The 222,602-nt window shown below is 63.6% G+C and carries 226 protein-coding genes, 4 tRNA genes and 2 pseudogenes (2 of these 232 only partly in view); 119 read left to right on the top strand and 113 right to left on the bottom strand.

Translation table 11 applies throughout. The features are described from left to right. From MGMSRV2_RS16220 to MGMSRV2_RS16210, 3 genes are all read left to right on the top strand, one after another. Positions 1-255: the 3' end of a LolA family protein gene (locus MGMSRV2_RS16220; RefSeq protein ID WP_024081444.1), read on the top strand. Its footprint begins 402 nt before the window's first position; only the last 255 of its 657 coding nucleotides appear in the window; the start codon falls outside the window, past its left edge; the stop codon is at positions 253-255. A gap of 266 nt (positions 256-521) precedes the next feature. Beyond that, positions 522-1,310, top strand: a complete 789-nt coding sequence (xth, locus tag MGMSRV2_RS16215; protein ID WP_024081443.1) for an exodeoxyribonuclease III — start codon at positions 522-524, stop codon at positions 1,308-1,310. Positions 1,311-1,405: 95 nt separating this feature from the next. Then, positions 1,406-2,367 (top strand): IS630 family transposase gene (locus tag MGMSRV2_RS16210; RefSeq protein WP_144084247.1). Its coding sequence is split into 2 segments (ribosomal slippage): positions 1,406-1,754 and positions 1,754-2,367, totalling 963 coding nucleotides; the frame shifts between segments, so codons are not numbered across the junction. A gap of 7 nt (positions 2,368-2,374) precedes the next feature. Here MGMSRV2_RS16210 and MGMSRV2_RS16205 read toward each other — a convergent pair. The 3 genes from MGMSRV2_RS16205 to MGMSRV2_RS16195 form a co-directional block, all read right to left on the bottom strand. After that, a complete protein-coding gene (locus tag MGMSRV2_RS16205) occupies positions 2,375-2,722 on the bottom strand; it encodes a hypothetical protein (RefSeq protein WP_024081442.1) in 348 nt (115 codons plus the stop codon). A gap of 77 nt (positions 2,723-2,799) precedes the next feature. After that, positions 2,800-3,441: a hypothetical protein gene (locus MGMSRV2_RS16200; protein WP_024081441.1), complete on the bottom strand. Its 642-nt coding sequence runs from the start codon at positions 3,439-3,441 to the stop codon at positions 2,800-2,802. A gap of 57 nt (positions 3,442-3,498) precedes the next feature. Continuing rightward, positions 3,499-5,010, bottom strand: coding sequence for a YifB family Mg chelatase-like AAA ATPase (locus MGMSRV2_RS16195; protein WP_024081440.1), 1,512 nt, complete (start codon positions 5,008-5,010; stop codon positions 3,499-3,501). A gap of 173 nt (positions 5,011-5,183) precedes the next feature. Between MGMSRV2_RS16195 and MGMSRV2_RS16190 the strand changes: the two genes are divergently transcribed. Continuing rightward, positions 5,184-6,695: an ATP-binding protein gene (locus tag MGMSRV2_RS16190; protein ID WP_024081439.1), complete on the top strand. Its 1,512-nt coding sequence runs from the start codon at positions 5,184-5,186 to the stop codon at positions 6,693-6,695. A 113-nt stretch (positions 6,696-6,808) separates the two neighbouring features. Here MGMSRV2_RS16190 and gshB read toward each other — a convergent pair whose 3' ends face one another. From gshB to rsmI, 5 genes are read right to left on the bottom strand one after another with little or no spacing between them, the layout of a single operon-like run. Further along, positions 6,809-7,774, bottom strand: coding sequence for a glutathione synthase (gshB, locus tag MGMSRV2_RS16185; protein ID WP_041634706.1), 966 nt, complete (start codon positions 7,772-7,774; stop codon positions 6,809-6,811). 11 nt (positions 7,775-7,785) lie between these two features. Further along, positions 7,786-8,598, bottom strand: coding sequence for a transglutaminase family protein (locus MGMSRV2_RS16180; RefSeq protein ID WP_024081437.1), 813 nt, complete (start codon positions 8,596-8,598; stop codon positions 7,786-7,788). Continuing rightward, complete coding sequence (locus tag MGMSRV2_RS16175; RefSeq protein WP_024081436.1) at positions 8,598-9,200, bottom strand: BON domain-containing protein; 603 nt, start codon at positions 9,198-9,200, stop codon at positions 8,598-8,600. Before MGMSRV2_RS16175 ends, MGMSRV2_RS16180 begins: the two co-directional genes overlap by 1 nt. Positions 9,201-9,256: 56 nt before the next feature. Beyond that, positions 9,257-9,634: a YraN family protein gene (locus MGMSRV2_RS16170; protein WP_024081435.1), complete on the bottom strand. Its 378-nt coding sequence runs from the start codon at positions 9,632-9,634 to the stop codon at positions 9,257-9,259. Then, a complete protein-coding gene (gene rsmI / locus MGMSRV2_RS16165; protein WP_041633688.1) occupies positions 9,631-10,491 on the bottom strand; it encodes a 16S rRNA (cytidine(1402)-2'-O)-methyltransferase in 861 nt (286 codons plus the stop codon). The genes MGMSRV2_RS16170 and rsmI overlap by 4 nt, the downstream gene beginning before the upstream one ends. A gap of 206 nt (positions 10,492-10,697) precedes the next feature. Between rsmI and MGMSRV2_RS16160 the strand changes: the two genes are divergently transcribed. Next, entirely contained in the window at positions 10,698-11,903 is a 1,206-nt protein-coding gene (locus MGMSRV2_RS16160; protein ID WP_242410695.1) for a penicillin-binding protein activator, read from the top strand. Between the two features lie 85 nt (positions 11,904-11,988). On the opposite strand, the gene MGMSRV2_RS16155 is transcribed toward MGMSRV2_RS16160, so the two are convergent. From MGMSRV2_RS16155 to MGMSRV2_RS16140, 4 genes are all read right to left on the bottom strand, one after another. Further along, positions 11,989-12,684 (bottom strand): Bax inhibitor-1/YccA family protein, encoded by a 696-nt coding sequence (locus tag MGMSRV2_RS16155; protein ID WP_144084323.1) that lies wholly within the window; start codon positions 12,682-12,684, stop codon positions 11,989-11,991. An 87-nt stretch (positions 12,685-12,771) separates the two neighbouring features. Next, positions 12,772-13,317 (bottom strand): 16S rRNA (guanine(966)-N(2))-methyltransferase RsmD, encoded by a 546-nt coding sequence (gene rsmD, locus MGMSRV2_RS16150; RefSeq protein ID WP_041633687.1) that lies wholly within the window; start codon positions 13,315-13,317, stop codon positions 12,772-12,774. Further along, on the bottom strand, positions 13,298-14,161 hold the full coding sequence (locus tag MGMSRV2_RS16145) for a pseudouridine synthase (RefSeq protein ID WP_024081430.1): 864 nt from the start codon (positions 14,159-14,161) through the stop codon (positions 13,298-13,300). Before MGMSRV2_RS16145 ends, rsmD begins: the two co-directional genes overlap by 20 nt. Then, the gene (locus tag MGMSRV2_RS16140) at positions 14,158-14,874 is read right to left on the bottom strand and encodes a gamma-glutamyl-gamma-aminobutyrate hydrolase family protein (protein WP_024081429.1); all 717 of its coding nucleotides are present in this window, start codon (positions 14,872-14,874) and stop codon (positions 14,158-14,160) included. Before MGMSRV2_RS16140 ends, MGMSRV2_RS16145 begins: the two co-directional genes overlap by 4 nt. A gap of 74 nt (positions 14,875-14,948) precedes the next feature. Between MGMSRV2_RS16140 and MGMSRV2_RS16135 the strand changes: the two genes are divergently transcribed. The 5 genes from MGMSRV2_RS16135 (at position 14,949) to MGMSRV2_RS16115 (ending at position 18,504) form a co-directional block, all read left to right on the top strand. Beyond that, the gene (locus MGMSRV2_RS16135; RefSeq protein WP_024081428.1) at positions 14,949-15,389 is read left to right on the top strand and encodes a nucleoside deaminase; all 441 of its coding nucleotides are present in this window, start codon (positions 14,949-14,951) and stop codon (positions 15,387-15,389) included. A gap of 83 nt (positions 15,390-15,472) precedes the next feature. Further along, a complete protein-coding gene (locus MGMSRV2_RS16130) occupies positions 15,473-15,832 on the top strand; it encodes a carboxymuconolactone decarboxylase family protein (RefSeq protein WP_024081427.1) in 360 nt (119 codons plus the stop codon). Between the two features lie 49 nt (positions 15,833-15,881). Continuing rightward, positions 15,882-16,376, top strand: a complete 495-nt coding sequence (locus MGMSRV2_RS16125; RefSeq protein WP_144084322.1) for a cytochrome c — start codon at positions 15,882-15,884, stop codon at positions 16,374-16,376. Positions 16,377-16,472: 96 nt separating this feature from the next. Further along, positions 16,473-16,937, top strand: coding sequence for a hypothetical protein (locus MGMSRV2_RS16120; RefSeq protein WP_041633685.1), 465 nt, complete (start codon positions 16,473-16,475; stop codon positions 16,935-16,937). Between the two features lie 73 nt (positions 16,938-17,010). Further along, a complete protein-coding gene (locus MGMSRV2_RS16115) occupies positions 17,011-18,504 on the top strand; it encodes a DnaJ domain-containing protein (protein WP_024081424.1) in 1,494 nt (497 codons plus the stop codon). On the opposite strand, the gene MGMSRV2_RS16110 is transcribed toward MGMSRV2_RS16115, so the two are convergent. Continuing rightward, positions 18,501-19,508, bottom strand: coding sequence for a polysaccharide deacetylase family protein (locus tag MGMSRV2_RS16110; protein ID WP_024081423.1), 1,008 nt, complete (start codon positions 19,506-19,508; stop codon positions 18,501-18,503). The genes MGMSRV2_RS16115 and MGMSRV2_RS16110 overlap by 4 nt on opposite strands. An 85-nt stretch (positions 19,509-19,593) precedes the next feature. Here MGMSRV2_RS16110 and MGMSRV2_RS16105 point away from each other — a divergent pair, with 85 nt between their 5' ends. Next, positions 19,594-20,172, top strand: coding sequence for a malonic semialdehyde reductase (locus MGMSRV2_RS16105; protein ID WP_024081422.1), 579 nt, complete (start codon positions 19,594-19,596; stop codon positions 20,170-20,172). On the opposite strand, the gene MGMSRV2_RS16100 is transcribed toward MGMSRV2_RS16105, so the two are convergent. Next, a complete protein-coding gene (locus MGMSRV2_RS16100; protein ID WP_024081421.1) occupies positions 20,167-20,658 on the bottom strand; it encodes a metal-dependent hydrolase in 492 nt (163 codons plus the stop codon). The genes MGMSRV2_RS16105 and MGMSRV2_RS16100 overlap by 6 nt on opposite strands. A 134-nt stretch (positions 20,659-20,792) precedes the next feature. Between MGMSRV2_RS16100 and MGMSRV2_RS16095 the strand changes: the two genes are divergently transcribed. The 3 genes from MGMSRV2_RS16095 (at position 20,793) to MGMSRV2_RS16085 (ending at position 23,059) form a co-directional block, all read left to right on the top strand. Next, a complete protein-coding gene (locus MGMSRV2_RS16095) occupies positions 20,793-21,317 on the top strand; it encodes a bacteriohemerythrin (RefSeq protein WP_024081420.1) in 525 nt (174 codons plus the stop codon). 119 nt (positions 21,318-21,436) lie between these two features. Next, a complete protein-coding gene (locus MGMSRV2_RS16090; protein ID WP_024081419.1) occupies positions 21,437-21,742 on the top strand; it encodes a cytochrome c family protein in 306 nt (101 codons plus the stop codon). Between the two features lie 99 nt (positions 21,743-21,841). Next, positions 21,842-23,059 (top strand): MFS transporter, encoded by a 1,218-nt coding sequence (locus tag MGMSRV2_RS16085; protein ID WP_024081418.1) that lies wholly within the window; start codon positions 21,842-21,844, stop codon positions 23,057-23,059. On the opposite strand, the gene MGMSRV2_RS16080 is transcribed toward MGMSRV2_RS16085, so the two are convergent. Genes MGMSRV2_RS16080 through MGMSRV2_RS16065 form a run of 4 tightly spaced genes read right to left on the bottom strand, consistent with a single transcriptional unit; the run spans position 23,056 to position 25,909 of the window. Beyond that, on the bottom strand, positions 23,056-23,562 hold the full coding sequence (locus MGMSRV2_RS16080; RefSeq protein ID WP_144084320.1) for a hypothetical protein: 507 nt from the start codon (positions 23,560-23,562) through the stop codon (positions 23,056-23,058). The genes MGMSRV2_RS16085 and MGMSRV2_RS16080 overlap by 4 nt on opposite strands. A 48-nt stretch (positions 23,563-23,610) precedes the next feature. Then, positions 23,611-24,144: an RNA 2',3'-cyclic phosphodiesterase gene (gene thpR / locus MGMSRV2_RS16075; RefSeq protein ID WP_024081416.1), complete on the bottom strand. Its 534-nt coding sequence runs from the start codon at positions 24,142-24,144 to the stop codon at positions 23,611-23,613. Further along, entirely contained in the window at positions 24,141-25,268 is a 1,128-nt protein-coding gene (locus MGMSRV2_RS16070) for an FIST signal transduction protein (RefSeq protein ID WP_024081415.1), read from the bottom strand. Before MGMSRV2_RS16070 ends, thpR begins: the two co-directional genes overlap by 4 nt. Continuing rightward, on the bottom strand, positions 25,265-25,909 hold the full coding sequence (locus tag MGMSRV2_RS16065; protein WP_024081414.1) for an arylesterase: 645 nt from the start codon (positions 25,907-25,909) through the stop codon (positions 25,265-25,267). Before MGMSRV2_RS16065 ends, MGMSRV2_RS16070 begins: the two co-directional genes overlap by 4 nt. Between MGMSRV2_RS16065 and MGMSRV2_RS16060 the strand changes: the two genes are divergently transcribed. From MGMSRV2_RS16060 to MGMSRV2_RS16045, 4 genes are all read left to right on the top strand, one after another. Next, on the top strand, positions 25,908-26,591 hold the full coding sequence (locus MGMSRV2_RS16060) for an ABC transporter ATP-binding protein (protein ID WP_041634688.1): 684 nt from the start codon (positions 25,908-25,910) through the stop codon (positions 26,589-26,591). The two genes, MGMSRV2_RS16065 and MGMSRV2_RS16060, sit on opposite strands and share 2 nt — an antisense overlap. Next, complete coding sequence (locus MGMSRV2_RS16055; protein ID WP_024081412.1) at positions 26,588-29,113, top strand: ABC transporter permease; 2,526 nt, start codon at positions 26,588-26,590, stop codon at positions 29,111-29,113. The genes MGMSRV2_RS16060 and MGMSRV2_RS16055 overlap by 4 nt, the downstream gene beginning before the upstream one ends. Positions 29,114-29,265: 152 nt before the next feature. Continuing rightward, positions 29,266-29,772, top strand: a complete 507-nt coding sequence (locus MGMSRV2_RS16050) for an Hsp20 family protein (protein WP_024081411.1) — start codon at positions 29,266-29,268, stop codon at positions 29,770-29,772. Between the two features lie 11 nt (positions 29,773-29,783). After that, complete coding sequence (locus MGMSRV2_RS16045) at positions 29,784-30,002, top strand: DUF1150 family protein (protein ID WP_024081410.1); 219 nt, start codon at positions 29,784-29,786, stop codon at positions 30,000-30,002. Positions 30,003-30,020: 18 nt separating this feature from the next. Here MGMSRV2_RS16045 and MGMSRV2_RS16040 read toward each other — a convergent pair whose 3' ends face one another. From MGMSRV2_RS16040 to MGMSRV2_RS16030, 3 genes are all read right to left on the bottom strand, one after another. After that, positions 30,021-31,097, bottom strand: coding sequence for a hypothetical protein (locus tag MGMSRV2_RS16040; protein WP_144084319.1), 1,077 nt, complete (start codon positions 31,095-31,097; stop codon positions 30,021-30,023). Between the two features lie 169 nt (positions 31,098-31,266). Beyond that, positions 31,267-32,316 carry an HpcH/HpaI aldolase/citrate lyase family protein gene (locus MGMSRV2_RS16035; protein WP_024081408.1) on the bottom strand — a complete coding sequence of 350 codons (1,050 nt, stop codon included), beginning with the start codon at positions 32,314-32,316 and terminating at the stop codon, positions 31,267-31,269. Positions 32,317-32,400: 84 nt separating this feature from the next. Continuing rightward, positions 32,401-33,255, bottom strand: a complete 855-nt coding sequence (locus MGMSRV2_RS16030) for a DUF4743 domain-containing protein (RefSeq protein WP_024081407.1) — start codon at positions 33,253-33,255, stop codon at positions 32,401-32,403. A gap of 222 nt (positions 33,256-33,477) precedes the next feature. Between MGMSRV2_RS16030 and scpA the strand changes: the two genes are divergently transcribed. Then, positions 33,478-35,628 carry a methylmalonyl-CoA mutase gene (scpA, locus tag MGMSRV2_RS16025; protein WP_024081406.1) on the top strand — a complete coding sequence of 717 codons (2,151 nt, stop codon included), beginning with the start codon at positions 33,478-33,480 and terminating at the stop codon, positions 35,626-35,628. A 121-nt stretch (positions 35,629-35,749) separates the two neighbouring features. Here scpA and MGMSRV2_RS16020 read toward each other — a convergent pair whose 3' ends face one another. Genes MGMSRV2_RS16020 through MGMSRV2_RS15990 form a run of 7 tightly spaced genes read right to left on the bottom strand, consistent with a single transcriptional unit; the run spans position 35,750 to position 47,221 of the window. Further along, positions 35,750-36,058 (bottom strand): hypothetical protein, encoded by a 309-nt coding sequence (locus MGMSRV2_RS16020; RefSeq protein WP_024081405.1) that lies wholly within the window; start codon positions 36,056-36,058, stop codon positions 35,750-35,752. A 14-nt stretch (positions 36,059-36,072) separates the two neighbouring features. Next, complete coding sequence (locus MGMSRV2_RS16015) at positions 36,073-38,172, bottom strand: HlyD family efflux transporter periplasmic adaptor subunit (RefSeq protein WP_024081404.1); 2,100 nt, start codon at positions 38,170-38,172, stop codon at positions 36,073-36,075. A gap of 3 nt (positions 38,173-38,175) precedes the next feature. Further along, positions 38,176-39,438: an efflux RND transporter periplasmic adaptor subunit gene (locus tag MGMSRV2_RS16010; protein ID WP_024081403.1), complete on the bottom strand. Its 1,263-nt coding sequence runs from the start codon at positions 39,436-39,438 to the stop codon at positions 38,176-38,178. 13 nt (positions 39,439-39,451) lie between these two features. Continuing rightward, positions 39,452-40,171, bottom strand: a complete 720-nt coding sequence (locus MGMSRV2_RS16005; RefSeq protein ID WP_024078832.1) for an efflux RND transporter periplasmic adaptor subunit — start codon at positions 40,169-40,171, stop codon at positions 39,452-39,454. After that, positions 40,168-41,769, bottom strand: coding sequence for a TolC family protein (locus tag MGMSRV2_RS16000; RefSeq protein WP_024081402.1), 1,602 nt, complete (start codon positions 41,767-41,769; stop codon positions 40,168-40,170). Before MGMSRV2_RS16000 ends, MGMSRV2_RS16005 begins: the two co-directional genes overlap by 4 nt. Before the next feature lie 24 nt (positions 41,770-41,793). Next, positions 41,794-43,332, bottom strand: coding sequence for an Ig-like domain-containing protein (locus MGMSRV2_RS15995; protein ID WP_024081401.1), 1,539 nt, complete (start codon positions 43,330-43,332; stop codon positions 41,794-41,796). Beyond that, positions 43,265-47,221 carry an Ig-like domain-containing protein gene (locus MGMSRV2_RS15990; protein ID WP_024081400.1) on the bottom strand — a complete coding sequence of 1,319 codons (3,957 nt, stop codon included), beginning with the start codon at positions 47,219-47,221 and terminating at the stop codon, positions 43,265-43,267. Before MGMSRV2_RS15990 ends, MGMSRV2_RS15995 begins: the two co-directional genes overlap by 68 nt. 400 nt (positions 47,222-47,621) lie before the next feature. Here MGMSRV2_RS15990 and MGMSRV2_RS15985 point away from each other — a divergent pair, with 400 nt between their 5' ends. From MGMSRV2_RS15985 to MGMSRV2_RS15975, 3 genes are read left to right on the top strand one after another with little or no spacing between them, the layout of a single operon-like run. Then, on the top strand, positions 47,622-48,326 hold the full coding sequence (locus MGMSRV2_RS15985; RefSeq protein WP_024081398.1) for a phage tail protein: 705 nt from the start codon (positions 47,622-47,624) through the stop codon (positions 48,324-48,326). Positions 48,327-48,374: 48 nt separating this feature from the next. Beyond that, on the top strand, positions 48,375-49,100 hold the full coding sequence (locus MGMSRV2_RS15980; protein WP_024081397.1) for a phage tail protein: 726 nt from the start codon (positions 48,375-48,377) through the stop codon (positions 49,098-49,100). Between the two features lie 39 nt (positions 49,101-49,139). Then, positions 49,140-49,850: a phage tail protein gene (locus MGMSRV2_RS15975; protein WP_024081396.1), complete on the top strand. Its 711-nt coding sequence runs from the start codon at positions 49,140-49,142 to the stop codon at positions 49,848-49,850. A gap of 87 nt (positions 49,851-49,937) precedes the next feature. Here MGMSRV2_RS15975 and ppa read toward each other — a convergent pair whose 3' ends face one another. The 5 genes from ppa to MGMSRV2_RS15950 form a co-directional block, all read right to left on the bottom strand. Next, positions 49,938-50,474 (bottom strand): inorganic diphosphatase, encoded by a 537-nt coding sequence (ppa, locus tag MGMSRV2_RS15970; RefSeq protein ID WP_024081395.1) that lies wholly within the window; start codon positions 50,472-50,474, stop codon positions 49,938-49,940. A 1-nt stretch (position 50,475) separates the two neighbouring features. Beyond that, entirely contained in the window at positions 50,476-51,606 is a 1,131-nt protein-coding gene (ald, locus tag MGMSRV2_RS15965; RefSeq protein WP_024081394.1) for an alanine dehydrogenase, read from the bottom strand. 38 nt (positions 51,607-51,644) lie between these two features. Further along, complete coding sequence (locus MGMSRV2_RS15960; protein WP_024081393.1) at positions 51,645-52,916, bottom strand: AmpG family muropeptide MFS transporter; 1,272 nt, start codon at positions 52,914-52,916, stop codon at positions 51,645-51,647. A 59-nt stretch (positions 52,917-52,975) separates the two neighbouring features. Beyond that, positions 52,976-53,548: an HNH endonuclease gene (locus MGMSRV2_RS15955; RefSeq protein ID WP_024081392.1), complete on the bottom strand. Its 573-nt coding sequence runs from the start codon at positions 53,546-53,548 to the stop codon at positions 52,976-52,978. Positions 53,549-53,618: 70 nt separating this feature from the next. Then, a complete protein-coding gene (locus MGMSRV2_RS15950) occupies positions 53,619-54,281 on the bottom strand; it encodes an alpha/beta hydrolase (protein ID WP_024081391.1) in 663 nt (220 codons plus the stop codon). 54 nt (positions 54,282-54,335) lie between these two features. On the opposite strand from MGMSRV2_RS15950, the gene gluQRS reads away from it, so the two are divergent. Next, positions 54,336-55,196 (top strand): tRNA glutamyl-Q(34) synthetase GluQRS, encoded by an 861-nt coding sequence (gene gluQRS, locus MGMSRV2_RS15945; RefSeq protein ID WP_041634675.1) that lies wholly within the window; start codon positions 54,336-54,338, stop codon positions 55,194-55,196. On the opposite strand, the gene MGMSRV2_RS15940 is transcribed toward gluQRS, so the two are convergent. Next, positions 55,177-55,371 (bottom strand): hypothetical protein, encoded by a 195-nt coding sequence (locus MGMSRV2_RS15940; RefSeq protein ID WP_024081389.1) that lies wholly within the window; start codon positions 55,369-55,371, stop codon positions 55,177-55,179. The genes gluQRS and MGMSRV2_RS15940 overlap by 20 nt on opposite strands. A gap of 105 nt (positions 55,372-55,476) precedes the next feature. Between MGMSRV2_RS15940 and cobO the strand changes: the two genes are divergently transcribed. From cobO to MGMSRV2_RS15925, 3 genes are read left to right on the top strand one after another with little or no spacing between them, the layout of a single operon-like run. After that, positions 55,477-56,085, top strand: coding sequence for a cob(I)yrinic acid a,c-diamide adenosyltransferase (gene cobO, locus MGMSRV2_RS15935; RefSeq protein ID WP_024081388.1), 609 nt, complete (start codon positions 55,477-55,479; stop codon positions 56,083-56,085). 16 nt (positions 56,086-56,101) lie between these two features. Next, on the top strand, positions 56,102-56,770 hold the full coding sequence (locus MGMSRV2_RS15930) for a lipid-binding SYLF domain-containing protein (protein ID WP_041634673.1): 669 nt from the start codon (positions 56,102-56,104) through the stop codon (positions 56,768-56,770). Beyond that, entirely contained in the window at positions 56,754-58,238 is a 1,485-nt protein-coding gene (locus tag MGMSRV2_RS15925) for a cobyric acid synthase (RefSeq protein WP_041633682.1), read from the top strand. The genes MGMSRV2_RS15930 and MGMSRV2_RS15925 overlap by 17 nt, the downstream gene beginning before the upstream one ends. Here the strand turns inward: MGMSRV2_RS15925 and cbiB are convergent. Further along, positions 58,210-59,205, bottom strand: a complete 996-nt coding sequence (gene cbiB / locus MGMSRV2_RS15920; protein ID WP_041634671.1) for an adenosylcobinamide-phosphate synthase CbiB — start codon at positions 59,203-59,205, stop codon at positions 58,210-58,212. The genes MGMSRV2_RS15925 and cbiB overlap by 29 nt on opposite strands. Before the next feature lie 130 nt (positions 59,206-59,335). On the opposite strand from cbiB, the gene MGMSRV2_RS15915 reads away from it, so the two are divergent. The 14 genes from MGMSRV2_RS15915 (at position 59,336) to MGMSRV2_RS15850 (ending at position 73,505) form a co-directional block, all read left to right on the top strand. Next, positions 59,336-60,328, top strand: a complete 993-nt coding sequence (locus MGMSRV2_RS15915; RefSeq protein ID WP_024081384.1) for a sirohydrochlorin chelatase — start codon at positions 59,336-59,338, stop codon at positions 60,326-60,328. A 903-nt stretch (positions 60,329-61,231) separates the two neighbouring features. Further along, a complete protein-coding gene (locus MGMSRV2_RS21740) occupies positions 61,232-61,852 on the top strand; it encodes a precorrin-8X methylmutase (protein WP_084028307.1) in 621 nt (206 codons plus the stop codon). Then, a complete protein-coding gene (locus MGMSRV2_RS15905) occupies positions 61,849-63,027 on the top strand; it encodes a bifunctional cobalt-precorrin-7 (C(5))-methyltransferase/cobalt-precorrin-6B (C(15))-methyltransferase (protein WP_024081382.1) in 1,179 nt (392 codons plus the stop codon). Before MGMSRV2_RS21740 ends, MGMSRV2_RS15905 begins: the two co-directional genes overlap by 4 nt. Continuing rightward, on the top strand, positions 63,024-63,704 hold the full coding sequence (cobI, locus tag MGMSRV2_RS15900) for a precorrin-2 C(20)-methyltransferase (protein WP_024081381.1): 681 nt from the start codon (positions 63,024-63,026) through the stop codon (positions 63,702-63,704). Before MGMSRV2_RS15905 ends, cobI begins: the two co-directional genes overlap by 4 nt. Continuing rightward, the gene (gene cobJ, locus MGMSRV2_RS15895) at positions 63,701-65,485 is read left to right on the top strand and encodes a precorrin-3B C(17)-methyltransferase (protein WP_024081380.1); all 1,785 of its coding nucleotides are present in this window, start codon (positions 63,701-63,703) and stop codon (positions 65,483-65,485) included. The genes cobI and cobJ overlap by 4 nt, the downstream gene beginning before the upstream one ends. A gap of 9 nt (positions 65,486-65,494) precedes the next feature. Continuing rightward, complete coding sequence (gene cobM, locus MGMSRV2_RS15890; RefSeq protein WP_024081379.1) at positions 65,495-66,256, top strand: precorrin-4 C(11)-methyltransferase; 762 nt, start codon at positions 65,495-65,497, stop codon at positions 66,254-66,256. 45 nt (positions 66,257-66,301) lie between these two features. Next, a complete protein-coding gene (cobA, locus tag MGMSRV2_RS15885; RefSeq protein WP_197538538.1) occupies positions 66,302-67,072 on the top strand; it encodes a uroporphyrinogen-III C-methyltransferase in 771 nt (256 codons plus the stop codon). Continuing rightward, complete coding sequence (locus MGMSRV2_RS15880; RefSeq protein ID WP_024081377.1) at positions 67,069-67,824, top strand: sulfite exporter TauE/SafE family protein; 756 nt, start codon at positions 67,069-67,071, stop codon at positions 67,822-67,824. Before cobA ends, MGMSRV2_RS15880 begins: the two co-directional genes overlap by 4 nt. A 10-nt stretch (positions 67,825-67,834) precedes the next feature. Further along, a complete protein-coding gene (locus tag MGMSRV2_RS15875) occupies positions 67,835-68,419 on the top strand; it encodes an SCO family protein (protein ID WP_024081376.1) in 585 nt (194 codons plus the stop codon). 1 nt (position 68,420) lies between these two features. Beyond that, the gene (locus MGMSRV2_RS15870) at positions 68,421-69,737 is read left to right on the top strand and encodes a cobyrinic acid a,c-diamide synthase CobB (protein WP_024081375.1); all 1,317 of its coding nucleotides are present in this window, start codon (positions 68,421-68,423) and stop codon (positions 69,735-69,737) included. Positions 69,738-69,884: 147 nt separating this feature from the next. After that, entirely contained in the window at positions 69,885-71,168 is a 1,284-nt protein-coding gene (locus MGMSRV2_RS15865) for a polyhydroxyalkanoate depolymerase (RefSeq protein WP_024081374.1), read from the top strand. Beyond that, the gene (locus MGMSRV2_RS15860) at positions 71,128-71,532 is read left to right on the top strand and encodes a YcgN family cysteine cluster protein (protein WP_024081373.1); all 405 of its coding nucleotides are present in this window, start codon (positions 71,128-71,130) and stop codon (positions 71,530-71,532) included. Before MGMSRV2_RS15865 ends, MGMSRV2_RS15860 begins: the two co-directional genes overlap by 41 nt. After that, the gene (locus MGMSRV2_RS15855; RefSeq protein ID WP_024081372.1) at positions 71,520-72,224 is read left to right on the top strand and encodes a M48 family metallopeptidase; all 705 of its coding nucleotides are present in this window, start codon (positions 71,520-71,522) and stop codon (positions 72,222-72,224) included. Before MGMSRV2_RS15860 ends, MGMSRV2_RS15855 begins: the two co-directional genes overlap by 13 nt. 72 nt (positions 72,225-72,296) lie before the next feature. Next, entirely contained in the window at positions 72,297-73,505 is a 1,209-nt protein-coding gene (locus MGMSRV2_RS15850; RefSeq protein WP_024081371.1) for a multidrug effflux MFS transporter, read from the top strand. Here MGMSRV2_RS15850 and MGMSRV2_RS15845 read toward each other — a convergent pair. Both MGMSRV2_RS15845 and MGMSRV2_RS15840 read right to left on the bottom strand, forming a co-directional pair. Further along, positions 73,495-74,931, bottom strand: coding sequence for a hypothetical protein (locus MGMSRV2_RS15845; protein WP_024081370.1), 1,437 nt, complete (start codon positions 74,929-74,931; stop codon positions 73,495-73,497). The genes MGMSRV2_RS15850 and MGMSRV2_RS15845 overlap by 11 nt on opposite strands. Positions 74,932-74,997: 66 nt before the next feature. Further along, positions 74,998-77,079, bottom strand: a complete 2,082-nt coding sequence (locus MGMSRV2_RS15840) for a transglycosylase domain-containing protein (protein WP_024081369.1) — start codon at positions 77,077-77,079, stop codon at positions 74,998-75,000. A gap of 107 nt (positions 77,080-77,186) precedes the next feature. On the opposite strand from MGMSRV2_RS15840, the gene MGMSRV2_RS15835 reads away from it, so the two are divergent. After that, positions 77,187-77,387, top strand: coding sequence for a hypothetical protein (locus MGMSRV2_RS15835; RefSeq protein ID WP_024081368.1), 201 nt, complete (start codon positions 77,187-77,189; stop codon positions 77,385-77,387). 27 nt (positions 77,388-77,414) lie between these two features. On the opposite strand, the gene gpt is transcribed toward MGMSRV2_RS15835, so the two are convergent. Beyond that, positions 77,415-77,870, bottom strand: a complete 456-nt coding sequence (gene gpt / locus MGMSRV2_RS15830) for a xanthine phosphoribosyltransferase (protein WP_024081367.1) — start codon at positions 77,868-77,870, stop codon at positions 77,415-77,417. Between the two features lie 135 nt (positions 77,871-78,005). On the opposite strand from gpt, the gene MGMSRV2_RS15825 reads away from it, so the two are divergent. Together MGMSRV2_RS15825 and MGMSRV2_RS15820 are read left to right on the top strand one after the other, a co-directional pair. After that, the gene (locus MGMSRV2_RS15825; protein WP_024081366.1) at positions 78,006-79,598 is read left to right on the top strand and encodes a gamma-glutamyltransferase family protein; all 1,593 of its coding nucleotides are present in this window, start codon (positions 78,006-78,008) and stop codon (positions 79,596-79,598) included. Positions 79,599-79,628: 30 nt separating this feature from the next. Then, positions 79,629-79,880 carry a hypothetical protein gene (locus tag MGMSRV2_RS15820; protein ID WP_024081365.1) on the top strand — a complete coding sequence of 84 codons (252 nt, stop codon included), beginning with the start codon at positions 79,629-79,631 and terminating at the stop codon, positions 79,878-79,880. Here MGMSRV2_RS15820 and MGMSRV2_RS15815 read toward each other — a convergent pair. The 3 genes from MGMSRV2_RS15815 to MGMSRV2_RS15805 are packed head-to-tail and all read right to left on the bottom strand — an operon-like array spanning position 79,823 to position 84,160. Beyond that, positions 79,823-81,274 carry an ATP-binding protein gene (locus tag MGMSRV2_RS15815; RefSeq protein ID WP_024081364.1) on the bottom strand — a complete coding sequence of 484 codons (1,452 nt, stop codon included), beginning with the start codon at positions 81,272-81,274 and terminating at the stop codon, positions 79,823-79,825. The genes MGMSRV2_RS15820 and MGMSRV2_RS15815 overlap by 58 nt on opposite strands. Positions 81,275-81,329: 55 nt before the next feature. Further along, complete coding sequence (locus MGMSRV2_RS15810; RefSeq protein WP_024081363.1) at positions 81,330-83,621, bottom strand: NADP-dependent malic enzyme; 2,292 nt, start codon at positions 83,619-83,621, stop codon at positions 81,330-81,332. Between the two features lie 38 nt (positions 83,622-83,659). After that, positions 83,660-84,160, bottom strand: a complete 501-nt coding sequence (locus tag MGMSRV2_RS15805) for a hypothetical protein (protein WP_024081362.1) — start codon at positions 84,158-84,160, stop codon at positions 83,660-83,662. A 168-nt stretch (positions 84,161-84,328) separates the two neighbouring features. On the opposite strand from MGMSRV2_RS15805, the gene mutS reads away from it, so the two are divergent. The 10 genes from mutS (at position 84,329) to MGMSRV2_RS15755 (ending at position 97,312) form a co-directional block, all read left to right on the top strand. After that, on the top strand, positions 84,329-86,938 hold the full coding sequence (mutS, locus tag MGMSRV2_RS15800) for a DNA mismatch repair protein MutS (protein WP_052589123.1): 2,610 nt from the start codon (positions 84,329-84,331) through the stop codon (positions 86,936-86,938). Between the two features lie 187 nt (positions 86,939-87,125). Then, positions 87,126-89,888, top strand: coding sequence for a [protein-PII] uridylyltransferase (locus MGMSRV2_RS15795; RefSeq protein WP_024081359.1), 2,763 nt, complete (start codon positions 87,126-87,128; stop codon positions 89,886-89,888). A 4-nt stretch (positions 89,889-89,892) separates the two neighbouring features. Next, the gene (gene murJ, locus MGMSRV2_RS15790) at positions 89,893-91,449 is read left to right on the top strand and encodes a murein biosynthesis integral membrane protein MurJ (protein ID WP_024081358.1); all 1,557 of its coding nucleotides are present in this window, start codon (positions 89,893-89,895) and stop codon (positions 91,447-91,449) included. Positions 91,450-91,512: 63 nt separating this feature from the next. Then, on the top strand, positions 91,513-92,511 hold the full coding sequence (trpS, locus tag MGMSRV2_RS15785; RefSeq protein ID WP_024081357.1) for a tryptophan--tRNA ligase: 999 nt from the start codon (positions 91,513-91,515) through the stop codon (positions 92,509-92,511). A 13-nt stretch (positions 92,512-92,524) separates the two neighbouring features. Then, positions 92,525-93,451: a DUF2333 family protein gene (locus MGMSRV2_RS15780; protein ID WP_024081356.1), complete on the top strand. Its 927-nt coding sequence runs from the start codon at positions 92,525-92,527 to the stop codon at positions 93,449-93,451. 109 nt (positions 93,452-93,560) lie between these two features. Beyond that, entirely contained in the window at positions 93,561-94,490 is a 930-nt protein-coding gene (locus tag MGMSRV2_RS15775; protein WP_024081355.1) for a sulfite exporter TauE/SafE family protein, read from the top strand. Further along, the gene (locus tag MGMSRV2_RS15770; RefSeq protein ID WP_024081354.1) at positions 94,490-95,224 is read left to right on the top strand and encodes a TIGR02186 family protein; all 735 of its coding nucleotides are present in this window, start codon (positions 94,490-94,492) and stop codon (positions 95,222-95,224) included. The genes MGMSRV2_RS15775 and MGMSRV2_RS15770 overlap by 1 nt, the downstream gene beginning before the upstream one ends. A gap of 17 nt (positions 95,225-95,241) precedes the next feature. Further along, entirely contained in the window at positions 95,242-95,724 is a 483-nt protein-coding gene (locus MGMSRV2_RS15765; protein WP_024081353.1) for a universal stress protein, read from the top strand. 107 nt (positions 95,725-95,831) lie between these two features. After that, complete coding sequence (locus tag MGMSRV2_RS15760) at positions 95,832-96,380, top strand: NifU family protein (RefSeq protein WP_024081352.1); 549 nt, start codon at positions 95,832-95,834, stop codon at positions 96,378-96,380. Between the two features lie 23 nt (positions 96,381-96,403). Beyond that, the gene (locus tag MGMSRV2_RS15755) at positions 96,404-97,312 is read left to right on the top strand and encodes a glucosaminidase domain-containing protein (RefSeq protein WP_024081351.1); all 909 of its coding nucleotides are present in this window, start codon (positions 96,404-96,406) and stop codon (positions 97,310-97,312) included. Positions 97,313-97,469: 157 nt separating this feature from the next. Here the strand turns inward: MGMSRV2_RS15755 and MGMSRV2_RS15750 are convergent, their stop codons facing one another. Together MGMSRV2_RS15750 and MGMSRV2_RS15745 are read right to left on the bottom strand one after the other, a co-directional pair. Then, positions 97,470-97,898 (bottom strand): hypothetical protein, encoded by a 429-nt coding sequence (locus MGMSRV2_RS15750; protein WP_024081350.1) that lies wholly within the window; start codon positions 97,896-97,898, stop codon positions 97,470-97,472. Between the two features lie 30 nt (positions 97,899-97,928). Further along, positions 97,929-98,609, bottom strand: a complete 681-nt coding sequence (locus MGMSRV2_RS15745; RefSeq protein ID WP_024081349.1) for an EI24 domain-containing protein — start codon at positions 98,607-98,609, stop codon at positions 97,929-97,931. A gap of 151 nt (positions 98,610-98,760) precedes the next feature. On the opposite strand from MGMSRV2_RS15745, the gene MGMSRV2_RS15740 reads away from it, so the two are divergent. The 3 genes from MGMSRV2_RS15740 (at position 98,761) to MGMSRV2_RS15730 (ending at position 102,660) form a co-directional block, all read left to right on the top strand. Continuing rightward, positions 98,761-99,765, top strand: coding sequence for an adenosine kinase (locus MGMSRV2_RS15740; RefSeq protein WP_024081348.1), 1,005 nt, complete (start codon positions 98,761-98,763; stop codon positions 99,763-99,765). A gap of 23 nt (positions 99,766-99,788) precedes the next feature. Then, a complete protein-coding gene (gene typA, locus MGMSRV2_RS15735) occupies positions 99,789-101,603 on the top strand; it encodes a translational GTPase TypA (RefSeq protein WP_041634650.1) in 1,815 nt (604 codons plus the stop codon). A gap of 95 nt (positions 101,604-101,698) precedes the next feature. Next, positions 101,699-102,660, top strand: a protein-coding gene (locus MGMSRV2_RS15730) for an IS630 family transposase (protein ID WP_144084247.1) whose coding sequence is annotated in 2 segments (ribosomal slippage) — positions 101,699-102,047 and positions 102,047-102,660 — 963 coding nt in all. Because the reading frame shifts where the segments join, the coding sequence is not laid out codon by codon here. 176 nt (positions 102,661-102,836) lie between these two features. On the opposite strand, the gene ccmI is transcribed toward MGMSRV2_RS15730, so the two are convergent. From ccmI to MGMSRV2_RS15685, 9 genes are all read right to left on the bottom strand, one after another. Continuing rightward, positions 102,837-103,664 (bottom strand): c-type cytochrome biogenesis protein CcmI, encoded by an 828-nt coding sequence (gene ccmI, locus MGMSRV2_RS15725; RefSeq protein ID WP_024081346.1) that lies wholly within the window; start codon positions 103,662-103,664, stop codon positions 102,837-102,839. Beyond that, complete coding sequence (locus tag MGMSRV2_RS15720; RefSeq protein ID WP_024081345.1) at positions 103,661-104,128, bottom strand: cytochrome c-type biogenesis protein; 468 nt, start codon at positions 104,126-104,128, stop codon at positions 103,661-103,663. The genes ccmI and MGMSRV2_RS15720 overlap by 4 nt, the downstream gene beginning before the upstream one ends. Continuing rightward, positions 104,125-104,664 carry a DsbE family thiol:disulfide interchange protein gene (locus MGMSRV2_RS15715; RefSeq protein ID WP_024081344.1) on the bottom strand — a complete coding sequence of 180 codons (540 nt, stop codon included), beginning with the start codon at positions 104,662-104,664 and terminating at the stop codon, positions 104,125-104,127. Before MGMSRV2_RS15715 ends, MGMSRV2_RS15720 begins: the two co-directional genes overlap by 4 nt. 2 nt (positions 104,665-104,666) lie before the next feature. Next, a complete protein-coding gene (locus MGMSRV2_RS15710) occupies positions 104,667-106,652 on the bottom strand; it encodes a heme lyase CcmF/NrfE family subunit (protein ID WP_024081343.1) in 1,986 nt (661 codons plus the stop codon). 22 nt (positions 106,653-106,674) lie between these two features. Continuing rightward, positions 106,675-107,115: a cytochrome c maturation protein CcmE gene (gene ccmE, locus MGMSRV2_RS15705; RefSeq protein ID WP_024081342.1), complete on the bottom strand. Its 441-nt coding sequence runs from the start codon at positions 107,113-107,115 to the stop codon at positions 106,675-106,677. Further along, a complete protein-coding gene (gene ccmD, locus MGMSRV2_RS15700; RefSeq protein ID WP_024081341.1) occupies positions 107,112-107,318 on the bottom strand; it encodes a heme exporter protein CcmD in 207 nt (68 codons plus the stop codon). The genes ccmE and ccmD overlap by 4 nt, the downstream gene beginning before the upstream one ends. After that, the gene (locus MGMSRV2_RS15695; RefSeq protein ID WP_024081340.1) at positions 107,311-108,060 is read right to left on the bottom strand and encodes a heme ABC transporter permease; all 750 of its coding nucleotides are present in this window, start codon (positions 108,058-108,060) and stop codon (positions 107,311-107,313) included. Before MGMSRV2_RS15695 ends, ccmD begins: the two co-directional genes overlap by 8 nt. 199 nt (positions 108,061-108,259) lie before the next feature. Beyond that, positions 108,260-108,994, bottom strand: coding sequence for a YkgJ family cysteine cluster protein (locus MGMSRV2_RS15690; RefSeq protein WP_024081339.1), 735 nt, complete (start codon positions 108,992-108,994; stop codon positions 108,260-108,262). A 75-nt stretch (positions 108,995-109,069) separates the two neighbouring features. Continuing rightward, positions 109,070-109,146: transfer RNA gene (locus tag MGMSRV2_RS15685), tRNA-Arg, on the bottom strand. A gap of 274 nt (positions 109,147-109,420) precedes the next feature. Between MGMSRV2_RS15685 and MGMSRV2_RS15680 the strand changes: the two genes are divergently transcribed. Next, positions 109,421-110,515, top strand: coding sequence for a hypothetical protein (locus MGMSRV2_RS15680; RefSeq protein WP_024081337.1), 1,095 nt, complete (start codon positions 109,421-109,423; stop codon positions 110,513-110,515). A 49-nt stretch (positions 110,516-110,564) separates the two neighbouring features. On the opposite strand, the gene MGMSRV2_RS15675 is transcribed toward MGMSRV2_RS15680, so the two are convergent. The 3 genes from MGMSRV2_RS15675 to ccmA all read right to left on the bottom strand — a co-directional run bounded on the left by MGMSRV2_RS15675 (position 110,565) and on the right by ccmA (position 112,337). Further along, positions 110,565-110,882, bottom strand: coding sequence for a DMT family transporter (locus tag MGMSRV2_RS15675; RefSeq protein ID WP_024081336.1), 318 nt, complete (start codon positions 110,880-110,882; stop codon positions 110,565-110,567). A gap of 121 nt (positions 110,883-111,003) precedes the next feature. Then, positions 111,004-111,669, bottom strand: coding sequence for a heme exporter protein CcmB (ccmB, locus tag MGMSRV2_RS15670; protein WP_024081335.1), 666 nt, complete (start codon positions 111,667-111,669; stop codon positions 111,004-111,006). Next, positions 111,666-112,337, bottom strand: a complete 672-nt coding sequence (gene ccmA, locus MGMSRV2_RS15665) for a heme ABC exporter ATP-binding protein CcmA (protein ID WP_024081334.1) — start codon at positions 112,335-112,337, stop codon at positions 111,666-111,668. The genes ccmB and ccmA overlap by 4 nt, the downstream gene beginning before the upstream one ends. Before the next feature lie 231 nt (positions 112,338-112,568). Between ccmA and acnB the strand changes: the two genes are divergently transcribed. Next, entirely contained in the window at positions 112,569-115,154 is a 2,586-nt protein-coding gene (gene acnB, locus MGMSRV2_RS15660; RefSeq protein WP_024081333.1) for a bifunctional aconitate hydratase 2/2-methylisocitrate dehydratase, read from the top strand. 67 nt (positions 115,155-115,221) lie between these two features. On the opposite strand, the gene paaK is transcribed toward acnB, so the two are convergent. The 6 genes from paaK to MGMSRV2_RS15630 are packed head-to-tail and all read right to left on the bottom strand — an operon-like array spanning position 115,222 to position 121,313. Beyond that, positions 115,222-116,541, bottom strand: coding sequence for a phenylacetate--CoA ligase PaaK (paaK, locus tag MGMSRV2_RS15655; protein WP_024081332.1), 1,320 nt, complete (start codon positions 116,539-116,541; stop codon positions 115,222-115,224). Between the two features lie 31 nt (positions 116,542-116,572). After that, positions 116,573-117,778, bottom strand: coding sequence for a 3-oxoadipyl-CoA thiolase (pcaF, locus tag MGMSRV2_RS15650; RefSeq protein WP_024081331.1), 1,206 nt, complete (start codon positions 117,776-117,778; stop codon positions 116,573-116,575). Then, a complete protein-coding gene (paaI, locus tag MGMSRV2_RS15645) occupies positions 117,771-118,229 on the bottom strand; it encodes a hydroxyphenylacetyl-CoA thioesterase PaaI (RefSeq protein ID WP_024081330.1) in 459 nt (152 codons plus the stop codon). The genes pcaF and paaI overlap by 8 nt, the downstream gene beginning before the upstream one ends. Then, positions 118,222-119,739: a 3-hydroxyacyl-CoA dehydrogenase PaaH gene (paaH, locus tag MGMSRV2_RS15640; protein ID WP_024081329.1), complete on the bottom strand. Its 1,518-nt coding sequence runs from the start codon at positions 119,737-119,739 to the stop codon at positions 118,222-118,224. The genes paaI and paaH overlap by 8 nt, the downstream gene beginning before the upstream one ends. 1 nt (position 119,740) lies before the next feature. Then, positions 119,741-120,529, bottom strand: a complete 789-nt coding sequence (gene paaG, locus MGMSRV2_RS15635) for a 2-(1,2-epoxy-1,2-dihydrophenyl)acetyl-CoA isomerase PaaG (RefSeq protein WP_024081328.1) — start codon at positions 120,527-120,529, stop codon at positions 119,741-119,743. 4 nt (positions 120,530-120,533) lie between these two features. Further along, the gene (locus MGMSRV2_RS15630) at positions 120,534-121,313 is read right to left on the bottom strand and encodes an enoyl-CoA hydratase-related protein (RefSeq protein WP_024081327.1); all 780 of its coding nucleotides are present in this window, start codon (positions 121,311-121,313) and stop codon (positions 120,534-120,536) included. Between the two features lie 278 nt (positions 121,314-121,591). On the opposite strand from MGMSRV2_RS15630, the gene paaN reads away from it, so the two are divergent. Then, positions 121,592-123,259, top strand: a complete 1,668-nt coding sequence (gene paaN / locus MGMSRV2_RS15625) for a phenylacetic acid degradation protein PaaN (protein ID WP_024081326.1) — start codon at positions 121,592-121,594, stop codon at positions 123,257-123,259. 101 nt (positions 123,260-123,360) lie between these two features. Continuing rightward, positions 123,361-123,969, top strand: a complete 609-nt coding sequence (locus MGMSRV2_RS15620; RefSeq protein WP_024081325.1) for a hexapeptide repeat acetyltransferase — start codon at positions 123,361-123,363, stop codon at positions 123,967-123,969. A gap of 1 nt (position 123,970) precedes the next feature. Here MGMSRV2_RS15620 and MGMSRV2_RS15615 read toward each other — a convergent pair whose 3' ends face one another. Beyond that, positions 123,971-124,246, bottom strand: coding sequence for an RNA-binding S4 domain-containing protein (locus MGMSRV2_RS15615; RefSeq protein WP_024081324.1), 276 nt, complete (start codon positions 124,244-124,246; stop codon positions 123,971-123,973). Between the two features lie 190 nt (positions 124,247-124,436). Between MGMSRV2_RS15615 and MGMSRV2_RS15610 the strand changes: the two genes are divergently transcribed. Together MGMSRV2_RS15610 and MGMSRV2_RS15605 are read left to right on the top strand one after the other, a co-directional pair. Beyond that, positions 124,437-124,649 (top strand): cold-shock protein, encoded by a 213-nt coding sequence (locus tag MGMSRV2_RS15610; RefSeq protein WP_024081323.1) that lies wholly within the window; start codon positions 124,437-124,439, stop codon positions 124,647-124,649. 94 nt (positions 124,650-124,743) lie between these two features. After that, the gene (locus tag MGMSRV2_RS15605; protein ID WP_024081322.1) at positions 124,744-125,001 is read left to right on the top strand and encodes a hypothetical protein; all 258 of its coding nucleotides are present in this window, start codon (positions 124,744-124,746) and stop codon (positions 124,999-125,001) included. Between the two features lie 21 nt (positions 125,002-125,022). On the opposite strand, the gene MGMSRV2_RS15600 is transcribed toward MGMSRV2_RS15605, so the two are convergent. After that, a complete protein-coding gene (locus MGMSRV2_RS15600) occupies positions 125,023-125,310 on the bottom strand; it encodes a ferritin family protein (RefSeq protein ID WP_024081321.1) in 288 nt (95 codons plus the stop codon). Between the two features lie 244 nt (positions 125,311-125,554). Here MGMSRV2_RS15600 and MGMSRV2_RS15595 point away from each other — a divergent pair. From MGMSRV2_RS15595 to MGMSRV2_RS15585, 3 genes are all read left to right on the top strand, one after another. Further along, a protein-coding gene (locus MGMSRV2_RS15595) for an IS630 family transposase (RefSeq protein ID WP_144084247.1) occupies positions 125,555-126,516 on the top strand; the annotation gives its coding sequence in 2 pieces (ribosomal slippage) (positions 125,555-125,903 and positions 125,903-126,516; 963 coding nt in all). A 70-nt stretch (positions 126,517-126,586) separates the two neighbouring features. Beyond that, positions 126,587-127,132 carry a hypothetical protein gene (locus tag MGMSRV2_RS15590; RefSeq protein WP_024081320.1) on the top strand — a complete coding sequence of 182 codons (546 nt, stop codon included), beginning with the start codon at positions 126,587-126,589 and terminating at the stop codon, positions 127,130-127,132. Between the two features lie 2 nt (positions 127,133-127,134). Then, positions 127,135-127,707, top strand: coding sequence for an NADPH-dependent FMN reductase (locus MGMSRV2_RS15585; RefSeq protein ID WP_024081319.1), 573 nt, complete (start codon positions 127,135-127,137; stop codon positions 127,705-127,707). A gap of 30 nt (positions 127,708-127,737) precedes the next feature. On the opposite strand, the gene MGMSRV2_RS15580 is transcribed toward MGMSRV2_RS15585, so the two are convergent. The 3 genes from MGMSRV2_RS15580 to MGMSRV2_RS15570 form a co-directional block, all read right to left on the bottom strand. Then, positions 127,738-130,056 (bottom strand): adenosylcobalamin-dependent ribonucleoside-diphosphate reductase, encoded by a 2,319-nt coding sequence (locus MGMSRV2_RS15580; RefSeq protein ID WP_024081318.1) that lies wholly within the window; start codon positions 130,054-130,056, stop codon positions 127,738-127,740. Between the two features lie 296 nt (positions 130,057-130,352). Next, positions 130,353-131,711, bottom strand: a complete 1,359-nt coding sequence (locus MGMSRV2_RS15575) for a GH1 family beta-glucosidase (protein WP_041634644.1) — start codon at positions 131,709-131,711, stop codon at positions 130,353-130,355. 66 nt (positions 131,712-131,777) lie between these two features. Next, positions 131,778-132,056 carry an acylphosphatase gene (locus MGMSRV2_RS15570; protein WP_024081316.1) on the bottom strand — a complete coding sequence of 93 codons (279 nt, stop codon included), beginning with the start codon at positions 132,054-132,056 and terminating at the stop codon, positions 131,778-131,780. A 186-nt stretch (positions 132,057-132,242) separates the two neighbouring features. Between MGMSRV2_RS15570 and MGMSRV2_RS15565 the strand changes: the two genes are divergently transcribed. The 3 genes from MGMSRV2_RS15565 to MGMSRV2_RS15555 are packed head-to-tail and all read left to right on the top strand — an operon-like array spanning position 132,243 to position 133,962. After that, positions 132,243-132,515: a septal ring lytic transglycosylase RlpA family protein gene (locus MGMSRV2_RS15565; protein WP_242410694.1), complete on the top strand. Its 273-nt coding sequence runs from the start codon at positions 132,243-132,245 to the stop codon at positions 132,513-132,515. 40 nt (positions 132,516-132,555) lie between these two features. Then, a complete protein-coding gene (gene crcB, locus MGMSRV2_RS15560) occupies positions 132,556-132,951 on the top strand; it encodes a fluoride efflux transporter CrcB (RefSeq protein WP_024081314.1) in 396 nt (131 codons plus the stop codon). Between the two features lie 9 nt (positions 132,952-132,960). Continuing rightward, on the top strand, positions 132,961-133,962 hold the full coding sequence (locus MGMSRV2_RS15555) for an RluA family pseudouridine synthase (RefSeq protein ID WP_024081313.1): 1,002 nt from the start codon (positions 132,961-132,963) through the stop codon (positions 133,960-133,962). A gap of 47 nt (positions 133,963-134,009) precedes the next feature. On the opposite strand, the gene MGMSRV2_RS15550 is transcribed toward MGMSRV2_RS15555, so the two are convergent. Beyond that, the gene (locus MGMSRV2_RS15550) at positions 134,010-134,669 is read right to left on the bottom strand and encodes a hypothetical protein (RefSeq protein ID WP_024081312.1); all 660 of its coding nucleotides are present in this window, start codon (positions 134,667-134,669) and stop codon (positions 134,010-134,012) included. Between the two features lie 108 nt (positions 134,670-134,777). On the opposite strand from MGMSRV2_RS15550, the gene MGMSRV2_RS15545 reads away from it, so the two are divergent. From MGMSRV2_RS15545 to MGMSRV2_RS15525, 6 genes are all read left to right on the top strand, one after another. Then, on the top strand, positions 134,778-135,461 hold the full coding sequence (locus MGMSRV2_RS15545; RefSeq protein WP_024081311.1) for an HAD family hydrolase: 684 nt from the start codon (positions 134,778-134,780) through the stop codon (positions 135,459-135,461). Then, positions 135,452-137,626, top strand: a complete 2,175-nt coding sequence (locus MGMSRV2_RS15540) for an AsmA family protein (RefSeq protein WP_024081310.1) — start codon at positions 135,452-135,454, stop codon at positions 137,624-137,626. The genes MGMSRV2_RS15545 and MGMSRV2_RS15540 overlap by 10 nt, the downstream gene beginning before the upstream one ends. Before the next feature lie 46 nt (positions 137,627-137,672). Next, positions 137,673-138,380: an ATP12 family chaperone protein gene (locus tag MGMSRV2_RS15535; RefSeq protein ID WP_024081309.1), complete on the top strand. Its 708-nt coding sequence runs from the start codon at positions 137,673-137,675 to the stop codon at positions 138,378-138,380. Positions 138,381-138,428: 48 nt separating this feature from the next. Beyond that, positions 138,429-138,632, top strand: a complete 204-nt coding sequence (locus tag MGMSRV2_RS21195) for a hypothetical protein (RefSeq protein ID WP_144084318.1) — start codon at positions 138,429-138,431, stop codon at positions 138,630-138,632. 70 nt (positions 138,633-138,702) lie between these two features. Continuing rightward, positions 138,703-140,235: an acyl-CoA carboxylase subunit beta gene (locus MGMSRV2_RS15530; protein WP_024081308.1), complete on the top strand. Its 1,533-nt coding sequence runs from the start codon at positions 138,703-138,705 to the stop codon at positions 140,233-140,235. Between the two features lie 14 nt (positions 140,236-140,249). Then, on the top strand, positions 140,250-142,238 hold the full coding sequence (locus MGMSRV2_RS15525; RefSeq protein WP_024081307.1) for an acetyl-CoA carboxylase biotin carboxylase subunit: 1,989 nt from the start codon (positions 140,250-140,252) through the stop codon (positions 142,236-142,238). A gap of 60 nt (positions 142,239-142,298) precedes the next feature. Here MGMSRV2_RS15525 and MGMSRV2_RS15520 read toward each other — a convergent pair whose 3' ends face one another. Then, complete coding sequence (locus MGMSRV2_RS15520; protein WP_024081306.1) at positions 142,299-142,493, bottom strand: DUF2061 domain-containing protein; 195 nt, start codon at positions 142,491-142,493, stop codon at positions 142,299-142,301. Positions 142,494-142,716: 223 nt separating this feature from the next. On the opposite strand from MGMSRV2_RS15520, the gene MGMSRV2_RS15515 reads away from it, so the two are divergent. After that, positions 142,717-143,136 (top strand): Fur family transcriptional regulator, encoded by a 420-nt coding sequence (locus MGMSRV2_RS15515; protein ID WP_024081305.1) that lies wholly within the window; start codon positions 142,717-142,719, stop codon positions 143,134-143,136. Between the two features lie 52 nt (positions 143,137-143,188). Here the strand turns inward: MGMSRV2_RS15515 and MGMSRV2_RS15510 are convergent, their stop codons facing one another. The 7 genes from MGMSRV2_RS15510 to MGMSRV2_RS15480 form a co-directional block, all read right to left on the bottom strand. Beyond that, complete coding sequence (locus MGMSRV2_RS15510) at positions 143,189-144,298, bottom strand: NapC/NirT family cytochrome c (RefSeq protein ID WP_024081304.1); 1,110 nt, start codon at positions 144,296-144,298, stop codon at positions 143,189-143,191. 86 nt (positions 144,299-144,384) lie between these two features. Further along, positions 144,385-145,346 (bottom strand): IS630 family transposase gene (locus tag MGMSRV2_RS15505; RefSeq protein WP_144084247.1). Its coding sequence is split into 2 segments (ribosomal slippage): positions 144,385-144,998 and positions 144,998-145,346, totalling 963 coding nucleotides; the frame shifts between segments, so codons are not numbered across the junction. 95 nt (positions 145,347-145,441) lie between these two features. Continuing rightward, complete coding sequence (locus MGMSRV2_RS15500) at positions 145,442-146,428, bottom strand: cytochrome-c peroxidase (RefSeq protein ID WP_024081303.1); 987 nt, start codon at positions 146,426-146,428, stop codon at positions 145,442-145,444. Positions 146,429-146,579: 151 nt separating this feature from the next. Beyond that, entirely contained in the window at positions 146,580-147,872 is a 1,293-nt protein-coding gene (locus tag MGMSRV2_RS15495; protein ID WP_024081302.1) for a replication-associated recombination protein A, read from the bottom strand. After that, the gene (locus tag MGMSRV2_RS15490; RefSeq protein ID WP_024081301.1) at positions 147,869-149,272 is read right to left on the bottom strand and encodes a DegQ family serine endoprotease; all 1,404 of its coding nucleotides are present in this window, start codon (positions 149,270-149,272) and stop codon (positions 147,869-147,871) included. The genes MGMSRV2_RS15495 and MGMSRV2_RS15490 overlap by 4 nt, the downstream gene beginning before the upstream one ends. 56 nt (positions 149,273-149,328) lie before the next feature. Beyond that, positions 149,329-149,706: a hypothetical protein gene (locus MGMSRV2_RS15485; protein ID WP_024081300.1), complete on the bottom strand. Its 378-nt coding sequence runs from the start codon at positions 149,704-149,706 to the stop codon at positions 149,329-149,331. Positions 149,707-149,710: 4 nt separating this feature from the next. Next, positions 149,711-150,139, bottom strand: a complete 429-nt coding sequence (locus tag MGMSRV2_RS15480; protein WP_242410693.1) for a PleD family two-component system response regulator — start codon at positions 150,137-150,139, stop codon at positions 149,711-149,713. 192 nt (positions 150,140-150,331) lie between these two features. On the opposite strand from MGMSRV2_RS15480, the gene MGMSRV2_RS15475 reads away from it, so the two are divergent. Beyond that, positions 150,332-150,853 carry a hypothetical protein gene (locus MGMSRV2_RS15475; RefSeq protein WP_024081298.1) on the top strand — a complete coding sequence of 174 codons (522 nt, stop codon included), beginning with the start codon at positions 150,332-150,334 and terminating at the stop codon, positions 150,851-150,853. Positions 150,854-151,001: 148 nt separating this feature from the next. Here MGMSRV2_RS15475 and MGMSRV2_RS15470 read toward each other — a convergent pair whose 3' ends face one another. After that, positions 151,002-151,250: a sulfurtransferase TusA family protein gene (locus tag MGMSRV2_RS15470; RefSeq protein WP_024081297.1), complete on the bottom strand. Its 249-nt coding sequence runs from the start codon at positions 151,248-151,250 to the stop codon at positions 151,002-151,004. A gap of 99 nt (positions 151,251-151,349) precedes the next feature. Here MGMSRV2_RS15470 and MGMSRV2_RS15465 point away from each other — a divergent pair, with 99 nt between their 5' ends. The 16 genes from MGMSRV2_RS15465 (at position 151,350) to MGMSRV2_RS15390 (ending at position 165,321) form a co-directional block, all read left to right on the top strand. Continuing rightward, entirely contained in the window at positions 151,350-151,772 is a 423-nt protein-coding gene (locus MGMSRV2_RS15465) for a Ros/MucR family transcriptional regulator (protein ID WP_024081296.1), read from the top strand. 112 nt (positions 151,773-151,884) lie between these two features. Next, entirely contained in the window at positions 151,885-152,316 is a 432-nt protein-coding gene (locus MGMSRV2_RS15460) for a Fur family transcriptional regulator (protein WP_024081295.1), read from the top strand. Positions 152,317-152,368: 52 nt separating this feature from the next. Next, a complete protein-coding gene (locus MGMSRV2_RS15455; RefSeq protein ID WP_024081294.1) occupies positions 152,369-153,178 on the top strand; it encodes a GNAT family N-acetyltransferase in 810 nt (269 codons plus the stop codon). Positions 153,179-153,183: 5 nt separating this feature from the next. Next, on the top strand, positions 153,184-153,993 hold the full coding sequence (locus tag MGMSRV2_RS15450; protein ID WP_024081293.1) for a lysophospholipid acyltransferase family protein: 810 nt from the start codon (positions 153,184-153,186) through the stop codon (positions 153,991-153,993). A 130-nt stretch (positions 153,994-154,123) separates the two neighbouring features. After that, on the top strand, positions 154,124-155,470 hold the full coding sequence (miaB, locus tag MGMSRV2_RS15445) for a tRNA (N6-isopentenyl adenosine(37)-C2)-methylthiotransferase MiaB (protein WP_024081292.1): 1,347 nt from the start codon (positions 154,124-154,126) through the stop codon (positions 155,468-155,470). 5 nt (positions 155,471-155,475) lie between these two features. Continuing rightward, the gene (locus MGMSRV2_RS15440; RefSeq protein WP_041634636.1) at positions 155,476-156,447 is read left to right on the top strand and encodes a PhoH family protein; all 972 of its coding nucleotides are present in this window, start codon (positions 155,476-155,478) and stop codon (positions 156,445-156,447) included. After that, a complete protein-coding gene (ybeY, locus tag MGMSRV2_RS15435) occupies positions 156,447-156,965 on the top strand; it encodes an rRNA maturation RNase YbeY (RefSeq protein WP_024081290.1) in 519 nt (172 codons plus the stop codon). The genes MGMSRV2_RS15440 and ybeY overlap by 1 nt, the downstream gene beginning before the upstream one ends. A 95-nt stretch (positions 156,966-157,060) precedes the next feature. Beyond that, the gene (locus MGMSRV2_RS15430; RefSeq protein WP_052589005.1) at positions 157,061-157,960 is read left to right on the top strand and encodes a hemolysin family protein; all 900 of its coding nucleotides are present in this window, start codon (positions 157,061-157,063) and stop codon (positions 157,958-157,960) included. Between the two features lie 26 nt (positions 157,961-157,986). Then, the gene (gene lnt / locus MGMSRV2_RS15425; RefSeq protein ID WP_052589004.1) at positions 157,987-159,567 is read left to right on the top strand and encodes an apolipoprotein N-acyltransferase; all 1,581 of its coding nucleotides are present in this window, start codon (positions 157,987-157,989) and stop codon (positions 159,565-159,567) included. Between the two features lie 121 nt (positions 159,568-159,688). Then, positions 159,689-160,174 carry a helix-turn-helix domain-containing protein gene (locus MGMSRV2_RS15420; RefSeq protein ID WP_024081287.1) on the top strand — a complete coding sequence of 162 codons (486 nt, stop codon included), beginning with the start codon at positions 159,689-159,691 and terminating at the stop codon, positions 160,172-160,174. A gap of 254 nt (positions 160,175-160,428) precedes the next feature. Beyond that, positions 160,429-161,601 carry a methionine adenosyltransferase gene (gene metK / locus MGMSRV2_RS15415; RefSeq protein WP_024081285.1) on the top strand — a complete coding sequence of 391 codons (1,173 nt, stop codon included), beginning with the start codon at positions 160,429-160,431 and terminating at the stop codon, positions 161,599-161,601. After that, positions 161,601-162,317 carry a tRNA (guanine(46)-N(7))-methyltransferase TrmB gene (gene trmB, locus MGMSRV2_RS15410; RefSeq protein ID WP_041633675.1) on the top strand — a complete coding sequence of 239 codons (717 nt, stop codon included), beginning with the start codon at positions 161,601-161,603 and terminating at the stop codon, positions 162,315-162,317. Before metK ends, trmB begins: the two co-directional genes overlap by 1 nt. Before the next feature lie 62 nt (positions 162,318-162,379). Further along, on the top strand, positions 162,380-163,126 hold the full coding sequence (locus MGMSRV2_RS15405) for a TerC family protein (protein WP_024081283.1): 747 nt from the start codon (positions 162,380-162,382) through the stop codon (positions 163,124-163,126). 113 nt (positions 163,127-163,239) lie between these two features. After that, on the top strand, positions 163,240-163,578 hold the full coding sequence (gene fdxA / locus MGMSRV2_RS15400) for a ferredoxin FdxA (protein ID WP_024081282.1): 339 nt from the start codon (positions 163,240-163,242) through the stop codon (positions 163,576-163,578). 294 nt (positions 163,579-163,872) lie between these two features. Further along, positions 163,873-164,367 (top strand): CarD family transcriptional regulator, encoded by a 495-nt coding sequence (locus MGMSRV2_RS15395; protein ID WP_024081281.1) that lies wholly within the window; start codon positions 163,873-163,875, stop codon positions 164,365-164,367. 141 nt (positions 164,368-164,508) lie between these two features. Next, the gene (locus MGMSRV2_RS15390) at positions 164,509-165,321 is read left to right on the top strand and encodes a hypothetical protein (RefSeq protein ID WP_024081280.1); all 813 of its coding nucleotides are present in this window, start codon (positions 164,509-164,511) and stop codon (positions 165,319-165,321) included. Positions 165,322-165,375: 54 nt separating this feature from the next. Here the strand turns inward: MGMSRV2_RS15390 and htpG are convergent, their stop codons facing one another. Further along, entirely contained in the window at positions 165,376-167,241 is a 1,866-nt protein-coding gene (gene htpG / locus MGMSRV2_RS15385; protein WP_024081279.1) for a molecular chaperone HtpG, read from the bottom strand. Between the two features lie 251 nt (positions 167,242-167,492). On the opposite strand from htpG, the gene hpf reads away from it, so the two are divergent. Continuing rightward, a complete protein-coding gene (hpf, locus tag MGMSRV2_RS15380) occupies positions 167,493-167,849 on the top strand; it encodes a ribosome hibernation-promoting factor, HPF/YfiA family (protein ID WP_024081278.1) in 357 nt (118 codons plus the stop codon). Positions 167,850-168,032: 183 nt separating this feature from the next. Next, positions 168,033-168,890: a LysR family transcriptional regulator gene (locus MGMSRV2_RS15375; protein WP_024081277.1), complete on the top strand. Its 858-nt coding sequence runs from the start codon at positions 168,033-168,035 to the stop codon at positions 168,888-168,890. Here the strand turns inward: MGMSRV2_RS15375 and MGMSRV2_RS15370 are convergent. Next, positions 168,887-169,108, bottom strand: coding sequence for a hypothetical protein (locus tag MGMSRV2_RS15370; RefSeq protein WP_024081276.1), 222 nt, complete (start codon positions 169,106-169,108; stop codon positions 168,887-168,889). The two genes, MGMSRV2_RS15375 and MGMSRV2_RS15370, sit on opposite strands and share 4 nt — an antisense overlap. Positions 169,109-169,326: 218 nt before the next feature. Beyond that, on the bottom strand, positions 169,327-169,896 hold the full coding sequence (gene ddpX / locus MGMSRV2_RS15365; RefSeq protein ID WP_024081275.1) for a D-alanyl-D-alanine dipeptidase: 570 nt from the start codon (positions 169,894-169,896) through the stop codon (positions 169,327-169,329). A gap of 87 nt (positions 169,897-169,983) precedes the next feature. Here ddpX and tsaB point away from each other — a divergent pair, with 87 nt between their 5' ends. Next, positions 169,984-170,634 (top strand): tRNA (adenosine(37)-N6)-threonylcarbamoyltransferase complex dimerization subunit type 1 TsaB, encoded by a 651-nt coding sequence (tsaB, locus tag MGMSRV2_RS15360; RefSeq protein ID WP_024081274.1) that lies wholly within the window; start codon positions 169,984-169,986, stop codon positions 170,632-170,634. After that, on the top strand, positions 170,634-171,095 hold the full coding sequence (locus MGMSRV2_RS15355) for a GNAT family N-acetyltransferase (protein WP_024081273.1): 462 nt from the start codon (positions 170,634-170,636) through the stop codon (positions 171,093-171,095). The genes tsaB and MGMSRV2_RS15355 overlap by 1 nt, the downstream gene beginning before the upstream one ends. Here the strand turns inward: MGMSRV2_RS15355 and MGMSRV2_RS15350 are convergent. The 4 genes from MGMSRV2_RS15350 to MGMSRV2_RS15335 all read right to left on the bottom strand — a co-directional run bounded on the left by MGMSRV2_RS15350 (position 171,076) and on the right by MGMSRV2_RS15335 (position 174,741). Next, on the bottom strand, positions 171,076-171,318 hold the full coding sequence (locus tag MGMSRV2_RS15350) for a hypothetical protein (protein WP_041634628.1): 243 nt from the start codon (positions 171,316-171,318) through the stop codon (positions 171,076-171,078). The genes MGMSRV2_RS15355 and MGMSRV2_RS15350 overlap by 20 nt on opposite strands. A gap of 17 nt (positions 171,319-171,335) precedes the next feature. After that, entirely contained in the window at positions 171,336-171,542 is a 207-nt protein-coding gene (locus MGMSRV2_RS15345) for a hypothetical protein (protein WP_024081271.1), read from the bottom strand. 221 nt (positions 171,543-171,763) lie between these two features. After that, the gene (polA, locus tag MGMSRV2_RS15340) at positions 171,764-174,532 is read right to left on the bottom strand and encodes a DNA polymerase I (RefSeq protein ID WP_041634626.1); all 2,769 of its coding nucleotides are present in this window, start codon (positions 174,530-174,532) and stop codon (positions 171,764-171,766) included. Between the two features lie 5 nt (positions 174,533-174,537). Then, entirely contained in the window at positions 174,538-174,741 is a 204-nt protein-coding gene (locus MGMSRV2_RS15335) for a zinc-finger domain-containing protein (RefSeq protein WP_024081269.1), read from the bottom strand. Positions 174,742-174,794: 53 nt separating this feature from the next. Here MGMSRV2_RS15335 and MGMSRV2_RS15330 point away from each other — a divergent pair, with 53 nt between their 5' ends. The 4 genes from MGMSRV2_RS15330 to MGMSRV2_RS15315 all read left to right on the top strand — a co-directional run bounded on the left by MGMSRV2_RS15330 (position 174,795) and on the right by MGMSRV2_RS15315 (position 177,960). Then, positions 174,795-175,751 carry an ABC transporter ATP-binding protein gene (locus MGMSRV2_RS15330; RefSeq protein WP_041633674.1) on the top strand — a complete coding sequence of 319 codons (957 nt, stop codon included), beginning with the start codon at positions 174,795-174,797 and terminating at the stop codon, positions 175,749-175,751. Positions 175,752-175,755: 4 nt separating this feature from the next. After that, complete coding sequence (locus MGMSRV2_RS15325) at positions 175,756-176,736, top strand: alpha/beta hydrolase (protein WP_024081267.1); 981 nt, start codon at positions 175,756-175,758, stop codon at positions 176,734-176,736. Then, positions 176,724-177,314 carry a hypothetical protein gene (locus MGMSRV2_RS15320; RefSeq protein WP_041633673.1) on the top strand — a complete coding sequence of 197 codons (591 nt, stop codon included), beginning with the start codon at positions 176,724-176,726 and terminating at the stop codon, positions 177,312-177,314. Before MGMSRV2_RS15325 ends, MGMSRV2_RS15320 begins: the two co-directional genes overlap by 13 nt. Before the next feature lie 64 nt (positions 177,315-177,378). After that, entirely contained in the window at positions 177,379-177,960 is a 582-nt protein-coding gene (locus MGMSRV2_RS15315) for a hypothetical protein (RefSeq protein WP_024081265.1), read from the top strand. Here the strand turns inward: MGMSRV2_RS15315 and MGMSRV2_RS15310 are convergent. The 3 genes from MGMSRV2_RS15310 to MGMSRV2_RS15300 are packed head-to-tail and all read right to left on the bottom strand — an operon-like array spanning position 177,943 to position 180,620. Then, the gene (locus MGMSRV2_RS15310; RefSeq protein WP_024081264.1) at positions 177,943-179,106 is read right to left on the bottom strand and encodes a glycosyltransferase family 9 protein; all 1,164 of its coding nucleotides are present in this window, start codon (positions 179,104-179,106) and stop codon (positions 177,943-177,945) included. The two genes, MGMSRV2_RS15315 and MGMSRV2_RS15310, sit on opposite strands and share 18 nt — an antisense overlap. Next, the gene (locus MGMSRV2_RS15305) at positions 179,103-180,218 is read right to left on the bottom strand and encodes a glycosyltransferase family 9 protein (RefSeq protein WP_024081263.1); all 1,116 of its coding nucleotides are present in this window, start codon (positions 180,216-180,218) and stop codon (positions 179,103-179,105) included. The genes MGMSRV2_RS15310 and MGMSRV2_RS15305 overlap by 4 nt, the downstream gene beginning before the upstream one ends. A gap of 12 nt (positions 180,219-180,230) precedes the next feature. Continuing rightward, the gene (locus MGMSRV2_RS15300) at positions 180,231-180,620 is read right to left on the bottom strand and encodes a DUF6165 family protein (protein ID WP_041633671.1); all 390 of its coding nucleotides are present in this window, start codon (positions 180,618-180,620) and stop codon (positions 180,231-180,233) included. Between the two features lie 163 nt (positions 180,621-180,783). On the opposite strand from MGMSRV2_RS15300, the gene MGMSRV2_RS15295 reads away from it, so the two are divergent. The 6 genes from MGMSRV2_RS15295 to MGMSRV2_RS15270 all read left to right on the top strand — a co-directional run bounded on the left by MGMSRV2_RS15295 (position 180,784) and on the right by MGMSRV2_RS15270 (position 187,677). Further along, the gene (locus tag MGMSRV2_RS15295) at positions 180,784-181,254 is read left to right on the top strand and encodes a CreA family protein (RefSeq protein ID WP_024081261.1); all 471 of its coding nucleotides are present in this window, start codon (positions 180,784-180,786) and stop codon (positions 181,252-181,254) included. Positions 181,255-181,257: 3 nt separating this feature from the next. Continuing rightward, entirely contained in the window at positions 181,258-182,913 is a 1,656-nt protein-coding gene (locus MGMSRV2_RS15290; protein WP_024081260.1) for a hypothetical protein, read from the top strand. Positions 182,914-183,016: 103 nt separating this feature from the next. Continuing rightward, positions 183,017-184,933 (top strand): threonine--tRNA ligase, encoded by a 1,917-nt coding sequence (gene thrS / locus MGMSRV2_RS15285; protein WP_024081259.1) that lies wholly within the window; start codon positions 183,017-183,019, stop codon positions 184,931-184,933. Positions 184,934-185,054: 121 nt separating this feature from the next. Then, the gene (gene infC / locus MGMSRV2_RS15280) at positions 185,055-185,576 is read left to right on the top strand and encodes a translation initiation factor IF-3 (RefSeq protein WP_024081258.1); all 522 of its coding nucleotides are present in this window, start codon (positions 185,055-185,057) and stop codon (positions 185,574-185,576) included. A 94-nt stretch (positions 185,577-185,670) separates the two neighbouring features. Continuing rightward, positions 185,671-185,760: transfer RNA gene (locus tag MGMSRV2_RS15275), tRNA-Ser, on the top strand. A gap of 165 nt (positions 185,761-185,925) precedes the next feature. After that, positions 185,926-187,677, top strand: coding sequence for a DEAD/DEAH box helicase (locus MGMSRV2_RS15270; RefSeq protein WP_024081257.1), 1,752 nt, complete (start codon positions 185,926-185,928; stop codon positions 187,675-187,677). 279 nt (positions 187,678-187,956) lie between these two features. Here the strand turns inward: MGMSRV2_RS15270 and MGMSRV2_RS15265 are convergent, their stop codons facing one another. The 5 genes from MGMSRV2_RS15265 to MGMSRV2_RS15245 form a co-directional block, all read right to left on the bottom strand. Next, the gene (locus tag MGMSRV2_RS15265; protein WP_024081255.1) at positions 187,957-188,754 is read right to left on the bottom strand and encodes a hypothetical protein; all 798 of its coding nucleotides are present in this window, start codon (positions 188,752-188,754) and stop codon (positions 187,957-187,959) included. A 63-nt stretch (positions 188,755-188,817) separates the two neighbouring features. Continuing rightward, entirely contained in the window at positions 188,818-189,291 is a 474-nt protein-coding gene (locus MGMSRV2_RS15260; RefSeq protein WP_024081254.1) for an NUDIX hydrolase, read from the bottom strand. 81 nt (positions 189,292-189,372) lie between these two features. Continuing rightward, complete coding sequence (locus tag MGMSRV2_RS15255; protein WP_024081253.1) at positions 189,373-190,635, bottom strand: M16 family metallopeptidase; 1,263 nt, start codon at positions 190,633-190,635, stop codon at positions 189,373-189,375. Continuing rightward, positions 190,632-192,035 carry a threonine synthase gene (gene thrC, locus MGMSRV2_RS15250; protein WP_024081252.1) on the bottom strand — a complete coding sequence of 468 codons (1,404 nt, stop codon included), beginning with the start codon at positions 192,033-192,035 and terminating at the stop codon, positions 190,632-190,634. The genes MGMSRV2_RS15255 and thrC overlap by 4 nt, the downstream gene beginning before the upstream one ends. A 52-nt stretch (positions 192,036-192,087) precedes the next feature. Then, positions 192,088-193,578, bottom strand: coding sequence for a carboxypeptidase M32 (locus MGMSRV2_RS15245; RefSeq protein ID WP_024081251.1), 1,491 nt, complete (start codon positions 193,576-193,578; stop codon positions 192,088-192,090). A gap of 83 nt (positions 193,579-193,661) precedes the next feature. On the opposite strand from MGMSRV2_RS15245, the gene elbB reads away from it, so the two are divergent. From elbB to MGMSRV2_RS15225, 4 genes are all read left to right on the top strand, one after another. Further along, a complete protein-coding gene (elbB, locus tag MGMSRV2_RS15240) occupies positions 193,662-194,318 on the top strand; it encodes an isoprenoid biosynthesis glyoxalase ElbB (RefSeq protein WP_024081250.1) in 657 nt (218 codons plus the stop codon). A 7-nt stretch (positions 194,319-194,325) separates the two neighbouring features. Beyond that, positions 194,326-194,895: a PAS-domain containing protein gene (locus MGMSRV2_RS22240; protein WP_024081249.1), complete on the top strand. Its 570-nt coding sequence runs from the start codon at positions 194,326-194,328 to the stop codon at positions 194,893-194,895. 86 nt (positions 194,896-194,981) lie between these two features. Then, on the top strand, positions 194,982-196,097 hold the full coding sequence (locus MGMSRV2_RS15230; protein ID WP_024081248.1) for a cache domain-containing protein: 1,116 nt from the start codon (positions 194,982-194,984) through the stop codon (positions 196,095-196,097). Then, positions 196,094-198,616, top strand: coding sequence for a CHASE domain-containing protein (locus MGMSRV2_RS15225; protein ID WP_024081247.1), 2,523 nt, complete (start codon positions 196,094-196,096; stop codon positions 198,614-198,616). The genes MGMSRV2_RS15230 and MGMSRV2_RS15225 overlap by 4 nt, the downstream gene beginning before the upstream one ends. Before the next feature lie 68 nt (positions 198,617-198,684). Here MGMSRV2_RS15225 and MGMSRV2_RS15220 read toward each other — a convergent pair whose 3' ends face one another. Beyond that, positions 198,685-198,981, bottom strand: coding sequence for a hypothetical protein (locus MGMSRV2_RS15220; protein WP_024081246.1), 297 nt, complete (start codon positions 198,979-198,981; stop codon positions 198,685-198,687). Positions 198,982-199,170: 189 nt separating this feature from the next. Between MGMSRV2_RS15220 and MGMSRV2_RS15215 the strand changes: the two genes are divergently transcribed. Next, a tRNA-Ser gene (locus MGMSRV2_RS15215) sits at positions 199,171-199,261 on the top strand. A 395-nt stretch (positions 199,262-199,656) separates the two neighbouring features. Here MGMSRV2_RS15215 and MGMSRV2_RS15210 read toward each other — a convergent pair. The 11 genes and pseudogenes from MGMSRV2_RS15210 to MGMSRV2_RS15160 form a co-directional block, all read right to left on the bottom strand. After that, positions 199,657-200,049 (bottom strand): response regulator, encoded by a 393-nt coding sequence (locus MGMSRV2_RS15210; RefSeq protein WP_024081244.1) that lies wholly within the window; start codon positions 200,047-200,049, stop codon positions 199,657-199,659. Further along, positions 200,039-201,106 carry an HD-GYP domain-containing protein gene (locus MGMSRV2_RS15205; protein WP_024081243.1) on the bottom strand — a complete coding sequence of 356 codons (1,068 nt, stop codon included), beginning with the start codon at positions 201,104-201,106 and terminating at the stop codon, positions 200,039-200,041. Before MGMSRV2_RS15205 ends, MGMSRV2_RS15210 begins: the two co-directional genes overlap by 11 nt. After that, positions 201,090-203,612 carry a hybrid sensor histidine kinase/response regulator gene (locus tag MGMSRV2_RS15200; RefSeq protein ID WP_052589002.1) on the bottom strand — a complete coding sequence of 841 codons (2,523 nt, stop codon included), beginning with the start codon at positions 203,610-203,612 and terminating at the stop codon, positions 201,090-201,092. Before MGMSRV2_RS15200 ends, MGMSRV2_RS15205 begins: the two co-directional genes overlap by 17 nt. A gap of 42 nt (positions 203,613-203,654) precedes the next feature. Further along, positions 203,655-205,145: a GAF domain-containing protein gene (locus tag MGMSRV2_RS15195; protein ID WP_024081238.1), complete on the bottom strand. Its 1,491-nt coding sequence runs from the start codon at positions 205,143-205,145 to the stop codon at positions 203,655-203,657. Between the two features lie 3 nt (positions 205,146-205,148). Beyond that, entirely contained in the window at positions 205,149-209,681 is a 4,533-nt protein-coding gene (locus tag MGMSRV2_RS15190) for an EAL domain-containing protein (RefSeq protein WP_024081237.1), read from the bottom strand. Positions 209,682-210,203: 522 nt separating this feature from the next. Next, positions 210,204-210,371, bottom strand: a complete 168-nt coding sequence (locus tag MGMSRV2_RS21500; protein ID WP_024081235.1) for a hypothetical protein — start codon at positions 210,369-210,371, stop codon at positions 210,204-210,206. 125 nt (positions 210,372-210,496) lie between these two features. After that, positions 210,497-210,742 carry a hypothetical protein gene (locus MGMSRV2_RS15185; protein WP_024081234.1) on the bottom strand — a complete coding sequence of 82 codons (246 nt, stop codon included), beginning with the start codon at positions 210,740-210,742 and terminating at the stop codon, positions 210,497-210,499. 94 nt (positions 210,743-210,836) lie between these two features. Further along, on the bottom strand, positions 210,837-211,238 hold the full coding sequence (locus tag MGMSRV2_RS15180; protein WP_024081233.1) for a hypothetical protein: 402 nt from the start codon (positions 211,236-211,238) through the stop codon (positions 210,837-210,839). Further along, positions 211,235-212,578 carry a recombinase family protein gene (locus MGMSRV2_RS15175; RefSeq protein ID WP_024081232.1) on the bottom strand — a complete coding sequence of 448 codons (1,344 nt, stop codon included), beginning with the start codon at positions 212,576-212,578 and terminating at the stop codon, positions 211,235-211,237. Before MGMSRV2_RS15175 ends, MGMSRV2_RS15180 begins: the two co-directional genes overlap by 4 nt. Then, positions 212,575-213,024: a DUF2924 domain-containing protein gene (locus MGMSRV2_RS15170; protein ID WP_024081231.1), complete on the bottom strand. Its 450-nt coding sequence runs from the start codon at positions 213,022-213,024 to the stop codon at positions 212,575-212,577. The genes MGMSRV2_RS15175 and MGMSRV2_RS15170 overlap by 4 nt, the downstream gene beginning before the upstream one ends. 251 nt (positions 213,025-213,275) lie before the next feature. Beyond that, a pseudogene (locus MGMSRV2_RS15160) lies at positions 213,276-213,836 on the bottom strand (IS630 family transposase); the annotation flags it as partial. Between MGMSRV2_RS15160 and MGMSRV2_RS22490 the strand changes: the two are divergent. The 4 genes from MGMSRV2_RS22490 (at position 213,751) to MGMSRV2_RS15140 (ending at position 217,259) form a co-directional block, all read left to right on the top strand. Further along, entirely contained in the window at positions 213,751-214,077 is a 327-nt protein-coding gene (locus tag MGMSRV2_RS22490; RefSeq protein ID WP_084028297.1) for a DNA cytosine methyltransferase, read from the top strand. The pseudogene MGMSRV2_RS15160 and the gene MGMSRV2_RS22490 sit on opposite strands and share 86 nt — an antisense overlap. A 2-nt stretch (positions 214,078-214,079) precedes the next feature. Then, complete coding sequence (locus MGMSRV2_RS15150; protein ID WP_041634608.1) at positions 214,080-215,462, top strand: site-specific DNA-methyltransferase; 1,383 nt, start codon at positions 214,080-214,082, stop codon at positions 215,460-215,462. Then, positions 215,452-216,702, top strand: a complete 1,251-nt coding sequence (locus MGMSRV2_RS15145) for a site-specific DNA-methyltransferase (protein ID WP_041633668.1) — start codon at positions 215,452-215,454, stop codon at positions 216,700-216,702. Before MGMSRV2_RS15150 ends, MGMSRV2_RS15145 begins: the two co-directional genes overlap by 11 nt. A gap of 92 nt (positions 216,703-216,794) precedes the next feature. Beyond that, entirely contained in the window at positions 216,795-217,259 is a 465-nt protein-coding gene (locus tag MGMSRV2_RS15140; RefSeq protein ID WP_144084317.1) for a group I intron-associated PD-(D/E)XK endonuclease, read from the top strand. Positions 217,260-217,265: 6 nt separating this feature from the next. On the opposite strand, the gene MGMSRV2_RS15135 is transcribed toward MGMSRV2_RS15140, so the two are convergent. From MGMSRV2_RS15135 to MGMSRV2_RS15120, 4 genes are all read right to left on the bottom strand, one after another. Continuing rightward, complete coding sequence (locus MGMSRV2_RS15135) at positions 217,266-217,589, bottom strand: type II toxin-antitoxin system RelE/ParE family toxin (RefSeq protein WP_024081225.1); 324 nt, start codon at positions 217,587-217,589, stop codon at positions 217,266-217,268. A gap of 5 nt (positions 217,590-217,594) precedes the next feature. After that, a complete protein-coding gene (locus MGMSRV2_RS15130) occupies positions 217,595-217,867 on the bottom strand; it encodes a type II toxin-antitoxin system Phd/YefM family antitoxin (RefSeq protein WP_024081224.1) in 273 nt (90 codons plus the stop codon). Positions 217,868-217,958: 91 nt separating this feature from the next. Next, positions 217,959-218,180 (bottom strand): hypothetical protein, encoded by a 222-nt coding sequence (locus tag MGMSRV2_RS15125; RefSeq protein WP_024081223.1) that lies wholly within the window; start codon positions 218,178-218,180, stop codon positions 217,959-217,961. Beyond that, a complete protein-coding gene (locus tag MGMSRV2_RS15120) occupies positions 218,177-218,383 on the bottom strand; it encodes a DUF6900 domain-containing protein (RefSeq protein ID WP_024081222.1) in 207 nt (68 codons plus the stop codon). The genes MGMSRV2_RS15125 and MGMSRV2_RS15120 overlap by 4 nt, the downstream gene beginning before the upstream one ends. A gap of 92 nt (positions 218,384-218,475) precedes the next feature. Between MGMSRV2_RS15120 and MGMSRV2_RS15115 the strand changes: the two genes are divergently transcribed. Beyond that, positions 218,476-218,685 (top strand): DUF7220 family protein, encoded by a 210-nt coding sequence (locus MGMSRV2_RS15115; RefSeq protein ID WP_024081221.1) that lies wholly within the window; start codon positions 218,476-218,478, stop codon positions 218,683-218,685. Between the two features lie 24 nt (positions 218,686-218,709). Next, positions 218,710-218,946: pseudogene (locus MGMSRV2_RS22035) on the top strand (HU family DNA-binding protein); the annotation flags it as partial. Positions 218,947-218,986: 40 nt separating this feature from the next. Here MGMSRV2_RS22035 and MGMSRV2_RS22030 read toward each other — a convergent pair. Beyond that, complete coding sequence (locus MGMSRV2_RS22030; protein WP_024081220.1) at positions 218,987-219,616, bottom strand: hypothetical protein; 630 nt, start codon at positions 219,614-219,616, stop codon at positions 218,987-218,989. 170 nt (positions 219,617-219,786) lie between these two features. On the opposite strand from MGMSRV2_RS22030, the gene MGMSRV2_RS15100 reads away from it, so the two are divergent. Continuing rightward, a protein-coding gene (locus tag MGMSRV2_RS15100; RefSeq protein WP_144084247.1) for an IS630 family transposase occupies positions 219,787-220,748 on the top strand; the annotation gives its coding sequence in 2 pieces (ribosomal slippage) (positions 219,787-220,135 and positions 220,135-220,748; 963 coding nt in all). A gap of 25 nt (positions 220,749-220,773) precedes the next feature. On the opposite strand, the gene MGMSRV2_RS15095 is transcribed toward MGMSRV2_RS15100, so the two are convergent. Then, positions 220,774-220,847: transfer RNA gene (locus tag MGMSRV2_RS15095), tRNA-Gly, on the bottom strand. A gap of 300 nt (positions 220,848-221,147) precedes the next feature. Between MGMSRV2_RS15095 and MGMSRV2_RS15090 the strand changes: the two genes are divergently transcribed. Beyond that, a complete protein-coding gene (locus MGMSRV2_RS15090) occupies positions 221,148-221,420 on the top strand; it encodes a hypothetical protein (protein WP_024081219.1) in 273 nt (90 codons plus the stop codon). Between the two features lie 30 nt (positions 221,421-221,450). On the opposite strand, the gene MGMSRV2_RS15085 is transcribed toward MGMSRV2_RS15090, so the two are convergent. The 4 genes in view from MGMSRV2_RS15085 to MGMSRV2_RS15070 are tightly spaced (at most 10 nt apart) and all read right to left on the bottom strand, a layout consistent with a single transcriptional unit that may run on beyond the window. Beyond that, positions 221,451-221,924, bottom strand: a complete 474-nt coding sequence (locus MGMSRV2_RS15085) for a hypothetical protein (protein WP_024081218.1) — start codon at positions 221,922-221,924, stop codon at positions 221,451-221,453. Positions 221,925-221,934: 10 nt separating this feature from the next. After that, positions 221,935-222,261 carry a hypothetical protein gene (locus MGMSRV2_RS15080; protein WP_024081217.1) on the bottom strand — a complete coding sequence of 109 codons (327 nt, stop codon included), beginning with the start codon at positions 222,259-222,261 and terminating at the stop codon, positions 221,935-221,937. Then, positions 222,261-222,551: a hypothetical protein gene (locus MGMSRV2_RS15075; protein WP_024081216.1), complete on the bottom strand. Its 291-nt coding sequence runs from the start codon at positions 222,549-222,551 to the stop codon at positions 222,261-222,263. Before MGMSRV2_RS15075 ends, MGMSRV2_RS15080 begins: the two co-directional genes overlap by 1 nt. A gap of 10 nt (positions 222,552-222,561) precedes the next feature. Continuing rightward, a protein-coding gene (locus MGMSRV2_RS15070) for a hypothetical protein (RefSeq protein WP_024081215.1) crosses the window boundary here: on the bottom strand, positions 222,562-222,602 show its 3' end. 406 nt of this gene lie beyond the right edge of the window; the window shows 41 of its 447 coding nt (coding positions 407-447); the start codon falls outside the window, past its right edge — the gene reads right to left on this strand; it ends in the stop codon at positions 222,562-222,564.

Below are 222,602 nucleotides of genomic sequence, written 5' to 3'. Positions count from 1 at the left end.
GCGGTGTCACGGGTGACACGGGCGCCGGGTGTGTTGAACATTTCGGTGGTGGAAAGTGATGATCCGGCCCAGGGCGAGATCACCTTGGTGTTCACCGAACAGCCTTTTGCCCTCAGGCAATGGCGGGTTTTGGACGCGCAAGGCAGCATCACCACCGTCTCTTTGTACGAGACTCAAAGCGGTATGACCCTGGATCGCAAGCTGTTCCAATTCAGCGATCCCAAGTTCACCAAACCCAAGCTGAACGACGGCTGATTTCCAGCCATGACTATGGCGCATGACAGATATGCGCCATAATCCATACTGACTGTCCCACCGGCCTCCCATTTCAGGAAGAGAGCAGCACGGACCGCAACGGTCCTGCTCGGTGGGGCCGGTTTCCCCTGCTTGCCCCACACGGTCGCTCCGCACACGGAGCGGTTACCGGACGCCCGGCCTTCCCCCCTGGCCGGGCGTCTGTGTTTTTGGACTTCTTCGAAACTGGTGTAAAAGCGGCGTTCCACCAGCCAAGGGGAAATCCCGTGCGTGTCGTCACCTGGAATATCAATTCCATCCGCCTGCGCTTTGACTTGTTGCGCCAGGTGGTGGAGCGCTTGACTCCCGACGTGATCTGTCTGCAGGAAATCAAGGTGGTGGACGAGCTGTTTCCCGCCGATGAATGCCGGAGCTTAGGCTTTCCCCACATCGCCTTCCACGGCATGAAGGGCTATAATGGCGTCGCCATCCTGTCCAAGCGACCAATCCGCGAAACCATGACGCCGTCGTGGTGTGGGCGCGACGACCGCCGCCATCTGGTGGCCAAGCTGGACGAGGCGGAAATCCACTGCTTGTACGTTCCCGCCGGCGGCGATATCCCCGATCCTCAGCAAAACGACAAATTCGCCCACAAGCTGGATTTCCTGCGCCAAGTCACCGACTGGTACGCAGGCACCTACAAGCCCGGCGATCGGGTGATCCTGACCGGCGACCTCAACGTCGCCCCCTTGGAAACCGACGTGTGGTCGCACAAGCAATTGCTGAAGGTGGTCAGTCATACCCCCATCGAGGTGGATTTGCTGGACCGCATGCAAGCCAGCCTGGGCTGGGTCGATGCCATGCGCCGTTTCATTCCGCCATCGGAACGCCTGTATACGTGGTGGAGCTATCGTTCGCCCGATTGGGAAAAGAACGACCGCGGTCGCCGGCTTGACCATGTATGGGTCACTCCGGCCCTGGGCGACACCTTGCGGTCGGTCGAGGTGCTGCGTGAGTGCCGGTCGTGGACCCAGCCCTCCGACCATGTGCCAGTGCTGGTGGAGCTGGATATCTAGAGCGGTTTCACGCCGAGCGGAATCGGTAGAGGATTCCCCCTGAGGTCATTTTGTGATTCAACATCTTCGGTAACAACGCTCCCGAGGATGATGCGATGACGTGGCGCTCAGGGCAGTCCTATTCTCAGGACTTGCGCGATAGAGTTTTGGCGGCTGTGGACAGCGGCATGAGCGCCTACGAGGTGGCGCCGCTGTTCCGGGTGAGCGTTTCGTACATCTACAAGGCCCAAGGCCGCCGCCGGGCCACCGGCGAGACGACGGTGAAGCCACGGCCTGGGCGGCCAGGACAGAAGCTGGCGGCTCACCTTGAGGCGTTGCAGGCGCAGATCAAGGTCGAGCCCGATGCCACGCTGGCTGAGTTGCGCGCCTGGGTTCTGGCCGAATTGGGCGTGTCGATCAGCGTCGGCGGCCTGTGGAACACGCTTGAGCGGCTCGACCTCAGTCTGAAAAAAAGAGTGCGCATGCTGCCGAGCAGGAACGTCCCGACGTAGCCGAAGGACGCATCGCCTGGCGAGCCGAGCAGCCGGCGCTGGACCCAACCCGCTTGGTCTTCCTTGATGAAACCGGGGCATCGACCAACATGACCCGGCGCTACGGACGGGCGCCGCGCGGTCAGCGGCTGCTGGCTGCGGTGCCGCACGGTCATTGGAAAATGACCACCTTCGTCGGGGCGCTCCGGCATGACGGAATCTCCGCCCCCTTCGTCATCGACAAGGCGATGAATGGCGCGATCTTCCTGGCCTATGTCGAGCAGGTCCTGGCTCCGACCTTGCGGCCCGGCGACATCGTCGTAATGGACAATCTGCCCGCCCACAAGGTGGCAGGGGTCAAGCAACTCATCGAAGCCCGAGGGGCCACCCTGCGGTATCTGCCGCCCTACTCCCCAGACCTCAATCCCATCGAGCTCGCCTTCGCCAAGCTCAAGAGCCTGCTGCGAAAGGCGCAAGCCCGCACCATCAACACCTTATGGGACGTGATCGGAAAACTCATCGACCTGTTTCCGCCCGAGGAATGCGCCAATTTCTTCGCCCACGACGGATATGGACGCTCGATGTGAAAATGCTCTAACGCTGACTTTGTTCCGCCGGGCGGTCCCAGCACGGCGGATAGCGGTCTTCCTGGTACTTGGCCATGGTGGTGGCGATGATCACCGGCAGCACGAACAAGGCCAGCCCCAGCCATTTGCCGCGCCGGAACACCGACCATAGCGTGCCGATGAAGGCCAGCGAGGTCATGCCCAGCCAAGCCAGGCCAATGGCCTCGAACTGGGCCTGCGAACATTGACCGAAGGGCTGGCCATCGACCATTTCCGTCTTCAGGCCGGCATCGACATGGCCGACCACGACGGCGAACAGGACCAGCTCGGCGGCCAGCACGATCCGTGGTCCCCAGGTTGCGATGTGGTGCTTCACCCGTGCTGCTCCTTGCCAGTACGGGTCTGGTTTAACCGATGCCCAGACCCGACGCCCCGACTTTGGTCAAGGGAGGGTCACGCGGCCAGACCGTGATGGGTTTGCAGCAGGCAATCGAGGATGGTTTTCAACGGCTCGGCCTGGAGGGCGGGGGTGTCGCCCACCGGGCGGCCCATATGGTTGCGCCACATGGCCGGACCGTGGGGTTGGGTCAGGATGCTGGTGATGATGGCCAAGGCCCGACGCAAAATGGCGGTGGAACGGGAATCACCGTAGAAATGGTCCCAGGTCAGGTTGTTGCCATGGACCACCAAAAGCGCCTGGATCAGGGCGCGGCAATCGCGGTCCAACTCGTCGCGGGCCGCCGGCCCCAAGGCGACATCGACGAAGGCGAAGTAATGGGCCAGCAGCGGGCGAGGCAGGACCTGGCCCAGCAGGGGTTCCAGGGGGCGCACCATCAGCCGCTGGAACGGGTTGGAGCGCGCCCCCACATTGCCCTTGGGCTTGGAATGCTGGGCGCGACAGCGTTCCTCTTGCTGAGCATAGGCGGGGTCCAGGCTCATGGGGCCGCGTCGGACCAGCGCGATCAACCGATCAACGTCGGCCAGATCCACCTTGCCGTTAACCGAGCGCTCACGCAGCAGCGCTTGCACCACGTCCAGCACCACACTGGAAATGGCATGACAGGCACGATTATTAACGCAGGAATTCTGTTCCATACCCACAGACTGTGCGCATCTTCTGGTCTGTGCGCAACTGGACGAAGGTCTGGCGTTCTATGACCGCCCCGGCATCAGCCGGCGGTATGACAGGGCTTCGGCCACGTGCAGGCGGCTGACACCGCCGCCGCCTTGCAGATCGGCCAGGGTGCGGGCCACCCGTAGCACCCGGTGATAGCCGCGTGCCGACAGACGCATGCGGTCGGTCGCCTCGGCCAACAGGGCACGGCCGGGGGCGTCGGGGGCGGCCAGCTTTTCCAACTCCTCGCCATCGAGCAAGGCATTGCTGCGGATGCCCAGTTCCGCCCCCCGTTCGGCTTGGAGGGCGCGGGCGGCGGCGACGCGGGCGGCCACCTGGGCCGATCCTTCCGCCGGTGGCGGCAGCGACAGATCGGCGGGACTGACGGCAGGCACCTCGACGTGCAGGTCGATGCGGTCGAACAGCGGCCCGGAAATCTTGTTCTGGTACTCGGCCCCGCATTTGGGCGCCTTGGTGCAGGCCAGACCAGCGTCGCCCAGATAGCCGCAGCGGCACGGGTTCATGGCCGCCACTAATTGGATGCGCGAGGGATAGACCACGTGGGCGTTGGCCCGCGCCACGCTGACCCGACCCGATTCCAGCGGCTGACGCAGGGCTTCCAGGGCGGCGCGCTGGAATTCCGGCAATTCGTCCAGGAACAACACGCCGTTATGGGCCAGCGACACCTCTCCCGGCTTGGCCCGTGAGCCGCCGCCGACCAAAGACGGGACCGAGGCGGAATGATGGGGGTCGCGGAACGGGCGGCGGCGCAGCAGCTTGCCCTCGGCCAAGTGGCCGCCGATGGAATGGATCATGCTGACTTCCAGCGCCTCGGCTGGTTCCAGCGGTGGCAGCAATCCGGGCAGGCGGGCGGCCAGCATGGATTTCCCCGATCCTGGTGGCCCGATCATCAACAGGTTGTGACCGCCGGCGGCGGCGACCTCCAGGGCGCGCTTGGCCGATTCCTGGCCCTTGATGTCCCTGAGGTCGAGGGGGGCGGACTCATCGTCGGCCAGCATGGGCTGGGGCCGGGGCAAAACCTGGGTGCCCTTGAAATGATTGATCAAGGCCAGCAGACCGGTCGGGGCCAGCACCTCGACATCGCCGGCCCAGGCCGCTTCCGATCCCTGGCTGCCGGGGCAGATCAGACCCTTGCCGGCGGCATTGGCGGCGATGGCCGCCGGCAGCACTCCGGCCACCGGGGCCAGTGACCCGTCCAGACCCAATTCGCCCAAACTGACATAGCCGGCCACTTCATCCGCCGGCAGCACCCCCATGGCCGCCAACAGGCCAAGGGCGATGGGCAGGTCGAAATGACTGCCCTCCTTCAACAAATCGGCGGGGGCGAGGTTGACGGTGATTCGTTTCGGTGGCAGCGACAGGCCGAGGGAGTTGAAGGCGGCGCGCACCCGCTCGCGGCTTTCCCCCACCGCCTTGTCGGGCAGGCCGACGATGGTGAAGGCCGGCAGGCCGTTGGCGATCTGCACCTGGACGTCGATGTCGAGGCAGTCGATGCCGGCGAAGGCGATTGTGGGGGCGTGGGTGGTCATAAAAAGGGTAAACACCGCGTTTGAAGAGTGTTTTAGGTGTACCCGCATGCTGGCCGGGCGCAAGAGTTTTATCTACCTGCCAATAAGAGTGAATTCCCCGCCCGGCTGATATATCCTGGGTTCATGCATCCAGGGCGGGGGACGGATGCCGGCGGCTTGATGGACGGACGGGCATGCGCTTCCCCGGTTATGTGTTGGAATTGGGCTCCCTGACCCTGTGGGCCGGGCTGGTGGCGGCGTCATTGTGGCACAATCTGGCCCTGCTCGACGTCCAGGGCCGGGAAGTGGCCTTCGCCCGTGCCCGCATGCTGTTTTCTATCCTCGAAACCACGCGGTTGTGGAACGCCTATCACGGCGGCGTCTATGCCCCGGTGACGGAAAAGTCGCCGCCCAATGAGTGGTTGGTGGACCCCCAGCGTGACGTCGTCATCAATGGTCGCGCCTACACCAAGATCAATCCCGCCTATATGACCCGGCAGGTGTCGGAACTGATGGGCAGCCAGGGCGGATTGTCGTTCCGTCTGACCAGCCTGAAGCCGATCCGTCCCGGGAATGCCCCCGACCCGTGGGAGGAACAGGCGCTGCAAAATTTCGAGCGGGGGGAAAAGGAAGTCCTGGACCGGGTCGAGATGGGCGGCACCGATTCGTTTCGTTATCTCGGGCGCTTGCTGGTCGAGGACGCCTGTCTGCAATGCCATGCCAATCAGGGCTATCACGTAGGCGAAGTGCGCGGCGGTATCAGCGTCACCATCGATGCCGTCCAGGTGCTGGCCGAGATCAACCCGCAAAAGCAACAAACCATCGTTCTGCACGCCTTCGGTTATCTGCTGCTGGCCGGGGCGACACTGGCGTTTTTGACCTGGCTGCGCGCCGGCTGGCGCCAATTGGCCCAAGCCAAGACGGAACAGGAAGCCATGGTTGCCGCCCGTACGGCGGAATTGCGCCGCGCCGTCGATGATCTGGCCCGGTCCAACGCCGAGTTGGAGACCTTCGCCTATGCGGCGTCGCACGATCTGCAGGAGCCGTTACGTATGATCGGCTCTTACGCCCAATTGGTGGACAAGCGCTATGGTCCGACCCTGGATGCCGACGGACGGGAATTCCTGGGTTACATGACCGACGGCGCCCAGCGCATGAAGCGGATGATCGACGACCTGCTGACCTATTCCCGCGTCAGCCGGGGCGAGCCGGCGTTGCAGCCCACCGAGCTGGATGTGGTGCTGGATGCCGCCCTGGCCAATCTGACCGCTGCTCTCACTGAAAGCGGTGGACAGATCATCCGTCCCGCCCGGCTGCCGGTGGTGCTGGGCGAGGCGCCCATGCTGGTGCGGCTGCTGCAGAATCTATTGGGCAACGCGCTGAAATACCGCGCCGCCGACCGTGCCCCTCGGGTCACCATCGAGGTGGTGGCGCAAGAGGGGCGCTGGCTGGTGTCGGTGGCCGATAACGGTATCGGCATTCCCCAAGCCGCGCACGAGCGGGTTTTTCATATATTCCAACGGCTTCATAGCCACGCCTCGGTCCCCGGCACCGGTGTTGGCTTAGCCATCGCCAAGAAGATCGTCGAACGTCACGGCGGACGTCTGTGGGTCGAGGACAACCACCCCCATGGTGCGGTGTTTCGCTTCACCCTGGCCGACGCCGGGTCTGGGGACGTTTCTATGCCGCAACAGCAATCGCGGTAAAACTGAAGTTGCAGTTGTTCGTCAACTTCAGAAGAAGTTAGATGGTGGCGGAAGTGGTGCAGACTTCCACCTCTATCTTAGAAAAAGAACGCAACTCTTTGATTTAGACCTATTTAGGCCGTTGGAACCTGGGCGGTAGCGGCGCGGCGCAATTCGATGGCGTCCCAGATTTGCGCCTCGACGCGGACGTCGTCAAAGCGGTTGATCTCTTGAATACCGGTGGGCGAGGTGACGTTGATCTCGGTCAGGTAGGTGCCGATGACGTCGATGCCGACGAAAACCAGACCGCGGGCGCGCAGCGTCGGGCCGATGGCATCGCAGATCTCGCGGTCACGCGCGGTCAGTTCCGCCTTCATGGCGGTGCCGCCCACATGCAGGTTGGACCGAGCCTCGCCCGCCTGCGGCACCCGGTTGACCGCCCCCGCCGGCTTGCCGTCCACCAGGATGATGCGCTTGTCGCCCTGGCGCACCGCCGGCAGATATTGCTGCACCATCACCGGTTCGCGGTAAAGCTGGGTGAACATTTCCAACAGGCTGTTCAGGTTCTCGTCGTCGGGCTTGACGTGGAACACCCCGGCGCCACCGTTGCCGAATAGTGGCTTGATGACCAGATCTTTGAATTCCTTACGGAACTCCATGATCTGACGGCGATCGGTGGTGATCAGGGTCGGTGGCATCAGACCGGGAAAGTGCGTAACCAGCAATTTCTCGGGGGCGTTACGCACATGTACCGGGTCGTTGACCACCAAGGTCGCCGGGTGGATGTGCTCCAACAGATGGGTGGCGGTGATATAGGCCATGTCGAAGGGCGGATCCTGGCGCATCAGCACCACGTCCATGGTGGCCAGATCGACCAGTTGCGGCTCGTCCAGGGTGAAATGGTTGCCCAGTTCCCGGCGCACCTGCAATGGCCTGATCCAGGCCATCACCCGCCCGTTCTTCAAGGCCAGATCGGTGGGCAGATAATGAAACAAAGCGTGGCCGCGCCTTTGCGCTTCCAGCGCCAGGACAAAGGTGGAATCGGCATTGATATTGATGGAATCCATGGGGTCCATCTGGATCGCTACGGCAAGGCTCACCTTATCCTCCATCAATTCATGCGAGAGCGGATCTCGGCCAGCAATTGCTTGCCGCGTCCACGCGCCAGGGCATTATCCTCGCGCTGGACGAATTGTTCCAGCGCCGCCGCCGCCCCGGTCAGGTCGTTCAGGCGCAGGCGCATCAGTCCGGCTTCGCGCCACAGGCTGGCCTTGGCCGGCGCGAACAGCAGGCAGCTTTCCACCACCGCCAGGGCGGTTTCCATGCGGCCTTGGCGCAGATGGTGCATTTTCAGGCTTTGCCGCCAGCGCAACAAAGCCTGGCGGGCGGAGAGCGGGGTAAAGAAATCAGGGTCGAGTTCAGCGCTGGGGCCGGCATCCAGCTTGTGCAACACGCGCAGACTGGGGGAATCGAGCACGCGGCCGTCGGCGCATTCGACGATCACCCGCCCGCCCGCGTGGTCGGCCAGACGGATCAGGGCATGCATGGGAAAGGCCAGCATCTCGCAATCCAGCCCGGCAGCGGCGGCGACACTCAGCCACAGCATGGCGAGGGTATCGTGGCCGGCCCGCCCATGTTCCAGCAATTGCGGCACTTCGTGGCCGTCGGCCTCATCGCCGCCGGGACCGAAACGATGGCGATGAATCAGTGTATCGGCGAGGATTGCCGCCATTTGGCTGGCATGGGGTTTGATCGGCAAGCTGCGGCGGACCTGCTCGACCAGATCCTCGACCTTGGCCCGCGCCACGGCCATGTCGGCGCCCGGACGGTGCAGGGCGGCCAGGGCCAGGGCCGCCTCCAGCACCGAAACGGACTCATCGGTGAACTGGCTGAGATCGGCCAGGATTTCGGTTTCGACGCCCATCAGCCGCCGTGACGCCGCGGGTCGTTCTTCAGCCGCACGTAAGTGATGACGTTCTTGACCGCCGAAACCTCGCGCGCATGGCCGATGACCCGGTTGAGTTCGGTGTCGGATTGGGCGATGCCCAGCAGATAAACGGTGCCGTCGGTAACGTCGACGGTGTAGTTGATGTTGCTGATCTGCTTGTCGAACAGCATGCGGCTTTTGATTTCCTGCTGGATGCGCAGGTCGCGGGCGCCGTCGATTACCCCGGAACTTTCGCTCACCAGCAGCTCGTTATAAACCTCGCGCACGCCGGCCACCTGCCAGGTCAGGCGGACCGCGTCCTCGCGCACCTGCTCGGTCGGTACGGTACCGGTCAGCAACACCCGGCCTTCGCTGATGGCCAGGGTGACCTTGGAATACATGTCGACGTTGTGGCGGAACCAGGCTTCGTTGATCTCGACGCGGATGCGGGCATCCTGGGCGGCGCCTTCCAGGCCGCGTTCCTCCGAGGCGGCCACCCCGGCGGTGGCGCCGGCGCCGATGACCATGCCGACGCAGCCCGACAGGGATGGCGCGGTGGCCAGCATGGCGATCAGGGCGAGGGAACGGTGGATCGTCACGGCTTCATTCCTTTTCAGCTATCGTTGCACGACCTTAACGGCGCTTGCCGATCCCCTCAAGCATCCATCCGCCATGCGTCGGAAATGTGGCAAGGCAGCTTGCCGGGGGCAAAAAGAATGGCGTCGAAGCGTGGGCTGCACTCGCCAAGACGCGGGTTGGCGGCCATGAACGCCGCCGCCGCCCGGGCAATACGGCGGCGCTGCGCCGCGCTGATGGCTTGGGCGGCATCGTCCAGGCTGGCGCGGGCCTTGACCTCGACGAAGGCGATAACGCCGCCCCGGCGGGCAATGATGTCGATTTCGCCGGCACCGGTGCCGCGTCCGCAACGTTGGCCTTGGGCCAGGATGGCATAGCCTTTCAACCGCAGCCACCAGGCGGCCAGGCGTTCCGCCCGTTTGCCGGTTCGCCCCGATGTGTTGTGACGGGCGCTCAATTCGGGGCGTCGACGCGGAACAGCCGAAGCGCCCGGGCATAGATGTCGCGACGCGGAAAGCCGGTTTCGGCGGCGATCAGGGCGGCAGCATCCTTGACCGAGGCGCCACCATCGACGGCGGCCTTCAGGCGCTGGTCCAATTCCGCGTCATCCGGCGGCAGCGAATCCGAGGGCGGCGCCACCACCACCACCACCTCGCCCTTGGGGGGAGTGTCGGCATAGCGGTTGGCCAGCGCGAACAGGTCGCCACGGGCCACTTCTTCATGCAGCTTGGTCAGCTCACGCGCCACCGCAGCCTCACGGGCGCCCAAAACCGCAGCCATGTCGGCCAGGGATTCGCCCAGGCGATTGGGTGATTCATAGAACATGAGGGTGGCCGGTACCTTGGCCACCTCGCGTAAGGCCTTGCGCCGGGCGGCGGCCTTGGTCGGCAGGAAGCCGGCGAACAGGAAGCGGTCGTTGGGCAATCCCGACAATTGCAAGGCGGTGATGACGGCAGAGGCGCCGGGCAAGGCGGTGACCGTCAATCCTTCGGCGACGCAGGCCTTGACCAGCCGATAACCGGGGTCCGACACCAAGGGTGTGCCGGCATCGGAGACCAGGGCGACGATCTGACCTTGCTTCAACCGTTCGATCAGCTCGGGCCGGGCCCGTTCGGCGTTGTGTTCGTGATAGGGTGTCATCGGACGGTCCAGCCCCAGCCGGTTCAACAGCTTGCCGGTGACGCGGGTATCCTCGCACGCCACCACGTCGGCGACGCTCAGCACCTCCACGGCGCGATAGGTGATGTCGCCCATGTTGCCGATGGGGGTGGCGACCAGATACAGCCCCGGCGCCGGTTTACTTCGGACGCGCAAGTGTCTACCCTCGGCTTCGCCGTCGTTCGCCGTCGGGGAGAGGTCCGTTGCGTCGCCTTTTTGTTGCCTTGCCATTGCTGTCGGCCCTGCTGTTGAGCGGTTGTAGCCAAACAGAAGTACCACCGTGGCTGAGCGGAACCAAGCCCGCACCGCAAAATCGGGCCGAAGCCCCGCCGGTTCAAGCCCCTGCCGGACAACGACCGCAGGTGCAATTGCCGGCCCCGGTTCCCGCACCCACACCCGTACCGGCGCCGGTGCGCTCGGAACCCTTGCCCCCCGCCCTGCCACCGGTCCCCACGCCCATGGCCGGCGCCAGCTTCCAGGGCCGCGAGGAAATCCGCGCCGCCCTGCTGGTGCCCCTCTCTGGGCCTTATGCCGCCTGGGGGCAGGCCATGTCCAATGCTGCCCAGATGGCCCTGTTCGACGTGGCCGACGAACGGTTGAATTTGATTCCGCTGGATACCAAGGGCACGCCCGAAGGGGCGGTGGCGGCGTTGGAACAGGCCCGCACCCAAGGCGCCGACATCATTCTGGGGCCGGTCTTCTCGCCCGAGGTCAAGGCGGTGGCGCCGCAGGCGCGGGCCTGGGGGATACCGCTGGTCAGTTTCACCACTGACCGGTCCATGCTGGGCCAGGGCATCTACACCCTGGGCTTTTTGCCCGAATCGCAGATCCAGCGGGTGGTCATCCATGCCCGCTCTCAGGGCAAGCAGCGTTTCGCCTTGCTGGCGCGGGCGGATGAATATGGTCAGGCGGTGGCCGAGGCCTTTCGCAACGTGGTGCCGCAAGTGGGTGGCCAAGTGGCCAAGGTGGAGTTCTACGATCCCCAGGCCAAGGATGTCAGCAACACCATCAAGCGCTTCACCGAATCCGATGCGCGCACCCGTGGCCGCGACCGTAAGGAGGTAGGCGCCATTCCGCCGCCGCCCTTCGACGCCGTACTGATCGCCGATGAGGGCACCCGCCTGCGCACGGTGTCGTCGCTGGTGACTTATTACGAAGTGGACATCGACAAGGTGCCGCTGTTGGGCACCATGTTGTGGGACGATCCGCGTCTGGCCGCCGAGCCGTCGCTGCAAGGCGCCTGGTTCGCCGCCCCCGCCGCCGAGGGCTATGCCGAGTTCGAGCGCCGTTATGCCGCCGCCTTCGGGTCGCGTCCGCCCCGGGCCGGCACCTTGCGGGCCTCGCTGGCCTATGACGCCACCGCCCTGGCGGCGGCGCTGGTGCGGCAGAATCTGGATTATTCGGCGGCGACGTTGACCAATAGCGGCGGCTTCGCCGGCATGGACGGTTTGTTCCGTCTGCGCGCCGACGGCACCGTCGAACGCGGGCTGGCCGTGCGCGAGATCGCCAAGGCCGGTATTCGTGACATCGCGCCTTCGCCCACCAGCTTCGCCCAGCCGGGGATGTGACGATCCTTCCATCGCACTCCTAAACAAAACCCCCGCCGGGTTGCCCCGGCGGGGGTGATAACTTCTGATCTGCGTCAGCGGACGATCACTCGTCGTTGCGCACGCCCATGAAGTGCAGCAGGAACTGGAACAGCATGATGAAGTCCATGTACAGGCTGAGGGCGCCGAACACGGCCTTCTTGCTGGCGGTCTCGCTATCATCCAGTTCGAAGTACATTTCCTTGATCTTCTGGGTGTCATAGGCGGTCAGACCAGCGAAAATCAGCACGCCGGCGGCCGAGATGACGAATTGCAGCATGGAGCTGGCCAGGAAGATGTTGACCACCGAGGCGATCAACAGACCGATGGTGCCCATGAACAGGAAGGTGCCCATGCCGCTCAGGCTGCGCTTGGTGGTGTAGCCCCACAGCGACAGGCCGGCGAAGGCGGCGGCGGTGACGAAGAAGGTCCGGGCGATGGAGGCGCCGGTGAAGACGATGAACACCGAAGCCAGCGACGCGCCCATCAGAGCGGCGTACAGCCAGAACACGCCCTGGGCGGTGGACGCCTTCATGGCATGGATGCGCATGGACAGGAAGAAGGCCAAGCCGACGGGGGCCAGCATGACCACCCACTTGAGCGGCGTGCCGAAAATCATCTGCAGGGCGGAGGGGCTGGAAGCGACCAGCAGGGCGACGCCGCCGGTAAGCGCCAGACCCAGCGCCATCATGTTGTAAACCCGCAGCATGTACTGACGCAGGCCGACATCGATCTGTGCGGCGTCGGCTTGCGCAGGCGTCATATATTTACGATCGGATCCGAAGGCCATTGTGTACCTCGTGGCTCGGGGGTTGACGTTGCGACCGATATGGCGCGGTCAGGGGCCAAATCAAGCGCGATGAAGCAAGAATATCAATCGGGCGGCGCCATAGATACGCTGGTCGTGCGGTTCGAAGCCGGGAGGCGGCTGAAACTCTTCCTTCGCCGCCACTTCCACCACCACCAGGGCGCCATCGGCCAACCAGCCGCCCACCGCCAGGGCGCTCAGGCAGGGCGCCGACAGGTTGGAATGGTAAGGCGCATCCACCAGCGCCAGCGTGCAGGCCGCCTTGGACGGCGGAGCCTTGGTCGCATCGGCGCGGATGATGTCGGCGTTTTCCTTCAACGCCGCCAGATTGGCGCGGATCGCCTTGAGGGAATCCGGGTGGCTTTCGATGAAGCTGACATGAGCGGCGCCGCGCGACAAGGCTTCCAGCCCCAGGGCGCCGGAGCCGGCGAAGCAATCGACCACGCGGGCGCCGTCAAGCTCGACCAGATCGGAATGGGCCAGGATGTTGAACAAGGCCTGCCGCGCCCGGTCGGCGGTGGGCCGCGCCACCCGACCATCGGGGGCGGTCAGAACCCGACCTTTATGCTTACCGCCGACGATTCTCATGCGATGCCTTGCCCGCATGGGGCTTCTTGTGGTTGGACGGCGGACGCGGGCGGTCCTCGGTGTCGGCCTTGGCCCAATTGCCGCCGCCTTGGCCCAATTGTTCCTTGACGATCTTGCCCGGCACTTCCTCGACCCCGCCTTCTTCCAGGCTGCCCAGCTGGAACGGGCCGTAAGACACCCGGATCAAGCGGCTGACCGGCCAGCCCAGATGCTCCATCACCCGGCGGATTTCGCGGTTCTTGCCTTCCTTCAGGCTGATGGTCAGCCAAGCGTTGGAGCCTTTCTGACGATCCAGGATGGCCTTGATCGGGCCGTATTTGACGCCGTCGATGGTCAGGCCCTTTTCCAGCGGCACCAGACTTTCCGGCTCGATGGTGCCGTGGACGCGCACGCGATAGCGCCGCACCCAGCCGGCGGCGGGCAGTTCCAGCGACCGGGCCAGCTCGCCGTCATTGGTGAGCAGCAGCAGCCCTTCGGAATTGAGATCCAGCCGGCCGACGGAAATCACGCGGGGCATGGTGGCCGGCAGTTTCTCGAACACGGTGGCGCGGCCCTGAGGGTCGCGGTGGGTGGTGACCAGCCCCGCTGGCTTGTGATAACGCCACACCCGGGCCTTTTCCGCCTCGGGCACCAACTGGCCGTCGACGACGATGCGGTCGCCAGGGCCGACCAGAAAGGCCGGGCTTTCCAGAACCACGCCGTTGACCGCCACCTTGCGCGAAGTGATCAGCTTTTCGGCGTCGCGGCGCGAGCAGATGCCGGCGCGGGCCAGCCGCTTGGCGATGCGTTCTTTTTCTTCGGTCTCGGGAAGAGTATCGGTAGCGGCAAGGGTGTCTTCGCTCATGCGTGGCAGGCCTTTATGAAGGCGCGGTACAAACGGGAATCCGCGTCGGAAATGGTGAATTCGGGGTGCCATTGCACGCCGATGCAGAATTTGTGGCCCGGGTGCTCGATGCCCTCGATCACCCCGTCCTCGGCCCGGGCATTGACGACGCAGCCGGGCGCCACATCCTTGACCGCCTGATGATGGGCGCTGTTGACCGGGATGCGCAAGCTTTGGGCGATGTCGGCAAGCCGGGTACCGGGGACCAGCACGGCGTCATGGCCGGCCTGATCCCGCGGATTGGGCTGTTCATGGGCCAGACACTCGACCACCTCATCGGGGATATGCTGGATCAGGGTGCCACCCAGGGCGACGTTCAGCAATTGCTGGCCGCCGCAAATGCCCAAGATCGGCATGTCGCGCTTGAGCGCTCCTTGGATCATGGCCAGCTCGAATTGGGTGCGGGCCTTTTTCACCACCACCGTTTCATGGCGGGTGGCGGCGCCGAACAGGGCAGGGTCGACGTCGAAGGCGCCGCCGGTGACGATCAGACCGTGGATGCGGTCAAGGTAATCGGCGGCCAGGGATGGTTCATGCGGCAGGGGCAGCGGCAAGCCGCCCGCCGCCACCACGGCAGAGCAGTAATTCTGGCGCAGCGCATACCAGGGGAATTTGGAATAGCCCCCCGGCTCCTCGCTGTCCAAGGTGATGCCGATGACGGGAAGATCGCGCATGGAATGCCTTTGGCCTGTGATGATCTTCGTATAGTGCCCTGCGCCGATGGCGGCAATGTGTTAGATGTGGGGGCATGGACGACTTCATGCAGATGGCCATGGATCAGGCCGCCGCCGCCGCCCGCCGTGGCGAGGTGCCGGTGGGTGCCGTGTTGGTGCGGGCCGGTCAGGTCATCGCCGCCGACGGCAACCGGGTCGAGGAACTGCACGACCCCACGGCGCACGCCGAAATGCAGGTGATCCGCGCCGCCGCGACCCGATTGGGCCAAACCCGGCTGGAGGAATGCGACCTCTATGTGACCTTGGAACCCTGCCCCATGTGCGCGGCGGCCATCGCCCACGCGCGGCTGCGGCGGCTGTATTACGGCGCCTACGACCCCAAGGGCGGCGGCGTCGAACATGGGGCGCGGGTGTTCGAGCGGTCCACCTGCCATCATCGCCCGGAAATCGTCGGCGGCCTGCGTGAGGCGGAGAACGCTGCGCTGCTGCAAGACTTCTTCCGGCAAAGACGCTAGGGGAGTATGCGCGGTGCGCGCTTCCCATTATTTGCTAATACCAGCATATTAGCGACATCGAATAACAAACGGAGTTTCCTCTGATGAGCACCCAGGACTGGCCCGAACTGGCCAAGGATTTGTCGGCGTTGGTCGGCCAGGTGCGCGGCGGCATCCCCGAGGTGATGAAGGGCTTTTCCGCCATGGCCAAGGCCGCTTGCGCCGATGGCGCCCTGGACGCCAAGACCAAGGAACTGGTGGCCCTGGGCATTGCCATCGCCGCCCGCTGCGACGGTTGCATCACCTTTCACACCCGCACCGCCCGCGACCTGGGCACCAGCCGCGAGGAACTGATGGAAGTCATCGGCATGGCCGTCTACATGGGCGGCGGTCCGTCCTTGATGTATGGCGGATTGGCGGTCGAGGCCTTCGACCAGCACGTCGCCGACAAAGTCGCAGAATAATCGCTTTCGCCAAGGAATGACCCGTTGGGTCATTCCTTGGCCGGGCGATTTGATCGCCGTCAAGGCAGACAGAATGGTTTTGTGCTGTCATCCACGATCGACCATTGGACGGAGAATGGCGATGAGAGCGTTGATCTTTCCCCTTCTGTCCGCACTGATATTGACGGTTCCGGCCCAGGCTGAGCAGCCCGAGGCTATTTTTGACCGGGCCTGCGGGGCCTGTCATTTCAAACAGCGCGACACAGCGCGGCGCGATGAAATGATTGCGCCGCCCATGGATATGATGGCGGCGCATCTGCGGCAGGTGACTGGTCCTGACCGCGCCGTCTTTGTCGCCCGCGTGCTGGATTTCATCAAGGCCCCGGCCGAGGCCAAGGCCGTGGACGCTATGGCGGTGCAGCGCTTTGGCCTGATGTCCCCCATCGGCGATACCTTCCCCGAACTGACCGATGGGGAATTGCAAGCGGTCGCCAATTGGGTTTTCGATAGTTTCGCCACCGCGCAATTACCGTCTCCAGGCCAGCGCGGACGGATGGCCCCCTGATCGCCCCATGGGGGTATTGATGAAATTGGCGGTTCTTCGCGCTCTTGTTCCGAATCGGGAACGATGATGATGTCAACACTCTCCCGTCTTTGTGTCGTGGCGCTGTATATTGCCGTCGGCTCGGCTCGGGCCAGTGATCTGCACGCCCTATGGGATGGGCAATGTGGTGGCTGCCATGGCCATGCCGGAGATTTCGCCCGTCAGGCGCTGGACCTGCGCGACGGCGTCGTCTTTGGTCGGGCCAGCGGGCAGAAGCTGGATGATTTTCTCGTCCGCCATAATGGCGGCTATTCCCCCGCTCAGATTGCCGCCCTGGCCGACATGCTGGTCGGACAGATGGGGCGTGGTCCGGAATTTCGCACCCATTGCGGTGGCTGCCATGACAATGCCGCCCAATTGGTGCGTGACTGGGTGGTGCGTCGCGACGGCGTGCTGGTTGGCCTAGCGTCGGGTCAGGCCTTGACTGATTTTCTGCACCGGCATGGTGGTGCCGACGAGGTCAGCCGGACGCAGATCATCGAATCCCTAAATCAAATCGAAACAGAAATAAATCATCGTTAGGACTTTGCTGGTTTGCGCACAGCGCCGGCATGATGCTTGCATTGCAATGGGCAAACGTCCAAGACCGAAGGCAATGAACAGCACCCTGTCCCAGGACCCCAAAGGCTATTACGCCATTCTAGGCCTTGCCCCTGGCGCCGATCTGGCGGCCATCAAGGCGGCCTATCGCGCGCGGGCCAAGAAGGTCCATCCCGATCGCAACCCGACGGAAGCCGCTCGCCTTGAATTTCAAAGGCTTGTCGAGGCTTATCGGGTGTTGCAGGATGTGTTGCGGCGGGCCGAATACGATGCCACCGGCGTGCATCCGCTGACCGAGGACGGTGACGATTATCCGTCGTCGCCGTTTGCCTGTTCGCGCTGCGGCAAGGTCACCGCCCAGCCCCGCTATGTCATTTTCCACCGGGTAAAAAGTTACCTGGTGTGGGCACGCTGGAGCCATGACGAGGGAATTTTTTGCCGGGACTGCGCCGATGTGGCGGCGGCCAAGGCCAGCACCCAGACCTGGGCCTGGGGGTGGTGGTCGCCCATGGGCTTGGTGCTGACCCCCCTCGCCCTGTTCCGCAATCTGTTCGGCGGTACCAAGCCTCGGCACCAGAATGCCCGGTTGTTGATCCGCCAGGCCCGCGCCTTTCTCGATCTGGAGGAAACCGATCTGGCCCGCGGCCTGACCGAGCAGGCGGCACGTTTCGCCCGCCTGTCCGTGCACAAGCGGCAGGTGACCGTGCTGCGGCAGGCGACACAAGAGTCCAGTCGTCGCCTGCGCGGTCGTTGGGCGCCATGGAAAGGCGCGGTGTTCGCCGCCCAAGGACTGCCTTTGGCCGCCCTGCCGGTGGCCTTGGGGCTGTTGGGCTTCGGCCTGACCCGGCCCTGGGATCAACCGGTGGCCAGTTCCGCCGGCATCACCGTGCAAGCCGCCCTGGTCGGTGACATCCGCCATGTGGCGGTGGCCGACCTGAAATTACGCCAAGCCCCGCTGGAAGGGGCGCCGGTGCTGACCTTGCTGGACCGTTTTACCACCGTACAGATTTTGGATTCGCCCGACCCGGAATGGGCGCAGGTGCGCACACCGTCGGGGGTCATCGGCTGGGTGTCGCGGCGCGGCCTTTACGCCGGGGCCGGTACCCGCCACAAGCAGGATTGGTGCGAGGCCAACAAGGGCGCCAAGACCGAACCGGGCGAGGTGTTGATGCGTCGGGCCAGCGGCGAACATCGGCTGATGATCCACAACGAGGGCCGCTTTGACGCCGTGGTCAAGCTGAAGACGGCCAGCGGCACCACTGTGCTGTCCTATTTTATTCCGGCAGCGTATCACCTTGCGGTGGGCAGCATCCCCGAGGGCACCTATCGCATGGAATTCGCCACCGGCAACGGTTATTCCCGGGGCTGCGGGCTGTTCACCAAGAACATGGAAGCGGGCCTGCTACCGTTTACCCTGACCTTCCGCACCCTGGCGGCGACCAGGACATCGTCGATGATGACCTTACCGGAGATCACCCTGGCACCGCCGGGCAAGGACGCCAACGGCCCGCAAAACCTGGATATCGACCGGTTCGTCGAGGATGATTAATTCACGTAGAACTGCCAGCCGAACCAGCGCCAGCGTCCGTCCAGGGTGGGGATGGTGCAGTTGATGCGCCCGCGTCCGGCGGGAAAAGGCTTGGTCATGCGCACTTCCACCCGCGGTCCCAGGGTTTCGGTCGTCACCTTGCCCTCGTGCGAGGCGTAGCAGCCCAGCAATTCCATCCCCGGTACTTCATGCGCCATGGTAAAGCCGAACAGCGGCGGATTGACCTTCAGCGTCGGGTCGGGGGGGCTGACCTCGACCACCGGCAAGGCGATGGTGCGTGCGGCCAGCCGGAAACGTTCGATCTCGCCATAGGTTTCATTAAGGGCGAAGCGGGGCAGGAAAAAGGGGGTGGCGCCGAACCAGGCGGGGCCGGAATGCTGGCCGAAAGCAGCGTCATAGCCGGCGGCGCGCACCGCCTGTTCGGCGTCATCGCTCATTTCCCCGAACGGCCAGGCGAACAGTTTGGGCACCGCCCCCAATTCCGCCTGAAAGCGCTGGGCGGCGCGGGCCAGATCTTCGGCGACGCTGGCCTGGGTCAGGGCCGGCATGTGCGGATGACCGGCGCCTTGGCTGCCGATGGTCACCAGCCCCGAGGCCGCCAATTCACGAATCTGGTCCCAGCTCATGTATTCGGCACCGCCGCGATCGGTCTCGTCGGTGACCACGAACAGGGTAAAGGGCAGATTGGCCGCTTTCAGCCGGGGCCAAGCGTTACGGTAGACGGTCATCCAGGCATCGTCGATGGACAGCGCCACCGTCTTTTCCGGTAGGGCCTGCCTGTTTTTCAAGGCGGCGACGATGCGCGGCAGCGGCCACACCGTATAGCCGCCGCTTTGCAACTCGGCGATATGGGCGTCCAACTGGTCGATGCGGGTGTTGGCGGTGGGGAAACGCGAATCGTCGAAGCGGTGGTACATGAACACCACCGCCGATTCCGCCGCCCAAGCCGCCGAACCGGTCAGCAGCACGGCAAGGCCCGCAATCAATCCCCACAGTTTACGCATCGCACTCTAGGTTCCCTGGCCCCGTCGGGGGTAAGGTAAGTCCAAGCTAAAACAACACTTCATGTTGTACGACAGGAGACGGTCCATGACCACCCCGCAGCTGGAACAAATGTTCAACCTTGGCCGCACTCATTCTCATTGGCTGGATCGTCCGGTGGACCCTGGCCTGTTGCGTCAGGCCTGGGATCTGGCGGTGCTGGGGCCGACTTCCGCCAATTGTCTGCCCATGCGCGTGGTTTTCGTCGTGGGGGCCGCGGCCAAGGCCAGGCTGCGCCCGGCCCTGGCCGCGGGCAATGTGGACAAGACCATGGCCGCCCCGGTCACCGCCATCATTGGCCAGGATCTGGATTTTCCCGACACCTTGCCCCGGCTTTATCCCCATGCCGATGCGCAATCGTGGTTCGCTGGCAACGACGCCCTGATCCAATCCACCGCCTTTCGCAATTCCAGCCTGCAAGCCGGTTATTTCATTCTGGCGCTGCGTGCCCAGGGTCTGGATTGCGGCCCCATGAGCGGTTTTGATGCCGATCAAGTCGATCAAGCCTTTTTCGCCGATACCAAGGTGCGGGCCAACCTGCTCATCAATATCGGTTACGGTGACGCAACAAAGTTGCATCCGCGCAATCCCCGCCTATCCTTCACCGAGGGCTGCCGCATCCTATAATTTGGGTCGGGGCAGGTGCGACAGATCGATGCCGGCGGCCCAGCCGCCTGCCATGGCGATGATGGCGACGATAGCGATTTCGGCCAGTGACCCCGTGCGGCACAGATTAAGCGTGAAGCGACGCTTATTCGGCCACAACAGCGGCACTCCCGACGGCGTCAGGCCATCGGCGAGCAGGTGCGACAGATAGCCCACCACCACCGGTGCCGCCAGCCAGCCGGTGCCCATGATCGTCAGCAACACGGCACAGGCGAGGACCGCCAGGGCGGAATGGGTGAGGCCGCGATGCCCCAGCAGAAATGATAATGGTATCGAAATAAATGGCACTTTGCGCCCGGCCCAGGAGTGCGGGTGGTCGATATCGGGCAACAGCGCCCCCAGGGCCGCCGCCGCCAAGGCCTGCGGCTCCACTGCTTCCAGCCCCGACAGACGGGCGGTTACCGCCCACAGCGCCGCACCGACGGCGATATGCGATCCGGCCATCATGCTGTGCTTGCTCCTTCAACCATACCGCTTTTGGATGTGGTGGTTTGGGTCACTCGATTATTGGAATTGGTCATAAGCCTCGGGTAAACTCCGTATGGGAAAGGGCGGGACGGAAAAGGTCTCGGGGGTGAGCCATGACCATTGCTTGGCGTGAAGCCATGAATACCGGAGATCCGACCATCGACGCCGATCATCGGCATCTGGTCGATCTGATCAATGCCTTTGAAGCGGCGCTGGCCGGTGGCGGTGCCATCGAGCACAAGCGTATCGCCCGGGTTCTGCTGGGTTTGGTGGAATATACCGGCGAGCATTTCAAACGCGAGGAAGATATTCAGCTAGCGGTGCGCTATCCCTATCATGATAGCCATCGGCGGTCGCATCGGGACGTGTTGAAGAAGCTGTCGACTATCGTCGGCGATTATACCAGGACCCCCGACGGCCCCGAACGCGACCGTATGGTGCGCGATCTTGGAGCGTTCCTGAAGGAATGGCTGGTGGATCACATCATCCAGTCGGATTTGCGGATGAAGCCTTATATCCAGCAGATGCAGCAGCAAAAGGTGCTGGCCGACAAGCGTCGCCGTGAGGCGGTGGCCGCCTCGGAACGCATGGCGGCAGAGAAAGCCCTGGCGGAAAAGCTGGCCGCCGAGAAGGTGTGAGGGCGCGGCCCGGTCAGCCCTCGCTCTTGATCAAAATCATTGCGGCGGCAAGTTTATTCTTGCCGCAGCGCAGCAAAATCCCCATTCTGCCGCCCCATCTTTGCAAGTGGAGAGCATCTATGCGGTCGGTGTCGATCCTGGCGGTCCTGGGCCTGATCATGGCCTTTTTCCTGGATCTCGCCCCTGCCGACGCCCTGCCGCCCTCCGCCGACAACGGTGCCGAGGTCGTCGCCCGCTGGTGTGCCGATTGCCACATGAACCAGCGCGCCGACACCCCCAGTTTCCAAATCATTTCCGCTCGCCGCTCGGCGGCGGATATCCGCACCGCCCTGTCCAAACCCCATGCCCGGCCCATGGGCGGCATCCGCCTGAACCGGCGTGAGATCGACGATGTCACCGCCTATATCAAAGGCTTGGGGCATTAGTTTTTCTTACTAAAGGCGATTATGGTTTCTCGTTTGCTCCGGCAAAGTCAGCGGGCATAGAGTCAGGCTGACCGATCCCCGCTTGTGAAAGTGACGCCCATGCGCCGTCCCGTCTGGCTGACTCCTGCCGTCCTCACCATCTTTCTGTCGGGGGCGGCGATGATGAGCGTATCCATGGGCTCGCGCCAGTCGCAAGGCCTGCTGATCGGGCCGTTGTCGCTGGACCGTGATTGGCCGTTGGCCACTTTTTCCCTGGCGGTGGCGGTCCATAACCTGATGTGGGGTTTTTTCCAGCCCTTCGCCGGGGCCGCCGCCGACCGTTGGGGCGCCGCCCGTGTCGCCGCCCTGGGCGCCCTGGCCTTCGGTATCGGTATGATGATGACTGCCAGCGGTGGTGCGCTGATGACCACCATCGGCCTCGGCGTGGTGTCCGGTTTCGGTTTGGCCGCCACCAGCTTCGCCGTTGTCGTCGGCCCGGTCAGCCGCGCCGTCAGCCCGCAGCACCGCACGGTGGCCATGGGCGCCGGTCAGGCCTTGGGCTCGTTCGGCATGATGGCGATGATTCCGTTATCGCAATGGATGATCGGCACCTATGGCGCCACCCAGACCATCTGGATTTTGGCCACATTCTCGCTGGCCTCGATCCCGCTGGCCTTTATCCTTAATCGCGGGGAAAAGGCATCGCGTCCGCCGCTTACCGTGGTTGGCGACCTGACCATGAAGGAAGCCCTGCGCGAGGCTTGGCGCCATCCCGGCTATCGCCTGCTGGCCGCCGGTTTCTTCGTCTGCGGTTTCCAGGTGACCTTCATCGGCGTTCATTTGCCCGGCTATCTGGCCCTGTGCGGTATGAGCCAGGGGGCGGGGGCCACCGCACTGTTGGTCATCGGCGCCTTCAACGTGCTGGGCACCTGGGGCATGGGCCATCTGTCGCAGAGATATCGGCCCAAGCACGTTCTGTCGCTCATCTATCTGGGCCGGGCCATCGCCACCATCGCCTTCGTCATGGGACCGAAGAACGAGATCACCCTGTTGGCTTTTGCTGCTTCCATGGGCTTGATGTGGTTGTCCACCGTACCGCCGACCTCGGGTCTGATCGCCACCGTGTTCGGTCCGCGTTATCTGGGCATGCTGTTCGGATTGGTGTTCTTCACCCATCAGGTCGGCAGTTTCCTGGGGTCGTGGCTGGGCGGCATCATCTATGATGCCACTTTGTCCTATGACGTCATGTGGATGGGCACGGCCATCCTGGGCGTGGTCGCCGCCATCTTGCACCTGCCCATCAATGACCGTTCGTTGCGGGCGGCGCAGCCGGCCTAACGGGAATAGACCGGCGACATCAGCACCGGGGCCGGGCCTTGGGCCGGGGCCGGCGCATAGGATGACGCCGCCGGCGCGGTGGCGCCGGTGCCCACCCGTTGGGCCACGGTGACGCGCACGGTGGCGCCCCACATGGACCCGGTTTCCACCTGCACGGTGGCGGCGCGGTCGGCGCGCACATAGGACATGACGCTGGTCCCCGAGGTGGCGGCCATGATCGGTTCCCAGCCGAAAGCGGGCATCTGGTTGAGATAGAAGGCGGTGGCCTCGGACGAGGATTTCCACAGCTTCATCACCACCCGACCGGTCCAGCGGTCCTTGTCGCCCAGGATCAGCGAGCGCTCGTTGTCCATGGTGGCGCCGGACGGAATGGGGATATCGGTCAGCAAACCGAAATCGATCTGCTGCTGCGGGTCGCCGGACTGGGTCTGCGGCAATGATGTGGTGTTGCCGCACCCGGCGAGAAGCAGGGCGGCAAAAGCGGGGATTGCGAGACGGGCCATGGTCTTCATGGCGCCAAAGGTACAGAAAACCCCTGAAGCCGACAAGTATCAGTGGTCGAGGAAATATTCGGCCAGGGCTTCGTACTCCGCCCCCTCGCCGCCCAGATGGCTGCGGTACAGGGTAAAGCCAGTGACCGGCAGCAGGGCGGTGAAGGGTGAATGATGGGCGACGAAAGCGGCGATGCGCTCGGGTGGGGCCGCTTTCAGCCAGGCCAGGGTGACGTGGGGGGTGAATTTTCGGCTCTCGGCCTCCAGCCCGACATCGCGCGCCGCCTGTTCGATCCGGCTTTGCAACGAGTCCAGTTCGGGATGGGCGGCGACACCGGCCCACAACGCCCGCGGCTTGCGCCCGCCGAAAGTGCCGAAGCCGTCCAGGCGCACATCAAAAGCCGGTCCGTGAATGTCGTGCAGGCGCTGGTGCAGATCCTCGGCCACGCCTTCATCGACCTCGCCGATAAAGCGCAAGGTGACGTGCAGGTTGCGCGCCGCCAGCCAGCGCGCGCCGGGAATGCCGCCGGCCAAGGCCGCCAGCCGTGCCGCCAGATCAGCCGGTAGGGCCAGACCGACGAACAGACGGATCACGGCACCGTTCCGGTCAGGACGGTCAGTACCCCGGTATAGCCGTACAGGCGCTGGCCGCTGATCTCGCCATTGGCGAAATAGCCGATCAGCGGCACCGCCGGCCCCAGCGCCTGACGCACCTGGGCCAGTTCCGCCCCCGGCTCGCCGAACATATGTTCCCCCCGCGCCGTGCAGGTGACGTAAATCGCCGCCAGCGGCAGCCGACCTTGCAGGCGCCCGCAGACATCGTCGAGCATGCGAGCCAGATCGGCCTGGGCGGCGATGGGATCGCGCCGCACCAGCATCAGCCTTTGCCCCACATGGATGTCGTCGGCCACCGCCAGCCAGCCTTGGGCGGTGTCCAGCCCCATCAGCGTGCGCACCACGTAATCGCCCTGGTCCGATCCCTCCACCGGCAGGGCGGCATGGATATAGCCGGCGGCGCGGCGGGGATCGCGGGCCAGCAATTCCCCCACTTCCGCCTTGAACACCGCAAGCGCTGACTTGCCATCCAGGCCGGCGACCACGTTGGCCCAGCCCTCGGTTACCGCATGCAGCGGGCCGATGGGGGTGCAGCCCTGGGTAAGACCGACCACCGCCTGGATCGGCTCGGCCAGCAATACCCCGGACAGGGCTCCGGGCAGAACGCTGCCGGCCAGATGCGACGGATGGTCGCCCGCCGCCACCAGACCGCCGGTCAAAAAGCCGATGCCGTCGGCCAGGGATTCGATCAGCGCCGGCAGGCCGGCATGACGCGGATCACCATGAACCAGGGCGATGGACGGGCTGTTGGCAGTGGCCCACAGCCCCAGGCGGGCGGCGAAATCAGCGGCGTCGGTGCTGGAAAACAGCTTGAAGGCGCCTTCCGGCACTTGCCCCAGCATCACCGCCATGGCGCCGCCATCGCGGATTTCCTGGTTGCCGACGCAAAGGCCGGGCACCGCCGCCCCCACCCAGTTTTCCACTCGGGTGGTTTCGCGCAGGAAGGTCAGGATCGACGGCAGATCGGCGGCAAAGGCTTCGGTCGTATACAAGATACCCAGATTGGCCCGGCCCACCGCCGCCGACACCCGTTCCAGGCAGGCCTTGGCCGCCAGCCCCCAATGATCGGCCACCGCATGGGCGGCGACGAACAGCGGTCTCATGGCCGCACCTGATCCAACAGCTTTTCCACCATGGGCAGCATGCGCCCCACCATCACCGCCACCCCGGCCCCGGTGGGGTGCAGGCCGTCTTTCTGGTTCAGCGCCGGATTGGCGGCGACGCCATCGAGAAAGAACGGATACAGCGCCACGCCGCGATCCTTGGCCACCTGGGTATAAGCGGCGCGGAAGGCCTGGCCGTATTCGGGGCCGAGATTGGGCGGCGCTTCCATGCCGGCCAGCAGCACCTTCACCCCGGCGCCTTGCAGCTTGGCGATGATGGCATCCAGATTGGCGCGCAGGCGGTTGGTGTCCAAGCCGCGCAGGCCGTCATTGGCGCCCAGGGCGACGATGGCCGTCTGCGGCTTGTCGGCCAAGGCCCAGTCCAGCCGGGCCAAGCCGCCGGCGGAGGTGTCGCCCGACACCCCGGCATTGACGACGCGGACGTCGCGGCCCTTGGCTTTCAACGCCGCCTCCAGTTGCACGGGAAAGGCTTCCGCCGCCGGCAAGCCGTAGCCGACGGTGAGCGAATCACCCAGGGCCAACAAGGTGACCGGGGCCGCCCTGGCTGGGCTCACGTTGACAATGAAGGCCAGCGCGCCATATGCGACCAATGATTTCTTGATGAAAGACCTGCGCCGCATGTCCAGTTCCCATAGCCAGCCGCTGATCCGATTGCGCGGCGTCACCCTCAACTTGGCGAGCTTGGCCGGTCAGGTCAACGTCTTGCGTGGCATCGACCTGGAGGTGAACGATGGCGAGACCATCGGCATCGTCGGTCCGTCGGGCTCGGGCAAGTCGTCGCTGCTGATGGTGCTGGGCGGGTTGGAGCAAGCCAGCGGCGGTGAAGTGCAGGTGGCCGGCCATGATCTGACCGCCCTGAGCGAGGATCAATTGGCCCGCATGCGCCGCGACCACGTGGGCATCGTCTTCCAGTCGTTTCAACTGATCCCGACCATGACCGCCTTGGAAAACGTCGCCGTGCCGCTGGAACTGGCCGGAATCCCTGACGCCCTCGACCGGGCCGAGGCCGAATTGCGAGCGGTGGGTCTGGGCCATCGGCTGGATCATTATCCCGGCCAGATGTCCGGCGGCGAGCAACAGCGCGTCGCCCTGGCCCGCGCCGTCATCGCCCGCCCGCGCCTGTTGCTGGCCGACGAGCCCACCGGCAATCTGGACGGCGCCACCGGCGCCGATATCACTGACTTGATGTTCGATCTGCATCAGCGCCATGGCTCCACCCTGGTGCTGGTGACCCATGACCCGGCCTTGGCGGCGCGCTGCGACCGCGTGGTGCGTCTGGCCGATGGTCGGGTGGCGTCGTGATCGCCATCGCCGCCCGCTTCGCCCGCCGGGAATTGCGCGGCGGGCTCAAGGGTTTTCGCATCCTGGTCGCCTGTCTGGCCTTGGGGGTGGCGGCCATCGCCGCTTCGGGCTCGTTGAAGGCGTCGTTCCATCAGGCGCTGTCCGAGGATGCCCGCGCCCTGTTGGGCGGCGACATCGAATTGCGCCAGTCCTATGTGCCGATCACCCCTGAGCAACGGGCCTTTCTCTCCCGTTTCGCCACCGTCTCGGAAGTGTCCGACATGCGGGCCATGGCGCGGGCCGGCGATGCCCGCCGGCTGGTCGAGCTTAAGGGTGTCGATGATCTCTATCCCCTGGCCGGCACCCTGGTCACCCAGCCGCCCTTGCCCCTGACCGAGATGTTGCGTCAGCAAGAGGGTGTTTGGGGCGCCGCCGCCGATCCACATCTGCTGGACGCCCTGGGCGTCGCCATCGGCCAGCAGGTGCAGGTGGGGGCCATCCGCGTCGAGATCCGCGCTATCCTCACCGCCGAGCCCGACCGCGTCGCCAACGCCCTGTCCTTTGGTCCGCGCCTGCTGGTATCCCATCAGGCGGTCAGCGAAACCGGGCTAATCCAGCCGGGCAGTCTGATCCGCTGGGGGGCACGGCTGGCCCTGTCCCCCGGCAGCGATGCCGCCCGACTGAAAGCCGATCTGGCCCATGCCTTCCCCGATGCGCCATGGAGCTGGCGCGACCTGACCGAGGCCGCCCCCGGCCTCGACCGTCTGCTCGACAATCTGGCCGCCTTCCTCACCCTGGTCGGGCTGACCGCCCTGCTGGTCGGCGGCATCGGCATCGCCAACGCGGTCAAGGCCTATCTCGACGGCAAGCTGGCCCATATCGCCATCTTCAAGGCGCTGGGCGCCCCCAGCCGCCAGATCGGTCTGATCTATGGGCTGCTGGTCGGCGGGTTGTCCGCCCTGGGCATTGTGATCGGTCTGCTTTTGGGCGCCGCCGCCCCCTGGGTCTTGGTTCAGGTGGCCGGCGATGCTTTGCCGCTGGCCGCGCGGGTCGGGCTTTATCCGCTGCCCCTGACCATCGCCGCCGCTTTCGGCGCCCTGACCGCCCTGACCTTCGCCCTGTGGCCGCTGGCGCAAGCCGCCCGCGTGCCGGCCACCGCCTTGTTCCGCCAAGCGGCCAGCCCGCTTGCCACCCGTCCGCAAGGCTGGTTGCTGGTGGTGCTGGTGACGACCGCCGCCGCTTTGGCCGCGCTTGCCGTCATCGCCGCCGACCGCCGCGATATCGCCGCCATTTTCGTCGCCGCCGCCATCGCCTTGCTGGGCCTGTTCCGCCTGCTGGCCTGGGCCTTGTCGCGCGCCGCCGCCTTGGCGACCAAACGCCGTCGCGGTCTGATGGCCCGGCCCACCGCCCGCGTCGCCCTGGCCAATCTGCACCGCCCCGGCTCGGCGGTGGTGTCCATGGTGCTGTCGCTGGGCCTGGGGTTGACCGTGCTGGTGACCATCGCCCTGATCGAGGGCAATCTGGCCCGCCAGTTCGGCCAGACCCTGCCGGCCCGCGCCCCCAGCTTCTATTTCATCGACCTGCAACCGGATCAAAGCGACCAATTCGACACCATCATCACGGCGGTTGCCCCCGCCGCCAGCGTCGAAAAAGCCCCCATGGTGCGCGGTCGCATCACCCAGTTGAACGGCCAGGCCATCGACGCCGCCCAGGTGGCGCCCGAGGTGCAATGGGCCTTGCGCGGCGATCGCGGCCTGACCGCCGCCGCCAGCCAGCCGCCGCACACCGTCTTGCAGGCCGGCACGTGGTGGCCCGCCGATCATGCCGGGCCGCCGCTGGTCTCGGTGGATGCCGGTCTGGCCAAGGGTCTGGGCCTCAAGCTGGGCGACAGCCTGGGCCTGAACATCCTGGGGCGCGAACTGACTTTGAAAGTGGCCAGTCTGCGTCAGGTGGAATGGACCAGTCTCAACATGAATTTTGCCCTGATCCTGTCGCCCAACGCCCTGGCCGGCGCTCCCTTCATCCACATCGCCACCGTTCATGCCGACGAAGCGGATGAAGCCCGGGTGGAAAAGGCGGTCAGCGATGCCCTACCCAACGTCTCGGCCATCCGCGTCAAGGAAGCCCTGACCCAGGTGCGCGCCATGATCGCCCATGCCGATCTGGCGGTACGGCTGGCCGGCTTGGTCACCCTGGCCGCCGGTGCCCTGGTCTTGGCCGGGGCGGTGATGGCGGGTCATCGCCGCCGGGTGCGCGAAGCGGTGATCCTGAAGGTGCTGGGCGCCACCCGGGGCGAGCTGTGGCGGGCGTGGATGCTGGAATTCTCGCTGATCGGCGCCGTTACCGGCCTGTCGGCGGCCCTGTTCGGCAGTGTGGCGTCGTGGGCGATCATCGTCCATGTCATGCGCGGCGAATGGGTGTTCTTGCCCGGCCTGACCATGGCCACCTTGGCCATCTGCATCACCGCTGCCCTGGCCGCCGGTTTTGCCGGGGCTTTCGCCGCCCTGCGCCTGCCCGCCGCGCCGGCTTTGCGGCAGGAATGATTCACGGAATCTTGACGAGGCGGGATTATCATCCAACATATGAGATCAAGGCGGTGCCGGTTTCCCCTGACGGGGAGGGGCCGCCGAACCGGGCGCCGAATGACGGGCCCAGATTTCAGCACTCTCTCGCTCACCCCAGAGGAGGAGATACCATGAGCCGCATGTCCGCCTTCAACAGCCCGCTCTTGTTGGGTTTCGACCATTTCGAGCGCGTGCTCGACCGCGTCGCCAAAAGTCAGGGTGAAGGCTATCCCCCCTACAACATCGAACAGATCGGTGAAAACGGCCTGCGCATCACCTTGGCGGTGGCCGGCTTTTCCATGGATGATCTGGCGGTGGGTCTGGAAGACAACCAATTGATCATCCGCGGCCGTCAGGCCGAGGATGACCCGTCGCGTATTTTTCTGCATCGCGGCATCGCCGCCCGTCAGTTTCAACGCGCCTTCGTGCTGGCCGAGGGTATCGAGGTGCAATCCGCCACCTTGGACAACGGCCTGCTGCATATCGACCTGTACCGACCCCGCCCTGAACCCAGGGTGAAGACCATCCCCATCAACGGCGCCAGTGTGGGCAGTGACCGGGTCGCCGGCCCCCGCACCATCGACGTGGCGGACGAAGATGTCCGTTCCGTGCGCTCCCGACCGAGAACCGGCCAATAGGAGGTACGACCATGCAAGACCTTTCCACCCTGCTCTATCCCATGAGCGCTTCCGATTTCGCCTCCTGGGGCATGCCTGAACTGGCTTTCGTCAAGCGCGTGGTCGAAAACAGTCAGGTCAGCTGGACCATCCATTCCGCCGACGGCACCGCCATCGGCGTCGCCCCCAGCCGCGATCTGGCCTTTGCCGCCATCATCCAGCACGAGTTGGAACCGGTCAGCGTGCATTGAGAAATCCGGGGCGGGGGATCACTTCCCCGCCCCGGCCTTGATCACCCCGGTGAAAACGTCGCGCATGGATTCGAAAGCCGGCGGCGGCAGGCCGTCCAGTTGCGCCAGCCGGTCGGCATAGCGCCGCACCATCCAAGGTGTGGCGCCGCCACCGAAGCTTTGGCGGTAATCCTCTTCGCCCAGTTCGGCATAGGCCACGTACAGGAAGGTGACGAACAGGCGGATATCGTCGCCCAGCACCGGCATGATGGCGGCGATGGCCTCGGTGGAGGTGCCGGCGATGTGGGCCAACACCCGGCGCAGTCGACCATTGTCGCTGCCGGGGAACAGCCGCCCCAGATCCATCTGGGTGCACACCTTCCACAGGATTTCGCCGTCGATGGTATCGCCCGACGATTTGATCAGCCGGCTGGCATTGCCCAGCAGCAGGGGCTGACCGCCACCGGCCATGTTGGCGCGCTCCTCGCGGCTGGCCAGGGCGCGCAGTTCCGCCGGCTCGCGGATATCCAGGATGCGCGGCCCCAGTTTCACCACCATGGCCGGTTCCAACGGGGTGTAATGGGGGATCAGCCGGGCCTGCCAGTCGAAGCGCAAATAATCGCGGATCACCGCGAACAGGGAATCCCCCGCCCCGGTGATGGTGCGGGTGACGTCGGGCGGCGGCTCGATCAGTCCCATGGCCACCAGCAGTTTGCGCCACAGCGGCAATTTGTCGATCTGGGTTTCGCGTACGCGTCGGCTGGCGCCAAGCTTGCGGCGGAAATGCCGCCGGGCCGAGGCGCGTACGATCAGTGCCACCGCCTCGCCCAGGGTGCGGCCGCACCATAGAAGACCGTCCATCTCACGCACCGGCTGACGCTGGGCATCGATCACCGAATCGGTGAACAATTCCGGACGGGTGCGGAACAGGGTGAAGCAGGAATCCAGGATTTCCGGATCGTTCATGGCCGCTTCATAGATGCCGGGGCCGGCATCGAGCTTGGCCAAGGCCGGAATCTCGCGCCGGAAAATGGCAGACATTTCGCCCTTCAAGGCGTCAACGATCTGATCCGTGGGCCGGGACAGCGCCATGGCATCGGTTAAAGCAGCGACCATGCGCCACCCTTTCATAACCAGTCCACGCCCATACCCAGTTACGGTATTACCATCTCGATAAATAAAATTGCAGTGTTGAATTGTGATATTTCCGCATCGCAGCAACCCGTGATGCGGGCAAAAAAAACAGGGCGGACAATTGCCCGCCCCGTTCTTCAATCAAGGGTTTCTACAGACCGTATTGAGCGGCCATCACCGGGTCCTTGGCGGCGACGACGCGGGCCAGATCGACGATGACCTTGGCCTGCTTCCAGGTGGCGTCGTCCTGCATCTTGCCGTCGATCATCACCGCGCCGGTGCCGTCGGGCATGGCGTCCAGGATTTTCTTGGCGAACAGCACTTCGCCGACATCGGGGCTGAACACCTTCTTGGCGATGTCGATCTGGTTGGGGTGCAGGCTCCAGGCGCCGGCGCAACCCAGCAGGAAGGCGTTGCGGAACTGCGCCTCACAGGCCGGGCTGTCGGAGAAATCGCCGAACGGGCCATAGAACGCCTTGATGCCGGCGGATTGGCAGGCATCAACCATCTTGGCCACGGTGTAATGCCACAAATCCTGCTGGAACAAGGTGCGCGGGGCATCATTTTTGGCGTCTTCGAGAACACCATAGAACGGATGACCACCGCCGACGCGGGTGGTCTTCATGCCGCGGCTGGCCGCCAGATCGGCCGGACCCAGGCTCATGCCGTGCATGCGGGGGCTGGCTTGGGCGATGGCGGCGACGTTTTCCACCCCCAGCGCCGTTTCCAGGATGGCATGGATCATGATCGGCTTGCTGACGCCATGCTTGGCTTCCAACTGGGCCAGCAGCTGATCCAGGTAATGGATGTCCCACGGGCCTTCCACCTTGGGCAGCATGATCACATCCAGCTTGTTGCCGGCCTCGGCCACCAAGGTGGTGACGTCGTCGAGGAACCAGGGCGAGTTCAGGCAATTGACGCGGGTCCACAGGCCGGTGCCGCAAGCCGGGTCCCAGGCGCGGGCCACCTCGACGAAACCGGCGCGCGCCGCTTCCTTGGCATCGGCGGGGATGGCATCTTCCAGATTGCCGAGCAGAACGTCGACGTTCTTGGCCATGTCCCCCGCCTTGGCCCGCATCTTTTCCACATGCGGCGGGAAGAAATGGATCATGCGTTCCAGCCGCACCGGCAATTCGCGATAGGGCGCAGGGGCGCCGATGGCCAACGGCTCGAAGAACTTCCTGGGCGGCTTGATGCTCATGATGCGCAATCCTCTTGCGGGGAAACCGGTGTGGGGCGCAATAATGATGCGTCATACTGCGCCGCACAAGGGATTTGTTGCGCGTTACCAGCCCCGCTTCAGCCCATGGGCGATGGCTGCGTAATCGGGCTCGTTGTCCGGGCACAACACGCCGTGGCGGATGAGGAAATCCAGGATCACCAGATTGACGTTGGCCTTGAAATCCTGGGTGTCGCGGATGCGGGCCATCACCTCGTCCACCTCCATCAGGGCGAAGCTTTCCACCTCGCCATCGGTGTTGCGCGGGGTGAAGTCAGGGGGCAGTTCCAGGTCATAGCAGAACATGACATCGGGCTTCAGCCCCCATTGGTCCTCGACGCAATAGGAGATCACGCCCACCGGGCGGGCGGTCTGGGCCAAGGCCGCCGGCACGTCGGCTTCTTCCGCCGCTTCCTTGATCAGGTTGTCACGCAACGACAGATGGGCGGGCTGGCCGCCAGCGATCAGATTGTCCAGCTTACCCGGGGCCACGGCCCGTTCCGGTGCCCGCTTGGCCACCCACAATTTCAGCCGCTCGCCGTCACGGACGAAGCCGTTGACGTGAACGCCGAAGGCGCGCACCCCGAACAGGCTGACCACGCCGCGATCCATGGTCATCACCGGTTCTTCCCCCCAGGTGCGGGCGACACGATAACGTTCGCCGCGCAAGGGGGGCGTCTGCCATTTGGCGTGCAAAGCCCGGCACACCTGATCCACCGCTTGCGAGCGCGCCTCCGGTTCGCTCAGGTGGCGCTGAAGATGGACGGCATCGGGGGTGACGGCAAAAACCGCCTCGTATTCCTCCAGATGCCAGGCGATGTCACCGCGCACCCACCCCACCTGCCGCCCGCCGACGATGAAGGGGCGGAAGCGGTTGAGATCGTGACGATTGCAGGCATCGATGTGATCAAGAAAAGCCATGGCCCCAGATGGAAACGCAAAGCCCACCCCCAGGTCAAGCACCGCATGGCCCCAGCCCAACCGGACGGTGCGGCGGCAAAGCGGCAGTCCGTGACCGAATTACCGATTTTTTGAGTGCGATTTCATGGCCCTAGTTGATTGTCCAGCAATGGACTAAACCTTATGGCGGGGCTATACTCCGGCCCTCTCGGGGTTGAGATCATAAGGTTTCTGGAGGAAAAGATGACCGAGTTCGCGAAAAAGACCCTCGCCGATTGGGATGCCCTGGCGTCCAAGGATTTGAAGGGCAAGTCGCCGGAAACCCTGACCTGGGACACCCCCGAGGGCATCAAGGTCAAGCCGCTTTACACCGCCGCCGACCTGGAAGGCCTGGAAGAACTGGACACCCTGCCCGGTTTCCCGCCCTTCCTGCGCGGGCCGCGCGCCACCATGTATGCGGCCAAGCCGTGGACGGTGCGCCAATACGCCGGCTTCTCCACCGCCGAGGAATCCAACAAGTTCTACCGCAAGAATCTGGCCGCCGGTCAGCAGGGCATCTCGGTCGCCTTCGACCTGGCCACCCATCGCGGTTATGACAGCGACCATCCGCGCGTGGTCGGCGATGTGGGCAAGGCCGGCGTCGCCATCGATTCGGTCGAGGACATGAAGATTCTGTTCGACGGCATTCCGCTCGACAAGATGAGTGTGTCCATGACCATGAACGGCGCCGTTCTTCCCGTGCTGGCCGGCTATATCGTCGCCGCCGAGGAGCAGGGCGTTTCCCAGGACCAATTGTCGGGCACCATCCAGAACGACATCCTGAAGGAGTTCATGGTCCGCAACACCTATATCTATCCGCCGGCCCCCAGCATGCGGATCATCGCCGACATCATCGAGTACACCTCGAAGAACATGCCCAAGTTCAATTCCATTTCCATTTCCGGCTATCACATGCAGGAAGCCGGCGCCACCGCCGTGCAGGAACTGGCCTTCACCCTGGCCGACGGTCTGGAATATGTGCGTGCCGCCCAAGGCCGCGGCCTGAAGATCGACGATTTCGCTGGCCGGCTTTCGTTCTTCTGGGCCATCGGCATGAATTTCTTCATGGAAATCGCCAAGATGCGTGCCGGTCGCCTGTTGTGGGCCCGTATCATCAAGCAGTTCGATCCGCAAAAGCCGTCTTCCATGGCGCTGCGCACTCACTGCCAAACCTCGGGCGTGTCGCTGACGGAAAAGGATGCCTATAACAACGTCATCCGCACCACCATCGAGGCCATGGCCGCCGTCCTCGGCGGCACCCAGTCGTTGCACACCAATGCGCTGGACGAGGCCATTGCGTTGCCGACCCCGTTCTCGGCCCGTATCGCCCGCAATACCCAGCTGATCATCCAGGAAGAAACCGGCATCCCCAACGTGATCGATCCGCTGGCCGGCTCCTATTACGTGGAAAGCCTGACCAACGCCTTGGCCGAGGAAGCCTGGAAGCTGATCCAGGAAGTGGAAGAACTGGGCGGCATGACCAAGGCGGTCGAATCCGGCATGCCCAAGATGAAGATCGAGGAAGCCGCTGCCCGCCGCCAAGCCCGTATCGACCGGGGCGAGGAAGTGGTGGTCGGCGTCAACAAGTACCAGCCGGCGGAAGAAACCCCCATCGAGATCCTGGATGTGGACAACGCCATGGTGCGGGACGCGCAGATCGCGCGGCTGAAGCAGGTCAAGGCCAGCCGCGATCAGGCCAAGGTCGACGCTGCCCTGGCCGCCCTGACCCAGGCCGCTGAGACCGGTGAAGGCAATCTGCTGGAACTGGCCGTCATCGCCACCCGGGCCCGGGCCACCGTCGGCGAGATCTCGGATGCCATGGAAAAGGCCTTCACCCGTCACCGCGCCGTCAACCGCACCATTTCCGGTGTCTATGGCGGCGTCTACAAGGACGATGACGGTTTCGCCAAGCTGAAGGCCGATATCGACGCCTTCGCCCGTGAAGAAGGCCGCCGTCCGCGCATGCTGGTGGTCAAGATGGGCCAGGACGGCCACGACCGCGGCGCCAAGGTGATCGCCACCGCTTTCGCCGATATCGGTTTCGACGTCGACGTCGGTCCGCTGTTCCAGACCCCGGACGAAGCCGCCCGCCAAGCCGTCGAGAACGACGTGCACATCGTCGCCGCCTCGTCGCTGGCCGCCGGGCACAAGACCTTGGTACCGCAGCTGATTGCCGAGTTGAAGGCGCAGGGCGCCGGCGACGTCATGGTGGTCACCGGCGGCGTCATTCCGCAGCAGGATTACGACTTCCTGTACAAGGCCGGCGTTGCCGCCGTCTACGGCCCAGGGACCAACATCCCCAAAGCCGCCGGTGAAATCCTGGAACTGCTGAAAAAGAAGAAGAATGCCGCCTGATCAATCGATCGGTGAGTGAACAAAAGGCCATTCGGGGCAGCCCGGATGGCCTTTTGTGTTGCAGGGTGGCTGCTAGCCCATAACCCAATGGGATCAAAGGGATCTTATCCCTTTGAAGAGCTTACTTGGGCCGGTTGGCCATGTCGATTTCCAGCTCGGCCCGGGTCAAGGCCGCATCCAGTTGTGCCGCCAGGGCCGCGCGCTTGTCGGCGGGTGCCGCCTTCAACTGGCGCAGCAGATCATCGGCGTCCAGCATGGTGGCCGAGGCGCTGGGCGACGACACCGTGGCCAGCCGCGCCCGCACCGTCTCGACCCGCGCCGAACGGATGGAAATATCGGCACTGTCGCTGCCCTTGGTCTCCGCCGTCAAGCCGGCTTCGGCCCCCAGCAGCAGCAAGGCCATCACGATCACAATGCTATGTTTCAGCATGGGTTTTCTCCTTGTCACAAGCCCCATTCCCGCAGCAATACGGCGGCGATGGCGCGCAAGCCATGGCCCAGGGGCGAGCGGTAATCACCGTCCATGCGCACTTGGCCGCGCAACGGTACCGGTGGCACCACCCGATCATCCACCGGCTTCAGCCGCAACCGATAGACGGCAACATCGGGCACCAGATTATTATGATCGAATCGGGCGGGAATGGTACCACCATAAGGTACAGCCAGACTGGGTTCGGTCAGGGCGGTGACGGCAACGCGGTCGATGGCGGTGATGGTGGCGTCGATGCCGGCATCACGGCCATCGGGGATGAAATAGGCGCTGGCCCCCACCCGCAGGCGCGGCACGTCCTCTTCCGCCACATAGGCTTCCAGCACACCGCCCTGGCGCAGGCCCAGCAAGGGTTCACGTTGATTGATCCATTGGCCCGGCTGCACCAAAGGCGACGAATCGGTGACGATACCGTCCATGGGGGCAAGCAGTTCCAACCGGTCCTGTTCATTGGCGAGGGCGGCGCGTTCGGCCTGGGCGGTGCGTAATTCCTCGGCGATGGATTGGCTGCGGGCGCGGAAATCGGAATCCATGCCCGTCGCCGACAGCTCATAGCGCAAGGCGGCGACGCGGCTGTCCAATTGTTGGCGCCGGTGTTCGGCATCGGGATTGTCCAGGCGGGCCAGTACCGCTCCGGCTTCGACCCGGTCGCCATCCTTGACCGTCACCTCGCGCAATACCGCGCCGAACGGCACATAGATCAGGCTGTATTCTTGGGCTTTCAGCAGGGCCGGCGCGGTGACCTTGCCGTTCCACGGCACCACCAGCAGCAACAAGCCCCCCAGCAGAACGGCCAAAGGCCAACGCACCCGACGACCGGCGCGGATGGCCGGCAGCCGTTTTTTCCATTCCCGGATTTCGGCCCACACCGGTTTGACCACGAACCAGCCGATTTCCACCATGAACAGGATGATCCCCACCAGCTTGATGAAAAAATGATAGACCAGCACAGCGATGCCCAGGAACAAAATCAGCCGGTACAGCCACACCCCCCAGGCGAACACGATCATGCCCAGATGAGTGCGGGGCGGCAAATGTTCGGGCATCGGTTCGCCCAGGCCGAACAGGGTTTCGCGCAGGTGCCAGCGGGCCAGGGCAAAAGAGCGCGGATGCAGGTTGGGTTGATCCAGCGTGTCCATGGCCAGGAAATAGCCGTCAAAGCGCATGAACGGCGACAGGTTGATGGCCAGCGACGAGATCCAGGTGGTTGCTGCCAGGGTGAAAGCCATGGACCGGGCCGTACCGTCAGGCAGCAGACCCCAGGCCAGACTGGCCCAGGCGGCGATGGTCAACTCGGCCAGGATGCCGGCACCGCCCACCAAAAGCCGCTGGCGGCGGGCGTTCAGCTTCCACGCTTCGTTGACGTCGGTGTAAAGCATCGGCCACAGCACCAGAAAGGCCACCCCCATGGTCGGCACCCGGCAGCCGAAGGCTTTGGCGGTATAGGCATGGCCCAATTCGTGGCAGATTTTGGCCAATCCCAAGGCGATGCCGAAAGCAGCCAGTCCGGTGATGGAAAAGTGATCGACAAAGGTGGCGGTGAAGCTCTGCCATTGCCGCCCGATCAGCAGCAATCCGACCAATAACGCCAAGAGTGTGGCCAAACGGAAACCGCGCGATCCCAGCCACCTCACCCAGGGCAAGGTCCGCCCCAGCCAGGCATCGGGCCGCACCAGCGGCACCCGGAAGAACAGGTAATGGTGCAGCAGCCAAGTCAGCCACGACGATTTGCCGGACTGGTGGATGGAAAGCAGCCGATCCACCGCCCCAGGGCTGTCCGCCTTCAGCAACTGAGAGCGGGCCAGGAACTCGGCCACGCCCAGGATATCGTCCTCGTCCACCTCCAGCACCGTATCGGTCTCGATGGCGGTACGGATGGCCGCTGGTTCACCCAGGTGCCAGCGGCTGAGAATCTCGAAGGCAGGCCAGCCGATACGGAAAAACCGGTTGGACAAGGGGTCGTGCAAGGTCCAGCTGGGGGCGCCATCACGGCCCACCGGACCAGGATAAACCGCCAATTCTTCGCGCAGCAGGGGCAGGGCCGCCGCATCCATGGATCAAAAACCGATAAACTGTCGAATGGTGGCCAGCGGGCGACGGAAGGCCCACCAGATCAGCGGCACGGTATCGCCGTCGATGCGGGCGGTACCCTTCAACCCCAGCCGCGGCTTGTCCTCGGCCTCGGCCAAGGTGGCACGGATACGGTGGGCGATGCTGGCATCGGGCCGCGCCGCTGCCTCATAGGCGACGGAACGGACGCGGGCCTTCACCGGTGACAGTGGATTGGTGTTGAGAAACAGGGTCAGCGGCCCGCCGGGACGCACTTCCCCCACATCGGCCACCGCCACCCAGGCTTCCACCTCGGTATCGGTTTCGTCGGCCACCGCCATCACCTTTTCGCCCAGGATTACGGGACGTCCGATCCAGTCGGCGACATCATCGAAGACGGCGATGCCCGCCTTCGGCGCCTTGACCTGGATGCGTGCCAACTGGCTTTCCAACAGACGGACCTCGGCGGCCTTCTCCTCGGCCTTGCCGGCCAGGATGGCCGCCTGGGTCTTGGCCTTGGCATCGAACACCATGGCCTGGGCGGTTTGGCGGTACTCGGCTTCGGCCGTCGCCAGACTTTGCCGGGCCACATCCAGGCGACCGGTCAGGGTGGTGGAATCAAGTTCGAACAACACCTGTCCCTCGGTCACCGCATCATTGGGTCTGACCGCCATGCGACCGATCACCCCTTCCAGCGGCGCGCGGATCAAAACCGGATGGGCGGCGACGCTTTCCGCCGGTGCCAGCACCGAACTGGTCACCGGAAACAGGGCCACCAGCACCCCTGCCGCCATCATGGCCCAGCCCTTGCGTCCACGCGGCTTGGGCCAGGCGACCCGCTTGGGCGTCAGCGCCCGCAGCGACAAGCCGACCAGCTGGGTCAGCCGCTCCAACATGGCGACTTCACCTTCGCTGAAGGCATCATCGCGGGCATAAAACACAGAGCCGCCGTCAAACGGCAACAACAGGCCATGGGCCGGCAGCCAATCCGCCCATTCCGCCCCGCCATCCGTTTGCGTCAAGGGCCGTGGCTGATCGTCGCGAAAACCGGCCAGCAAGTGTTGCAGCCACAATACATAGGGGGAGCCGGTATCCACGTTGGCCGCCCCCGACAGCGCCAGCACTCCCTGATCGCGGCGCCATAGGGCCGCCTGACGATAGGGAACCAGGGTGTGGGCCAGATTGACCGCGATAAAAGCGGTTTCCATGACGCTGGAGGCCTTCAGAACCCGGCTTTCCACGTCCAGCCAGACATAAATCGGATCACTCATACAAAACTACCCGTCACGGCGGCGGCGACAGCAGCACCTTACCCGACATTCCGGCGGCAAGCTCGGGGAAATGGCCGCCGATGGCGCCGGTGACCTTGACCGACTGGCTGACCGGATCGATGCGGGCGCCGATGCGGGTGAGTTTGACCGGATAGGTCCTGGCGGTCTCGTCCATGGCCACCTGGAAGAGGTGACCGGGTTTCAGCCACACCAGCCATTTGGACGGCACGATGAAATCCAGCTCCAGCACGCTGTCGTCGAGGATGTCCAGCAGCGCCTGACCGGGCTGGACGTATTGCTGGGCGCGGACCTTCTGTTCCACCACCCGACCGTCGAAGGGGGCGGGCACCGTGCATTTGCCCAGCACCGCGCCGCTGGCGTCGACCTTGGCGCGGGCCTTGTCGCGCTCGGCCTGGGCCACGTCGCTTTCCAGCTTGCCGATGGTCTGCAATTCCAGCAGCCGGGTGTTCACCGCCACCGTCTTCTCGGTGGCGCCCAAGGCCGCCCGCGCCTCGGCCATCTGCGCCCGCTGGATCGAGCAGTCAAAGGCGATCAGGGTGTCGCCCCGCTTGAACCGCTCGCCCTCGCGCGCCCCCACCTTCTCCACCTTGGCGCCGATCTCGGCGGCCAAGGTGGTGAAGTCGCGCGGGCTTAATTGCGCCCGCAAGTCCTGCGCCGCCGCCGGGGCGGCCAGCCCGAAAAGCAGCGGCAGAATGCGCCACCAGCCTGTCATCGGGCGCCGTCGCTGCCCGCCGCGAACCAGCGACCCAGGCCGGCCAGCGGCCCGGGCTCGTCCGGCAGGGACGGCGTGGTGTCGGGCAAGGCGGCGACGCTGGCCTGCTGGGCTTGGCGGCCCCATTCCTCCAGGCGGGCGGCGATCACCGCCGACAGGCTGGACAGATCGTGGCTGGCGACGCTGTCGGGCATCAGATCGTGGCCGATGCTGGCCTGCATCTTGGCATAGGATTGCTCGACCTGAGCATAGGTCTGGAAGCGGCGCAGCGCCGAGGCGATGGCCGAGGCGCTGCCCGCCACCCGTTCCAGCATGCCCTGGGCGTCGTTGGCGGTCTTGGCCGCCGACAATTCATAAAGCCGCCGGTCGACCCGCCACAATTCGTCCGATTGCTGGTATTGGCTGACGGCGTTGCGGTATTGCCGTTCCGACACGTGCACCTGGGCCAGCACCGCCATGCGCAGGGCCAGCCGCTTGGACTTGACCACCTCTTCGTTGGTTTCGGCGTAGCTGATGGCGTCGGGGCCGCTGATCAGGTTCATCAGGTTCCACGAGAGCTTGGCCCCGGCCTCGTACCAGTGATTGCTCATCAGGAACGAATTGTGGTCGTAATTGCGGCTGGCGGAAAAGGTGATGCCGGGAAACAGCCGGGTGATCGCCTTGCGGGTGTCGTTGACGCTGATCCGGGCCAGATAGCCCTGTTCGCGCAGGTCGGCGTTGTTGGTGAAAGCCAGTTCCTCCATGCGCTCCAGTTCCAGCTCCCAGGCCGGAACTTGCAGATCGCCCGGCACCGTCAGCACCAGTTTGGTCCCCGGCGGGGCGTTGATCAGGGCGGCCAGCTCGATCTCGGCGGTGGACAATTCCTGCTGGATGGCGGTCAGCTGCCGCAGGGTTTCCAGCAGGGATTTCTGATAGCGCAAGCTTTCCGCCGGCGCCTTCAGGTTCTCGCGCTCGACAATCTTGGCCCGGTCCAGCGCCACCTTGGCCTCGGCCACCGCCTTTTCCACCTCACCCTTCAGTTCCTGGTGGGCGGCGGCGCGCCAAAAGGCGAAGCGCACTTCCTGCACCAGATTGTGCACGGTCTTGCGCTTGCGCTCTTGCGCGATCAGGGCGCGGTCGGCGTTCTGCTTGGCGGTGAAATAGCTGAGGCCGAAATCCAGCACGTTCCACGACAGGCCCAGATCAGCGGTGTAATTGTCGCGGTCGGTGGAATAGCTGGGGCTGGTGCCGGTGGTCTGGGTCTTGACGTCGCGCGATACCGTGGCGTTGGGTTCCGAGCGCGAGGTGAAGCCGGCATTGGCGGCCAGCTTGGGCAGCATGTCCCAGCGGTCGACCTGGGTCTGGCCCAGGGCCAGGCCTTCCTCCATCACCTTGGCCCGACGGTCGAGATTGTATTTGAGCGCCCGGGCGATGGCGTCGGACACGGTCAGCGGACCGGAAAGCGGCGCACCGCCCTTGAACATGTCGGCGCGGTCGTCGCGGGCCGCTTGTGCCAGCTGCTCGGGGCTGAACGGCTCGGGCGTCATGGCGCAGGCGGCCAGCAGGGCGACCAGGGACGCGGAGGCCAGCAGACGCGTGGCACGGGAAAAACCGATCATTGCAAACACCCCCTTTGATGATCCCTACGCGGCCTTGCCGCTGGTCTTCAATGCGTTGAACAAAACCGCCTGCTTGGTCGCCTGGCCATCCTGGCCCAGCGCCCGCAATTGCGCCGTCAGGCCGGGACGGCCAACCGGGGATGCGTCGCCGGTGCGACCGGGAGCTTGCGGACCGCCCTGGCCCTGGCCTTCACCCTGGCCCCCGTCACGACCGCCACCACCTTGGCCGCCCTCTGCCGGCGCGGCATTGCCCTGGCCCTGGCCGACGACGATCTTGAAGGTCTGAACCACTTGGCGGCCTTCGTTGTCGCGGGCGATGACGCGCACCACCACCTCGCCACGGAAACCGGGTGGCGGTGTTCCCTCGAAAGTGCCGGTGGAGGGATTGAACGCCATCCAGCCCGGCAGCGCCGCGCCATTGGCCCGGGTCGCTGTCAGCGACACCACCGCGTCGGCCTTGGTATGGGCGAAGGTGTCGGTCGGAATGGTCACCGAGATGCGCGCACCCTCGGCCACGATCGCGTCACGCATGGGCGCGTTGATCACCAGGGCATCGCCGCCCCCGGCCGGCTTGGCGGCGACAACCACCTGGAAGGCATTGGTCGCCGGGCGGGTCATGGTGCTTTCCACCGGCGGCAGAGCGGGCGGTGTCGGCGGTGCCGCCACTGGGGCGGTGATGGTGACGGTGGCCGGGGCCGAGGCCACCGAGACATTGCCGGCGGCATCGGTGGCGGTGGCGGTCAAGGTGTGGCTGCCCACCGCCAAGGTGGCGGTATAGGTCCAGTTACCGGCACCGTCGGCGGTGACCGTGCCCAGCAAGGTGGCACCGTTATAAATCTTCACCGTCGCATTGGCCTCGGCCGTACCGGTGACCGGGACGGTGGTCGAGGTGCCGCCGGTGGCCGCCAGACTGGGCGCGTTGGGCGCTATGTCGTCGGTGGTCACCCTGACCGACAGGGACGTCGATGCGGCGCTTTCATTGCCCGCCGCATCCTTGGCCTTGGCGGTGAAGGCATACGTGCCCAGGGCCAGGGTGGTGCCGGTGTGGTCGAAGCTCCAGGCGCCGGCGCCGTTGGCGGTGGCGGTGCCGATGGAGACGCCGTCCTTGAACACCTCGACCGTGGCATTGGCCTCGGCGGTGCCGCTGATCACCAAGGTCTGGTCGGTAGTGATGCCGTCGCTGGTGGACGAACCGCTGTCGCTGGAAATGGCGGTGACCGCGGGCGCTGACGGCGCGGTGGTATCCACCGTCACGTTCAAGGCCGAGCAGGTGGCGCTGTCCTGGCCGCTCAAGGTGGCCTTGGCGGTAAAGGCGTGGGCGCCAGCGGCCAAGGTGGTGCCGGTGTGGTCAAAGCTCCAGGCGCCGGTACCGTCGGCGGTGGCGGTGCCGATGGAAACGCCATCCTTGTAGACGGTGACGGTGGCATTGGCCGGGGCCGTGCCGCTGATGGTCAAGGTGGCATCGCTGGTGATGCCGTCGCTGTTGGAACTGCCGCTATCGGTGGAAATGGCCAGCCCGGTCGGCGCCGCCGGCGCTATCCTGAGCCTTGGCGGTGAAGGCATAGGTGGCCAGGGACAAGGTGGTGCCGGTGTGGTCGAAAGACCAGGCACCGGTACCGTCGGCGGTGGTGGTGCCGATGGACACCCCATCCTTGAACACTTCGACGGTGATATTGGCCGCCGCCGTGCCGCTGATCACCAGGGTCTGGTCGGTGGTGATGGCATCACTGCCCGAGGTGCCGGTGTCGGTGGAGATGGCGGTAACCGCCGGCACCGCCGGCGCGGTGGTATCCACCGTCACCGCCTTGGCGGTCGAGGCGGTGCCGACATTGCCGGCCAAGTCGGTGGCGATGGCGGTGAAGGCATAGCTGCCCTCGGCCAGGGTGGTGCCGGTGTAATCAAAGCTCCAGGCGCCGGTGCCGTCGGCGGTGGCGGTGCCGATGGACACCCCGTCCTTGAACACCTCGACCGAGGCATTGGCCTCGGCGCTCCCGCCGATGGTCAAGGTGGTGTCGCTGGTGATGCCGTCGGTGGCCGAGTTGCCAGTGTCGCTGCTGATGGTCAAGGCCGAGGGCGCCGCCGGCGCGGTGGTATCGACCACCACAGTCTTGGCGGTGGACGCGGCGCTGTCCTGGCCCAACAACCGCGACACGGCGGTGAAGGCATAGGTCCCCTCGGCCAGGGTGGTGCCGGTGTAATCATAGGTCCAGGCGCCGGTGCCGTCGGCGGTGGTGGTGCCGATGGACACGCCATCGCGATAGACCAGCACGGTGGCATTGGCCGGAGCCGAGCCGGTGAGGATCAGCGTCGTGTCGGTGGTCTTGCCATCGCTGTTGGAACTGCCGCTATCGGTGGAAATGGCCAGCCCGGTCGGCGCCGCCGGCCCCGTCACCACCTGCACGTTGAGCGCGGTCGAGGCGGCGCTGGCATTGCCGGCGCTATCCTGGGCCTTGGCGGTGAAGGCATAGGTGGCCAGGGCCAAGGTGGTGCCGGTGTGGTCGAAAGACCAGGCGCCGGTGCCGTCGGCGGTGGTGGTGCCGATGGACACCCCATCCTTGAACACTTCGACGGTGATATTGGCCGCCGCCGTGCCGCTGATCACCAAGGTGGTGTCGGTGGTGATGGCGTCGGCGCCATCGACGCCGGTATCGCTGGAAATGGCGGTAACCGCCGGCACCGCCGGCGCGGTGGTATCCACCGTCACCGCCTTGGCGGTCGAGGCGGTGCCGACATTGCCGGCCACGTCGGTGGCGATGGCGGTGAAGGCATAGCTGCCCTCGGTCAGGGTGGTGCCGGTGTAATCGAAGCTCCAGGCGCCAGCGCCGTTGGCGGTGGTGGTGCCGATGGACACCCCGTCCTTGAACACCTCGACCGAGGCATTGGCCTCGGCGCTGCCGCCGATGGTCAAGGTGGTGTCGCTGGTGATGCCGTCGGTGGCCGAGCTGCCAGTGTCGCTGCTGATGGTCAAGGCCGAGGGCGCCGCCGGTGCGGTGGTATCGATGGTCACCGACAACCCGGTCGAGGCAACGCCTTGATTGCCCGCCGCATCGGTGGCCTTGGCGGTGAGGGTGTGCGCCCCCGCCGACAACGTCGAGGCGGTGATCGACCAATTGCCCGACCCGTCGGCGGTGCCGGTGCCCAGCACGGTGCTGCCGTCGGTGTCGTACAGGGTCACCGTGGCGTTGGCTTCGGCCGTGCCGGTAAAGGTGGGGGTGGTGGTGCTGGTGATGTTGTCGGTATTGGTGCCGCTGTCGCTGCCGGCGCTCATGTCCGGGGCCGAGGGGGCGGTCGGCGCGGCGGTGTCGATGGTCACCGACAGCCCGCCCGAGGCGACGCCCTGGTTGCCGGCGACATCGGTGGCCTTGGCGGTGATGGTATGCGCCCCCGCCGACAAGGCCGACACGGTGATCGACCAATTGCCCACCCCGTCGGCGGTGACCGAACCGATTTCCGTGGTGCCGTCGGTGTCGTACAGCTTGACGATGGCATTGGCCTCGGCGGTGCCGCTGAAGGTCGGCGTGGTGTCGCTGGTGATGTTGTCGGTATCGGTGCCGCTATCGGTGTCGGCGGTCATGTCCGGGGCCGACGGCGCGGCCGGCGCGGCGGTATCTATGGTCACCGCCAGCCCAGTGGACGCGGCGCCCTGGTTGCCCGCCGTGTCGGTGGCCTTGGCGGTGATGGTGTGCGCCCCCGCCGACAAGGCCGACACGGTGATGGTCCAATTGCCCACCCCGTCGGCGGTGACCGACCCGATTTCCGTGGTGCCGTCGGTGTCGTACAGCTTGACGATGGCATTGGCCTCGGCCGTGCCGCGGAAGGTCGGCGTGGTGTCGCTGGTGATGTTGTCGGTATCGGTGCCGCTATCGGTGCCGGCAGTCATGTCGGGGGCCGAGGGGGCAGCGGGGGCGCTGTTGTCCAGGGTGAAGGTGCGCTGATCGGTGCCGCTGGGGGTGATGCTGGACAGCGCCTGGGACGCGCCGTTGACGATGTTCTGCCCGCCCTTCAGCCCCAAGGTGACGGTGCCGGTGTGATTGGCGATATCGCCGCCGGAAACCGTCACGTCATAGGCGTTGCCGCCAGCCGAAACGACACTGACGCTTTCGCCGGTCAGTTCGGCCACGTCGAAATCAACCGTGCCATCGGCCAGATTGCTGACCGCTTCATTGAACGTCACCCGCCACGTCAAACTGTCGGCGTTGGTGGTGGCAGAGGCAGGGGTTTGACGCTCAACCGAGGTGACGGTGGGGCCGGTGGGAGCGTTGGCCGTCGATGTAAAGGAAAAGGTCAGCGTTCCACGGAGAGCATGTTGGTTAGCGAGCTCGGGAATTGCTGAAAACACAAGAACCTTTGAATTCTCCGACGATATAGAAAAGATGCCGGCGCCGTCAGGTATCGACGAATACTCGTCTCCAGTCACACTATAATCTATATCTGCATCTGATGTTCTTGATATAGCATCAATTGATGCAAGACTTCCATCAGAAAAACTTATGTAAAACTCATTCACTCCATAGGCATTAGAGTCTTCTGGCCACGTTATGGTGATCGTATTGGATTGTATATCAACACGTATGTTTCCGTCACCGCCAAATATCTCGACATGCGAGTCTGAAACCGTAGCGTTGTAATACCAGCCAACACCGGCCCACCCCTCTTGGCCACCGACCGACCCCATCGACGTCACATAGTCGTCGCTCTCCGCACTTGATCCCATTATGACCGTCGTGCCAATAACATTCAGGGATGAGTGGTAACTCGAGATGACAAATTCGGCGGCCTCCACCATCCCTGTCCGGCTCTCCAGCGACCAATCCCCGCCCAGGCCTGCCGCCCCCGTGACATCGTCGGAAGCAGCCACATCCGCGCCGGTGGCCGTGGCCAGATTGGCGATAAAGGTACGTCCCACCTCGCTCGCCGCCACCGAGCAGCCATAGACCAGCAGATCGCCATCAGCCGACAAAGCCTGACCCAAGGCGGCAAACCCGGCCTGAATACCGGCCTGTGACAGGGCGGCGGCGTCAATGGTGTCCGAGCCCAGGACCAGAACGCCATCATCGCCATGGCTGAGAATATGGACGGCATCATAGTCTGCATGGGTTTGCGCCCACTTGGCCATCTGGGCCAAGCCGCTTTCACCGCCATCGATCAGCACCACTTCGATGCCGGCGCCGATGCTGTCCACCAGGGATTGGTAATCGGCAACGCCGGTATCGACGAAGGCCACTTCCTTGCGGGCCGGGGCCGGGGCGGCGGCATCAGCGACAGACGCCGCCTGGGCGGCAATGGCGGCGGCATCGTCACCAGCCGCATCGGCGGCATGATCGACCGCATCGGCCATGGCGGCGCCATCGAACATCAGCCGAGGCTCAAGCGCCATCAGCATGGAAGACAGGCGCATCTGGCCCGTGGCGGACCTGGAAACGGAGCGGCGAGGCTTGGCGAAATGTGTCATGGCGCGCATCCAAATGTAGGAAGGCAACCCCATCCCCAGGGGGTGCCAATACCACCTTGGTTCATAAGCTAGAATGAATTGCAATCTAATGGTAGTAAAAAATTATGCCTACTCCTGCACTAATCTGCGCGAATTGTATCACGATGTATCTATCGCTGTCGCTTATGCAGAGATATCGCCCATAACGACTCCATTGGTCTTATCAATCCACCGCCACCCCTCACCCCGGCAGCAAGGATGCCACAGCCCATGGTTTTATAATTGTCGATTCTGACAATTTTAATCAATTCTCGGGCACAGAACACATCTTGATTGATTTTTTATGCCAACAACAACAACCTTAGCTTGCTTGTGGCTATGGCCCATGGCTAAGGCTTGATTTCAAGGGGAGAACCAAATCATGCACTTCAGGATGACCCTGCCCGCGGCAGCGTTCGCTGCCGTCGCGGTGCTGACCGGCACCAGCCCGGCCCAGGCCTGCGGCGTCGATGCCTATATCGGGCAAATCTGCTATTTCGCCGGTAGTTTTTGCCCCCAGGGCACCTACCCGGCCACGGGCGGTACCCTCCAGAACTACCAAGACCAGGCGCTGCTCTCCTTGATCAGCACCCTCTATGGCGGCAGCCAATCCAGCAGTACCTTTATGGTCCCCAACCTGGCCGGGCGCCTGGGCGTCGGCACCTCCCCCACCCTGACGATCGCCACCAAACGCGGTCAGATGACCAGCAACGTAAACTTGATCCAGCATACCCATACCGCCACCTACAATCCCGCCGGCGGGACCACGCCGCTGCAGATCAACGCCACGGTCAAAGCCAGCCAGAGCAACGGTACCCACACCGACGCCGCCGCCGGCGACCTTCTGGCCGTCGCCAATTATAATGGCGCCGCCTGGCCCCATTACGCCCCGGCAACGGCCGCCGGCACCATGGTCACCCTGGCTGGCGCCAGTGCCCCCATCACCGGCAGCGGCACCCCGACCCTGGCCGCCACCGGCAGCGATCCCACCCAACTGACGGCGCTGAGCATCGTACCGGCCGAGTTGACCCTGACCGCCTGCATCGTCGGCTATTCCGGCGGTGTTTACCCCATGCGGCCCAACTGATTTTCGTCGATCGACTTGATCCTCAATGCATTCCAGGAGAGACATTTCATGAAAACTCTCGCTTCCCCCGCCTTGCGCCGCCGGCTCTGCACGAGCGCGGCGCTGGCCATGCTGACCTTCGCCACACCATCTTGGGCCTGCGGCACCGAGGGCTATGTGGGTGAAATCTGCTTTTTCGCCTTTAATTGGTGCCCGCAGGGATTTGTCCCCGCCAATGGCGCGACCTTGCCGTTGCAGCAAAATGTTGCTTTGTATTCCTTGACCAACAACGTCTATGGCGGCGACGGCAAGACCAACTTCAAGGTCCCCAATCTGGTCAAAACCGGCATCATCGGTTCGGGTACCGCCGCCGATCTGGCCGCAAACTTCCAGTGGAGCAAGCCCTATGGCAGCGCCACCAAAACCCTGACCATGGCGCAAATGCCGAGCCATACCCATGCCGCCACCTTTGCCCCCGACCAGGGCACTCCTCTGCAAGGCGCCCTAAGCCTGACCGCCAAGCAAGCCAACGCCACCTTGCCCATTCCGGCCAATGGCGCGGTGCTGGCCGGCCTGACCGACACCTCGGCCACACCGGTGGCCAAGAAGTCGTACGCCAACGGCACGGTCGCCGGCGCCGTCGTCTCGCTGGGCGGGACGAGCGCCACCGTCACCGGCACCGGCGCGGTGACCGTCAACGCGGCCGGCGCCGCCACCCCGATCCCCACCAGCCCGCCGGTGCTTGGCCTGACCGCCTGCATCGTCACCCAGGGCTATTATCCGCCGCGGGATTGACGCGACACGTCATATTCGGATTTTGGGAGTTTACCCATAATGAAAACCACCTTCCTGTTGTCCCACGCCGCCGCTGGCCTGATCCTGGCCGCCGGACTGACCCTTGGCTCCGACGATGCCCTGGCCTGCAACGGCTCAAGCCCGTATCTGGGCGAAGTCTGCCCGGTTGCTTTCAACTGGTGCCCGGTGGGCACCCTGCCGGCCGATGGCCGAACCCTGACGGTCAATGAAAACGAGGCCCTGTTTACCCTGCTCGGCACTACCTTTGGCGGTAACGGCACCACCACGTTCGGCTTGCCCAACCTGAACAACGCCTCTGTGGTCGGCAGCAACCCTGCCGCCTCTCCGTCGGGCCTGGGGGTCGCAAGCGGCCAGAACTCGGTGGCCTTGACCACGGCCAACTTGCCCGCCCACACCCATGCCGCCACCTTGAGCGTCAATCTGGCGACGACACCGGCATTGGCCGCCAAGCAAGCCCGCGGCAACGACACCTTGCCGCAGGCGGGTGATGCGTTGGCCACCGCCATTACCCAGGTGGGGCCGTCTGTGAACCCCGTTTCCTCCTACATCCCCGCCGCCAGTGCTGGTTCGACCGTCGGCTTGGGCGGGGCCGTCACCGGCTTTTCCGGCACCGGGCAGGTCACTGTCGCCAACTCCGGCATTCCGGTCAGCATCAACACCATCCCGCCGCAATTGGCGCTGACGTACTGCATCGCCACCACGGGCATTTTCCCCCAGCGGCCCAACTGATCGCCCCGCTTTCGCTCACAACAAAAAGCCCCCGCCAAGCTTTGGCGGGGGCTTCGTCTTTGCCATCGGGCGAAAGAAGAAAGAAGCTTACTTCTTCTTCTTTTCCGCCTTCTTGATGCCGACTTCGATGATGGCGGCGGCGTCTTCCGGGCCCTTCCAACCCAAGCACTTGACCCACTTGCCCTTTTCCAGGTCCTTGTAGTGGGTGAAGAAGTGCTCGATCTGCTCGATCAGGGTGGTGGGCAGATCGGTATAGCTGGCGACGTTGTCGTAATAGGGATGCAGCTTGGGATGCGGCACCGCCAGGATCTTTTCGTCCTGGCCGCTTTCGTCTTCCATCAGCAGCACGCCGATGGGACGGCAGCGCATGACCGAGCCGACGGCGACGCCGTGCTTGCCGACGACCATCACGTCCACCGGATCACCGTCTTCCGACAGGGTGTGAGGGATGAAACCGTAATTGGTCGGATAGAACATGGCGGTGTGCAGGAAACGGTCCACGAACATGGCGCCGGATTCCTTGTCGATCTCGTACTTCACCGGGTCGCCGCGCAGCGGGATTTCGATGATGACGTTGACGTCGTGGGGCGGGTTCTTGCCGATCGGGATCTTCTTGATGTCCATTTTATTGTCCTTGTTGCCTTGTCAAAGCGGCCTCGGGGTCCAAATACCCCAAACCGAGGTCGCGCGCCACAGCCTCGTGCGTGACATTTCCACTGTGGATGTTCAATCCCGCTTTTAAATGCGGGTCTTCGGCCAATGCCCTGGCCCAACCCTTGTCGGCCAAGGCCAGAACAAAGGGAAGCGTGGCATGCCCAAGCGCGAAGGCCGAGGTGCGGGCGACGGCGCCGGGCATGTTGGTGACACAATAATGCACCACGCCCGATTGCACATAGGTGGGCTGGGCGTGGCTGGTGGGACGCGAGGTGGCGATGCAGCCGCCCTGATCGATGGCGACGTCGACGATGACCGAGCCGGGCCGCATGGCGGCGACCATTTCCGCCGACACCAGACGCGGTGCGGCGGCGCCGGGGATCAGCACGGCGCCGACCAGCAGATCGGCCTGGGGCACCAGCGTTTCGATGGCGTCCAAGGTGGCATAACGGGTCAGGATGCGGCCGCCGAAGGCTTCGTCCAGATGGCGCAGGCGGGGCAGGGATTTGTCCAAGATGGTCACCCGCGCCCCCAGGCCCAGGGCCAGACGCGCCGCATTGCTGCCGACCACACCGCCGCCCAGCACGACAACGTGCCCCGGAGCGACGCCGGGCACGCCGCCGAGCAGGATGCCGGCGCCGCCTTGTTCCTTTTCCAGGCAATGGGCGCCCACCTGGGCGGCCATGCGCCCGGCCACTTCACTCATGGGGGCCAAAAGCGGCAGGCCGCCTTGGCCATCGGTCACCGTTTCATAGGCGATAGCGGTACAGCCGGACTCGAGCAAGGCGCGGGTCTGTCCCGGGTCGGGGGCCAGATGCAGATAGGTGAACAACACCTGACCGGGACGCAGCAGGGAATATTCCGCCGGTTGCGGCTCCTTGACCTTGACGATCATATGGGCGGCGGCGAACACCTGGGCGGCGTCATCGGCAATCTCGGCCCCGGCCTGGATATAGACCTCGTCGCCGCAGCCGATGCCGGCCCCGGCGCCGGTCTGCACCAAAACCCGGTGGCCATGGGCCACCAGTTCGCGCACCGCCGCCGGTACCAGACCGACGCGGTATTCATGGGTCTTGATCTCTTTGGGGACGCCGACAAGCATGATGGTGCCTTTCGCTTTGTTCCAGGATGAACCCAAGTTCAGCCGGGTTCAACCCGGGCCTTTCGCATCATCCACAGCAACAACAGCAAACCCGGCACGGCGACCAGGGTGGACAGCAGGAAGAAATCGACCCAGCCCAGCCGCTCCGCCAGCAAACCGGTGGTCGAGGCGATCAGGGTGCGGCCCACCGCCGCCAGCGACGACAAGAGCGCGTATTGGGTGCCGGTATAACTGAGGCTGCACAGGCCCGACATATAAGCGACGAAAGCGGCCGAGCCCAAGCCGCCGGTGAAGTTCTCCACCGCGATGGTCAGGGTCAGGGCCAGGATATCGTGCCCCATCACCGCCTGCCAGGCGAACATCAGGTTCGAGCCCATTTGCAACACGCCGCACAGCAACAGGCTTTTGAACAGGCCGAAGCGGGCCACCAGCACGCCGCCGACGAAGGTGCCGGCCAAGGTGGCGGTGAAGCCGAACACCTTGGAGACGGAGGCGATCTCGTTCTTGGAAAAGCCCATGCGTACATAGAACGGATTGGCCATCACTCCGGCGAAGGCGTCGCCCAGCTTGTACAGCAGGATGAAGGCCAGCACGCCCAGGATCATCCAGCCCTGGCGCCGGGCCATGTCCATGAACGGATCGGCCACCGCGTGCCTGAGCCAGCCGGTCACCCCGGGCGGCGGCGGCGGCAGGTCGGCCACCGGCTCGGCATTGGCCAGCACCGTCGCCATGCCCACCAGCACCAGGGCCGCCATCACCGCGTAGGTCAGGCTCCACGAGCCGCTGAACTGGGCCAGATACAAGGCCCCGGCCCCGGTGGTCAGCATGGCGATGCGGTATCCCGCCTGCACCGCCGCGGCACCGGCGCCATATTGTTCGGCATCCAGGATTTCGACGCGATAGGCGTCGATGACGATGTCCTGGCTGGCCGAACAGAATGCCACCACCACCGCCAGCAGCGCCGTCAGTTCCGGTCGTGCCGCCGGGTCGTTGAAACCCAGGCCCAGCAAGGCGGCGATCAGCAAGGTCTGGGTCGCCAGCATCCAGGCGCGGCGCCGCCCGAACAGACGGGTCAAGAGCGGCAGGCGCACGTGGTCGATCAACGGCGCCCAGGCGAATTTGAAGATATAAGGGGTGCCCACCAGCGCGAAATAACCGATGGTGGCCAGCGACACCTTGGCCTCGGTCAGCCACAGGGCCAGGGTCGAGCCGGTCAGGGCCAAGGGCAGGCCGCTGGAGAAACCCAGCAGCAATACGGTCAGGATGCGGCGGTCGCCATAGACCGCCAGCGCCTTGGCCAATTTATCCATGATGCGTTCCGACCAGACAGAGGAAGGCCAGCATTGTCCGGCCAAGAGTTAAAGCCGCGCTAAAACTGATCCAGTTCCGTATCCCAATACAGGAAATCACCCCAGGATTGATGCAGGAAATTGGGGGGAAAGCTGCGCCCATTCTCCTGTAGTTGGAAATTTCTGGGCTCTTTCGGCCAGTTCAGCAGGCGCATGCCGGCCTGGGCCACCAGTTTGTGCCCCTTTTTGACATTGCAGGGCGAACAGGCGGCGACCACGTTGCCCCAAGTGGTGCGTCCGCCCAAGGCGCGCGGGATGACATGGTCGAAGGTCAGATCGTGGGTGGCGAAATCCTGGCCGCAATACTGGCAGGTGAAGTGATCGCGCAAGAAAACGTTGAAGCGGGTGAAGGCCGGGCGGTTGGGGGCCGGCACGTATTCCTTCAGCGAAATCACGCTGGGCAGGCGCATGCGCGACGATGGCGAGCGGATTTCGCGTTCGTATTCCGACACCACGTTGACGCGATCGGAGACAACGGCCTTTACTGCCTCCTGCCATGACCACAGGGACAGCGGAAAATAGCTGAGCGGGCGGAAATCCGCGTTCAGCACCAAGACGGGATAGCCTGAGCCTACACTCAATAGCACCTCCATCGGCAGCTGCCACAAGATAGAGGTTTTAGCCGGTCAAATCCATCCCCGTCCTGATGACTGATCGGTGAAACTATTGGGGCAATGGCAAGCCAAAAGCCTGACGCAGGAAGGCGGTGGCCAGGGCCAGGCCGGGGCCGTCGATGGAGTGATCGAGGTCAGGACGCAATTCGGTCAGTACCGGAATGCCCACCGCCGCCAAGGTCCGTTCCGCCGTGGCCAGACTGGCCGGGTTGACCACCGGGTCGGCATCGCCATGGACCAGCAGCACGCGCGGACGCGACAGCACTTCATCGGCCAGGGTTTCGCCCGCGACCACGGCACCGGAAAAGCCGACGATACCGGCGCAGGTCTTGGCCCGGCGCGGCGCCACATGCAGCGCCATCATGGTGCCCTGGCTGAAACCGATCAGGGCCAGATCGCTGTCGTCCAGGCCGTATTCCGCCAGTTTGGCGTCGATGAAAGCGTCGAGCAGCGGCGCGGTGGCGCGGATACCCGCCGCCAGGGCCGGACCGGATCGATCCTGTAATGAAAACCATTGCCGCCCGAACGGGGCCATGTCATAGGCGAAGGGAGCATCGGGGGAGATGAACACCGCGTCCGGCAGCATGGGCGCCACATAGGGCACCAGACCGAACAGATCGGCGCCGTCCGCCCCCACCCCGTGCAGCAGGATAACCACTTGGCGGGCAATTCCGCCCGAGGCGGGCGGGGCGACATGGGCGTTCAGGGTCATGATGCGTCCTTGGCAGGCAGTGGCGGAAGCGTCGATTATGGTATGATCGGGGCCATGAACCAAGCCTCCGTGATCACCCGCTTCGCCCCCAGCCCGACGGGATACCTGCATCTGGGCCATGCTTTCTCCGCCTTGTTCGCCCAACATCAGGTGTGGACGGCGGGCGGGCGCTTTCTGTTGCGGCTGGAAGATATCGACACCGTCCGCTGCCGGCCGGAATTCGCCGCCGCCATCCTTGACGACTTGGCTTGGCTGGGTCTGCACTGGGATGGCCCCGTGCGCACGCAATCAGAGCACCTGGACGATTACCGGTCGGCTCTGGATCACCTGCAGGGTCGCGGCCTGCTTTATCCGTGCTTTTGCACCCGCAAGGAGATCGCGGCGGAAATCGCCCGTTCCGGCCATGCTCCGCACGGCCCCGACGGCGTGCTCTATCCGGGCACCTGCCGTGGTCTTGATCCCGGCGAACGGCAACACCGCCTGGACAGCGGCCAGCCTTATGCCTTGCGCCTGGATATGCGGGAGGCCGTCGCCCAGGCCGGGCCGCTGATGTGGCGCGACCTGGATGCCGGTGTGCAGATCGCGCGACCGGAAATCTTTGGCGACGTGGTGCTGGCCCGCAAGGACACCCCCACCAGCTATCATCTGGCGGTGGTGTGGGACGATGCCCTTCAAGGCATTACCCTGGTGACGCGCGGCAATGATCTGTTCGAGGCCAGCCATGTGCACCGTTTGTTGCAGGCGCTGCTGGCCCTGCCGGTGCCCGATTACCGCCACCATGCCTTGCTGACCGATGCCGAGGGCCGCCGCTATGCCAAGCGCGACAAGGCGCTGACCATCGCCAGCCTACGCCAAAGCGGCCACACGCCCATACAGGTGCAGGCCCTGGCCGGATTCATTCCGCTTGCGACGTGAAGTGAAGGGTGGTGATCAGGCCCAGCCAGGTGGCCCCGGCCAGGACGGCGCCCAGGACGACGATCCAATATTCGGTGCTGGGCACCTTGGCGATGACGCCCAAGGTGGCCATGACGGCGATGCCGACGATGACGGTGAAGATGGACGAAATGAAAAGCAGACGTTTGGCGTTCATTTTTTGCCTCCCCTTATATGCAGCAAGTCTACAATAAAAGACGCCCCCTTGCATCAGCCCAACCGCTTGCGTCAGCATGGCGACCCCGTTTTTCAGGATGCAGTCATGACCGAGGAAGACCCGACCCAGCGCCACAAAGACAAGATGGCCAAGAAAAAGGCCAGCCGCGACAAGCTGATGGCGAAGAAGCAGGGCGAGAAAGGCTTGCTGATCGTCCATACCGGCGCCGGCAAGGGCAAGTCCAGTGCCGCTTTCGGCATGGCCATCCGCTGCGTCGGCCACGGCTTCAAGGTCGGTATCGTCCAGTTCATCAAGGGTGCCTGGGACACCGCCGAACGCCGGGTGCTGGAAGGTTTTCCCGATCTGGTCACCTTCAAGGCCATGGGCGAGGGCTTCACCTGGGAAACCCAGGACCGCGAGCGCGATATCGCCGCCGCCGGTCGTGCCTGGGAGGTGGCCCGCGCAATGCTGGAAGACGACAGCATCCGCATGGTCATTCTGGACGAGATCAACATCGCCCTGCGCTATGATTATTTGGCCCTTGATCCGGTCCTGGCCGCCATCGCGGCAAGGCCCGAGGGCCAGCACGTGGTGATGACCGGGCGCAACGCCTTGGCGCCGGTGATCGAGGTCGCCGATCTGGTCACCGAGATGACCCTGGTCAAGCACCCGTTCCGCTCGGGCATCAAGGCCCAACCTGGGGTCGAGTTCTGAAAGAGGGAGGATGGTCATGCTGTCGCGTCTGATCGTCATGCTGGTCGTGCTGTTGACCGCCGTGCCGGCTGGGGCCGATGTCGTCACCGATCAGACCATGCTGGTGGCCAAGGCCGCCAACACGGTCGAGCGCCTGCGCCGCGACACTGGCCTGCAACGCGACCTGGAAAACCGCCTCAGCCGGGCGCGGGCCGTGCTCATCGTCCCCGATCTGGTCAAGGGCGGTTTCATTTGGGGGGCGGAATGGGGAACCGGGGTGCTGCTGACCCGCGATTCATCCGGCCAGTGGTCGGGACCGGCCTTCTATTCGGTCGCCTCGGGTTCGGTCGGCTTACAGGTGGGGGTGCAGGACGCCGAGGCCATTTTCGTCATCATGAGCGATTCTGGCTTGCGTGCGATCATGGAAAACCGCTTCAAGGCCGGCGCCGATGCCGGCATCGCCGTCGCCCATGTGGGGGCGGGGGCGGAAGCTTCCACCACCAGCAATACCGGTGCCGATATCTACGCCTTCAACAAGGCCATGGGCGCCTATGGCGGCGCCAGTCTGGAAGGATCGGGCATTTTGCCCCGACATTCGTGGAATGCTGCCTATTACGGCGGCAATCCGACGCCCGAGGATATCGTCATCAACCGTCGCCTCGACAGTCCCCAAGCCGCTCGTCTGCGTGATGTCCTTGGCCGCTGATCGCCCCTTCGCCGCCCTGATGTTCCAGGGTACCGGCTCGGATGTCGGCAAGTCGCTGATGGTCGCCGGGCTGGCCCGTGCGTTCACCTTGCGCGGGCTGAAGATCCGTCCGTTCAAGCCGCAGAACATGTCCAACAACGCCGCCGTCACCGCCGATGGCGGCGAGATCGGGCGCGCCCAGGCCTTGCAGGCCCGCGCCTGCGGAATCCCGCCCAGCCGCCACATGAATCCGGTGCTGCTGAAGCCGCAAAGCGAGACCGGCGCCCAGGTGGTGGTGCAAGGTCAGGTGCTGACCACTGCCGGCGCGCGCGATTATTATCGCCTCAAGCCCAGCCTGCTGCCCAAGGTGCTGGAAAGCTTTGCCATCATCGGGGATAGCGCCGACATGGTGCTGGTGGAAGGCGCCGGCAGCGCGGCGGAAGTCAATCTGCGCGCCGCCGACATCGCCAATATGGGCTTCGCCGAAGCGGCCGACGTGCCCGTCATTCTGGTCGCCGATATCGATCGCGGCGGTGTCATCGCCAGCATCGTCGGCACCTGGACTATCCTGCCGGCGCCGGAACGCGCCCGCCTCAAGGGTTATGTCATCAACAAGTTCCGCGGTGATGCGTCCTTGTTCACCCCGGCCATCGACTTCATCCGTGACCAGACCGGCTTGCCCTGCCTGGGCGTGGTGCCGTTCTTCGCCGAGGCCGGGCTGTTGCCGCCGGAAGATTCAGCCTCGTTGCGTAACCATAATAAAGAGGGTGCGATCAAGATCGTCCTTCCGCAATTGCCGCGCATCGCCAATTTCGACGATTTCGACCCGCTGGCCGCCGAGGCCGATGTGGATTTGCGCTTCATCCCCCCTGGCCAAGCCCTGCCCGGTGATGCCGATCTGATCATTCTGCCCGGCTCGAAATCCACCATCGGCGATCTGGATTTCCTCCGCGCCCAGGGCTGGGATGTGGATGTCCACGCCCATATCCGCCGTGGCGGTCGGGTATTGGGCATCTGCGCCGGCTTCCAGATGCTGGGGCGCTCGGTCAGCGACCCGTTGGGGGTGGAAGGCACAGCCGGGGGGCGGGCCGAGGGCCTGGGTTGGCTGGCGGTGGACACCGAAATGGCCGGCGACAAGATATTGACCCTGATCGAGGGTCATGATGTCCACGGCGTGCCGGTACGCGGTTATGAAATGCATATGGGCCGGACTATGGGCACTGATTGCGCCCGCCCGTTACTGACCTTGGCCGGCCAGCCCGATGGCGCCATCAGCGCCGATGGTCGGGTCATGGGCTGTTATCTGCATGGATTGTTCGCGTCCGATGCGTTCCGCTCTGCCTTCCTGGCGCGCTTACGTCCCGGACGTGGTGACGGCATCGCCTACGACGCCCAGGTGGACGCGGTGCTGGATAAGCTGGCTGATCACTTGGCCACCCATATGGATTTGGACCAGTTACTCAGACTTGCAGCCACCACACCAGGATAACCAGACCGGCATCCATCAGGCAGGCGGCAGAGAACAGGTGCAGCGCCCGGTCGATATCGGCGAAGGTGGCCCGCGCCCGGCCTTTGCCAATCCATTTTTCATCCACCACCAGGCCGGGATATTTGCGCGGTCCGCCCAGGGCCAGACCGAGGGCGCCGGCCATGGCCGCCTCGGGCCAGCCGGAATTGGGTGATTTGTGGTGGCGGGCATCGCGGATCATGGTGGTGATGGCGCGAAACGGATTGCCGCGCGCCGCCACCAGGGCGGCGAGGGCGATGATCAACCCGGCCAGCCGCGCCGGGATCAGATTAAGGACATCGTCCAGCCGGGCCGAGGCCCAGCCGAAGGCCCGGTATTTTTCGTTTCGGTAGCCGACCATGCTGTCCAGGGTATTGACGGTCTTGTAGACCAGGATGCCGGGCAGGCCGAACAGCACGTACCAGAACACCGGGGCGACCACCGCGTCGGAAAAGTTTTCCGCCAGCGATTCGATGGCGGCGCGGCACACTCCGTGTTCGTCCAGGCTTTGCGGATCGCGCCCGACGATGCGCGAGACAGCATAGCGCCCGGCCTCCAGGCCTTTATGTTGAAGGGCGCGGGCGACGTCGTCCACATGCTCGAACAGACCGCGCTGAGCCAGCAATGTGGCGACCACCAACACCTCGATCACCCAGGCATGGGGGATGGCACGGGCGACGAAGGAAATCACCGCACCGATCAGTGCTGATATGCCGACCAGCCCGACGACCATGACAATCCCGCGCACTTTCCGTTCCGCCGCGCTGCGTTCGGGCTTGTTCAGCCGGCGGTCCAAAGCAGCGATGGCGCGACCGATCAGCACCACCGGATGCGGGATCAGGCGGAACAGCCAGGACATCTCGCCCAGCACGGCATCCAGCCCCAAAGCCAGAAACAGCAGGAACAGGCCGTCGGGGGCGTGGCCGAATTGAGTAAAGAGCGGCAGCATGGCCCGCACCATAGCGAAGTCATGAAACACTTACAAATCGTCAGCGTTGTGCCTATAGTCCGCCTCGCCCGGCCGGAGGCACGGACCAGCCGGACCAAAGGGATAAACGCTCGAAGGCAAGGACCAAGCGATGAGTGACAAAATCGGTGTGATGATTTGCGGCCATGGCAGCCGCGACGTGGAAGCCACCCGGGAATTCGATTCCCTCGCCCACCATTTGCGCCAGCGCCTGCCGCAATATCCGGTGGAATCCGGCTATCTGGAATTCGCCCGCCCGATCATCAAGGACGGCCTTGAGGCCTTGAAGGCCCAGGGCGTCAACCATGTCCTGGCGGTGCCCGGCATGCTGTTCGCCGCCGGCCATGTCAAAAACGACCTGCCGTGGGAAATCAATTCCTTCGCCGCCGACAATCCGGGGCTTCAGGTCCAGTTCGGGCGCGAACTGGCCATCGACCCCAAGATGCTGGCCGCCGCCGCCGCCCGTATCGAGGAAGCGCTGGCCGCCGCCCCTGGCGAGGTCGAGCGCAAGGACACCCTGCTGTTGGTGGTCGGGCGCGGCACCAACGACCCCGACGCCAATTCCAACATCGCCAAGGTGGCGCGCATGTTGTGGGAAGGCATGGGCTTCGGCTGGGCCGAAATCGCCTTTTCCGGCGTCGCTTTTCCGTTGGTCAACCAGGCGTTGGAACGGGTGGGCAAGCTGGGCTATGCCCGCATCGTCGTCTTCCCCTATTTCCTGTTCACCGGCATCCTGGTCAAGCGCATCTATCAATGGGCGGACGAGGCCCAGGCGGCCAATCCAGGCGTGCAGATCGTCAAGGCGCCTTACCTCAACGACCACCCGCTGGTCATCGACAGCTTCGTCGAACGGGTCGAGGAAATCCTGGCCGGCCAGACCCACATGAACTGCACCCTGTGCAAGTACCGCACCCAGGTGGTGGGCTATGAGGGCCAAGTCGGCGCCGTCCAGGCCGGTCATCACCACCATGTGCGCGGCATCGGCACCGATGATGATCACGATCATAGTCATGGGCATCATCACGGGCACCACCATGACCATCACCACCATGATCATGATCACCATGCCCACCCGCATCCGCACGACCACGATCACGACCACTGAGGCATTGTCATGCTGACCGAAGCCCCGGTCTTCGACGCCTATGTCATGGTCGATTGGAGCGCGGAATCACGCCCCAAGACCGGGGCCGACAGCATCTGGATCATTGTCCTGGAAAGCGGCAAGCCCGAACGGCTGGAAAACCCGGCCACCCGTGACGCTGCGATCATCTTGCTGGCCGACATCCTATCGGATCTGGCGGCGCGCGGGCTGCACGTCTTGGCCGGATTCGACTTCGCCCTGGGTTTGCCGCGTGGGTCGCATAAGGCATTGGGCCTGAAAAACTGGCGCGATCTGTGGCGACGGCTGATGCCGCTGGTGGACGACCGCGCCGACAATGGCAACAGCCGCTTTGCCGCCGCCGCTCACCTGAACCAAAGCCTGGGCGATGTACCCGGGCCGTTCTGGGGCTGTCCGGCCAGTGCCGCCGGTCCGCATCTGACCACCACCAAGGGCGATTTCAAAGGCCTGCCGGAACGGCGGCTGGCAGAACAGCGCCTGCCGGCGACAAAATCGGTGTGGCAGCTGTTTTACAACGGCAATGTCGGCGGTCAGTCGCTGACCGGCATGGCCCGGCTGGAACAGTTGCGCCGCCATCCCTGGCTGGCCGATATCACCCGCGTCTGGCCGTTCGAGACCGGCTTGAAGGCCGTGGCCAAAAATTCCGATTGGCGCATCCTGATGGCGGAAGTTTATCCGTCGCTGCTGCCGGCCAAAGTTGCCCCTGGTCAGGTCAAGGATCAGGCCCAGGTGATCGCCCTGGCCCGCCACTTCGCCCATCTCGACCAGGACGGTCGGCTGGCCGCCTTGTTCGGTGGCGATGATCGTCTGAGCCCAGAGGAACGTTTGATTATCGAAACAGAGGAAGGCTGGATCTTGGGGGCCACCGATCCGCAGAAAATCGACATCCACGACTGGATCAAGGACCCGGACGAAATCTATCGCCGGTCGTTCGCCACCATCGCCGGTGAAGCCGATCTGGACAGTCTGCCCGCTGATTTGCGCGACATCGCCATCCGCATCGTCCATGCCTGCGGCATGACCGATATCGTCGCCGATCTGGCCTTTTCCGCCGGCGCCGGTACCGCCGGTACCCAGGCCCTGGCCAAGGGTGCGCCCATCCTGGTGGACGCCGAAATGGTGTCGCACGGCATCATTCGCCGCCGCCTGCCCAAGGCCAACACGGTGATCTGCACCCTAAACGACCCCGCGGTGCCGGCCACCGCCAAGGCGCTGGGCACCACCCGCTCGGCCATGGCGGTGGATTTGTGGCTGCCGCATCTGGACGGCGCCGTCATCGCCATCGGCAACGCGCCGACCGCCTTGTTCCGCCTGCTCGAACTGATCGAGCAAGGGGCGCCGCGCCCGGCCCTGGTGCTGGGTTTCGCCGTCGGCTTCGTCGGTGCCGCCGAAAGCAAGGAAGCGCTGATCCAGTCGGGCCTGCCGTTTATCGCCTTGCGCGGACGTCGCGGCGGCTCGGCCATGGCCGCCGCCGCCGTCAACGCCTTGGCCGGAGGCTTGGCATGATCAGCGTCATCGGTATCGGCGAGGATGGGCTGGACGGCATCAGCGCCGCCGCCCGCGCCCTGATCGCGGGCGCCGAGGTGATCGTCGGCGGCGAGCGTCATCTGGCCATGGTGGAAGCCGCCGACAAACGCCCGTGGCCCAGCCCGTTTGCCGAGGGCAAGGATCTGCTGAGTTCGTTGCGTCATAAAAACGTCGTCGTCCTCGCCTCGGGCGATCCCATGCATTACGGCATCGGCGCCACCCTTGCCCGCTGGTTCCCTGATGACGAGCTGCTGGTGCTGCCCCATCCCGGCGCCTTTTCCCTGGCTGCCGCCGCCTTGGGCTGGCCGTTGCAGGATTGCCTGACCCTGACCGTGCATGGCCGTCCGCTGGAGGCCTTGCACCTGCATCTGGCGCCGGGGCGCAAGCTGCTGGTGCTGTCCGAAGACGGCCAAAGTCCGGCGGCGGTGGCGCGTTTGCTGGAAAAAGCCGGTTTCGGCCCGTCGGACATGGTGGTGCTGGAACATCTGGGCGGGCCACGCCAGAACATCCGCCGGGCCAGCGCTGGCACTTGGGTGGGCGAGGCGGCGGACCTCAACATCATCGCCATCACCTGCCGGGCGGAAGCGGGCGCCCAAATCCTGTCCACAATCCCCGGCCTGCCCGACGATGCCTTCACCCATGACGGCCAGTTGACCAAGCGGGAAATCCGGGCGCTGACCCTGTCCACCTTGGCGCCGCTGCCGGGTGAGATGCTTTGGGATGTGGGTGCCGGCTGCGGCTCCATCGCCATCGAGTGGATGCGGGCCGGCGGTATGGCCACCGCCATCGAATCCCATGCGGGACGGGCCGGCTTCATCGCCGTCAACGCCGCGCGACTGGGCGTGCCCGGCCTGAAAGTGGTGCGCGGCCATGCCCCCGATGCCCTGCCCTATAGCGACCCCGATGCCATCTTCGTCGGCGGCGGTGTCTCCGCCCCTGGCCTGCTCGACGCCTGTTGGGCGGCGCTGCGCCCAGGCGGACGGCTGGTGGTCAACGCCGTCACCGCCGAGGGTGAGGCGGCGTTGCTGGCTTTTCACGCCCGCCACGGCGGCGCCATGACCCGGCTGTCGGTGGCGCGATTAGCCCCGGTCGGCGGCTTCCACACTTGGCATGCGGCCATGCCGGTGACCCAGTACAAGGGGGTCAAGGCATGAGCGGCACCCTGTGGGGCATCGGCATCGGCCCCGGCGACCCGGACTTGCTGACCGTCAAGGCCATTCGCCTGCTGGGCGCCTTGCCGGTGCTGGCGTGGCCGGCGCCGCTGGACGGCGACGGCATGGCGCGCACCATCGCCAGCCCCCATATCCCTGCCGGCAAGATCGAAATCCCCATCCGGCTGTCGTTTCGGCCCGAGCGCGACGATACCGATCAGGCCTATGGAAACGCAGCCGAAACGATAGCCGGGCATCTGGATGCGGGCCGCGACGTCGGCGTGTTGTGCGAGGGCGACCCATTGTTCTTCGGCTCGTTCATCTATGTGCTCGACCGTCTGCGCCAGCGTTTTCCGGTCCAGGTGGTGCCCGGCATCTCCTCGCCCATGGCCGCCGCCGCCATGGCGGTCAAGCCGTTGTCGCTGCTGGACGACGCGGTGGCCATCATCCCCGCCACCCGCAACGACGAGCAGATTCGGGCCATGCTGGAGCCCGCCGATTCGGCGGTGATCATGAAGGTGGGCCGTCATCTGTCCCGGGTCAAAGCCTTGCTCGCGGATATGGGGCTGCTGGACGGCGCGGTGGCGGTGGAACGGGCCACCCTGGCCGACCAGCGCATCCTGCCCTTGGCCGAAATCAGTTCGCTTTCCTATTTCTCGTTGATATTGGTGCATAAATGATCGCTGTCCTCTGCGTCACCCCCGCGGCCCTGGCCACCGCCCGCACAATCATCCGCCTGCTGCCCGAGGCCGAATTGCACGGCTTGAGCGGGCGTATCGACGACGCCCCGGTCGTGTTCAGCGACACCAAGGCCCATATCGGCCAATTGTTCAAGGACGGCCACACCATCATCGGTGTCTGTGCCGCCGGCATCCTGATCCGGGCCATCGGCCCGCATCTGATCGACAAACAGGCGGAACCGGCGGTGGTCGCCGTCGCCCCCGACGGTTCCAGCGCCGTGCCCTTGCTGGGTGGCCATCATGGCGCCAACGAACTGGCCCGGCGTTTGGCCGAGATGCTGGGCGGTCACGCCGCCATCACCACCGCCGGCGACCTGAAACTGGGTGTGGCCTTGGATGAGCCGCCGCCGGGCTGGCACGTGGCCAATCCCGCCGCCGCCAAGCCGGTGGCCGCGGCGCTGCTGGCGGGCAAGCCGGTGCGGCTGGAAGTGGAAGCCGGCGACGCCGATTGGCTGTCGCATCTGTCCTTCGCCGAGGATGCCGAACCGTCGGTGCGGGTCACCGATCATGCGGTGATGGCGGAAGACCGGGAATTGCTGCTCAACCCGCCGGTTCTGGCCCTGGGTGTGGGCTGCGAGCGTGATTGCGACCCGGCGGAACTGGCCGCTCTGGTGCGCGACACCCTGGAGGCCGAGGCCCTGGCCCCGGGTGCCATCGCCTGCATCGCCTCGGTCGACCTGAAAATCGACGAGCGCGCGGTGTTGGATTTGGCGCGATCCCTGGGCGTGCCCGCCCGCTTCTTCACCGCCGCCCGCCTGAACGAGGAAGCGCCGCGCCTGAAAAATCCTTCCGATATCGTATTGAAGGAAATCGGCTGCCCCGGTGTCGCCGAGGGCGCGGCTTTGGCCGCCGCTGGACCCGAGGCCGAGTTGGTGGTGCCCAAGACCAAAAGCAAGCGGGCGACCCTGGCCATCGCCCGGGCGCCGCATGCCATCGACCCCGCCCGCATCGGCCGTGCGCCGGGCCGGTTGTTCGTGGTCGGCATCGGCCCCGGCACGGCGCAATGGCGGACGCCGCAAGCCAGCGCCGCCATCGCCGCCGCCAGCGATCTGGTCGGTTATGGTCTGTACCTCGACCTGCTGGGCGAGGCTGCCGCCGGCAAGACCCGCCATCAAAGCGACCTGGGGGCCGAGGCCGACCGTGCCCGCATGGCCCTGGATCTGGCCGGTCAGGGTAAATCGGTGGCGCTGGTCTGTTCCGGCGATGCCGGCATCTATGCCCTGGCCACCTTGGTGTTCGAGCTGATCGAGCGTGAGGCCAACCCAGTGTGGCGTGGCACCGACATCCTGGTCATCCCTGGCGTCTCCGCCTTGCAGGCGGCGGCGGCGCGGGCCGGCGCCCCGGTCAACCACGATTTCTGTACCATCTCGCTGTCCGATCTGCTGACGCCGTGGGAGACCATCGAAAAGCGTCTGCACGCCGCCGCCGAGGCCGATTTCGTCGTCTGCTTCTATAATCCGGTATCGAAACGACGCCGCGATCAGTTGACGCGGGCCCGCGACATCCTGCTGACCGGTCGACCGGCTGAAACCCCGGTGATCCTGGCCCGGCAATTGGGCCGCCCGGAAGAACACATGCGCATCATCGCCCTGGGTGATTTGACCGCCGACGATGCCGATATGTTGACCATGGTGGTGGTCGGCTCCAGCGAAAGCCGGCGCATCGCCTTCAATGGCCGCGATTGGGTCTATACCCCGCGCGGCTATGCCAAGAAGCTGTGAGGTGAAGTCATGACCGTCCATTTCATCGGCGCCGGCCCCGGAGCCCCCGACCTGATCACCGTGCGCGGCCTCAACCTGATCCGCAAATGCCCGGTCTGCCTTTATGCCGGTTCGCTGGTCCCGGCCGAGGTGGTGGCCGAGGCCCCCACCGGCGCCCGCGTGCTGGATACGGCGGCCATGAACCTGGACGAGATCATCGCCGAGATGGAAGAGGCCGACGACAAGGGCCTGGACGTGGCCCGCGTCCATTCCGGCGATCCCAGCATCTATGGCGCCATCGCCGAGCAGATGCGCCGGCTCGACCAATTGGGCATCGCCTATGACGTCACCCCCGGCGTGCCGGCCTTCGCCGCCGCCGCCGCTGCCCTGGGCTCGGAACTGACCCTGCCCGACGTCAGTCAGACCATTATCCTGACGCGGACCGCCGTGCGTTCCAGTTCCATGCCGGCGGGCGAGGATCTGACCACCTTGGGCAAGAGCGGCGCCACCTTGGCCATCCATCTGTCCATCGCCAATCTGGCCCATGTGGTCAAGGAACTGACGCCGCTTTACGGCGCCGATTGCCCGGTGGCCATCGCCTATCGGGTCAGTTGGCCCGATCAGGCCTTCCTCAAGGGCACGCTGGGCGACATCCGCGCCAAGGTCAAGGAAGCCGGCCTGACCCGCACCGCCCTGATCCTGGTGGGCCGGGTGCTGGGCGGGGCCGAATTCACCGATTCGCGCCTTTATGCCCCCGACCACACCCATGTGTTGCGTCCGGCCAAGTCTTGACAAAAGGCAGGGCATGAAATTTCAAGCCGGGCTATGATCGCCGCCATGAATGCTGAACTTCCGCCCCTGCTGCCCGGCAGCGTCTGGCTGGTCGGCGCCGGTCCCGGCGACCCCGGCCTGCTGACCCTGCTGGCCGCCCATGCCCTGGATCAGGCTGATCACGTGGTGCATGACGCCCTGGTCGATGCCCGCATCATCGCCGGCATCCCCGCCGGCGCGGTGGTGGAATCCATGGGCAAGCGCGGCGGTGCCGCCAGTCCGCATCAGACCGAAATCACCGCCCGGCTGGTCGAACTGGCCCGGGCCGGCAAAAAGGTGGTGCGGTTGAAAGGTGGCGACCCCTTCGTCTTCGGGCGCGGGGCGGAAGAGGCGCTGGCTTTGGCCGACGCGGCCATCCCGTTTCGCGTCGTGCCGGGCATCAGCGCCGGTATCGGCGGGCTGGCCTATGCCGGCATCCCCGCCACCGCCAAGCAATGCAATTCCACCTTGGCCTTCGTCACCGGTCACGACCAGGATGGCGACGTGCCCGACGGCTTCGACTGGAACGCCTTGGCCAAGGGGGCTGAGGTCATCGTTTTCTATATGGGTCTGCGCAAGGTCGATACCTTGGTCGCCCGCCTGCTGGCGGCCGGGCGCAAACCCGACGAGCTGATGGCGGTGGTGTCGCGCGCCGCCACCTTGGAGCAAAAAGTGCTGGAAACGACCTTGGGCCGCTTGGAAGCCGATCTGGCCGCCACCCCCTTGGCCGCGCCGGCCTTGCTGGTGTTGGGCGGTGTGGTGGCCTTGCGGGCCAGACTGGATTGGTGGCGGCCATGAACGACGCCCTGTTCGGCCTGCAAGCGGGGCTGGCGGTGTGCCGGGTGACGGTGGAAACCCATTCCAACCTGCTGGTCGGCCTGTTTCTGACCGGATTGGTCGGCTCGGTCAGCCATTGCGCCGGCATGTGCGGCCCCTTCGTGCTGTCGCAGGTGGCGGCAAGGCTGGAAGCCATGCCGGTCGCGGGATTAAGTGAATTTTCCCGCCTCAAGGGCGCCGCCCTGATCCCCTATCATCTGGGTCGGGCCACCACTTATGCCGTCTTGGGCGCCACCGCCGGTTGGGCGGCGGGCAATCTGGCCGGGTTGGGCGGCTTCCAGTATGTCGCCGCCGGCCTGCTGGTGCTGGCGGCGCTGTTCCTGTTGATGATGGCGGTGCCGCGCCTGAAAACCGTGCTGGGCAGCAGCAGTGGCGAAAGCTGGTGGAGCCGCCATGTGGCCGGATTGGCCAAGCCGCTGTTCGCCGCCCCCAGCGGCTGGCGCGGTCTGGCCTTGGGCCTGGCCTTGGGCTTCATCCCCTGCGGTCTGCTCTATGCCGCCCTGGCGGCGGCGGCGGCCAGCGGCGACGCCCTGGCGGCGGCCTTCGCCATGTTGGCCTTTGCTGGCGGCACCGTACCCATGCTGCTGCTGGTGGGGTTGGCCGGGCATTTCGCCATCCATCAATGGCGCAGTGCTTTCCTCAAATGGGCGCCTTTGTTGCTGGCCGCCAATGCCGGCATGCTGGGCTACATGGCCTGGGCCCTGGTGGCGTGAAGGAGGATCGATGAAAAAGAAATCATCCATGTGGGCGCTGATCGCCGTGCTGGCGGTCATCGGCATCGCCGTCGGCAGCCGCCTGCTGGTGTGGTCGGGCGACGGCCATGCCGCCATCGGTGGCCCCTTCACCCTGACCGACCACAATGGCCGCACGGTGACGGAAAAAAGCTTCGCCGGGCGCTTCATGCTGATCTATTTCGGTTATACCTATTGCCCCGATGTCTGCCCGACGGCGCTGGGCGTCACCTCGGTGGCGCTGGATGGCCTGAGCCCGACCGAGCGGGCCAAGCTGGTGCCCGTCTTCATCACCGTCGACCCCGAGCGAGACACGGCAGCGGTGATGAAGGATTACGTCACCGCCTTCGCCCCCGACATGGTCGGGCTGATGGGCACGCCCGAGCAAACCAATGCGGCGAAAAAGGCCTTCAAGGTCTACGCGGAAAAGGCCAAGGGGGGCGACGGCGAAAATTATACCGTCGATCATTCGTCCATTCTGTATCTGATGGGCCCCGACGGTCGGTTCATCCAGCATTTCCCCCACGGCACCAATGCCGACGAATTGTTGGCCGGCCTGAAAAAGCATCTGAAGTGACATGAACCCACCCGGATTGATCCTGGCCGCGCCGTCCTCCGGCAGCGGCAAGACCCTGGTCACCCTGGGCCTGCTGGCCCATCTGACGCGATCGGGGATGCGCGTCGGCTCGGCCAAGGTCGGTCCCGATTATATCGATCCGGCCTTTCATGCCGCCGCCACCGGACGGCCTTGCCTCAACCTGGATTCCTGGGCCATGCGCCCGGCCAGTCTGGCCGGTCTGGTGCGAACCACTGGCGCCGAGGCCGAATTGGTCATCTGTGAAGGGGTGATGGGTCTGTTCGACGGCGCCGACGTGGCGCCGGGTCAATCCGACGGCTGCACGGCGGAAATCGCCGCGCTGACCGGCTGGCCGGTGGTGCTGGTCGTCGATGCGCGGCGCATGGCCGGATCGGCGGCGGCGGTGCTGGCCGGCTTCGCCCGCCTGCGTCCCGACGTCACCGTCGCCGGGGTGATCTTCAATCAGGTGTCCAGCGACAAGCACCGGCGCATGATCGCCGCCGCCTGTGCCCTTCATTGCCCCGAGGTGGAATTGCTGGGCTTCATGCCCGCCATCACCGATCTGGTGGTGCCCAGCCGCCATCTGGGGCTGGTCCAGGCCTGCGAGCATCCCGATCTGCCGGCCTTTTTCGCCGCCGCCGCCAGCGCGGTCGGGCAATACGTGGCCATCGACCGCCTGCGCGCCATCGCCCGGCCCAGCCGGCTGGACGGTCCGCCCACCTGCCCGCTGCCGCCCTTGGGCCAGCGCATCGCCATCGCCCGCGATCAGGCCTTCGCCTTCGCCTATGCCGGTCTGCTTGACGGCTGGCGCAGGGCCGGGGCCGAGCTTTGCTTCTTCTCGCCCCTGGCCGATCAGGCCCCCGACGGCGACAGCGTCTATCTGCCCGGCGGCTATCCCGAATTGCATGGTGCCACCTTGGCCGGCAACCGGGTGTTCTTGGATGGTTTGCGCCGGATCGCCGGTCAGGGCGGTACGGTCTTCGGCGAATGCGGCGGCTATATGGTGTTGGGGCAAAGCCTGGAGGACGGTGACGGCATCAGCCATGCCATGGCCGGATTGCTGCCGCTCGCCACCTCTTTGGCCAAGCGGCGGCTGCATCTGGGCTATCGCCGCGCCAGCTTGCGCACCGACACGCCGCTGGGAAAAGCGGGAACCAGCTTTCGCGGCCACGAATTCCATTTCGCCACCATCGTCAGCGAAAAGGGTCCGGCCCTGTTCGACGCCGCCGATGCCGCCGGCAATGACCTGGGAGCCTGCGGTTTACGGGCCGGGTCGGTCTGCGCCTCGTTCCTGCATCTGATCGATGGTGATCATTGATCCCTTGACTCCGGCCCCTCGCGCCCCCTCATATTGCAATGCACAATGGTGATCATGGATGTTGGCAATTAAAATAATTTAATTGCCTGACATGTCATTTTTGGGTAACAAAACTATCCTTCAGTATTGTGGGCAGGGGCGGAACTTATGCTTTATCACCTCCATGAGTTGCAGCACGCCGCGTTGGCTCCGCTCCGTCTGTTCGCCGAGGCGGTTCAGACCATGTACAGCCATCCGATGATGCCGCTGTCCTATACCAGCATGGGCCGGGCCATGGCCGCCGGGGCGGAATTGCTGGAACGGACGACGCGGCGTTATCCCAAGCCGCCCTTCAACCTGCCGACCACCCGCATCGACGGCCAGGATGTGACCGTGCGCGAAGTGGTGGTGTACGAAAAGCCGTTCTGCCACCTGCTGCACTTCCAGCGCCAGACCGATCGCCGCGATCCGCGCGTGCTGGTGGTGGCGCCCATGTCCGGCCACTACGCCACCTTGCTGCGCGGCACGGTCGAGACCTTGCTGCCTGACCATGACGTCTATATCACCGACTGGATCGACGCCCGCGAGGTGTCGCTGGATGCCGGCCCCTTCGCGCTCGACGATTACATCGACTATATCCGCGAGCTTCTGCACTTCCTGGGTGCCGACACCCATGTGCTGGCGGTGTGTCAGCCGTCGGTGCCGGTGCTGGCGGCGGTGGCCATGATGGCCGAGGACAACGACCCGCGCCAGCCCAGCTCCATGGTGCTGATGGGCGGCCCCATCGATACCCGCATCAGCCCGACCAAGGTCAACAAGCTGGCCACCGACAAGCCGCTGTCGTGGTTTGAAAGCCACGTCATCAACACCGTGCCTTACGTCCATACCGGTCGTGGCCGCCGCGTCTATCCGGGCTTCCTGCAATTGCAGGGCTTCATGAGCCTGAACCCCGAGCGCCATGTGGGCGAACACATCAACCTGTTCCACAACATGGTGCGCAACGACGGCGATTCTGCGGAAAAGCACCGCGAATTCTATGACGAATATCTGGCGGTGATGGATTTGCCGGCGGAATATTATCTGAACACCATTCAAAAGGTGTTCATCGAGCACCAATTGCCGGAAGGCAAGTTCCATTACCGCGACCGTCTGGTGAAGCCGCAACTGATCCAGCACACGGCGTTGATGACGATCGAGGGTGAAAAGGACGATATTACCGGTATCGGCCAGACCGAGGCCGCCCACAAGCTGTGCTCGGGCCTGACCGATGACCTGCGCGTTCACCATGTGGCCGCCAAGGTCGGCCATTATGGCGTGTTCAACGGTCGCCGCTGGCGCGAGGAGATTTACCCCCATGTCCGCGACTTCATCCGGACCCACGACAAGCTTACCGTTCTGGCGGACAAAGGCCATGAGCGCGTTGAGCCGGGACGAGTGGGAAAGTCTGTGTGACGGCTGCGGCAAATGCTGCCTGCACAAGCTTGAGGACGAAGACAGCGGCGAAATCCACTTCACCAATGTGGCCTGCCGCCTGCTGAACGTGGTCACCTGCGCCTGCAAGGATTATCCCAACCGGCGCGACCACGTGCCCGATTGCGTCCAACTGGACCCGGACAAGGCGGCCGAATTGCGCTGGCTGCCGTCCACCTGCGCCTATCGACTGGTGGCGGAAAACAAGCCGCTGCCGTGGTGGCACCCGTTGGTTTCGGGCAACGCCAATTCGGTACACGAGGCCGGCGCCTCGGTCCGCGGTCGAGCCATCAGCGAGAACCGGGCCGGGCCGTTGGATCGCCACATCGTCACATGGCCGGCCTAGACCCCCTGGTTTTGGACATCAACGGGCAGCGGGCCGAAGTGACGGTACGTCGCTCTGCCCTGGCGCGCTCCATGTCGCTGCGTGTCGATGCGGTGCGTGGCATCGTTCTGGTGCTGCCGCCGCGCGCCCGTCAGGCCGATGCCCTGCATTTCCTCTATTCCCATGCGGGCTGGCTGAGCGAACGGCTGCAAAAGCTGCCCCAGGCCTTGGCGTTGTGCGACGGAGCCCATGTGCCGTTGCTGGGCCGCGACCACCTGATCCGTCATCACCCCGAGGCCCGGCGCGGCGTCTGGGCCGAGGACGGGGAAATCCATGTCAGCGGCCAAGCCGACCATGTGGGCCGCCGCGTCGGTGATTTCCTCAAGGCCGAGGCCAAGCGGCGGATGACCGCCAAGGCCCATGATCTGGCCGCCCGCATCGGCAGAAAGCCCAGCCGCATCACCGTCAAGGACACGGTGTCGCGCTGGGGCTCGTGTTCGGCCCAAGGCGCCATCGCCCTATCGTGGCGGCTGGTGATGGCGCCCGAGGCGGTCATGGATTATGTGGTCGGGCACGAAGTGGCGCATCTGGCCGAGCTTAATCATTCCCCAGCCTTTTGGGCCATTGTCGCCAGGCTGGGGGTGGACCACCATGGCGGACGCCGTTGGCTGAAGGCCCATGGGGCGCTTTTGCACCGCTATCAGCCGGGCTGAGTGATTTTTGCTCCATATATCGTAATCTATTTTGTATTCTGTAATCAGCGTCGCCGCCGGAAAGCCCGTTCCATGTCCGAAATAAAGACCCGTCCTGCCGCCAACAGCTTGAAAGTGACCGTGTTGCTGACCGGGCTGGTGGCCTTTGGTCCGGTCTCCACCGATCTTTATCTGGCCTCCTTGCCCGACATGGGCCGTTATTTCTCCACCAGCGTCGAGATGGTGCAGATGACCCTGTCGGTGTTCCTGCTGGGCTTTGCCGTCTCCATGTTGATTTACGGGCCGCTGTCCGACCGCTTCGGCCGCCGTCCGGTCATCCTGGGCGGGGTGGTCATCTATGTCATCGGCTCGGTTGCCTGCCTGTTCGCCCCCACCATCGAGGTGCTGATCGCCAGCCGTTTCCTGCAAGCCCTGGGCGCTTGTTGCGGCCCGGTGGTGGCCCGCGCCGTGGTCCGCGACGTCTACCCGCGCGACCAAGCGGCCAAGGTGATGTCCTATATGGCTTCGGCCATGGCCTTGGCGCCGTTCGTCGCCCCCATCCTGGGCGGCTGGTTCCATACCTTGTTCGGCTGGCGCTCCAATTTCATCCTGCTGGGGCTGTTCGGCCTGATCCTGCTGGCCGGTACCTGGTTCTGGTTGGGGGAAACCAACCAGCACAAGGATCCGCGCGCCCTGTCGCCGCGCGGCATGCTGGGCAATTACCGGACCTTGCTGACCGATCGTCAGGTGCTGGGCTATGTGGCGGTGGTCTCGGCCACCTTCGCCGGCATGTTCAGCTTCATCTCGGCCTCGTCCTTCGTCCTCATCGACGTACTGGCCCTGCCGCCGGCCATGTTCGGTTTCGGCTTCGCCGTGGTGGTGTCGGGCTATATCGCCGGCGGCTTCATCGCCGGCAAATGGACTGGGCGGGTCGGTCTGGACCGCATGATCGGCATCGGCACGGCGGGGGCCGCTTTGTTCGGGGTCACCGCCGCCCTCCTGGCCTGGAGCGGCGTGCAGACCCTGCCGGCGGTGTTGTTGCCGCTGATGGGCTTTTTCCTGTGCGGGGCCATGGTCATCCCCAATGGCAGCGCCGGGGCCATCGCGCCGCATGCGCGCATGGCCGGCGCCGCATCGGCCTGCCTGGGCTTCATCCAGATGGTTGCCGGCGCCAGCGCCGGCTGGCTGCATTCGGCCAGCTTCAACCATTCCAGCCGCCCGTTGGCCACCTTGGTCGGGGTACTGGGTTTAGCCGCCTTGGCTGGCTATCTGTTGTTGGTGCGCAGGAAGGCTAGCCCGTGAATCTCTCACGCGGGGCCGGCATGACCATGGCCGGACGCACCACGTCCTTCATCAGGCCGGGGCCGTTGACCATGTGGAAGCCGCCGGAAACCACGCTGCCCACCACCTTGCGTCGCCGCGCGCTCCACACATAACAGCCCAATCCGGCCTGATCGGCGCAGTCTTGCAGCATGTCCAAGACCCCCAGCAGGCGGTCGTCGGCCATGCGTTCGTTGGCGCGCAGCTCCGACAGATCCAGGCCGATTTCCGCTCCCTCCAGTTCATCCACCCGCGCGAGCAGGGGGGATGACAGCCGCAAACGCAGCAAAACCCCGCCGCATAAGCCGTGCAAGGCCTGGATCACCCGGTTGATGGTTTCCGGGTCGGCGTCGTCGGGGATGCGGCAGATTTCCACCCGCACCCGGCTTTGGCGGATATGGGCGGCGACATCGGCGAAGGGCGCCACCAGTTCCGCCCGGTGGTCGCCATGGAGCGACGACCAGGTCAGCGGTACGATGACCGCGCAACCGCGATCGCCGCCGCGCCGCAAGTCGCGCATGGCGGAGGCGGCGACGAAGCGATCCAGCGCCAGGGCACTGCAATCGTCATGGGCGGGATAGGCCATGGACCCTTCCAGCGGTGAATCGCCGGGTCGGTCCAGCCGGGCGACCCGGGCGCAGTAGGCGGCGATGGCCTCGTTGTCGGCGACCCAGGTGGGCCGCCACAACAACGACAGGCGGGAATCGCCGGGCAGCGGGGCGATGCCTTGCCAGGGTTCATCCGGTTCGGTATCGCAATGTTCCCTGATGATCGGTGTCCAATCGACGGCGCCGGCATGGCGCTGGCGCGGTTGCGCGTCGAGTCGGGCGCTACAGGCGGCGATGGATGCCGGGGCGCAAGGCGCCAGATGATCGAACAAGGCGCGCGATTGCTCGATGGCCTGACGGACATTTCCGGCGTGCAGGCAACCATTCTCATCCACCGCCTCGGCCACATTCAGGTGGGCGGCCACCGCCAAGGGCCGCTCGCCGCCGACGCAGCGTTCGCCCAACAGATGGCGGCTGATGTCCTGGGCGATGGCGACGGCGATGTCGCGGGCCTGGGCTGGGGCAATGCGGGGAAACAGCAACAGCCAGGTCTGGTCATCGACGCGGCGGAACAGATTGCCGGCACCCAGACGGCGGCGGATCAATTGTTCGGCGATCATCGCCACCTTGTCGGCCAGACGCGGCCATTTGTCGCCCACCGCCTGGCGGAAATCGGCCAGCGACACCGCCCGCAGCCGCCCGGCCCCGCCGTCGGGGCGGTGGCGCAGTTCCTCAAGCATGTGGTCGAATTCGTGCCGCGCCGTGTTCATGGGGGGTGCCCGCAAGACGGGGCGGCGGGCCGGCACGACCAAGGCCGGCCTGTGCCACAAAGCGCGGAACCATTGACCAAGGTCCAGCATGGCGGGCACCCCTATCCCAACAGCCTATGCGAGATGAGGTGGGAGGCCGCCATCGCCCTTGCAAGGTCAGCGCCCGAAGATACTGCCCAACAGATCATCGATGGCGTTGCCGATGGCCCGCACCGGATCGCCGCCGCTGCCCTCATTGCCGCCCACCACCATGCCGCCGGCGGTGCCTTCGGTATCGGCCATGGTCGACGGCGTCAGATCGGGGGTGGGCAGGGCATGGACCGGCAGCCCCTGATGGGCGGCCATCATCACGCTTTTCCACAATTGGGCCGGCAATCCGCCGCCGGTGACCTTCTTCATCTCGTTGCGCTGGTCGTCGTTGCCAAGCCAGACGCCGGTGACGTAATCGGCGGTGAAGCCCATGAACCAGGCGTCGCGGTAATCCTGGGTGGTGCCGGTCTTGGCCCCGGCGGGGCGATCCAGCCGCGCCGCCTTGCCGGTGCCTTCGCCGATCACCGCACTCATCATCTCGTGCATATGGGCCAGGGCCTGATCGGACATCACCTTGCCGACGCCGCCGCCTTGGCGGCTCCACAGCACCTGACCGTCGGGGGTGGTGATGGACTCGATGCCGTGGGCGGTGATGCCATAGCCGCCATTGGCGAAGGGGGCATAGGCCTGGGTCAGTTCCAGCAAGGTGGTCTCGCTGGTGCCCAAGGCCAAGGACGCATCACGGCCCAGATCCGAGGTGATGCCCAGCTTGTGGGCGGTGGCCACTACCCGACCCGGCCCCACATCGTCGATCAGCCGCACCGCCACCGTGTTGGTGGAGTTGGCGAAGGCGTGGCGCAGGGTGACCTGCCCCTCGAAGCGTCCGTTGTAATTGCCCGGCGACCAATTGCCCAATTTCACCGGAGCGTCGTCATAGACGTCCTGGGGGGCCAGACCCTGCTCCATGGCGGTCAGGTAGACGAAGGGCTTGAAGGCCGAGCCCGGTTGGCGCAACGCCTGGGTGGCGCGGTTGAACTGGCTGTCGTCATAATCCTTGCCGCCGGTCAGCGCCCGGATGGCGCCATCGGGGGTCAGCACCACCACCGCGCCCTGAGAGACGTTGGCCTTGGCGCCGGGGCCGTTCAACAGCGCCTGCACCTGGGCTTCGACCTTGCGTTGCAGGGCCAGATCCAAGGTGGTGCGCACCACCACGTCGCGGCCCGCCACTTCGCTGATGCCGTCCAGACGGCTTAACGCCCAATCGGCGAAGTAACGCCCGGCAGGGGCCGCGCGCTTCACCGCCTGGGCGGCACCGCCCAAGGCGGCCATCTCGGCGCTGCGTTGGTCCATATAGCCGGCTTCGACCATGTTGCCCAAGACCTCGACCGCACGTTTGTGGCTGCCTTCGGGGCTGTTCAGCGGTGAATAGCGGCTGGGCGCCTTCAACAGGCCGGCGATCACCGCCGCCTGATAGGGGCTGACCCGGCGGGCGGAAACGTCGAAATAACGCTTGGCCGCGGCATCGACGCCATAAGCGCCCGAGCCCAGATAAACCCGGTTGAGGTAAAGGGTCAGCAATTGCTGCTTGGTGAAGCGCCGTTCCAGCCACAGCGCCATCAGCACTTCCTGGACCTTGCGCTTCATGGTGCGGTCGGGGGTGAGAAACAGGTTCTTGGCCAATTGCTGGGTGATGGTCGACCCACCCTGAACCACGTGCCCGGCCCGCAGATTGGCCCAGGCGGCGCGGGCCAGACCAAAAATATCGACACCGAAATGACTGAAGAAGCGACGGTCCTCGGTGGCCAACACCGCTTGGGCGATGGCGGGCGCGATCTCGGCCAAGTCCAGGGATTCGCCGTAAAGATCGCCAAAGGCGGCGAACACCTGACCATCGGCGGAAACGAACTGGATGCTGGGCCGCCGGGTCGGGGCGGTCACCTTGTCGATGTCGGGCAGATCGTGGGCGTAATAGGCGACCAATCCCGCCACGGCGATGCCCGCCCACACCGCCAAGGTGGCGCCCCACATCACCAGCCGTTTGCCCCAGCCGCGCTTTTTGCCAGCGGCTGCTTTGCGCTTTGGCTGACGCGGCGGCGGAGTGGGCTTTTGCCCCTTGGGTTGGCGCGGCGGCGGCGGCTCGGACTCGCTGCTGGAACGCAGGCGGTCAGCGGGATCGACGATCAGTTCAGGGGGGCGCTTAGTGGTCATGGCGGTTTCTACCACGGGGCATGTCAGTCTCGAAACTGGCATGTGGGCGTCGTTGGCTGTATGCTGGCGCCATCCGGGCGATGTCGCCGCAATCGAAGGAAGTGTTCATGCAAACCCTGTCCGTCACCTTGTCCGCCGCGCTTAAAGAACGGCTGGAGGCACTGGCGGTCGAGACCGGCAAGACCGTGGACGAATGCCTGACCCTGGCGGTGGCGGAATTCGTCGACAATTGGGAAATCCACATGAGCGACCTGCACCAGATCGACGATAACGAGGCCCGCACCGTGCTCAATGCCGGCGAGGAATAGGCTTTTGTCGGTGCCGATTGTGGCGAATTAAGGGGCGGGGGTGGCCTCCCACGGAAACACCAGCCAGACGTGCTGTTCCAGGTGCCTGACGTAGCTGTCGGCCAAGTCTGCTCCTTCAGGCTTGGCGTAAAGCGTGGCGTAGTGGCAATCGGGCAGCATGGCCCGGACCACCTTGGCGGTGGCGCCCGAATCCACCAGATCGTCCACCACCAGCCAGCGTTTGCCGTCCTCGGCCAGGGTCTTCAGGATTTCCATGTCGCCCTGCGAGCGGTGGTCGTAGCTGGAGATGCACACCGTTTCCACCAGCTTGATGTCGAGCTCGCGCGCCAGGATCGCCGCCGGCACCAACCCGCCGCGGGCGACGGCGACGATACCGTCGAAGGTGCCCTTGTCGTGCAGAAGGACGGCCAGGGCGCAGGCGTCGCGGTGCATGTCCTGCCAGCTCAGGCTTAAGGTTTCGGCCTGGCGGTAATCGTGGGTCATGGTGGCGGCTCCGGCAAAAAGGGGAATCATTACACACCGATCGACGGGCCATTGCCAAGCCCGCTTCCGCCAACACTGGACGGGACAGCAAGGTTGACGCAAAATCAAAGGATCGATGACGCGAATGGATGGGACATGCTGAACACCCCCATGGCCCGGCGAGGCATGATCACCTCGCCGCACCACCTTGCCTCGCAGGCCGGCTTGGCGGTCCTGCGCGAGGGCGGCAACGCCATCGAGGCGGCCATTGCCGCCGCCGCCGCCCTGGGCGTGGTCTATCCGCACATGAACGGTCTGGGCGGCGACGGTTTCTGGCTGATCGCCGAACCGGGTAAGCCGCCGGTCTCCATCGACGGCTCGGGCGCGGCGGGGGCCAAGGTCGACATCGACCTGTTCCGGGCGGCCAAGCTCAAAGCCATGCCGGCTAAGGGGCCGCTGGCCGCCAACACCGTTGCCGGCACGGTGTCGGGATGGCAGGCGGCGCTCGACATCTCCGCCCATTGGGGCGGTGGCATGCCGCTGGAACGTCTGTTCGAGGACGCCATCCATTACGCCCGCCAGGGCTTCGCCGTAAGCTCCCATCAGGCGGCGTGCACCGTCCGTAATCTGGCGGCTTTGCGCAAGGCGCCGGGCTTCGCCGATCTGTTCCTGAACCGCAACAAGGCTCCCGTCGCCGGGACGCTGATGACCTTGCCGGCCCTGGCCGACACCTTGGAGCGTCTGGCCAGCGTTGGCCTGGACGATTTTTACCGGGGCGAGGTGGGGCGCGCCATCACCGACGATCTGAAGGCGGCGGGCTCGCCGTTGCGGGCCGAGGATCTGGCCCGGCATCGCGGCATGCGCCGCCGTCCGCTGTCGCTGGCTTTGCCGTCGGGCACGCTGTTCAACACCGCGCCGCCGACGCAAGGGCTGGCCAGTTTGATCCTGTTGGGCGTGTTCCAGCGCCTGGGCGTCGAACGGGCCGACGATTTCGCCTGGATCCATGGTCTGGTGGAGGCGACCAAGAAAGCCTATCGGGTGCGTGATGCCCACGTCACCGACCCGCATCGCATGTCGGTGCACGCCACCACCTATCTGACCGATCCCATGCTCGACGCCCTGGCCGAAGAAATCGACCCGGCCCAGGCGGCCCCGTGGCCGCAGCGGGGCATGGATGGCGACACCGTGTGGCTGGGGGTGATCGACGGCCAGGGCCGTGCCGTCAGTTACATCCAAAGCCTGTTCCACGCCTTCGGCTCGGGGGTGACTTTGCCGGCCACCGGGGTGGTCTGGCACAATCGGGGCTTCTCGTTCTCGCTCGACCCGGATCACCGCAATGCGCTGGAACCTCGGCGTAAGCCGTTCCATACCCTGTCGCCGGCCCTGGCCCGGTTGAAGGATGGGCGCACCATGGTGTGGGGCAGCATGGGTGGCGACAGCCAGCCGCAAATCCAGGCGCAATTGTTCACCCGCACGGTTTTGTTCGGCCAGGGTGTGCAGGCGGCGGTCAGCGCCCCGCGCTTCGCCCTGGGCCGCGCCCTCGACGGCGCCCCGCCCGGCGGTTTGTTGCTGGAAAACCGCTTCGATCCGGCTTTGGTGAAAGAATTAAGCAAGGCCGGTCATGATATCCAGATGACCGGGGATTTCGACGCGGCCCTGGGTCACGCCGGCATGATCATCCGCCGTGCCGACGGCACCTTGGAAGGCGCCGCCGATCCCCGCGCCGACGGTTCCGTCGCCGGCTGGTAAAAAACTTCGTTTGCCCGAGGATATGCCCAAATGATCGAACGCATGATGATCCCCATCCAGGAATACCAGATCGAGGGACGCACCGTCTTCAACACCGGGGTGTCCACGGTGGGCAAGGGTGGCGACGATTATTTCTGTGGTCATTGCGGCCGCAAAATGATCCACAACATGAATTTGGCCCGCATCGAGGCGCCGGTTGTGTATCAGTGTGGCGGCTGCCAGTGCTACAACCTGCCGCCCGAAGTGGAAGCCGAGGCGGGCACCGCTGCCAGCGAGACCTGAGCCTTGGCCCCGGGCAGATAGACCGAAAACACCGAGCCTTGGCCCAGGGTGGATTCCACCACCAGGGCACCGCGATGGCGGTTGACGATGTGCTTGACGATGGCCAGACCCAGGCCGGTGCCGCCCAAGGTGCGTGACCGGGCGGTATCGACCCGATAGAATCGCTCGGTCAGACGCGGCAGATGTTCCTTGCCGATGCCGTCGCCATGGTCGCGCACGGCGAATACCACCGCCGTGCCGCCGCGCAGGCCTGACCCCGCCGCCGCCGGCAGGCTGGTGGCCAGCCGCAACGAGACGTCCACCGCCGTGCCGTCGCGTCCGTATTTGACGGCGTTGTCCATCAGGTTTTGGGCCAACTGCGCCAGTTCGTCGGCCTGACCGATGACCATGCGGGCGTTTTCGTCGATGCTGACCTGCACCTGCATGCGGCGCGGCTGCACCAAGGGCAGCAAGGCGTCGGCCCCGGCCTGGATGATGCGACCGAAATCGACGCTTTCGCCCGGCGGGGTGTGTTCGTTCAGCTCGATGCGCGACAGCGACAGCAGGTCGTTGACCAGTCGCGCCATGCGCGAGCCCTGGTCGTACATGATGCCCAAAAACTTGTCGCGCGCCTCGACATCGTCCCGCGCCGGGCCGCGCAAGGTCTCGATGAAGCCCAACAGCGTCGCCAGCGGCGTGCGCAATTCATGGCTGGCATTGGCGACGAAATCGGCGCGCATCTGTTCCATGCGCTTGACCGTGGTCAGGTCGTTCAGTGCCAGCACCGCCACCGCATCACTGGCCGGCGACGGCCCCAAGCGCTCGATACGGAATTGGAACGAGCGTGCCACCGGCACCGGCAGGTCAAAGGCGCCATCGCGGGCCTGGGCGCCGTTCAGCACCGCATCGGCGGCTTCCAGCACATTGGGATTGCGCAACACCACCGACAGGTCGCGCCCGCTGATGTCGCGGGCGAACACGGAAAGCGCACTTTGATTGAACTTGACCACCCGCCGTTCGGGGTTCAGCAAAATTAGCGGATCAGGCAGGTTCTCGAACAGGCTTTCGTTCCATTTGGCCAAAAGCGCCAGTTCGTTCTGGCGTTCCTGCCAAGCCCGGCGCAATTGCGCTACCGACGAGACGATTTCCTCGATCGGGGTGTCGGGGGTGACCGGCGGCGGCGTGTTTTCACCGCCGGCGGCCAGATTGCGCGCCCACAGGGCGACGCGGGCAGCATCGACCATGCCCGGGCGGATCAGCCAGCTGAGGGCCAGCACGATCCACCCCCACAGGGCCAGGGCGGTCAAAACATGCATGTCGCGGGCGATGACCAGACCGGCCAGCACCACGAAGCTGGGCAGGGAAAGCACCATGGCGCGGCGGATCAGACGCGGCGGGGTGAAACGTCGGCTCATGCGCCCTTCCAAAAAAACGGACGACCAGCATAGCAGGCCGTCCGGTCCGGTTTGATTAACTTCTCATGGCATCGTAACAGGCGAGCACCGCCATGTTGACGATGTCGTTGACGGTGGCGTCCATGGAGGTGATCTGGATCGGCTGGTCCAACCCCATCAGGATGGGGCCGATGACGGTGCCGCCGCCCAGCTTCTGCATCAGCTTGGCGCTGATATTGGCCGAATGCAGGCCGGGCATGACCAGCACATTGGCCGGCCCCGACAGGCGGCAGAACGGATAAAGTTTGAGAAGCGTCGGGTCCAGCGCCACGTCGGCGGCCATTTCGCCATCGTATTCAAAATCGACACGGCGCGAATCCAAGATGGCCACCGCCTCGCGCACCCGTTCCGACGGATTGGAGGCCGGATTGCCGAAATTGGAATAAGACAGCAAGGCGACGCGGGGCTCGTGCCCCATTTGCCGGGCCTTGGCCGCGCTTTGCTGGGCGATGTCGGCCAGTTGCTCGGGGGTTGGCGTCTCGTGCACGGTGGTGTCGGCCAAAAACACCGTGTGGCCCCTGGCGATCAGCATGGTCAGGCCCAGCAGCACCTCGCCCGGGGCGGGGTCGACCACCCGCTTGATCTCGTCGAAGGCCTGCCAGTAATTGCGAGTCAGGCCGGTGACCATGGCGTCGGCGTCGCCTTCGCACACCATCAGGGCGCCGAAGATGTTGCGTTCCTGGTTGACCAGACGCTGCACGTCGCGCATCAGCAGACCCTGGCGTTGCAGGCGCCGGTACAGCACCTCGGTGTAATGCTCGCGCCGGTCGGACAGGCGGGCATTGACGATTTCCATGCCTTCCAGACCGGGCAGGCCGCTGGCCTTCAGCGTTTCGTGGATTTGCTCCTCGCGCCCCAGCAGCAGCGGCGTGCCGTAACCGGCGTTACGGAAGGCGAGGGCGGCACGGATGGTCTTTTCCTCTTCGCCCTCGGCGAAGACGACGCGCTGGGGATGGGCGCGGACCTTCTCGGAAATGGTTTGCAGGCTGGCCGCCATGGGGTCGAGGCGGGCGGAAAGCTGCTTGCCATAGGCTTCCATGTCGATGATCGGCTTTTGCGCCACCCCCGAGTCCATGGCGGCCTTGGCCACCGCCGGCGGGATGGTGGCGATCAGGCGCGGGTCGAACGGCACCGGGATAATATATTCGGGACCGAAACGAAGCCGGCGCCCGGCGTAAGCCGCGTCCACTTCGTCGGGCACGTCCTCGCGCGCCAATTGGGCGATGGCGCGGGCCGCCGCCACCTTCATGGCTTCGTTGATGGTCCGCGCACGGACGTCGAGGGCGCCGCGGAAGATATAGGGGAAGCCCAGCACATTATTGATCTGGTTGGGATAATCCGAGCGCCCGGTGGCGACGATGGCGTCGGTGCGGACCTGGCGCACCTCTTCCGGGGTGATTTCCGGGTCGGGATTAGCCATGGCGAAGATAATCGGCCGCGCCGCCATGGACGCCACCATCTCGGGCGTCACCGCGCCCTTGGCCGACAGCCCCATGAACACGTCGGCACCGACCATGGCCTGTTCCAGGGTACGGGCATCGGTGGGCACCGCATGGGCCGACTTCCACTGGTTCATGCCCTGGGTCCGGCCCTGGTAGATGACGCCCTTGGTGTCGCACAGCAACACGTTTTCGTGACGGATGCCCATGGCCTTGATCAGCTCGACGCAGGCGATGGCGGCGGCGCCGGCACCGTTGACGACAATCTTGGTGTCGGCCAGCGCCCGCCCGGTCAGATCAAGGGCGTTCAGCAGGCCGGCGGCGGCGATGATGGCGGTGCCGTGCTGGTCGTCATGGAAGACCGGAATATCCATGATCTCGCGCAGCCGGCTTTCGATGATGAAGCATTCCGGCGCCTTGATGTCCTCCAGGTTGATGCCGCCGAAGGTCGGCCCCAGGAAGCGGACGCAATTGACGAACTCGTCCACGTCGCGGGTATCGACCTCGAGATCGATGGCGTCGACGTCGGCGAAACGCTTGAACAGAACCGCCTTGCCTTCCATCACCGGCTTGCCGGCCAACGCCCCCAGATCGCCCAAGCCCAGAACGGCGGTGCCGTTGGAGATCACCGCCACCAGATTGCCCTTGGCCGTGTAATCATAGGCCAGCGACGGGTCGCGGGCGATATGCAGGCAGGGAAAGGCGACGCCCGGTGAATAGGCCAGCGACAGATCGCGCTGGGTGGTCATCGGCTTGGTCGGCACCACCTCGATCTTGCCGGGACGGCCCGAGGCATGCATCAGCAGGGTTTCGCGCTCCAGCGTCGATTGGGCGCTGGATTCATTACGGTTGGCGGACGAATCGGTCATGATCGGTGGACGTTCCTGAAGTACGGATCGGGGCCTGTTCAGCGGCCCTTGCGGTTGAACACGTGGATATTGGCGCCCCCGGTTTCGGCCAAGGCGCGCTTGGCTTTCTCTTCGGCCAATTGGTCGATGGCGAGCACCCACAAGATGACGGCGCCGGCGATCAGGGCGCGCTCGAAATCTTCCGAATCGGGCAGGGCCGAGACTTCGTCCAGCACTTCTTTGACAGCGATGCCGCCGATTCCGGCGGCAATGATGCCGGCGATGGCCACGCCCACCGGACCCGAGGCCAGGGCGATCAACCCGGCGGCGACCAGCGGGCCTTCATACTTGATGTCGCCGGCGACGGCGACCAGGGCGTCCTTCCACTTGGTCGGCGGCTGCGCCGCATCCAGCGAATGGTGCGACGACAGCACCGACAAATCGGAACGGTTGAAACCATTGGCCAGCAAGCGATCGACAGCAGCCTGGAAATGGGCGCGGTCGGCAAAGGTTCCCACCACTTCGCGGGCGATAGGGGCATGGGTGTCGGTGGCGGTCAAAGACCCCTCCTGATCAGTATTGGGGGCAGGTATTGTGCGCCATCGCCACGCGCTTGCATAGGGGGCAGGGGTTGCGCACCGGCACCAGCATGCTACCTTGCCCGATCCGCCGCCCAACCGGACCTGCATGCCGTGACCGAACCGACCATCCCCGCCGATGCCACGCCGATGATGGCCCAATATCTGGCCATCAAGCACGCCCATCCCGATTGCCTGCTGTTCTATCGCATGGGCGATTTCTACGAATTGTTCTTTGACGACGCGGTCAAGGCGGCGGCGGCCCTGGACATCGCACTGACCAAGCGCGGCAAGCATCTGGGCGAGGACATCGCCATGTGCGGCGTGCCGGTACGGTCGTACGAGGCCTATCTGTCGCGGCTGGTGCGCGCCGGCTACAAGGTGGCCATCGGCGAACAGACCGAAGACCCGGCGGAAGCGAAGAAGCGCGGCGCCAAATCGGTGGTGTCGCGCGACGTGGTCCGCGTCATCACCGCCGGTACCCTGACCGAGGACAATCTGCTCGATGCCCGGTCACACAATTATCTGGCCGCATTGGCCGAGGCGGGCGGCGGGTTGGGGCTGGCCTGGGTCGATGTCTCCACCGGCGATTTCGCCATGCAGCCCTTGGTCCCGCCCCTGCTGTCCGCCGCCCTGGCCCGGCTTGATCCGGGCGAATTGCTGGTGCCCGAACGGCTGCTCAACCAACCGGACCTGCTTGAGGCGTGGAGCGAATGGAAAACCATCCTGACGCCGCTGCCCAGCGTCCGTTTCGATTCCGAAAATTCCCGCAGGCGGCTTGAGGCCTTGTATGGTGTCGGCGCTCTTGACGCTTTCGGTGCCTTCGGTCGGGCCGAGCTGGCCGCCGGCGGCGCCCTGGTCGATTACATCGAGCTGACGCAAAAGGGCAAGCTGCCGCGTCTCAACCCGCCGCAGCGTCTGGCCCAGGGCGCGGTGATGGAAATCGACGGCGCCACCCGCCGCAACCTGGAACTGGCGGAAACCCTGACCGGCGAGCGCAAGGGATCGCTGCTGGCGACCATCGACCGCACGGTGACCGGGGCGGGGGCGCGGCTGCTGGCGGCACATCTGGCCGCACCCTTGACCGATCCGGCGGCCATCGATCGCCGCCTGGACGCGGTGGCCTTCTTCGTCGAGCATGAAGACGTGCGCGAGGCTGTGCGCGCCGCCCTGAAGCGCTGCCCCGACATCGAGCGCGCCCTGTCGCGCCTGAGCCTGGGGCGCGGCGGTCCACGCGATCTGGCCGCCATCCGCGACGCCCTGGCGGAAATCCCGTCCTTGCGCGGTCTGATCGCGCGGCCGGCCCTGGATGCGCCGCCGCCGGCCATTGCCCAAGCGACCCAGGGATTGGGGGAACATTCCACCCTGGTCGACATCCTGACCCGCGCCTTGGCCGAGGAATTGCCGCTTCTCGCCCGCGACGGCGGCTTCATCCGCCCCGAGTTCCATGCCGGCCTGGATGAACTGAAAAGCCTGAAGGCCGAGGGCAACGCTCATCTGATGCGGTTGGAACGGCGCTATGCCGAGGAAACTGGCATCCAGGCCCTGAAAATCCGCCACAACAACATCATCGGCCATCATATCGAGGTGCCGGCCAAGCAGGCGGACAAGCTGGATGAAAATTTCATCCACCGCCAGACCATGGCCAATGCGGCGCGCTACACCACCACCGAACTGATCGAACTGGCCGGCAAGCTGACCGGTGCCGCCGATCGTGCCTTGGCCATGGAACAGCACTTGTTCAGCCAATTGGTGGGCGAGGTTACCGGGCGCGCCCATGACATCGCTGGTGCCGCCGCCAGCCTGGCCGCCCTCGACGTGGCTGCGGCCCTGGCCGAACTGGCGTCGGCGGAAAACTGGGCACGGCCCGTGGTCGACGACAGTCATGCCTTCGTCATCGACGGGGGCCGTCATCCGGTGGTGGAAGCCGCCTTGCGTGCGGTCAACCACAGCGCCTTCGTCGCCAATGATTGCGATCTGTCGGCGGGTAACCGCCTGTGGCTGATCACCGGCCCCAACATGGCCGGTAAATCCACCTTCCTGCGCCAGAACGCGGTCATCGCCATCCTGGCGCAGATGGGCGCCTTCGTCCCGGCCCGGGCCGCCCGTATCGGCGTGGTCGACCGTTTGTTTTCCCGCGTCGGCGCCGCCGACGATCTGGCGCGGGGGCGGTCCACCTTCATGGTGGAAATGGTGGAAACCGCCGCCATCCTCAACCAGTCCGGCCCGCGCGCCCTGGTGATTTTGGACGAGATCGGGCGCGGCACCGCCACTTTCGACGGTCTCTCCATCGCCTGGTCGGTGGTCGAGCATCTGCACGAGGTGAACAGGTGCCGTGCCCTGTTCGCCACCCATTACCACGAGCTGACCAGCCTGTCGGGGCGGCTGAAGGATCTGTCATGCCGGCAGATGCGGGTGAAGGAATGGCAAGGCGACGTGGTCTTCCTGCACGAAGTGGCGCAAGGCGCCGCCGACCGCTCGTACGGCATTCATGTGGGCCGGCTGGCCGGGCTGCCGCCAGCCGTCGTTGCGCGAGCGGAAGAAGTCTTGTCGGCTCTGGAAAAGGGCGAACAGGGTAGCGCCGTGGCCAAATTGGCCGATGATTTGCCGCTGTTCGCCGCCCTGGCCAAACCCAAGCCCAAGGAGAGTGTGGCGGCGGAGCCGTCGCCGCTGGCGGAAAAGCTGAAGGAAATCAATCCAGACGAGCTCAGTCCGCGCCAAGCCCTGGATCTGCTTTACGACCTGAAACGGTTACTGTGATGGGACAATATCTGCTGATCGGGCTGGAAATCGGCATTCCCGCCTTGTTGCTGTGGCTGATCCTGCGAAACTTGCGTAACTCTTAGGCAAGGCTGCCCAAGCGGGTGGCAGTGGCGAAACGTCTGGAAAGCCTTGGTTTGCCGCGCCTATACTCCGCATCCTGTTTCTCCGGTTCCGGTACCCGTTCATGACCAAGATCCACCGTCAACGCGACATCATCGACCGCCGCGCCGTCATGGCCCGGCTGACCGAGCTGGCGGGATCGGACCTCAACAAGATGAAGCGCCGGGCCGGCGTCCTGGCGGTGTTCAAGGAGGCACTGAACCTGGGCCGCATCGAGGTGCGCCGCCGTTTCGATCAGCATGGCGACGGCACCCAGACGGTGCGGGAAAACTGCTTCCTCATCGATCAGCTGGTGCGCATCGTCCACGATTTCGCCGCCGGCCATGAATTGCCGCAAAACATCCGCACCAGCGGCGAGGCCATGAGCCTGGTCGCTGTCGGCGGCTATGGCCGGGGCGAGCTTTCGCCGCAATCTGACATCGATCTTTTGTTCCTGACGCCTTACAAGCGCACGCCCTGGCACGAGCAGGTGGTGGAATACGTCCTTTACATGCTGTGGGACATGGGGCTGAAGGTGGGGCAAAGCACCCGCTCGGCCGATGAATGCATCCGCATGGCCAAGGCCGACCTGACCATCCGCACGGCGCTGCTGGAAATGCGCTGGCTGTGGGGCGACCAGGATCTGTATTTTGACCTGAAGAACCGTTACGTTAATGAAATAATCGCCGGCACCGGCGAGGAATTCGTCGAGGCCAAGCTGGCCGAGCGTGACGCCCGCCATGCCAACATGGGCGACACCCGCTATGTGCTCGAGCCCAACGTCAAGGAAGGCAAGGGCGGCCTGCGTGACCTGCACACGCTTTATTGGCTGGCGCGCTATCTCTATCGGGTCGACGGCATTAACGATCTGGTCGATCAGGGGATCATCTCGAAAGAGGCGTGCAAGCGTTTCGCCAAGGCCCAGGCCTTTTTGTGGACGGTGCGCTGCCACCTGCATTACGTCACCGAACGGGCCGAGGACCGCCTGACCTTCGATGTGCAGCAGGAAATCGCCAGCCGCATGAATTATACCGACCATGCCGGCAGCCGTGGTGTCGAGCGCTTCATGAAGCATTTCTTCCTGGTGGCCAAGGATGTGGGCGATCTGACCCGCCTGTTCTGTTCGCTGGCCGAGGAACAGCAAAAGCGCAAGCCGCGCATGCGCCTGGGCAAGCTGTTGTTTCTGAAGCGATCCAATGTCGATGGCTTTGTCATCGACGGCGACCGTCTCAACGTGTCGGCGCCCGACCAGTTCACCAAGGATCCGGCGGCGATGATCCGGCTGTTCCACACCTCGCTGGAACACGGCATCGATATCCACCCACATGCCCTTGATCTGGTCCATCGCAATCTCAAGCACGTGGGCTCGTTGCGCAAGGACAAGGCGGCCAACGCCCTGTTCATGTCCATCCTGACCAGCAAGAAGAACCCGGAAGTGGCTCTCAGGCACATGAACGAGGCCGGGGTGTTAAGCCGCTTCATCCCCGATTTCGGCCGTGTCGTCGCCCAGATGCAATACGACATGTACCATGTCTACACGGTGGACGAGCACACCATCCAGGCCATCGGCATCCTGCACGCCATCGAGCAGGGTGTTCTGGTGGAAGAAGCGCCGCTGTCGACCCAGATCATCCACAAGGTGTCGTCCAGGAAGGCGTTGTACATGGCGGTGCTGCTGCACGACATCGCCAAGGGCCGGGGTGGCGACCATTCGGTGCTGGGGGCCGACGTGGCCATGAAGCTGGGACCCCGCTTCGGTCTGACCGACGAGGAAACCGAGACGGTGGCCTGGCTGGTGCGTGAGCATCTGACCATGAGCCGGGTCGCCTTCAAGCGTGACGTCGATGACCCGCAGACCATCACCGATTTCGTCACCAAGGTGCAAAGCCCGGAACGCCTGCGTCTGCTGCTGGTCCTGACCGTGGCCGATATCCGCGCCGTCGGCCCCAATGTGTGGAACGGCTGGAAGGGCGGACTGCTGCGCGAACTTTATCAGCGGTCCGAGGAACTGATGCTGGGCGGCATGGCTGCCGCCCGCGACCACCGGGTCAAGGCGGCGCAGGCGGCGGTCAGCCGCGAACTGATCGCCAGTGGCTGGCCGCAGACCGATATCGACGCCCATCTGGCCCGCGGCTATCCCACCTATTGGACCAGTTTCGACACCCGGACCCATGTCCATCACGCCCGCCTGGTGCGTGACGCCGAGCAACGCCATGCACCGCTGACGGTGGAATCGCGCATCGATTCATTCCGTTCCGTTACTGAAATCAACGTCTATACCAGTGACCATCCCGGCCTGTTCTCGCAGATCGCCGGGGCCATGGCGGTGTCGGGGGCCAATATCGTCGACGCCAAGATCGTTACCTTGGCCAACGGCATGGCGCTGGACAGCTTCTGGATTCAGGAAAGCGACGGTGCCGCCTTCGACACCCCATCGAAACTGGCCAAGCTGTCGACGGTGATCGAACAGGTGCTGTCGGGGCGTATGCGTCTGGACAAGGAACTGGCGGCGCGCAAGGGCAAGCTGCCGGCGCGCGCCCATGTGTTCAAGGTGCCGCCCAGGGTGATCATCGACAACAAGGCGTCGTCGTCGCATACCCTGATCGAGGTCAATGGTCGCGACCGTCCCGGCCTGCTCTATGATCTGACCGCCGCCATGACCCAATTGGGCTTGCAGATCGCCTCGGCCCATATTTCCACCTATGGCGAGCGGGTGGTCGACGTCTTTTACGTCAAGGACATCTTCGGTCTGAAGGTCCAGCACGAGCGCAAGCTGGAACAGATTCGCGACGGCGTGCTGAAGGCGTTGCGCGATCCGGCGGACAGCGAAGCGGCGGCGGCTCAGTAAATTCATGAACCTGATCCGGTCCATCGCCACCGTCGGCGGCTTCACCCTGGGCAGCCGCATCACCGGCTTCGCCCGCGACATCCTGATCGCCAATTACCTGGGCGCCGGGCTGGTGGCCGATTGCTTCTTCGTCGCCTTCAAATTCCCCAATCTGTTCCGTCGGCTGTTCGCCGAGGGCGCTTTCAACGCCGCCTTCGTCCCCCTGTTCGCCGGCAAGCTGGAGCAAGAGGGCGAGCACGCGGCCAAGCGTTTCGCCGAGAACGCCCTGGCGGTGTTGGCCGTCGCCCTGACCGCTTTCGTCGCCCTGATGGAAATCGTCATGCCCTGGGCCATCTATGTCCTCGCCCCGGGCTTCGATGCCGTGCCGGGCAAGATGGAACTGGCGGCTGAGCTGTCGCGCATCACCTTTCCCTATCTTCTGTTCATTTCCCTGGTGTCGCTGCAATCGGGGGTGCTGAACTCGGTCGGGCGCTTCGCCGCCGCCGCTGCCACCCCCATCTTGCTCAACCTGACGCTGATGGCGGCGTTGATCGGCCTGACGCCGTTGACCCCCACCTCGGGTCATGCCTTGGCCATCGGCACCACCATCGCCGGCATCTTGCAATTCCTGTGGCTGGTGTATTCGCTCAAAAGCCAGGGCTGGCTGCTGTCATGGCGCCGCCCGCATCTGGATGCGGACGTCGTTTTGCTGATGAAACGGATTGTCCCCGGTGCCATGGGCGCCGGCATCTATCAGGTCAACCTGCTGGTCGACACCATGATCGCATCCATGATGGCGCAAGGGGCGGTGTCTTACCTGTATTACGCCGACCGCATCAACCAATTGCCCTTGGGCGTGGTCGGTATCGCCGTCGGCACCGCGCTTTTGCCCATCCTGTCGCGCCAGATCCGCGCTGGCAATGACGAGGCCGCCCATCACAGCCAGAACCGCGCCCTGGAATTCTCGCTGCTGCTGACGCTGCCGGCCATGGCCGCCATCGCCGTATTGTCCGTGCCCTTGGTCATGGTGTTGTTCCAGCGCGGCGCCTTCGGCACAGTGGAAACCCAGGCCACCGCCGGGGCGCTGGCAGCGTTTTCCCTGGGTCTGCCCGCCTATGTGCTGGCTAAGTGCCTGACCCCGGCGTTTTTCGCCCGGCACGACACCGCCACCCCGGTCAAGCTGGCGGCGGCGGCGATGATCGCCAATATCGTGCTTAACTTGGCGCTGTGGCCGTTGGGGTTGGCCCAGGTGGGCATCGCCCTGGCCACCGCCTTGTCGGCCTGGCTCAATGTCGGTCTGCTGGCCTGGGTGCTGAGAAAGCGCGGCTACTTTCGTCTGGACGCCCGCCTGCGGACCAAGGCGCCGCGCATCATTGGCGCCTCGGTCTTGATGGCGGCGATTGTGGGCACCGCCGGCTGGTGGGCGGAGCCGCTGATGGCCGCCTCCGGCCAAGGCCAGCGCGCCCTGTGGCTGGCTGGCCTGGTGGGTGGCGGCATCGTCCTGTTCGCCCTGCTGGCGCAACTGACCGGGGCGGCGCGCTTGGGCGAGATCAAGGCCATGGTCAAACGCCAGCAGCCTTGACAGAACACGGTCTTCGGGCATAGCTGAACCCATTCAAGGGTCCAAACCTGGAGCACATCCCCCATGCAGCGCATTTTTTCCGGCGTTCAGCCGACCGGAAACCTTCACCTCGGCAATTATCTTGGTGCCATCCGCAACTGGGTCCGCTTGCAGGACCAGTATGAATGCATCTTCTGCATGGTCGACCAGCATGCCATCACCGTGTGGCAAGACCCCAAGGAACTGACCCGCAACACCCGCGAAGTGGCCGCCGGCATGATCGCCGCCGGCATCGACCCGGCCAAGAACGTGTTGTTCAACCAATCCACCGTGCCGGCGCACGCGCAATTGGCCTGGGTGTTCAACTGCGTCGCCCGCATGGGCTGGCTCAACCGCATGACCCAGTTCAAGGAAAAGGCCGGCAAGCACAAGGAAAACGCCTCGGTCGGCCTGTTCGCCTATCCCAATCTGATGAGCGCCGACATCCTGATCTACAAGGCCACCCATGTGCCGGTGGGCGAGGATCAGAAGCAGCATCTGGAACTGGCCCGCGACACCGCGCAGAAGTTCAACAACGATTACGGCGTCGATTTCTTCCCGTTGCCCGAGCCGCTGATCTTCGGCGCCGCCACCCGCGTCATGTCCTTGCGCGACGGCGCCAAGAAGATGTCGAAATCGGACGAAAGCGATTATTCGCGCATCAACATGACCGATGATGCCGACACCATCGCCCTCAAGGTGCGTAAGGCCAAGACCGATCTGTTCCCCATGCCCCATTCGGTCGAAGGGCTGGAAGAACGGCCCGAGGCGTCCAATCTGTTGGGCATTTACGCTGCCCTCTCGGACCGCGACAAGACCGAGGTGATCCATCATTTCGCCGAGCGCCAGTTCAGCGAGTTCAAGGCCGAGCTGGTCGATCTGGCGGTGTCGGTGCTGGGGCCGATCAATGCCGAGATGAAGCGGCTGATGGCTGATCCCAGTCATATCGATGCGGTGCTGCGCCAGGGTGCCGAACGCGCCAACGCCATCGCCGAGCCGATCTTGAAGGATGTCTACGACATCGTCGGTTTCCTGAGACCCTGAGGAGCACGCGTCCATGGCCCCCGATACCAAGCGTTGGCTTGCGTGGCTGCTGCCGGTCCTGCCGGTCCTGCTGCTGCTCTATTACGGCATCGGCATGGGCCTTGCGCATAAGATCGATGCCGATCCCGAATACGGCCCCGGCGCCGTCACCGCTCCGCAAAGCCGAGCGGTGGCCATGGCGGCGCGGCTGATCCTGCGCGAGGTGGACGACCATAAATGGGTCGCCAACGACCCGTTCTTCAATCCTTCGTCACTGCTGGACAACATGCCGGCCTATCAGACCGGCATCGTCGGCGCCATCGCCCGCGTCACCGCCCATCTGAACGGCCTTTCCATCGAAAGCGGGGCAGAGGATCTGGAACTGTCCCGTGCCGCCGGTTTCCTCAAATATCCCGGTACGGTGTGGAAGTTCGATTCGCGCACCTCCTGGGCGCCGACCGCATCGTCGGAAAAGCAATACCGCTCGGCCGCGCGTAATCTCTTGGTGTTCAACGACCACCTGACCACCGGCGACGCCGTCTTTGCCCGTGACCGCGCCAGCTTGGCCAAGCTGCTGGCCCTGATCGGCACCGACATGGATGCCGCCGCCGACCGTCTGGACGCCCATCTGGCCCAGGGTCATTGGACCTTGTTTGATGCCGGTGCCGATGATCTGTATTTCGACACCAAGGGCCGGCTTTATGCCCAATCCATGATCCTGCGCGAGTTGGGCTGGGATTTCGCCCAGATCCTGGCGGCGGCCGATCTGGGCGAGCAATGGCAAGCCATGCTGGCCGCGCTCAACCGGGCGGCGGCATTGCAGCCGGCACTGGTTCTGGCCGGCGACGAGGATTCCGCCTTGTTGCCCAATCATCTGACCAATCAGGGGTTTCGTCTGCTGCAGGCGCGTTCTCGGTTGGCCGGATTGGCGGCGGCCCTGGCTGGTGGCGACGAACATTAGAAAAACATGAAATTCTTGTTGCCAAGGGCCCGGCAAAAGACGACAAGGGATTAACGAAGCACGCCAAAAGACGCGTGCACGCCTGTCTTTGATGAGGGGCGGGGAGGCCATGCAGATATATCTTCCGATCGCGGAAATGTCCGTGAACGTGTTCCTGATTCTGGGGCTCGGCGGTGGCGTCGGCTTCATGTCGGGGTTGTTTGGCGTCGGCGGCGGCTTTTTGATGACGCCGCTGTTGATCTTCTTGGGCATTCCGCCGGCGGTGGCGGTGGGCACCGAAGCGGCGCAGATCGTCGCCTCGTCGGTGTCCGGCGTGCTCGCCCATTGGCGGCGCGGCAATGTCGACATCAAGATGGGGCTGATCCTGACCATGGGCGGCTTCGTCGGCTCGTTCGGCGGTGTCGAGCTGTTCAAATGGCTGCGCGGCATGGGGCAGGTCGATCTGGTGATCGCGCTGTGCTACGTCGTCTTTTTGGGCATCGTCGGCGGCATGATGTTCATCGAAAGCATTCAGTCGCTGGTGCAAAGCCATCGTGCCGGTGAAGCCGGGGTGGCGCGCAAGAAGCTGCACCAGCACACCTGGATCCACGGCTTGCCGTTCAAGATCCGTTTCCGCCGCTCGAAACTCTATATCAGCGCCATCCTGCCCCTGAGCCTGGGGCTGTTGGTCGGCGTGCTGGCGGCGATCATGGGTGTGGGCGGCGGCTTCATCATGGTTCCGGCCATGATCTATCTGCTGGGCATGCCCACCTCGGTGGTGGTGGGGACGTCGCTGTTCCAGATCATCTTCGTCACCGCCAATTCCACCTTCCTGCACGCCACCCGCAATTTCACCGTCGATGTGGTGCTGGCCCTGTTGTTGCTGTTGGGCGGCGTCATCGGCGCCCAGGTCGGGGCCAAGATGTCGGTGCGGCTGAAGGGCGAGCAATTGCGCGTGCTGTTGGCTTTGATCGTCTTGCTGGTTTGCGTCAAGCTGGGCATCGACCTGATCACCACGCCGACGGAAATGTTCACCCTGGGCGCCGGAGGAAAGCACTGATGAAGCGGCTTATCCTGATCATCGCCCTGTTGGTGGGCACGTTGGGTACAGCCCGCGCCAATGAACCGCTGGTGGCCGATCTGTCCAAGCATCTGGTGGCCATCACCACCGGTTTCGCCGGTACCGACGTGTTGCTGTTCGGTGCCGTCGATGGCGAGGGTGAGGTGGTGGTGGTGGTGCGCGGTCCGGCCAAGGCGGAAATCGTGCGCCGCAAGGATCGTAAGGCCGGCATCTGGATCAACACCGGCAGCGCCGAGGTGGAAAGCGCCCCCAGCTTCTATCGGGTCGCCAGCACCAAGCCGTTGGCCGAGATCGCGCCGGTCGCCGTGCTCGACCGTCACCAGATCGGACTGGACCATCTCGATCTGTCCATCGACACCAAGGACAATGGCGCCGATGGCACCGCCTATCGTGACGCCCTGATCCGGCTGAAGCAGAAAAAGGGCTTGTACGGTGACGTGGTGCAGCAGATCGGCTTCATGAGTCACCGGCTGTTTCGCACCGAAATCCACTTTCCCGCCAATGTGCCGGTGGGCACCTATCTGGTCGAGGTTTACCTGATCCAAGGCGGTGACGTCATCAGCGCCCAGACCACGCCCCTGGTGATCTCGAAAATCGGCATCGGTGCCGATCTGTTCGATTTCGCCCATCAGCAGGCGGCGGCCTATGGCCTGATCGCCATCATGCTGGCGGCGGCGTCGGGTTGGCTGGCGGCAGCCGCGTTCAAGAAATAATCAACGGGAGGATAGCCATGTCAGATCCGCATACCGGCTCAGGCCGTGTCTTCCTGGTGGTGGTCGACGACAGCGAGGAAATGCGTGCCGCGCTGATGTTTTCCTGCCGCCGTGCCCGCCATACCGGCGGTCGCGTCGCCTTGCTGCGCGTGATCGAGCCGACCGAATACCAGCATTTCGCCTCGATCGGCAAATTGATGCGGGAAGAAGCCCGCCAGGACGCCGAAGCCTTGTTGCAGCGTCTGGCCGCCGAGGTCAACGAGTTGTCCGGCGAATTGCCGGTGCTTTACGTGCGCGAGGGCAACCCGCGCGAGGAAGTCATCGCCTTGATCAACGAAGAGCCGTTGATCTCGGTTCTCACCCTGGCCGCCGACACCGGATCGGGCGGTCCCGGCCCGCTGGTCAGCGCACTGTCCGGCAAGTTCATCGGCAAGCTGCGGGTGCCGCTGACCATCATTCCCGGCAATCTGACCGCCGAGCAGATCGAGGCGATCACCTGATGCCGGTCAATCCCCTAGTAAATCACTTGGGTTTGATGGCTTGACAGAGGCGGTTCAGGGGTCCATTTAGGCTGATATGAATTTGGCTCGTCTCTTGCGAGGATTTGATGTTCATCCAGACTGAAAACACCCCCAATCCGTCGACCCTGAAGTTCCTGCCCGGGCGTGAAGTCATGCCCGCCGGCACCGCCGATTTCGGTTCCGCCGAAGCCGCCACCCGCTCGCCGCTGGCGGCCAAGCTGTTCACCGTCGACGGCGTCGCCTCGGTGTTCCTGGGCGGCGACTTCATCACCGTCGGCAAGACCGAAGCCGCCACTTGGGGCACTCTGAAGCCTTTGTTGCTGTCGGCGATCATGGATTTCTTCACCGCCGGCCTGCTGCCGGTGATCAATGAAGGGACCGAGAAGGTCAGCGACGGCGAGGAAACCGACATCGTCCGCCAGATCAAGGAATTGCTGGATACCCGCGTCCGTCCGGCGGTGGCCCAGGATGGCGGCGACATCATTTTCCGCTCCTTCGACGACGGCATCGTCTATGTGCATCTGCAAGGCGCCTGCTCGGGCTGCCCCAGCTCGACCGCCACCTTGAAGCACGGTATCGAGAACATGCTGAAGTACTACGTGCCGGAAGTGGTGGCGGTGCAGGCGGTCGACTGACCCCTGCTTCGCTCCATCCCTGCATGAGCGGACAGCCGAACGTCAAATCCTCGATTTTCACCCTGCTACCGCCTATCTTGGCGGTAGCAGGGCTTTATCTGCTGGTGGCGCTGGGGACCGAATCCCCCCTGTGGCGCTGGCTGGTCCGTGGCGAGCCGGTGGGGCTGGAAACGTCGCTGTCCGAGGATGAACGCACTCAGGCCACCCGCCTGGACGCCGCCTTCACCCGCATGAATTATCGCTTGGACCGCGTCGCCGCCGGCCACAGGGTGCCGCCTTTGTTTCTGCCCAGCCTGCCCGGCGATCTGGACAGCCTGGACGAGATCGACACCAAGAAGCAGGTGTTCCTGCGCCTGATGCTGCCGCTGATCCTGGTGGTCAACGAGGAAATAGCCGAGGATCGCGCCCGCCTGGAAGCCATGCGTCAGGGCAAAGTCGCCCGCGACGATGGTTGGTTGGCCGATCTGGCCCAGCGCTATCAGTCACCCAGCACCGACATTGCCGTCTTGCTGCGCCGGGTCGACGTGGTGCCGCCGTCCCTGGCCTTGGCCCAGGCGGTGGAGGAATCGGGTTGGGGCACCTCGCGCTTTGTCCGCGAGGGCAACAATCTGTTCGGCCAGGTGGGTGGCGACATCGTTCCCGAAGGCGACCAGGGCGGGCCGGCCATGGCCAGCTTCGAGTCCCTGCACGCGGCGGTGCGCGCCTATGCGCAGAACCTCAACAGCCACCGCGCCTACGAGCCCTTGCGTCGTATCCGCGCCCAGATCCGGGCGCGCGGCGGTTCTCCCGACGGCCATTCCTTGGCCGGGGCCTTGACCGCCTATTCGGAACGGGGACATGCCTATGTGGATGCGATCCGCGCCCTGATCCGCCACAACAGCCTGTTGCGCTTCGATCATGCCCGGTTGGGGCGTCAGGGCATTCTCAGCTGACAGCACTCCGGTCAGCCAGTAAAGCCGTCACTCCCGCGCCGGCGGGAGTCCAGAGGGTGCACCTCCACCTTTTCCGCGACTCCTGGATACCCGCCTGCGCGGGTATGACGGGGTGGGCGGAGGATGCGTCGTATTTAAGGCTCGATGCTATAGATGATCACGACATGGGCGCCGCGCGCCCGCGTCCGGTCAGTTCGTCGAAACAACCGCGCTCGTCCAGGGGCTGGGTGCCGCGCATGGCGTAATGGGCGACCACCTGATGGCTGCCGTCGTCATAGAGGAACAGATCCAAGGTGCAGACCTGGCCCCGATACTGCCAGATTTCCGCTGGGGCATCGCGGCGGGTGAAGCCGGGGCGGCCCAGCACCGACTTGATCTGCACGGTGTTCAACCCCTTCAACCGCGCCGGCTCGGACAGGCCGCCGGGAATCGCCGCCAGCTGATCGCCGTTTTTCATTGCGGAGGCGGAAGAATCCGTGCCGGAAAAACCACCGGCAACATGGGGGCCGGACGCGGTTTGCGGATTACCGCCGCAAGCAACCAGCAACAGCAAGGGCGACAGCAACGCAAGACGGCTCGGGCGCATGGGGACCACCGGGGCGAGGAGATTGCCGGATTATACTGAATTTGCTCGCATGCGCAACGTTTCCGCCACGTGAGTCATGAACGCGGCGGCGATGACCGGCGCCGCCAGATTGAGCAACGGCACCGAGAACAGAAAGGCGATGACCACCCCGGCCAGCCACACCTGCCCCAGCCGCGCCTTGAACAGGGCCCGGACCATGGCCGGCTCCAACCGGCGCAGCGCCGCCATCTCGAAATATTCCCGCCCCAGCAGATAGCCGTTGATGGCGGTGGCCAGCAAAACGGTCAGGCCGGTAAACAGCAAGATGCCGTAAAGCGGCAGGGCGGCCAGATTGATAATCACGGTCAGCGCCAGGAAACGCAAGGTGCCCAGGATGACTTCCGTCGTCGGTTGCGGGCGGGCGGCGGCAAGGTGCGGATAGTGGCGGGCATCGACGGCGTCGGCGACGCCGTCCAGCATCGGCCCCATGATGGTGGTGGCCAGAGCGGGGAAAAACAGTATGGGCAGCACCAGGGCCAGGGCGCCGATGGCCAGATCGCTGCTCCAGTCGGCCCAGGCATTGGTGAACAGGCTGACATTGGCCAGCACCGTCCAGATGATCGCCACCAGGGCCACATAAGCGGCCAGGGCCCCCAGCACCCCCAATTTCAGTACCCGCGCCAGACGCGGGTCGGATAATTGCGCCAACGCCTTCCACAAAGCACCGATCATGCTTTTTCCCCCTTATTGTCGGTGACGTTGCCGTGAACGCACCGTTTTTTATTGTTCCAAACGCGCGCACCGTTATACTGCGCCGCCAAACGGGTCGGCCGGACGCGGTCCCATTGACCCATATCGCGCGCTATAGCAAGAGATCAAGAGAATGGCGGATACTCGCTTCCACGTGGCCGGCATCGGCAACGCGATTGTCGACGTGCTGGTGCATGCCGACGACGCCCTGCTGTCGCAGTTGGACCTGACCAAGGGGGTCATGACCCTCATCGATTCGGCCACCGCCGAGTCCATCTACGAGCGTCTGCCCCCCGGTATCGAATGCTCGGGTGGGTCCGCCGCCAACACCATCGTCGGCATCGCCTCGCTGGGGGGCAAGGCCGCCTATGTGGGCAAGGTCAAGAACGACCAGTTGGGTCAGGTGTTCCGCCACGACATCCGCAGCGCCGGCATCACCTTCGACACCGCCCCCGCCGAGGACGGCAATTCCACCGCACGCTGCTTCGTCCTGGTCACCCCCGACGCCCAGCGCACCATGTTGACGTATCTGGGCGCCTGCGTCGAGCTGACCCCCGACGACGTGGACGAGGCGATCATCGCCTCTTCCGCTGTCACCTATCTGGAAGGCTATCTGTACGATCCGCCAGCGGCCAAGCGCGCCTTCCTGGCTGCCGCCTCGGTCGCCCACGGTGCCGGTCGCATGGTATCGCTGTCGTTGTCCGATCCGTTCTGCGTCGACCGTCACCGCGTCGATTTCGCCGATCTGGTGGCCAATCACGTGGATATCCTGTTCGCCAACGAAGCCGAATTGTGCTCGTTGTACCAGACCGACAATTTCGACGACGCCATCCGCGCCTCACGCGGGCATTGCCGGGTCGCCGCCATCACCCGTGGCGCCAAGGGCTCGGTGGTCATCGCCGGCGAAGACGCCATTGTCGTCGGTGCCGCGCCGGTGGCCCAGGTGGTCGACACCACCGGGGCCGGCGATCTGTACGCCGCCGGCTTCCTGCACGGCTTCACCCAGGGCCGCGACCTGGCCACCTGCGCCTTGCTCGGCGGCATCGCCGCCGGCGAGGTGATTTCCCATTTCGGTGCCCGACCCGAGCGCCCGCTTGCCCAACTGGCCGCGGAAACGCTTGGCCTCCCTTCCCTCTGATCCGGTTATTGAACGACATCCCCATGGAACTCAGGAACATCGCTATCATCGCCCACGTCGACCACGGCAAAACTACCCTGGTCGACGCCATGCTCAAGCAATCCGGCACTTTCCGCGAAAACCAGCAGGTTGCGGACCGCGTCATGGATTCCAATGACCTGGAAAAGGAGCGCGGCATCACCATTTTGGCCAAGTGCACCTCGGTGGACTGGAAGGGCGTGCGCATCAACATCGTCGACACCCCCGGCCACGCCGATTTCGGCGGTGAGGTCGAACGCATCCTGTCCATGGTCGATGGCGTGGTCGTGCTGGTCGACGCCGCCGAAGGGCCGATGCCGCAGACCAAGTTCGTCACCGGCAAGGCCCTGGGCCTGGGCCTGCGCCCCATCGTCATCGTCAACAAGGTTGACCGTGGCGACGCCCGCGCCCACGAAGTGCACGACGAGTGCTTCGACCTGTTCTCGGCGCTCGACGCCACCGACGAACAGCTGGACTTCCCCACCTTGTTCGCCGTCGGTCGCGACGGCTGGGCCGCCGAAGCGCCGGAAGGCCCCAAGGATGCCGGGCTGGAGCCGCTGTTCGACCTGATCCTGCGCCACGTGCCGGCGCCTTCGCGCGATCTGGAAAAGCCGTTCTCCATGCTGGCCACCACCTTGGAAGCCGACCCCTATCTGGGCCGCATCCTCACCGGCCGCATCGAAACCGGCATCCTGAAGCTGAACCAGGCGGTCAAGGGCATCAACAAGGACGGTCTGGTCGAGCAGTTCCGCGCCAGCAAGATCCTGTCCTTCCGTGGCATCGATCGTGTGCCGGTGGAAAGCGCCGAGGCTGGCGACATCGTCTGTCTGGCCGGCATGACCAAGGTCACCGTCGCCGACACCATCTGCGCCGCCGAAGTGGACGAGCCCCTGAAGGCCCAGCCCATCGACCCGCCGACCCTGGCCATGATCTTCTCGGTCAACGACAGCCCGTTGGCCGGCACCGAAGGCGACAAGGTCACCAGCCGCGTCATCGGCGCCCGTCTGATGCGTGAAGCCGAATCCAACGTCGCCATCCGCATCACCGAGCAGGATTCCAGGGACGCCTTTGAAGTGGCGGGCCGTGGCGAACTGCAATTGGGCGTGCTGATCGAAACCATGCGCCGTGAAGGCTTCGAGCTGTCGGTGTCGCGTCCGCGCGTGCTGTTCCAGACCGAGAACGGCAAGCGCATGGAGCCGATCGAGGAAGTGTTCGTCGACGTCGACGACGAGTTCTCGGGTGCGGTGGTGGAAAAGATGACGCTGCGCAAGGCCGAGCTGACCGGCATGCGCCCCACCGGCGGCGGCAAGACCCGCATCACCTTCCTGGCCCCTTCGCGCGGCCTGATCGGTTATCACGGCGAGTTCCTCACCGACACCCGTGGTACCGGCCTGATGAACCGCGTGTTCCACGGCTATGCCGAATACAAGGGCCCGATCGAAGGCCGTCGCGCCGGCGTGCTGATCGCCAACGCCTCGGGCGAAGCGGTGGCCTATGCCCTGTGGAACCTGGAAGATCGCGGCCCGATGTTCATCCCCGCCGGCGTCAAGGTCTATGAAGGCATGATCATCGGCGAGCACAACCGCAGCAACGACCTGGAAGTCAACCCGCTGAAGGCCAAGCAGCTGACCAACGTCCGCGCCTCGGGCAAGGACGAGGCGGTGCGCCTGACCACGCCCAGGAAGATGAGCCTGGAACAGGCCATCGCCTACATCCAGGACGACGAACTGGTGGAAGTGACCCCCAAGTCCATCCGCCTGCGTAAGCGCCTGCGCGACCCGAACGAACGCAAGAAGGCCAGCCGTTCGATCGAGGACTAGAGCGGTTTCACGCCGAGCGGAATCGGTAGAGGATTCCCCCTGAGGTCATTTTGTGATTCAACATCTTCGGTAACAACGCTCCCGAGGATGATGCGATGACGTGGCGCTCAGGGCAGTCCTATTCTCAGGACTTGCGCGATAGAGTTTTGGCGGCTGTGGACAGCGGCATGAGCGCCTACGAGGTGGCGCCGCTGTTCCGGGTGAGCGTTTCGTACATCTACAAGGCCCAAGGCCGCCGCCGGGCCACCGGCGAGACGACGGTGAAGCCACGGCCTGGGCGGCCAGGACAGAAGCTGGCGGCTCACCTTGAGGCGTTGCAGGCGCAGATCAAGGTCGAGCCCGATGCCACGCTGGCTGAGTTGCGCGCCTGGGTTCTGGCCGAATTGGGCGTGTCGATCAGCGTCGGCGGCCTGTGGAACACGCTTGAGCGGCTCGACCTCAGTCTGAAAAAAAGAGTGCGCATGCTGCCGAGCAGGAACGTCCCGACGTAGCCGAAGGACGCATCGCCTGGCGAGCCGAGCAGCCGGCGCTGGACCCAACCCGCTTGGTCTTCCTTGATGAAACCGGGGCATCGACCAACATGACCCGGCGCTACGGACGGGCGCCGCGCGGTCAGCGGCTGCTGGCTGCGGTGCCGCACGGTCATTGGAAAATGACCACCTTCGTCGGGGCGCTCCGGCATGACGGAATCTCCGCCCCCTTCGTCATCGACAAGGCGATGAATGGCGCGATCTTCCTGGCCTATGTCGAGCAGGTCCTGGCTCCGACCTTGCGGCCCGGCGACATCGTCGTAATGGACAATCTGCCCGCCCACAAGGTGGCAGGGGTCAAGCAACTCATCGAAGCCCGAGGGGCCACCCTGCGGTATCTGCCGCCCTACTCCCCAGACCTCAATCCCATCGAGCTCGCCTTCGCCAAGCTCAAGAGCCTGCTGCGAAAGGCGCAAGCCCGCACCATCAACACCTTATGGGACGTGATCGGAAAACTCATCGACCTGTTTCCGCCCGAGGAATGCGCCAATTTCTTCGCCCACGACGGATATGGACGCTCGATGTGAAAATGCTCTAAAAGGGAAGTCGGGGGCTGTCGCCCCCGTATTTCGACAGAAAAGCCCCGGTGCGGAAGCGTGCCGGGGCTTTTGAACCACAGAGAGGCCTGTCCGACGGCATCACCGTCTGTTCCATCCTCTCTGTGCCTCTGTGGTTGAATCCCTTTACCCCGCCGGACAGCGGGTTATTGCAGCCCGTCGATCTGCTTTTTCATCTCGGATTTGTCCTCGCCCTCGGGCAATTGCACCATCACCTTGGTCCACAGCTCGCGGGCGCGGCGGGTGTCGCCCATCTGCAGGGCGCCGATGCCGGCGAAATAGAGCGCGTCCATATTATCCGGATCGACGGCCAGCACTTCGCGCATCAGGCCGACGAATTCCGGCGGCAGCACCGCCCCTTGCGGGATGTCCTCCAGCAGCAGCCCGGCCAGTTCCATGCGGCTGCCGGTGTCGGCGGGCAACAGCGCGATGGCCTTGCGATAGGCGTTGATGGCCTGATCCTTCTGCCCCAGCACCCGCAGCGAGCGGCCCAGCATGCCCCAACCCTTGCCGTCATTCGGATTTTTTTCCAGCTTAGCGGTGAGCGAGGCGACCATGGTGCGGATCATCTCGCCCTGGTCCTGCATTTCCTTGATCTTGTCGGCGCGGGCGGCATAGGGCTGGTCGGGCAGCATGGGCGCGCCCAGGAAGACGTAAAGGCCAAACGCCAGCAGCGGCACCACCAGGGCCAGCACGGTGGCCAGCTTCCACGAGCGGGTGGCCTGGGCCGCATCGGGCTTGGTCGCACCGCCCAGGGCCAGGATGCGGCGCTGGATTTCCGTGCGCGCGGCCACCGCCTGATCGGCGGACAAGGTGCCGCGCTCCAGTTCCACCTCGATTTCCGCTAATTGGTCGCGATAGACGGTCAGATCGTATTCGGCCCGCGACAGTGGCGCCGTCTTGGCCCGCAACAGCGGCAGCACCAGGATGGCGATGGTGGCCAAGGCGAGGCCCGCGAAAATCAACCAGATCATGAGCGGTCCTCATCCTTCAACAACGCGTCGAGACGGCGCTTTTCCTCGGCCGACAGCGGCGCCACCGGGGTGGTGGTGACGCTGGGGCGGCGGCGGAAAAAGACGAAGGCGGCGCCCACCGCCACCACCAGCAAAGCGAACGGCCCCAGCCACAAGACCAAGGTGGCGCCCTTGAACGGCGGGTTCAGCAACACGTAATCGCCATAGCGGTCGACCACGTATTGCTTGACCTGATCGGTGCTTTCGCCCTTGGCGATGCGTTCGCGCACGATGATGCGCAGGTCGCGGGCCAGATCGGCGTTGGAATCCTCGATGGATTCGTTTTGGCAGACCAGGCAGCGCAATTCCTTGCCCAAATCCTCGGCCTTCTTTTCCAGCACCGGGTCTTTCAGCATTTCCGACGGATCGGCGGCCAAGGCTGGGGCCGCCGCAGCCAGCATCAGGGCGAGGGCCAGGCGCTTCATTTGCTCAGTTCCTTGATGATCGGCAGCAGGGTCTTTTCCCATGCTTCGGGGGTGACCGGGCCGATATGCTTGTAACGGATGATGCCGGCCTTATCGACGATGAAGGTCTCGGGCGCGCCGGTGACGCCGAAATCGATGGCGGTGCGCCCCGGGGCCGGATCGACGCCGACCCGTTCATAGGGATCGCCGTGCTTCTTCAGCCACTTGGCCCCCTCGACCGGGTCATCGCGCCAGTCGATGCCGTGGATGGGGACGATGCCGGTCTGCTTGATTTTCATCAGATAGGGGTGTTCCTGCACGCAGGCGATACACCACGAGCCATAGATGTTGACCAGCGACACCCGGCCTTTCAAATCCGCCGTGGCCAGCCCGGTGTTGTCGCCGCGACCGGGCAGCGGCGGTAAGTTCATTTCGGGCACCGGACGGTTGATCAGCACCGAGGGAATTTCCCGCGGGTTGAGGGTGAGACCGCGCAGGAAGAACAGAGCAAGGATGCCGAACACGGCCACGGGCAGCAGATAAAGCAGACGGCGCATGATCAGGCCCTCACCGAATGGGCGGGAAGCCGGGCCCGGGTGGGGGCGCCGACGCGGTGGCGGCGATCGCTCAGCGACACCAGCCCGCCCAGGACCATCATGCCGGTGCCGGCCCACATCCACACCACCAGCGGGTTGAAGTAAAGCCGGGTGACATAACCGCCATCACCGCCGGCATCGCCGACCACGGCATAGACGTCGCCCAGGAAGGTGGTCTCGATGGCCGCCTCGGTGGTCGGCATGGGCGGGGATTTGTACTGGCGCTTCTGCGGCTGCATGACGGCGAAGGGCTTGCCGTCCTTGGTCACCTCGAAGGTGCCGCGCGAGGCCAGATAATTGGGGCCTTGCACGCTTTGCACGTCCTTCAGGGTGAAGGCATAGCCGGCGACGGTGATGGTCTCGCCGATCTTTTGCGACTGCACCGATTCCAGCTTCCATGCCGACGACGCGGTCATGCCGGCGATGAACACCGCAAGGCCCGCATGGGTGATGGTCATGCCCCAGGCGGAGCGCGGCAGCTTGGCCAGACGCGACAGGGACTGGCTGAAGGGGGCACGGAACAGGCGGATACGCTCGGCCAGTTCGGTCAGCACGCCAAGGAACAGCCACACCGCCAGGGCCATGCCGCCGGCGGCCCACCATGGGCCAAGACTACCGCCTTGCAATACCCAGGTGGCGATGGCGGCGGCTACCGCCAAGGCACCGGCGATCTTCAGCCGCGACAAGGCGCCGGCCAGATCGCCGCGCTTCCACGACATCAACGGCCCCACCGCCATGGCCAGCACCATGGGCACCATCAACGGCAGGAAGACGGCGTTGAAGAAGGGCGGTCCCACCGACACCTTGCCCAAATTGAGGGCGTCGGCGAACAGCGGATACAGCGTGCCCAACAGCACGGTGCCGGCCCCGGTGGCCATCAGCACGTTGTTGAGCAACAGCGTGCCTTCACGCGACAACGGCGCGAACAGGCCGCCGGTCTTCAAGGCCGGGGCGCGCAATGCATAAAGCAGGAACGAGCCGCCGATGGCCACCACCAGCAAGCCCAGGATGAACACGCCACGGGCCGGATCGGTGGCGAAGGCATGGACCGAGGTGATGACGCCCGAGCGCACCAGGAAGGTACCCAGCAGCGACAGGCCGAAAGCGGTGATGGCCAACAAGATGGTCCAGCTTTTCAGCGCGTCGCGCTTTTCCACCACCACCGCCGAATGCAACAGCGCGGTGCCGGCCAGCCACGGCATGAACGAGGCGTTTTCCACTGGGTCCCAATACCACCAGCCGCCCCAGCCCAATTCGTAATAGGCCCACCACGAGCCCAAAGCGATGCCGCAGGTCAGGAACACCCAGGCGGCCAGGGTCCAGGGCCGCACCCACCGCGCCCAGGCGGCATCGACGCGACCTTCGATCAAGGCGGCGATGGCGAAGGAGAAGGCCATGGAAAAGCCCACATAGCCCAGATACAGCAAGGGCGGGTGGAAGGCGAGACCGGGGTCCTGCAACAGCGGGTTCAGGCCCTGGCCGTTGAGCGGCGGCGGTTCCAGCCGTTCGAACGGATTCGAGGTGAGCAGGATGAACAGCAAAAAGCCCACGGTGATCATGGCCTGCACGGCCAGCGCGCGGGACTTCAGCCCCGGCGGCAGGTTGCGCCCGAAAAGCGTGACCGCGCCGCCGAACACCGCCAGGATGGTGATCCACAGCAGCAGCGAGCCCTCGTGGTTGCCCCAGACGCCGGCCACCTTGTACAGCATGGGCTTGTCGGTGTGGCTGTTCTGGGCCACGTTCATCACCGAGAAATCCGAGGTGACATAGGCGTGGGTCAGGGCGGCGAAGCTGATGGCCACCAGCAGCACCTGGGCGGCCGAGGTCGGTCCCGACAGGGCCATCCAGGCGGCATTGCCGCGACTGGCGCCGATCAGCGGCACCACCGCCTGCACCAGGGCCACGGCCAAGGCGAGAATAAGGGCGAAATGGCCGATTTCGGCGATCATCGAGGTCTCCTGCGCAAAATGGCTATTTCTTTTCCTCGCCCTGCCAATGGCCGGACTTCTTCAGGCTGTCCGCCACTTCCTTGGGCATGTAATTCTCGTCGTGCTTGGCCAGGACTTCCGAGGCCAGGAACACGCCCGTGCCCATGCGGCCCTCGGTGACCACGCCCTGACCCTCGCGGAACAGATCGGGCAGCAGGCCTTCAAATTCCACCGGCAGCGAATGGGCGCCGTCGGTGACCTTGAAGCGTACCTTGGCGCCGTCCTTGACCACGCTGCCTTGTTCCACCAATCCGCCCAGGCGGATGCGGCGGCCCTCGGTCTGCACCTTGGCCTCCAGGATCTCGGTCGGGCTGAAGAAGAAGACGATATCCTGGCGCAGGGCCGACAGCACCAGGGCGGCGGCGGTACCCACCGCCAGCAGGCCGAGGATGACGAAATAAAGGCGGCGCTTCTTGCGGGTCATGCTTGTTCACCTTGGTTGGCGGTGTTGCGCCGCCGCCGGGTCGGACGCAGGCTTTGGATGGTCTCCAGGTCGCGTTCCTGCTTGCGCACGGCGCGGATCGAGGCCACCAGCAAAGCCACCAGTACCACTACGGCCAGACCATAGGCGGGCCAGACATAGCCGCCATGGCCGCCCATGGCGAAAAATGCGGTCATATCAGCCATGAAGTTCAACCTCCGTCTGGCCGGCGGCATGGACCTGGGCCATCCTCAGGGTGCGCAGCTTGGCGGCGGCGATCTCGGCCCGCGTGCGCAGGATCAGCACCACCACCCAATAGGCCTTGAAGGCCAAGGCCATCAGGATCAAGGGCACCATCATCGAGGCGTCGATGGCCGGGCCGCCCATCTTCACCACCGATGCCGGCTGGTGCAGGGTGTTCCACCAATCCACCGACCATTTGATGATGGGCACGTTGAAGACGCCGACCAGGGCCAGGATGTTGGCGGCCTTTTGCCCGCGTTCCGGGTCGTCGAAGGCGTCGGCCAGGGCCATGTAGCCGAGATAGAGGAAAAACAGGATCAGCATGCTGGTCAGCCGCGCGTCCCACACCCACCAGGTGCCCCACATGGGCTTGCCCCACAACGACCCGGTGACCAGACAGATCAGGGTGAAGGCGGCACCCACCGGTGCGGTGGCCCGCGCCATCAGGTCGGCCAGCGGATGTTTCCAGATCAGCCCCATGGCCGAGAACACCGCCATGGCGGTATAGCAGAACATGCCCATCCAGGCCGACGGCACGTGGATATACATGATACGCACGGTCTCGCCCTGCTGATAATCGGCGGGCGAGGCCAGCAGCGAAAACCACAGGCCGGCGGCGAAACTCAAGACCGCGATCCCCATGGCCCAGGGCTGGACGAAGGCGGCGATACGCAGGAAACGGGCGGGATTGGCAAACCGATGCATGATCTGGACTCGTGTCGTCGTTCCGACATATGCGAAAGCTGCGAACTATATATCGCGACCACCGCAGGATTCCACGTTACTGCTGGGTAAGGTTTGACGAAGGTCAGGTCAGGGGCCTTAAGAGTAGCCCGTGACGGGCTGCTCAGGCGCCGCTCCGGCTTATCGCATGTCCACGTTTCGCGTGAAAATGCTCCGACCTTCAGCGCCGTTTGTCGGGCACCAGGGCCAGGGCGCGATCGGGGGCGGCACCGCCCAGCCAGCGCCGCGCCAGCCGTGGATCGGCGGCCAGGGCGGCCACCGCCGCCGTCAGTTCCAGCGACACCAGGGTGATTTTCAGCCTCTTCAATCCCATCAGCACCCCCGACAGGGCGGAATCGAAAATGGCTTCCGGCACCGACAGATAGACCGGGCGCAATTGCCCGGCTTCCAGCTTGGCCCGCATGCCGGCGGGGTCGGTGTGGGAGGCGGCGCAGAACTGGGCGTCGATGGAATGCAGGCCGCGGCAGCGCAAGGGCCGTACCGGATAGATGCGGCAATTGCCGTCCATGGACAAGAAGGCGCAGGCCAGTCGGCTTTCCACCCGTTGGCTGGTACTCATGCCCCGGGTGCGCGCGTTGAGGCCATTGACCTGATCCAGCAATTCCTGCCCCTGATCGGCGGGCAGGGCGCGCAGATAGGCGCTGATCCGCACCGCTTCCAACGGCGTGATGCCCACCTGTTGGTGACAGCACCAGCCGCAGCCGGCCTTGCAAGCCGAAGGCGGGGCGCCGCGCAGATAATCCAGGCTGGTGCGGCGCGCCTGCCAGGATTGCTCGGCGATGGCGAAAACCTGATCCAGTGCGGCGTTGGCGGCCTCTTCCGTCGGCTTGGGCGCCAGGGCGGAAAAGGCGGCGGCGCAGGATTGCGCCAGGAAATCATTGCTGGGCGTGAACAAGGGCGCCACCTGCCGGTTGGCGGTTCAGACACAAAAAAGGCCACCTTTTGCAAGGAGGCCTGTAATCGTCGGCGATGGCGCACCCGGAAGGACTCGAACCTCCAGCCCCCAGATTCGTAGTCTGGTGCTCTATCCAATTGAGCTACGGGTGCTTCGCCGTATCCGCCAGAAGTTGCCGTCCAGCGAGGGAGCGGAACATACACAAACCCTTGGGGCAGCGCAAGCCTGTTTTTTTGAGATTAAATCTTCGCTTTTCTGCCCCTTTCCCCGCTTTGTGGCAACAATACGGCTTGTGGGGGGATGGGCGTTTGCGTAAAATCCGCCACAATTGCGCGGGGGCAAGTCATAATTCCTAGATCATACAACTAATTTTGCTGACCCGGCGGGTTTCATCCGATCTGGCGAACAAAAAGGTAAGCAGTCCCAATGGCCCTGAAGACGACCCATGCCGCGGCGCTGTGCGCGGTTCTCCTGGTAGGCGGATGTTCGTTCGCCGAGGAAACGTTGTTTCCCTCGTCCGGTACCGTGCAAACGGCGCCTGGCAATCCCCCGGCTTTGGGGTCCGGCAATTTTGAGGCGCCCGGTGTCACCAACGGTACGGCCACCGGCACGTTTGTCGGTCATAAGGTGTCGTCGTTGCGTGGCGATCTGGCGGCGCTTCAGGACATGCTGACCCGGCATAACCAGTCGCTGCAGGGCATCCGCAGCGACACCGTCCAGGACTCGCAGCGTTATCACGGCACCGTCGCTGCCGTTAACGCGCGTCTGCAGGTGGGCACCACCCCCGGCAACCCGATCCTGAACCAGCAATGGAATGCCGCCCAAGGCGAGTTGGATCGCATCAACGAGGACGTCCTCAAGATGACCCGGCTGGCCAACGAGGTGACCAATTCCTCGGCCATGGCCGCCTATCTGCTGGAATCGGTGCGTGCCGCCCGCCAGCTGTCCGGCGCCGTCGACGAGGACCACCGCCAGCTGCGCATCCTGGAAGACGAAACCAACCGCACCGTGGTGCTGGTGGAACGTCTGCTGACCGAGCTGTCCGACGACGTCAACCGTCAGCAGGCTTATGTGGCCAATGAGCGGCAGAACCTGAACACCCTGGCCCTGGCCATCAAGAACGGCCAGCTGTACAGCTCGGCCCTGTCCAGCCGTGGCGGCGCCATGCCGGCATCCTACGACGCGCCCTTGGCCGCGCCGCGCGGTGCCGTCGGGTCCAGCGATCTGGCCCTGGTGACCATTCGCTTCGACAAGGCCAACGTGAATTACGAAAGTGCGCTTTACGCCGCCGTCAAGGGTGCCCTGGACCGTCGTCCCAGCGCCTCGTTCGACGTGGTGGCGGTGTCGCCCACCGGCAACACCCCCGGTGCCCAGGCTCTGGGCGCCACCAGCGTGCGCCGCAATGCCGAATCGGTGGTGCGGTCGCTGACCAATATGGGCTTGCCGTCCAACCGTATCCGCGTGTCGCAGACCACCAGCCCCGGCGTGAATTCCGGCGAGGTGCAGGTCTACGTTCGCTAATCCGGCCATTCTTTGAAAAAAAGCCCCCGGAGCAATCCGGGGGCTTTTTTCATGGGTGCAGGACTTTCAGGCCGATGATGCCGATGGCGATCAGGGCGATGCAGCCCAGCCGGGCCGGAGAGGCCGCTTCGTTCAGGAACAAAAGGCCCAAGGCGGTGGTGCCCAGAATGCCGATGCCGCTCCACACCGCATAGGCGGTGCCCACCGGCAAGGTGCGCACCGCCAGACCCAGCAGGCCCAGGCTGGCGATGATGGCGGCAATGGTCGCCAGTGAAATCAAAGGGCGGGAAAAGCCGTCGCTGGCCTTCAGGCCCATGGCCCAGGCCACTTCCAGAAGACCGGCGAAAAACAGATAGACCCAGGACATAGCAAGCCTCCGTCCGCAAACGGGGCCGTCCCCACAATACCCATCAGGGGCGGGGTCGTCCCCGCCGGGTGGTCGTGACTTTAATATGGCGGGCCTTGCCCGGATTCAATCCCTTTGATGCCTATTCCAGCGCCTGCCGCAGCGCGGCGGCGGTCGCCCACGGTGCCAGCGGCAGGCAGGCGGCCAACAGTGCGCCCAGGATCAGCAGATGCGGCTCGGCTGACAAACCCTGCACCGCCGCGTCGATGGCGCCGACGCCAAAGATCAACACCGGGACGTAAAGCGGCAGGATCAGCAGCGACACCAGCACGCCGCCGCGCCGGGCCCCCAGCACCAGGGCGGCGCCGATGGCGCCGATCAGCGACAGCACCGGGGTGCCGATCAGCATGGTCAGCATCAGGATGGCGAAGCCGTCGGCATTCATGTGCAGCAGCACGGCCAGGATGGGCGCCGCCGCCAGCAGCGGCAGGCCGGTGGTCAGCCAATGGGCCAGCACCTTGGCCAAGACCACCACCATCAACGAGGTGGGGGTGAGCACCAGCAATTCCAGCGAGCCATCCTCGTAATCGGTCTGGAACAATCGGTCCAGCGACAGCATGGACGCCAGCAATGCCGTCACCCACAGCACACCGGCGGCGACCCGTTCCAGAATGCCGGCCTCGGGGCCGATGCCGAAGGGGAACAAAACCACGGTGAGGACGAAGAAGGTCACCACCATCAAGCTGTCCGAGCCCTGGCGCAGGGCTAGGCGCAGGTCGCGGCGCACCACTTCGAAAAAGCGGATCATGACTGCGTGTCCTCGGCGTCAAGGGCGAAATCGTCCAGGTGCAGGGTGCGGGCACCGGGCAGGTCGACGTCCTGGTGGGTGGACAGCACCACCATGCCGCCCGCCGCCCGATGTTCGGCGAACACCGTTTCCAGCACCTTGATGTTGTGGCGGTCCAGCGCCGTGGTCGGCTCGTCCAGCAGCCACAGCGGCGACGGCGCCGCCAGCAGGCGGGCCAGATTGGTGCGGCGCTTCTGTCCCGCCGACAGCAGCTTGCCGGGAATGTCGCGCAGATGGGCCAGGCCGAAGCGGGCCAGCGCATTCTCCACCGCACCTTGGGCCAAGCCGGCGTCGGGTTGGTGCAGCCGGGCCCAGAAACGGATGTTTTCCGCCACCGACAACACTGTCTTCACCGCATCGTGATGGCCGACATAATGGGTGCGGGCGGCGTGCAGTTCCGGTTCGGCCCCGGTGGCCACCTCGCCCCAAGCCAGTTTGCCCGCCGCCGGCTTCAACAGTCCGGCCATGACCCGCAGCAGGCTGGATTTGCCCGAGCCGTTGGGGCCGAGCAGCACCAAAGCCTCGCCCGGCGCCACGGCGAAATCCAATCCGGCGAACACCACCCGACCGCCGCGGATGCAGCCCAGGCCGTGGCCGGAAAACGGGGGGAGCTTTTCAGTCGTGTCCATGGCCCTTGGTATGGCAGAAAACCGCGCCCGACGAAAGTGACGAACATCAAGCGAATCACCGCTTTAACCCACACTCGGGTGGTGTGCGCCCCGCCCGAACGGATAGTTCAGACTGGACTTGAATTGAAATTTATGCTGTAAGCGCAGGCTGAGAGGCCCCATATAGTAAGGCCAGCCGGCTGCCCCATGCGGGGCCGCTTTCCTTTACCCCCTTTTTTGCGGAGGTCATCCGTGCTTGAAGCCTATCGCCAGCATGTCGCCGAACGTGCCGCCCTCGGGATTCCGCCCCTGCCGCTGTCGGCCAAGCAGACCGAGGAACTGGTCGCCTTGCTGCAAAACCCGCCCAAGGGGGAAGAGCAGGTCCTGGTCGACCTGATCACCTACCGTGTGCCCGCCGGTGTCGATGACGCCGCCCGCGTCAAGGCCACCTTCCTGGCCGAAGTCAGCGCCGGCACCATCAAGTGCAGCCTGATCAGCCGGGTCAAGGCCACCGAATTGCTGGGCACCATGCTGGGTGGTTTCAACATTCAGCCGCTGATCCGCCTGTTGGGTGATGCCGAATGCGGCGCCGCCGCCGCCGAGGGTCTGAAGAAGACCCTGCTGGTGTTCGACTATTTCCACGACGTCAAGGATCTGGCCGACAAGGGCAATGCCGACGCCAAGGGCGTGCTGCAATCCTGGGCTGACGCCGAATGGTTCACCAGCCGTCCGGAAGTCCCTGAAAGCCTGACCGTCACCATCTTCAAGGTGACCGGCGAGACCAACACCGACGATCTGTCGCCGGCCCCCGACGCCTGGAGCCGCCCCGACATCCCGCTGCACGCTTTGGCCATGCTGAAGAACGCCCGCCCCGGCATCGAGCCGGAAGAAGCCGGCGTGCGCGGTCCCGTCAAGTTCCTGGAAGATTTGCGCGCCAAGGGCAATCTGGTCGCCTATGTGGGCGATGTGGTCGGCACCGGCTCGTCGCGTAAATCCGCCACCAACTCGGTGTTGTGGTTCACCGGCGAGGACATCCCCTTCGTCCCCAACAAGCGTTTCGGCGGTGTCTGCCTGGGCACCAAGATCGCGCCGATCTTCTACAACACCATGGAAGATGCCGGCGCCCTGCCCATCGAGCTGGACGTCAACCAGATGGACATGGGCGACGTGGTCGAACTGCGTCCCTATGACGGCAAGGCGCTGAAGAACGGCAAGGTCATCGCCGAATTCAAGGTCAAGTCCGACGTGATCTTCGACGAAGTGCGCGCCGGCGGCCGTATTCCGCTGATCATCGGTCGCGGCCTGACCGCCAAGGCGCGCGACGCCCTGGGTCTGCCGGCCAGCACCTTGTTCCGTCTGCCCCAGGCCCCCGTCGATAGCGGCAAGGGCTATTCCCTGGCGCAGAAGATGGTCGGTCGCGCCTGTGGCTTGCCGGAAGGCAAGGGCATGCGTCCGGGCACCTATTGCGAGCCCAAGATGACCACCGTGGGGTCGCAGGACACCACCGGCCCGATGACCCGCGACGAGCTGAAGGATCTGGCTTGCCTGGGCTTCTCCGCCGATCTGGTCATGCAGTCGTTCTGCCACACCGCCGCCTATCCCAAGCTGGTGGACGTGCAGACCCACCGCACGCTGCCGGAATTCATCTCGACCCGTGGCGGCGTGGCCCTGCGCCCCGGTGACGGCGTCATCCATTCCTGGCTCAACCGTCTGCTGATGCCCGACACCGTCGGCACCGGCGGCGATTCGCACACCCGCTTCCCCATCGGCATTTCCTTCCCCGCCGGCTCCGGTCTGGTGGCCTTCGCCGCCGCTACCGGCGTCATGCCGTTGGACATGCCGGAATCGGTGCTGGTGCGCTTCAAGGGCGAGATGCAGCCCGGCGTCACCCTGCGCGATCTGGTCAACGCCATCCCCCTTTACGCCATCCGCTCTGGCCTGCTGACGGTGGAAAAGAAGGGCAAGAAGAACATCTTCTCCGGTCGTATCCTGGAAATCGAGGGTCTGCCCAACCTCAAGGTGGAACAGGCCTTCGAGCTGTCGGACGCCTCGGCCGAACGTTCCGCCGCCGCCTGCTCGGTGCGTCTGTCCAAGGACCCGATCATCGAGTACATGACCTCCAACATCACCCTGATGAAGTGGATGATCGCGGAAGGCTATCAGGACGCCCGCACCCTGGGTCGCCGCATCAAGGCCATGGAAGCCTGGATCGCCAACCCGGCCCTGCTGGAACCCGATGCCGATGCCGAATATGCCGCCGTGATCGAGATCGATCTGGCCGACATCAAGGAACCCATCGTCGCCTGCCCGAACGATCCCGACGACGTCAAGTTGCTGTCGGAAGTCGCCGGCGACCAGATCGACGAAGTGTTCATCGGCTCGTGCATGACCAATATCGGCCACTTCCGCGCCGCCGGTAAGGTTCTGGACGGCAAGAGTGACATCCCCACCCGTCTGTGGATCGCACCGCCGACCAAGATGGATGCCACCATCTTGAACGAGGAAGGCTATTACAGCATCCTGGGCAAGTCGGGCGCACGCATGGAAATGCCGGGCTGCTCGTTGTGCATGGGCAATCAGGCGCAGATCCGCAAGGGTTCCACCGCCATGTCCACCAGCACCCGCAACTTCCCCAACCGTCTGGGCATCGACACCCGCGTCTATCTCGGCTCCGCCGAGCTGGCCGCCGTCTGCGCCCTGATGGGCAAGATCCCGACCGTGGCCGAGTACATGGCGCAGGTCAGCGGTCTCGCCGCCAAGGCGACCGACGTCTATCGCTACATGAACTTCGACCAGATCGCCGAATTCCGCGATATCGCCGCCACGGTGACCGTGTAATTCACGCTTTCGGGCTGAAATGATCAACCCCCGCCGGGCAACCGGCGGGGGTTTTCATTTGGGGGGCTTAAGGCTTGGGCCGGTTGTCGATCACCCGCTTGGCCTTACCCATGGAACGCGGGATGGTGTTGGGATCGAGCACCCGGACCTTGGTGCTGATGCCGACCAGGCTTTTGATGTGCCCCGACAGGGTCTTGGAGATGTCGGCCATGGCCGCGTCGTCCAGGAACAATTCGGGCCGGGGTTCGACATTGACCACCAGACCGTCCATGTGGCCGTCGCGGAACACCTCGATCTGATAATGCGGCGACAGCCGCACGTCCTTCAGCATCTGTTCCTCGATCTGGGTGGGGAAGACGTTGACGCCGCGGATGATCAGCATGTCGTCGGAGCGCCCGGTGATCTTGTCCATGCGCCGGAACGACCGCGCCGTGCCCGGCAGCAGCCGGGTCAGATCGCGGGTGCGATAGCGGATGACCGGCAGGCCTTCCTTGGTCAGGGTGGTGAAGACCAGCTCGCCCGGCTGGCCGTCGGCCACCGGCTCGCCGGTTTCCGGGTTGATGATCTCGGGGTAGAAATGGTCTTCCCAGATATGCGGGCCGTCCTTGGTTTCCAGGCATTCATTGGCGACGCCCGGCCCCATCACTTCCGACAGGCCATAGATGTCGACGGCGTCGATGCCGGCGCGCTTCTCGATTTCCTCGCGCATGGCGCCCGTCCACGGCTCGGCGCCGAAGATGCCCACCTTCAATGAACTTTCGCGCGGGTCCAGACCCTGGCGTTCCATTTCATCAAGGACCACCAGCATATAGCTGGGGGTGACCATGATGATGTCGGGCTCGAAATCGCGGATCAACTGCACCTGCTTTTCCGTCTGGCCGCCGGACATGGGGATGACGGCGCAGCCCAGGCGTTCCGCGCCGTAATGGGCGCCAAGACCGCCGGTGAACAGGCCGTAGCCATAGGCGATTTGCACCTTGTGGCCGGGCCGCCCGCCCGAGGCGCGGATCGAGCGCGCCACCATGTTGGCCCAGGTGTCGATGTCGTTCTGGGTATAGCCGACCACGGTGGGCTTGCCGGTGGTACCGGAACTGGCATGGATGCGCACGATTTTGTCCATGGGCGTGGCGAACAGCCCGAAGGGATAGGTCTGGCGCAGATCCTCCTTGGTGGTGAAGGGGAACTTGGCCAGATCGGCCAGGCTTTTCAGATCATCGGGGTGCACCCCCTTGGCATCGCACTTGGCCCGGTAATGGGCGACGTTGTCATAGGTGTGACGCACCGACCATTTCAGCCGTTCCAGCTGAAGGGCGGCGATTTCGTCGCGGCTGGCGATCTCGATGGGGTCCAGCATGTCGCGCGACGGCGGGATCAGACGGTTGCTCATGGACGTTATCCTCCCTGTATTTCTTATATTTTTAGACGCGTTCGATGACGCTGGCGATCCCTTGGCCGACGCCGATGCACATGGTGCAAAGCGCCCGATTGGTTCCGGTCCGACGAAGCTGATAGGCGGCGGTGGTCAACAGCCGTGCCCCGCTCATGCCGAGCGGATGCCCCAGCGCGATGGCGCCGCCATTGGGGTTGACGTGGGCCGCGTCGTCGGCCACGCCGAGATCGCGCAACACCGCCAGGGCTTGGGCGGCGAAGGCTTCGTTCAGCTCGATCAAGTCGATGTCGGCAAGCGACAGGCCCAACCGGGCCAGCAGTTTTTTCGACGCCGGCGCCGGGCCCATACCCATGATCCGGGGCGGCACCCCGGCCACGGCGCCGCCTGTGATGCGGGCCAGCGGATTCAGGCCATGACGTTTGATCGCATCGGCATTGGCGATGATCAGGGCGCAAGCACCGTCATTGACGCCCGACGCATTGCCCGCCGTCACCGAGCCGCCCTGGCGGAACGGCGCCTTCAGCTTGGCCAGACTGTCGAGGGTGGTGTCGCCGCGCGGATGCTCGTCCTTGGTCACCAGGACGGGATCGCCCTTTCTTTGCGGTACCGGCACCGGGATGATTTCGTCGTCGAAGCGGCCTTGCTCTTGGGCGGCGACGGCGCGCAACTGGCTGCGGACGGCGAAAGCGTCCTGGTCGGCGCGGCTGATGTTGAAATCGGCGGCGACGTTCTCGGCGGTTTCCGGCATGGAATCGGTGCCGAAGCCCTGATGCATCAACGGGTTGACGAAGCGCCAGCCGATGGTGGTGTCATAGACCGCGTTGTCGCGGGTGAAGGCGCTGGTCGCCTTGGGCATGACAAAGGGCGCCCGGCTCATGCTTTCGACACCGCCGGCGATCAGGATGTCGGAGGCACCGGCCTGGATGGCCCGCGCTGCGGTCAACACCGCATCCATGCCGGACCCGCACAGGCGGTTGATGGTGGTGCCGCCGATAGAGATGGGCAGACCGGCCAGCAGCACCGCCATGCGGGCGACGTCGCGGTTGTCCTCGCCCGCCTGATTGGCGCAGCCCAAGATGCAATCATCCACCGCCTCCCAATCGACGTTTGGGTTGCGTTCCATCAGCGCTTTCAACGGGATGGCGGCCAGATCATCGGCGCGCACCGACGACAATACGCCGCCGTAACGGCCGATGGGGGTGCGCACGGCGTCGCAGATGAACACGTCAGACATGCTTGGCGATCTCCTCTGATGGCACGACGGTACCCGACACCATCCGCGATTGGCCGCGGAACAGGGCGATGATATCGCCGTCTTGATTGCTGACCGTGACGTCGTAGACGCCGTTGCGGCCGGTCAAATGGGTTTCCACCGCTTCCGCCGTCAGCCGGTCGCCTTCACGTCCGGCGGACGGATAGACGATGGAACAGCCGGCGGCCACCGCGTTGGTGTTGTAGGAATTGCAGGCATAGGCGAAAGCGGTATCGGCCAGGGCATAGGACATGCCGCCATGCAACGAGCCGTGGCCGTTCAGCATCTCACGACGCACCACCATGCTGGCACGGGCATAGCCGGGGCGGATCTCGTCGATGGCGATGCCCATGGCATGGGCGTTGTGGTCCTTGGGATACATATGATCGAGGACCAGTTGCGCGATCTTCTGCCGCTTGTTGGCGTCAGTCATGAAAACGTCCTTTCGCGAAAACCAGCCGGCGCAGATGAGCGGAAGCGCGGTAGCGGTCCTCGCCATAGGTGCGGGCCAGATTGTCCAAAACCGTCAGCACCCGGTCCAGGCCGATGCGCTCGGCCCAGGCCAGCGGCCCCAGGGGATAATTGACCCCCTTGGTCATGGCGATGTCGATATCGGCAGCCGAGGCGACGCCCTGATAGACGGTGTCGGCGGCTTCGTTGGCCAGCATGGCGATTGTGCGCATCACCGCCAGACCGGGCACGTCGGCGAACACCGACACCGATAAACCCAAGGCCTGGAAGAAGCCGATGGCGCGGTCCAGCCCCATGGCCGAACATTGGCCGGCGGCGGCGATGGCGATGCGCTTGGCCGTGCACCAGTCGAGCGCCAGATCGAACACCACCAGATCATTGATGCCCAATTGGGCGGCGCGTTCGCTGGCGCTGCGCCCATCGGTCAACGCGATGGTGACACCATGCAGGTCGATCATGCCGGCGCCGCCCATGCGGGCCAGGGTCATGCCGGCCTTGGCCGCCAGATCGGCCAGGGCCGAGGCCGGCCCCAGATCGCCCAACACATCCAGGGCTGTCGGCGCGGGGCAGGGGGCGGCGGTTTGCGCTTCCGGCTTGACGGCATCGGCGCCGTAATCATAGAAGCCGCGCCCGCTTTTGCGGCCCAACCAGCCGGCATCGACCAGATCCTGCTGCAACAGGCTGGGCAAAAAGCGCGGATCGTTGAAATAGGCGGCATGGACGGATCGGGTGACGGCGAAATTGACGTCGTGGCCGATCATGTCGGTCAGTTCGAACGGTCCCATGCGGAACTGGCCGGCCTCGCGCAGCACCGCATCGATGGTGGCGATGGTGGCGGCGCCTTCCTGGGCCAGACGCATGCCCTCGGCATAAAACGGGCGGGCGACGCGATTGACGATGAAGCCCGGCGTCGATTTGCATAAGACCGGCGATTTACCCCAGGCGGCGGCGGTGTCGGTGATGGTTTGGGCCACCGCCTCCGCCGTCGCCAGTCCCTTGACCACCTCGACCAGGGCCATGATGGGGGCCGGGTTGAAGAAGTGCATGCCGACCATGCGGGCTGGGTTTTTCAGTACCGAGGCCAGCGCGGTCAAGGACAACGACGAGGTGTTGGACGACAAGATGCATTCGGGACCGACGATGTCTTCCAGACGGCGGAACAGATCGTGCTTGATCTCCAGCTTCTCGACGATGGCCTCGATGATCAGGGCTGCCGGCGCCAATTGCGTCAATTCGGTGCAAATGGTGATGCGGTCGCTGATGGCGGTGGCGTCCTCGGGCGTCAGCTTGCTCTTGGCAGTCAGTTTGCCCAAGGCAGCGACGATGCCCGCCTTGCCCTTGGCCGCCGCGCCGTCGAAGGCATCATAGAGCAGCACTTCATGGCCGGATTGGGCCGCCACCTGGGCGATGCCGGCGCCCATGGCCCCGGCGCCGACGATGCCGATGATGGCGGTGGGGGGAAGGGCGGCCATCTCACATCCCCTGGAAAGTGGGGACGCGCTTTTCCATGAAGGCGGCGACGCCTTCCTGGTAGTCGCGGGTGCGCCCGGCCAGACGTTGCAGGTCGCGCTCCAGGTCAAGCTGCTGATCCAAGGTGTTGGTGGAACTGGCGGCCAAGGCCCGCTTGATCAGCGCCAGACCCTTGGTCGGCTGGGTGGCCAGTTGCGCCGCCAATTTGGCCGCCTCCGCCTGCAATTGGTCGTCATCGACGCATTTCCAGATCATGCCCCAGGCTTCCGCCTGCTCGGCCGAGACCTTGTCGCCCAGCATGGACAAAGCCACGGCGCGGGCTTGGCCGACCAGACGCGGCAAGGTCCAGGTGCCGCCCGAATCGGGGACCAGACCGATCTTGCAAAACGCCTGGATGAAGCTGGCCGAACGTGCGGCCAAGACGATGTCGCAGGCGAAGGCCAGATTGGCGCCGGCCCCGGCGGCGACGCCGTTGACGGCGCAGATCACCGGCATCTCCAGGGCGCGCAGGGTGCGGATCAGCGGGTTGTAGCGCTTGTCGATGGATTCGCCCAGATCGGGGGTGTCATTCCCCGGCGCCACCGCGCGGTCGGACAGATCCTGGCCGGCGCAAAAACCGCGCCCGGCGCCGGTGATCAGCAGGCAGCGCACCTTGTTGGCCGGGTCCTGCACCTGCTTGAGCGCGTCCTTCAACTCGGCATGCATGTCGGTGTTGAAACTGTTCAGGCGGTCGGGCCGGTTGAGCGTAAGGGTGGCGACGCCGTTTTCGATCTGGAACAAGATGGTGGTCATGGGCTTACAATCCTTGGAATTGGGCGCGACGCTTGTCGCGGAAAGCGGCAACGCCTTCGCGGAAATCGGCGGTGGCGAACAGGGCGGCGAAACATTTGCGTTCGTGGGCAAGTCCGGCTTCCAGCCCGGACTCGAAGCTTTTCAGCACCGCTTCCTTGGCCGCACGCAATGCCAAGGGCGGCTTGCCAGCGATGATCTCGGCGATGGCCTGGGCGCGCTCTTGCGTCAACTCTGGCTGACAAGTTTCGGCGACCAAGCCATGGGCCAAGGCGGTGCGGGAATCGATCATCTCGCCGGTCAGCACCATGCGCATGGCCAGTGATTTGCCCAAAGCCCAGGTCAGGCGCTGGGTACCGCCGGCGCCGGGAATGATGCCCAGATTGATTTCCGGCTGGCCGAAACGGGCATCCTCGCCGGCGACGATGATGTCGGCATGCATGGCCAATTCGCAGCCGCCGCCCAGACAAAAGCCGTTCACCGCGGCGATGATCGGTTTGGGGAAGCGGCGGATCGCCGCCCAGTATTTGGGGCGGGCATCGGTCTGGATACTGACGGCGTCATGGGCGGCCAGCTCGTTGATGTCGGCCCCGGCGGCGAACACATTGGGGCCGCCGGTCAGGATGATTGCGCGGATGGCCGCATCGGCCTCGGCTCCGTCCAGTGCCTGGGCGATTTCCGCCAGCGTCTGGGTGCGCAAAGCGTTACGCAATTGCGGGCGGTCAAGGGTGATACGCAATAGATGCGCGCCCACCTTTTCGGCCCGGATGTCCGAAAACTCGCTCATCGGCTGGTCGCCTTCTCGTCCCTGTCCTGGATAAAGCGATACGAGTTTGCGTCGCTACCCAGATATTATTGAATTATGTTTGGAGGCGTTTGCCGCCCCTTCCGCCCTTCCGCTGCTGGATAAAACCGCTAAGTTCCCTGTGGGTTTGCGGTGTATTCCAGATTTGGAAGAGATACAAAATTGGACTTCATTCTCCAAATCTGGTATCAAAAATCAAGCGCCATGGAGACGAAACGTCGCGAATGGCTAAAAAACAGCGATTTCAGGGAAGGTAGAGCATGAGCCAGGATTTCTTCGCCGCGCATCAGGCGACGCTGAACAACGCCCTTGATGCCATCGCCAAGCGTGGTTTCTGGACCCCGTACCCGGAAGCCCCCAGCGGTCGGATCTATGGCGAAACCGCCGCCGCCGACGGCGAGGCCGCCTTCAAGGCGCGCCTGGACAAGCCCTTCGCCCTCAATCAGCCGGCGACCAAAGCCATGGTCGGGGCGGAAGTCTCGCCCTTCGGCTTTGCGCTCGGCATCACCTATCCGTCCCCGGACATCGACGGCCTGATGGCGGCGGCCAAGGCGGCCTTGCCGGCCTGGCGCCGGGCCGGCCCCCAGGGCCGCGCCGGTGTCTGTCTGGAAATCCTGCATCGCCTCAACCGCCGCTCGTTCGAGATCGCCCAGGCGGTGCAGCACACCACCGGCCAGGCCTTCATCATGGCCTTCCAGGCCGGCGGCCCCCATGCCCAGGATCGCGGCCTGGAGGCGGTGGCCTATGGCTATCGCGCCATGACCGAAGTGCCCCCGCATGCCCATTGGGAAAAGCCGCAGGGCAAGGCCGATCCGCTTCGCATGGACAAGGATTATCACATCGTCGGCCAGGGCGTGGCGCTGATGATCGGTTGTTCCACCTTCCCCACCTGGAACGGCTATCCCGGCCTGTTCGCCAGTCTGGTCACCGGCAATGCGGTGGTGGTCAAGCCCCATCCGGGCGCTATCCTGCCCTTGGCCATCACGGTGGAAATCGCCCGCGAAGTGCTGGCCGAGGCCGGCCTGCCCGAGGATTTGGTGCTGCTGGCCGCCGACACGGCGGAAGCGCCCCTGGCCAAGGATCTGGCGCTCAGGCCCGAGATCAAGATCATCGACTTCACCGGCTCGTCCGCCTTCGGCACCTGGCTGGAACAAAACGCCCGTCAGGCCCGCACCTATGCGGAAAAGGCCGGCGTCAATTTCATCGTCATCGACTCGGTGGACGACATCAAGGCGGTGACCCGCAATCTGGCTTTCTCGCTGTCCCTGTATTCCGGCCAGATGTGCACGACGCCGCAAAACATCTTCGTGCCGCGGGGCGGCATCAAGGCCGGTGACGCACACCTGTCCTTCGACGAGGTGGCCGGCGCCATCGCCGGGGCGGTGGCCAAGTTCAATGCTGATCCCGAACGTGCGGTGGAAGTGTTGGGGGCGGTGCAGTCCCAGGCCACCTGCGACCGCCTGGATCAGGCCCGGTCGTTGGGCAAGGTGCTGCTGGAAAGCCGCACCCTGACCCATCCGGCCTTCCCCCAGGCCCGGGTGCGCACGCCGTTGATGCTGACGGCGGACGCCAAGGACGCCAGTGCCTTCACCCAGGAATTGTTCGGCCCCATCTCCTTCGTCATCGCCGCCGATTCGGGCGAGGCAGCGTTGGAACTGGCCACGGCCACCGCCAAGCAACATGGCGCGTTGACCGCCAGCGTCTATTCCACCGACCCGGCCTTCCTGGCCAAGGCCGAGGATCTGTGCATCGATGCCGGCGTCGCCTTGTCGGAAAACCTGACCGGCGGTGTCTTCGTCAATCAGTCGGCGGCGTTCTCGGATTATCACGGGTCCGGCGCCAATCCGGCGGCCAATGCGTCGTTGTGCGATTCGGCCTTCGTCGCCGAACGTTTCCGCGTGGTGCAGGTGCGCCGGCATTCGGCGTAAGGATCAATGACGCGGATGGACACGGAGAAACGCGGATAAAAAATCCGTGTTCATCTGTGTTTATCCGTGTCCCATTTCTTGCTCTCGATAAGGATTGGTCCATGCGTCCCACCGTCTATGCCATCGATGGAATCATCCCGGTGGTCCATCCCACCGCTTTCGTCCACCCCACGGCCGTGCTGATCGGCGACGTCATCATCGGCGCGCGCTGCTATATCGGACCGCTGGCCAGTTTGCGCGGCGATTTCGGCGCCATTCGCATCAATGACGGCGCCAATGTGCAGGATTGCTGCGTCATGCATGCCTTCCCCGGCCAAGACGCGGTGGTCGAGGAAGATGGTCATATCGGCCACGGCGCCATCTTGCATGGTTGTGTGGTCGGCAAGAACGCCCTGGTCGGCATGAACAGCGTGGTCATGGATGGCGCGGTGGTGGGGGAAAGCTCCATCGTCGCCGCCCAATCCTTCGTCAAGGCCGGCGCCATCCTGCCGGCACGGTCGCTGATCGGCGGCACTCCGGCCAAGGTGATGCGCGCGTTGAAGGACGAGGAAATCACCTGGAAATCGGCGGGTACGGCGGAATACCAGCGCCTTGCATTCCGCAGCCTGACCACCATGCGCGCCTGCGACGCCTTGACCGCGCCGGAAGCCGATCGCGGCACGGTCGATGCCGGCACGGTGGCGCCCCTGCACGTGACCAAGGGCGCCTGATCTAGTCGGTCCACGGATCGGGCCGGGGCGCTTCCAGTTCCTGATACAGCGCCTGGGCCTCGGGCGCCGGGCCGCGGCGGTGGCCATGGGCCAAAACCACCACCCGGCGCAACCGCTTGCCGGTGGGGAAGATCAACTCGTCGCCCACCTTCACCGGCTGCGCCGGTTTGTCGATAAGGGCGCCGTTCAGCCGCACCTCGCCCGCCTCGACCAGGGCGGCGGCCTGGCTGCGGGTCTTGAGCAGGCGGGTGAAGAACAGCCATTTATCGATGCGCATGAAAATAATCTCCCATTATTCTTGCTTTCAGCGGTCAAAGGGCGCATGGTGTCACGGTAATTTGATGGCCAGACGTCTTGGTCTTGTGCCGACTTGCTCGGCACTACTCTAAAAATCTTCCGTAAAATTACACCAAAAATTGCCGGTCGATCGACTGGCAAGCGACTTCTTCTTGTGAAAAGGCTATCCCATGGCTACGGGAACCGTTAAGTGGTTTAATGCCCAAAAGGGCTTTGGTTTCATTGCTCCCGATGATGGCAGCAACGATGCTTTCGTGCACATCAGCGCCGTTGAGCGTTCGGGCATTGGTGACCTGCGCGAAGGTCAGAAGATCGGCTACGAGCTGGTCGCTGACCGTCGCAGCGGCAAGATGTCCGCCGACAACCTCAAGCTGGTCGGCTAATCACGTCTTTTGACGTGCAGGCTGATGCTTGAAACGATTGCCCCGCAGGTCGCAAGGCCGCGGGGCTTTTGTTTTTCTGGCAAGGATCGCGACCATGGACCGCAGCACCGAAAGCGAAATCACCTTCCGCCGCCCCTTCACCCTGCGTGCGGTCGGCACTGCATTGCCGGCGGGAACCTATCGGCTGATCGTCGACGAGGAAATGCTGCAAGGCCTGTCTTTTCCGGCGTGGCGCCGGGTGGCGACCATGCTGTTCACCCCTGCCTTGGGGCAAGAAGGCGGCCCGCAACAGATCTTCACCGTCGATGGCGACGAGTTGGATGCGGCGTTGCAGGCGGATCAGGCGGGATAAGCGGGCGTCAGTGCCATTGTCTCAGCGGATTGGACCATCGCTGAACAGATAGGTTTTCAGGTGATCGCTCAGGGCCTCATCATGCCGCCGTAGCCATTCCAGCAGCATGGCGGCATGCTCTTTTTCTTCGTCGCGGTTATGGATCAGAATCGCCCGCAACTCGGGGTCTTGCGTCGCCAAGGCGCGCTGGTTGTACCAGTCGGCCGCCTCCAGTTCTTCCATAAGGGAGACCGTGGCCCGATGCTGGTCAATGGCTTCGGGCCCCAGTTGGGTCGATTCTTCATGTAGCGTCGCGCTTGATGCGGCCATGTCACGCTCTCCGTTTGTCTTGGACGTTTCGGGATATGCGACAAGACGATAGCGAGCGGGGTTGTCGGTCCGGCAGGGTCGGAAAGTACCCAAACCGGAGGGGCGAGGGTAGATTCCGAGGCTCTCGCCCTGCGCGCGCCAGCGACTAGAGCGGTTTCACGCCGAGCGGAATCGGTAGAGGATTCCCCCTGAGGTCATTTTGTGATTCAACATCTTCGGTAACAACGCTCCCGAGGATGATGCGATGACGTGGCGCTCAGGGCAGTCCTATTCTCAGGACTTGCGCGATAGAGTTTTGGCGGCTGTGGACAGCGGCATGAGCGCCTACGAGGTGGCGCCGCTGTTCCGGGTGAGCGTTTCGTACATCTACAAGGCCCAAGGCCGCCGCCGGGCCACCGGCGAGACGACGGTGAAGCCACGGCCTGGGCGGCCAGGACAGAAGCTGGCGGCTCACCTTGAGGCGTTGCAGGCGCAGATCAAGGTCGAGCCCGATGCCACGCTGGCTGAGTTGCGCGCCTGGGTTCTGGCCGAATTGGGCGTGTCGATCAGCGTCGGCGGCCTGTGGAACACGCTTGAGCGGCTCGACCTCAGTCTGAAAAAAAGAGTGCGCATGCTGCCGAGCAGGAACGTCCCGACGTAGCCGAAGGACGCATCGCCTGGCGAGCCGAGCAGCCGGCGCTGGACCCAACCCGCTTGGTCTTCCTTGATGAAACCGGGGCATCGACCAACATGACCCGGCGCTACGGACGGGCGCCGCGCGGTCAGCGGCTGCTGGCTGCGGTGCCGCACGGTCATTGGAAAATGACCACCTTCGTCGGGGCGCTCCGGCATGACGGAATCTCCGCCCCCTTCGTCATCGACAAGGCGATGAATGGCGCGATCTTCCTGGCCTATGTCGAGCAGGTCCTGGCTCCGACCTTGCGGCCCGGCGACATCGTCGTAATGGACAATCTGCCCGCCCACAAGGTGGCAGGGGTCAAGCAACTCATCGAAGCCCGAGGGGCCACCCTGCGGTATCTGCCGCCCTACTCCCCAGACCTCAATCCCATCGAGCTCGCCTTCGCCAAGCTCAAGAGCCTGCTGCGAAAGGCGCAAGCCCGCACCATCAACACCTTATGGGACGTGATCGGAAAACTCATCGACCTGTTTCCGCCCGAGGAATGCGCCAATTTCTTCGCCCACGACGGATATGGACGCTCGATGTGAAAATGCTCTAAGCTTCGGCTCAGGCTTGAGCTTCGGTCGCCTTGTCCGGGTCCAGCCACGGAGAAAAGGCATGGACGCATATCGCCACCACGTATCGGGCTTTTTTGCCCACCGCGAAGAAGCGGAAAGCGCGTCTTCCAGGCTGGTCGAGCAGGGCCTGCCGCGGACGCGGCTTCAGATTTTCGACGCAGGCCAAGCGCCTCCTGCCCCCACCCCTCTGGCGGACAACAATGATGTTCTGAAGGATGTGGTGGTGGACGGGACGATCGGCGCCGCTGTCGGTACCGGCATCGCGGCGTTGGCGGAGTTGGCCTTGGTGGCCGCGAGCGTCAGTCTGTTCGTCGCCAGCCCGCTGGTTGCTCCTTTGGTCATGCTGGGGTGGGGCGCCAGTCTCGGCGCTTTGGTCGGGGCCTCGGTCGGCGCTTCCCCAGGCAATGACGAACGCAAGGACGGACGGCTTTCCGATCTGGTCAGCGACGCCATCGCCAGCGGTCAGGTCGTGTTGGTGGTGGAAACACGGACCGAGGCGGAAACGCTGGTTGCGCGCAATGTCATCCGGGCTTCGGTTGGTGATTGCAAGGATCTCAACGTGGCGGAGAAGCGGACGGAGTTGTGAAAATGGCTGAAATCGTAATTCTGGGCATCGTGGGAAGCCTGCGCAAGGAATCCTACAACCGTGCGGCCCTCAGGGCGGCACGGGAATTGGCGCCGGAAGGTGTGGTGGTGAAGCTGATCGACCTCCACAATATTCCCATTTACGACCAGGATGATGAAATGGCGCCGCCGGCTTCGGTGCTGGAATTCAAGCGACAGATCCTGGCCGCCGATGCCATCTTGTTCACGACGCCGGAATACAATTATTCCATTCCCGGCGGGCTCAAGAACGCCATCGACTGGGCGTCGCGGCCCTATGGCGACAGTGCCTGGACGGGCAAGCCGGCGGCAATCATGGGGGCCTCCAGCGGTAATTTGGGCACCGCCCGCGCCCAATACCATCTCCGGCAAATTCTGGTGACGCTGGACATGCCCACGGTCAACCAGCCGGAAGTGATGATCGGCAATGCCGCGTCACGTTTCGATCAGGATGGCGCGCTGACCGACCAGCCGACCAGACAGATCATCGAGAAGCTGCTGGCGGCGCTGGTACAGTTGGTCAAACTCAGCGCGAGAGGCGCGGCTTCGACCGGGTGAGGTCTTGTCGGTTTCCGCAGCCCCTTGGCATTACCCACACTTGGAATAGCCGCACGAGGTGCAGGTGTCGCAGCCTTCCTGGCGCAGCAGTGCCGGTTGGCCGCATTTGGGGCAATGGCGCAGCCGTGCCCCGCTCAGGTTGACCACCTTGCGTTGGTCGACGTCTTCCGGCAAATCGTCCTCGGCATCGTCGGCAACAAAGCCGATGGCGATCATGTGGCGCTCGATCACCTCGCCGATGGCCGCCAACAGCGACGGCACATATTTGCCGCCCATCCATTGGCCGCCGCGCGGGTCGAACACCGCCTTCAATTCCTCGACGACGAAAGCGATGTCGCCGCCACGGCGGAACACGGCGGAAATCATCCGGGTCAAGGCCACCGTCCAGGCATAATGCTCCATGTTCTTCGAGTTGATGAACACTTCGAACGGGCGGCGGCGATTGTTCTCGATGATGTCGTTGATGGTGATGTACATGGCGTGGTCGCTGTCCGGCCACCGCACCTTGTAGGTGGCGCCGGGCAGCGCCTCGGGCCGGTCCAAGGGCTGGGTCAGGTGGATCACGCCGCCGGCGTCCAGATAATCCTCGGGCCGCGCGGCTGGCTTGCCCAGGGGCAGTTGCGGCTGGTCCTGATCCTCGGCCTTGGGCTCCTCCTTCTTCACCGTCAGCACCGAGCCGGTGATGTCGTTGGGGCGATAGGTGGTGCAGCCCTTGCAGCCGCTGGCATAGGCCTGTTCGTAGACATGACGGAAGTCCTCGAACGAGATGCTTTCGGGGACGTTGATGGTCTTGGAAATGGATGAATCGATGTATTTCTGCACGGCGGCCTGCATGACCACGTGCTCGGTCGGATTGAGCCGCTGGGCATCGACGAAGGCGGGCGGCAGCGCGGCGTTTTCGCCTTTCAGCAGCCGGAACAGGCGATAGGCGTAATCGCTGACCTCTTCCTCGCGCCGGGTGCCGTCTTTTTGCAGCACGGCGCGGGTATAGGTGAAGCTGAACACCGGCTCCAGCCCGGACGAGACGTTGTCGGCGAACAGGGAAATGGTGCCGGTGGGCGCGATCGAGGTCAAAAGCGCGTTTCTGATGCCGTGTTCGGCGATGGCCGCCTGCACGTCGGCATCCAGCGCCTGGATGGTCTCACCGGCCAGGTAAGGTTCCTTCTGGTAAAGCGGAAAGGCGCCTTTTTCCTGGGCCAGCTCGACCGAGGCCAGATAGGCCTCGCGCCGCAATGCGCCCATCCATTCCTCGGTGAGAAGCAGGGCGTCCTTGCCGCCGTAACGGGCGTTACACAGGATCAGCGCATCGGCCAGACCGGTGACGCCCAGGCCGATGCGACGCTTGCTCTTGGCCTCGTTCTCATGGCGGTCGAGCGGGAAGCGCGACACGTCGATGACGTTGTCCATCATGCGCACGGCGACGCGCACCAGATCGCGCAATTTGTCCATGTCCAGCCGGGCCTTGGCCTCGAACGGATCGACCACCAGCTTGGCCAGATTGACCGAGCCCAGCAGGCAGACGCCGTAAGGCGGCAACGGCTGTTCGCCGCAGGGATTGGTGGCGTGGATGGTCTCGCAATAATGCAGGTTGTTCAGGCGGTTGATGCGGTCGATGAAGATGACGCCCGGCTCGGCATAGGCATAGGTGGCGTGCATGATCTTGTCCCACAGGGCCCGGGCCGGCAGGGATTTATAGACCACGCCGCCGAACACCAGTTCCCACGCCTGATCGTGCTTGACCGCTTCCATGAACGGATCGGTGATCAGCACCGACAGGTTGAACATGCGCAGGCGCCCGGCTTCATGCTTGGCGTCGATGAAGGCCTCGATATCCGGGTGGTCGCAGCGCATGGTCGCCATCATGGCGCCGCGGCGCGAACCGGCGCTCATGATGGTGCGGCACATGGCGTCCCACACATCCATGAACGACAACGGCCCCGAGGCATCGGCGCCCACGCCCTTGACCGGAGCGCCCTTGGGCCGCAGGGTCGAAAAGTCATAACCGATGCCGCCGCCTTGCTGCATGGTCAGGGCGGCTTCCTTCAGATGTTCGAAGATGCCGGCCATGTCGTCGGGGATGTCGCCCATGACGAAGCAATTGAACATGGTGACGCGGCGGTCGGTGCCGGCGCCCGAGATGATGCGCCCCGCCGGCAGGAACTTGAAATCGGCCAGCGCGTCGGCGAAGCGGGCTTCCCACAAGGCGGGGTCTTTTTCCGCCTGGGCCAGCGCCTTGGCGATGCGGCCCCAGGTCTCTTCAATGGTTTTGTCCACAGGGGTGCCGTCGGCATCCTTCAGCCGATACTTCATGTCCCAGATCTGTTGGGAAATGCTGGCCACCTGCGTCATACCGGACTCTCCACGCCTGCTGCGGCCAAGGCTGTCGATACCTTGGAAACAGATTGAATTTTATGGAAAAACCGCCGTTTAGGCGGCATTCGGGCGGCAGTCTAGGGCTTTGGGCAGGGGGTCGTCAAGGTGGATTGTTCTATTTTTGTTTCCACAAGTCAAGTGCTTGATTTCCCAAGGCCACGACTACTTATACCCCTTATCCACAGACAAAAATGTGGACGGAAGAGGCTTCCGTCCACAAAGTTTTCCACAAGTCTGATAACTAAGCCGAACCCCCTGAAAGGGTTGGTTTTTTACAGCCCGCGCGCCTGCTTGATGAAGTCGGCGTACCATTTGTAGCTGTCCTTGGGCGTGCGCTTTTGCGTGTCGTAATCGACGCGGATGATGCCGAAGCGCTTGGACAGGCCGAACGACCATTCGAAATTGTCCAACAGCGACCACGCCAGATAGCCCTTGATATTGGCGCCGTCGCCCAAGGCGCGTCCCACCTGGGCGATGTGCTCTTGCAGGAATTGGGTGCGTTCGACGTCGTGCACCTGACCGTCGGGGCTGACCACGTCGTCATAGGCGGCGCCGTTCTCGGCGACGAAGGTGGCCGGGTTGCCGTAGAGGTTCTTGAATTCCATCAACAGGTCATAAAGCCCGTCGGGCTGCACCGGCCAGCCCATGAAGGTGTAACGGTCGGCCTTGGGGTCGCCCCACCACACCTGGAACATGTGGTCGGGGTCGTATTTCATGGTGCAACGGCTGTAATAATTGATGCCCAGCAGGTCGATGGGGAACTTGATGTTGTCCAGGTCGCCGGCCTGGACGATGGGGGCCATCTTTTCCGCCAGCACGTCGGGGATCTGGCCGCGCAGCAGGCCGTCGACGGTGACCCGGTTCCACACCGCGTCCCAGCGGATGGCGGCGGCGCGGTCGGCGTCCGAATCGGTGTCGGGGCGGCAGGGCTGGATGTTGGTCACCGTGCCCAGCCGCAGATCGGCATGTTCGGCGCGGATGGCGCGCAAGGCCGCGCCCTGGGCCAGATTCTGGTGATGCAGCGCCTTCAGCACGCCCATTTCGCCCAGATTGAGGCCGGGCGCCTGATCGGTCAGGCCATAGCCGAAGATGGACACCACGTTGGGTTCGTTCAGCATCATCCAATCCTTGACCCGGTCGCCCAGGCGCTTGGTGATGATGCGGGCATAGTCGGCGAAGGGGCCGACCACTTCGCGGCCCTGCCAGCCGCCCTTGTCCTGCAACGGCTGCGGCAAGTCCCAATGGTACAGACAGGCCATGGGCTTGATGCCGGCCTTGAGGATTTCGTCCACCAGGCGGTCATAGAAATCCAGACCCTTGGCGTTGATGGCGCCGGTGCCGGCGGGGACGATGCGCGGCCAGGCGATGGAAAAGCGATAGGCGTTGAAGTGGGCGGCTTTCATCAGCGCCACGTCTTCGGGGTAGCGGGTGTAATGCTCGCACGCCCGCGCCGCCGAAGTGCCGTCGGTGATGCGGCCCTGTTTGGTATAGGTATCCCAGATATCGGGACCGCGCCCATCCACGTCGAGCGCACCTTCGATCTGATAGGCGGAGGTCGACGCCCCCCACAGAAAGTCCTTGGGGAAGGTCTTCGGCGATGGCAGGGCAGCGAAAGCGGGGGTTACGGCCATGGCGGCGGCTCCGGCGAGGAATTCACGTCTCTTCAGTTTCATCCCAAACGTGTCCTTTGTCATCCCCTACAAGGTGGGGCGCTGGTGAAAGCCAGGGGGTGGGGCTTCCGTCCATTGGTCGATGTCGATGCGGTCGACGCAGGCGGCGGGCGGGCCTTGACGGCAGGCCTCGATCATCGCCCGCACCCGCTCGACCGGACCATGGAAAACCGCTTCGACCCGGCCATCCGACAGATTTCGGACCCATCCGGCCAAGTTCAAGGCCTGGGCCTGCTGAACCGTCCAGCCGCGATACCAAACCCCCTGGACTCGACCAGAGATCAAGACATGCTTGCAGTCAATCATGGTCATTCCTGTGCGCTCGATCCTTAAAATTTTACTAAAAAAAGACCATAATAAAAACAGTTGATGAATGAGATGTGAAAAATTAATGTCGCTTCGGGTTCATGTTCGGGGACATTAATAATGCTGCGACTCATCGCTGCAATGATCGTGTCTTGTGCTTGTATATACTCAGCCTCCGCTTTCGCGGTGCAGACGACAGAGGCATCGTGGTATGGCCTTAAATATCACGGCAAGCGTACCGCCAGTGGCGAGAAGTTCGATGTGCGGGCGATGACCGCCGCCCATCCCACCCTGCCTTTGGGCAGTGTGGTCGAAGTGCGGCATGGGCGCAAATCGGTGATGGTGCGTATCAACGACCGCTGTGGCCGTTGCGGCATCGATCTGTCGCCGGCGGCGGCCGACCGTTTGGGCATGCGCCATCTGGGCCGCGCTTCGGTGACGGTGCGGCCTTTGGCATGAATTTCTTGCCAAAGGCCGCATCCCATGCCAGCAAGAGGGCATGAATACCGGCCAGACCTTGACCGCATTGCTGTGGGTGGCGACGGGCGGAGCCTTGGGCTCCTCCGCCCGCTATCTGTCCATGGTGCTGCTGGGGCAGTGGCTGGGCGGTTCTTTCCCCTGGGGCACCTTGTTCGTCAACATCGTCGGCAGCTTCGTCATGGGCGTGCTGGCCGAATTGGGCGCCCTGGCCTGGCAGCCCAGTCAGGACATCAAACTGTTCCTGATGACCGGCATTCTGGGCGGCTTCACCACCTTTTCCACCTTTTCCCTGGATGTCGCCTTGCTGGTCGAGCGGCACGACTGGGCCGTCGCCGCTTTTTATGTGGCGGTATCGGTGCTGGCCTCGGTCGGCGCCCTGTTCGCCGCCATGGCTTTGGTGCGCAACCTGGTGTAGCTTCCGGCCATGAATAGCGTACAAATCCTGGCCGTCGCCGAAGACGATGCCGATATCCGCCTGGACCGCTGGTTCAAGCGGCATTACCCCACTGTTGGCCATGGCCTGCTGGAAAAATGGCTTCGCACCGGACAGGTGCGGGTCGATGGCAAGCGGGCCAAGGCCAATCAGCGCCTTAACCCCGGCCAGCACGTCCGCGTGCCGCCGCTGCCTGAGGGCGAGGCGCCCAAACCCAGCCCGGAAAGCCGCCGCCCGGTGGTCGATGAAAAGATCGCCCGCATGCTGCGCGACGCCGTGCTTTACATGGACGACGACGTCATCGCGCTCAACAAGCCGGCGGGCATCGCCGTCCAGGGCGGCACCGGCACCGGCGACAAGCACATCGACGCCTGGCTCGATGCCCTGATGTTCGACCGCGACGACCGTCCGCGTCTGGTCCATCGCCTGGACAAGGACACCTCGGGTGTTCTGCTGCTGGGGCGTTCCGCCAATGCCGCCGCCAAGCTGGCCGCCGCCTTCAAAAGCCGGGCGGCGCGCAAATGCTATTGGGCCTTGGTGGTGGGCGTACCGAAACTGCGTCAGGGCCGTATCGACGCTGCCCTGGCCAAGCTGCCGGGCCGCGCCGGCGAAAAGATGGCGGTGGATGAGGACGAGGGCAAGCGCGCCGTCACCTGGTACCGGGTGGTGGACAATGCCCTTCGCAAGGCGGCGTGGCTGGAGATGGAGCCGCGCACCGGTCGCACCCACCAATTACGCGCCCATACGGCTTTGATGGGTACGCCGATCATGGGTGACGGCAAGTATGGCGGCACCGAGGCGTTTATTTCCGGCACCGGGGTGTCGCGCAAGATGCACCTGCATGCCCGCGCCGTGCGCATTCCCCATCCGCGCACCGGCAAGGAGCTGGTGGTGGTGGCGCCCTTGCCCGAGCACATGGAGAAGTCATTCGAGTTCTTCGGCTTCGACCTCAGCAGTGCCGGCAAGCCGTTCGACGCCTTCGAGCAGGATTGAAATAAAAAGGGGGGCTTTCGCCCCCCTAAACCTTTATCCGTCCAGGCTTACAGCTTGACCTTGTGGGTCATGCCGCCCTTGCCGTCGGCGGTGAAATCCACCGTGGCGTTGACCTGCTTGCCGCAGGCCTTCAGCGTCCAGGTTTCCTTCCACACACCATCCACCAGCATACCCTTCTGGTCGATCTTGCGCGGCTTGGTTTCCTTGCCCGGCACGGTATCGACGGGAATGATCTGAGCCGGGTCGGTACACTTCTTGCCGGCCAGGGCGCCGATGATGTCGCGCATCACCACGTCCTGCATGGGCGGATTGGCGAAGGTCTGGCCCGGCATCTTCAGCGCCGCCTTGGGGGTGGCGCCGGGAATGGCCTGGACCAGGATGTTCTGATAGCCGGGCTTGCCGCAGCGATCCATCAGCACGCGGTCCAGCCACAGACCGGCGACCGGGTGCACGCCCTCGGCGAATTGAGGGGCGGAATAGATGGTGATGGAGGCGCGCTTGACCGCCTTATGTTCCTTGCACTCGGGGGCGGAAATGGTGGCGCCCATGACGGCCAGTTGGCCGATGGCCTTTTTGTAGCCTTCCGAGGTGGCATAGGCCTCGAAGCGTTGTGCCGGATTGGCGGGGGCCGGTTGCGGGGCGGTCTGGGCGAAAGCGGGGGCCGTGACCGCCAAGGCGGCGGCGAGGGCGATGAAACCGAAACGCATGGTCGCGGGGACTCCAACTAAGACGATGGCGGACCTTACTCCAACCGGTGCGGCGGTGCAAAATATCCTGTAAGCTGAGTGGTCATTGCCCCGGAAGATGCGAACCCCATGAGCGAGCTGCGCCTGGTTGTCTTCGATGTGGACGGAACCTTGATCGATTCCGAACACAATATCATTGCCGCCATGACCGAGGCCTGGGCCCATATGGATTTGGGCGTGCCGGAACCGGCGGATGTGCGCCGCATTATCGGCCTGTCGCTGGTCGAGGCCTGTCAGGTGCTGTTGCCATGGGCGCCGGGCAACCTGCACCGCGCCGTGGCCGAATCCTACAAGCAGGCCTTCCGCGCCCTGCGTCTGCTGCCGGAACGCGAGGAACCTTTATTCCCCGGCGTGCGCGAGGCGCTCGACGAGTTGGAGGCCGCCGGCTGGCTGTTGGGGCTGGCCACCGGCAAGTCGCAGCGCGGCGTGCAATCCATGCTCGACAGTCACGATCTACATGGCCGCTTCATCAACATCCAGACCGCCGACGACAATCCGGGCAAGCCCGATCCGACCATGCTGCGTCGGGCGTCGGCTGAGACCGGAATCGATCTGGCCCGCATGGTCATGATCGGCGACACCGCCTATGACATGCAGATGGCCAAATCGGCCAAGGTGGCCGGGCTTGGGGTGTCGTGGGGCTATCACGGCTTGCAGGAATTGCATGATGCCGGTGCTGTTCAGGTGGTGGACAGTTTCGACACTCTGACCGACATCGCCGCCGCCCTGATCGGGGACATCCCATGCGCTTGAGTCTCGCCGTAAAAATAGTGGCGGCGGTGGCGGTTGCCGTCACCGTCGCCCTGATCGCCGCTACCAAGGCCATCGATTTCGAGAGATACAAAGGGTACATCGCCGATCTGGTCGAGGCCGAGACCGGGCGCAAGCTGACCTTTGGCGGACCGGTGAAACTGCGCCTGGGGCTGGTGCCGTCGCTGATCGCCGACAACATCACCTTGTCCAATCCCGCCGGCGGCGCACCGGGGCCGATGATCCGCATCCAGCGGGTCGAGGCCGAGGTGGCGCTGCCCGCCTTGCTGCGCAAGGAAATCCTGATCCAGCGCCTGATCGTGTCGTCGCCCGAGATCATCTTGGAAAACGGCAATTGGAATCTGGACAGCGGGCGGGCCGACAAGCAAGCCAGTGGCACGCCGACCCGCTTCGATCTGCGCGAATTGAAGATCAAGAACGCCAAGGTCAGTTGGCGGGGAACGGACGGGCGGCAGACCTTGGTGGCGGTGCATAAACTGGTGCTGCTGCCCGAACAAGGGGCCGGCACCGGCCTGGGCGTCAACGTGGTCGGCGACAGCCAGGGCCGTACCTTCGAATTCACCGGCAAGGTCGGCAATCTGGGCGCCGCTCTGGCCGGCAAGCCGTGGCCGGTCAGCCTGAAGGGGGCGGGTACCGGGACCATCGTCTCCGTCGATGGCACCATCGGCACTCTGAACAGCTTCACCGGCTTGGATTTCAAGGTCAGTTTCCAGACCGACGAATTGAGCGATTTTCTGTATATGGCCGGCTACGGCAATGGTCGGGGCAATGGCTTGCTGGGGCCCATGCGACTGGCGGCGCGCCTGCACGATACGGGCGGGGTGCTGGCCCTGGATGACATGGATGTCAGCGCCGGAAAGCGCGACTTCATGTTTGTCAGTCTGAAGGGCGCGGTAAAGAACGTGGTGGCGCTTGCCGGCATCGATGTGGTGGTTCAGGCGGAAACCGAAAACCTGGCCCATCTCGATCGCGTGTTGAATGGCGAACTGCCGACGCTGGGGCCGGTGCGGGTGAGCGCCGCTTTGCGTGATGCCAAGGGGGCTTGGCTGGCTTCGGACATCAAGGCCCATGTGGGGGGCAGCGATCTGGCCGGCGAGGCGGGCTTGCACGCAGGCGGTCGGCTGACGGCGAATTTGACCTCAGCCCATTTGGATGTGGCCGATTTCGTCGGCAAGTCGGCGCCCGCTCCCGCCGATGGCAGGGTGATTCCGGCGCTGGCCCTGCCGTTGGAAAGCCTGCGCGGCCAGGATGTCGACCTGGCCTTGCGGGCGGAAAAACTGGTGCTGTCCGGCTTGGCCTTGAGTGGCGCCGCCATGGAGGCCCGGCTGAAGGGCGGGGTGTTGTCGGTGCCGGTGCTGAAGGGGGGCTTGGCCGGCGGCACCGTCAACGGCGCCATGACTGTCGATGCCCGTCCGGCCCAACCCCTGGCCGACCTGCGGCTGGACTTGGCCGAAGTGGATTTCGGCAAATTGAACCGGGAGGCCGGCAGCGATCTGTTGACCGGCGGTGTCGGCGGCTTGAAGCTGGCATTGAAAAGCCGCGGCGGCGACCTGCGGACCTTGGCCGCCAATGCCAATGGTTCCGCCGTGCTGTCCCTGGGGCCGGGACGGGTGCACAACCGGGCTTTTTCCCTGGCCGGCGGCGACCTGATCAGCGTGATCCTGTCCGCCCTCAATCCTTTGGCGCAAAGCCGCGAAACCACCGAGATGGCCTGCGCGGTGGCCCATTTCCGCCTGAAGGACGGCGTTGCCGTCACCGACAAGGGCTTGGCGGTGCAGGCTGACGGCATCGACGTGGTCGGCGCCGGCACCATCGATCTGCGCAACGAGGCGCTTGATCTGGGTTTCACCCCGCGGGCGAAGGAAGGGCTGGGCCTGTCGCTGGGCGGCCAGATGTCGGGCCTGACCCGCTTGCGCGGCACCCTGGCGGCACCGTCGCTGTCGGTGGATGAAATGGGCGCCGCCCGCGCGGCGCTGTCGGTGGGGGCGGCCACCGCCACCGCCGGCTTGTCGCTGCTGGGCGAATTGCTGCTGGACAAGGTGATGGCCGACACCAATCCCTGCCGCACCGCCCTGGCCATGGGCAGCCATCCTTCGGAAGCCGGCGGCAAGGGGGGCGGCTTTCTCGAAGGCTTGTTCGGACGCTGATTTTGCCGTATGTGGGCGACGATTTTCCAATCGCGGGATGCGGGCCATGCAGGGCAAGACCATGAAGCGTTTCCACAAGCAGGCGGGCATTGTCGCCGTTGACGGCGGCTTCGCCGTCCAATTGGACGGACGCGGGGTCAAGACGCCGGTGGGGCGCAAGCTGGAAGTGCCCAGCGAAAGGCTGGCCCTGGCCATCGCCGGTGAATGGGACGCGCAAGGCGAGGAGATCAAGCCTTACACCATGCCCTTGACCCAATTGGCCACCACGGCGCTCGACCGGGTGGGGCCGGAACGCGCCGTCATCACCGACCAGATGATCGCCTATGCGGCGACCGATCTGCTGTGCTATCGGGCCGAGTCACCCTCGGATCTGGTCGCCGTGCAGACCAAGACCTGGCAGCCCTTGCTGGATTGGTGCCGGACCCATCTGGATGCGGGCCTGATCGTCACCACCGGAGTGATCGCCATCGACCAGCCGGCGGCATCCTTGGCCGCCTTGCGCGCCCGGCTCGATGGTTATGATTTGTGGCGGCTGACGGCGGCGCAGGCGGCGTGTTCGGCCTCGGGCTCGCTGGTCCTGGCCCTGGCCCTGACCGAGGGGCGGCTGACCGGCGCGGAATGCTTTACCGCCTCCAACCTGGACGAAGCCTATCAGGTGGCCCAGTGGGGCGACGATTACGAAGCCGCCGACCGCCGGGCCGAGTTGCAACGCGATATTCAGGCGGCGGCGGATTTGTTGACGCTGTTGCCTTAAGGTGATTTCGCACCCACGAATAACAGCCCTTCTACTCCGAATTGGAAAGTGGCGGAAATCCGCCAAAATCCCAGCGATCCGGCAGGTGGGGTCTTTCCACTTTCCGGTAATAATCTTGCGGCGGCGCCGAATTCCGGTCCCGGCGGTCAATTCGGCAGTTTTCTGCCGCTTTGCGGTAAATTAATCGGTATTGGCGGGCCGTATTTTTTTCGTGGCATGACGGACGGGGGAATGGTATCTGCACTTCCCTGACCATAAGGGTGGGGGCTCTCGGGCGCCCGCCGACGCCGAACGGCGAAGCCCTGAACCTAGGGGGAATCGGATGCAGGAAATCATTCGTCAGTTGGAAGAAAAGCGAAACCGCGCCCGTCTGGGCGGCGGTGAGAAGCGTATCGCTTCGCAACACGCCAAGGGCAAGCTGACTGCCCGTGAACGCATTGAGCTGCTGCTCGATCCCGACTCGTTCGAAGAGTGGGATATGTTCAAGGAACATCGTTGCACCGATTTCGGCATGGATCAGCAATCCATCCCCGGTGACGGCGTGGTCACCGGTTACGGCACCATCAATGGCCGTCTGGTCTTTGTCTTTTCTCAGGATTTCACCGTGTTCGGCGGCTCCTTGTCGGAAGCCCACGCGGAAAAGATCTGCAAGATCATGGACAAGGCGGTGCAGGTCGGCGCCCCGGTCATCGGCCTCAACGATTCGGGCGGTGCCCGCATCCAGGAAGGCGTCGCGTCCTTGGCCGGCTATGCCGAAGTGTTTCAAAGGAACGTCGACGCCTCGGGCGTGGTGCCGCAGATTTCCATGATCATGGGCCCGTGCGCCGGTGGCGCCGTGTACAGCCCGGCCATGACCGACTACATCTTCATGGTCAAGGACAGCTCGTACATGTTCGTGACCGGCCCCGACGTGGTCAAGACGGTGACGCACGAGACCGTCACCGCCGAGGAACTGGGCGGCGCCATCACCCACTCGACCAAGTCGGGCGTGGCTGATCTGGCCTTTGAAAACGACGTGGAAGCGCTGCTGCAACTGCGCCGCTTCATGGACTTCCTGCCCAGCTCCAACCGCGAAAAGCCGCCGGTGCGTCCCACCGCCGACGCGCCCGAGCGCAAGGAAATGAGCCTGGATACCCTGATCCCGGACAACACCAACAAGCCCTACGACATGAAGGAACTGATCCTGAAGGTCGTGGACGAAGGTGATTTCTTCGAGGTTCAGCCCGGCTATGCCGGCAACATCATCGTCGGTTTCGCCCGCATGGAAGGCTCGACCGTCGGCATCGTCGCCAACCAGCCCATGGTGCTGGCCGGCTGCCTGGACATCTCGTCGTCGATCAAGGCGGCGCGTTTCGTCCGCTTCTGCGATGCCTTCAACATTCCCATCGTCACCTTCGTCGATGTGCCCGGCTTCCTGCCCGGTACCGCGCAGGAATACAACGGCATCATCAAGCACGGCGCCAAGCTGCTTTACGCCTATGCCGAAGCCACCGTGCCCAAGATCACCGTCATCACCCGCAAGGCCTATGGCGGCGCTTACGACGTGATGAGCTCGAAGCACCTGAAGGGCGACGTCAACTTCGCCTGGCCGACTGCCGAAATCGCGGTGATGGGGCCCAAGGGCGCGGTGGAGATCATCTTCCGCCAGGATATCGGCGACGCTGAAAAGATCGCCGCGCGCACCGAGGAATACCGGCAGAAATTCGCCAATCCCTTCATTGCCGGTCATCGTGGCTTCATCGACGACGTCATCATGCCGCACTCGACCAGGAAGCGTATCTGCCGCTCGCTGGCCATGCTGAAGGACAAGAAGCTGGAACGTCCGGTGCGCAAGCACGGCAACATTCCGCTGTGATGGGGGGAACGGGTATGTTCACCAAGATTCTGATCGCCAATCGCGGCGAAATCGCCTGCCGCGTCATCAAGACCGCCCGCAAGATGGGCATCAAGACGGTGGCGGTGTATTCCGACGCCGACAAGGATGCGCTGCATGTGCAGATGGCCGACGAGGCCGTGCATCTGGGGCCGCCGCCTTCCGCCCAGTCTTACCTGCTGGCCGACAAGATCGTCGAAGCCTGCCTGAAGACCGGCGCCCAGGCGGTGCATCCGGGCTACGGTTTCCTGTCGGAAAAGCGCGAGTTCCAGGAAGCTTTGGCCAAGGCCGGCATCACCTTCATCGGTCCCGATTCCCATGCCATTTTCTGCATGGGCGACAAGATCGAGTCGAAGAAGCTGGCCCGTCAGGCCGGCGTCAACACCGTGCCCGGCCACATGGACGTCATCCGGGACGCCGACCACGCGGTGGATATCGCCGGTCAGATCGGCTATCCGGTGATGATCAAGGCCTCCGCCGGCGGCGGCGGCAAGGGCATGCGTCTGGCCTGGAACGAAGCCGAAGCCCGCGAAGGCTTCGTCTCGGCCACCAACGAAGCCAAGTCGTCCTTCGCCGATGATCGCGTGTTCATCGAGAAGTTCATCGAACAGCCGCGTCACATCGAAATCCAGGTTCTGGCCGACAGCTTCGGCAACACCATCTATCTGGGCGAGCGTGAATGCTCGATCCAGCGCCGCCATCAGAAGGTGATCGAAGAGGCGCCGTCGCCCTTCCTGTCCCCGGAAATGCGCAAGGCCATGGGCGAGCAGGCCTGTGCCCTGGCTAAGTCGGTGCAGTACAAGTCGGCGGGTACGGTCGAGTTCATCGTCGGCGGCGCCACCGGCGAGTTCTACTTCCTGGAAATGAACACCCGTTTGCAGGTCGAGCATCCGGTCACCGAAATGGTCACCGGCCTCGATCTGGTCGAGCTGATGATCAAGGTGGCCGCCGGTGAAAAGCTGCCGCTGACCCAGGACGACGTCAAGTTGACCGGCTGGGCCATGGAAGCCCGCGTCTACGCCGAAGACCCGTTCCGCAACTTCCTGCCCTCCACCGGTCGCCTGACCCGTTATCAGCCGCCGGCGGAAAGCAATCAGGTGCGTGTGGATACCGGCGTCTACGAAGGCGGCGAGATCAGCATGTTCTACGATCCGATGATCGCCAAGCTGATCACCTATGGTCCGACCCGCGACGCCGCCATCAACCATATGCGCGACGCGCTGGACGCCTATTACATCCGTGGTCTGTCCCACAACATTCCGTTCCTGGCTTCGCTGATGAGCAAGGAACGCTTCGTCAAGGGCAACATCACCACCAACTTCATCGCCGAGGAATACGCCAACGGCTTCCACGCCAACGATCTGCCGGCCGATGATCCGACCGTGCTGATCGCCGTGGCCGCCAGCGTCAAGGCCGCCATCACCGCCCGCAACATCAAGGTGACCGGTCAGTTCCCCGGCCACGAGATGAAGGTGCCGGTGGAATGGACCGTGGTCCTGAACGGTGAATACCATGACGTCGAAACCCGTCCGGCCGAAGGCGGCTTCGCCGTGGTCATCGGCGGCGAGGCGGTCAGCGTCAAGACCGACTGGCAGATCGGCCAGCCTTTGTTCCGGGGCAGCATCGAAGGCCGCAACGTCTGCGTCCAGGTGGACCGCGACGGCGTGTCCTATACCCTGGCCCATGCCGGCAGCCGGGTGAAGGCCCTGGTCCTGCCGCGTGCGGCGGCGGGCCTGAACAAGCTGATGCCGTTCAAGGCGCCGCCGGATATGTCCAAGTATCTGCTGTCGCCCATGCCCGGCCTGCTGCGCGCGGTCGAGGTCAAGGAAGGGCAGGAAGTGAAGGCGGGCGAAGCCCTGGCCGTGGTCGAAGCCATGAAGATGGAAAACATCCTGAAGGCGGAACGCGACGGCACCATCGGCAAGATTCACGCCCAAGCGGGTGAATCGCTGGCGGTGGACCAGAAGATCATCGAATTCGCCTGATCATCGGCGGATCAAAGACGAAAAGACCCCGGGGCCGGCGACGACCCCGGGGTTTTTGTTTCAACCGGCACTGATTCTTGGCCCCAGCCGGGTCCAGGCTTTTTCGTGGAAGTGGCCGGCGACGACATTGCAGATCGGTTCGATCAAGGCGATGGCGCCGCCCAAGACCAGCGAACCGGTGATCGCATAGGTGACGGCCACGGCGACGACCAGATGCACACCCAATTGGCTGGTCATCTTCAGCATCTTGATCATGGCGTCCTCCTGTTCCGGCACTTCACGGCTTGGATCATAGGCAGGGAATACTCATCGGTGAAATGGATTAAAATTTCAAATTAATCGACAAAAACGATTAAAGCTGATCTTGGAACTATTCCAATTAGCCTCCGTCAGCCTTGAATAATTCCATGTTACGGTCGTACCATCAGGCCATGTCCTAAGGGGTAGGGACATCCCCAAAAGTGGGAGGTTTTGATCAATGCTTGTCCGCCATCAAGCACCGGAACATGAAACCCTGCGCGAGGCCGGCATTCGCCCGACCACGCCCAGGATCACCATTTTGCGCGCCATCGAGCAAGGCGGCCATCGCCACCTGACACCGGAATCCTTTCATCAGGAACTGGCCGATCAGGGGCATGAATTCTCTCTGGCCACCGTCTACAACACGCTCAATCACTTCGCCGAGGCTGATCTGTTGCGGCGGGTGGGCTGTGGCGACCGTCACTATTTCTGTACCAATACGCGCGAGCATCATCATTTTTACGATGCCCGCACCGGTCGGATCGAGGACATCCCCGACCCGCAGCCGGTGATCGCCGGTCTGCCGGAACCACCGCCGGGGATGATGATCGAAGCGGTGGAAGTGGTGATCCGCCTGCGGCGTCTGCCGCACGGGTAAGGATATGGGGCGCGTTGGCGGAAGCGGTTCGGATCATCTCCGCTCCGTTTCCTTACCGCGCCCCGTCCTTGGCCCGGCCTTGCAGATAGGTCAGCAGCAAACCGGCTTCGGCCTCGGTCAGCGGGGTCAGGCGTTTCATGGAATTGATGTGGCCGATCCAGTCATCGGCGCCATAGCCAGCGGCGGGCTTTTGCGCGTGGCATAAGGTGCAATTGTCCTTGGCCATGCGCTCGGCGTAATCCCAAAGCGGTGCGGTCTCGCGCAGGAATGCGCCCATGGGCACCCAGGCCAGCAAGCGTGTCTCGGTCCAAACCTGGCCGCTCTCGGCATCCTCGACGCTGCCCAGGATTTGCCGGCGGGGCAATGCCGTCTCGCTCAGGCTGGCCAGGGTGATGCGCTTGCCCTGACGGGCGTAAAGCAATGCTGTCGTTCCCTCGCGCTGCCAACCGGTGATCTCGATACGGGCGAAATCGCCCTCTACCGTCAGCACGCGGACAAGGTGGCCTGCCGCCAGTTCACCTTCGGCCTCTGATTCGGGGCTGGGGCGCAGGGGCAGGTTGTCCAGGGCGACGACATGATCGCCGGGGCTGGGGCGGATGATCGCGGCCTCCGCCTTCAAGTCCGCCAACAGGCGGCGGTGGGTGGCGGTGACGTCGGGCATTTTATGGGCGACGGCCTTGTGGCAGTCGATGCAGGTCTTGCCGTCCTTGGCGGCGTCGCGCATGGCGCGGGATGCCCTGATGGATTGCTTGTGGAAGGCCATGGCCTCGAAGGAATGGCAATTGCGGCACTCGCGTGAGTCGTTGGCGCGCATGCGCTCCCATTCGCGCCGCGCCAGGGTATGGCGCTTGGCCTCGAACTTTTCCGCCGTGTCGATGGAACCGGCGGCCCAATGGAACAACTCGCCGCTGGCCTGGATCTTGCGGATCAGCTTGTGCGACCAATCGCGCGGCACGTGGCAATCGGGGCAGGTGGCGCGCACCCCGGACGGATTCTGGAAATGGGGGGATTGCTGGTATTCCACATAGACGGTGTCGCGCATCTCGTGGCACGAGATGCAAAACGCCATGGAATTGGTGGCTTCCAGCGCGGTGTTGAAGCCGCCCCAGCCGATCACTCCCGCCACCATGCCGGCCAAGCCGATCAATACCCATTTCTTCACGGCATCGCCCCTCTTGGCAAACGATGGGCCGGACGACATCGCTGTCGCCCGGCCCCTTGGTTCATCCGCTCTCGCTTAGAGCATTTTCACATCGAGCGTCCATATCCGTCGTGGGCGAAGAAATTGGCGCATTCCTCGGGCGGAAACAGGTCGATGAGTTTTCCGATCACGTCCCATAAGGTGTTGATGGTGCGGGCTTGCGCCTTTCGCAGCAGGCTCTTGAGCTTGGCGAAGGCGAGCTCGATGGGATTGAGGTCTGGGGAGTAGGGCGGCAGATACCGCAGGGTGGCCCCTCGGGCTTCGATGAGTTGCTTGACCCCTGCCACCTTGTGGGCGGGCAGATTGTCCATTACGACGATGTCGCCGGGCCGCAAGGTCGGAGCCAGGACCTGCTCGACATAGGCCAGGAAGATCGCGCCATTCATCGCCTTGTCGATGACGAAGGGGGCGGAGATTCCGTCATGCCGGAGCGCCCCGACGAAGGTGGTCATTTTCCAATGACCGTGCGGCACCGCAGCCAGCAGCCGCTGACCGCGCGGCGCCCGTCCGTAGCGCCGGGTCATGTTGGTCGATGCCCCGGTTTCATCAAGGAAGACCAAGCGGGTTGGGTCCAGCGCCGGCTGCTCGGCTCGCCAGGCGATGCGTCCTTCGGCTACGTCGGGACGTTCCTGCTCGGCAGCATGCGCACTCTTTTTTTCAGACTGAGGTCGAGCCGCTCAAGCGTGTTCCACAGGCCGCCGACGCTGATCGACACGCCCAATTCGGCCAGAACCCAGGCGCGCAACTCAGCCAGCGTGGCATCGGGCTCGACCTTGATCTGCGCCTGCAACGCCTCAAGGTGAGCCGCCAGCTTCTGTCCTGGCCGCCCAGGCCGTGGCTTCACCGTCGTCTCGCCGGTGGCCCGGCGGCGGCCTTGGGCCTTGTAGATGTACGAAACGCTCACCCGGAACAGCGGCGCCACCTCGTAGGCGCTCATGCCGCTGTCCACAGCCGCCAAAACTCTATCGCGCAAGTCCTGAGAATAGGACTGCCCTGAGCGCCACGTCATCGCATCATCCTCGGGAGCGTTGTTACCGAAGATGTTGAATCACAAAATGACCTCAGGGGGAATCCTCTACCGATTCCGCTCGGCGTGAAACCGCTCTAGTCGAAGGGCTTCGGCTGCGGGGTCGAATCGGTGGACGGCGGCAGGATCGGCAGCTTGAAGTCGGGCTGGTCGCCGGTCAGCGACTTCAGGAAGGCGACGATCTTGTCGTTTTCTTCCGTGCTGAACTTCTTGCCCAACTGGATGCGGCCCATGGTGTCGACGGCGCTGGCCAAGGTGGCGGCTTCGCCGTCGTGGAAGTAGGGATAGGTCATCTCGACGTTACGCAATGTCGGCACCTTGAAGTAGAAGCGATCGGCTTCGTCCTTGGTGACGGCGACGCGGCCTTCCGCCGGGCTGCTGGCCTTGTAGGGTTCGACCACGCCCATCTTCTGATAGGTGTTGCCGCCGGCGGCGGCGCCGTTATGGCAGGCGGTGCAGCCCGAATCCTTGAACAACTCGTAGCCGGCCAGTTCCTGGGCGGTCAAAGCCTTCTTGTCGCCCTTGAGCCACTTGTCGAAGCGGGAATTGGGGGTGACCAGGGTTTCCTCGAAGGCGGCGATGGCCTTGGTCACGCCGTCGACGCTGACCTTGTCGGAGCCGAACACCTTCTTGTACTCAGCCACATAGGCCGGGATCGATTGCAGCACCGACAGCGCCAGGGTGTGGGTCGAAGCCATCTCGCCCGGATTGGCGATGGGGCCGCCGGCCTGGTCTTGCAGGGTCAGGGCGCGACCATCCCAGAACTGGGCCAGATTGAGGCTGGAATTGAGCACGGTCGGGGCGTTGATCGGACCTTTCTGCCAGTTATGGCCGATGGAAGTCTTCAGATTGTCGGTGCCGCCCATGGACAGGTTGTGGCACGAATTGCACGAGATGAAGCCCGACTTGGACAGGCGCGGATCGAAAAACAGCTTCTTGCCCAGTTCGACCATGGCCGGATTGGCGATCTTGGCCGGCTGGATCGGCGAGATCGGCTCGTCGGCGGCGAAGGCGGCGGTAGCCGACAGGGTGATTGCGGTGGCAATCAGAATCAGAGAGCGCATGGGATTTCCCCCTAAGGAACTTGCGTTTTCAACGTCAAGATCATGCGCTGGCTTAATTATCCTTCACAAATGGACACGTTCTAAAAGGCCATCCAAATCAATGCTGAATCAATGTTTTACAGTGATTTAGCCAATTTAGAATAATGCCAAATCAGCTGTTCTGCTTTTTGGCCCGCAAGCGGTCCCAGTATTCCAGGCGCTTGCGCACCTCGCGCTCGAAGCCGCGTTCCGGCGGATCGTAGAAGCGCTGGCGGGCCATGCCGTCGGGGAAGTAGTTCTGGCCGGAAAAGCCGTCGGCCTGATCGTGGTCGTATTGATAATCCTTGCCGTAGCCCAGATCCTTCATCATCCGCGTCGGCGCGTTCAGGATATGCATGGGCGGCATCAGGCTGCCGGTCTGTTTGGCCGCTTTGCGTGCCGCCTTATAGGCGGTGTAGGCGGCATTGGATTTGGGCGCGGTACCCAGATAGACCACCAATTGGGCGATGGCCAATTCGCCTTCCGGGCTGCCCAGGCGCTCGAAGATGTCCCAGGCGGCCAGAGCCTGCACCGCCGCGTTGGGATCGGCCAGACCGATATCCTCGACGGCGAAGCGGGTCAGGCGGCGACAGATATAGGCCGGGTCCTCGCCGCCCTCCAGCATGCGGGCCATCCAATAAAGCGCCGCGTCGGTGTCGGAGCCGCGCAGGGATTTATGCAGGGCGCTGATCAGGTTGTAATGGCCCTCGCGGTCCTTGTCATAGGCCGGTGCGCGCTGCTGCACCACCTTGGCCAATTGGGCGGAATCCAGCGCCGGCTCGGAGGGCAGGATGGACAACGCCTCGATCAGGTTGAGGAAATAACGGCCATCGCCGTCGGCCATGGCCTTTAGCGCCGCCCGCGAATCCTCGGCCAGCGGCAGGGGGCGGCCCAATTCCGCCTCGGCTCGGGTGATCAGGGCGTCGAGGGCGTCGTCGTCCAGGCGTTTCAACACCAGCACTTGGGCACGCGACAGCAAGGCGCCGTTCAGCTCGAAACTCGGGTTTTCGGTGGTGGCGCCGACCAGCACCACCGTGCCGTTCTCGACGAAGGGGAGAAAGCCGTCCTGCTGGGCGCGGTTGAAGCGGTGGATCTCATCCACGAACAACAGCGTGCCGCGCCCGGCTTCCTTGCGTTTGCCGGCGGCGTCGAACACCTTGCGCAGATCGGCGACGCCGGAAAATACCGCACTCAGCGGCTCGAAATGCAGATCGGTGCGGTCGGCCAGCAGGCGGGCGATGGTGGTCTTGCCGCAGCCCGGCGGCCCCCACAGGATGATGCTGGTCAGCCGTCCGGCGGCCAGCATGCGGCCCAAAGGCCCGCTGGGGCCGATCAGATGATCCTGACCGACCACCTGATCCAGACTGGCCGGTCGCAGCCGGTCGGCCAGCGGGCGATCCTGCGGGCGCTCGAACAGGCTGGTCACCCGCCCACCTGCAGGCTCAGTTTCTCGCCGTCGCGTTCCACCATGATGGCCCAGCCCGGCGCTTCCCGCGTCAGCACCCGGCGGGCATCGGTGACGCTGGCGATGGCCTGGTCGTTGATGCGCAGGATGATATCGCCGGGTTCGATGCGCAGGCGGTGGGCGATGGAACCGCGCTTGATCTTCAGCACCACCACGCCGATGGCGGCGCTTTCCAGCCCCAGTTCCTCGGCCAGGGCCGGATTGAGGTTGGCGATGACCGAGCCGGTGAAGGGATTGGCGCCGCCCACTTCGGTCACCTCGCGCGCCGGGCTTTCCGGCGGCGCGATCAGGCGCACGTTCAGCACCCGCTGTGCGCCGTCGCGCAGTACGGTCAGGTGGGCGTCGGCCCCCGGCCCCAAGGTGGCGAGACGGAAGCGCATGCCCTCGGGGTCGTCGACCTCGTGCTCGTTGATGGAGACCACCACGTCGCCGGGCCGCAGGCCGGCGCGGGCGGCGGGGCCGTCCTTGTGGATGTTGTTGATGAGAATGCCGACCGGGCGGCTGAGGCTGAGCGCCTGGGCCAGTTCGCTGGTCACCGCCTGACCCGAGGCCCCCAGCCACGGCCGCACCACCTTGCCGGTTTCCTTGATGCTGGCCAGCACCGTGCGCACCAAAGAGGTGGGGATGGCGAAACCGATACCGTTGGAGCCGCCGCCTTTGGAGAAGATGGCGGAATTGATGCCGATCAGCTTGCCGTCCATGGACACCAGGGCACCGCCGGAATTGCCGGGATTGATGGCGGCGTCGGTCTGGATGAACGAGCGGTAATCGGTGATGCCCACATTGGTGCGGGCCAGGGCCGAGACGATGCCGCTGGTCACCGTCTGGCCGACGCCGAAGGGGTTGCCGATGGCGATGACCAGATCGCCCACTTCCAGGGCGTCGGAATTGCCCATGGGCAGCACCGGCAGCGCATCCTTGCCCGGGTCGATCTTGAGTACGGCCAGGTCGCTGCGTTCGTCCGAGCCCAGCAGCTTGGCCTCGAACTCGCGGCGGTCGGCCAGCACCACGGTGACTTCGTCGGCGCCCTTGACCACGTGGTGATTGGTGATCACCGTGCCGTCCGGGGTGACGATGACGCCCGAGCCCAGGCTGTTTTGCACCCGTTCCTGCGGCATGCCCTGGGGTAATTGGTCACCGAAGAAGCGGCGGAAGAACGGGTCGTTCAACAAGGGCGAGGTGGCGGTGCGCACCACCCGTTTGGTGTAGATATTGACCACCGCCGGCGCCGTCTGCTTGACCACCGGGGAAAAGGATTGCTGGATTTGCGGGCGCGAGGTGGGCACCGCCTGTCCCCAGGCGGGCAGCGCGGCCACAAGCGCAAGGGCGGCAAACAAGGACGATAGACGCAAGGCGGGCATGGGAAATTCCACGAAAGACGAAACGCCTTAATAGTATGGGGGGATTAGCGCGGGGATCAATCCAGCCGTGCCAGTAATTCACGGCCCATGGCGCCGCCGTCACCGGTCAGGCCATGATCGACCACGCTTTCCATGGCGTCCAGCAAGGCGATGATGTGGTCGGGGGGCGGCGCTTTATCGGTCAGCATGCGGCATAGATGCTGGCTGATCCGGCTGATCAACGGATAGCCGAAGGTGGTGGCCTGGCCCTTGATATCGTGGAGAATGGTGTAAAGCCGGTCAGGATCGAGGGACGGGGTCAGACAGGCGCGGGCGGCGGCAAGATCGGCCCGCAGCCAGCGGGGATAATCCTGGCTCAGGCTTTCCAAGGCGGCCTCGGCCCGGGCCAGGGCCTCGCAATCCAAGCCATCGGGCAAGGCGTCGCCGCCGGCCATCGCCTTACTCGGCCGCCGACCGGGTGCCGCCAAGCGGCTTGCGCCGATGGCTTTCCTCGATCAGGGCGCCGGCGCGCTGAATGATTTCGATGGCGGAAATGGGGGTCGGGACCATGTCGCTGATCCCCGCTTCCCAGGCCAGTTCCAGCATGGCATGGTGGCTGCTGGGGCTGATCCCCAGAACCGAGGTGTCCGCATGACCGAATTCGCCCCGGCGCAGGCGGTGGGCGAACAACAGCGCCTCGGTGGAATCGCCGCCCAGGTCGATGACGATCAGATTGGGTAAATTCTTCAGAACCAAGGGGATGGCCTGCACGGTGGAGCGGGCCTCCTCGCACGACTTCACCCCCAGGGCGGCCATCAGCGTGATGATCAGGCGGCGCATGTGGGCGCTGGGATGGATCACCAGTACACGGGCCTTGCTGCCGTCCACCCTTAACATCCGAGGCATCGCCCTTTACAGTGGGGTTGCTGGTCACGTGCGCGGCTGTTTATAAGCCGCTCAACGGAATATACAGACTTTACCCGATGTGCGCAACTAAGCGTCGAGAGCCTATCTTTTCGGTATAGTTGAACAATATTTCTTAAAGGCGCCATGCCGGCGTCGGTCGGAGGGCGTGATTGCATGTTCAAGCGATTGGTTTCTTTTGGTGCTGCGGCAATCGCTGCCCTGACCTCGGCCTGCGAGGACGGCCCGGCCACCATTCCCGGCGGCTGGCGCAGCGCGGCGGTGTGGAGCACCATGGTCCATGCCAGTGCCCAGGGCCCATTGTGGCTGGACGTGCATGGCCAACCCTTTGGCGGTGATGGCGATTTCAAGGACAAGGTGGCGGCGGCCATGACCAATCAACTGGTCGGTCGGCAACTGGCCTTCACCGCCCGGCGCGATCAGGCCGACAAGCCCGAGTTTCGCGTCGTGCTGGCCTTCAATGCTCCGGCCAATGCCGATCCGCGTGATTTGTGTGCCGGTCAGATCGCCACCGCTGCCCAGGCTGGTGACAAGGTGACGGCGGTAGCGGCGTTTTGCGACAAATCCGGGCTGTTGTCGTCGGTGCAGGGCTGGGTGGCCAAGGTCGAGGGCGTCGACGACCCCCGATTCCGCCGTCTGCTCGGGCAGTTGACCCGTGATCTTTTCGGCTCGCCCTGATCACGATTGCGGCGCGACAATTACGCCTTCCGGCGCAGGAAGTCATGCGAAGGTATGGCTAAAGGGGGAGTGCGGAAATCAGCACCGAGATGCCGTAAAATCGGTGTGGACCGGTATTTTCTTGATCATCATCAAGTCGGTGCGGTGTTTATTTCTTTCGCACCACCAAGCGATGCGGGCCATCGGTGGCCGCGCCGTCTTCGGCTTGAATGCTGACGATTTCGTGTCCTAGTTCTGCCAGGGATCGGGGAACATTGATCAAAGGTTCCATCCCTTTCAGGCGAATTTCCGCCAGCTGTCCGGGGGACATTTTCTCGATCAGCAATTTGGCGCGGACGAAGGTCATGGGGCAGACGTCGGCAGTTATGTCAAGGCTGTAGTTGTTTTGTTCAGTCATGCGTTTTCCGCCACTTGGGTTGCTGGTAATGGTTATTGCGGTGAAAAGAAGAAAGAACTATATAAGCGACACTCGTCTTAACCGGAGGCATGCTCTTAAATGTCGGAGCGTTCTAACACCAGCGACCTGTTGTCCCTGACCACCGAAATCGTGGCCGCGCATGTCGCCAACAATTCCGTCGCCGTCGCCGATCTGCCGCAGCTGATCAATGAAGTCTACCGCACTCTGGCTTCCGTTGGCAGCGCCCCCTCGGCGCCCGAGCGTCCGCAGCCGGCGGTGGCGGTGAAGAAGTCGGTCAATCCCGATTACATCATCTGCCTGGAAGACGGCAAGAAGCTGAAGATGCTGAAGCGGCACCTGAAGACCGCTTACAACATGAGTCCGGAAGAATACCGCGATCGCTGGGGTCTGCCGGCCGATTATCCCATGGTCGCCCCCAACTATGCCGCGCATCGCTCGTCGCTGGCCAAGAAGATCGGCCTGGGCACCAAGCCGCGCAAGCGTCCGGTTCGCCGCGCCTGATCTTTTGCCGCGTCTGATCTCAACCATAAATTTTTTATGGGCGCCGCGGGCATTTCGCTTGCGGCGCCTTTGGTTTATGATCCCCGTCCGATAATCCTGACGAAGGGCCGCCATGGTTTCGCGTATTGAACAGCGTTGCATCGACAAGGGTATGAAGATGACCGACCAGCGTCGGGTCATCGCCCAGGTGCTGTCCGATTCCGCCGATCACCCGGACGTGGAAGAGGTGTACCGCCGCGCCACCGCCAAGGACCCGCGCATTTCCATCGCCACCGTTTATCGCACCGTCCGCCTGTTCGAGGAGGAGAGTATCCTTGAACGCCATGATTTCGGCGATGGCCGCGCCCGCTATGAAGAGGCGCCGAGCGAACATCACGATCACCTGATCGATGTCAACTCGGCCCGGGTGATCGAGTTCACCAGCCCCGAGATCGAGGCGCTGCAGCGGGAAATCGCCCGCAAGCACGGCTTTCGTCTGGTTGGGCATCGGTTGGAATTGTACGGAGTTCCGTTGACTTCCGGCGGTGATTCCGACGACAAATAGCCAAGGAACGCTTGGGGCTTTTCCTTGGCGCCATTTAATCAGGCGAGGATACATGAGTTCGCTGGAGAACGAGGTCGAGGCGGCTGGATCGCGCCTTGAGGTTCGGTTGGCCGCCAACGAAGAGGAAATCCTGGCGGCCCAGGCGCTGCGCTATCGCGTATTCTACGAGGAAATGGGGGCCAAGCCGACGCCGGAAATGGCGGCGCGGCACTCGGATTTCGATCCCTTCGACGCCATCTGCGACCATCTTCTGGTGCTGGACCCGGCGCGCGGTGCCGGCGGCAAGGCGGTTGTCGGCACCTATCGCCTGATCCGACGCGAGGTGGGCGAGGCCCATGGCAAGTTCTATACCGCCAGTGAATACGATATTTCCAAAATCCTGGCCAAGGGCGGCAAGTTCATGGAACTGGGCCGGTCCTGCGTCGATAAGGATTATCGCACCGGCGCCACCATGCAGGTCATGTGGTCGGGCATCGCCAATTATGTCTGGGATCGCGGTATCGAACTGATGTTCGGCTGCGCTTCGCTGCCCGGCACCGACCCGGCGGCATTGTCGACCCAATTGTCCTATCTGTATCACTACCATCTGGCCCCGGCGGAGATTTGTCCGCGCGCCCTTGATGCCCTGTATGTCGACATGAATCTGGTCGACAAGGACAGTCTCAACCCGCGCCGGTCGCTGGCCTCGTTGCCGCCCTTGATCAAGGGCTATCTGCGTCTGGGCGGCTTTGTCGGCGATGGCGCCGTCATCGACCACCAGTTCAACACCACCGATGTCTGCGTCATGGTCAAGACCGAACTGGTGACGGCCAAATACGCCAAGCATTATGATCGCACCCGCGATATTCCGGGCGGCCATTAACGGCCATGAGCAATCGCTTCGTCGCCATCATGCGCTTTATCGGTTTCGTCTCGTGGACCTTGCTGGCCATGGGGCCGTATCTGGTGTTGCTGGCTATCCGCCCATACGCCTGCATCCATTACGCCCGGCGCTATTTCCAGATCGTCGCCCGCATCTGCGGCTTCGTCGTCAAGACGCGGGGGCAGCCGCTGCAGGCGGCGGGGCCGGTTTTGTTCGTCAGCAACCACGCCAGCTATCTGGACATCATCATCCTGGGCAGCGTCATCAAGGCCAATTTCGTCGCCAAGGCGGAAGTGGCCAATTGGCCCGGTTTCGGCTTTCTCGCCAAGATCGCCCGGACGGTGTTCGTCGCCCGCAAACGTGGCGGCACGGCGGGTGAGCGCGACGCGCTGACCAACCGCCTGAAGGGCGGTGATTCGCTGATGCTGTTCCCCGAGGGCACCAGCAATGACGGCAACAATGTGCTGGCCTTCAAAAGTTCGCTGTTCGCGGTGGCGGAAATGACCGGCCCCGACGGCAAGCCGTTGCCGGTGCAGCCGGTGTCCATCGCTTATACTCGCCTGGACGGCATGCCGCTGTGCCGGGCGCTTCGGCCCTATTTCGCTTGGTATGGCGACATGACTTTGGTCGGCCATTTGCTTGATGCCCTGGGGCTGGGCCGGGTGCAGGTGGAGGTGGTGTTCCATCCGGTGGTCAGCCTGACCGATTTCGGCGACCGCAAGGCGCTGTCCAACCATTGCCACGATCTGGTGCGCCAGGGTGTGGTCAAGGCCTTGGCCGGGCGGCTGGATGCGCCGGTTCCGGTGGTTCATTGAAAGTTCAACCTGTGGATATATTGACTCCTGGGACGGCGATGTTAGCTTCTGGTCTTCGTGGAGGGCGGCTTCGGGCGCCCATTTCTGTCATTGGAAGCGCCGGCGGCGAAAGGGCCGCGGGCGAACGGCATTGACCAAGAAGCTTTTCGTCAAGACCTATGGCTGCCAGATGAACGTCTATGACTCGGCCCGCATGGCCGATGTCCTGGCGCCGCTGGGTTATGGCCCCGGTGATTCGCCCGAGGATGCCGATATGGTCATCCTCAACACCTGCCATATTCGTGAGAAGGCCTCGGAGAAGGTATTTTCCGAACTGGGCCGGCTGCGTCAGATCAAGACCGAGAAAGATGGCGGACTGATCATCGCCGTCGCCGGCTGCGTGGCGCAAGCCGAGGGCGAGGAAATCCTGCGCCGCGCTCCCTTCGTCGACATCGTGTTGGGGCCGCAAACCTATCACCGGTTGCCGGAGATGGTGGCGCAGGCGTCGCGCGCCGCCCTGGCCAACGGCAATGGCGGCGCCGTGCTGGATACCGAATTCCCCATCGAACCCAAGTTCGACCATCTGCCCGAGCCGCGCGCCGACGGCCCGGCGGCATTTCTGTCGGTGCAGGAAGGCTGCGACAAGTTCTGCACCTTCTGCGTCGTTCCCTATACTCGGGGCGGTGAATATTCGCGGCCCTCGCAGGCCATCTTGGACGAAGCGAAAAAGCTGGTGGACCAAGGCGTGGTGGAGATTACCCTGCTGGGCCAGAACGTCAATGCCTGGCATGGCGATGACGGCAAAAGCTTCGGCTGGCTGATCCGTCAATTGGCCAAGCTGGACGGGCTGGAGCGCATCCGCTTCACCACCTCGCATCCGCGCGACATGGACGACGATCTGATCGACGCCCATGGCGAGGTGAAAAAGCTGATGCCGTTCCTGCATCTGCCGGTCCAGGCTGGGTCCAACCGTATGTTGGAGGCCATGAACCGTCGCCACGACCGTGATTTCTATTTCGGTCTGGTCGACAAGCTGCGCGCCGCCCGGCCCGATCTGGCGCTGTCGTCGGATTTCATCGTCGGTTTCCCCGGCGAGACCGATGCCGATTTCGCCGATACCTTGGACCTGGTCCGCCGGGTCGGCTTCGTCAACACCTATTCGTTCAAGTATTCGGCCCGTCCCGGCACCCCGGCGGCGATCATGCCCAATCAGGTGGACGAGGCGGTCAAGGAAGCGCGGCTGGCCCAGCTGATGGATTTGCTGCAAGAGCAGACCAACCATTTCAACCAGAACTGCCTGGGCATGGAAATGGCGGTGGTGTTGGACCGTCAGGGCAAGTATCCGGGCCAGTTGATCGGTCGCTCGCCCTATATGCAGCCGGTGCACGTGGACAATGTCGCCCATCTGGCCGGACACTTGGTCAATGTGCGGATCAGCGAGATTCACCCCCGTAGCCTGAAGGGTGAAATCATCGAGGCCGAAAGGATGCGCGCGTGACCGACATCTCGCCCCGGCAAACCATCCTGCTGCGCGAGTACCACAACAACGCCCTGTCGCAAGTGCTGTTCGGTCCGCACAACGTCAATCTGGACCGGATCGAACGGTTGCTGGGGGTGGCCTTGAACGCGCGCGGCAATGCCGTCAGCATTTCCGGTACACCGGAATCGGCGGCCGAGGCCGCCCGGGTGCTGGATGATCTCTATGCCTTGGCCGGGCGGCAGGGCCATCTGGAAACCGCCGACGTGGATGCCGCCACCCGCATGAACGAGCCGCGCGCCGATGCCGACGAATTGGTGTTGCGCACGCGCAAGCGCCACATCGCCCCGCGCACGCCGACCCAGGCGGATTATTTGAAGGCACTGAACGAAGACCCGTTGGTGTTCGGGCTGGGGCCGGCGGGCACCGGCAAGACCTATCTGGCGGTGGCCAAGGCGGTGGCCTTAATGCTGGCCGGCGAGGTCGACCGCATCATCCTGTCGCGTCCGGCGGTGGAAGCGGGTGAGCGCCTGGGTTTTCTGCCCGGCGATCTGAAGGAAAAGGTCGACCCCTACCTGCGGCCGCTCTATGACGCCCTGCACGACATGCTGCCCGGCGATCAGGTGATGAAGAAGCTGAGTGCCGGCGAGATCGAGGTCGCCCCCCTGGCCTTCATGCGCGGGCGCACCTTGGCCAATTCCTTCATCATCCTGGACGAGGCACAGAACACCACGCCCATGCAGATGAAGATGTTTTTGACCCGTCTGGGCGAACATTCGCGCATGGTCATCACCGGCGATCTGTCGCAGACCGATTTGCCGCCGGGCGCGCGCTCGGGTCTGGCCGATGCGCTTGAGACCCTGGACGGGGTCAAGGGCGTGTCCTTCGTCACCTTCACCGACCGCGACGTCGTCCGCCACGATCTGGTCACCCGTATCGTCCGCGCCTATGACCGGGTCGAGCGGGCCCGCAAGCAAGCCAAGGGAGAACCCGTTTAATGAGCGCCGAAATCGACGTCGCCATATCCATCGAGGACGAGGCCTGGACCCAGGCCCTGCCGGGGGCCGAGGAATTGTGCCGGACCATGGTGCTGGCGACATTGCAGGCGGCGGGTGGCGATTTTGACGGACCGGCGGTGGAAGTCAGCGTGGTTCTGACCAGCGACACCGCCGTGCACGCGCTCAACCGCGACTGGCGCGGCCAGGACAAGCCCACCAACGTGCTGTCCTTCGCTGGCCTTGACGACGACGAGGCGCCGGTGGTGGTGGGCGCCCCCATCCTGCTGGGCGACGTCATTATGGCCTTTGGCGTGTGCGCGCAGGAAGCGCGCGAGCAAGGCAAGACCCTGGCCCATCACGCCGCCCATCTGGTGGTGCACGGCACGCTTCATCTGCTGGGCTGGGACCACGAAGAGGACGAGGCGGAAGCCGAGGAAATGGAGCGGCTGGAGGCGGTTATTCTGTCCGGCTTCGGCATCGCCGATCCGTATGCGGAGGGAGAGGGTCAGGGATCATGAGCGAACCCCATAGTCGCCCGCCCCGTGATAACGGGGCAAACGTGAAGGTGTCCCGTGATAACGGGGCAAATGTGAAAGTGTCCCGCGATGGCGGGATGGGCGTGAAAAATCCGCCCGAGACCGGCGGTGCTGCCGGCGACGATTCGCTGGTGGCCATGGTGCGTGGTTGGGTTCGGGCGCTGCGCCGGGCCAAGGGTGGCGAATCCGTGCGCGAGGCGCTGGAAGACCTGATCGACGACCGCGACGATACCGGCATCCCCATCGACGACCATGAACGCATCCTGCTGGGCAACATCCTGCATCTGCGCGATGTCACCGCCTATGACGTCATGGTGCCGCGGGCCGATATCCAAGGTGTCGAGGACGGCACCACTCTGGATGACCTGATCGACCTGTTCATCCGCTGCGGCCATTCGCGCTTGCCGGTGCATCGCGGCACCTTGGACGACATCATCGGCATGGTCCACATCAAGGACGTGTTGGCCGCCACCCGATCCGACCAATCCTTTCATCTGCCGCACATCATGCGCCGGGTGCTGTTCGTGTCGCCAGCCATGCGGGTGCCCGACATGTTGCTGGAAATGCGCCTCAAGCGCACGCATATGGCCTTGGTGGTGGACGAATACGGTGGCATCGACGGCTTGGTCACCACCGAGGATCTGGTGGAACAGATCGTCGGCGAGATCGAGGACGAGCACGACGAGCACGACGACCCGGTGATGAGCATCGCCGCCGACGGCACCATCGAGGCCGATGCGCGGGCCTCCATCGAGGAATTCGAGGCCGCCTTGGGGGCTGTGCTGACCGATGAGGAGCGCGACGAAGTCGACACCCTGGGCGGATTGGTGTTCTTCATCGCTGGGCGCATTCCGTCGCGCGGCGAGTTGATCGTGCATTCCTCGGGGCTGGAATTCGAGGTGGTCGATGCCGACCCCCGCCGCATCAAGTGGCTGCGGGTGCGGCGTCTGCTGCCCGTCGCCGACGACCAGTCGTGATGGCCGCGATGGCGCTCCCCCTTCTTATGCGCGGTTCGCCCTCGGGCCTGGGGCCGTGGGGCGGTTTGGCCAGTCGTGCCGCCGGTCTGACCGGCTGGCGTCGGGTTCTGCTGCTGCTGCTGCTGGGGGCCCTGGCCACCTTGGCCCTGCCGCCCTTGGGGGCGTTGCCGGTGCTGTTGCCGTCCTTGTGCGGTCTGGTCTGGGTGCTGGAAGGGTCACGCTCGCGCTGGGCCGCCTTTGGGGCCGGCTGGCTGTGGGCGTGGGCGTGGTATGGCATCGGTTTTTATTGGATCGGCAACGCCATGTTGGTCGATCCTGGCAAATTCGCCTGGATGATCCCCTTCGCCACCTTGGGTCTGGGGGCGGTGCAGGCGGTATTCATCGGTCTGGCCACCTTGGGCACCCATTTGAGCCGGGTCAGTGGTATCGGTCGCATCGTCGTGCTGGCCGGGGCCTGGACGATTATGGAATGGGTGCGAGCCTGGTTTCTGACCGGCTTTCCCTGGAATCCGTTGGGCTCGGTGTGGGACGCGGTACCTGCCGTGCTGCAATTGGCGTCGCTGGCCGGGGTTTATGGTCTGTGCGCCTTCACCATCCTGGTTTTCGCCCTGCCGGCGGCCTTGGCCGATTTTCTCAGTCGGCGACAACGCTGGCTGGTGCTGGCGGCGGTAGGGCTGTTGCTGGCCGGCGGCTTCGTCTTCGGTCAGGCGCGTCTGAGCGCCAATCCGACCGAAATGGTGCCCGGGCTCAAGCTGCGGCTGGTGCAGGCGGCCATCGCCCAGCGTCACATGTGGCGCGAGGATTTGCGGCAAAGCCAATTGCTCGATCATGTGGAATTGTCGCGTGGTCCTGGTTTCGACACCGTCACCCACGTGGTCTGGCCGGAAACGGCGGCGCCGTTCTTCCTGGATCTGGATGCGCGCAGCCGGGCCATCGCTGCCATGGCGGCACCGGTGGGCGGCGCGCTGCTGACCGGGGCGCCGCGCATCACGCCGCAAGAGGTCGAGCCCCGACACTTGTGGAACAGTCTGATGGCCATCGACGGCGCCGGTCAGGTTGTCGGGCTCTACGATAAGGTGCATCTGGTGCCGTTCGGCGAATACGTGCCGCTGCGCGGTCTGTTGCCGATCACCAAGCTGACCGCCGGGGGCACCGATTTTTCCGCCGGAATAGGTTTGCGCACCCTGGATATCCCCGGTTTGCCGCCAGTGGGGCCGTTCATCTGCTACGAATCCGTGTTTCCGGGGGAAGTGGTGGGGAGTGATCAAAAACGCCCGGAATGGCTGCTGACGGTGACCAATGACGGCTGGTTCGGCAAATCCGCCGGTCCGCATCAGCATCTGGCCGCCGGACGGATGCGGGCGGTGGAGGAGGGGCTGCCCCTGGTCCGCTCCGCCAATACCGGTATTTCCGCCGTGCTCGATCCGCTGGGGCGCCAATTGGCGAGACTGGATCTGGGCAAACGAGGAATTATGGATACAGGTTTACCTAAGCCGCTGATGCCGACTCCGTACAGCCGCTGGGGTAATGCTGTTCCGTTGTTGGTCGCTTGTGCTTTACTACTTTTAGGAATTTCTTTGCGATTTCGGAGAATTAGAAGTAATTGATTTCCGACAATCGTGATTATTGAGGGATAATCACACGATTGACTTGCATACAACATAAGACATATGGTGGCCGCGGCAAAGCACCCGCCCCGTCATTCATGCAAGCATTCGGAACGATCTCATGGCTCAGACACCGCGTAAGGAACAAACCACGCCCCGTAAGGGAAGCTCCCGGGGGCGGACGCCATCGGGTAAGCCGAATCCCATCGATGTCCATGTGGGGAGCCGTGTCCGTTTGCGCCGGACGCTTTTGGGCATGAGCCAGGAAAAGCTGGGCGAGGCCTTGGGCCTGACCTTCCAGCAGGTGCAGAAATACGAGCGCGGCGCCAATCGCGTCGGCGCCTCGCGCCTGTTCGACCTGTCGCGCGTGCTCGACGTGCCGGTCAGCTTTTTCTTCGATGACATGAATGACGAGCTGAAGGCACAAAGCCCGGCCCTGATCGCCGGCATGACCGCGCTGGAGGAGCCGCCGGCCCATTTCGAGCATGACCCTTTGGCCAAGCGCGAGACGCTGGAACTGGTGCGCGCCTATTACCGCATCGCCGACCCCCAGGTCCGGAAGCGGGTCTATGAATTGGCCAAGGCCCTGGCCGATTCGGATAGCTGAAATAGCCCTGATGAGGGCGGGGGAATCGGCACGATCCCCCGCCCCTTTTGTGCGAATGCGCTTGACGGCGGGTGGCGCCACCTGCCACAAGAACGGCCCTGGGAACAGATGTATTCCACCTGTTTGCCCACGTGGAGATTTGTGACCGCTTGCCGCCACGAAAAACACCGGCTAAGTGGGTGCATCGCGATGGCTGTTTGATCCATTCCGAATGCCCCTGGTCCACTTTCGTCTGGAACTAGGAGGGCTTGCCCGTGTCCAAAAAGAATTTCCTGTTCACGTCCGAATCGGTTTCCGAAGGCCATCCCGACAAGGTGTCGGACCGCATTTCCGATGCCGTGGTTGACGCTTTCCTGGCTGCCGACCCGCATTCGCGCGTGGCGGTCGAAACGCTGACCACCACCAATCTGATCGTGCTGGCCGGCGAAGTGCGCGGCCCGGCTTCGGTCAATGCGGCGCTGATGGAAGACATCGCTCGCCATGCAGTGCGCGATATCGGCTACGAGCAGGAAGGCTTCCACTGGAAGGACGCCCAGGTTCAGGTCCATGTGCACCAGCAATCCGCCGACATCGCTGTCGGTGTCGATGCCGCCGGTGAAAAGGATGAAGGCGCCGGCGACCAGGGCATCATGTTCGGTTATGCCTGCACTGAAACCCCGGTGCTGATGCCCGCTCCCATCTATTTCGCCCACGAGATACTGAAGTCGCTGGCCGAGGCCCGCCATTCGGGCGCCGAGCCGCTGTTGGGTCCGGACGCCAAAAGCCAGGTGACCTTGCAGTACCGCGACGGCAAGCCGGTCGGCTGCACCTCGGTGGTGGTTTCCACCCAGCATGGCGCCAGCCTGTCCCAGGCCGACGTGCGCGAAATCGTTCGTCCGCACGTGCTGAACGTGCTGCCGGAAGGCTGGATGTGCCCGGAAGACACCTTCTACGTCAACCCGACCGGTCGTTTCGTCATCGGCGGCCCCGACGGCGATTGTGGCCTGACCGGTCGCAAGATCATCGTCGACACCTATGGTGGCGCGGCTCCCCATGGCGGCGGCGCTTTCTCGGGTAAGGATCCGACCAAGGTCGATCGTTCCGCCGCCTATGCCTCGCGCTATCTGGCCAAGAACGTGGTCGGCGCCGGTCTGGCCGAGCGTTGCGTCATCCAGCTCAGCTACGCCATCGGCGTGTCCAAGCCGTTGTCGGTCTATGTCGACACCTACGGCACCGGTCGCGTCGACGAAGACAAGCTGTCCGACGTGTTGCAGCAATTGATGGATCTGAGCCCGCGCGGCATTCGCACCCATCTGGGTCTGAACAAGCCCATCTATGCCCGCACCGCCGCCTACGGCCATTTCGGGCGCAACCCCGACGCCGATGGCGGTTTCTCGTGGGAAAAGCTGGATCTGGTCGATCAACTCAAGCGCGCCTTCGGTGCGTGATGCCCAAGGGCGACGGCAAGAAGCCGGTTGACGACAAGCCGCGCTTTTTCGGCCGGCGCCGCGGCAAGACGCTGCGGCGCACCGCCCAGGGATTGATGGAAACGCTGCTGCCCCGGTTGGCCATCGTGCCACCGGGGCAGGGTGAGCCCTGTCTTGACGTCGCCGCCCTGTTTCCCCGCCCGATCCAGGCCGTGTGGCTGGAAGTGGGGTTCGGCGGCGGCGAACATGTGGCGGCGCAAGCCCGCCTTTACCCTGACATCGGTATCATCGGCTGCGAACCGTTCAATAACGGTATCGCCAGCCTGCTGGGCCATCTGGCCGGCAGCGATATCGACAATGTCCGCATTTTCCCCGACGACGTGCGCCAATTGTTGCCCGGCCTGCCCCAGGGCAGCATCGGGCGCGCCTTTGTCCTGTTTCCCGATCCGTGGCCGAAGAAGCGTCATGCCGAGCGTCGCTTCATTGGTAAGGACAATCTGGACGCCTTGGCCCAGGTGCTGGCCGATGGGGCTGAATTGAGGGTGGCCTCGGACGATCCGGTCTACCAGGACTGGGCGGCGGAGCAATTGCGCGCCCATGTCGATTTCACCGAGGTTCAGGTCACCAGCGACCGTGCCACCTTGCCCGATGACTGGCCGCCGACCCGCTATGAGCAGAAATGCCTGGCCAGGCGCGATCCGGTGTTTTTTCGTTTCATTCGTAAAAACCGCGTCTGACCGTCTGGTAAAACCAGCGGACCTTCCTACATAGGCGCTCGCTTTACCAAGGGGGGATTTCGATGATGGAATGGCTTAGCGATCCGCAATTGTGGATCAGTCTGTTGACGCTGGCGGCACTGGAAATCGTGCTGGGCATCGACAATCTGGTATTCCTGACCATTCTGTCCGACCGTCTGCCCGAGCCGCAACGCCCGCTGGCCCGCAAGCTGGGTCTGGCTTTCGCCCTGATCACCCGGTTGGCCTTGCTGGCCTCGCTGTCGTGGATCGTCGGTCTGGTCGATCCGGTGTTCACCGTCTGGGGGCATGCGGTGTCGTGGCGCGACATCATCCTGATCGGCGGCGGTCTGTTCCTGCTGACCAAGGCCACCCACGAAATCCACGGCTCGCTGGAAGGCGAAGAGGAGGATGGGCATGGCGGTGCGGTCAAGGCCGCCGCCGCCGGCTTTGCCGCCACCATCATTCAGATCGGTATTCTGGATATCGTTTTCTCGCTCGATTCGGTCATCACCGCCGTCGGCATGGTCGATCAACTGGAGGTGATGGCCGCCGCAGTGATCATCGCCGTCATCGTCATGCTGGTGGCGGCCGGGCCGCTGTCGGCCTTTGTCTCCGCCCACCCCACCGTCAAGATGCTGGCCCTGTCCTTCCTGCTGCTGGTGGGCATGGCATTGATCGCCGATGGCCTGGGCTTCCACATTCCCAAGGGCTATCTGTACTTCGCCATGGGCTTCTCGGTCCTGGTCGAGGCGCTCAATCTGATCGCCCGCAAGAGGCGCAAGCCGGTCAAGCTGCGCAATTCGCTGTAATTTACTTAACCATAAGAGCATCAGGGTTGTTGCTCTGGTGCTCTTATGGTAAGGCTTGCGCCGTTTTTTTGACTGAAGCCCGCGCTTTCGTCCGTGCCGATCAGGAGCCGATCATGGCCTATGTGGTGACCGAGAACTGCATCAAGTGCAAATACCAGGATTGCGTCGAAGTGTGCCCGGTGGATTGCTTCTACGAGGGTGAGAATTTCCTGGTCATCAATCCCGATGAATGCATCGATTGCGGCGTCTGCGAACCGGAATGCCCGGCCGAGGCCATTGTCCCCGATTCCGATGACAAGGCTGCCGCTTGGGCTCAGCTCAACCGCGATTATTCCGGTCAATGGCCCAACATCACCCGCAAGGGCGATGCCCCCGCCGATGCCGACGCGTGGAAGAACAAGCCGGACAAGGCTGACTTGCTGTCGCCCAATCCGGGTAAAGGCACGGTCTGACCGTTTTTGCCCCATCGTTTTTGCAATGCAGCCCGGCCCACTCGAAAGGTGGAGCCGGGCTTTTTACCGTGCTTTCATCGGACCGTCATGCTATAAGAGCCAGTCCGCCGAGCCAGGTACCCGCGGACGCCATGCGGCTCTGGGGAGCCATCGGGCGGACTTCCGTCCCCTTTTGTACAATATGATTTACTGATCCTCCGCCACTTTCGGATGTGGCCGGAATCGCCTTCGTCGTTTCGATGAAGGCCGGCCCGTTCCCGTGAAGCCACGCGGACCCAGCAGGGAAGAGAACAAATGTCGAGCGTTTCTTTCGCCGAAGGTGATTATGTGGTTTACCCGACCCATGGCGTTGGCCAGGTGATGGCCATCGAGAACCAGGAAATCGGCGGCATGAAGCTGCAATTGTTCGTCATCACCTTCGAGCGCGATCGCATGACCCTGCGGGTTCCGGTGGCCAAGGCGACCAAGTCGGGCCTGCGCAAGCTGTCGTCGCGCAAGGACATGGACACCGCGCTGTCGACCCTGAAGGGCCGGGCCAAGGTCAAGCGCACCATGTGGAGCCGCCGGGCTCAGGAATACGAAGCCAAGATCAATTCCGGCGATCCGGTTTCCATCGCCGAGGTGGTGCGCGATCTGTACCGCAACGCCAACCAGCCCGATCAATCCTATAGCGAACGCCAGATCTATGAAGCGGCGCTGGAGCGACTGGCCGCCGAGCTGGCCGCGGTCGAAGGTATCGACGCCGAAGCCGCTGCCGCCAAGCTGTGTGAATTGCTGGCTGCGGCCTGATAATTCAGGCTCTTAAAGCGAACGCGGTCCCGGCCAGACGGCTGGGGCCGCGTTTTCCATTGGTCAGCATCAATCGCGGGCGTTGACGGATTCTTTCGCGCCTGCGACCATGCCCCAGGCTGCAAGCGGGATCGTGTGGGCATGGCTGCCAGTATTTCCGATAACAACGTTTTTGCCACCCTCAGGGGATCGGGCCGAATTTGGGCGGTGGGGGCCATCCACGGCGAGGTCGGGCGTCTGCGCGCTCTGCACGCATCCTTGGCCCAGACCATGAAGCCCGGTGATCAGATCGTCTATCTGGGGGATATCCTGGGCTATGGCGCCGATGTCCGTGCCGCCATCGACGAGGTGCTGGTGTTCCGCCGCTCGTTCCTGGCTCAGCCGGGGGTCGAGGTGGACGATATCGTCTTCCTGCGCGGTGCCCAGGAGGAGATGTGGCAAAAGCTGTTGCAACTGCAATTCGCCCCCAATCCGACCGAAGTGCTGAAATGGATGCTGGATCACGGCATCGGTCCGACCTTGGCCGCTTATGGCGGTAATATCGAGGAAGGCATGCTGGCGGCGCGTGACGGCATTTCGCCCCTGACCAAATGGACTTCGGCGTTGCGTCAGAACATGCGCTTGTATGATGGCCACACCACGCTGATGAGCGTGCTGAAGCATGCGGCCTATACCGACGATGACGGATTGCTGTTCGTCCATGCCGGTATCGACCCGACCCGGCCTTTGTCGGCCCAGTTGGATGCGTTCTGGTGGGGCTCGTCCGGGTTCGAATTGCTGGATGGGCCTTACGGCAGTTTCCGCATGGTGGTGCGCGGCTCCGACCGTCGTCGCGGCGGCGTAAGGGTGGGGGCGTTCACCGCCACCCTGGATTCCGGCTGTGGTCTGGGCGGTCCGCTGACCGCCGCCTGCTTCGGCGCCGACGGCCAGATGCTGCAAATGTTGGAAGCATAAGCGGGCCGCCGCCCACGCCGATTTGAGGCGTGAGCGGCGGCGCGTATGATCCGCTCAGCCGATCCCCTTTTCCATGATGCTGGCTAGGCGACGGGCGAAGTCCACCGGATCGGCGGGCATTTCGCCCTCGACGATGCGGGCCTGATCCAGCAGCAGCCACGACGCGTCCTCGACGGCTTCACGCCCGCCCGCCTTAACCCGTTCGGCCATGGTCTTGATCAGGCCGTGGCGCGGGTTGATCTCCAGGATGCGCGGGGTGTCCTGGTCCACCTGCTTGTGCGCCTTCAGCAGCTTTTCCAGATGCAGGCTCATCTGCCCGGCATCGGTGACCAGGCAGACCGCCGAATTGGTCAGGCGGTCGGAGGCGCGCACGTCCCTGACCTTGTCGCCCAGGTTCAGTTTCAAGGCGGCGATCAGGGTATCGAGGCTGGCATTGTCGGCGGCCTCCGGCTTGGCGGCCTCGGTCTGTTCGTCGGCTTTGACCGCCGACAGGTCGGCGCTGCCATCGGTGACCGAGATCAGCTTCTTGCCGTTCCATTCGCCCAAGGACGGCACCCAGAATTCATCGATGGGGTCGGTCAGCAGCAAAACTTCGACGCCCTTGGCGATGAAGCCTTCCAGTTGCGGGCTTTTCTTCAAATTGGCGACGCTGTCGCCGGTGGCGTAGTAGATCGCCTCCTGGCCGTCCTTCATGCGGGCCACCACCTCATCCAGGCTGGTCCAGCCTTCGGCCTGGGTGGTCTGGAAACGCGACAGGGCGACGATATCGGTCTTACGCTCGAAATCCTCGTAGATGCCCTCTTTCAGCACGGCACCGAAATTTTCCCAGAACGCGGCATAGGCTTCGGCATCGGCCTCGGCCTTCTTCTTCAACTCGCTCAACACCCGCTTGACCAAGCCGGTCTTGATCTTGGCCAGCACCGGATTGTGTTGCAGCATCTCGCGGCTGACGTTCAGGGGCAGATCCTGGCTGTCGACGACGCCGCGCAGGAAGCGCAGGTAGGGCGGCAACAGGTCGGCGGCTTCATCGGTGATGAAGATACGCTTCACATAAAGCTTCAGGTGGTTCTTGCGTTCGGGCTGGAACAGGTCGAACGGCTTCGAGCCCGGCACATAGAGCAGGCCGGTATATTCGATGGCGCCCTCGGCCTTGTAGTGGACGGTCAGCCACGGCTCGTCGAAGGCATGGGCGACGTGGTGATAAAACTCGGTGTATTGCTCGGCGGTGATGTCGGCTTTCGACCGCGTCCACAGGGCCGAGGCCGAGTTGACGGTCTCTTCATCCTTGTCCTTTTCGGCCAGCATCACCGGGATGGCGATGTGGTCGGAATAGCGCTTGATGATGGCGCGCAGACGATGGGCTTCCAGGAATTCCTTGGCGTCGTCGCGTAAGTTCAGGACCATGCGGGCGCCGCGCTCGGCGCTGTCATCCTCAGCGATGGTGAAGCTGCCCTTGCCGTCGGATTCCCAGCGCCAGCCTTGGGTCTCGCCAGCCTTGCGGGTGAACACCGTCACGGTGTCGGCGACCATGAAGGCGGAATAGAAGCCGACGCCGAACTGGCCGATCAGGCTGGTATCCTTCTTGGCGTCGCCAGAGAGCCGGCTCATGAACTCGGCGGTGCCGGATTTAGCGATGGTGCCCAGATTGCTGATCAGGTCGTCGTGGTTCATGCCGATGCCGTTATCGGCGATGGTCAGGGTGCCGGCATCCTTGTCGATCTGGATGCGGATGCAAAACTCGCCGCCGCCTTCGGCCAGATGGGTTTGGGTCTGGGATTCGTAGCGTAGCTTGTCACAGGCATCGGAAGCGTTGGAAACCAACTCGCGCAGGAAGATTTCCTTATTGGAATAAAGCGAGTGGACGACGATATCCAACAGCTTGGCGACTTCCGCCTGAAATTCCCGCTTTTCTTCGGCCATGACGTTTTTCATCCCTCTTGATCGAATTCAGTCTACGCCCCCCGGAAAAAGGGAAGCGCCCTGATATGAGGTGGTTCGAGCAAGCTTGCAAGCCCGCCCGTGATTGGCAACAATGGTTCCCCCTTCGTTGTCGCCGCCTTCCTTGTTGCTCTGGGCGGAACGAATGGGTATGTATAGCGGCCCCGCGGGTGCGGGCCGCGGCTGCGACGCGCAAGGAACCGGCGCAGCGACAGAGAACGTAGGAGATGTTCATGCAGAATCCCCTCCAGATCACCTTTCATGGGATCGACCATTCGGAAGCCGTGGAAAACCGCGTGCGCGAGAAGGTGGCCAAGCTGGAGCAATTTTTCGATCGCATCACCTCGTGCCGGGTGGCCATCGAATCCGATCACAAGAATTCGTCCAACCTGCACCACAAGGGCAATTCCTATCTTGTCCGCATCGACCTGAACGTTCCGGGCTCGGAACTGGTGGTCAAGCGCGAATCCGATGAGCATGAAGACGTTTATGCCGCGCTGAAGGGCGCTTTCCAGGCGATGGAACGTCAGCTCAAGGAATACGTTGCCCGCTCGCGCGGCGACGTCAAGTCCCGCGCCAACGCCTCCTGATTTCGGCGCTTTGCCGGCTAAAACCACTCGCGGCCCCTGAGGGCAGCGGGTGGTTTTGTGCGTCCGCGCCCAGGGGTGTGGATTGGAAATTTCGATCAGACCCCCCAGATGTATTGATGTTTGTGCCCTTCTACGTTAGAAGGCGCCATTCTTCGCACGTGCGAACGTGATTTCAGGCATTCCATGAACATCGATCTGGCCCGCACCTTTCTGGAAATCGTCGAAACCGGCAACTTCAACAAGGCGGCGGAACGGCTTAGCGTCACCCAGTCCACGGTTTCCATGCGCATCAAGGCGCTGGAGGACGAATTGGGGCGTCCGCTGTTCTTGCGCTCGAAGACCGGCACCGAACTGACCGCCGCCGGATCACAATTCCGCCGCTATGCCGCCACCATGGTCCGGGTGTGGGAGCAGGCGCGCCAGGAAATCGCCCTGCCCGCCGGTTTCCGCACGGTGCTGAACGTGGGTGGCCAGTTTTCCCTGTGGGATCGCCTGCTGGTACAGTGGATTCCGTGGATGCGCACGGCGCTGCCCGACGTGGCGGTACGGGCCGAGGTGGGGTTGTCCGAGGGGCTGATGCGTCGCTTGGGCGAAGGCACCTTGGATATCGGCGTCATGTATTCGCCCCAGGCCCGCCCCGGCCTGCACATCGAGAAATTGCTGGAAGAGCGGCTTATCCTGGTATCCACCCGCCGCGGCGGCGGCGATGACTGGATCAAGGATTACGTCTTCGTCGATTGGGGGCCGGAATTCCGTCAGGCCCATGGCCAAACCTTTCCCGATCAGCCGTCGCCGGCGGTAACCGTGGGTTTGGGCGCCTTGGGCCTGCAATACATCCTGTCGTCGGGCGGTTCGGGGTATTTCCCCATGCGGGTGGTGCGGTCCTATCTGGCCGCCGGTCGCCTGTTTGCGGTGGAAGGCGCGCCGGAATTCCGCCGCCCCGCCTGGCTGGTCCATCCCCAGGACGAAGCGCGCGAGGAATGGTTCCACACGGCGCTGGATGGGTTGCGCCATGTGGCCTCGCTGGAAAGCGAAGACTAATCTCTGATGTGCCCCGCCAGGCAACGCACCTGATCGACGGCGACGCCGTCACGGGCCATCAGGCGCATCAACACCTCATCCGACAACAGATCGTCCAGGCTGGGTTCATCATTGCCCAGATACTGGATGCGCTTGACCTTGCGAGCCACGGTGAACGCAGCGGGGGTGGCGCGGTTGTCGCTGTCAAGGGTGGCGGGCGAGCAGATGTTGCGAATCATGTATGCCCCCTTTCGTGTTGATCTGCCATTACCAGTATAGTCTGTGACCTGCAAAACTTTGTCTACGTGTTCAGAAGTATCTGTTGGTCTGACAAAGGGCGGATATTGATAAAAATTTAGCGACAATTGCCGATATGCGGCACGTTGTGCTGCGCTGCGGCGATTGCAAAGCTCATATGGTATCGATCTGTCCAGTAGACAAGCTAAAGGTGGCGAAATCAGGGCATCATGCGTTCTGGCCCCAACACGCTGTCGCTGAGCACCGGATGGTTGGCGCGAGCGTTGAACAGTTGATAGTGCCACCACTCGTTACGATAGAAATCCCAGCCGGCGGTGGTCATGATCCCCATCAGCAGATGGCGATGACGCTGGGCCTGGGCATCGATTTCCTGGTTGCCGTGATGGGAACGCGGGGTGAATTCGTCGAAGGCGGTGCCCATGTCCAGCTCGGCCCCGCTGGTCGCGTCGATCAGGGTCAGGTCCACCGCCGCCCCCATGGAATGGGGAGAGCCGCGCCGCGGATCGGCGAGAAAACCGGGATCGGGGGTGTGGTTCCACAAAATCCACTGGGCTTCCGCCGGGCGGAAGGCATCGAATATCTTCAGCCGCAGGCCCAAGGGTCGGGCCAACTCGATGGCGCGGGTTAGCAGGCGATCGGCCTCGGCGTTCAAAAAGCAGCCGGCTGTTGTCGCATAGACCGGCTGTCCGGTGAAGTTGCCGGGGGTGGTATAGGTCAGGTCGATATCCACGTCGTGGCTGGCGGCGGTGATACGAACAAGCGGCGACATGGGCGGGCCTCGTATGGTGTTTTGCTGCTGGCATTTGCCTTGGGTGCTGTGCAGTATAGCGGCCCTCTTTACCATCCGGTCAACGTGATGCTGGTTCTTGCCCTGGATTCCGCCGGTTCCGCCTGTTCCGCCGCCGTGCTGCGCGACGGTGTCGTCGTTGCCCGGCGTCGGGCATTGATGGCGCGCGGTCAGTCGGAAGTGTTGGTCCCCATGGTTGGCGACGTGATGAAGGACGCCGGCTTGACCTTCGATCACCTGGATTTGCTGGCCGCCAGCGTCGGTCCCGGTGCCTTCACCGGTATTCGCATCGGTCTGGCCACGGCCCGCGCCCTGGCCCTGGCGGCGGCCAAACCTTTGGCCGGCATCCGCACCACCGATGCCATCGCCGCCGCCACCGATCCGGATCAGCGCCGCAATCGTCTGGTCATGGTGGTGATGGAGTCGCGCCGAGCTGAATTATGGGTGCAGTGCTATGACGACACTCTGACCGCCCTGGGGCCGATCCAGGCGCTGACGCCGCAACAGGCGGCGGCGGTGGGTGCCGGGGCGGTGTTGTTGGCCGGCGACGGCGCCGGCTTGGTGGCGCCGTTGTTGCCCCAGGCGATGCTGGCCCACGATTGCGACCATGTGGATGCGGTGCAGGTGGCCCGGCTGGCGGCACAAGGCTGGCCCGATGCGGTGTTGCCGCCCGAGCCGCTTTATCTGCGTGACGCCGACGTCACCTTGGCGTGTGCCTGATGATGATCGAACTGATCCCCGCCTCGCTGGTCCACGCCCCCTTGCTGTCGGGCATGCACGGTATCTGCTTCGCCGATCGGTGGTCGACGGAAGCCATGGTCGAGTTGTTGGAAATGCCGGGGGCGGAAGGGTTGCTGGCGGTGGACGGCAATTCGTTAACGCCCTCGACGGTTCCGCCCGGTCCCGCCGGCATGGTGTTGTGGCGGGTGGCCGGTGACGAGGCGGAAATCCTGACCATCGCCGTGTTGCCGCCCTGGCGTCGCAGCGGCCTGGGGCAGCGCCTGCTGGAAGCGGCGGCTCGGGCCAGTCGGGCCAAGGGGGCGGTGGTGATGTTCCTGGAAGTGGCCGACGACAATTTGGGCGCCCAGGCCCTGTATCTGGCCAACGGCTTCGCCAAGGTCGGCTTGCGCAAGGGCTATTACGCCGACAAGGACGCCATCGTCATGCGGCGGGATTTTTAGCCGCCTGCTCCATCATTTCGCGGATTTCGTCCAGGCGCAGCACCAGGGCGACGATGCCCAGCTTGTCCTCGACCTCGTTGCGTTCGGCCATCAAGGCTGTGCGCTCGGTCTCGTTCGCGCTCTTGAAGCGGATGTTCATGCCCTCTTCATACAGGGCGTACTGGTCCAGGGCGTCGTCCAGCAACGCGTCCAGGCGCTTTTTCTCCGCCAACAATTCGGCCATGTCGATCATCCCAGGGCTCAGGCGGCCAAGCGTTGCAGCGGGTTGAGGGCCTCGATCTGGGCGCGGGCGGCGGCGTCCTCCACCCCGGTCATGGCCGACAGGCACATGGCGGCGGCGGTGAAGGCCTCCTTGAGGGCGGTGCCGGAATCGTTGCCGTGCGCCAGGGCGTCGTCGCGCGTTTCCTCGAAAGCGGTCAAGACCATCTCAAGAATGGCGGCATCCATGATCCGATCTCCCGTGCATGGCATAAGTTATCAAAGCCGATGATTCGGCCTCGTTTCGCTTACGACCTTATATCGATAGCATGGGTTAAGGGAAGTCGTTCAATAGGATTAATACCTGTACTAATCCTGGCCAATACTTAACTGGAATTATTTATTTACGACCATTTGTGACTTGTTATGAATGCGCCGTAAACAGCACCTGAACTTGTCATTAATGGCTTTCAGTGCGCATCGCCCCAACTGGTGCCAAATCCGGCTTCGGCGACCAAAGGCACATCCAATTGGGCGGCACTTTCCATTACCCGACAGACTACCGCGCGGGTGGCATCCTGTTCAGCCACCGGCACCTCAAGCACCAATTCGTCATGCACCTGCAACAACAGGCGCGCTTTCAGTCCCTCGGCGGCCAGGGCGGCGGGCAGGCGGATCATGGCACGCTTGATGATATCGGCGGCACCGCCCTGGATCGGGCCATTGATGGCGGCGCGTTCGGCGAAAGCGCGCATGGCCCCGTTTTTATCCTTGATGCCGGGGGTGAACACCTTGCGCCCGAAGGGCGTGAGGACAAAACCGTTGGCGCGCGCCTCTTCCTTGGTGCGTTCCATGAAATCGCGGATTTCCGGGTACCGACCGAAATAGGCGTCGATATAGGACTTGGCCTCGCCGTTGCTGATGCCAAGCTGCTGGGCCAGACCGAAGGCGGAGATGCCGTAGATGATGCCGAAATTGATGGCCTTGGCCCGACGCCGCAGCATCGGGTCCATGCCCTCGACCGGTACGCCGAACACTTGCGCGGCGGTGATGGCGTGGATGTCGGCGCCGTCGTGGAAGGCCTGGATCAGCCCCTTGATGCCGGCCACATGGGCGACCAGCCGCAACTCGATCTGCGAATAATCCGCCGACAACAGCACATGGCCGGGCTCGGCGATGAAGGCGTGGCGGATCTTGCGGCCTTCCTCGCTGCGGATGGGGATGTTTTGCAAATTGGGGTCCGACGACGACAGCCGCCCGGTGGTGGTCAGCGCCAGGGCGAAACTGGTGTGGACACGACCGGTCCGCCCATTGATCTGGGCGACCAGGGCGTCGGTATAGGTGCCCTTCAGTTTGGACAATTGCCGCCAATCGAGCACGCGGGCGGGCAAATCGTGGCCCTGGGCGGCCAGCTCTTCCAGGGCATCGGCACCGGTGCCCCATTGGCCGGTCTTGGTCTTCTTGCCGCCGGGCAGCGACATGTCCTCGAACAGAACCTTGCCCAATTGTTGGGGCGAGCCGACGTTGAATTCACGCCCGGCCAAAGTCTGGATCTGCACCTCGAGCTCGGCCATGCGTCCGCCGAATTCCGCCGACAGCGCCATCAGCGCGGTCCGATCCACCTTGATGCCGGCGGCTTCCATGGCGACGATCACCGGTACCAGCGGGCGTTCCAGGGTCTCGTATACCGTGACCATGCGTTCCGCCAGCAGCCGCGCCTTCAGCACCCCGTGCAGGCGCAGGGTGATGTCGGCATCCTCGGCGGCATAGGCCAGGGCCTTGTCCAGCGGCACCCGGTCGAAAGTGATCTGGTTCTTGCCGGTGCCGCAAACATCGGCGAATTTGATGGTGTCGTGGTCGAGATGCAGCTTGGCCAATTCGTCCATGCCGTGGCCATGGCTGGCGCCGTCCAGCACATAGGACAGCAGCATGGTGTCGTCGAAGGCGGTAACGGTCAGCCCGGCCTGGGCCATCACCTGCATGTCGTACTTGATGTTGTGGCCGATCTTCAGCACCGAAGCATCGGCCAGCAACGGCGCCAGTTTGGCCAGCGTCACCTCACGGCCCAGGATGTCCGGGCCGGCGGCGGCGGGGCTGGGGTCAAGCAGCAGCGAGCCTTGCGCCGGGCCGGCATCGTGCTTGATGGGGATATAGCAGGCGCGACCGGGGGCGGTCGCCAGCGACACCCCGACCAGTTCGGCCCGAAGCGGGTCAAGGCCGGTGGTTTCGGTGTCGAAGGCGACGGTGCCCATGCGGGTGGCCTCTGCCACCCAGGCCTCCAGCACTTCGACGCTGGTCACCAGTTCATATTGGGCGACCACCGGGGCGGCGACCGCAACCGGGGCGGTGACAGCGGGCGCGGCGGTGGGGGTGACCGACGATCCGCCCAGGCGGGCAACGATACTTTTGAAGCCCTGCGCCGCCAGGAAATCGGCCAGCACCTGACGATCGAACGGACGCTTGGCGAAACTGTCCAGGGATTCCGTCACCGGCACGTCGCACTTCAGGCGCACCAATTCGCGGCTGATGCGGGCGAGTTCGGCATTATTCAGCAGGGTTTCGCGCCGCTTGGGCTGCTTGATCTCGCTGGCACGCGCCAGCAAGCTGTCCAGATCGCCGTATTCGCCGATCAACTGGGCGGCGGTCTTGACGCCGATGCCGGGCACGCCCGGCACGTTGTCGGTCGGGTCGCCGCACAGGGCCTGGACATCGACCACCTTGTCGGGGGCGACACCGAATTTCTCCAGCACCTCGGGGGCGCGGATGGTGCGGTTTTTCAGGGTGTCGAGCATCTCGACCCGCTCGCCCACCAACTGCATCAGATCCTTGTCCGACGACACGATGGTGACCCGCGCCCCTCGGGCCACCGCCTGGGTGGCATAGGTGGCGATCAGGTCGTCGGCCTCGAAGCCCTCCATCTCGACCGAAGGCACGTTGAAGGCGGCGACCACGTCGCGGATCAGCGGGAATTGCGGCACCAGATCCTCGGGTGCCGGCGGGCGGTGGGCCTTGTATTCAGGGTAGATGTCGTTCCTGAACGACAGCCGCCCGGCATCGAAGATCACCGCCACGTGATCGGCGTCGGTGTCGGAGAGCAGCTTCAGCAGCATGGTGGTGAAGCCGTAAACGGCATTCACCGGGGTGCCGTCGGGCCGCGACATGGCCGGCAGACCGTGGAAGGCGCGGAAGATGAAGCCCGAGCCATCCACCAAAAAGACGTGTTGCGGGTCGCCAGCCACGGCGGTCAATGCCCGCCGCCGACCTTGGCCCCTTCGGCCAGCACATAGGTGCGCGAGCAATAGGGGCAGACCACCTGGCGGTCGTGACCCATGTTCAGGTAAACCCGCGGGTGACCCAGGCCAGCATTGCCGCCGTCACAGGCGACATGGTTGGTTTCCACCACGATGGTCTCGAATTCGGCGGTTTTGGCAGCTGCGGCAGACGACATGACGGCATGATCCATTGACCGTTGAAACGGGCGGATGATACCCATTGCGGGCCATGGATCAAACACTCATCGACACCACACTGCCCGATAACGCCATCACCACCCGCGACCTGACCAAGGTCTATGCCGGCAAGCGCGGGCGCAAGGTGGCCTTGGACGGGGTTTCTCTGGACATTCCGCGCGGTTCGTTCTTCGCCCTGTTGGGGCCGAATGGGGCGGGAAAAAGCACCTTCATCAACATTCTGGCCGGTCTGGTGACCAAGACGTCCGGTCAGGCGTCCATCTGGGGCCGCGACATCGATGCCGATGGCCGCGCCGCCAAGGCGGCCATCGGCATCGTGCCGCAGGAACTGAACCTGGACCCGTTCTTCACGCCCCGAGAATTGCTGGAAGTGCAGGCCGGCATGTACGGCGTGCCCAAAGCCCAGCGCCGCACCGACGAAATCCTGGAAGCAGTGGGGCTGGCCGATAAGGCCACCGCCTACGCCCGCACCCTGTCGGGCGGCATGCGCCGTCGCCTGCTGGTGGCCAAGGCCCTGGTCCACACGCCGCCGGTGCTGGTGCTGGACGAACCCACCGCCGGCGTCGACATCGAATTGCGGCAATCGCTGTGGGCCTATGTGCGCAAGCTCAACGCCCAGGGGGTGACGGTGGTGCTGACCACCCATTACCTGGAAGAGGCGGAAGAATTGTGCGACCGCATCGCCATCATCAACCATGGCAAGCTGGTGGCCTGCGACACCAAGCAGGCTTTGCTGGCCCGGCTGGATTCCAAAAGCCTGGTGATCACGGTGGAAGGCGGGTTGACGCAGGTGCCGCCCGGCCTCGAGGCGTGGTCGCCGGAAATCCGTGCCGATGGCCGGCTGGCCTTGCGCTATGCCCCTTCCGCCGTACCCGCCGGGATGATCCTGGCGGCGGTGGCGGCGGCGGGCCTCGCCATCCGCGACCTGTCCACCGAAGAAGCCGATCTGGAAGACATCTTCCTGCGGCTGACCTCGTCCAAGGGCTAGGAATGTGCGCCGTATCCTCGCCCTGCTGCTTGTGCTTTTGCTGCCGGCCTGCGCGGCACCCATGACCCATCCCGCCGGCCCGGACACCCAGCCGCCGCAGGTCTTGGCCGATCATCTGGTCATGGCCGACGGCGTCCGCTTGCCGCTGAAGACGTGGCGGCCGGCGGGCGAAATCCGGGCGGTGGTTCTGGCGCTGCACGGCATGAACGATTATTCCCAATTCTTCGCCGAACCGGCGGCGCATCTGGCCCGCCACGGCATCCTGTCCTATGCCTATGACCAGCGCGGTTTCGGTCAAGGCCCGCATCCGCGTTTCTGGTCCAGCACCGACACCATGGTTGCCGATGCCCGCGCCGCCACCGATCTGTTGGCGTCCCGTCATCCCGGCCTGCCATTCTATGTGTTCGGCGAAAGCATGGGCGGCGCCGTCGCCATGCTGGCCGCTACCGAGCCGCCCGCCGGCATGGACGGCATCATCCTGGCCGCGCCCGCCGTCTGGGGCCGCTCGGCCATGCCGTGGTGGCAGCGCCTGTCGCTGTGGCTGGCCTATAATGTGGCGCCCGGGTGGTCGCCATCGGGCCACGGGCTCAACATCCGGCCCTCGGATAATGTGGAGATGCTGCGCAAACTGGGGGCCGATCCGCTGGTGATCAAGCGCACCCGCATCGACGCGGTCAAGGGCGTGGTCGACCTGATGGACCAAGCCGAAGCGGCGCCGGCGGCCATCCGCGTGCCGACCCTGTTCCTGTACGGCGCCCATGATGAAATCATTCCCTCCGCCCCCACCTGGCAGGCGGCGGGCGCCATTCCCAGCCGCCGCGCTGCCTTTTATGCCAACGGCTGGCACATGCTGGTGCGCGACCTTCAGGCCAAGGTGGTGCTGGACGACATGGCGGCGTGGATGGTGGACAATGACGCTGATTTGCCCTCGGGCGCCGATAAGCAGGCGCCCGTAAAACCCGAGGTTTGCTCATGCAAAAGATGATCGCCCTGGTTTTGGCCCTGGTGCTGCCGGCCCTGCCGGCCTGGGCAGCGGAACGCGAATTTGATCTGGGCTTCGCCCGTCCCGGCATGATGCAGGGCCAGTTCCGCTTCGGCGCCTGGCCGCCGGGTATGGCCATCTATTGCAGCGACGACCCCGATTTGCCCAAGGATCTGGGACGGCTGTTGTTCATGCCCAAGCAGATGCTGGATTTGGGGGCGACCCGCTGTTCCCTGATGGCGGTGGATGAAAAGGGCGGCTGGAACGTGGCCCGGCGCAAGATCGCCGGCCATCCGGTGGAAATGTCGGCCACCTTCGCCCCCGATTTGCAAGGCACACGGCGCTTGGTGCAATTGTTCATGACCGCGCCGCGGGAAGGCTATGCCGGCATGGTCCGCCATTTCGTCGCCCGCTTCGGCGCCCCCACCAGCGAAAGCGAGCGCATGGTCCATTGGCAGACCGCCCGCAACGAAGCCCTGGTCATGCACGAGGAAGGCGACACCGTCCTGGCCATGCTGATCGATACCAAGCTGCAAGAGGCCATGAACCAGCGGCTGGAGCAGGTGACCAAACGGAAGTAGGACATGCTTATGGTGCAGGCGCGAAGGTGATGACGCGATGCAACATTTGTGACATCCTTCTTGTATGAGAGTGTTGATCCGCGCCCTGGTGCTGTTGTTCATCGCCTTGCCCGCCCAGGCCGAGGACGGGGCTTTCGACCTTGGTTTCGCCCGTCCGGGCATGGAGCAGGCGCATTTCCGCGACAGCCCCCAAGAAGGCGGCGGACGGGTTCTCTGTTCCAACGATCCTGGTCTTCCCGCCGATCTCGACCTCACGCCGCCCAAGGGCGTGGCCTGGGTCGGCGCCGTGCGCTGCGGCTTCTATGCCCAGGATCAATCGGCCCATTGGCATCCGGCGCCGCTCTCCGTCGCCGGCTGGCCGGGCGAGATGTGGGCGGTGTTCCTGCCCGATCAGACCGGGACGCAACGGCTGGTGCAGATCAAGCTGGTCCTGCCCAGCGGCGCTTTCGACGATGTGGCACGGTCCTGGGACCGCATGTTCGGCCTGCCCAGTTTCCGCCGCGGTCAAACCGTGCATTGGACCAGCGACCGCAACGACGCCGCCATCATCGGCGATGGCGGCGCCAAAGTGCACGCCTATGTCATGGACAACGACCTGCACAGCAGCGCCAACCGCCGTTTGGGCCAGCTACCGGCCAAGCACTGATTGCACCGCCTGCCACACCCTGTCGGGGCTGATGTCGGCGACGCAGGGAAAGGCATCGGCGCGTGACGCCCGTTTCGGGCACACCCACAGGCAGTGATAGCACTCCATCTGGTGGTTCAGGAATACCGCACCAGTCGGACGGATTTCCTCGGGATAGGGGACGAAACTGCCGAAATGGCCGCCGCCGGCCAGCAGCACGGTGGGGGTGCCCACCCCCAGGGCCAGATGGCCCGGTCCGGTGTCGTTGGTGACGACGCAAGCCGCGTGTTTCAGCACATCCACCAACTGGCCCAGTTTAAGCACGGTGATGGTGTCGATGGCGTTGGGGTGGTCCAGCGCCGCGATGGCCGGCTTGGCGAAGGCTTCCTGCGCCGCGCCGACGAACACCACGCGCAATCCCGCGTCCAGGCAATGCCGCGCCACCGCCAGGAAATGCTCGAACGGCCAGCGCCGGCCCGGCTCGTTCGAGCCGAAATTCATCACCACATAGGGCGGGCCGTCGGCCAGGGGCGGTGCCTGGTCGCGCCAGGGGATGGCCGGCACTTCCGGCGGGTATTCACGTCCGGTCAGCTTTGACAGGAAGGTGAAGTGGCGCAGGCCTTCATGAGTGGGATAGGGGCCGGTATCGATGACCTGGGTGGCGCGGTCGAGATACCAGGAATATTCCGCCCGGGTGCGGTCGGTGATGAAGGGCAGACAAACGATGCGTTCCGGCGCCCGACTGTGCCAGACCAGGGTGTCGGCGGTCATCACCTTGCGCATGAACATGTCGCAGATGGTGGTCTTGAAGCCCTGGCGGCGCACCCACAGGGAAATCTTCAGCCGGTACAGCCATTTCTTTTCATAGGCGTGTTCGTCGATGGCGACGACCTTGAATCCGGGGAAAACCTGATCGGCCAGACCTTTCCACGAATTGCAGCCCAAGACGGTGATGTCGGCCTTGTCGATGCCGAAAGCGCTGGGATAATGCTCGAGCGCGCGGCGGAACATGACCATGTCGCCGATGCCGTCCATGCGTACCACCAGCACACCTCGCTTCGCGCGCGGCGCCGGCCACAGGGCGACGAGGGCGTCGATGGGGCGAAACAGCCACCAGCGCCGGCGCATACCGGACGGGAACAGGATCGAGGTCAGGCGGATGCTCATGCCCGGCGCGCCACCATGTCGCGCACCGCGCCCAGCACGGCGTCGGGATCAAGGGCGGCGACGCACGGATACATGCCGTCCTCGGGCGGGAACCAGCAGGCGCCCAGGCAGCCCTTGCACTCCATCGGTTCGTAAAGCACATGCAGGTTGGCGGGCATGATCTGGTCGGCATAGGGGACGATTTCCCCCACATAGGCGGCCGAGGCCAGACACAAGGTGGGGGTGCCCATCACGGCGGCCAGATGCATGCAGGCGGTGTCGACGCTGACCACCAAGGCGGCGCCGCGGATGATGCCGGCCAATTGGGCGAAGGGCGCGCCCTCGAATTCCACGTTGGGCAGTTCCAGCAGGCGCTTGAACTCCGGGTTCTTGTCCAGGTCGCTGGGATGGCCGGCCAGTTTGACATGCCAGTGGGGCGGCAGGGCACCGATGATCAACTCCCACAGATCGGGCGGGCTTTGCTTCAGCTTGACCGCCGAAAACGGTTGCAGGATTACCGTCGGATGATTGGGGATGATGGCTGGCGGCAGGCGCGTTTCCGGCAGCGCCACCAAGGGCGGCGGCAGTGCCTGACCGGTGAGGAATTGGGCGAAACCGGCCCAGCGCAGCACCTTGTCGGTATGCGGCGGTCCCGATTCGTAGAGTTTGGTGTAAAGCTGGCGATTGGCAGCCAGTTTGCGCGCGAATTTCTCCGACGGCCTGGGCTCCATGGCCGCGCTTTCCGGGGCGGCGGCAGCCTCCACCAAAGCCTCGTCCAGATCGGGATGGCGCAGATAATCGGTGTGCACCACCAACCGGTAATGGGCGCGGTACAGCTCGCCCAATATCTGACGGCGATAATCCCACTGACGCAAACGGTTGAAATCCACCTTCAGCACCCGCACTTGCGGCGGAAACAAAAAGGCCATGCGGGCTGCGTCGTGGCGCAACAGCACGGTCACCGATTCGCCCGGCTGGGCCAGAGTCAAAAAGCGCGGCAGCACGCAGGCCAGCAACACCGTGTCGCCCAGGCCGCCGGCACTGATCAGCAGCACGCCGGCGGGCGGGCCGGGACGTTTGTTGAACGTCCGGCCAAGGCGTAACAGCCGATCAAGCAGGCGGTAGGGGCGCAACGGGTTCAGCCTTCACGCATAGGGGGCGTAGGATTTTTCCTCGACCAGGGTCGAGCCCAGCAAATCGTTGACCTTGCGTTTGACTGCCGCGCGTTCGTCATTGGTGTAATAGACGGCGCGGGCCAGTTCGACGAAGCGGGGGCCGAAATCCTTGGCCCGCTCCAGGTCGCGCAGATCGTCTTCCACCACCCACAGCTTCTCATTGATCGCCTTCAACTCGGCGGCCAACTTGGCGAGATCCGCGTGGCTGGGGAATTCGCGCTCGCGCACGCTGACCAATTCGTCCAATTCGCGGGTGACATTGGCCAGCTTGCCAGCATCGCTCAGACGCTCGGCCTTGATTTCCAAAATGGTGATCTTGTCGATCACTTCGCCCCACGACACCGGAACCAGAACGGACATGACGATGCTTTCTTTGTTGCAACCATGACTGATGGTCCGGGTTCTAGCAGATTTCCCGCCGCTCTTGAAGGGATGCGGCGATTGGGGCATCGCTGGCGCCTCTTTTCAATGCCCCTCACATGCCCGTATAGTCGGGGCAGCCAGCTGATAGGCGGACAAGTCGATGAAATATTTGCTTAAAATTTTAGCCTTGGGGTTGTTTGCCAGCCTCGCCGCCACGCCCGCCCTGGCCGAGGAAATCGGCAGCGTCTCCACCGTGTTCAAGATGCTGGGGCCCAACGACAAGATCGTGGTCGAGGCTTTCGACGATCCCAAGGTGGCCGGCGTCACCTGCTATCTGTCCCGCGCCAAGAAGGGTGGCGTTTCCGGCGGCCTGGGGGTGGCCGAGGACACGTCGGATGCGTCCATCGCCTGCCGTCAGGTCGGCCCCATCGCCTTCACCGGCAAGTTCAAGGACGGCGAGACGGTGTTCCAGAAGGACACCTCGTTATTGTTCAAGACGCTTCAGGTGGTGCGTTTCCACGATACCAGGCGCAACGTCCTGATCTATCTGGTCTATTCCGACCGCATCATCGAAGGCTCGCCCAAGAACGCCATTTCGGTGGTGCCCGTCACCGTGCCCTTGGGGAAATAGGCCATGGACCTGCCGCTTGACCAGCACCTGCTGTACCAGGATCTGACCGCCAAGCTGGACCGGCTGGGCGGCCCGGATCAGTTGATCGCCTATATGGGGCAGGTGCTGCGCACGTTGTTGCGCCGCCAGGGCGATGCCGAGTTCAGGGGGGCGATCCAAGATGCCTTCATCAGCGGGTTGATGGGACGGGATTGGCCCGGACAGGTGGCGCTGGCGCGCGAGGTGATCCTGATCGTCATCGCCAAGCGCCCGGAAATCGCCCTGGCCTGGCAGAAGCAGCAAGGCGGCGACGACAATCCCCATCGCCGTGCCGCCGATCGCGGGCTGGCGCCGCCGGTGGTGGCCGACCCTGATCTGCCCGATCTCGACCTGATCGGCGCCACGCCGCCGGCCCCGCCGCGGCCCAAGCCGCCCTATGCTTTCGGCAATGCCGAGGACAAGGTGACCGAATACGTGCTGGAAACCCTGGCCCGTCGCCTCAGCCTGTTCCGCCTGCCCACACTCCAGTTTCCGTCCATCGCCTATGTGCACGAGCAGGAATTCTTTCTGTTCTTGCCCATTTTCCAGCGGGTCGCCGGCGAGTTCATCGCCGAAGCCATCATGCCGCTGTGCCGCGACGTGTTGGAGCGCCGGGTCTATAAAGGCATGAGCCAGCAGGCCACCACCCGCCCCGACATGGGGCTGGCGGAACGCCAGGGCGATATCTGGGCGGTGATCAACGAACGCCTGGGCAAGCTGGCGGCGCGGCTGAACGGGGCACGCTCGAAATTGGCCCGACCGGCGGAAGACGGTCTGCCCAAGTACCAGGAAGTGGAAGTGCCGGTGGACCGGCCCCGGGTGTTCCGGGTGCTGGGTGTCGGCTTTCGCATGGGCACGCGCACCGAGTTGAAGCGGGTCAAGGTCAAGGTGCGCTCGGCCAAGGAACTGGATGCCGACGAAATCGCGGCGCTGAACCTTTATTCGCAATTGCGCGACCGGGCGTCGGAAGCCGGGCTGGATTTGCCGCAAGCGTGCGATTTCGAGTTTCTCGCCGCCCTGTTCCAGGTCGATGGCCGCCGGTTGGCGCAAACGGTCAAGGAATTGATGGGGTTGGCCGAGCACAAGGAAACCACCCGCATCTATCTGATGGAACGCTTGCGCGCCATCGACGAAACCTTCGCCAATACGCTGTCCGACGCCATCGCCCTGTTGTTGTTCCATGGTGCCGTCGGCGGCCCCTTCGGCTTTGCCGAACTTTACGAAACCGCCATCGGCACCGCGCGTGACCAGAGTGTGCGGTCGATCCAGCGGCCCTTCCTGTCGGCGGAACTGGCCCGGCGTCCGCGCGAACTGGCCTTCCAGTTGCGCGAGGTGATGCGCAAGCGGCTGGACGAAATCCGCGCCGCCACCGCGCTGAAGGCCCTGTTCTCGGTGTGGAACACCCTGCCGCGCGCCAGTTTCGAGCGCGATCTGGATGCGGCCTTGACCGTGTTCCGTGCCTTCCCCATCGCTTTCGCCGGCGATGACGACGAGGCGGCGCTGTCGGCCATCGGCCAGCAGCTTTGTACCATCCTGACGGCGGAAAAGGTCGAGGTGGAAATGGCCACCGCCGCCATCTTGCGCCTGTACAAACCCCTGGCCCAGGCCGCGCCGATGACGCCGGGCGCCTTCGTCGTCTAATTTCCGCGCTTTTCTTGACTTGGCCCCGCTTTTCTTGACTTGATGGACAAACTCCAACAGAGTCCGCTCTTTCCTTCGCACTTGCACGAAAGAGTGAATGTCCATGGTTGCCATCACGCTTCCCGACGGCAGCGTCCGCGAATTTCCCGGCCCGGTGACGGGTCTGGACGTGGCCAAGTCCATCGGCGCCGGCCTGGCCAAGGCCGCCCTTGCCATCCGTATCGACGGCGTGATGAAGGATTTGACCACCACCCTCACCACTGATTGCAAGCTTGCCATCGTCACCGCCAAGGACGGCGCCGACGCGCTGGAATTGCTGCGCCACGACGCCGCCCACGTCATGGCCGAGGCGGTCAAGGAACTGTATCCGGAAACCCAGGTGACCATCGGTCCCAGCATTGAGAACGGGTTCTATTACGACTTCGCCCGCCCGACCCCGTTCGGCCCCGAGGATCTGGAAAAGATCGAGGCCCGCATGCGCGAGATCGTCGACCGCGACGAGGCCATCACGCGCGAGGAATGGAACCGTGACGACGCGGTCGCCTTCTTTGAAGGTCTGGGGGAAAAGTACAAGGCGGAGATCATCGCCTCGATTCCCGCCGATCAGCCCATCGGTCTTTATCGCCAGGGCAATTTCATCGACCTGTGCCGTGGCCCGCACTTGCCGTCGACGGCCAAGCTGGGCAAGGCCTTCAAGCTGATGAAGCTGGCCGGCGCCTATTGGCGCGGCGATTCGCGCAATGAAATGTTGCAGCGTATCTACGGCACCGCCTGGTTCGACAAGAAGGATCTGGATTCCTATCTGCACATGCTGGAAGAGGCGGAAAAGCGCGATCATCGCCGCCTGGGCCGGGAAATGAACCTGTTCCACCTGCAAGAGGAAGCGGTGGGCGCGGTGTTCTGGCACCAGAAGGGTTGGGCGCTTTACCGCACGGTGGAAAGCTATATGCGCAACCGCCTGGAGGCCGAGAACTACCAGGAGGTCAAGACCCCGCAATTGGTGGATTTCTCGCTGTGGGAAGCGTCGGGCCACGCCGACAAGTTCTCGGAAAGCATGTTCACCATCAAGACCCAGGATGAGCGTCATCTGGCGGTCAAGCCGATGAACTGCCCTTGCCACGTGCAGATTTTCCGCCAGGGCATCAAGTCGTACCGCGACCTGCCGCTGCGCATGGCCGAGTTCGGTTCGTGCCATCGCTACGAGCCGTCCGGCGCCCTGCACGGCATCATGCGGGTGCGCGCCTTCACCCAGGACGACGCCCATATCTTCTGTACCGAGGATCAGATCACCTCGGAAACCATCGCTTTTTGCCAGTTGCTGAAGCTGGTCTACCAGGATTTCGGCTTCACCGACGTGCGCGTCAAGTTCTCGGACCGTCCGGAAAAGCGGGCCGGCAGCGACGAGACCTGGGACAAGGCGGAAAGTGCGTTGTTGGCAGCGGCTCAGGCCGCCGGCCTGGAAACCACCCTCAATCCGGGCGAGGGCGCCTTCTATGGCCCCAAGCTGGAATTCGTGCTGCGCGACGCCATCGGCCGCGACTGGCAGTGCGGTACGCTTCAGGTGGACTTCGTCCTGCCGGAACGGTTGGACGCCAGCTACACCGCTGAAGACGGTTCGCGCCGCCGCCCGGTCATGCTGCACCGCGCCGTGCTGGGCAGCTTCGAGCGCTTCATCGGCATCCTGATCGAAAACTTCGCCGGGCGGTTCCCGCTGTGGCTGTCGCCCATCCAGGTGGTGGTGGCGACCATCGTTTCCGATGCTGACGACTACGCCCAAAGTGTGGCGGCCAAGCTGCGTGGGGCCGGTTTGCGGGTCGAGACCGATCTTCGGAACGAAAAGATCAATAAAAAAGTGGCCGAGCATTCCAACGCCAAGGTGCCGGTTTTGCTGGTTGTTGGCCGCCGCGAAGCCGAAGAGGGCACGGTGGCGGTGCGTCGTTTGGGCAGTCAGGGTCAAGAATTTCTTGCGCTTGACCAAGCACTTGCTACACTCGTAAATGAAGCCGCCCCTCCGGCCTGACCTTCGGGTCAGCAAGGGGGCGGGTTTTCACCAGAATCCGGGCCAAGTATCGCGGGGGTGACGCGACGGTGCCCATATGTGTGTTCGAACCGATGGAGAAGTTTTCATAGCTAGGCCGCCAATGCAGACGCCGCCCAAAAACGATGGGCCGCGCGTCAACCGAGAGATCGACGTCCGCAGCATTCGTCTTGTCGGCGCCGAAGGGGAGATGATCGGGGTCGTGTCCTTGCGCGACGGACTGGTCATGGCCGAAGAGGCCGGGCTCGATCTGGTCGAGGTCTCGCCCAACGCCGACCCGCCGGTCTGCAAGATTCTGGACTACGGCAAATTCAAGTACGAAGCCCAGAAGAAGAAGGCCGAGGCGAAGAAGAAGCAGAAGGTCATCGAGGTGAAGGAGATCAAGCTCCGTCCCAATATCGATGACAACGATTACGGCGTGAAGATGCGCGCCATGCGCAAGTTCCTGGAGGAAGGCGACAAGGTGAAGGTGACCTTGCGTTTCCGTGGTCGCGAATTGGCGCACCAGGATCTGGGCATGAAGGTGCTGGAGCGCGTGCGTGACGACCTGGAAAACTTGGGCAAGATCGAACAGGTCCCCAAGATGGAAGGCCGTCAGATGGTGATGGTGGTCTCGCCCAAATAAGCGGCGCATTTTCCGGTTCGAGAGGGGTTGCGGAGGTTGCGTGTTTACGCTAGTCTCCGCGCCTCGCCACCGACCGGGGCGTCACTTTTCTCGCGGAGAGGTGCCAGAGCGGTCGAATGGGCCGGTCTCGAAAACCGGTGTGGGTGCAAGCTCACCGTGGGTTCGAATCCCACCCTCTCCGCCATTCTCCTGACCTTGGGTCAGGGGCAAACAGCAATAAAATTCAGCTGCGCTGCCGTGGGTTCCCCACGTGCGGCGTGTGTGTTTTGGGCGGTCGCTTTCGGCTCCGCCCTGATCCGGCCCCGCATCGGGCGGTGCCGGCTTATTCGATGAAAGCAAACTACTCCACATGGACTTTTTCCCCGCAGGGCATCCGCTGACCCAAGCCCTCAGCCAACGCAACTATACCGATCTGACCTCGGTGCAGAATGCGGTTCTCGATCCGGCGGCGCGCGGACGCGATCTGTTGGTGTCGGCGCAGACCGGATCGGGCAAGACGGTGGCGTTCGGGTTGGCCATTGCCGACACCCTGTTGGGCGATGCCTTGGCCTTTGGTCCGGCCAGCGAGCCGCTGGCCCTGATCGTTGCCCCCACCCGCGAACTGGCTCTTCAGGTGCAGCGTGAGCTGACCTGGCTTTATCAGCAGGCCGGCGGCCAAGTGGTGGCCTGTGTCGGCGGCATGGACCCGCGGGCCGAACAGCGCATGCTGGGCCGAGGCGCCCATATCGTTGTCGGCACCCCGGGCCGTCTGCGCGATCACCTGGAGCGCGGCGCCCTGCGCACCGGTCAGCTGCGCGCGGTGGTGTTGGATGAAGCCGATGAGATGCTGGATCTGGGCTTCCGCGAGGATCTGGAATTCATCTTGGAAGCGACGCCGCAGAACCGGCGCACGCTGCTGTTCTCGGCCACCCTGCCCAAGCTGATCATCGCCCTGGCCAAGCGCTATCAGCGCGATTCGTTCCGCATCGCCGTTTCCGCCGGCGAACACGGCCATGCCGACATCGAATATCGTGCCGTCCGCGTCGCCCCCAATGAAATCGAGCACGCGGTGGTCAACCTGCTGCGCTATTTCGAATCTCCCGGCGCCCTGGTGTTCTGCAACACCCGTGAATCGGTGCGCCATCTGCAAGCCATCTTGCAGGAACGCGGCTTCGCCGCCGTCGCCCTGTCGGGTGAGCTGGGCCAGAACGAACGCAATCAGTCGCTGCAAGCCCTGCGCGACGGTCGCGCCCGGGTCTGCGTCGCCACCGACGTGGCGGCGCGTGGCATCGATCTGCCTAACATCAATCTGGTTATCCATGCCGAGCTGCCGCAAAACGGCCCGACCTTACAGCACCGCAGCGGTCGTACCGGTCGCGCCGGGCGCAAGGGCGTCAGCGTCTTGCTGGTGCAGTTGTCGCGGCGGCGCAAGGCGGAATTGCTGCTGCAATCGGTGGGGGTGCAAGCCGCCTGGAGCGGTGCGCCGTCGGCGGAGGACATTCGTCAGCTCGACCGCGAACGGCTGATCCAAAGCCCGTTGCTGACCGGCGAAACCACCGAGGAGGACCTTGAAATGGCCCGCACCTTGCTGGCCCAGCGTCCGGCGGAAGAGGTGGCGGCGGCTCTGGTCCGTCTGTACCGCTCGCAATTGCCGGCGGCCGAGGAATTGTTCGATCCCGGTTCCGGCCCGGCCCCGTCCACCGGCCCGCGTGAACCGCGGGCGCCGCGTGAACCGCGCGAGCCGCGTGGTGATCGTCCCGGAGCCATGGCCCCGGGCGAAAGCGTGTGGTTCCGCCTCAATGTGGGACGGCAAAAGGATGCCGATCCGCGTTGGCTGATCCCGATGATTTGCCGTCACGGTAAGATCACCAAGCAGGAAATCGGTTCCATCCGTATCTTCGAGCGCGAAACCCGCTTCGAGATCGAAGCCGGAACCGCCGCGCGCTTCACCGCCGCCATCGCCCAGATGGAACGCCGCGATGTGCGCATCGAGCCCTTGGGTGAAAGCCACGGCGCCGAGCCGGAACGGGCGGCCCGCACCGCCCCACGCCCACAGCGTCCGCAAGGTGGTCCGCCGCCGGGCAAAAAGCCCTGGAAGCCCAAGCCGCGCAAGCAGGATTAAGAAATAAGGGGTGTCCCCTGAAATTAAGATGTTGGCGGGCGCACCGAAGCGGCATTCACGTGCCTCCGAGGTGGCTCCGTCGTCGTTTTGGGGGCGATCGACTGCGGCCCGCAATGATGCGGCCACAAGGTGAGTGGACGTTGGAGCGCGGAAGGCTGGAGCAAGCCTTAGAGCGGCGAGCGTTTATGCTTCGCCCATGATTCACCTCTGGACAAGTGAATCACGCTTCATGGCCCGAGAAAATCCCCCAGGTCTGATTCCGGTTTCAGGCGTACCGCTCTAACCGAACAAATCCAGGATGGTGTTGGTCCGAGCGCTCGACCGGGTGAAGCCCAGAGCGGTCTGGCCATAGCGGGTGGCGGCACTGGCTTCGTTGGCGGCGGTCTGGCTGCTGATGGCCTTGGCCACCGAATCCAGGGCGGTGCCGGCCTTGGGGGCGCTGCTTTGCGTGGCGCTGATCTGGCTAAAGGCGTCAAGCCCCGGATTGGTCCGTACCGGGGTGATGACGCTTTTGGCCACTTGCAGATTATAATCCACTCTTTGCGCCTGAACCGAGGCCAGGGCCACTTGCCCCGCCGCTTGGCGCAACGACGACGCGTCGGTGATTTTCAGATCGTCCAACCCCAGCGCCTTGCTGTTCAGCTTTTGACTGCTCACCCTGACCGTATCGCCGACCGCCGAGGTCACCGTCACCGACGAGGCGGTGCCGCCCAGCAGGTTGGCTCCCCCCACCTGCGCCCCGGTGGACAAAGCGTTGACTTGCTCGCGCACTTGGGTGACGCGCTGGTTGAGGCGGGTGATTTCCTCCTGAGCGAGGGCGGATCCTGCCTGGGTCGCAACCGCCAGCTCCTTGCGCAAGGCGGTCAGCGCTTCATAGGCCTTGCCGGCGTTTTCGGACGCCTTGTTGATGGTGGCGTTGCTTTGCTGGGCCGATTGGACGGTGCCGGTGGCAGCCGTGCCCGATGTGACCGTCGAGGTGGTGGCGGACGCAACGCCGCCCACCGACGCGACCCTGCTGACCGTGCCGCTGCTGAGAAGCGCATAGCTATCGCTGGAAATCGGGGCGATGCCGGCCATGACCACCCTCACTTGTAAATACAGACTTATTATAGCGCGATCAGCGCGCCATAGATAGCGGCCTCACCCCCAACAGCGAGACACCTGGGACAGCAGCCACTCCCATCGGCTTTGACTGGCGGCGGGCTGTGTTTTGGGCAGGGTTTCCAGCCATTGGCGCAGCAACGGCGACAGCTTTTGGGTGGGGCCGTGCAGGCGCCGCAGGGCCAGCAGATCGGAGAGCGCCATCCAACACCAATCCTGGCTTTCGTGATTGATGGCTGGCGCGAACTCGGATTGCGTCGTCACCACGAACAGCAGATTACGCTTGGTCCCGGTCTGGCAATGCCCCAGATAGATCAGGTCATCGCGGGCGGCGCTGATGCCGGCTTCTTCCGCCAGTTCACGCAAGGCGGTGTCTTCCGGATGCTCACCATCGTCGATGCCGCCGCCGAAGAAATTCCAGCGTCCGGCATTGCGGGTGGTCGGGCCACGCTTGGCCAGCAACACCCGATTGGTGCCCGGACAAACCACCGCCACCCACACCGAAACCCGCATGACACCCCCGCCTCTCAATCCAAGGGCGCATCTTGGCCCAAGCCGGACGAGCCGGACAAGCCCGGGCCGATGACCAAGCGGTTACAGTTTCAACCGGTCGACCATGGAGTGATGGCTTTCCAGCTTGGACAGCGGACCGATGGCGGCGATGGTCGGCGGGGTGGCGAACAGCCGCCGCGCGACGCGGGCGATCTGGGCGCCGTCGATGGCCTCGACCTTGTCGACCACTTCCTGGGTGGGGATGGGACGGCCATAGACCAGCACCTGACGGGCCAGTTGTTCGCAACGCGAGCTGGTGCTTTCCAGGCTCATCAGGATCGACGCCTTCAACTGGGCGCGGGCGCGCTGCAATTCATCGGCATCGACGCCTTGGGTGATCTTGACCACCTCGTCGCACAGCACCGGGACCAGTTCCTCCACTTCGTCCTCGCCGGTACCGGCATAGATGCCGAACAGGCCGCCATCGGCATAGGACGAGGCGAAGGAATAGATGGAATAGACCAGACCGCGCTTTTCGCGGATCTCCTGGAACAGGCGCGAGCTCATGCCGCCGCCCAGCAGGGTCGACAACACCGAGGCGGTGTAATAATCGGGATCGTCATAGCTGACGCCGCCATAGCCCAGCACCAGATTGACCTGCTCGATATCGCGTTCCTCACGATATTCGCCGCCCTGGTACAGGGCCGGGGCCGGCACCACGTCGGCGGCGGTGGGCAGGCCAGCAAAGGCTTTGCCGGCAAGCTCTACCAATTGGTCGTGGTCGATGCGGCCCGCCGCCGACAACACCATGCGCGGGGCGGAATAATGGGTGGCCATATAGCCCAGCACGGTGTCGCGGCTCATGGCGCGGACCAGTTCCTCGGTGCCCAGCACCGGACGGCCCAGGGGCTGGTCGGGGAAGGCGGTGGTCTGGAAGTGGTCGAAGATGATATCGTCGGGGGTGTCGAAAGATTGGTTGATTTCCTGGACCACCACCGCCTGCTCGCGCGCCAGTTCCTCGGCATCGACGGTGGAGTTTTGCAAGATATCGGCCAGGATATCCAGGGCCAGGGCCGAATCCTCCTTCAGCACCTTGGCGTAATAGGCGGTGTGGTCACGCGCGGTATAGGCGTTCAAATGGCCGCCGACGGCGTCCATTTCCTCGGCGATGGCGCGGGCCGAACGGCGTTCGGTGCCCTTGAAGGCCATGTGTTCCAGCAGATGGGAAATACCGTTGATGTCCGCCGGTTCGTGCCGAGTGCCGGCATCGACCCACAGACCCAGCGACACGCTTTCCACCGTGTCCATGGGATCGCTGAGCACGCGCAGGCCGCTGGGCAGGGTGGTCTGACGCAATCCGCTCATGTCCGCACCCGCCCGGCGAAGGTGGCGACATAATCGCGCACGGCAGCCAGATCATTGGCGATGACGTCGAAGCGTTCGGGCCGTTCGAACAGATCGGCCATGTGGTCAGGCAGGGGCGGGCGGATGCCGGTGGCCTTTTCCACCGCATCGGGGAACTTGGCCGGATGGGCGGTGGCCAGGGCGATCAGGGTCGACCTCTTATAGGAATGGCCCCTGATGCCGGCGGCAACGCCGATGGCCGAATGGGGGTCCAACATCTCGCCGGTCTGTGCCCGCATCACTTTCATCACCGCCAGGGTTTCATCGTCATTGTAACGATAGCCTTCGAACAGCTCGCGCATGGCACCATAGGCGCCCTGGGGCATGTCCATGCGTCCGGTGGCGCGGAATTCATCCATCAGCTTGCCGACGGCGACGCCGTCATTGCCCAGGTAATGGAACACCAGACGCTCGAAATTGGACGACACCTGGATATCCATGCTGGGCGACAGGGTGGGGACGACGCCATCGGCATTCATCACCCCGGTTTCGAAAAAGCGGGTCAGGATGTCGTTGCTGTTGGAGCCGACGATGAACTTTTCCACCGGCAGCCCCATTTGACGGGCGCAGAAGCCAGCGAAGACATTGCCGAAATTGCCGGTGGGTACCGAAAACGTCATCGGCACGTCGGGCGAGCCCAAGGCCACGGCGGAAGCGAAGTAATAGACGATCTGGGCCATCACCCGGGCCCAGTTGATGGAATTGACCGCCGACAGGTTATAGGTGTCGCGGAAGCCATGATCGTTGAACAGCGCCTTGACCATGTCTTGGCAGTCGTCGAAGGTGCCGTTGACCGCCAGATTGCGCACATTGTCCGACAACACCGAGGTCATCTGCCGGCGCTGCACGTCCGAGGTGCGGCCATGGGGGTGCAGGATGACGATATCGATGCTATCGCGGTCGCGGCAGGCCTCGATGGCGGCCGAACCGGTATCGCCCGAGGTGGCACCGACGATGGTGACGTGCTGGCCGCGCTTCTTCAGCACGTGGTCGAACAGACGGCCGACCAGTTGCAGGGCATAATCCTTAAAAGCGATGGTCGGGCCGTGGAACAGTTCCAGCACCCACTGATTGCGGCCCAATTGCTTGAGCGGCGCCACCGCCGGATGGGTGAAACCGGCATAGGTATCGACCACCAATTCGGTCAGCTCGGCCCGGCTCAGGCAGCCCTCGACGAAGGGCGCCATCACCTCGATGGCGATCTCGTGATAGGACAGCCCGCGCATGGCCCGGATCTGGCTTGCGGAAAATTGTGGCCAGCTTTGCGGAACGTACAAGCCGCCATCGCGGGCCAGACCGGCCAGCAGGACATCGTCGAAGGACAGAACGGGCGCATTGCCCCGGGTGCTGACATATTTCACGGATTACAGGCTCCGGTACGGAAAAACGGGCAACATTAGCGGCACTTCCGGCTTAGTCCAAGTAGCGTTTCTGCAAATGCGCCTTGAACACCCCGGCATCCAGCGGTTCGCCGGTGGCGGCGACCAGCAGGTCGCGGGTGGACAGGCTTGATCCCTTGCCATGGACATGGGTGCGCAACCACGCCAACAGCGGGACGAAATCGCCCTGGGCGATGCCGGTCTCGATGGCCGGGTCGGCGGCCAAGCCAGCGGCGAACAATTGGGCGGCACTCATGGCGCCCAAGGTGTAGGTGGGGAAATAACCCCACGAGCCGCCATACCAGTGTATGTCCTGCAAGCAGCCCAAGCGGTCATCGGGAGGCGTGATGCCCAGCAGGCGGCGATAGCCGTCGTTCCAGGCGCCGGGCAGGTCGGCCAAATCCATGCGACCCTCGATCAGCGCCTTTTCCAGGCCATAGCGGATGATGACATGGGCGGGATAGGTGCATTCGTCGGCATCGACGCGGATGAAGCCGCGTTTGACCCGGGTGCCCAGGCGATAGAGGTTTTCCGGCTGCCATGCTGACCCGGTGCCGTCGAAGGCCTGTTGCATCAGGGGGGCGGCGAAGCCAGCGAAGCCGCGCGACCGGCAGGCCTGCATCTCCATCAGCAGGCTTTGGCTTTCATGCATCTGCATACCGCGCGCCCGGCCCACCGGCTGATAGCGCCATTTACCCGTGGGCAGGCCGAAATCGTAAAGCGCATGGCCGGTCTCGTGGATCACCCCCATCAGCGCCGTGGTGAAGTCGTCGGTGTTGTAGCGGGTGGTGATGCGCACATCCTCGGGGTAGCCGCCGCAGAACGGATGGGCGCTGACATCCTGGCGACCATGATGGAAGTCGAAGCCCAGCACCGCCATGATGCGCTGACCCAGTTGTTTCTGGTTTTCCACCGGGAACGGGCCGGCGGGCAGTTGCGGTTCCGGGCGGGCCGCCTGGGCCTCCAGGGCCTGGCCGATGAAATCGGGCAAAAAGGCCTCCAGGTCGGCGAACACCGCGTCGATGTCGGCAGAGCGGCCATCGGGCTCGTACTGATCGAGCAGAGCGTCGTAGATGCCCACCCCCAGAGCCTCGGCCTTGGCTTGGCCAGCCTGGATGGTCAGGTTCAGGATTTCCCGCAAGGACGGCAATACGGCGGCGAAATCGGCATTGGGCCGGGCCTGGCGCCAGATCATCTCGCAGGTCGATTCGGCCTTGGCCATGGCATCGACCAGGTCGGCGGGCAGGGCGGCGGCATGCACCCAATCGCGGTGCATTTCGTGCAGATTGGCCCGTTCCCACTCGTCCAGCGCCTCGGCCTTGGCCGCCGCCAGCAGATCGGCCATGTCGGGGGCGGTCAGGGTTTCATGCGACAGGGTCTTCAACAGCGCCAGTTGTTCCGCCCGGGCCTCGGCCCCGCCTTCGGGCATCATCGCCGACATGTCCCAATGCAACACCGACAAGGCGTCGCCCAAAATCGCCGCCTTCTTGAAACGGGCTTCCAAAAGATCATATGCGCGGGACATGCGGACTCCTGTGACGGTCTGGCGGCAGCGGCGGTTTTCCCGCTAATATGGGCGTGGTTCAAGACATTATCAGGGGAACGTCCATGGCCAAGGCCAAATTCGCGGTGATTTTGTCGGGATGCGGGGTCTATGACGGCGCTGAAATCCACGAGGCGGTGCTGACCTTGCTGGCCATCGACCGGGCCGGGGCGGCTTATCAGTGCTTCGCCCCCGATGTGGCGCAGATGCATGTGGTCAACCACCTGACCGGCCAGCCCGCCGAGGAAAGCCGCAACGTCCTGGTGGAAGCGGCGCGCATCGCCCGCGGCCATATCAAGCCCCTGTCGGATCTGGACATGGCCGAGCATGACGCGCTCATCCTGCCCGGCGGTTTCGGTGCCGCCAAGAATCTGTGCACCTTCGCCATTGCCGGCCCCGATTGCACCGTCGACCCCCAGACCGAACGGGTGATCAAGGCCGCCCACGCCGCCGGCAAGCCCATCGGTGCCCTATGCATCGCCCCCGCCTTGATCGCCAAGGTGTTGGGCCCTGTCACCGTCACCATCGGCTCCGATGCCGGCACGGCGCAGGCGGTGGAAGCCACCGGGGCCAGCCATGTGACCACCAGCCACGGCCAGACCGTGGTCGATCGGGCCAACAAGCTGGTGTCGTCACCGTGCTACATGCTGGACGCCACCATCTCGCAAATCGACGACGGCGCCCAGGCGGTGGTCTCCGACATCCTGAAGATGCTGGGCTGATCGGCCCATGGACACGGACGCCCATCCGTTGCAGCAAACCCTGGACGCGCTGGAAGACGGGGTGATCCGCTTCGACGGCGACCTGAATCTGCTGACCTGGAACCGGGCGGTGGTGGACTTGATGGCGTTCCCGCCTGCATTGATGCAGGTGGGAACACCCTTTCTGTCCTTTGTCGAATTCAACGTGGCGCGGGGCGAACACGGCCCCGGCGAACGCCGCCTGATCGTCAGCCAGCGTCTGGCCAGCCTGACCGATTCCTATTCCCGCCGCCGTCCTGACGGCACGCTGATCCGCATCCGATCGACCGCCATGGCCGATGGCGGCATCGTCAAGGTCTTTACCAAGGTGAGCGAGGGGCGCAGCACGCAAGACCCCGTTCCCGCCCTGACTGCGCGCGAGCGTGAGGTGCTGCTGTGGGCGGCCCAAGGCAAAACGGCGTGGGAGACCGCGGCAATCCTCGGGATTTCATCGAAGACGGTGGAATTCCACCTGGGCAATTGCGGCCGCAAGCTGGGGGCGGCGACCAAGGCCCAGACCATCCTGGCCGCCGCGCGCAGGGGATTGCTGCCATTATGATCCTGCCATGTGGGACGGGCATGGATAAGCTTTGTCCTTTTGTATAAGTTTATAAAAAAACCAAACGTCTGGTCAGGGAGGTGACAATGGCGGAGGCACCAGCCCCACCCCGGAATATCCGTGTGCCCTTGCTGGCCTTGGTCTTGCTGGTCTGTGCCCAGGCCACTTGGCTGATCGGCGAGTTCGGCGCCGAACGCAGCGCCTCGCTGCAACGCCAGGCGATGGCTCCCGGCAACGAATTGACCACCTTGCTGCGACACGAGACCGAAAGCGCCCAACGCCATCTGGCCATTGTCCAATCCCAGGCCGAGGTGGTGCTGAAGGAAAGGGTGCGCCAGCGGGCGGACGAAGCGGTGGCCATCGCCCAGGCCATCCATGATCAGGCCGCAGGCACCATGCCCCAGGCGGCGATCAAGGCCCTGGTGCGCGAAGCCTTGCGCTCGCCCCGTTTCTTTTCCGGGCGCGGCTACTATTTCATCGACGACATGGATGGCAATTGCATCTTGCTGCCCACGGTTCCGCGGCTGGAAGGCACGTCGCTGATGAACAACCGCGACGATGCCGGGCGTTATATCATGCGCGAGTTGATCCGTGCGGTTTCCGGCCCCGGCGATGCCGGCTATGTCCGCTACAGTTGGTATCCGCCCAACGTCACCGACCGCATGGACGACAAGGTCGCCTATGCCCGCCAATTCAAGCCGTTCGGCTGGCTGATCGGCACCGGCGATTACGTCTCGGCGGTGGAGGACGGATTGAAGGCCGATGCCCTGGAACGCCTGCGGGCCGTGCGTCTGTCCCGGGCCGGCCATCTGGTCGTATTGGACCAAAACGGGGTGATCAAGCTGTTTCCCGACGCCCCCAACCTTGAGGGCACCCGGCTGGAAAATCTGACCGATGGGGCGGAAGCCACCGCGCTTCGGGCCATTCGCGCCATCGCCGTCTCGGGCGGCGGCGGCACCAGCTTCACCATGGCGGTCAGTGATACCGGACGGCAGCAGACGTGGTTCGCCTGGGCGCAAAGCGAACCCACCTTCAATTGGGTGGTCGGCGCCATGGCCGCTGCCGGTGAAGAAACCGAAGTGGCCGAAAGTGGCCTGTGGCGCAGCCTGGGCCGGTTCGTCCTGCCCCTGGTCATGCTGGTGGTGGTGGCGGTGTGGATCATGATCATCCTGTCCGATCGGCAGCGGGAAAAGCAGACATGAACCCCAGCCTGCTGCTGCGCAGCCTGCGGGCAGGGCAGGTCCTGTTCCTGGCCTTATTGTTGGCGATGACGTTGGCGGCCTCCTTGTTCATTTGGTGGGCCGAGGTTCAGCGCGAGGAGGCCAATGCCCGCTCTGATTTCGAACGCAACACCGACCAGATGTTCAGCGCTTTGTCCGCCCGTCTGGAAATATTCCAGGCCATCTTGCGGGCCGGTGCCGGCACCTGGGCCGAATACCCGGACATGGGTGTCAACGAGTGGAACACCTTTGTCCAACGCGCCTTGCTGGACGCCGATTATCCCGGCGTCGATGGTCTGGCGGTGGCCGTTCCGATCGACGCCCGCCAGCAACAGGCCTTCGTCACCGACATCCGCCAGCGCCTGTGGCGCAATTTTGTCATCCACCCCGACAACACGGGCCGATCTGGCGCCTTCATCACCCATATCTCGCCCTTGTCGCGGGCGGCCAAGGCCATCGGTTTCGACATTTCCTCGCATCCGGGCCGCTGGCAGGCGGCGCAACTGGCCCGCGATACCGGCAAGACCACATTGAGCACACCGCTGTCCCTGATCACCAGCGGCGGTGAAAACCGGTCCTTCTTGCTGATTCACCCGATTTACCGCCCCGATTACCCCATCGCCACCGTCACCCAGCGCCGTGACGCCTTGTTCGGGTGGCTGTTGTTAGGGTTGCACGCCCAGACCCTGGTCGGAAACATCGCCAATACGGTCAAAGATCCGTTGCTGGACATCAGTGTTTATTCCGGCAGCATCACCGAATCCAACCGCATCTACGGTGCTGACCGACCGCGCCGATTGGAAGCCGGGATGTTCGAGACCCGCCGGGTGCTGGACTTCGCCGGCAGCCGTTGGACATTGCTGGCCCATCGCCATCTGCCCCGTTCGGCCCTGTGGTTTGGCGCCGCGCCGCTGATCTTGCTGGGGATTTGCATCGCGCTGAGCCTGGCGGTGACCGCCGCCACAACCTTGCTGCTGGTTTCGCGCGAGCAAAGCCGGCAATTGGCGTTGCAGGCCATGGGGCAGCTGAGCCGCACCGAGCGCACCTTGGCAGGCGTCACCGCCTCGGCCCCCGGCACGGTGTTTCAATGGCAGCGACGGGCCGATGGCAGCGGCGGCTTCACCTTTGTCTCGCCGCAGGCAGTTCCCATGTTCGGCATCGCCCCCGAGTCACTGACCGCCGATTGGCGACATCTGCCCTTCGCGCCCGAGGAATTGCAAGCTTGGCCCCAGGCCATGGCCGCCGCCGCCGACAGCCAGGACGAGTGGCAGATGGAGGGGCGCTATCGCGCCGTCGATGGTGGCTTGCGTTGGTGGAAATGCACCGCCTCGTCCAGCCCTGGCGACGATGGCTCCGTCGCCCTCAACGGCATATTCGTCGATATCACCGAACAAAAGGACGCCCAGCGCCAACTGGCCGAGCGCGAGCGCACCTATCGCGAAATGTTCGAGCGCACCAGCGCCGTCAAGGTGCTGATCGACCCGGAGAACGGCGAGGTCATCGACGCCAATGCCGCCGCCTGTAGCTATTATGGCTATGGCGCCGATGACACCAAACGGTGGGCCAGCCAAGTCTCGCTGATGGCCGAGGACGCATTGCGGGATGTGCTGGCCCGTAGCGCTGGTGGTGAACAACAATTCTTCCGCTCGCGCCATCGCCTGCTGTCGGGAGACGTACGCGAGGTCGAGGTCCATATGGGACCGGTGCGCATGAACGGACGGCAATACGTGCACGCCATCGTCCACGACGTCACCGACCGCGAACACTATCAAGCCGAACTGGTGGAAAAATCGGCCAAGCTGGAAACCTCCAACGCCGAGTTGGAACAGTTTTCCTATGTGGCGTCACACGATTTGCAGGAGCCGTTGCGCACCATCGCCAGCTTCCTGCAATTGCTGGAACGCCGCTATGACGACAGATTGGACGATGACGGGCGCCAGTTCATCGGCTTCGCCGTCGATGCCGCTTCGCGCCTGCAGGCGATGATCCAGGATCTGTTGGAATATTCCCGCGTTGGCACCCGCGGTCGCCCCTTCGCTGCCACCGATATGGACAGGGTCTGTTCTGTCGGCCAAGGCAACCTGACCCGTGCCATCCAGGAATCCGGCGCCAGCATCATCGCCGAGCCTCTGCCCAAGGTGATGGCCGATGAAGTGCAGATGGTCAGTCTGTTGCAGAATCTGATGGGCAATGGCCTGAAATATCGGCGCGAGAACGTCGCCCCGCAAATCCGTATCTGGGCGGAGGAAGAGGCCGAGCGCTGGGTCTTCTCCGTCGCCGATAACGGCATCGGCATAGAACCGCAATATTTCGACCGCATTTTCCTGGTATTCCAGCGCCTGCACACGCGGGAGAAGTTCGGCGGCACCGGTATCGGCTTGGCATTATGCCGTAAGATCGTGCAGCGCCACGGCGGCGATATCTGGCTGGACTCGGTGCCGGGTCAGGGCACGACCTTCCACTTCAGCCTGCCCAAGCGCCCTCTGTCCGAAGCGGCTTGAATTTCACCGCGCCAGCCTCGTCTCCGGCAAGGCCGAAGAAGACGGGAAACACTGAAAAATCAAGAAACTTAGGCAGCGCGGCGGAAGCGGAAACGCTTGTTGCGTTTGCGGCTGGCCACCAGCAAGGCGGTGCCGGCCATACCGACCACGACCCAGGCCGGCAGGTCCATGATCACCGCTTCAAGGGCGGCGAACAGGCTTTGTTCAGGGGCGGGCTCGGGGGCGGCGCCCACCAGCAAGGTGATAACGTCGGCGGTCAGGATACCGGCATAATCCGCCGGCCCCAAGGCCAAAACGGCGTCCCCCGACGCCATGACCACGGTTACCGCGATCAGGAACCATCCGACGATACGGCCCAGCAGCATGACGCCCCCGCAAGGATTTTATCGGCTTTTAAATCAGACGCTAAGGTTTGCACCCTAGACGACCAAATTTCAACGGTTTTCGTGACTTGCCCAAGTTTTTACCAGACTCTGCCTTTGGCCTTGCCCATCCCCTTACTTCCGTGTATTTTCCCGCCTCTCTGATCCGGGTAATGCTCGGTCAGGCGATGCGGAGGGATGGCCGAGCGGTCGAAGGCGCACGCCTGGAAAGTGTGTATACGTCAAAAGCGTATCGAGGGTTCGAATCCCTCTCCCTCCGCCACTACTTCCAAAGAATAGATTCTCTGACGCATAGAGCCTTGGGCGAAAGCCCAAGGCTCTGCGCCATTTATGACCAGTAACTGTTGACCTTCTGGTCTTCTGGTTGCGCATTTTTAACCAATTTCATCTTCTCTCTAGCCCTGTTTCTCTGGAAGCTGTTGACTGCCGCCAAACGGTACGGGTTCTAAAGTTGCAAGTAATTCAATGAGTTGCGGCGCCAAAAGCTGCTGACCTTTTCGCTGTTTTTATTGGCGCGGGCTGGAGTCTGGGAGTGGAATGGGCGGTCAACAGCCGTCTTGGCGCCCCGCAGAGTCGAGCGGCGCCAAGGGCCCCGACAACCGCCATTCGGCGGGAACGTTCCCTATGCCGGGTCAGTGCCAGGAAGGGACGGTCGCATCAGGCATGACGGCCCAGTATCTTCTCCACACCGGCGTGCAAAATTTTCACGGAGACCGGTTTCTCGAGAAAGAGGTCGACGCCCGCAGCAAAAGCCGTCTCGGCATTCTTCTCGCCGACCATCCCAGTTACCAGAACGATAACCGTTTTCGGATCGATCCCGTCTACACCTGCTCGGATTCGACGGGTGCATTCCAGTCCGTCCATTACATCCATCTGCCAGTCCATGAAGACGATGTCCGCCCCGCCAGCCTGGAGGGCGGAAATGGCCTCGGCACCATTGGCAGCCGAGACGATCTCCGTAATGCCGAGAGCCCCTAAAACCATATGGATCAGTTCTCTCATCTGGGCATTATCCTCGACGATAACAGCGCGCCTGGGCTTAACCTTCATAAAATTGCTCCCTAAGTGCAACGATTTCGTGCAATATGCCGAGAAACACCTCTACAAGCATTGGATCGAAGTGCTTGCCGGACTGATCCTTTACCAGGGCAACCGCCTTTTCCAGCGGCCAAGCTTCCTTGTAGGGTCTTGACGAAGTCAGGGCGTCGAACACGTCGCAGATGGCGGCAATACGGGCCTCAATGGGGATATCCTCGCCCTTGAGGCCCTGGGGATAGCCGCTGCCATCCCATTTCTCGTGATGGCACAATGCCACATTTCGGGCCATCATTAGTAATTCAGATTTGTGCTCGCCAATAATTTGGGCCCCTATCGAAACATGCGTCTCCATAATCTTTCGTTCTTCGGGGGCATGCCGACCGGGCTTGAGTAGAATATTGTCGGGGATACCAATCTTACCGACATCGTGCATCGGCGTTGCGTAAAGGATCAACTCGGCCCGCGCGGCCCCCAAACCAGCAGCCAATGCCAGCATTTGGCACGAGTGACTCATGCGCATCACATGCATACCCGTTTCTTCGTCGCGGTACTCCCCAGCCTGACCTAGGCGCTCGATGATCTGTAGCTGGGTCTCGCGCACCTCTCTTGTGCGCTCCTGGACAATCTCTTCCAACTCGTCGGCACGTAGCCTCTGTCGCTTGTATAACCGGCGAGTCTCCAGCATGTTCCGAATGCGCAGGAGCACCTCCCACCGCTTGAACGGCTTGTTGACGAAGTCTCGCGCTCCAGCCGTTAGCGCCTGGAATCTTGTCTCATCATCGGTCTGGGCGGTCAGCACCAGCACCGGGAGCCAGTCGCCCTCCTCCAGAGTGGCACCGAGTTCTTCCATTACTTCTATGCCGCTCATATGCGGCATGCGGATATCAAGCAGAATGATGTCAAAGTCATGAGTCTGGTGAAGGCCCACCACATCGCGGGGATCGCCGGTCGACATTAAATTGGTACAACCTTCCCCGTGCAGTAGTGCTTCGAGAACGGCAACATTGGCGGGTTCGTCGTCGACGATGAGAATCTTGGAGGTGAGAAGCGCATCATTGATTACTGACATGCTTGTATTCCATCTCGCGAGACAGGGTGCGGACAAGCTCTGACAATTTGACAGGCTTGGTTAGGTAATCGGTGAAACCGCCATTTCGCGCTCTCTCTATGGTTGAGCCGCTGGCGTCGGCACTTAGGCCGATTACGGGGATATGGCGTATCAAGGCGTCTTCCTTGAGCCGTGCGATGGCCTCGAAGCCATTTACGCCAGGGAGATTAATGTCGAGTAGAATCAAATCGGGCTGGCTGCTACGAGCTAAGTTCAGCCCCTCTTCGGCATTATTGGCGGCGATCAACCGCATGGGCGCGAGTTGCTCGAACAGGGCCTCCATCAGACGCACATTGGCCGCATTGTCCTCGATATAGAGGACTAGGCCATTATCAAAGTGGCTATCGATTTTGCTCATGCCATCAATGACAACGGCGGCGGGAGACTCTACCTCGTTGTCACACAACGGGAAGTCCAACCAGAAGCGTGAGCCTTCATCAACCATGCTGGAAAAGCCGATGCGCCCGCCCATGGCCTCGATGATGCTTTTGGTTAAGGCGAGGCCAATGCCTGTGCCCTCGGTCGCAGTTTTGTCGGCCCCGAGTCGGTTGAAGGGTTTGAATATTTGATCCTGCTTGTGGATGGGAATGCCCTGGCCGGTATCGGAGATGGTCAGCCTGTGGAAATGGTCGTCGAGGGCCTCAACCGAGATGGTCACGGTGCCTCCATGTCGGTTGTACTTGGCGGCATTGGAGAGCAGGTTGAGGATCAATTGCTTGGTGCGCTGGGGATCTGCCAGGACCGTCGCGTTACACGCTACGGCCTCATTAACCGGCGAAACCTCGTGTTTGGCAAAGATGGGCGACGACAGCGAAACGCATTCCTCGATCACCGAACCGAGATTAACCGCCGCCATTTCCTGTGTCATGGCCCCGGCCTCGACCTTAGCGAGATCGAGCACTTCGTTGATGAGGTCGAGCAGATGTGAGCCGCCTGTCAGGATGTGATCAACGTATCCTCGCTGCTTTTCGGTCAGGGGGGTGTCATAACCCGCGAGCAACACCTCAGCGAAACCAAGGACGGCGTTCAAGGGAGTCCGCAACTCGTGGCTCATGTTGGACAGGAAATCCGACTTCGCCTTATTCGCAGCTTCCGCGGCAAGCTTGCTTTCTCGCAACTGGATTTCGATCTCTTTGATCTTGGTTGCGTCTGTCCCCGTGCCACGATAACCGACAAATCCACCGTCTGGGTCGAACGCCGGAACACCGCAAATGCGGAAAAACTTTCGTCCCAGAGGTGTGGAAACCATATAATCAAAGTTTTTAAATGGACGACGATTGTATAGGTCGTCGTTATGGCGACTCAGATCGGCTTCATCTATTTCGGATATTTTTGACCCTCGGGTCTTTCCAATAATTGACATCGGGTCAAGGCCAGTCACCGCACCGAATCGCCCGGAAACCCAGGTGAAGCGAAGTTCCGTATCCATCTCCCAGTACCAGTCCGAAGATGCCTTGGCAAAATCAGCAAAGCGATCCCTGCTGTTCCTGGCGTCGATCTCTATCAATTTCCTGGCGGTAATGTTCGTATGGGAGACGACGGCCCCTGGCTCCGCACCGGTGAGCGGGGAAATATCTAGGCTAAACCAACGCTGCTCCGTCGGCGAGTGGCATGGATATTCCAGGGAAATTCCAGACGATCGCCCATTGATAACGTCCAGAATTGCATGAGGCGTCAGTTCAGGGGGGCATTCAATCGCTTCCATCCCACAAACCGATCCATAAAAATCACCAATGCAGAAGTTGGTCGGCCCATTATTGGCCATAGAGAACTCGCGCCATGCCTTGTTAACCATGGCAATGCGTCCCTGGCCATCAAGGACCGCGATATGCTGCGGCATGCAGTCAATAATCAGGGCAAGCTTGTCACGTGTTATCGCTAATTCTGCAGAATGTCGGGACGCAGTCTCCTCAGCAATTTTTCGGTCGGTAATGTCCATTACCGTAGTGAGACAGCGCCACCCCTCACCCCACTCAGTCCCAAGGCGAACGCTTTTTAGGATGATGGGGACTGGTGCTTTTTGATGAGGCGACAGCCGAGATTCTGTCGTGGCATTCCCTTGCGCCCTCACCAGAGAAAAGTGGCCATCCACACCCTGACGGACATTGCCATCCACAAACATTCGGAATGGCATACCCATCACATGAGCTCGATCAGTACCAATAAGCTTCAAACCCGCAATGTTGACGTCAATTATTGAGAGACGATCATCCAGAACAAAGTATCCTATTGGAGCACAGTCAAAAAGATCACGATTTTTGTTATTTTGTTTCTCAATATTCTCGCGAGCCTGCTGAAGCTCATCATTCTGGGCTCTAAGCTCTTCCTCATGGACTCTTAAATTATGGAGGGTTTCTTCAAGAAGGTGCTGCCCCGCCTGAGGGCCATCTAAAACAAGCCGACGAAGCGCAAGGTCTTCATCGTCCTGCATCTGCCTCTCAATTTCGAGCTGGTGTTTTTCGACCATATTAGCACCACGTCAGATTACGATTGGACATCCGTCCGGGGCCTATAACCATTGGAGCAATGTGTTTCTGAATCTAGCCGCAGTCATCCTCTCGTCGTTATTCCATGGACGGCTATAGCCAGATTTGACTTCGATCCATTTTTCGAATGATCGGCGGGGAGAGAGCATTACCACCCCCGCCTTTTCGACCACCGGCTTGTTTGGGTTCCCAGCCCAAGCGACTTCCTGGGCCAGTGCTGGCCTAAACCAGTAAAACCGAACCCATCCTGACCTCAAGGAGCGCGCCTTTATGGCGACCATGCCACTCACCACGGCAAGCAAGCCAACCTGACCATGGAAAAAATCATCAAGATGATCTGAAATCACGACCGTTTCACGGCTTTCGTTGAGAAACCAATCGTCTATCACCCCCATTCCGTCTAGATCAGGGGCCTCACCGGTGATCACCACATCATTGCCGATGGCCATAGCAAAACCCTGTGCGCCCATAGCCTGCATCAACTGATCTTTCATCTTGTCGATGCCGTCTAACGGGTCTTCGTGTTGAGAAAGAGCCTCTAGAATTTTTTCGATGCGCCGGTCGAGGCTATCCAGAGATTGAATGCGTCGTCCGGCAAAATGAGAGGTGAGGCCAAGGCTATATGCATTGGTCAGAGAGACACATGCCGAACGTTGATCTTGGGAGAGGAAATGAGGTTTGAGACTATGACAAGCGACAAGCCCCCACAGCTTGCCGGTAACTCGGATAGGCACCGAGAAAGAAGCTCCAACCCCCATATGATTGAGATACTCCAGATGAACCGGCGAAACACTGCGCAGATCAGACCAAGCCAAATCCGCTGGAATATCTCCCAATCTGAGCAGCGGAACAGGCTGAGCTGTGGCGTCTGGGATCATACGGCAAGGATTGAGGATATAAAGATTCCTGGCAATGGCAGGAATATCGCTGGCAGGAAACCGCAATCCTAAATAACTTCCCAGTGCCTTTGTCGATGCTTCGGAAATGACTTCACCCGACCAATCCTCTTGAAATCGGTAGATCATCACCCGGTCGTAGCCAGTCACCGTCTGGAAGGCTTGCACCAACATATTGTGGTGCTCGATGACTTCGTCATCGTCATAGGGAACAGACAGCAGCGGGGACTGGAGTTGTTGAACGGGAATGGGAGCACTCGGCACGGCGCTTCTCTCGATTTCAATAACAATGAAATCGACACCACGTACCGCCAATACCTCCACTCGGGCCCCCATGAACTCGGCGACACTATCCACGCGAAGACGCTTCCCCGGCTGGTCCGGCAGTGCCTTGAGGGATGCAATGGGCAAGAAGTTCAAGGTCTCTAAGTTTTGGCCTAAAGCTTTTGCAGGATCAGTTCCGATAAAATCTGCAAGATTTGATGATACGTGGGTTACCGTTCCCGACTTTGAATCGATGCGAATCAACGCGCCAAAAGACTGGATAGCGCCCGACAAATTCAGCTGCTCCGATTCGCAGCGTTGCACTAGGGCTTCCAACATAGATAGCGTTGTCATGCACTACCTCTTGGGTGGCTTGCGGGAGGATTTTCCCCCAGACTCAATCACCTTGGCAAACGCGTCCGGCGACAAGGGGCGATGGAACAAGTACCCCTGAACCATGTCACACCCCTCCTCCTTCAAGACCCCCAATTGGTCCTCGGATTCGACGCCTTCGGCCACCACTCGCATCCCTAATGCTCTGGACATATCGATGATCGCTTTCGCGATGGAGCGGTCATCCCTCTCTAGGGCGATACCGTCAACAAAACTGCGGTCGATCTTAAGCTCATGGATAGGCAGCTTTTTCAAATAGGACAGGGATGAATAGCCGGTGCCAAAGTCGTCGATGCTCACCTTCATCCCCATCCCGTCGAAGCTGGTCAGCATCTCCTTCACCATGTCTATTCGTTCCATCAGGGCGCTTTCAGTAAGCTCAATACCAATGAGATCGGAGGAAATTCCAGAATTATCAAGCCAAGAGCCGACCTTAGCTGCGAAGCCTGCATCCCGAAGCTGGTGTGCAGACACATTGATGGCAATACGGGGAACAATGAGCCCCCTCTCTCGCCAATAGGCAATCTGCTCCAGCACCATGGTAAAGACGGTTTCACCGATTGCTCCAATCAGGCCGCAGCTTTCCGCGATTGGAATAAAATGGGCCGGTGAAACCTCACCCAAGTTGGGATCGCGCCACCGCAGAAGCGCCTCGGCACCAACCACCTCTCCCGTGTGAATATCTACCTGCGGCTGGTAGCACATACGAAAGCTATTGGTCTCAAGCGCCAATCGTAGCCCCGTTTCCAGGGTCAGGCGTTGCAGAGCGATCACCTTCATTTCATCGGCAAAAAACTGATATTGGTTCCGACCTCGCTCCTTGGCGCGATACATGGCTGTGTCGGCATGCTTCAGCAGGGTAAGACTGTCTTCGCCGTCATTGGGAAAAACACTGATGCCAATACTGGCGGAGACGAACAGGCTTTTATCGTTAATGCTGAAGGAAGCTCCCAGAAAATCGACGATGCGGCTGGCGACGGAGTTGACCTTTTCGAGGCTTACATCGGTCAAAACAGCAACAAACTCGTCTCCACCCAACCTTGCCAGGGTATCAGAATCCCTTACGCAATGCTTAAGCCGCTCCGTCGCCTGCTTCAGAAGTTGATCACCCACATCATGCCCTAGGCTGTCATTGATCACTTTGAAGTTATCGAGATCAATGAACAGGACCGCCAGCTTGGTCTTTTGTCGCTTGGCTTGTGCCACGGCATGCTTGAGGCGATCCATCAACAAACTTCGATTGGGAATCCCTGTCAATTCATCGTGAGTGGCTAGAAATTCGATGCGTCGCTGCGAACTCTTGATCGCTGAAATATCGCTAAAAATAGCCACGTAATTGACGACCGCACCGTTTTCATCACGAACAGAATTGACGGTCAGCCATTCCGGATAAATTTCACCATTCTTGCGGCTGTTGAAGATTTCCCCTTGCCAACACCCCTGCTCAATCAGGGAACGCCACATGGCATCATAGAAGTCTTTTCCGTGTTTCCCCGATTGCAGAAAACGCGGGTTCTTACCAATAACCTCTTGATGGCTATATCCTGTGATGCGGCAAAACGAGTCATTGACGGTTATGATATTGCCTGAGCTGTCCGTGATGGTAATTGCCTCTCCCGCACGATCAAAAACCTTGGCGGCGAGCCGCAATTGCTCTTCCGCGTGATGTTTCATTGTGACGTCGGTCGACTGAGAGCAAACCGCACGGACCACGCCGTTGGAGTCAAAGATGGGAAAACGGACAGAGTCTAACCAGACCTTTGACGTAGGAAACACCATCTCCTCAAGATGCTGAATGGCGGAAAGCTGTCCCATCACTTCGAGGTCTCGACTTCTCAGCAGTTGGGCGATATCACGACTGAAGAGCTGCTGATCGGTCTTGCCGATCACCTCATTTGCGGCGATGCCAAATAACTCTTCAAACCGCATATTTATAAATTCATAGCGACCGGCCGCATCTTTTAGAGAAACGGCAGATGTTGAATGGTTCATGATGGACAGAAGACGCTCTTGGCTTTCACGAATTTGTTCCTGGGCCTCAACAAGATCAGTATGGTCGACAACAACCAGAACAACACTCAGCGGCGTACCTGTCAGGCTCATGGATGGCGTGACAAATGCCTGAAATGTTCGCTTTCCAAACGTGATCTGGAAACTTTCCTTACGTTGCTCGGTTAGGGCTGCAATGAGGCTCTTATCGATGTTGTCGAGAAAGGCTGGTAACTTGAGGCGTCCTATATGCATTCCGCTGGCCGAGAGCGGCAAGTCGTAGGTCTTAACTGCCGCGCCATTGGCCCTCTTTAGGAAAAGCTCCGGGTCAAAAACCATAATTGGAAAATCAATTGTGTTATAGACGCCCTCGAAATCACTATTTATAGCCGAAAGCTCGGCAGATTTTATTAAGCTCTCCTCATTTACGCTCACTAATTCCTCGTTGGTAGCCTGAAGTTCCTCGTTGGAAGCCTCAAGCTCTTCATTAGAAGCTTGCAGTTCCTCATTAGCTGCCTGCACCTCTTCATTAAGAGCCTGCATTTCCTCATTGGAGGCAGCCATTTCCTCCATCAAGGTTTGGAGGTGCTCTCGAGTCGAGGCCAACTCATCGTCGGGAAAAACCTCAGAACCATCCTGTGACTCGGCTTCCCTGACGGCGTTAGCGGCGTCAGTTTGGACAGACCGTTCAAATACAACCAAGAAAATGTCTGCTTCAGCCTGCTGTCCCACGGGATGAACCGCTAACCGCCAAACCTGTTTGTCTAATGAGGCAATCCGTCGCTTCCGACTATAGGAACTGGCCTGACGACGACGGGCGCGATGCATCGTGGTCAGGATTTCATTGGAAAACTCAGGCACTATTAATTGGGCGAGATTCATTTCCGGCGTTCCCGTCGGAAAGTGGATAAAACGAGAAACAGGTCCGTGGCTATGCAATATCCGGCAACCTGCATCAATCAGCATCGCCGGGCCAAAATGGTCTGCAAGTGCGTTCAGAAAAATCCGCTCGTTCGATCTGTCTGGATTTCTCGACTCGTGTTTAGGAACTTTAAGCTGCCCCCTTACCAGCTTTCCCATGGTGATGGGACGGCTCTGCCCCCGTGGACGGAAGATTCTGGCCCGCCGATCAACTGACGCAAACATAGCTTCTTGCTGGGTAACTGTTTCAGAGCGACCAAGAAACAGCAGGCCATCTTCACGAAGCGAATATCGCAGGATCGACAAAACCTTGGCTTGGAGATCAGAGTTGAAATAGATCATCACGTTGCGGCAGGTGACTAAATCCAGCCTCAGGAACGGCGGATCAACGTTGACGTCCTGTCGTGCGAAGGTGACGCAGTCTCGCAGTTCCTTGGTCGGTTCAAACCCGTTGCCACAAGGAATAAAATACTTTGAAACATATTCTTGGGGCATTTCAGCCATGGCGGTCTGGTTATAGATACCCCGCCGCGCAACGCTCAGTGCGTTGTTGTCGATATCTGTCGCAAAAACCTGGAGACAACTTCCAATTCCTCTCTCGGAAATTAATTCCGAAAACATAATAGCCAGCGAATAGGCTTCCTCACCAGTAGCGCACCCGACCACCCAAACCCGGATTTCTTCACCTGGAAGTTTGCGATTTACAATCTCACGGGTGTGTCTTTCCAGGGCGCGAAAGGCATCCTTGTCCCGAAAAAACTCTGTCACGGAAATCAACGTCTCTTTGGCCAGAGCATCGAGCTCGTCGGGATCGCTATCAGTCTTGCTCAAATATTCAGCGAGGGTTCCGGTATTGGTAGCAGCCATCCTTCGCTGTAAACGTCTCTGGACCGTGGACAGTTTGTAGCTAGAAAAGTCAATCTTAGTGCGCAGTCGAACGCGCTCAAACAGGTCAGATAATTCAGCTGGCCGCTGTTCACCACTCTCAAGATTTGGCAGCATGCCTGGGAAACGCACCAAACGCTCTAACTCGCGCCCAATCTGGTCTGGTGATACAATACGGTCAGCCACACAGGCATCGATAGCAGAACGCGGCATGCCATCATATTTGGCGGTCTCTGGGATTTGGACAAAGGCAATCCCCCCCGCCGACTTGATTGCTCTCATTCCCCTCGTGCCGTCTGATCCGGTGCCAGAAAGGATAATTCCAATGGCCCGTTCCTCAAATTCGTCGGCCATGGACTGGAAAAGTATATTGATCGAGGGCTTTGGTGAGATTTCAGGGGATGCTTGGCTAAGGAGAAAATGCTCTTCCTTGAAAACCAGATTGGTACCGGGCGGGATGATATAAATGACGTCCGGTTGGGGGCGCTCGCCATCGGCGAGTTCTCGAACCGGCAGTCTGGTCTCACGAGATAGAATGTCCGCCATCATGCTGCGATGCGTAGGCGACATGTGCTGGGCGACGACGTAAATGCAGCCAAGGTCCAGTGGAAGACCTGCTACAAACTGGCTAAGAGCCTCTAATCCTCCGGCAGAGGCCCCAATTCCAATCACATGCGGCTTGCTGTCAACTTTTAGATCCATGCCACTCGGCCTCTAACCGCAACAAATCCTGTTTGATTAAAGACTCATACCATAACCCAGTAAAATATAATTAATGTTGCAGCGGCTTTCTGCGGGGGCTGTGGCGCCGCCAATACAATGGGCACCTGCAACAACAGCAGGTGCACCGTCAGCATCCGGTGAGCACCGCAGGGCTACTCTGTCGGTTTGGCCGATGGCGGTGCCTTACCCCCGCGTCGATGGCGTGGCCCGTGTGGGGTGCTGTCACGCCGAAAGTCTCCTTTGGGTCACGAAGGGCCGGTTGGTTGGGGCGCGGTGAATGGCCGCTGTGCCCCCGGCAGCCGCCGGTCAGCGGCAAAGTCTGCCATGCCAGCTGTGGATCATGTCCGGCACTTCGAGACCGACGCCAGGAAGAAGCTCAACGTGCCACCCCGAACATCTCCCGCTGCTGGTTCCATTCCACCGGCATGTCGTCCATCAGGTCGGCCAGTTGCACGGCCCGCATCTGCCGGTCGCCGCGCATGGCTTACACCTCGGCCGCCTTTACGCCGCGCGGGCGAGACGCTGTCTGACTTCCTTGACGAGGGTCCGCACATGATCGACGGAAAGGCGATCCCGCAGCAGAAAGGTATGCATGGTTGGATCGTCGAGGAGATCGTCCAGCGACGGCTCCCATATCCACCGATCAAGCCCAAAGTCTTGCGCCCGCATTTGCCCCTCCCAAGGTCTGCTATTCTCGACGACGGCTGATGTCTACACCGCATCCGCCCGCCCGTCCGTGAACAATTCCATACAACGACCACCCAGCCGACGAAGGCAGAATGGTCAATCACAATTCAGTTTTCGGCCTTCGGCACGGAACCCAGACGCTGCAGAAATTCAGGCTCGTCGTAATCGCCCATTTCAGGGTCGGCGGTTTGACGGACAACGTCCACGCCGGCAACACTGCCGCCCTCCATCATGCGGCTGGCGCGTTGCAATGCCTGTGGCTCGGTCTTGTAGGAAATGGGGGGCTGAGGCTTCAGCCCGCCCCTTTTGCCAAGGATGTACGGCTGGCAGATGAACCGGGTTTCCAGGGCCATGGCGGTATTCCTGCGGCAATGGTGACCGCTGCACAATGTTTTTATTTCGTTCTTTTGTCAATATGCATGGTCCCTTCGGGATTCGTGCGCCCGGTCACCGGGGCGCCATCCCGTACCTTTCCCGCTGGCGGTGCCACTCCACCGGTATGTCCTCCATCATGTCGGCCAGTTGCAGGGTGCGCGGCTGCCGCCCATCGAGAATGGCCTCGACGATGTCCGGGGCCAGCAGGGTCAGGCGATAGATACGGGTCAGGTAGGACGGATTGATCTTCTCGGCCTCGGCCAGTTCGTTGAGCGACCGCACCTGCCCGGACTCCAGCATGCGCCCCCAGCGGTGGGCGCGGGCCAGAGCCTTCAGCATGGTGTCGTCGGGAGTGGCGCGGGGGCGCTCCGGGATTCCCTCGCCCTCGGGCACGATCACCAGCTTGCGCCCTCCGTGGCGGCGCAGAGCCAGCGGTACACGGATGGTGAAGGTGTCGATGCGGACGTCGGTCATGCCGCGCTCCTGTCGCCGGCCTGGGCGGTGATGTCGGCGATGACGCTGGCCAGCCCCTCGGCCCGCAGGCGGATTTCCGCTCCGTCGGGGGCGATGGCCACCTTTTCCACCAGAAGCTGGAAAATGCGGGCTTGCTCGGCGGGGAACAGTTCGTCCCACACCGCTTCGAAGCGGTCGAGCGCCGCGTGCAGGTCGGCCGGCGGAATGGTCGGCGCCATCCGCTCCGCCCGCGCCCGGATCTCGGGGGCGCGCAGCAGGGCGCGGACCTGCCCGATGACGGCGGCCTCGATCTCACCGGCGGCGATGCTGCGTACCGGGCAGGACTCATGGCCGGAATGGATCGCCTTCATGCAGGTATAGTAGCGGTACAGGCGGCCCTTCTTGCGGGTCGAACTCGGCGTCATGGCCCGACCGCAATGGGCGCAGTGGATCAGCCCCTTCAGCGGTGCCGGGGTCGAGGACCGCACCGCATTGGCTCGCTTCCGGGGCGCGTTGTCGGTCTTGACCGCCTCCACCTTGTCCCAGGTGGCGCGGTCGATGATGGCGGGATGCTCCCCGGCATGGGCTTCGCCCTTGTGGACGGCCTCGCCGAGATAGACCCGGTTCTCCAGCAGCTTGTAGACGAAGTTCTTGGTGAAGGGTGCGCCCTCGCGGAACTGCCCGCCCTGGGTGGTCCAGGACTTGGTGCGGTGACCGGCTGCGTTCAGTTCCTTGACCAGCAAGGTGGCGGAGCCGATCTTGAGGAAACGGTCGAAGATGTGGCGCACCAGATCGGCCTCGGGCTGGTTGACCACCAGCTTGCGGGCGACCACGTCGTAGCCGAGCGGCGGGACGCCGCCCATCCACATGCCCTTGCGGCGCGAGGCGGCGAATTTATCGCGAATGCGCTCGCCGATCACTTCCCGCTCGAACTGGGCGAAGGACAGCAGGATGTTGAGCGTGAGGCGCCCCATGGACGTGGTGGTGTTGAACGACTGCGTCACCGAGACGAAGGTGACGGCGTTGCGGTCGAACACCTCGACCAGCTTGGAGAAATCCATCAGCGAGCGCGACAGGCGGTCAATCTTGTAGACCACCACCACGTCGATCAGGCCGGACTCGATGTCGGCCAGAAGGCGCTTCAGGGCCGGACGGTCGAGATTGCCGCCGGAGAAACCGCCGTCATCGTAATGGTCGGGCACCGGCACCCAGCCCTCGGCCTTCTGGCTGGCGATGTAGGCGGCGCAGGATTCCCGCTGGGCGTCGAGACTGTTGAATTCCATCTCCAGCCCCTCTTCCGAGGATTTGCGGGTATAGATGGCGCAGCGGACTTTGCGCAGGGGCTTGGCGGCGGCGCTCATCGGCCACCACCCAAGGCGCCGTGCTTGCGCAGGCCGAAAAACAGGGGGCCATTCCACCGGGTGCCGGTGATGGCGCGGGCGACCGCCGACAGGCTCTGGTAGCGGCGCCCCTGCCACTCGAAGCCATCAGCCAGCGCAGTCACCTCGTGCAGCACCCCCTGCCATTCCCGGATCAACTTGGTGCCGACGACGGGGGCTGTCATATCCTTGGGCTTCGGCTTCTTCTTGCCGTCCAATTCCTCGACCAGATCGTCGAGGCGGCGCTCGGCTTTGACCGACAGGCCGCCGAAGGCCAATTCCTGGATGCGATAGGCCAGGCGCTTGACCAGGAAGGTGCGGTTGTAGGGCGGCGGCTCGGTGCCGGTCAGCTCGCGCCACATCGCCTTCAGCCTGGGCGTCGCCAGGGTGGGCAACGCGGCCACCTGGGTGAGGATTGCAGTGCTCATGGGCGGGTTCCCCTCCGTTTGTTCTCCCCGCCATACACGCTCCGGGTGGCGGTGAAGTCGACGGAACTGTCTCCGCGCTCAGCAGATAAACGAGTGGACTTCCGCGCCACGAGACGCTGAACGCCTGCGGCCAGAATCTCGGCGACCTCGTCGAGACGCTCGGCGGCGGTCATGTGGTCTGGGTGAAGAGCAATGGACATGGGCGACCTGATCGCCCGGACCAAGGCGATGGATGAGGAATTAGAGCATTTTCACATCGAGCGTCCATATCCGTCGTGGGCGAAGAAATTGGCGCATTCCTCGGGCGGAAACAGGTCGATGAGTTTTCCGATCACGTCCCATAAGGTGTTGATGGTGCGGGCTTGCGCCTTTCGCAGCAGGCTCTTGAGCTTGGCGAAGGCGAGCTCGATGGGATTGAGGTCTGGGGAGTAGGGCGGCAGATACCGCAGGGTGGCCCCTCGGGCTTCGATGAGTTGCTTGACCCCTGCCACCTTGTGGGCGGGCAGATTGTCCATTACGACGATGTCGCCGGGCCGCAAGGTCGGAGCCAGGACCTGCTCGACATAGGCCAGGAAGATCGCGCCATTCATCGCCTTGTCGATGACGAAGGGGGCGGAGATTCCGTCATGCCGGAGCGCCCCGACGAAGGTGGTCATTTTCCAATGACCGTGCGGCACCGCAGCCAGCAGCCGCTGACCGCGCGGCGCCCGTCCGTAGCGCCGGGTCATGTTGGTCGATGCCCCGGTTTCATCAAGGAAGACCAAGCGGGTTGCCGCCGGAGCCATCGCGCCGACCTTGCGGGCGATGAACGCAATCGGCCGCGACAATGCCGGTGGCCAGTTGGCCGTCCACCACCATCTCGGCGTCCGCCGCCTGACGCCGCGCGAATGCGAGCGGCTCCAGGGGTTCCCGGACCACTACACCCGTATTCCCTGGCGGCGGAAGGCCGCCGAGGATTGTCCCGACGGCCCGCGCTATCGGGCGCTGGGCAATTCCATGGCCGTGCCGGTGATGGCCTGGATCGGCAGCCGTATCCAGGCGACAGGAAGATGATCATGCCCCATCCGCTTCCCGACACGGTCGAGCATTGGCCGCTCGACCGGCTGCGCCCCTATGACCGCAATGCGCGGACCCATTCGGACGGCCAGGTCGCCCAGATCGCCGCCAGCATCGTCGAGTTCGGCTTCACCAATCCCATCCTCGCCGACGGCCAGGGCAACGTCATCGCCGGCCACGGACGGCTGGCGGCGGCGAAGCAGCTTGGCCTCGACACTGTGCCGGTGCTGGTGCTCGACCACCTGACCGAGGCCCAACGCCGCGCCTATGTGCTGGCCGACAACAAGCTGGCCCTCAATGCCGGCTGGGACGAGGAACTGCTGGCGGCGGAACTGCATGCGCTCAACGGCGACGGCTTCGACCTTGGGCTGACCGGCTTCTCCGACGAGGAACTGGCCGACCTGATGGCCCCGCTCGACGACGATCCGGACGAGGATGCGGCCGGCGGCGGGGATGACGATGATGCCACCCCCGAGCCGCCCCGCGATCCGGTGTCGCGGCCCAGAGACCTCTGGCATTTCGGCAATCACCGCCTGCTGTGCGGCGATTCCACCGACGCGGCGGCTGTCGCCATGCTGATGGTGGGCGAGAATGCGGCGCTGGTGTTCACCTCGCCGCCCTACGGCCAGCAGCGGGATTACGCCTCGGGCGGCATTGGCGATTGGGACCGGCTGATGGCGGGCGTGTTCGCCGCCCTGCCGGTAAAGCCCGACGCCCAGGTGCTGGTCAATCTCGGCCTGATCCACCGCGAGGGGGAATGGGTGCCGTACTGGCGCGGCTGGCTCGACGCGATGCGCGAGTCCGGCTGGCGGCGGTTCGGCCTGTATGTCTGGGACCAGGGGCCGGGGCTGCCGGGCGACTGGGGCGGACGACTCGCCCCCGCCTTCGAACTGGTCTTCCACTTCAACAAGGTCTCGCGCAAGCCCAACAAGATCGTTCCCTGCGCCCATGCCGGCGAGACGCTGGGCGGCGGTGGCCTGCGGGCCGCCGACGGCACGGTGTCGAGGAAGACCGGCCACGGCAATGCTATCCAAGACCACCGCATTCCCGACAGCGTGCTGCGGGTGACCCGCCACAAGGGCGCCATCGAGGGGGACGGCAGCCACCCCGCGGTGTTCCCGGTGGCGCTGCCGGAATTCGTCATCAACACCTACACCGATGCCGGGGAAATCCTGTTCGAGCCGTTCTCCGGGTCGGGCAGCACCATCATTGCCGGCCAGCGCACCGGTCGGTTGGTCCGCGCCATGGAACTGGCCCCGGCCTATGTCGACGTGGCGATCCTGCGCTGGCAGGCGCTGTTTCCCGAAATCCCGGTGACGCTTGCCGATGGCCGCCCGTTCGCGGCGGTCATGGCCGAGCGCGGAGTTGACCATGCTGGTTGAAGCGATCGAGAAATGGCCGCTCGACCGGCTGCTGCCCTATGCCGCCAATGCCCGGACCCATTCAGAATCCCAGGTGGCGCAGCTGGCCGGCAGCATCGTCGAATTCGGCTTCAACGTACCGGTTCTGGTCGACGAGCGCGGCGTGCTGATCGCCGGCCATGGCCGGCTGCTGGCCGCCCGTCATCTCGGGCTGACCGAGGTGCCGGTGATCCGGCTCGGTCACCTGACCGATGCCCAGGCCCGCGCCTACCGCCTCGCCGACAACCAACTGGCGCTGAACGCCGGCTGGGACGACGAACTTCTCGCCGCCGAACTGTCCCGCCTCCAGGAGGAAGGCTTCAGCCTCGACCTGATCGGCTTTTCGGATGAAGACCTGGACCGGCTGATGGCCGACGCGGAAGCCGAGGGCGACGGTGCCGGCGAGACCGACGAAGACGACATTCCCGAACCGCCCGCCGATCCGGTGACGCGGCCGGGCGATCTGTGGATCCTGGGCAGGCACCGCCTGCTGTGCGGCGACAGCACCGTCCTGGCCGATGTGGAGAAGGTGCTGGGCGGCACCGCCGCCGACATGTGCTTCACCGACAGCCCGTACAACGTCGACTATGGCGCACCGGGCAAGGGAGGCAAAGGCCGTCGCATCCTCAACGATGCCCTGGGCGGTGGATTCAGGCAGTTCCTCTATGACGTCTGCGTCAACATCCTGAGCGTGACCAAGGGCGCGGTCTACATGTGCATGTCGTCGTCGGAGCTGCACACCCTACAGAGCGCGTTCCTGGAGGCCGGCGGGCACTGGTCGACGTTCATCATCTGGGCCAAGAACACCTTCACCCTGGGCCGCTCCGACTACCAACGTCAGTACGAGCCGATCCTGTACGGCTGGAAGGAAGGCGGCGGCCATTACTGGTGCGAGGCCCGCGACCAAGGGGATGTCTGGTCGATCAACAAGCCGGCCCGGAACGACCTCCATCCGACCATGAAGCCGGTGGAACTGGTGGAACGGGCCGTCGCCAATTCATCGCGGGAGGGCGAAATTGTCCTCGACCCGTTCGGCGGCTCCGGCACCACCCTGATCGCCTGCGAGCGCACTGGGCGGCAGGCGCGGCTGCTGGAACTCGATCCCAAATACGTCGATGTCATCGTCCTGCGCTGGCAGGAGGAGACGGGCAAGGCTGCCGTTCTGGATGGCGACGGGAGGCCATTTTCCGAATTGGCCAGCGAACGCACAGCGGTAACGTGACGATGGAGGACGCTTCTCTCTTCGATGCGGCGGGAATCCAACTGCCGCGTCGCGCCACTGGGCATTCCGATGGCCACAGGCCCAGGCTGAACGTGAGCCGCGAACTGGAGCTCGGCAAGGCGGCGGAACACCTCGCTTGCGCCGATCTTCTGCTGGGCGGTTGGACGGCGTATACGACGGATCAGGGACTGCCCTATGACGTGGTCGTCGATGTTGGCAATCAACTGGTGCGCGTCCAGGTAAAATCGACGTTTTGCCCCAAGAATCCACAGCCAAGCAACAGAAGCACGCCTGCCTATTTCTTCAATATCCGCCGAGCAGGAAAGGGCGGAAAGCGCACCTACGGGGAAAGCGAATTCGATGTATACGCACTTGTCGCCCTGGATCGTCGTGCCGTGGCGTATTTCGCCGTGATCGACCTTCCGACCAGTTGCGTGGTCCTGCGCATCCCCGGCGCCCATTATGGGTTCAGCACCAAACAGTTCCGGACGTTCGAGGGTGCCACGTTCGAGCATGCGTTGGACCGCCTCCAACCGGCGTCCACGGCAACCGGTTAAATCCGCTCAGCGGAGGAGACGGCGTTGCAAGAAGCTCTGCATGTCCCGGCGCCCATCGACGACGCAGTAGACCACCACCTGCTGCCCGCTGATCCGATAGATCACCCGGTACGGCTTGTAATGGGCTTCGCGGAACTCGGACATGCCGAGGGAGCGGAGTTCCTTCGGCACATTGCCGCGCTCGGGCATGGTCCCCAGGCCCGAGCAGATACTCTCCAGCGCCACCAGGACACGGTCGGCGTTCTCGACGGCATCGTATTCGGCGATATAGCGATAGATGTCCTCAATGTCGCGCACGGCGTCCTCGGACAGCAACACCTCGAACGTCATCGCTGTCAGCTTTTCAGGCGGGCACGGATACGGGTGAAGGCGTCGGCCGCCGGCTCGATCTTGCCCTCGGCGACGGACTTGCCGGTCAGTGCCAGGACCTTGAGAAGAGCCAGGGTCTCCTGCGTCTCCTCGAAACTGGCTATATCCTGCAGGACAGCCTTCGCCTCACCGTGCAGGGTGATGACCATCGGCCGCTGGTGCTCGGCGAGATCGCGAATCACCTCGGGCGCGTGCGCCTTGAGATAGCTGATGGGCTTGACCTGCTCGGTGAGCTTCATGGCGGACTCCTGGGGTGTTCCGACCACAATATAGTCCGAATTTAGTCCGACCCCAAGAGGCCGTTGGGGACAGGGGCCGCCGGGAAGGCGATCAGCGCCGGGTGATCCGGCGCAGGGAGTGCTGGTACTTGGCGTCGGTGGGCTTCCAGTGCAGCGGCTGGCAGCCGAGGCGCAGGTCGCGTTCCCAGAATTCGAGAATCTGTTGGTTGGAATAGCCCTTGCCCCGGAAGTATTCGAAGTCGGTCTGTGACCAGAGCGGATGGGCTTTCAGGGCGGCGGTGGGACGAACGGTCAGGCGGGGCGGCATGGTCATTTCGCCTCCCGCCCGGCGGCTTCGCCGCCATTGGTCAATTGGGCGCCTGCGCGCCCAGCGGCGTAGGCGGCTTCCAGGGCGGCCTTGATGCCCCAGACCGAAAGCTCGTGGAAGTCGAGGCGGTCGCTGTTCCGGGTCTCCAAGGTTTCCAGGTCCAGGATGGTGGCAGCGATGTTCGCCAGGGCTTCGTCGCGGGTTTTCATCGAGGTGTTCCTCCGTTTTGGTGGACCCAGTAACGCTCCATGCCACGGCCTTATCAAGTCGATTAATCAATCATTTTCAATGGATTGGACTGATGCGCCAAAGCCGCCGCATGTCGTTGACCGAGGCCATCGCCAACGTGGTCATCGGCTACATTCTGGCGGTGGCGACGCAGGTGGCGGTGTTCCCGCTGTTCGGCATCCGCATCGCCATCTCGGACGATTTGGCCATCGGCGGGATTTTCGCCCTGGTGTCCCTGCTGCGCGGCTTCGTCTTGCGGCGGGTCTTCGAGCGGTTGCGGTGAGGGCTTGGATTCGGGCGCGCCCGAATCTACTGTTCGAAATCGCGTCCAAGAAAGGTTTCGTTAACCATTTCCAAGTCCGTCCTGTCAAAGTCCGTCCGTGAGGCCACCGGCTGCACCGTCGCCCAGGCCGATGCCGCCGTCGAGGCCATGCTGTCCACCATCATCGACGGTGTGAAGACCGACGGCAGCTTCCGCCTGATCGGCTTCGGCACCTTCGCCAAGGCCGAGCGCCCGGCGCGTCAGGGTCGCAATCCGAAGACCGGTGAGGCCATCGACATTGCCGCCTCCACGAGCATCAAGTTCAGCACGGCAAACCATCTTGAGATGCCTTCGTGGCGCAAATCGTGCCAGTGCGGGCTCCATCCGTCGGCGTCGGTAAGTCAGCCTCGGGGATCTGTTGCTCGGAGCGCCAGGCTTCGTATAACCACGAGACTGCGTTTATGCGGTGGATTTGGGTTTGCACGCCGCCATCACCCGCAGCCAGGGCAGCCTTGGTCTGGGCTTCCAGCATGAACTTGTTGATGGTCGACAAGGCCACGTTCGTGACGGCCTTGCGTTCGACGCCTGCATCCTCGTCCACCCACAGCCACCAGCGGAGTTTGCTGCGAAGGTTCTTGTCGTTGGAAGTGTGGCCGTCGACGCTGCGGCCAGCAAGCTTGCTAGCGTCCATGCGGGCCGTAAGCTTATCAATTCCCCAGCGGAGGGCCGCGCCGAAGGAGCCCTTGGGAGCCTTGGAGGGGCGCTTGCCTGCTTCAACGAGGCCCCTGATTTCGCCCGTGCGCTTCTTCTTCCAGCGGACAGCGTCGTCATAGTCGTCGAAATGCTTGGATTCGAAGATGTCTTTTGAGCCATCCCCCGGCCGGACACGCACCTGGGCGACGAAAACCTCACGGCCGCCAGCACGCCTACGCCTCGTCACGCCATCAGACATCCACGCCTCCTTCGGGGGAGGCATCGTGACTATTCGTGACTAATCTTGCAATTGGGTTTTGGGTTGCACTGCTAGAGCGGTTTCACGCCGAGCGGAATCGGTAGAGGATTCCCCCTGAGGTCATTTTGTGATTCAACATCTTCGGTAACAACGCTCCCGAGGATGATGCGATGACGTGGCGCTCAGGGCAGTCCTATTCTCAGGACTTGCGCGATAGAGTTTTGGCGGCTGTGGACAGCGGCATGAGCGCCTACGAGGTGGCGCCGCTGTTCCGGGTGAGCGTTTCGTACATCTACAAGGCCCAAGGCCGCCGCCGGGCCACCGGCGAGACGACGGTGAAGCCACGGCCTGGGCGGCCAGGACAGAAGCTGGCGGCTCACCTTGAGGCGTTGCAGGCGCAGATCAAGGTCGAGCCCGATGCCACGCTGGCTGAGTTGCGCGCCTGGGTTCTGGCCGAATTGGGCGTGTCGATCAGCGTCGGCGGCCTGTGGAACACGCTTGAGCGGCTCGACCTCAGTCTGAAAAAAAGAGTGCGCATGCTGCCGAGCAGGAACGTCCCGACGTAGCCGAAGGACGCATCGCCTGGCGAGCCGAGCAGCCGGCGCTGGACCCAACCCGCTTGGTCTTCCTTGATGAAACCGGGGCATCGACCAACATGACCCGGCGCTACGGACGGGCGCCGCGCGGTCAGCGGCTGCTGGCTGCGGTGCCGCACGGTCATTGGAAAATGACCACCTTCGTCGGGGCGCTCCGGCATGACGGAATCTCCGCCCCCTTCGTCATCGACAAGGCGATGAATGGCGCGATCTTCCTGGCCTATGTCGAGCAGGTCCTGGCTCCGACCTTGCGGCCCGGCGACATCGTCGTAATGGACAATCTGCCCGCCCACAAGGTGGCAGGGGTCAAGCAACTCATCGAAGCCCGAGGGGCCACCCTGCGGTATCTGCCGCCCTACTCCCCAGACCTCAATCCCATCGAGCTCGCCTTCGCCAAGCTCAAGAGCCTGCTGCGAAAGGCGCAAGCCCGCACCATCAACACCTTATGGGACGTGATCGGAAAACTCATCGACCTGTTTCCGCCCGAGGAATGCGCCAATTTCTTCGCCCACGACGGATATGGACGCTCGATGTGAAAATGCTCTAAGTGCTTGAAAATATTGGAGCGGGTGAAGGGAATCGAACCCTCGTCGTAAGCTTGGGAAGCTTCTGCTCTACCATTGAGCTACACCCGCCCTGGGCATAAAATGGCGGAAAACCGCCGTTCCTGCATGGGGACCGGCATTATGCCAGAACCCCATTTTTAGGCAAGATTATCGTTCGGAGTGGCAGAAGAGTGGCGGCTTTTTTAAGCTTCCGCCGAGGGTTAGATTCCCTTCCCCCGCCCCAATCGTGGCAAGGACACGGTTTCGGTCACGCTGGGCATAACCGACCGGGCAACTGTGCCTTCAATTTTCCGGGAAGGTGTGCCAATCATGCTTGACCGAACGGAACACATGGTGAACATTAGCCGCATTCAGCGATGAGGTGTGCCGATGTTCAGGGGCGTGTTGTTCGCGGTTGATTATGAGCAGAAGCCATTCTGCATTGTGCGGGCGATGGATTTCCGCAAGGCCATCAGCATCACAGCCGGTTTTCTGGCGATGCCGGTGGATGGGCAGGACGAATGGCGTTCGCCATCACCCGATGAAATTGCCAAATTGCGGGCACGACGGCCCACCGACCGGGAACGCTATGCCTTCGCGATGGAGAACGCCAAATTCGGGTCCGGCAGCGAAGTGGAATTGGCGGCGGTGCCGTTGGCCTAACGGGTCAGTCCGTTGCGTCCATCACCCGTGTTATCGGCCATGATAATAGTCGTCGGCGGTCAGGTGGTAGGTGTCGTATAGCTTGCCCAGGCACCCCGTCGTGGGGCGGCGAACGGATACATCGGCCACCACGTTGTCGTGCAGGTCATCCACGCAGCGGGAATAATAATTTATGACCGCGTTGCAGCGGGCGACGGTGGCACCACCGCCTTGGCTGACCGCGTTAAAATCCACCGAGAAATGGTGCATCAGCATCCGAATGTCGCGGTCCCATACGCGGGTGGATTGGTATGTGATGGTGCCCGTCTTCGGGTGGTATTCCGTTGATTGCCGCTGGATGGCTTCGCCAATCCGGTGAACCGAATTCGTGAAGCGGTATTGGTTGGCCGAGCACGTCTCAAGGATTGGCGAGACTTCATCGGCACGGATGGTATCGGCGGCGGCAGGAGCACCGAAACCGCAAAGGGCGGCAAATGCCAATGCCGTGAGCCAACGGGAAGCCATGGCCCATCCCCTATGCCGAGGATGGTGTGGTGGGTTCGTCGGTGAATTCATCCAGGTCGGCAGCGGTGACCACAACCCACCCTTCAACACCGGGATTGATGGCGAATTCGCTGGGGTGATAGCCGGGTGCCACAACCAGGAAATCACCCAAGGGCTGGGTGGGCGAACCATAAACAGTCCATCCCTTTTCCCACATGATTTCGGCTACGACGTAAGCGGACCCCGAATAGGCGACGTCGACCGCCTTGTCGTTGCAGAAGGTGGCGGTGCCATCGGCGGCAATATGGGCAGGTTGGATCTTCATGGATTTCGGCCATTGGATGATGTTGGCGGTCATTACGGGTGCCTTGGAACCACCGGCCCCACTTTCCGCCAACCGTATTGGCCCGCATCAATCGGTAGGGCTTCGGGCTGGATGCCGGGACGCAGGGCGAGGAGCCATCCTTCGCCGTCACCGCCCCGATAGGCGTTCAAGCCCCACACGCGGGCAGAAACGAAGATGGCGGGGGAATGCCCCAGAACGCCGATGAACCGGCCTTGCGGGTTCCGTAGAACCACGCCGCCGTTATCCATGGGCTGGGCGACCAGCGTCGGGATACTACGGGGCGGGATTCCACGGAATCGCATGGCGGACAATTTAGGCGGCCTTCTTCTTGGTCGGCTTCCGCTTGGCCTTGG

This window comes from Magnetospirillum gryphiswaldense MSR-1 v2 (assembly GCF_000513295.1).
In the GTDB taxonomy this organism is placed as follows: Bacteria; Pseudomonadota; Alphaproteobacteria; order Rhodospirillales; family Magnetospirillaceae; genus Magnetospirillum; species Magnetospirillum gryphiswaldense.
The sequence above is the reverse complement of the archived record's forward strand: the minus strand, read 5'-3'. Positions and strand labels throughout refer to the sequence as shown.

Bases quoted from the DNA above. Each gene is read 5' to 3' on its own strand.
- thrS (WP_024081259.1), top strand. From the start codon at position 183,017: ATGGTTGCCATCACGCTTCCCGACGGCAGCGTCCGCGAATTTCCCGGC.
- MGMSRV2_RS15775 (WP_024081355.1), top strand. From the start codon at position 93,561: ATGCAGATATATCTTCCGATCGCGGAAATGTCCGTGAACGTGTTCCTG.
- rsmD (WP_041633687.1), bottom strand. From the start codon at position 13,317: ATGAGAATCGTCGGCGGTAAGCATAAAGGTCGGGTTCTGACCGCCCCC.
- MGMSRV2_RS15990 (WP_024081400.1), bottom strand. From the start codon at position 47,221: ATGACACATTTCGCCAAGCCTCGCCGCTCCGTTTCCAGGTCCGCCACG.
- MGMSRV2_RS15950 (WP_024081391.1), bottom strand. From the start codon at position 54,281: ATGACCCTGAACGCCCATGTCGCCCCGCCCGCCTCGGGCGGAATTGCC.
- MGMSRV2_RS15300 (WP_041633671.1), bottom strand. From the start codon at position 180,620: ATGTCCGTTCTGGTTCCGGTGTCGTGGGGCGAAGTGATCGACAAGATC.
- MGMSRV2_RS16015 (WP_024081404.1), bottom strand. From the start codon at position 38,172: ATGGATGCGGCGGCCCTGCCCCTGCTGCGCGAAGAATTGGCGGTTTAT.
- MGMSRV2_RS15715 (WP_024081344.1), bottom strand. From the start codon at position 104,664: ATGCGCCGTCTGCTTTATCTGCTGCCCGTGGCCGTGTTCGGCATCCTT.
- MGMSRV2_RS15750 (WP_024081350.1), bottom strand. From the start codon at position 97,898: ATGCGCCCGAGCCGTCTTGCGTTGCTGTCGCCCTTGCTGTTGCTGGTT.
- MGMSRV2_RS15470 (WP_024081297.1), bottom strand. From the start codon at position 151,250: ATGACTGAACAAAACAACTACAGCCTTGACATAACTGCCGACGTCTGC.
- MGMSRV2_RS15255 (WP_024081253.1), bottom strand. From the start codon at position 190,635: ATGAGCGGATTGCGTCAGACCACCCTGCCCAGCGGCCTGCGCGTGCTC.
- MGMSRV2_RS15395 (WP_024081281.1), top strand. From the start codon at position 163,873: ATGTCGAGCGTTTCTTTCGCCGAAGGTGATTATGTGGTTTACCCGACC.
- trpS (WP_024081357.1), top strand. From the start codon at position 91,513: ATGCAGCGCATTTTTTCCGGCGTTCAGCCGACCGGAAACCTTCACCTC.
- MGMSRV2_RS15120 (WP_024081222.1), bottom strand. From the start codon at position 218,383: ATGAAAACCCGCGACGAAGCCCTGGCGAACATCGCTGCCACCATCCTG.
- MGMSRV2_RS15875 (WP_024081376.1), top strand. From the start codon at position 67,835: ATGAAAAAGAAATCATCCATGTGGGCGCTGATCGCCGTGCTGGCGGTC.
- murJ (WP_024081358.1), top strand. From the start codon at position 89,893: ATGAACCTGATCCGGTCCATCGCCACCGTCGGCGGCTTCACCCTGGGC.
- MGMSRV2_RS15905 (WP_024081382.1), top strand. From the start codon at position 61,849: ATGATCAGCGTCATCGGTATCGGCGAGGATGGGCTGGACGGCATCAGC.
- MGMSRV2_RS15465 (WP_024081296.1), top strand. From the start codon at position 151,350: ATGTCGGAGCGTTCTAACACCAGCGACCTGTTGTCCCTGACCACCGAA.
- MGMSRV2_RS16145 (WP_024081430.1), bottom strand. From the start codon at position 14,161: ATGAGCGAAGACACCCTTGCCGCTACCGATACTCTTCCCGAGACCGAA.
- tsaB (WP_024081274.1), top strand. From the start codon at position 169,984: ATGCTGGTTCTTGCCCTGGATTCCGCCGGTTCCGCCTGTTCCGCCGCC.
- MGMSRV2_RS16110 (WP_024081423.1), bottom strand. From the start codon at position 19,508: ATGCGTAAACTGTGGGGATTGATTGCGGGCCTTGCCGTGCTGCTGACC.
- MGMSRV2_RS15420 (WP_024081287.1), top strand. From the start codon at position 159,689: ATGGCTCAGACACCGCGTAAGGAACAAACCACGCCCCGTAAGGGAAGC.
- MGMSRV2_RS15850 (WP_024081371.1), top strand. From the start codon at position 72,297: ATGTCCGAAATAAAGACCCGTCCTGCCGCCAACAGCTTGAAAGTGACC.
- MGMSRV2_RS15925 (WP_041633682.1), top strand. From the start codon at position 56,754: ATGTCCTTGGCCGCTGATCGCCCCTTCGCCGCCCTGATGTTCCAGGGT.
- MGMSRV2_RS16050 (WP_024081411.1), top strand. From the start codon at position 29,266: ATGAGCCGCATGTCCGCCTTCAACAGCCCGCTCTTGTTGGGTTTCGAC.
- MGMSRV2_RS15605 (WP_024081322.1), top strand. From the start codon at position 124,744: ATGGACCGCAGCACCGAAAGCGAAATCACCTTCCGCCGCCCCTTCACC.
- MGMSRV2_RS15170 (WP_024081231.1), bottom strand. From the start codon at position 213,024: ATGAGCACTGCAATCCTCACCCAGGTGGCCGCGTTGCCCACCCTGGCG.
- cobI (WP_024081381.1), top strand. From the start codon at position 63,024: ATGAGCGGCACCCTGTGGGGCATCGGCATCGGCCCCGGCGACCCGGAC.
- MGMSRV2_RS15135 (WP_024081225.1), bottom strand. From the start codon at position 217,589: ATGACGTTCGAGGTGTTGCTGTCCGAGGACGCCGTGCGCGACATTGAG.
- MGMSRV2_RS15745 (WP_024081349.1), bottom strand. From the start codon at position 98,609: ATGATCGGTGCTTTGTGGAAGGCGTTGGCGCAATTATCCGACCCGCGT.
- MGMSRV2_RS15980 (WP_024081397.1), top strand. From the start codon at position 48,375: ATGAAAACTCTCGCTTCCCCCGCCTTGCGCCGCCGGCTCTGCACGAGC.
- MGMSRV2_RS22030 (WP_024081220.1), bottom strand. From the start codon at position 219,616: ATGTCTGATGGCGTGACGAGGCGTAGGCGTGCTGGCGGCCGTGAGGTT.
- ccmE (WP_024081342.1), bottom strand. From the start codon at position 107,115: ATGACCCGCAAGAAGCGCCGCCTTTATTTCGTCATCCTCGGCCTGCTG.
- MGMSRV2_RS15210 (WP_024081244.1), bottom strand. From the start codon at position 200,049: ATGAAGGTTAAGCCCAGGCGCGCTGTTATCGTCGAGGATAATGCCCAG.
- MGMSRV2_RS16080 (WP_144084320.1), bottom strand. From the start codon at position 23,562: ATGGCCCGTCTCGCAATCCCCGCTTTTGCCGCCCTGCTTCTCGCCGGG.
- MGMSRV2_RS15585 (WP_024081319.1), top strand. From the start codon at position 127,135: ATGGCTGAAATCGTAATTCTGGGCATCGTGGGAAGCCTGCGCAAGGAA.
- MGMSRV2_RS15995 (WP_024081401.1), bottom strand. From the start codon at position 43,332: ATGCCTTCACCGCCAAGGCTCAGGATAGCGCCGGCGGCGCCGACCGGG.
- cobJ (WP_024081380.1), top strand. From the start codon at position 63,701: ATGATCGCTGTCCTCTGCGTCACCCCCGCGGCCCTGGCCACCGCCCGC.
- MGMSRV2_RS15610 (WP_024081323.1), top strand. From the start codon at position 124,437: ATGGCTACGGGAACCGTTAAGTGGTTTAATGCCCAAAAGGGCTTTGGT.
- MGMSRV2_RS15490 (WP_024081301.1), bottom strand. From the start codon at position 149,272: ATGCCCGCCTTGCGTCTATCGTCCTTGTTTGCCGCCCTTGCGCTTGTG.
- cobO (WP_024081388.1), top strand. From the start codon at position 55,477: ATGACCGAGGAAGACCCGACCCAGCGCCACAAAGACAAGATGGCCAAG.
- MGMSRV2_RS15130 (WP_024081224.1), bottom strand. From the start codon at position 217,867: ATGAAGCTCACCGAGCAGGTCAAGCCCATCAGCTATCTCAAGGCGCAC.
- ybeY (WP_024081290.1), top strand. From the start codon at position 156,447: ATGAGCGCCGAAATCGACGTCGCCATATCCATCGAGGACGAGGCCTGG.
- MGMSRV2_RS15940 (WP_024081389.1), bottom strand. From the start codon at position 55,371: ATGAACGCCAAACGTCTGCTTTTCATTTCGTCCATCTTCACCGTCATC.
- MGMSRV2_RS16100 (WP_024081421.1), bottom strand. From the start codon at position 20,658: ATGATGGCCGGATCGCATATCGCCGTCGGTGCGGCGCTGTGGGCGGTA.
- MGMSRV2_RS15590 (WP_024081320.1), top strand. From the start codon at position 126,587: ATGGACGCATATCGCCACCACGTATCGGGCTTTTTTGCCCACCGCGAA.
- MGMSRV2_RS15615 (WP_024081324.1), bottom strand. From the start codon at position 124,246: ATGCGCATCGATAAATGGCTGTTCTTCACCCGCCTGCTCAAGACCCGC.
- MGMSRV2_RS22240 (WP_024081249.1), top strand. From the start codon at position 194,326: ATGGACACGGACGCCCATCCGTTGCAGCAAACCCTGGACGCGCTGGAA.
- MGMSRV2_RS15575 (WP_041634644.1), bottom strand. From the start codon at position 131,711: ATGGCCGTAACCCCCGCTTTCGCTGCCCTGCCATCGCCGAAGACCTTC.
- MGMSRV2_RS15525 (WP_024081307.1), top strand. From the start codon at position 140,250: ATGTTCACCAAGATTCTGATCGCCAATCGCGGCGAAATCGCCTGCCGC.
- MGMSRV2_RS15880 (WP_024081377.1), top strand. From the start codon at position 67,069: ATGAACGACGCCCTGTTCGGCCTGCAAGCGGGGCTGGCGGTGTGCCGG.
- cobA (WP_197538538.1), top strand. From the start codon at position 66,302: ATGAATGCTGAACTTCCGCCCCTGCTGCCCGGCAGCGTCTGGCTGGTC.
- ccmA (WP_024081334.1), bottom strand. From the start codon at position 112,337: ATGGACACGACTGAAAAGCTCCCCCCGTTTTCCGGCCACGGCCTGGGC.
- MGMSRV2_RS16115 (WP_024081424.1), top strand. From the start codon at position 17,011: ATGAACAGCACCCTGTCCCAGGACCCCAAAGGCTATTACGCCATTCTA.
- MGMSRV2_RS15515 (WP_024081305.1), top strand. From the start codon at position 142,717: ATGCTTGTCCGCCATCAAGCACCGGAACATGAAACCCTGCGCGAGGCC.
- hpf (WP_024081278.1), top strand. From the start codon at position 167,493: ATGCAGAATCCCCTCCAGATCACCTTTCATGGGATCGACCATTCGGAA.
- MGMSRV2_RS15680 (WP_024081337.1), top strand. From the start codon at position 109,421: ATGGCCCTGAAGACGACCCATGCCGCGGCGCTGTGCGCGGTTCTCCTG.
- fdxA (WP_024081282.1), top strand. From the start codon at position 163,240: ATGGCCTATGTGGTGACCGAGAACTGCATCAAGTGCAAATACCAGGAT.
- MGMSRV2_RS15760 (WP_024081352.1), top strand. From the start codon at position 95,832: ATGTTCATCCAGACTGAAAACACCCCCAATCCGTCGACCCTGAAGTTC.
- MGMSRV2_RS15190 (WP_024081237.1), bottom strand. From the start codon at position 209,681: ATGGATCTAAAAGTTGACAGCAAGCCGCATGTGATTGGAATTGGGGCC.
- MGMSRV2_RS15815 (WP_024081364.1), bottom strand. From the start codon at position 81,274: ATGAGCCGACGTTTCACCCCGCCGCGTCTGATCCGCCGCGCCATGGTG.
- MGMSRV2_RS15265 (WP_024081255.1), bottom strand. From the start codon at position 188,754: ATGGCCGGCATCGCCCCGATTTCCAGCGATAGCTATGCGCTTCTCAGC.
- MGMSRV2_RS16000 (WP_024081402.1), bottom strand. From the start codon at position 41,769: ATGATCGGTTTTTCCCGTGCCACGCGTCTGCTGGCCTCCGCGTCCCTG.
- infC (WP_024081258.1), top strand. From the start codon at position 185,055: ATGCAGACGCCGCCCAAAAACGATGGGCCGCGCGTCAACCGAGAGATC.
- gpt (WP_024081367.1), bottom strand. From the start codon at position 77,870: ATGACCCACGATTACCGCCAGGCCGAAACCTTAAGCCTGAGCTGGCAG.
- MGMSRV2_RS15695 (WP_024081340.1), bottom strand. From the start codon at position 108,060: ATGCATCGGTTTGCCAATCCCGCCCGTTTCCTGCGTATCGCCGCCTTC.
- MGMSRV2_RS15930 (WP_041634673.1), top strand. From the start codon at position 56,102: ATGCTGTCGCGTCTGATCGTCATGCTGGTCGTGCTGTTGACCGCCGTG.
- MGMSRV2_RS15765 (WP_024081353.1), top strand. From the start codon at position 95,242: ATGTCAGATCCGCATACCGGCTCAGGCCGTGTCTTCCTGGTGGTGGTC.
- MGMSRV2_RS16040 (WP_144084319.1), bottom strand. From the start codon at position 31,097: ATGGTCGCTGCTTTAACCGATGCCATGGCGCTGTCCCGGCCCACGGAT.
- paaN (WP_024081326.1), top strand. From the start codon at position 121,592: ATGAGCCAGGATTTCTTCGCCGCGCATCAGGCGACGCTGAACAACGCC.
- MGMSRV2_RS15960 (WP_024081393.1), bottom strand. From the start codon at position 52,916: ATGGATAAATTGGCCAAGGCGCTGGCGGTCTATGGCGACCGCCGCATC.
- MGMSRV2_RS15570 (WP_024081316.1), bottom strand. From the start codon at position 132,056: ATGATTGACTGCAAGCATGTCTTGATCTCTGGTCGAGTCCAGGGGGTT.
- trmB (WP_041633675.1), top strand. From the start codon at position 161,601: ATGCCCAAGGGCGACGGCAAGAAGCCGGTTGACGACAAGCCGCGCTTT.
- MGMSRV2_RS16065 (WP_024081414.1), bottom strand. From the start codon at position 25,909: ATGCGGCGCAGGTCTTTCATCAAGAAATCATTGGTCGCATATGGCGCG.
- MGMSRV2_RS15315 (WP_024081265.1), top strand. From the start codon at position 177,379: ATGAGAGTGTTGATCCGCGCCCTGGTGCTGTTGTTCATCGCCTTGCCC.
- MGMSRV2_RS15955 (WP_024081392.1), bottom strand. From the start codon at position 53,548: ATGGAGGTGCTATTGAGTGTAGGCTCAGGCTATCCCGTCTTGGTGCTG.
- MGMSRV2_RS15345 (WP_024081271.1), bottom strand. From the start codon at position 171,542: ATGGATGCCGCCATTCTTGAGATGGTCTTGACCGCTTTCGAGGAAACG.
- MGMSRV2_RS15450 (WP_024081293.1), top strand. From the start codon at position 153,184: ATGAGCAATCGCTTCGTCGCCATCATGCGCTTTATCGGTTTCGTCTCG.
- MGMSRV2_RS15835 (WP_024081368.1), top strand. From the start codon at position 77,187: ATGCAAACCCTGTCCGTCACCTTGTCCGCCGCGCTTAAAGAACGGCTG.
- MGMSRV2_RS15460 (WP_024081295.1), top strand. From the start codon at position 151,885: ATGGTTTCGCGTATTGAACAGCGTTGCATCGACAAGGGTATGAAGATG.
- paaH (WP_024081329.1), bottom strand. From the start codon at position 119,739: ATGGCCGCCCTTCCCCCCACCGCCATCATCGGCATCGTCGGCGCCGGG.
- MGMSRV2_RS15180 (WP_024081233.1), bottom strand. From the start codon at position 211,238: ATGACCGACGTCCGCATCGACACCTTCACCATCCGTGTACCGCTGGCT.
- MGMSRV2_RS15740 (WP_024081348.1), top strand. From the start codon at position 98,761: ATGGCGGATACTCGCTTCCACGTGGCCGGCATCGGCAACGCGATTGTC.
- MGMSRV2_RS16090 (WP_024081419.1), top strand. From the start codon at position 21,437: ATGCGGTCGGTGTCGATCCTGGCGGTCCTGGGCCTGATCATGGCCTTT.
- MGMSRV2_RS15370 (WP_024081276.1), bottom strand. From the start codon at position 169,108: ATGATTCGCAACATCTGCTCGCCCGCCACCCTTGACAGCGACAACCGC.
- MGMSRV2_RS15545 (WP_024081311.1), top strand. From the start codon at position 134,778: ATGAGCGAGCTGCGCCTGGTTGTCTTCGATGTGGACGGAACCTTGATC.
- MGMSRV2_RS16010 (WP_024081403.1), bottom strand. From the start codon at position 39,438: ATGAGTGATCCGATTTATGTCTGGCTGGACGTGGAAAGCCGGGTTCTG.
- MGMSRV2_RS15405 (WP_024081283.1), top strand. From the start codon at position 162,380: ATGATGGAATGGCTTAGCGATCCGCAATTGTGGATCAGTCTGTTGACG.
- cbiB (WP_041634671.1), bottom strand. From the start codon at position 59,205: ATGCTGCCGCTCTTTACTCAATTCGGCCACGCCCCCGACGGCCTGTTC.
- MGMSRV2_RS15175 (WP_024081232.1), bottom strand. From the start codon at position 212,578: ATGAGCGCCGCCGCCAAGCCCCTGCGCAAAGTCCGCTGCGCCATCTAT.
- MGMSRV2_RS15225 (WP_024081247.1), top strand. From the start codon at position 196,094: ATGAACCCCAGCCTGCTGCTGCGCAGCCTGCGGGCAGGGCAGGTCCTG.
- MGMSRV2_RS15205 (WP_024081243.1), bottom strand. From the start codon at position 201,106: ATGTCAGTAATCAATGATGCGCTTCTCACCTCCAAGATTCTCATCGTC.
- MGMSRV2_RS15985 (WP_024081398.1), top strand. From the start codon at position 47,622: ATGCACTTCAGGATGACCCTGCCCGCGGCAGCGTTCGCTGCCGTCGCG.
- MGMSRV2_RS15320 (WP_041633673.1), top strand. From the start codon at position 176,724: ATGCAAAAGATGATCGCCCTGGTTTTGGCCCTGGTGCTGCCGGCCCTG.
- MGMSRV2_RS15840 (WP_024081369.1), bottom strand. From the start codon at position 77,079: ATGACCACTAAGCGCCCCCCTGAACTGATCGTCGATCCCGCTGACCGC.
- MGMSRV2_RS15600 (WP_024081321.1), bottom strand. From the start codon at position 125,310: ATGGCCGCATCAAGCGCGACGCTACATGAAGAATCGACCCAACTGGGG.
- elbB (WP_024081250.1), top strand. From the start codon at position 193,662: ATGGCCAAGGCCAAATTCGCGGTGATTTTGTCGGGATGCGGGGTCTAT.
- MGMSRV2_RS16070 (WP_024081415.1), bottom strand. From the start codon at position 25,268: ATGAGACCGCTGTTCGTCGCCGCCCATGCGGTGGCCGATCATTGGGGG.
- MGMSRV2_RS15390 (WP_024081280.1), top strand. From the start codon at position 164,509: ATGGCTGCCAGTATTTCCGATAACAACGTTTTTGCCACCCTCAGGGGA.
- MGMSRV2_RS15530 (WP_024081308.1), top strand. From the start codon at position 138,703: ATGCAGGAAATCATTCGTCAGTTGGAAGAAAAGCGAAACCGCGCCCGT.
- MGMSRV2_RS15335 (WP_024081269.1), bottom strand. From the start codon at position 174,741: ATGTCGTCTGCCGCAGCTGCCAAAACCGCCGAATTCGAGACCATCGTG.
- MGMSRV2_RS15810 (WP_024081363.1), bottom strand. From the start codon at position 83,621: ATGACCGATTCGTCCGCCAACCGTAATGAATCCAGCGCCCAATCGACG.
- MGMSRV2_RS16095 (WP_024081420.1), top strand. From the start codon at position 20,793: ATGACCATTGCTTGGCGTGAAGCCATGAATACCGGAGATCCGACCATC.
- MGMSRV2_RS15230 (WP_024081248.1), top strand. From the start codon at position 194,982: ATGGCGGAGGCACCAGCCCCACCCCGGAATATCCGTGTGCCCTTGCTG.
- MGMSRV2_RS15430 (WP_052589005.1), top strand. From the start codon at position 157,061: ATGGGCGTGAAAAATCCGCCCGAGACCGGCGGTGCTGCCGGCGACGAT.
- MGMSRV2_RS15620 (WP_024081325.1), top strand. From the start codon at position 123,361: ATGCGTCCCACCGTCTATGCCATCGATGGAATCATCCCGGTGGTCCAT.
- MGMSRV2_RS15845 (WP_024081370.1), bottom strand. From the start codon at position 74,931: ATGCTGGACCTTGGTCAATGGTTCCGCGCTTTGTGGCACAGGCCGGCC.
- MGMSRV2_RS15860 (WP_024081373.1), top strand. From the start codon at position 71,128: ATGAGCGCGTTGAGCCGGGACGAGTGGGAAAGTCTGTGTGACGGCTGC.
- MGMSRV2_RS15855 (WP_024081372.1), top strand. From the start codon at position 71,520: ATGGCCGGCCTAGACCCCCTGGTTTTGGACATCAACGGGCAGCGGGCC.
- MGMSRV2_RS15630 (WP_024081327.1), bottom strand. From the start codon at position 121,313: ATGAGCGAGTTTTCGGACATCCGGGCCGAAAAGGTGGGCGCGCATCTA.
- MGMSRV2_RS15150 (WP_041634608.1), top strand. From the start codon at position 214,080: ATGCCCCATCCGCTTCCCGACACGGTCGAGCATTGGCCGCTCGACCGG.
- paaG (WP_024081328.1), bottom strand. From the start codon at position 120,529: ATGACCACCATCTTGTTCCAGATCGAAAACGGCGTCGCCACCCTTACG.
- ald (WP_024081394.1), bottom strand. From the start codon at position 51,606: ATGCTTGTCGGCGTCCCCAAAGAGATCAAGACCCATGAATACCGCGTC.
- lnt (WP_052589004.1), top strand. From the start codon at position 157,987: ATGCGCGGTTCGCCCTCGGGCCTGGGGCCGTGGGGCGGTTTGGCCAGT.
- MGMSRV2_RS15145 (WP_041633668.1), top strand. From the start codon at position 215,452: ATGCTGGTTGAAGCGATCGAGAAATGGCCGCTCGACCGGCTGCTGCCC.
- MGMSRV2_RS16105 (WP_024081422.1), top strand. From the start codon at position 19,594: ATGACCACCCCGCAGCTGGAACAAATGTTCAACCTTGGCCGCACTCAT.
- MGMSRV2_RS16195 (WP_024081440.1), bottom strand. From the start codon at position 5,010: ATGACCACCCACGCCCCCACAATCGCCTTCGCCGGCATCGACTGCCTC.
- MGMSRV2_RS15115 (WP_024081221.1), top strand. From the start codon at position 218,476: ATGCGCCAAAGCCGCCGCATGTCGTTGACCGAGGCCATCGCCAACGTG.
- MGMSRV2_RS15500 (WP_024081303.1), bottom strand. From the start codon at position 146,428: ATGCGCTCTCTGATTCTGATTGCCACCGCAATCACCCTGTCGGCTACC.
- typA (WP_041634650.1), top strand. From the start codon at position 99,789: ATGGAACTCAGGAACATCGCTATCATCGCCCACGTCGACCACGGCAAA.
- ppa (WP_024081395.1), bottom strand. From the start codon at position 50,474: ATGGACATCAAGAAGATCCCGATCGGCAAGAACCCGCCCCACGACGTC.
- MGMSRV2_RS15795 (WP_024081359.1), top strand. From the start codon at position 87,126: ATGACCAAGATCCACCGTCAACGCGACATCATCGACCGCCGCGCCGTC.
- MGMSRV2_RS16020 (WP_024081405.1), bottom strand. From the start codon at position 36,058: ATGCTGAAACATAGCATTGTGATCGTGATGGCCTTGCTGCTGCTGGGG.
- MGMSRV2_RS15675 (WP_024081336.1), bottom strand. From the start codon at position 110,882: ATGTCCTGGGTCTATCTGTTTTTCGCCGGTCTTCTGGAAGTGGCCTGG.
- MGMSRV2_RS15270 (WP_024081257.1), top strand. From the start codon at position 185,926: ATGGACTTTTTCCCCGCAGGGCATCCGCTGACCCAAGCCCTCAGCCAA.
- MGMSRV2_RS16135 (WP_024081428.1), top strand. From the start codon at position 14,949: ATGGACGACTTCATGCAGATGGCCATGGATCAGGCCGCCGCCGCCGCC.
- MGMSRV2_RS15825 (WP_024081366.1), top strand. From the start codon at position 78,006: ATGCTGAACACCCCCATGGCCCGGCGAGGCATGATCACCTCGCCGCAC.
- htpG (WP_024081279.1), bottom strand. From the start codon at position 167,241: ATGGCCGAAGAAAAGCGGGAATTTCAGGCGGAAGTCGCCAAGCTGTTG.
- paaI (WP_024081330.1), bottom strand. From the start codon at position 118,229: ATGACTGACGCCAACAAGCGGCAGAAGATCGCGCAACTGGTCCTCGAT.
- MGMSRV2_RS15125 (WP_024081223.1), bottom strand. From the start codon at position 218,180: ATGACCATGCCGCCCCGCCTGACCGTTCGTCCCACCGCCGCCCTGAAA.
- ddpX (WP_024081275.1), bottom strand. From the start codon at position 169,896: ATGTCGCCGCTTGTTCGTATCACCGCCGCCAGCCACGACGTGGATATC.
- MGMSRV2_RS16085 (WP_024081418.1), top strand. From the start codon at position 21,842: ATGCGCCGTCCCGTCTGGCTGACTCCTGCCGTCCTCACCATCTTTCTG.
- MGMSRV2_RS16180 (WP_024081437.1), bottom strand. From the start codon at position 8,598: ATGGGCGTCGAAACCGAAATCCTGGCCGATCTCAGCCAGTTCACCGAT.
- MGMSRV2_RS15330 (WP_041633674.1), top strand. From the start codon at position 174,795: ATGGATCAAACACTCATCGACACCACACTGCCCGATAACGCCATCACC.
- pcaF (WP_024081331.1), bottom strand. From the start codon at position 117,778: ATGTCTGACGTGTTCATCTGCGACGCCGTGCGCACCCCCATCGGCCGT.
- MGMSRV2_RS16190 (WP_024081439.1), top strand. From the start codon at position 5,184: ATGCGCTTCCCCGGTTATGTGTTGGAATTGGGCTCCCTGACCCTGTGG.
- MGMSRV2_RS16200 (WP_024081441.1), bottom strand. From the start codon at position 3,441: ATGGAACAGAATTCCTGCGTTAATAATCGTGCCTGTCATGCCATTTCC.
- MGMSRV2_RS15200 (WP_052589002.1), bottom strand. From the start codon at position 203,612: ATGGTCGAAAAACACCAGCTCGAAATTGAGAGGCAGATGCAGGACGAT.
- MGMSRV2_RS15485 (WP_024081300.1), bottom strand. From the start codon at position 149,706: ATGGCCGGCGGCGACGCCTTGCCCGATGGCTTGGATTGCGAGGCCCTG.
- MGMSRV2_RS15195 (WP_024081238.1), bottom strand. From the start codon at position 205,145: ATGACAACGCTATCTATGTTGGAAGCCCTAGTGCAACGCTGCGAATCG.
- MGMSRV2_RS15580 (WP_024081318.1), bottom strand. From the start codon at position 130,056: ATGACGCAGGTGGCCAGCATTTCCCAACAGATCTGGGACATGAAGTAT.
- MGMSRV2_RS15720 (WP_024081345.1), bottom strand. From the start codon at position 104,128: ATGAAGCGCCTGGCCCTCGCCCTGATGCTGGCTGCGGCGGCCCCAGCC.
- MGMSRV2_RS15520 (WP_024081306.1), bottom strand. From the start codon at position 142,493: ATGATCAAGATGCTGAAGATGACCAGCCAATTGGGTGTGCATCTGGTC.
- MGMSRV2_RS15870 (WP_024081375.1), top strand. From the start codon at position 68,421: ATGAACCCACCCGGATTGATCCTGGCCGCGCCGTCCTCCGGCAGCGGC.
- MGMSRV2_RS15780 (WP_024081356.1), top strand. From the start codon at position 92,525: ATGGCCCCCGATACCAAGCGTTGGCTTGCGTGGCTGCTGCCGGTCCTG.
- MGMSRV2_RS16035 (WP_024081408.1), bottom strand. From the start codon at position 32,316: ATGAGCATCAAGCCGCCCAGGAAGTTCTTCGAGCCGTTGGCCATCGGC.
- ccmD (WP_024081341.1), bottom strand. From the start codon at position 107,318: ATGGCTGATATGACCGCATTTTTCGCCATGGGCGGCCATGGCGGCTAT.
- paaK (WP_024081332.1), bottom strand. From the start codon at position 116,541: ATGAGCAACCGTCTGATCCCGCCGTCGCGCGACATGCTGGACCCCATC.
- MGMSRV2_RS15260 (WP_024081254.1), bottom strand. From the start codon at position 189,291: ATGCGGGTTTCGGTGTGGGTGGCGGTGGTTTGTCCGGGCACCAATCGG.
- MGMSRV2_RS16045 (WP_024081410.1), top strand. From the start codon at position 29,784: ATGCAAGACCTTTCCACCCTGCTCTATCCCATGAGCGCTTCCGATTTC.
- ccmI (WP_024081346.1), bottom strand. From the start codon at position 103,664: ATGATCTGGTTGATTTTCGCGGGCCTCGCCTTGGCCACCATCGCCATC.
- MGMSRV2_RS15350 (WP_041634628.1), bottom strand. From the start codon at position 171,318: ATGGCCGAATTGTTGGCGGAGAAAAAGCGCCTGGACGCGTTGCTGGAC.
- MGMSRV2_RS15245 (WP_024081251.1), bottom strand. From the start codon at position 193,578: ATGTCCCGCGCATATGATCTTTTGGAAGCCCGTTTCAAGAAGGCGGCG.
- scpA (WP_024081406.1), top strand. From the start codon at position 33,478: ATGACCGAGTTCGCGAAAAAGACCCTCGCCGATTGGGATGCCCTGGCG.
- MGMSRV2_RS15185 (WP_024081234.1), bottom strand. From the start codon at position 210,742: ATGGCCCTGGAAACCCGGTTCATCTGCCAGCCGTACATCCTTGGCAAA.
- MGMSRV2_RS15090 (WP_024081219.1), top strand. From the start codon at position 221,148: ATGTTCAGGGGCGTGTTGTTCGCGGTTGATTATGAGCAGAAGCCATTC.
- gluQRS (WP_041634675.1), top strand. From the start codon at position 54,336: ATGAACCAAGCCTCCGTGATCACCCGCTTCGCCCCCAGCCCGACGGGA.
- MGMSRV2_RS15310 (WP_024081264.1), bottom strand. From the start codon at position 179,106: ATGAGCATCCGCCTGACCTCGATCCTGTTCCCGTCCGGTATGCGCCGG.
- crcB (WP_024081314.1), top strand. From the start codon at position 132,556: ATGAATACCGGCCAGACCTTGACCGCATTGCTGTGGGTGGCGACGGGC.
- MGMSRV2_RS15710 (WP_024081343.1), bottom strand. From the start codon at position 106,652: ATGATCGCCGAAATCGGCCATTTCGCCCTTATTCTCGCCTTGGCCGTG.
- MGMSRV2_RS22490 (WP_084028297.1), top strand. From the start codon at position 213,751: ATGTTGGTCGATGCCCCGGTTTCATCAAGGAAGACCAAGCGGGTTGCC.
- MGMSRV2_RS15290 (WP_024081260.1), top strand. From the start codon at position 181,258: ATGGACCTGCCGCTTGACCAGCACCTGCTGTACCAGGATCTGACCGCC.
- MGMSRV2_RS16130 (WP_024081427.1), top strand. From the start codon at position 15,473: ATGAGCACCCAGGACTGGCCCGAACTGGCCAAGGATTTGTCGGCGTTG.
- MGMSRV2_RS16030 (WP_024081407.1), bottom strand. From the start codon at position 33,255: ATGGCTTTTCTTGATCACATCGATGCCTGCAATCGTCACGATCTCAAC.
- MGMSRV2_RS15075 (WP_024081216.1), bottom strand. From the start codon at position 222,551: ATGCGATTCCGTGGAATCCCGCCCCGTAGTATCCCGACGCTGGTCGCC.
- MGMSRV2_RS15550 (WP_024081312.1), bottom strand. From the start codon at position 134,669: ATGCGTTTCGGTTTCATCGCCCTCGCCGCCGCCTTGGCGGTCACGGCC.
- MGMSRV2_RS15915 (WP_024081384.1), top strand. From the start codon at position 59,336: ATGAGTGACAAAATCGGTGTGATGATTTGCGGCCATGGCAGCCGCGAC.
- MGMSRV2_RS15540 (WP_024081310.1), top strand. From the start codon at position 135,452: ATGCGCTTGAGTCTCGCCGTAAAAATAGTGGCGGCGGTGGCGGTTGCC.
- MGMSRV2_RS15475 (WP_024081298.1), top strand. From the start codon at position 150,332: ATGTTCAAGCGATTGGTTTCTTTTGGTGCTGCGGCAATCGCTGCCCTG.
- MGMSRV2_RS15820 (WP_024081365.1), top strand. From the start codon at position 79,629: ATGATCGAACGCATGATGATCCCCATCCAGGAATACCAGATCGAGGGA.
- MGMSRV2_RS15770 (WP_024081354.1), top strand. From the start codon at position 94,490: ATGAAGCGGCTTATCCTGATCATCGCCCTGTTGGTGGGCACGTTGGGT.
- MGMSRV2_RS15535 (WP_024081309.1), top strand. From the start codon at position 137,673: ATGCAGGGCAAGACCATGAAGCGTTTCCACAAGCAGGCGGGCATTGTC.
- MGMSRV2_RS15080 (WP_024081217.1), bottom strand. From the start codon at position 222,261: ATGACCGCCAACATCATCCAATGGCCGAAATCCATGAAGATCCAACCT.
- cobM (WP_024081379.1), top strand. From the start codon at position 65,495: ATGACCGTCCATTTCATCGGCGCCGGCCCCGGAGCCCCCGACCTGATC.
- MGMSRV2_RS16060 (WP_041634688.1), top strand. From the start codon at position 25,908: ATGTCCAGTTCCCATAGCCAGCCGCTGATCCGATTGCGCGGCGTCACC.
- MGMSRV2_RS15295 (WP_024081261.1), top strand. From the start codon at position 180,784: ATGAAATATTTGCTTAAAATTTTAGCCTTGGGGTTGTTTGCCAGCCTC.
- MGMSRV2_RS15355 (WP_024081273.1), top strand. From the start codon at position 170,634: ATGATGATCGAACTGATCCCCGCCTCGCTGGTCCACGCCCCCTTGCTG.
- MGMSRV2_RS15975 (WP_024081396.1), top strand. From the start codon at position 49,140: ATGAAAACCACCTTCCTGTTGTCCCACGCCGCCGCTGGCCTGATCCTG.
- MGMSRV2_RS16155 (WP_144084323.1), bottom strand. From the start codon at position 12,684: ATGACGCCTGCGCAAGCCGACGCCGCACAGATCGATGTCGGCCTGCGT.
- MGMSRV2_RS15755 (WP_024081351.1), top strand. From the start codon at position 96,404: ATGAGCGGACAGCCGAACGTCAAATCCTCGATTTTCACCCTGCTACCG.
- MGMSRV2_RS15455 (WP_024081294.1), top strand. From the start codon at position 152,369: ATGAGTTCGCTGGAGAACGAGGTCGAGGCGGCTGGATCGCGCCTTGAG.
- MGMSRV2_RS16140 (WP_024081429.1), bottom strand. From the start codon at position 14,874: ATGCGCGATCTTCCCGTCATCGGCATCACCTTGGACAGCGAGGAGCCG.
- mutS (WP_052589123.1), top strand. From the start codon at position 84,329: ATGATGGCCCAATATCTGGCCATCAAGCACGCCCATCCCGATTGCCTG.
- MGMSRV2_RS15085 (WP_024081218.1), bottom strand. From the start codon at position 221,924: ATGGCTTCCCGTTGGCTCACGGCATTGGCATTTGCCGCCCTTTGCGGT.
- MGMSRV2_RS15865 (WP_024081374.1), top strand. From the start codon at position 69,885: ATGCTTTATCACCTCCATGAGTTGCAGCACGCCGCGTTGGCTCCGCTC.
- MGMSRV2_RS15220 (WP_024081246.1), bottom strand. From the start codon at position 198,981: ATGCTGCTGGGCCGTATCGTCGGATGGTTCCTGATCGCGGTAACCGTG.
- MGMSRV2_RS21500 (WP_024081235.1), bottom strand. From the start codon at position 210,371: ATGCGGGCGCAAGACTTTGGGCTTGATCGGTGGATATGGGAGCCGTCG.
- MGMSRV2_RS15555 (WP_024081313.1), top strand. From the start codon at position 132,961: ATGAATAGCGTACAAATCCTGGCCGTCGCCGAAGACGATGCCGATATC.
- ccmB (WP_024081335.1), bottom strand. From the start codon at position 111,669: ATGATCCGCTTTTTCGAAGTGGTGCGCCGCGACCTGCGCCTAGCCCTG.
- MGMSRV2_RS15375 (WP_024081277.1), top strand. From the start codon at position 168,033: ATGAACATCGATCTGGCCCGCACCTTTCTGGAAATCGTCGAAACCGGC.
- MGMSRV2_RS16005 (WP_024078832.1), bottom strand. From the start codon at position 40,171: ATGACAGGCTGGTGGCGCATTCTGCCGCTGCTTTTCGGGCTGGCCGCC.